The following is a 230686-nucleotide window of genomic DNA, read 5'->3' on the forward strand; positions in this document are numbered from 1 at the left end:
TCCCGCTCCACCAGCAGCGGCAACGGCTCGGACGCCGTCACCAACTCCCGCAGCGGATACCGCCCCAGCACACCGTCCACCTCCGGCGTCAACGCGGCGGCCAGCCGGGAGGCGGCGGGACGGTTCTCGTCCCGCAGCGCGGCGACAGCGGCGAGAAGCACGTGCCGTGCGCGGCTCGGCGCCTGGACGGCGGCGCGCGTGTAGAGCCGCGCGCCCTCCTCCAGGACCAGGTCGGTGTCGATGCCGGCCGGGATCTTGATCCGGGCGTGGTGCCGCCAGGTGGTGACCGGGTCGCCCCACGCCTCCACGGTGTAGGTCCACAGGCCGGGATCACCGGCGGTGACGGTGGCGCCCCAGCGGTCGGTGCCGGGGGCGAGTTCGTGCATCGGCGTCCAGGGGCCGGGGCGGCCGTCCGGGTCCTTCAGTACGAGATTGGCCGATACGGCGTCATGTCCCTCCCGGAAGACGGTCGCCGAGACCTCGAACGTCTCCCCGGTCACCGCCTTCGCGGGCCGGCGGCCGTGCTGGACGATCGGGCGGACGTCGAGGACGGGTATGCGCCCGACGGCGGTCGCCTCGTCCGCGGAGGCCGGCTCCGGGACCGGCCGGCCGGCGTCGACGGGGCGCACGGGCTGCTGTGCCTCGGTGCTTTCGGTGCTGCTTTCGGGGCTCGATGTCAGGGGTGCTGACGAGTGGTGCGTGGCGGGCATCACCGCTCCTGTCCGCGTCAACGTGGGTGGGCGGATGGCTGTGGGGAGGTGGGTCGTGCGGGATGTGCCGGTGGGGGCGTACCGCAGGAGCCTTCCCACCCTGTTCGGGTGGGCAATCCGGCACTTTGTTAACTACTCACGCGTATGTCTACGCACAAGACCGGCCCCGTTCGAGACGAACGGGGCCGATACTGCCGTCACGGCTGGAATGTGGCGCTACGACCGCGGTACCTGGAGAAGTTTGTTCGGTGAACCCAGGCCGCGACCGGAGACCTTGCCGGAAACCGCCCCCGCCACAAGCGCCTTGGAAACCTGCGCCGGGGTGGATTTCGGATGGCCGGCCAGATACAGCGCGGCCGCGCCCGCGGCGTGCGGCGACGCCATCGACGTACCGGAGAAGGTCGCCGTGCCGGTGTTGCTCCTGTGGGACGCGGAGGTGATCGCCACGCCCGGGGCGAACAGGTCCAGTGCGGAGCCGTAGTTCGAGAAGGACGCCCGGGCGTCCGTGCGGCTCGTGGCGCCGACGGTGATCGCCTGCCGTACGCCCGCGGGGGAGTACAGACCGGCGGGGAGGCCGTCGTTGCCCGCCGCGACGGTGTACGTGACACCCGAGGCGATGGACGTGCGTACGGCGGCGTCCAGCTGGGCGTTGTAGAAGCCGCCCAGGCTGAGGTTGGCGACCGCCGGTTTGCGGGCGTGCCGGGTCACCCAGTCGATACCGGCGATGACCTGCGCGGTCGTACCGGAACCGGCGTTGTCCAGCACCCGCACGGCGACGACCTTGGCCTTCTTGGCGACGCCGAAGCTCTGGCCGGCGACCGTCGCGGCGACATGCGTGCCGTGTCCGTTGCCGTCCCCGGCGGACCTGTCGCCGCCGACGAAGTCCCAGCCGTAACCGGCCCGGCCGCCGAAGTCCTTGTGGGAGATGCGGATGCCGGTGTCGATCACATACACCGTCACTCCGCTGCCCGCCGACTCCGGCCAGGTGTAACTCTTGTCCAGCGGCAGGTTCGGCTGGTCGATGCGGTCCAGGCCCCAGGACGGCGGGTTCTTCTGGGTGTGGTCGGCGACCACACGGGTGTCCTGGGTGACGGAGGCGACGCGCGGGTCGGCTGCGAGCCGCTTCGCCTGTCTCTCGCCGGCCCGCACCGCGTAGCCGTTCAGGACCGTGCCGTACGTGTGGCTGATTCTCGCCCCGTACTTCTCGGCGATGCCCTTTCCGGCCGCCGACGGAGCCTTCGTTCCCCCCTTCAGCGTCACCAGGTAGCTGCCGCTGACGGCGCCGGGTTCTCCGGCGCCGAGTATCCGCCCCTCAGGCGCGGCCTGCGCGGGCGGTACGGTGGCCGAAAACACCGCGGCACATGTCACCGCGGTGAGGCCACCCGCCCAGCGCAGACGCCGTGTTCGCGTCCGTGTCATGGTCCGAGTTCCCCTCCTCGACTCGGTGTTGCGGCAACCGCCGGCGACCGCGTGCATCCGCTCGCCGGCCGGTACGCCGGTTGGCAGCCTCTCGTGCGGTGTGAAGCGCCACAAGGAGGCTTGTGGGGGCGGAATCGGCCATATCGGCTATGGGGGACGAGTGAAGGTTGCGGCGGATTTCGGTCGGCTTGGGGCATGACCGGCCGGACAGCGGACGCTCCCCCGGGAGTCGGCCACGGTGACCCCGGGTAACCACTACCGTCGATATCGATGACGGGACGCACACCGCCGTGCGTCCTCCTCCGCACGTGACGAGGTGGCATGTGAAGGCGATCCGTCGATTCACGGTCCGACCCGTTCTCCCCGACCCCCTCCGCCCGCTGAGCGACCTGGCACGCAACCTGCGCTGGTCCTGGCACACGGAGACACGCGATCTGTTCCAGTCCGTCGATCCGGAGCGGTGGGCTGCATCAGGCGGTGATCCCGTACGTCTGCTCGGCAGCGTGCCGCCCGCGCGGCTCACCGAGCTGGCCGAGGACCGCCGTTTCCTGCGCCGCCTCACCACGGTGGCCGACGATCTCCACGACTACGTCACCGGCGACCGCTGGTACCAGGCGCAGTCCGGTGAACTCCCCGCCGCCGTCGCCTACTTCTCACCCGAGTTCGGCATCACCGCCGCTCTGCCCCAGTACTCCGGCGGCCTGGGCATCCTGGCCGGCGACCATCTGAAGGCGGCCAGCGACCTCGGCGTACCGCTGATCGGGGTCGGGCTGCTCTACCGGCACGGCTACTTCCGCCAGACCCTCTCCCGGGACGGCTGGCAGCAGGAGCACTACCCCGTCCTCGACCCCAACGAGCTGCCGGTGGCCCTGCTCAAGGAGCCCGACGGCACCCCCGCCCAGGTCACCCTCGCCCTGCCCGGCGGCAGGTTCCTGCGCGCCCGGATCTGGCTGGCCCAGGTCGGCCGGGTCCCGCTGCTGATGCTCGACTCGGACGTCGAGGAGAACGACCTGGGCGAACGCGGTGTGACCGACCGGCTCTACGGCGGCGGCAGCGAGCACCGGCTGCTCCAGGAGATGCTGCTCGGTATAGGAGGGGTCCGGGCGGTACGGACGTACTGCCGGCTCACCGGCCACCCCGAGCCCGAGGTCTTCCACACCAACGAGGGCCACGCCGGTTTCCTCGGCCTGGAGCGGATCGCCGAACTCTCCGATGACGGGCTGGAGTTCGACTCGGCGCTGGAAGCGGTCCGCGCGGGCACCGTCTTCACCACCCACACCCCCGTCCCGGCCGGCATCGACCGCTTCGACCGCGAACTCGTCGCCCGTCACTTCGGCCCCGACGCCGAACTCCCGCGCATCGACGTCGAACGCATCCTCCGACTCGGCATGGAGACCTACCCCGGCGGCGAACCCAACCTCTTCAACATGGCCGTGATGGGGCTGCGTCTGGCCCAGCGCGCCAACGGGGTCTCCCTGCTGCACGGCAACGTCAGCCGGGAGATGTTCTCCGGACTGTGGCCGGGATTCGACCCCGACGAGGTGCCGATCACCTCCGTCACCAACGGCGTGCACGCCCCGACCTGGATCGCCCCCGAGGTGTTCCGGCTCGGCGCCCGGCAGATCGGCGTCGGGCGCGCCGAGGACGCCTTCAGCGACGGCGGTTCGGACCGCTGGGACGCCGTCGCGGACATCCCCGACCAGGACATCTGGGAGCTGCGCCGCACCCTGCGCGAGCAGCTGGTGACGGAGGTACGGGAACGGCTGCGCGCCTCCTGGCGGCAACGCGGCGCGGGCACGGCCGAGCTGGGCTGGATCGACGGTGTGCTCGACCCGGACGTCCTGACGATCGGCTTCGCCCGCCGCGTCCCGTCGTACAAGCGCCTGACGCTGATGCTGCGCGACCGCGACCGCCTGATGGACCTGCTGCTGCACCCGGAACGCCCGATCCAGATCGTGGTGGCCGGCAAGGCGCACCCCGCGGACGACGGCGGCAAGCGGCTCGTCCAGGAACTCGTCCGCTTCGCCGACGACCCGCGCGTACGCCACCGGATCGTCTTCCTGCCCGACTACGGCATGGCGATGGCGCAGAAGCTCTACCCCGGCTGCGACATCTGGCTGAACAACCCGCTCCGCCCGCTGGAGGCCTGCGGCACATCGGGCATGAAGGCGGCCCTCAACGGCTGCCTGAACCTCTCCGTCCTCGACGGCTGGTGGGACGAGTGGTTCCAGCCCGACTTCGGCTGGGCCATCCCGACCGCGGACGGCGTGGGCACAGACCCGGACCGACGCGACGACATCGAGGCGTCCGCCCTCTACGACCTGCTCGAACAGCGGGTCACCCCGCGTTTCTACGAGCGCGGCCCGGGCGGCCTGCCCGACCGCTGGATCGAGATGGTCCGCCAGACGCTCACCCTGCTCGGCCCCAAGGTGCTGGCCGGCCGCATGGTCCGTGAGTACGTCGAGCGCCTGTACGCGCCCGCAGCCCGCGCCCACCGCACCATGGACCCGGACGCGGCGCGCGAACTCGCCCGGTGGAAGGCCCGGTTGCGCAGGTCCTGGCACGCGGTACGGGTCGACCACGTCGAAACGTCCGCCACCACGGCAACGGCCGAGCTGGGCACGACCCTCACCCTCCGCGTCCGCGTCGCCCTGGGCGACCTCGCCCCCGACGACATCGAGGTCCAGGCCGTCTCCGGCCGGGTGGACCCCGAGGACCGCATCGCCGATGCCACGACGGTGCCGCTGAAACCGGCGGGCGGCCCCGACACGGAGGGGCGCTGGATGTACGAGGGCCCGCTGTCCCTGGACCGGACGGGGCCGTACGGCTACACGGTCCGCATCCTGCCCGCACACCGGTTGCTGGCGACGAGTGCGGAGCTGGGGCTGGTGGCGGTGCCGTCGGAGGATGTGGTGGAGGGGGCGGGGGTGTTGATGCGGTAGGGCGCGCCGAGGCGAGCATGCGACAGCCCCGGCCGGCATGCAGGAAAGGGAGCCGGCCGGGGCTGTGCCGGGCTCAGCGGTTCACGTGCAGCCCGGCTCGGCGCCGGCCCTGTCTCACGGGTGGGTCAGTCGCTCTCCCCGCACAAGCGCCGCAACACCGCCCCGCACCGCCGCGCATACGCATGCTGCAGCCCCCGAGTGGCCGGACCGCCCGCTCGGGCGTACCACTTCGCCCCACGACTGAAGGCGTTCACGGTCAGCCAGACCGTGCCGTCGCCCGTCCGTTCCACCACGAACGCTTCCTCGCCGCACTCCGGATGGCCGGAAAGCGTGCCGTACGCCCAGCCCACCCGCCGGTACTCCTCCACCGTCCACACCACCCGGCACGGTGCCTTGATCACTCCGGCGAGGGTGACCGTGACGTCGACGCCGGGGGCCGCGCGGTCGGACGACGCGTCGATGCCGACGCCCAGCGCGCGGTGCATCTCCCAGGTCATGACCGCCTCGGCGGCTCTGTGGAAGACCTCCTCGCCCTCGCCGATGCGGGTGCGCACGTGCAGGGGGTGGAAGCCGGGCGGGCAGAAGCCGTACTCCCGGGTCGCGCCGACGGTGTCGTACGTGAAGGACATGGGTCACAAGGGTAGGGCGGCACCCGGGGATGCCTTCGTCCCGGGTGTCGCCCCTCAGTCCTGCGTCAACAGGCCTGCGCTCAGCTCACGTTGGCCGTCGGCCGCGCCGCGGCGCCCTGTCTTCGGGGAACCGCTGACAGGCCTACGGGAACGTCAGCTTCCAGCTGTTGATGGTGCCGACGTCCTGGGCCGCCTGGTCCTGGACCCTCAACTGCCAGGTGCCGTTGGCGGCTTCGGAGGACGCGTTGACCGTGTAGGTCTCGGCGACGTTGTCCGCCGAGTCGGAGGAGCTGAAGTTCTTCAGGCGGTACGCGGTGCCGTCCGGGGCGAGCAGGTCGATCACCAGGTCACCGCGCCAGGTGTGCGTGATGTCGACCGCGACCCGGAGGTTGGACGGGGCGTTGCCGGTCCGTCCGGTCACGGGGATCGAGGACGTCACCGCGGCGCCGTTGTCCGGGATCGACACGTCGGCGGTGTTCTCGAAGGACGTACCGCCGTCCCCGCCGCCGTCCGGGCGGGGCCCGACTGAGACGCCCGCCCAGGCGTCCTGCACTGCCTTGTACTCGGTGCTCGTGGTGCCGTACAGCTCACCGGCCGCCGCGAGGGTGCCGGTGCGGGCGCCCGCGTAGTTGGTGGTCGAGGTGAACTTGGTGGTCAGCGCGCGGAACCAGATCTTCTCCGCCTTGTCGCGGCCGATGCCGGTGACCGGAAGGCCGTCCGAGGTGGGCGAGTCGTAGGTGACACCGTTGATGGTCTTGGTGCCGCTGCCCTCGCTCAGCAGGTAGAAGAAGTGGTTCGCGGGGCCGGACGAGTAGTGCACGTCGATCGAGCCGATGCCCGAGTACCAGGCGTCCTTGGACGCGCCGTCCTTGCTCGGCTTGTCCATGTAGCGCAGCGGGGTGCCGTCGCCGTTGATGTCGATCTCCTCGCCGATGAGGTAGTCACCGACGTCGGAGGAGTTGTCGGCGTAGAACTCGACGGTGGCGCCGAAGATGTCGGAGGTCGCCTCGTTCAGGCCGCCGGACTCGCCGGAATAGTTGAGGCCGGCCGTGTTCGACGTGAGCCCGTGGGTCATCTCGTGCGCGGCCACGTCGATCGACGTGAGCGGATTGGCGTTGCCCGAGCCGTCGCCGTACGTCATGCAGAAGCAGCTGTCGGACCAGAACGCGTTGACGTAGTTGTTGCCGTAGTGGACCCGGGAGTAGGCGCCCACACCGTCACCGCGGATACCTGAACGCCCGTGCACGTTCTTGTAGTAGTCCCAGGTCAGCGCGGCACCGTAGTGCGCGTCGGCGGCCGCGGACTCCAGGTTGGACGGGCTGCCGTTGCCCCAGACGTCGTCGGGGCCGGAGAAGAGGGTGCCGGTGCCGGAGGTGCCGCGGTTGAGGTTGTACGTCTTGTGGTTGCCGCGCGCGCCGTCGGTGAGGTTGTACGTCGAACCCGACTGGGTGGTGGTGAGGTCGACCGTGCCGCTGTAGACCGTGTTGCCGGTGCCGGTCTCGATGGCCTCCCACTCGTACAGCTTCTCGCCGGTGGTGGCGTCGGTGACGACGTGCAGTTCCTGCGGGGTGCCGTCGTGCTGGAAGCCGCCGACGACGGTCTCGTACGCCACGGTCGGCTTGCCGTTCGCGGCCCAGATCACCTTGCGGGGCGTCCGGTTGACGTCGGGGCTCTTCGCGTCCTCGGCCTTCGCGGCGGCCAGCGCCTGCTTCTCGGCCTTCGCGGCGGGTACGGAGGCGGTCGTGGTCGCCGGCTTGATGGCGGCGCGGGTCGCCTTGACGACGGCCTCGGTCTCGCCGGACTTCGTGGTCTCCACGACGAGGTCGCCGCCGAGGACGGGCAGGCCGTCGTAGGTCCGCTCGTAGCGGGTGTGGACCGTGCCGTTGCCGTCCTTGACGACGTCACGGACGACCAGCTTCTCCTTGGCGCCGAGGCCCAGGTCCTTGGCGGTGTCCGCCTTGGCGGCGTCGGCCTCGCGTATCAGCTCGGCGCGCTGGGCGGGGGACAGCTTGACGGACTCGGCGCCCGGTATGACCTTGCCCGCGGCCGACGGTGCCTTCTCCGGGGCGGCGGTCGCGGCGCCGGACTGCACGGCCGCGGCGATCAGGGCGGAGACGCCGACGAGGACGACGGCGGTGGTTCTGCGGGGTGTGGTGTGGGAGGTGCGTCTGCGAGAGGAACTGCTTCTCAACACTGACTCCTTCTGCATGGCCGCGGATCACGTGGCCAGGGGAGATCCGGACGGCGGGTGGGCCGCCCGGGCAGAACGCGAAACCAGGTGCGGATGGCCGGGGACAACACAGCGGCGGATCAGTGGGGTTGCTGTGAAGTGGCCGTGGGAAGCGTGGCACCGAGGAGCGCTTACTGTCAGGAGCGCGTCAAAAAGTTGGCCGGAAATCGTCCGTTGTCCGGTAGTTCACGTTCGATATACGAAACGTCAGTGTTACGGGGCCGTCTCTCCGTGCCACGTCCGCCACAGCCTCGCGTACGCGCCGTCCGCCGCCACCAGTTCCTCGTGCGTACCGAGTTCGGACAGGCGTCCGGCCTCCATCACGGCCACCCGGTCCGCGTCGTGCGCGGTGTGCAGACGGTGCGCGATGGCGATCACCGTACGGCCCTCCAGTACGGCGGCCAGGGCACGCTCGGTGTGCCGGGCGGTCGTCGGGTCGAGCAGGGCGGTGGCCTCGTCGAGGACCAGGGTGTGCGGGTCGGCCAGCACGACCCGGGCCAGGGCGAGTTGCTGGGCCTGTGAGCCGTCGGTGCGCCGGTCCGCCGTACCGAGTTCGGTGTCCAGGCCGTCGGGCAGCTCGCGCACCCAGCCGTCGGCGCCGACCGCGGTGAGCGCGGCCCACAACTCCTCGTCCGTCGCGGCCGGTTCGGCGATCAGCAGATTGTCGCGGACCGTGCCCAGGAACACATGGTGCTCCTGCGTGACCAGCACGACCTGGCGGCGCAGCCGCTCCGGCCCCAGACCGGCGACCGGCACCCCGCCCACCGTCACGGTGCCCGCCCCCGGCGCGTCGATGCCCGCCAGCAGCCTGCTCAGCGTGCTCTTGCCCGCGCCGGACGGACCGACGACCGCGAGCCGCTCCCCGGGCCGCACCGTCAGGTCCACCCCGTGCAGCACCTCGCCGCCGCGGTCGTAGGCGTAGTGCACGCCGGTGACGTCGATGCGGTCGTCGGCCGGGTCGGGGGAGTCGGCCGGGACCGTCCGCTCCACCCGGGCCAGGCCCTCGACGCGGGCGAAGGAGGCGCCGCTGGCCTGCAACTGCTCGATCCGGACCAGGAACTGGTCGAGCGGTTCGGTCGACTGCCGCAGGTACAGGGCGGCCGCCACCACCGACCCCAGGCTGATCTCCCCGCGCGCGTGCAGCCAGCCGCCGAGCAGCAGCACGCCGGCCACCGGGAGGACGTACGCGAAGTCCACGACGATGAAGAACGCGCAGCGCAGGAACAGCGTGTGCAGCCGGGTGCGGCGGGCCGTCTCCAGCGCGTCCCGGCTCGCGGCGGTCCGCCGCTCGCCGAGCCGGAAGGCCTCGACCGTGCGGGCGCCCCCAGCGGTCGCCGCGAGGATCTCGGCGACGTCCGACGTGGCCGCGCCCTCGGCGAGATAGGCGTCCCGGGCCCGGCGCAGATACCAGCGCGTCGAGAACCAGATGGGGGTCAGACAGAGCGCCGACAGGGCGCCGAGCAGCGGGTCGAGCACGAAGACCGCGCCGAGCAGGAACGCCGCCTGGACGAAGGCGACCAGCAGCTCGGGCCCGGCATCGCGCAACGTGGCCCCCACGGCGGCGACGTCGGCCGTGCCCCGGGCCGTCAGATCGCCCGTCCCGGCCCGCTCCACGACGGAGGAGGGCAGCGCGAGTGCCCGGGAGACGAAGCCCTCCCGGATGCGGGCCAGCGTCCGCTCGCCGAACCGGTGCCCCACGTACCGGGCCCAGCGGGCCAGCAGCAGCTGCGCCAGTGCGCACAGCACGATGGCGAACGCCAGCCGGTCCACCACCGCGACGCCGGCCCCCGCCCGCACCTCGTCGATGATCCGGCCGAGCAGCCACGGCCCGGCCAGCCCGGCCCCGGCGGCCAGCGCGTTGAGGGCGACCGCGACGGCGAAGGCCCGCCCGTCCGCCCGGACCAGACCCAGCGTGGCCCGCCGTACGTCGGCCCGCTCCGCCACCGGCAGCCGGCCCGGTCCCGCCGTCATCGCACCGTCTCCTCCGCGTCACGGGCCACCAGCGCCCGGTACCCGGGCTCCTCGGCCAGCAGGCTCTGATGGCTGCCGCCGGCCGCGACCTTGCCGTCGACCAGGTAGTACACGACGTCCGCGTGGTCGAGCACCAGCGGGGACGTACTGGTGACGACGGTCGTACGGCCGTCCCGGGCCGCGCGCAGCCGCTCCGCCACCGCGGCCTCCGTGTGCGCGTCCAGCGCGGACGTCGGCTCCACGGCGAGCAGCACCTCGGGATCGGCCAACAGCGCCCGCACCAGCCGTACGCGCTGCCGCTGCCCGCCGGAGAGGTTGCGGCCCTGCGCGTCGATCCGCGAGTCCAGCCCGTCCGGCAGGCCCTGCACGACGTCGTCGGCGACGGCCGCGTGCACGGCCCGCGCGATCGCCGCGTCGTCCCGGTCCCGGCGTCCGCACACCACCTCCCGCAGCGTGCCCGCGAACAGGTCGGCCTCGTGGTCCGCCACCAGGATCCGCGCCCGGACCTGCGGCAACGCGACCTCGTCGAGCCGTCTGTCACCCCAGGTCGCCGCCGAAGGGACGTACCGCCCGAGCCGGTCGACGACGCTCGCCGAGTCGGCGGGCCGCGCACCGGCCAGCGCGGTCAGCCGGCCCGGCAGCACCCGGACTCCCGACTCGGGGTCGTACAGCACGGACGGCTCGGCCGGCGCATCCTCCACACCGATGTCCTCCAGGGGCTCCAGCCGCAGAAACCGTACGACCCGCCGCGCGGCCACCAGCCCCCGGCTGACCTGGTTGCCGAACTCCAGGAAGTACGCCACCGGCACCACCAGCACCGCCACATAGCCGTACACGGACACCAACTCGCCCACGGTGATGTCCCCTTGCGCCACCATCCGCGCCGCGAGCCAGGTCACCACGGCCAGGAACACCGTCGGCAGCCCGAGGCCCAGCGCCTGGATCCAGCTGGTCACCGCCCCGACCCGGTAGCCCTCGGCCCGCAGCCGCTGCGAGTCGCGGCGGAAGGCGTCGCCGACCAGGTCCTTGCCGCCCAGTCCGCCCAGCACGCGCAGCCCGCCCGCCAGGTCGCCGATGCGCGCGGTCAGCACGCCCTGCCGCTCCCGGTAGGCCGTCTCCACGCCCTGCAACCGGCCCATCAGCGGCCCGACCAGCACGGCGATCACCGGCACGCCCAGCAGCACCACGGCCGCCAGCAGCGGCGACACGGCCAGCAGCAGCCCGGCGACCACGGCGTACGAGACGACCGCGCCCACGCCGGGCCCCACGACGGTCAGCGACGTGCTGATGGTCTGCACGTCCCCCACACCGATCGTGACGACCTCCCCGGCCGCGACCTGCCGCCGCAGCGAGGAACCCAGCCGCACCGCCTGCCCGACCACGACCTTGACCGTGCGGAAGTTGGCGTCCATCCGCACCCGGGTCATGATGCGGTGCCGCAGGATGTCCAGCCAGGCCGTGAGCGCCCCGGCCACCAGCAGGGCGGCGGCCCAGCCGGCCAGCGCGGCCCCGTCGCCGGGCTCCAGCCCGTCGTCGATCGCCCGGGACAGCAGATACGGCACCGCCGCCGCGGCCACCAGCGACACGCAGCCCACCACCGCCCCGGCGACCGACCGCCCCGGCTGGCTGCGCACCAGCCACCACAGATACCGGCCGCCGCTGCGGCAGTCGGGTCTGCCGGGATCCTCGTACGCGTCGATCATCCGTCCCCGTCCCCGTTCCCGTCGGCGCTCACGCCAGACTGTCCCGCCACGCCCGGTGCAGACCCGCGAACCGGCCGGTCCCGGCGACGAGTTCGGCCGGGCTGCCGTCCTCGACGATCCGGCCGTGCTCCATGACGAGCACCCGGTCGGCGATCTCCACCGTGGACAGCCGGTGCGCGATGACGACCGCGGTACGCCCCTTCAGCACCGTCGCCATGGCCCGCTGCACCGCCCGTTCTCCCGGGATGTCCAGCGAGCTGGTCGCCTCGTCGAGGATCAGCACCGCCGGATCGGCGAGCAACGCCCGGGCGAAGGCGACGAGCTGACGCTGACCGGCGGAGATACGGCCGCCCCGCTTGCGGACGTCCGTGTCGTAGCCCTCGGGCAGCGCGCTGATGAAATCGTGCGCGCCGATCGCCTTCGCCACCCGCTCGATCTCCTCGTGGCTCGCGTCCGGGCGGCCGATGGCGATGTTCTCCGCGACCGTGCCGGAGAACAGGAACGCCTCCTGCGTCACCATCACCACCCCGCGCCGCAGTTCGGGCACGGCCAGGTCGCGCAGATCGACCCCGTCGAGCAGCACCCGGCCGTCGGACGGGTCGTAGAAGCGGGCGAGCAGTTTGGCCAGCGTCGACTTGCCCGCGCCCGTGGTGCCGACGACCGCGATCGTCTGCCCCGCCGGGATCGTGAGGTCGAAGGGGGGCAGCACCTCGCCACCGGTGCGGTAGGCGAAGCGGACGCCGTCGAAGACGACCTCGCGGCCGGGGTGTTCGGAGGCGAGGGCCGGGAGCTGCACGGGCTTGGCGGGCTCCGGCACCGACGGCGTCTGGGCGAGCAGCCCGGCGATCTTCTCCAGCGAGGCCGCCGCCGACTGGTACGAGTTCAGGAACATGCCGAACCGGTCGATCGGGTCGTACATCCGCCGCAGGTACAGCACCGAGGCCGCCAGCACACCCAGCGCCAGCGTGCCGTCCGCCACCCGGTGGGCGCCCCACAGCACGATCAGCGCGACGGCCGTGTTGCCCACGATCCGCGAGCCGACGACATAGCGGGCCATCTCCAGCAGCGCGTCCCCGTTGGTCCGCTCGTGCCGCCGGTTCAGGACGCGGAACTCGGCGTCGTTGGCGGCCTCCCGGCGGAAGGCGCGCACCGGGCGGATGCCGTTCATCGTCTCCACGAACTTCACGATCACGGCGGCGATCGCGGTCGACCGCTGCCGGTACACCCGCCGCGCCCGCCGCTGGTACAGCCGTACGAGCCCCCACAGCGGCACGAACGACGCCACCGCCACCGCGCCGAGCCCCAGGTCCAGCCAGAGCAGGATCGCCGCGACGTACACGCAGGACAGGATGACCATCACCAGCTCCTGCAGGCCCTCCTCCAGCAGCTCGCGCAGCGACTCGACGTCCGTGGTGGAGCGGGAGATCAGCCGGCCCGAGGTGTACCGCTCGTGGAAGTCGATGCTCAGCGCCTGGGCGTGCCGGAAGATCCGGCCGCGCAGGTCCAGCAGCACATCCTGGCTGACCCGGGCGGAGGCGGCCACGAACGCGTACTGCAGCCCGCCGGAGGCCAGCGCGCACAGCAGATAGCCGGCCGCCACCGCCATCAGCGGCCCGTGGTCGTGGTCGCGGAACGCCGGTACGGCGGTGTCGATGGCGTACGCCACCAGCAGCGGGCCCGCCTGCACGGCCGCCTGCTGGAGCAGCAGCAGAAGCGTGGTCAGCGCGACGCGGGCCTTCATCGGCGCGAGCAGGGAACGCAGCAGGGCGGCCGTGGCGCCGGGCGGGGTGGGCAGTACGTCCTTGTCGAAGGGGTCGTCGGCCTTGTGGGGGCGCGAGTCCTCCGGTTCGTCGGCGACCGGGGTGGAGGTGGCGGACGCGGTCATCGGGCTGCCTCCTGGTGCGTCTGGTCCGCCCCGGACATCAGGTGGGCGTACTCGGCGTTGGTCCGCAGCAGTTCGTGGTGCGTGCCGACGGCGGCGATCCGGCCGCCGGACAGCAGCGCCACCCGGTCGGCGAGCAGCACCGTGGACGGGCGGTGCGCCACGATCAGGGCGGTGGTGGCGGCGAGAACGTCCCGCAGCGCGGCCTCCACGGCGGCCTCCGTGTGCACGTCCAGTGCGGACAGCGGGTCGTCCAGCACCAGGAACTCCGGCCGTCCCACGACCGCCCGGGCGAGTGCCAGCCGCTGCCGCTGGCCGCCGGACAGACTCAGGCCCTGCTCACCGACCTGCGTGTCCGTGCCCTGCGGCAGCGTGTGCGCGAACTCGGCCTGCGCGACGGCAAGGGCGCGGTCCAGCTCGGCGGCTCCGGCACCGTCGGCGGCACCCATGAGCACGTTCTCCCCGACGCTCGCCGAGAACAGCGTGGGTTCCTCGAAGGCGACGGCGACCCTGGAGCGCAGCTCCTGACGGGACATGGCGGTGATGTCCACCCCGTCCAGCGTGATCCGCCCGGAGGTCACCTCGTGCAACCGGGGAACGAGCGCGGTCAGCGTCGTCTTGCCACTCCCGGTGGCCCCGACGAGCGCCATGGACTCGCCGGGGCGGATGTGAAGATCGATGCGCTCGAGCACGGGGGGCGAGTCGACGGGGGCGTCGGGGTAACGAAAGGAGACGGCTTCGAAACGCAACCCCGCCAAGCCGCGGGCAGTCGTGCCGCTGGGGCGATGGGGGTCCCCCCGCTCGAGCGAAGCCGAGAGTGGGGGAGGGTGGGCGCGGGCGGCACCCCGCAACGCCGGGCCGCGCTCCCCACCCCCCGACACCGACGCAGGCTCACCGGAAACCTCCGGCTCCGCGTCCAGCACCTCGAAGTACCGCTCAGTAGCCGTCGCCGCCTCCTGACTCATCGCCAGCAGGAAGCCGATGGAATCCACCGGCCACCGAAGAGCAAGCGCCGTGGACAAAAACGCCACCAGCGTCCCCGCCGACAACCCCCCGTCCGCAACCTGCACCGCCCCCAACACCAGCGCCGCCCCGATCGCCACCTCCGGCAACGTCACGATGACGCCCAGAATCGTCGCCAGCAGCCGCGCCTTGTGCAGTTCCGTCCCCCGCAGCGTCCGCGCCAGCTCCCGGAACGCCCGTGCCTGACTGCGATGCCGGCCGAACCCCTTGATGATCCGGATGCCGAGCACGCCCTCCTCGACGACCGTCGTCAGATCACCCACCTGGTCCTGTGCGCGCCGCGCCACCTCCGCATACCGCTTCTCGAAGATCACACAGGTGACGACCACCGGCACGGCAGGCCCCAGGATCACCAGCCCGAGCATCAGGTCCTGGGCCAGCATGATGATCACGCCGACCAGGATCGTCACACTGTTGACCAGCAGGAACGTCAGCGGAAAGGCGAGGAACATCCGCAGCAGCATCAGATCCGTCGTGCCCCGGGACAGCAACTGCCCCGAGGGCCACCGGTCGTGGAACGCCACCGGCAGCCGCTGCAGATGCCGGTACAGATCCGCCCGCATCGACGCCTCGACCCCCGCCAGCGGCCGTGCCACCAGCCACCGCCGCAGCCCGAACAGCAGTGCCTCGGCCAGCCCGAGCAGCAGCAGATACAGCGCCCCGAGCCACACCCCCGCCGGGTCCCGGTCGGCGACCGGCCCGTCCACGAGCCACTTCAGGACGAGCGGGATCACCAGCCCCGTGCAGGAGGCGAGTATCGCGACGAACGCGGCGGTGAACAGCCGCGCCCGCACCGGCCGGACATAGGGCCACAGGCGCAGCAGCGAGCGGACGGTGGAGCGGTCGTCGGTCGGGGTGGCACGTGTCGTGGACATCAGTGGCGAGCCTACGGACAGCCACTGACAACGCCCACCGAGTTTTGGCTCGCCCCACCCTCGGCAACAGCCTCGACCCACCTTCGCCCAACAGCCTCGACCCACCTTCGCCCAACAGCGCTCAACCACCTCCGCCCAACAGCCTCAACCCACCTTCAGCAACAGCACCGCCCGCCCCGGCACCGTGATCGTCGCCCCCGCCCGGTGCACCACGCCCGGTTCCTCGCCCTGCTCCTCCCGCGAGGTGTCGACGACCACCTCGTAGCGCTCCGCCCAGGGCGGCCCCGGCAGTACGAAGCTCACCGGCCGCTCCCCGGCGTGCAGCACGGCCAGGAAGCTGTCGTCGAGGATCGGCGCCCCCCGCTCGTCGCGCCCCGGGATGTCCCGCCCGGACAGATACATGCCGAGCGTGGCCGCGGGCGCGTACCAGTCCCCTTCCGTCATCTCCGTGCCCCGCGGGGTGAACCAGGCCAGATCCCTGAGCCCGTCCGCGGAGTGCGCGCGTCCGGAGAAGAACGCCCGCCGGCGCAGTACGGGATGCCGGTGCCGCAGCTCGATCAGCCGGGAGGTCAGCTCGAACAGGGCCTTCCAGCCGGGGTCCTCCAGCAGTCCCCAGTCCAGCCAGCTGATCTCGTTGTCCTGGCAGTACGCGTTGTTGTTGCCGCGCTGGGTCCGCCCCAGCTCGTCGCCCGCGACCAGCATCGGCACGCCGGTCGACAGCAGCAGTGTGGTCAGCAGGTTCCTCGACTGGCGCCGCCTGAGCGCCCGTATCCGCTCGTCGTCGGTCTCGCCCTCGACCCCGCAGTTCCACGCCCGGTTGTCGTCCGAGCCGTCCCGGTTGCCCTCGCCGTTCGCCTCGTTGTGCTTGCGCTCGTACGACACCAGGTCCCGGAGGGTGAAACCGTCGTGCGCGGTGATGAAGTTGACCGAGGCGTACGGACGCCGGCCGCCCCATGCGTACAGGTCGCTCGACCCCGACAGCCGGTAGCCCATCTCCCGGACGTCCGGCAGTGCGTGCCGCCAGAAGTCCCGTACGGCGTTGCGGTAGCGGTCGTTCCACTCCGTCCACAGCGGGGGGAAGGCGCCCACCTGGTAGCCGCCGGAGCCGACGTCCCAGGGTTCGGCGATCAGCTTCACCCGGCGCAGCACCGGGTCCTGCGCGATGACCGCCAGGAACGGCGACAGCATGTCGACGTCGTGCATGGAGCGGGCCAGCGCGGCCGCCAGGTCGAACCGGAAGCCGTCCACGCCCATCTCGGTCACCCAGTAGCGCAGCGAGTCCGTGATCAGGCGCAGCACATGCGGCTGGACGACATGCAGGGTGTTGCCGCAGCCGGTGTAGTCGGCGTAGCGGCGGGCGTCGGACTGCAGACGGTAGTAGCCGCGGTTGTCGATGCCCTTCAGGGACAGCGTCGGGCCCAGCTCGCCCGCCTCCGCGGTGTGGTTGTAGACGACGTCGAGGATGACCTCGATGCCGGCCGAGTGCAGGGCGCGCACCATGTGCTTGAACTCGCCGACCTGCTGGCCGCGCGTGCCGGAGGCGGCGTACGCGGCGTGCGGGGCGAAATAGCCGATCGAGTTGTACCCCCAGTAGTTCCTCAGGCCGCGGCGCAGCAGGTGGTCCTCGTGGGCGAACTGGTGGACGGGCAGCAGCTCGACCGCCGTGACGCCCAGCTTCGTGAGGTGCTCGATGGCGGCGGGGTGGGCCAGGCCCGCGTAAGTGCCCCGCAGTTCCTCGGGGATGCCGGGGTGCAGTCGGGTGAATCCGCGCACGTGCAGTTCGTAGATCACCGAGTCCGCCCACGGCGTCTTGGGGCGGCGGTCGTCCATCCATTCGTCGTCGGGTGCGTCGTCGTGGACCACCACGCCCTTGGGGACGTACGGCGCCGAGTCCCGTTCGTCGCGCACGGTGTCCGCGACCTGCTGCTGCGGCCAGTCGCGGACGTGCCCGTACACCTCGGGTGACAACCCGAACGCGGCGTAGTCGCCGTCCACCGCGCGCGCGTACGGGTCGAGCAGCAGCTTCGCCGGGTTCCAGCGGCCGCCGGTCCACGGATCCCAGCGGCCGTGCACCCGATAGCCGTACCGCTGCCCCGGCAGGACTCCCGGCACGAAGCCGTGCCAGATCTCGTGCGTCAGCTCGGTGAGGCGGTGCCGGCGCTCGCTGGTCTCACCACCCTCCTCGTCGAACAGACACAGCTCGACCGCCTCCGCCCCGCCCGCCCACAGCGCGAAGTTGGTGCCCGCCACCCCGTCCGGGCCGACCCGGAAACGGGCCCCCAGAGGCGTCGGCGCACCCGGCCACACGGGCACTTCGGGCGCCCTGCGCTGCACGCCGTTCACGGCGGCGGCCGGGCCCTGCTGTCCGGCGGCGCCTTGCTCCGCCACCGCCTCCTGCTCGGCTGCGCTGGACACCTGTCAGCCTCCCACGGCTCATGGAACGACTGGCGAAAAGGGCAGCGGCGTCCCTCCGCATCCCCCCGTCGCGTCGTCCTCCCCACTGTTCTGCCCAGAGCTTGGCTCGCACTCACGTTTCCCCAGGGCGGGCCCGATCGTTGGGCATGTTTGTGAGGCATGCACATGGGCGCGCGCGGCGCGCGAGGGCCGCACTGGCCGCCGTACTGACATGGGCCGGACTGCTGACGGGAGCCGCCGGCTGCACGTCGGGCGGCCTGAGCGGGCTCGGCACGCTCGGCAAACCCCCGACGCCCGAGCACGTCATCAGCATCTCGCCGGACGACGGCAGCAAGGGCGTCCGCCCCGACGAGACGCTGTCCGTACGGGTGGCCGGCGGGCGCCTGGAATCGGTCGACGTCGTCAAGTCCCAGGACGCCCAGGAGACCCCGGTGCCCGGCCGCATCTCCGCGGACGGCCGGCGCTGGACACCCGACGACAAGAAACTCGCGCTGGCCGCCGAGTACACGGTCCATGCGGTCGCCCGGGACTCCGACGGCCGCCGCTCGGCCCGGCACGCCACCTTCACGACGTACGTCCCCGAGGAACGCTTCATCGCCTACGTCACCCCGGAGAACCGCTCCACGGTCGGCACCGGCATGATCGTCTCCCTGGAGTTCAACCGGGAGATCGACAACCGCGCCGTCGTCGAACGCGCCGTCCACGTCAGCGCGAAACCGGCCGTCGAGATCCGCCCCCACTGGTTCGGCAAGGGCCGCCTCGACTTCCGCCCCGAGAAGTACTGGCGGCCCGGCACCCAGGTCACCGTCACCCTCCGCCTCAGGGACGTCGAGGGCGCGCCCGGCGTCTACGGCGTGCAGCACAAGACGTTCACCTTCACCGTCGGCCGCAGCCAGTACTCACTCGTCGACGCGGCCGCACACACCATGGAGGTCAGCCGGGACGGCGAACTGCTCGGCACGGTGCCGATCACCGCCGGCGGACCGAAGACGACGACGTACAACGGCAAGATGGTGGTCACCGACATGCACGAGGTGACCCGGATGAACGGCGCCACCGTCGGCTTCCGCAAGCCCGACGGCAAGGGCGAGTACGACATCCCGGACGTCCCGCACGCCATGCGGCTCACCGACTCCGGCACCTTCCTGCACGGCAACTACTGGGCGCCCGCCGACGTCTTCGGCCGGACCAACGTCAGCCACGGCTGTGTGGGGCTGCGCGACGTGAAGGGCGGCAGCTCGGACACTCCGGCGGGCTGGTTCTTCGACCGTACTCTCGTCGGGGACGTCGTCGAGATCGTCAACAGCAAGGACGACGTGGTCGCTCCCGACAACGGGCTGGGCGGCTGGAACATGGGATGGAATGCGTGGAAAGCGGGCAGTGCTGTGAAGTGACCCTTCGGTACGGCGGCTTGGCGGTCGCACAGGTTGTCGATGTTGGAACGGAACGGTGACACTCGTGCGGCGCCGACCCCCCTGGTCATGTGGTTAATATGCGCCGTGCGCGCGGGACGCGCGGGGGAGGCGGGTCCGACGAGGCCCGCACGAGGGCCCGGTCCGGGGCCCGTTGAGGGGAGAACAACGTGAACGTGCGACCGATATCGGGGGCTTCGGTTGACGCGCGCGGGGGGCGCGGACGCAGGCGGCTGCCGGCGTTGATCGCCGGCGCGCTGCTGCTGGCCGTGACGGCGTGCGGCGGCTCGGACTCGGGCGGCTCAGGAGCAGCGTCGGGCGGCAGCAAGGGCAAGGGGACCGCCACCGCCGAGAGCAAGCAGTCCGAGGCGGCCGTCACCATAGCCCCCGAGGACGGCGCCAAGTCCGTCGACACCAGCGGCGCCCTCAAGGTCACCGCGGCCAAGGGCAAGCTGACCGAGGTCGTCGTCAAGGACGCCAAGGGCACCGAGATAGCCGGCGAGATATCCAAGGACGGCGCCACCTGGACGCCGTCCACCCACCTGGCCTCCGCCACCAAGTACCAGGTGCACGCGGTCGCCGAGGACTCCGCCGGCCGGAAGAGCGCCGAGGACTCCGACTTCACCACCCTGACGCCGCAGAACACGTTCATCGGCCACTTCACCCCCGAGGACGGCTCCACGGTCGGCGTCGGAATGCCCTTCTCCCTGAACTTCACCCGGGGCATCACCAACCCCGAGGACGTCGAGAAGGCGATAAGGATAAAGACCGAGCCGGCCGTCGAGGTCGAGGGCCACTGGTTCGGCAACGACCGCCTCGACTTCCGGCCCGAGAAGTACTGGAAGGCCGGCACCAAGGTCACCGTCGACCTCAATCTGAACGGCGTCGAGGGCCGCCCCGGCGTCTACGGCGAGCAGGCCAAGACCGTCTCCTTCACCATCGGCCGCAACCAGGTCTCCGTCGTCGACGCCAAGAAGCTCACGATGAAGGTCATGCGGGACGGCAAGGTCGTCAAGACCATCCCGGTCACCACCGGCAAGGCGGGCATGGAGACCTGGAACGGCCAGATGGTCATCAGCGAGAAGCACGTGGTGACCCGGATGAACGGCGAGACGGTCGGCTACGGCGGCGAGTACGACATCAAGGACGTCCCGCACGCCCTGCGCCTGACCACCTCCGGCACCTTCCTGCACGGCAACTACTGGGCCGGCGGCGCCTTCGGCAGCTACAACGCCAGCCACGGCTGCATCGGCCTGCGCGATGTGCGCGGCGGCTGGGACAAGGGCGCGCCGGCGGCCTGGTTCTTCAACAACTCGATGCTCGGCGACGTGGTCGTCGTCAAGAACTCCAACGACCGGACCGTGGACCCGGACAACGGGCTCAACGGCTGGAACATGTCGTGGGAGAAGTGGAAGGCGTAAACGACTCGTCGGATTGCGGCCCCGGTGTGAGGTACGGCACCGGGGCCGACGCCGTTAGTCCCCGTTAACCTGACCTGCATGACCGTGAATCTCGAAGTCGCCGAAGGCGTCGGCACCCTCCGTCTCGACCGTCCGCCCATGAACGCGCTGGACGTCGCGACGCAGGACCGGCTCAAGGAACTCGCCGAAGAGGCCGCGCGCCGCGAGGATGTGCGCGCCGTGGTCGTGTACGGCGGCGAGAAGGTGTTCGCGGCCGGCGCGGACATCAAGGAGATGCAGGCCATGGACCACACCGCGATGGTCCTGCGCGCCCGTGCCCTGCAGGACTCCTTCACCGCCGTCGCCCGTATCCCCAAGCCGGTCGTCGCCGCCGTCACCGGCTACGCGCTCGGCGGCGGCTGCGAACTCGCCCTCTGTGCGGACTACCGCATCGCCGCCGACAACGCCAAGCTGGGCCAGCCGGAGATCCTGCTCGGCCTGATCCCCGGTGCCGGCGGCACCCAGCGGCTGGCCCGGCTGGTCGGCCCGTCGAAGGCCAAGGACCTGATCTTCACCGGCCGGATGGTGAAGGCCGACGAGGCGCTGACACTGGGCCTGGTGGACCGTGTCGTCCCGGCGGCCGAGGTCTACGAGACGGCACACGCGTGGGCGGCGAAGCTGGCGCAGGGTCCGGCGCTCGCGCTGCGCGCGGCGAAGGAGTCGGTCGACACGGGCCTGGAGACCGACATCGAGACGGGACTCGCCGTCGAACGGAACTGGTTCGCCGGGCTGTTCGCGACGGAGGACCGGGAGCGCGGGATGCGCAGCTTCGTGGAGGAGGGGCCGGGCAAGGCGAAGTTCCTCTGAGTTCCTCCCGAACTCGCCGGGGAAACGCCCCTGAAGCACTTGCAATTGACGCGGTGTCTGATCCGGGTCCCTCGATGGGGCGGTTTATGGAAGCCTTAAGGCAACCTTAAGCCTGCCTTGTCGAGGGAGCCGGTCCTTTGCCGTCAATCGACCCTTCTTCGCAGGTCGGATGGGCTGCGAGCGACTCCGAACTGCCAGCGGCATATGCCGAACGGATCGCCCGGAATGAGGTATTCCGGGGGGCGTATTCCTCAGGAACGGCCCCGGAGGCCGTTCCGGGCGGCCATGATGGGGGCATGGCGGGGCTCGAGGGCATCGAACAGCCGCAAGGACGCGGCCGTGCGACTGTGGCGCGCTGGTCGCCCGCGGTCGAGGACGAACGGGCGCTCAAGGCGCTCGAGTTGTTCGGCAACCCGACAAAGGCAGAGGTTCCGCTGCCGTCCCGCCCGGAGTCCGCGGCCACCGCGCGCCGGCTCGCCCAGGTGGTGGTTCTGCGCCACTGGGGCCTGCCCCCGAAGGTGACCGAGGACGCCGTCTTACTGGTCTCGGAACTCGTCGGCAACGCCGTACGGCACACCGGCGCCCGGGTCTTCGGCCTCCGTATGCGCCGTCGGCCCGGCTGGATCCGCATCGAGGTCCGCGACCCGTCCCGTGGGCTGCCCTGTCTGATGCCGGTCCAGGAGATGGACGTCAGCGGCCGGGGACTCGACCTGGTCGACAAGCTGTCCGACCGCTGGGGCGTGGACCTGCTGCCCCGGGGGAAGACGACCTGGTTCGAGATGCGGGTGGTGGACCGCTGAGAGTGCGCGTCAAGGGGTGAGGAACAGCGCCTCCGACCCCACCGGACGGTAACCGGCCGCCTGGAACGCCCGCAGGCTACGGGCGTTGCCCGCCGACACCTGGGCCCACACGGGCTCGCCCCCGGACAGCTGCCGGGCGGCCACCGCCAGCCGGCGCCCCAGCCCCCGATGGCGTACCGCCTCCGCCACCTCCACCGCGACCTCCAGCCGCCCGGCGATCCCCCGCCCCAGGACGAGCACACCGCCGTCCGCCGCCCACACCCGCACGCCGTCACGCCGCCTGCGGGAACTGACGACCCGGGGATGCCCGGGGTCGGCGATCTCCGTCAGGGCGAGGGACGGTCCGCCCGGGAGCGGTGAACCCACGGCCATCACGTCGATGGTGTCCGTCCCACGCCCCGTACGCTCCATGAAGGCCGCATGGAACCGCGCGTTCATGGTCGCGGCGAGCGGGTCGCCGTTGACGGCGGCCAGCGTGGCCCGTACCCAGTCGGGGTCCTCGTCCGTGAAGACGACGGAGTGCGCCGTGAAGGCGAGGACACCGGCGTCCCGGGGAGAGGACTGGGGCACGATCGTCGTGCCGCCGTCCGCGGGCGGGAAGACGCCCCGTGCCGCCGCGTCCAGAATGTCCCGCAGAGTCTCCGCCATGAACGCGCCCCCGCTCCTTGAGTCTCCACCCGCTGGAAGGCCCACACTCGCAGACATGATCGACGACGGCACTTCGCTTTTCACCATCGGCGAGCTGGCCCGCGCCACCGGACTGACGGTCCGCACCATCCGCTACTGGTCCGACGAGGGCGCCCTGCCCCCGGTGACCCGTTCCACGGGCGGCTACCGGCTGTACGACGCCGGGTCCGTCGCCCGCCTGGAACTGATCCGCACCCTGCGTGAGCTGGGCCTCGGCCTGGACGACGTCCGCAAGGTGCTGGCCGGCGAGCGGACCGTGGCGGAGGTCGCCGCCGCGCACGTGGCGGCGCTGGACGCGCAGATCCGCTCGCTCAAGGTGACCCGTGCGGTGCTGTCGACCGTGGCGCGACGCGGCTCGACCGCAGAGGAGATGACCCTGATGAACAAGCTGGCACGGCTGTCGGCCGCCGAGCGGAGGCGGATCGTCGAGGACTTCATGGCGGAGATCTTCGACGGCCTCGACACGGCCGACCCCGACATCCGCACCCGGCTGCGGTTCGCGGCGGCGGAGCTGCCCGACGACCCGACCCCCGAGCAGGTGGACGCATGGGTGGAGCTCGCCGAGCTGATCCAGGACCCGGACTTCCGGGCACTGATGCGCAGGATGGTCGAGTTCAACGCGGCCGACCGCGGACCGGAGATCCCGGCGGGCACGTCCCTGTGGTTCATGAGCCGCCTGGTGCAGCTTGCCGGGGAAGCGCTGCGCAAGGGCATCTCCCCGGACGCCCCGGAGGCCGACGACATCCTGCGCGGCCTGCTCGGCAACGCCGACCGGGCCGCCGTGCTCGAGCGCCTCACGGCGGCGTCGAACGCACGCGTCGCCCGGTACCGCGAGCTCTCGGCCGTCCTGAACGGCCTCGAACGCCAGTCTGCGCACGAGGAGGAGTTCACTTGGGTGGTCGCCGCGTTGCGCGCTCACCCGGCCCGTTAATCTGACCTTCGTCAGCACGACGGACACAGCATGAGACGAGGGCGAATCGGTGGCGGACATCGAGGAAGCGCGCAAGCAGTTCGAGCGGATCGACTCGGACGGTGACGGTGTGATCACCGCCGCCGAGTTCAGGACCGCTCTGACGCAGGAGGGCGACTGGAACGTCACCCAGGGGATCGCCGAGGCCGTCATCGCCAGCCGTGACCTCGACGGCGACAAGCGCATGTCGTTCGACGAGTTCTGGATGTACCTGAACAAGTGACGCGCGCGCAAGGGGCGCCCGGCCGGTCGGCGACGGGCGCCCCTTCGTCATGTCCGGCGTCGGATGCACGTCTGCCGTATCCGCCGGAATAGCCGGGTTCGGCCCGGGGTTTGCCCGTCACAACGAGCATCCACCTCGGAAGGTCCTGTCATGAAGATCGGCATCATCGGCGCCGGCAACATCGGCGGCAACCTGACCCGTCGGCTCACCGCCCTCGGCCATGACGTCTCCGTCGCCAATTCGCGCGGCCCGCACACCCTCAAGGAACTGGCAGGAGAGACCGGCGCCACGCCGGTCAGGGTCGAGGAGGCGGCACGGGGCGCCGAGATCGTGGTGATCACGATCCCGGTGAAGGCGGTCCCGGACCTGCCGTCCGGCCTGCTGGACGAGGCGGCCGAGGGCGTCGCGGTCATCGACACCGGCAACTACTACCCCAAGGAGCGCGACGGGAGGATCGCCGCGATCGAGGACGAGGGCCTCACCGAGAGCCGCTGGACCGAGCGCCAGATCGGCCACCCCGTGATCAAGGCCTTCAACGGCACCTTCGCCCAGGACATCCTGGAGCGCCCGAGCCCTGCCGGCGCCCCCGACCGCATGGCCCTCCCGGTGGCCGGCGACGACGAGGCGGCGAAGCGGAAGGTGCGGGCCCTGATCGACGAGCTCGGCTTCGACACGGTCGACGCGGGCGGAATCGACGAGTCCTGGCGCCAGCAGCCCGACACCCCGGTGTACGGTCTGCGGGCCGGCGTCGCGGAGGTCACCGAGGCGCTGGCGGCGGCCTCGTCGGTTCGGAAGCCGGAGTTCCGCGCGTAGGGCCTTCGCGCTCGGGGTCTTTCAGAGCCTGGTCGAGGGAAGGCCGGCGCGGTCGTCAGGCGCCCTCGGCCCAGGCCCGGAGCGCGGCCTTGCTCGCGAAGTCGGCCACGTTCTTGTCGATCGGATCGTCCGTGTACTGGTGGAAGCGCCACTTCGCCTTGATGCGGGGCTTGCCCGCCGTGACGTAGTCGGCGATCCAGAGGCCGTCACCGGCGTAGGAGGTGTCGTCGACGTTCAGCCAGTAATGCCGATTGCAGTAGAGGACCACCCTGTTGCCCGGCCGCAGCTCCTTGACCTTCCGGATGAAGCGGTCCTTCTCCGCGTTGCTCGCATGCGTGCCGTCGCCGGTGGTCTCCCAGTCGACGGCGAGGATGTCGTTGCCCTTTTCCGGGGCGTGCTTGACGAAGTACTCGGCCTGGGCGGTGAGGTTGCCCGGCCAGAGGAAGTGGTAGAAGCCGACGACGAGCCCGGCGTCACGGCCGCGCTTGGTCTGGGCGGACAGCTTGGGATTGACGTACGAACGGCCCTCCGTCGCCTTGATGAAGACGAAGGAGAGCCCGTCGGTGTCGTAGGCGGAGGACTGGTACGAGCTGACGTCGATGCCGCGCAGCATGGGCGCTCCCTGGAGTGCCTGTGGGGGGACGGGAGTTGATGAGTCGATGATTCCCCTTTGCGGCGCGGGTGACGCGCTCAGCACTCGATGATGTTCACCGCCAGCCCGCCCCGGGCCGTCTCCTTGTACTTGACCGACATGTCCGCGCCGGTCTCCTTCATCGTCTTGATGACCTTGTCCAACGACACCTTGTGCGAGCCGTCCCCGCGCATCGCCATGCGTGCCGCCGTGACGGCCTTGACCGCGGCCATGCCGTTGCGTTCGATGCAGGGGATCTGGACCAGGCCGCCGACGGGGTCGCAGGTGAGGCCGAGGTTGTGTTCCATGCCGATCTCGGCGGCGTTCTCGACCTGTTCGGGGCTGCCGCCGAGCACCTCGGCGAGCGCGCCCGCCGCCATGGAGCAGGCGGAGCCGACCTCGCCCTGGCAGCCGACCTCGGCGCCGGAGATGGAGGCGTTCTCCTTGAAGAGCATGCCGATGGCGCCCGCGGCGAGCAGGAAGCGGACCACACCGTCCTCGTCGGCGCCCGGCACGAAGTTGATGTAGTAGTGCAGGACCGCGGGGATGATGCCCGCCGCGCCGTTGGTGGGGGCGGTGACGACCCGGCCGCCGGCCGCGTTCTCCTCGTTCACGGCCATCGCGTAGAGCGTGATCCACTCCATGGCGTGTGCCAACGGCTCGCCCTCCGCGCGGAGTTGGCGGGCGGAGACGGCGGCACGGCGGCGTACCTTCAGCCCGCCCGGCAGGATGCCCTCGCGGGACATGCCGCGCGACACGCACGCCTGCATCACCCGCCAGATCTCCAGCAGGCCCTCGCGGATCTCCTCCTCGGACCGCCAGGCGCGCTCGTTCTCCAGCATCAGGGAGGAGATGGACAGGCCCGTCTCCTTGGTCAGGCGCAGCAGTTCGTCGCCCGTGCGGAAGGGGTACTTCAGGACGGTGTCGTCGAGTTTGATGCGGTCCGCGCCCACCGCGTCCTCGTCGACGACGAATCCGCCGCCCACCGAGTAGTACGTCTTGGAGAGGAGTTCGGCACCGGCGGCGTCGTAGGCCCACAGGGTCATGCCGTTGGCGTGGTAGGGGAGGGTTTTACGGCGGTGCAGGACCAGGTCGTCGTCGTAGGCGAAGGCGATCTCGTGCTCGCCGAGGAGGCGGATCCGGCCCGCGGACCTGATGTCCTCCACCCGCTGGTCGGCGGTCTCGACGTCGACGGTCCGCGGCGAGGCGCCCTCCAGGCCGAGGAGTACCGCCTTGGGTGTGCCGTGCCCGTGTCCGGTCGCGCCGAGGGAGCCGTACAGCTCGGCGCGTATCGAGACGACCGAGTCCAGCAGGTCCTCGCCCCGCAGCCGGCGGGCGAACATGCGGGCCGCGCGCATGGGGCCCACGGTGTGGGAGCTGGACGGGCCGATGCCGATCGAGAACAGGTCGAAGACCGAGATGGCCACGGTGACTCCTCAGTACAGGGGTGGAACAAGGTGCGGGACACCGCGCTCACCTCCCAGTGTGCGCGGTGCCCCGGGAAGCGGGTTACTTCGTCAGGCCGGGGTACAGCGGGTGCTTCTCCGCGAGGGCGGCGACCCGGGCCTTCAGCGACGCCGCGTCGTAGGACGGCTTCAGCGCCTCGGCGATGACGTCCGCGACCTCGGCGAAGTCCTCGGTCGTGAAGCCGCGGGTGGCCAGCGCGGGCGTACCGATGCGCAGGCCGGACGTCACCATCGGCGGGCGCGGGTCGTTCGGGACGGCGTTGCGGTTGACCGTGATGCCGACCTCGTGGAGCCGGTCCTCGGCCTGCTGCCCGTCGAGCTCGGAGTTGCGCAGGTCGACGAGGACCAGGTGGACGTCCGTACCGCCGGAGAGCACATCCACGCCCACGGCCTTCACGTCGTCCTTCACCAGGCGCTCGGCCAGGATGCGGGCGCCCTCCAGCGTCCGCGTCTGCCGCTCCTTGAACTCCGACGAGGCGGCGACCTTGAACGCCACCGCCTTTGCCGCGATCACATGCTCCAGGGGGCCGCCCTGCTGCCCCGGGAACACCGCCGAGTTGATCTTCTTGGCGAGGTCCTGAACGGACAGGATCACACCGCCGCGCGGGCCGCCCAGCGTCTTGTGGGTCGTGGTCGTGACCACGTGCGCGTGCGGCACCGGGTTCGGGTGCAGTCCGGCCGCGACCAGCCCGGCGAAGTGCGCCATGTCGACCATGAGGTACGCGCCGACCTCGTCCGCGATCCGGCGGAACGCGGCGAAGTCCAGCCGGCGCGGGTAGGCCGACCAGCCGGCGACGATCAGCTTCGGCTTGTGCTCCTTGGCGAGGCGCTCGACCTCGGCCATGTCGACCACACCGGAGTCGTCGACGTGGTAGGGCACCACGTTGTACAGCTTGCCGGAGAAGTTGATCTTCATGCCGTGGGTCAGGTGACCGCCGTGCGCGAGGTTCAGACCCATGATCGTGTCACCGGGCTTGAGCAGCGCGAACATCGCGGCCGCGTTGGCCTGCGCACCCGAGTGCGGCTGCACATTGGCGTGCTCGGCGCCGAACAGCTCCTTGATGCGGTCGATCGCGATCTGCTCGACCACGTCGACGTGCTCGCAGCCGCCGTAGTAGCGGCGGCCCGGGTAGCCCTCGGCGTACTTGTTGGTCAGGACCGAGCCCTGCGCCTCCATGACCGCGACCGGCGCGAAGTTCTCGGAGGCGATCATCTCGAGGGTGGACTGCTGACGGTGCAGCTCGGCGTCGACGGCGGCGGCCACCGCCGGGTCGAGCTCGTGCAGCGAGGTGTTCAGTACGGACATACGGCTACGACTCCTCAGCCGGCGGTGTGGGCGGCGTACTCGTCGGCGGAGAGCAGGTCGGCCGGCTCCTCGGCGACGCGCACCTTGAACAGCCAGCCGCCCTCGAAGGGGGCGGAGTTCACCAGGGACGGGTCGTTCACCACGTCCTCGTTGATCTCGGTGACCTCGCCGGCGACCGGGGAGTACAGGTCGCTGACCGACTTGGTCGACTCCAGCTCGCCGCAGGTCTCGCCCGCGGCCACCGTGGAGCCCACCTCGGGGAGCTGGGCGTAGACGACATCGCCGAGCGCGTTGGCCGCGAACTCCGTGATGCCGACCGTCGCGACGCCGTCCTCGACGGCCGACAGCCACTCGTGCTCCTTGCTGTAGCGCAGCTGCTGGGGGTTGCTCATGGCCTGAATTCTCCTGTACGCGGGGGAGTGCTGATGAATGGGGGACTGCTGGAATTGCGGGTGAGCAGGGGAAATGTGCGCGGGGTCACGCCGGACCCGCGGCCCGGTGGCTACTTCTGGCGCTTGTAGAAGGGCAGCGCCACGACCTCGTACGGCTCGTGGCTGCCCCGGATGTCCACGCCGACCCCGGGCGTGCCCGGCGCCGAGTGCGCGGCGTCGACGTACGCCATCGCGATCGGCCTGCCCAGCGTGGGGGAGGGGGCACCGGAGGTGACCTCACCGATCACGGCTCCGCCGGCGACCACGGCGTACCCGGCGCGCGGCACCCGGCGGCCCTCGGCGACCAGGCCGACCAGGACGCGCGGCGGCTCGGAAGCGGCACGCTCGGCGGCCTCGGCGAGGGCCGCACGCCCCACGAAGTCGCCCTCCTTGTCGAACTTCACGACCCGGCCGAGTCCGGCGTCGAAGGGCGTCAGCGAGGTCGACAGCTCGTTCCCGTACAGCGGCATGCCTGCCTCCAGGCGCAGCGTGTCCCGGCAGGACAGCCCGCACGGGACCAGGCCGACGCCCTGGCCGGCCTCGGTCAGCGCCTGCCACAGCGCGACGGCGTGCTCCGGCTGCACGAACAGCTCGAAGCCGTCCTCGCCGGTGTAGCCGGTGCGGGCGATCAGGGCGGGGACGCCGGCGACGGTGCCGGGCAGACCGGCGTAGTACTTCAGGCCGTCGAGGTCGGCGTCGGTGAGCGACTTCAGGATGCCGGGGGACTCCGGGCCCTGGACGGCGATCAGGGCGTAGGCGTCCCGGTCGTCGCGGACGGCGGCGTCGAACCCGTCGGCCCGCTCGGTCAGCGCGTCGAGCACCACCTGGGCGTTCGAGGCGTTCGCCACGATCATGTACTCGGTCTCGGCGAGCCGGTAGACGATCAGGTCGTCCAGGATGCCGCCGTCCGCCCGGCAGATCATGGTGTAGCGGGCGCGGCCGGCCTTGACGCCGCCGATGTTCCCGACCAGCGCGTAGTCCAGCAGGGCGGCGGCCTGCGGGCCGGTCACGGTGATCTCGCCCATGTGGGAGAGGTCGAAGAGCCCGGCCCGGTTACGCACGGCGAGGTGTTCGTCGCGCTCGGAGCCGTAGCGCAGGGGCATGTCCCAGCCGGCGAAGTCGGTCATCGTCGCGCCGAGCGAGCGATGCAGGGCATCGAGCGCGGTGCGGCGGAGTGCGGTACTGCTCATCGGTCGGTCTCCAAGGGCATGACGGGAAGGTCGTTCCTCCCCATCTGTCATCGGAACCTGAGAGGTTCGCCATGACCATTTGTCGGTCCTGGCTTGCACCTTGGGTGGGGCCACTGCACGCAGGGCCCGCTTTTCAGATGTGCCTCGCCCGCGCGGTAACGGGGCCTGAGAGATTCAAGGGAGGGACTTGCTCCTTCGGCGCCCCGACGGCAGTGCTGCCGGGGACTCTCCCGCGCGGATTCAAGCGGCCGGTATGCAGTTGGCGCGGCCATCATTGCATGCATCGGCCGGGTGCGGCAGGGTCACCTTGCCGGGCCTTTACCGGGCCGGCGAACAGCGGCCGCACAGATTCCGCACAGCGGGGCTGGGCATGCTGTAGCAGCGTTGTTGCAGGAAGGGGACGGAAACAGGAGACGCCGAGCATTACCTTCTCTTTACACTCGACGGGGATGGGAACTCGTGAACCGCCCCAGGGGAGGACGATCACGGTGAACAGGACCACGGCGTACGCCACCACCTCGGGCCTCGCGCTGCCCAAGCAGCCGACCACCCCGGCCAGGGAGGCGTGCGCTCCGCTGCCGTCACCCGTCGTCCGCGACCTGCGCGAGCGGGAGGGCCGCAGCCCGCACGCGCTGCTCTTCGGGCCCCGCGACCTCGTCGTGGTCACGGGCCTGCCCGGCAGCGGCAAGTCGACCCTGATGCGCAGGGCGGTGCGCGGACTGCGCATCGACTCCCAGGACACCCGCGACCGCTGGGACGGCCGTATGCCCGCCTGGCTGCCGTACGCGGTCTACCGGCCCCTCGTCCGCCTCGCCCACTACGCCGGACTGCGCCGCACCCTGCGCACCGGAGAGCCGGTCGTCGTGCACGACTGCGGTACGCAGGCCTGGGTGCGTGCCTGGCTGACCCGCGAGGCCCGCCGCCGCGGCGGCACCCTGCACATGCTGCTGCTCGACGTCACCCCCGAGCAGGCCCTGGCCGGCCAGCGCGAGCGCGGCCGCGGGGTCTCGCGGTACGCGTTCCTGCGCCACCGCCGGGCGGCCGGCCGCCTGGTGCGCCGTACGGAACGCGGTGACCTGCCGCACGGCTGCGGCGGCGCGGTCCTCCTCGACCGGGAGGCGGCGGACACCCTGCGCCGCATCGGCTTCGTGGGTTGAGGGGTTCCGCCCCGTGAGGGGCGTTAGCCTTTCAGCCGCAGTAGAGGTACGGAGCAGGCGGTAGGCAGATGGACGACTTCCCGGCGGACTTCCCCCCGGACCTTTCCGGGGGTTTCCCGGCGCAGGCGCACCCCCATCCGCACGGTGGATGGCCCGGCAACGAGCTGGAGGAGGTGCTGTCGGCCTCCCTCGGTGTGCCCTCGGCCGGCGGCCGGATCGTCGAGGTGCTGGGCCGCAGTTTCGTGTGGGTGCCGCTGCCGAACGGCGGCGGCCCGCACAGCGGCCCGCTCGACCTGCCCACGCTGGACATCGAGGGCCAGGCCTACGTGCCGGTCTTCAGCTCCGAGGAACAGTTCCGGCAGGTCGTCGGCTCCCACATGTCGTACACCGTGGCCCCGGCCGTGGAGTTCGCCCGCGGCCTGCCCCCGCAGGCGGGCATCGTCGTCAACCCGGGCGGCGTGGTCGGCATCCCGCTGCCGCCGCCCGCCGTGGCCGAACTGTGCCGGGCCGGGCGGACCCCGCTCGACGGGCTCACGAGCGGCGGCCGCGTCCGCCTCTTCGAACCCGACTGGCAGGACGACCCGGTCGACTTCCTCGCGGCGGCGTCCGCGGAGTTCGAGGGCATCGGCGTGGTCCTGACGGCCCGTCGCTGCCTGGCGGCGATCGAAACGGCGGACCCGGTGATGTTCGTAGGAATCGAACTCTCCCAGTGGGAGGGCGATCAACGGGCGGCTCCCTTGGACGCGCTGGGCCGGGCGTTGGGCAGGGTCCCCGTGAAGTGGCCGGTCAACCTGGTCCTCATGGACGTGGCGCAGGACCCGGTGGTCACCTGGCTGCGCGAGCGGGTGCGCCCCTTCTACCAGCGGGACTTCTGAACGTCCGTCAGGGGAGTCCCCCCGGGGGCGCGGGGCTGTGTCCGATATGCGGCTCCTCGCCCACCGTGGGCGCGACAAGTCACAACGAAAACCCGCACTCGCCGACGGACAACGAGCCCCGAGCTCTTGGGCGCATAAGCTGGTTTCATACTCTGGGCGAACTCAGTGAAGGGGCGGTACAAGTGAGCGCCAGCGGCATCGCGGCGGGCCAGGTCGAGCACATGCTGCGCCAGGTGACGCCGGGGCGTTACGACGCCTACGAGGCACTGCTGCGCGCCCTCGCGACCCCGTCCTCCGGCCAGATCTGGATGCTGCTCTGGCACGGCCAGGCCGGCTCCCCGGACGCCCAGTACGGGAACATGGAGGTCGAGGGGTACGGCTACGCCCCGTGCGTCACCTCTGCCCAGGAGCTGTCGGCCAGCGGCTGGAACCGCTCCTATGAGGTCGTCGACGGAGTCGACGTCGCCCGCACCCTCTACCCCGACCACTACGGCCTCTGGCTGAACCCGCACGCCCCCGGCGGCGGCGTCGGCATCCCCTGGCTCGACCTGCGCCGGATCGCCACCGGACTGGACCGACAGCCGTCGGGCCCGCTGCGGCTGTCCGAACCCGGCATCCAGATTCCGCAGTTCTATGCCCTTTTGTCGCAGAACGCCCACCGCACCCCGGCCGTCCGCTCGTTGCGCCGCGCCTGGGTGCAGCCCGCGCTCGGGGCGCCGTACCTCGCCATCGGGCTGGATGTGTACGACGCCTCGCCGCCCGCCGTCGACTCGGTGCGCACGATGATGCAGCAGTCCATCGGCGCGGTCCCGGACGGGCTGCCGGTGTCGACCGTCGCGATGTCCGACGAGTGCGACCCGGTCGCGATGTGGCTGCGCGCCAACGCCCGCCCCTTCTACGACCGTGAGGCGCACGCCGCCGCCCCGGCCCAGGCGCCGGCGGCCGGGTACGGCTTTCCGCCGGTCCAGGGACGGTACTGACCGGAACCGGCCCCCTGTCGCTCCTGTGGTCCGTACCAGGGCTTCTTCTTCGCGCGTAGACAAGGGTAGAAAAATACCTCTTGTCCCAATCGCCCCACTTGGCACCCGTCCGACCCCCGTTAACCACTGTCCGGATAACGGAAACCCCAGGACAGCATCACGGTTACGCATCCATTCACCGTCAAGTCTGGCAACAGATCGCCAAAGCGTTGAAGACTCCCGCTCCAGGGGTGTTCTTCCGCGTCTTCGTCCGGAGGGCGCCCCTGTGTACGACGGACTGATCACGCCGCTACAGCGGCAAGTGCGGGCCGGTTACCGCCGGTTGAGAGGGGTCCCTGCCAGATGACGGCACCATTGCACGAGCCGACCGCGGAAGCGGCCCCGAGTGCGGCCGAGGAAGCGGCGCTGGTCAGCGGCGACGCGAAGGCCGTACAGGGCCGGTCCTTGGGGCGGATCGCCTGGGAGCGCCTCAAACGCGACAAACTGGCCCTCACGGGCGGCATCGTGGTGCTTCTCCTGATCCTGGTCGCCGTGCTCGCGCCGGTCATCACCGGACTGGTCGGGCAGGACCCCGAGGCCCACCACGAGGACCTGATCGACCCGCTCTTCGGCACCCCCATCGGCTCCTTCGGCGGCATCAGCGGCGAGCACCTGCTCGGCGTCGAACCGGTCAGCGGCCGCGACATCTTCGCCCGGATCGTCTACGGCGCCCAGATCTCGCTGCTCGTCGGCTTCCTGTCCGCCGTCGTCGCCGTCATCCTCGGCACCGTGCTGGGCATCCTCGCCGGCTTCTTCGGTGGCTGGGTCGACTCCGTCATCAGCCGGGTGATGGACGGACTGCTGGCCTTCCCGCAGCTGCTGTTCATCATCGCGCTGGTCTCCGTCATGCCGAACGAGATGCTGGGACTGACCGGCACGGGTGTGCGCCTGTTCGTGATGATCCTGGTCATCGGCTTCTTCGGCTGGCCCTACATCGGACGCGTGGTGCGCGGCCAGACGCTCTCGCTGCGTGAGCGCGAGTACGTCGAGGCGGCCCGATCGCTGGGCGCCGGGCGGCTGTACATCCTCTTCAAGGAGCTGCTGCCCAACCTGGTCGCACCGATCATCGTCTACACGACGATGATGATCCCCACCAACATCCTCACCGAGGCGGCACTCAGCTTCCTGGGCGTGGGCGTCAAGCCGCCCACGGCCTCCTGGGGGCAGATGCTCTCGAACGCGATCGACTACTACGACTCGGACCCCATGTACATGGTGGTCCCCGGCGTGGCGATCTTCCTCACCGTTCTTGCCTTCAACCTCTTCGGCGACGGCGTGCGTGACGCGCTGGACCCGAAGGGCTCCCGCTGAACTGCCGTACCCCAAGCGACCCGTGGCCCAAAGCACGGGGTCTCTCATCTAATCCGGAGGATCCGAGATCGTGACTACCCAACGCACCTCAGGGCGGCGCAAGCAGGCCATGGCCGCTGCCGCCGTGGTCGCCGCGCTGCTGACCACGGCGGCGTGCGGCGGCGGCAACGGCGACGGCGACGGTGGCTCGAAGGACGGCGCGGCCGGTTTCGACGCCGCCAACAACAAGGTCGCCCAGGCCGACCTGGCCAAGAAGGGCGGCACGCTGAAGTTCGCGGGTGCCCAGGACGCCGACTCGTGGGACACCACGCGCGGCTACTACGGCTTCATGTGGAACTTCTCCCGCTACTACGCCCGCCAGCTCGTCACGAACAAGGCCGAGCCGGGCAAGGCCGGCGCCGAGCTGGCGCCCGACCTCGCCACCGGGCTCGCCGAGGTCTCCGACGACGGCAAGACCTACAAGTACACCCTGCGTGACGACGTGACGTGGGAGGACGGCAAGCCGATCACCTCCAAGGACGTCAAGTACGGCATCGAGCGCGTCTGGGCGCAGGACGTGCTGGCCGGCGGTCCGGTCTACCTGAAGGACGTCCTGGACCCGAAGGGCGAGTACCAGGGCCCGTACAAGGACAAGTCCAAGGACAAGCTCGGTCTGAAGGCCATCGAGACGCCCGACGACAAGACCATCATCTTCAAGCTGCCGAAGGCCAACTCGGACTTCGAGGAGATGCTGGCCCTGGTCTCGGCCTCGCCGGTGCGCCAGGACAAGGACACCAAGTCCAAGTACGGCCTGCACCCGTTCTCCTCCGGCCCGTACAAGTTCGAGTCGTACGAGCCCGGCAAGTCCCTGAAGCTGGTCCGCAACGAGAACTGGAAGCAGTCCTCCGACCCGCTCCGCAAGGCCTACCCGGACGCGATCACGGTCAACTTCTTCTCCAACGCCAATGACATGGACCAGCGCCTGATCAACGGCGACTACCACCTGGACATCAACCAGACCGGCATGTCGCCGCAGGGCCGCACCACCGCCCTGAAGGAGCACAAGGCCAACCTGGACAACCCGGTCTCCGGCTACATCCGTTACGCGGTCTTCCCGCAGAGCGTGAAGCCGTTCGACAACGAGCACTGCCGCAAGGCCGTGATCTACGGCGCCGACCACGTCTCCCTGCAGACCGCGCGCGGCGGCCCCATCGCCGGTGGTGACATCGGCACCAACATGCTGCCGCCGTCCGTGCCGGGCTCCGAGGGCCAGAAGTACGACCCGTTCGAGCTCGCCACCGCCAACAAGAGCGGCAACGTCGCCAAGGCCAAGGAAGAGCTGAAGGCCTGCGGTCAGCCGAACGGCTTCAAGACCACCATCGCGGTCCGCAACAACAAGCCGGTCGAGGTGGCCACCGCCGAGTCCCTCCAGGCCTCGCTGAAGAAGGTCGGCATCCAGGCCGAGATCGAGCAGTACGACGGCTCGCAGACCAGCGGCATCATCGGCAGCCCCTCCAACGTCGAGAAGAAGAAGTTCGGCATCATCATCATGGGCTGGGGCCCCGACTTCCCGACCGTCCAGGGCTTCGGTCTGCCGCTGTGGGACAGCAGCTACATCCTTGAGAGCGGCAACAACAACTACGCCCTGATCAAGGACAAGACGATCGACGGCCTGTTCGACGACTACGTCAACGAGCTGGACGACGCCGAGAAGGCCAAGATCGCCACGGAGATCAACCACAAGGTGATGGAGGGCGGCTACTACCTGCCCTTCGTCTTCGAGAAGTTCATCAACTGGCGCTCGAGCGACCTGGCGAACGTCTACACGTCCGACGGCTACAGCGGCATGTACGACTTCGTCAACCTCGGTCTGAAGAGCTCGAAGTAAACCCGGCACACCCGCCGTACGGCACGAAAGGCAGGTGAAGGCCGGCGTGGCGTGACCGCGGGCCATCGGACGACCTCCGGTGGCCCGCGGTCCGCGGCGGGCCGAGAGCTGTGCTCACTTACCTCATCAGGCGGCTGTTCGCCGCCGCAGTGATGCTGGTGGTCATCATGGTGGTGGTCTTCAGCATCTTCTTCCTCGTCCCCAAGTGGGTGGGCGTCGACATCGCCACGAGCTTCGTGGGCAAGCAGGCCGACCCCGCCGCCGTCGAGGCCGTGCGGACGAAGCTGGGTCTGGGCGACCCGATCTACGTTCAGGTCTGGGAGTTCTTCAAGGGCATCTTCGCGGGCCGCACCTACGCGGCCGGCGGTGACGTCACGCACTGCTCCGCGCCCTGCTTCGGCTACTCCTTCCGCAGCGAGCAGGCCATCTGGCCGGTGCTCACCGACCGCTTCCCGGTGACCCTGGGTCTGGCGCTCGGTGCCGCGCTGCTGTGGCTGGTCTTCGGTGTCGCCGCCGGTGTGCTCTCCGCCCTCAAGCGCGGCACCCTGTGGGACCGCGGCGCGATGGTCGTCGCCCTGGGCGGTGTCTCCCTCCCCATCTACTTCACCGGTCTGCTGAGCCTGGCGATCTTCAGCTACGGACTCGGCTGGATCGACGGGCAGTACGTGCCGCTGGAGGAGAGCTTCTCCGGCTGGCTGGGCGGCATGATCCTGCCGTGGGTCACCCTCGCGTTCCTGTACGCGGCGATGTACGCCCGGATCACCCGCGCCACCATGCTGGAGATCCTCGGCGAGGACTACATCCGCACCGCACGCGCCAAGGGCCTGCGGGAACAGGTGGTCATCGGCAAGCACGCGATGCGCTCGACGATGACGCCGATCCTGACCATGCTCGGCATGGACCTCGGCGCCCTCATCGGCGGCGCGATCCTGACCGAGACCACGTTCAGCCTGCCCGGCCTCGGCCAGGCGGTGCTCAACGCCATCAAGACCCAGGACCTGCCCATCATCCTGGGCGTCACCCTGATCACCTCCCTCGCGGTGCTCCTGGCCAACCTCGTGGTGGACATCCTGTACGCCGTGATCGACCCCCGAGTGAGGCTCGCATGACCGAACTCAGCAAGACCGGAGCGGCCGTGGGCGAGCCCACCACCGCTGCCGCCCCGACCGCCTTCCTCGAAGTGCGCGACCTGAAGGTGCACTTCCCGACCGACGACGGCCTGGTCAAGTCCGTCGACGGGCTCAGCTTCCAGCTGGAGAAGGGCAAGACCCTCGGCATCGTGGGCGAGTCGGGCTCCGGCAAGTCGGTGACCTCGCTCGGCATCATGGGCCTGCACACCGCCGGCCAGTACGGCAAGCGCAAGGCGCAGATCTCCGGCGAGATCTGGCTGAACGGCACCGAGCTGCTGTCCGCCCCCGCCGACCAGGTGCGCCGGATGCGCGGCCGCGAGATGGCGATGATCTTCCAGGATCCGCTGTCCGCGCTGCACCCGTACTACACGATCGGCCAGCAGATCGTGGAGGCGTACCGCATCCACCACGACGTCGACAAGAAGACCGCCAGGCGGCGCGCGGTGGAGATGCTCGACCGGGTCGGCATCCCGCAGCCCGACAAGCGGGTCGACAACTACCCGCACGAGTTCTCCGGCGGTATGCGCCAGCGCGCGATGATCGCGATGTCGCTGGTCAACAACCCCGAACTGCTCATCGCGGACGAGCCGACCACCGCCCTCGACGTGACCGTCCAGGCGCAGATCCTCGACCTGATCCGCGATCTGCAGAAGGAGTTCGGCTCCGCCGTCATCGTCATCACCCACGACCTGGGTGTCGTCGCCGAACTGGCCGACGACCTGCTGGTGATGTACGGCGGCCGCTGCGTGGAGCGCGGCCCCGCCGAGAAGGTGTTCTACGAGCCCCGCCACCCCTACACCTGGGGCCTGCTCGGCTCGATGCCGCGCCTGGACCGTGAGCAGCAGGAGCGCCTCGTCCCGGTCAAGGGCTCCCCGCCCTCTCTGATCAACCTCCCGTCCGGCTGCGCCTTCAACCCGCGCTGTCCGTACGCGGACATCCCGAAGGACGACGTCACCCGCACGGTCCGCCCCGAGCTGACCGAGGTCGGCAGCCGGCACTGGGCCGCCTGCCACATGTCGCAGGAGCAGCGGGAGCGGATCTGGACCGAAGAGATTGCGCCGAAGCTGTGAGCGAGGAAAAAGCAGTGAGTAGCCCTGCGCAGAGCGGCGGTGCCACGCTGACCACGGACGCCGCCCCCGGCGAGACCCTGCTGAAGGTGACCGGGCTGCAGAAGCACTTCCCGATCCGCAAGGGCCTGCTCAAGCGGCAGGTCGGCGCGGTCCGTGCGGTGGACGGCATCGACTTCGAGGTGCGCTCCGGCGAAACCCTCGGCGTCGTGGGCGAGTCCGGCTGCGGCAAGTCGACGATGGGCCGCCTGATCACCCGGCTCCTCGAACCGACGGCCGGTACGGTCGAGTTCGGGGGCAAGGACATCACACACCTCGGCGTCGGCGGGATGCGTCCGCTGCGCCGTGATGTGCAGATGATCTTCCAGGACCCGTACTCGTCGCTGAACCCGCGCCACACCATCGGCACGATCGTCGGCGCCCCCTTCCGGCTGCAGGGCGTCACGCCCGAGGGCGGCATCAAGAAGGAAGTGCAGCGGCTGCTGTCGGTGGTCGGTCTCAACCCCGAGCACTACAACCGCTATCCGCACGAGTTCTCCGGCGGCCAGCGTCAGCGCATCGGCATCGCCCGCGCGCTGGCTCTGAACCCGAAGCTGGTCGTGGCCGACGAGCCGGTCTCCGCGCTGGACGTGTCGATCCAGGCGCAGGTCGTGAACCTGCTGGACGACCTCCAGCAGGAACTGGGCCTGACGTACGTGATCATCGCGCACGACCTGTCGGTCGTCCGGCACGTCTCCGACCGGATCGCGGTGATGTACCTCGGCAAGATCGTCGAGCTCGCCGACCGGGACAAGCTGTACCGGTCGCCGATGCACCCGTACACCAAGGCCCTGCTGTCGGCGGTGCCGATCCCGGACCCCTCCCGCAAGTCGGCCAAGAGCGAGCGCATCCTGCTCAAGGGCGACGTGCCCTCGCCGATCTCCCCGCCGAGCGGCTGCCGCTTCCACACCCGGTGCTGGAAGGCGACGGAGATCTGCAAGACCACCGAGCCGCCGCTGCTCGAGCTGCGCCCCGGCCAGCAGGTGGCCTGCCACCACCCGGAGAACTTCGAGGACCAGGCCCCGCAGGACACGGTGCTGCTCACCGCGGCCAAGGAGGCGGCGGAGCTGGTGGCGGACGAGGTGCTCGCGGAGTCGGCGGAGACGAGCGCGGCCGTGGCGAAGGCGGTGGCTGCGGAGTCGGCGGGGTCGGATTCCGAGGAGTCGCCGGACTCGGCCGCGGCGGACTCGTCGGATTCGGCCGCGGCGGACTCGTCGGGTTCGGACGCCGCGGACTCGGAGTCGGCGGGCTCGCCGGATTCGGACGCCGCGGGCTCGCCGGGTTCGGACTCGGACTCGTCGGGTTCGGACTCGGAGCCCTCGGAGGAGACCGTGACCTCCGACGGCGCCGACGACAACCCGAAGGCGTCCGACAAGTAGCCGTGTGACGGGGCGTGCACCTTGCTTCGGCAGGTGCACGCCCCGTCGCGCGTCAGAATGTTCGGGTGCTCCAGCAACTGTTCAGCCCTTCCGTCCAGCACACGCTCGACCTGATCGGCATCTTCGTCTTCGCCATCTCCGGCGCGCTGCTGGCCGTCCGCAAGAACTTCGACGTCTTCGGCATCGCCGTCCTCGCCGAGGTCACCGCGCTGGGCGGCGGGCTGTTCCGGGACCTGGTCATCGGGGCCGTACCGCCGGCCGCGTTCACGGATCTGGGGTACTTCGTCACCCCGCTGTTCGCCGCGCTCCTCGTCTTCTTTCTGCACCCGCAGGTGGAACGCATCCAGACCGGCGTGAACGTCTTCGACGCGGCCGGCCTCGGCCTGTTCTGCGTCGCGGGCACGACGAAGGCGTACGAGTACGGACTCGGCCTGCACGCCTCCGCGGCCCTCGGCCTCGCCACCGCCGTCGGGGGCGGTGTGCTGCGGGACGTCCTCGCCAACGAGGTGCCGTCCCTGCTGCGCTGGGACCGTGATCTGTACGCCGTCCCCGCGATCGTCGGCGCCACGATGGTGGCGTTCTGTATCCGCTTCGACGCCCTGACCCCGCTGACCAGCGGACTTGCGGCCGTGACGGCTTTCGTCCTGCGGCTGCTGGCCATGCGGTTCCACTGGCGGGCGCCGCGCGCGTGGAACCGGCGGTCGACGGTACGCGAGGAGGACCCCTCAAAAGCTACCGCTTAGTAATTTTCTGTTGTACCGTACCGGCATGGCTCAGGCATCCCAGGCGACCATCGGCAGCAGCGAGTTCGACCGAGACACCGCTGTCACCCGGCGCGCGGAGGGCGTCTACGACATCGACCTCTCGGCCGGCTGGACGATCATCAACGCCGTCAACGGGGGCTATCTGCTGGCCGTCCTGGGCCGCGCCCTCGCCGACGCCCTGCCGCACCCGGACCCGTTCACCATCTCCGCGCACTACCTGACCGCCTCCCGGCCGGGCCCCGCGGTCGTCCGCACGGACGTCGTGCGCACCGGCCGGACCCTGTCGACGGGGCAGGCGTCCCTCTTCCAGTACGACGAGCAGGGTGGCGAGGTCGAACGGATCCGCGTCCTCGCCTCGTACGGCGACCTCGGCGCGCTCCCCGACGACGTCCGTACGGCCGCGAAGCCGCCCGCCATCCCGCCGATGGACCAGTGCTTCGGACCCGAGGACGGACCCGCTCCGGTCCCCGGCAGTTCGGCCATCACCGACCGCCTGATGCTCAAGCTCGACCCCTCGACCCTGGGCTGGGCCCTCGGCTCGCCGTCCGGCAAGGGCGAGATGCGGGCCTGGTTCGGCCTGAAGGACGGCCGGGACGCCGACCCCTTCTCGCTGCTTCTGGCGGTGGATGCGCTGCCGCCCACCGCGTTCGAACTCGGTATCTCCGGCTGGGTGCCGACGGTCGAACTGACCGTGCACATACGGTGCCGCCCGGCGCCGGGCCCCCTCAGGGTGTCCATCACCACCCGCAACCTCGCCGGCGGTTTCCTCGAGGAGGACGCCGAGGTCTGGGACAGCACGGACCGGCTGGTCGCCCAGTCCCGGCAGCTGGCGCGGGTCCGGCTCGGCTGACAGGGTCCCCGGGGGCCTGTCCGGGGCAGGCCGGCAGGGCTGACCCCGATCCCGGACGGGTCCGTCCGGTCGGTCGGTCGGACCGGCCGGCCGTCAGTCCAGCCAGTGTGCGCGGCCGATGCTGATCAGCCGCAGTCGGCGGGCGGCGAGCCGGGTGACGCGCTGCCGTTCCTCCTCGGCACCATCGAGGGCCTCGAGGAAGAGCGAGGCCGCGATGAGCATCTGGTCGACGTACAGGCCCGCGAGCATCAGCAGATCGTCATCGCTCCAGCCCTCGGCCATGGGGTCGGTGACCAGCGCCGCCTTCACCTCCTCGGTGAACCGGGCCAGTTCGTTCCGGATGGCTTCCCGTACCGGCCGGACCCCGCCGTGCTGCTCGCGGGCGATGAAACGGACGTGGGAGGGGTACGCGTCCACATGACGGGCGATCAACTCCACCGCGCGCATGATGCGTTCGTCGCTGTCGCCCGCCGTTGACACGATCGTGCGGATCATCGGGTGCAGACTGCCCAGTGCCTCCTCCACCAGCGCCACGCCGAGGTCCTCGGTGGAGCGGAAGTGCCGGTAGAAGGCGGTCGGGGCGACCCCGACGGCACGGGTGACCTCGCGCAGGCCCAGGCTGCTCAGGCTCTGGCCCTCCAGCAGCTCCAACGCCGCTTCCAGCAGCGCCTGTCGGGTCTTCTGCTTCTGCGCCTGCCGCAGGCCGAGGGTGTGACTCATGCCATGCAGTTAACAACTGTTCTCTGGAATTTAAAAGTCATGGGACAGGCTAGACTGGGAAGTCAGTGAACAACTGTAACTACAACCGTTCACCGAGCCTTCGGGTGAGAAGCCACCCGCAGGCATCCGGAGGGGGATACCGACCCATGCTGTTCCTCGTCGCCGCACTCCTGCTGCTCGGCCTGGTCATGGGCACCGTGGCCCACGCACCGCTCACCTTCACCGTCGTCGCGGCCGTCGTGATCGCCGGCTGGCTCGGCATCTTCGCGCTCCGCGAGCGCCACGGCCGCCGCCGCGCCGCCCGGACGAACTGACCGCCGTCCATCCGACCGATCCGCTCGTCGGGAGCTGACCACCATGCACCTCACCGCACCGGCCACGCGCCGCACCGGAATCCGGGACACCGACGGCATGGCCGTCGCGTCCTTCGTCCTCGGCCTCCTGGGCCTGCTCGTGCTGAACATCTTCCTCGGCCCGATCGCCATCGTCCTGGCTGCCGTGGCCCTCGCGCGGGGCACCGGCCGCCGGGGCCGGGCCTGGCTGGGCCTCGGGCTGGGCGTCGCCGACCTCGTCGTACTCGCCGCGTTCATGCAGGCGGACAACACGATCTCGTGGAGCTTCTGATTCCGGACCCTGTCGTCGGATTCCTGTCCGCCCGGCGGTGGCAGGGCCTGGCCGCGACGGCCGGAACTGGTCGTGGGCAGCGAGGGGCCGGCCGGGACGGGGCCGTAGAATCGGCCTCACCATGGCTTATCTCGATCACGCCGCGACCACCCCGATGCTTCCGGAGGCGGCTCAGGCGCTGACCGCCCACCTCGGCATCACGGGCAACGCCTCCTCCCTCCACGCATCCGGCCGTGCCGCGCGGCGAACCGTCGAGGAAGCCCGCGAGACCCTCGCGGAAGCCCTCGGCGCCCGCCCCAGCGAGGTCGTCTTCACCTCCGGCGGAACGGAGGCCGACAACCTCGCCGTCAAGGGCCTGTACTGGGCCCGCCGCGACGCCGACCCGGCCCGCACCCGGGTCCTGGCCAGCCCCGTGGAACATCACGCCGTCCTCGACGCCGTCCACTGGCTCGGCGAACACGAGGGCGCCACCGTCGAGTACCTCCCGGTCGACTCCTACGGCCGGGTCCACCCGGACACCCTCCGCGAGGCCATCGCCCGCAACCCCGACGATGTCGCCCTGGCCACCGTCATGTGGGCCAACAACGAGATCGGCACCGTCCTGCCGGTGGCCGAACTCGCCGCGACCGCCGCCGAGTTCGGCGTCCCGCTGCACGCCGACGCGGTCCAGGCCGTCGGCCAGCTGCCGGTCGACTTCGCCGCCTCCGGACTCGCCGCGATGACCGTTTCCGGCCACAAGATCGGCGGGCCGTACGGCATCGGCGCGCTCGTCCTCGGCCGGGAGTACACCCCCGTACCCGTCCTGCACGGCGGCGGCCAGGAACGCCACGTCCGCTCCGGCACCCTCGACGTCCCCGCGATCGCCTCCTTCGCGGTCGCCGGCAAGCACGCCGCCGAACACCGCGAACGCTTCGCCCGCGAGATCGGTGCCCTGCGCGACGACCTGATCGACGCGATCCGTACGGCGGTGCCGGACGCGATCCTGGGAGGGGACCCGGTGGACCGCCTCCCGGCCAACGCCCACTTCACCTTCCCCGGCTGTGAGGGCGACTCCCTGCTGCTGCTCCTGGACGCCCAGGGCATCGAGTGCTCCACCGGCTCCGCCTGCACCGCGGGCGTCGCCCAGCCCAGCCACGTCCTGCTCGCCACCGGCACCGACCCGGACCTGGCCCGCGGCACCCTCCGCTTCTCCCTCGGCCACACCTCCACACCGGCCGACGTCGAGGCGGTCGCCAAGGCCATCGGCCCGGCGGTGGAACGCGCCCGCGCGGCGGGGCTGACCTAGGGCCTGGGCCTGGCCTGGGCCGGTGTCGCGGTCGTGTCCGCCTGCCGTACGAGCTTCATGTACCGGTCCCAGTCCCAGTGCTCGCCCGGATCCGTGTGGTCCGTCCCCGGCACCTCGACGTGGCCGATGATGTGCTCGCGGTCGACGGGTATGGCGTAGCGCCGGCATATCTGCGCCGTCAGACGGGCGGACGCGGCGTACATCGCGTCCGTGAGGTCCTGGGGGCGGTCGACGAAGCCCTCGTGCTCGATGCCGACGCTGCGTTCGTTGTAGTCCCGGTTGCCCGCGTGATAGGCGACGTCCAGCTCGCGGATCATCTGCGCGATGTGACCGTCGTTGCGGACGATGTAGTGGGACGCCGCGCCGTGGCCCGGGTCCTGGAAGACCTTCACCGCGCTGTCGAAGCTGCCCTGGGTGACATGGATGATCACCATGTCGATCGTGTAGTCGTCCGGCCGGTCCGCCCGCCGCCAGTTCGCCGACGAGGCCGCCACCCAGCGCGCACCCCGGTAGTCGACGGCGCCCGCCACCCGCGGCTTCTCCACCCCGGGCACCTGCCACCACAGCCGCGACAGCTCGTCGCGCGCCAGCACGGCCCCGGTGCCGACCGCGGCCGCGGCCCCACCGAGGATCAGTGACCGTCGCCCGATTCGCCGGCCGGAGCCGCCCTTCTTCTCTTCCATGTGAGCGAGAACGGATACTCGCGGGCTCCGGTTCCCGCGCCCCCGTACCCTGGAAGCGTTATGACTGACACCCCGCAGCGCCCCCGCCCCCTCCGCGTCCTCGCCGCCATGTCCGGTGGCGTCGACTCCGCCGTCGCCGCCGCCCGCGCGGCCGAGGCGGGCCACGACGTGACCGGCGTCCACCTCGCGCTCTCCGCGAACCCGCAGTCCTTCCGCACCGGCGCGCGGGGCTGTTGCACGATCGAGGACTCCCGCGACGCCCGCCGCGCCGCGGACGTCATCGGCATCCCGTTCTACGTCTGGGACCTCGCCGACCGCTTCCGCGAGGACGTCGTCGAGGACTTCGTCGCCGAGTACGAGGCGGGCCGCACCCCGAACCCCTGCCTGCGCTGCAACGAGAAGATCAAGTTCGCCGCGCTGCTGGACAAGGCGCTCGCCCTCGGCTTCGACGCGGTGTGCACGGGCCACTACGCGAAGGTCGTGCTGAACGAGGACGGCACGCGCGAGCTGCACCGCGCCTCCGACATGGCCAAGGACCAGTCCTACGTCCTCGGCGTCCTGGACGAGAAGCAGCTGGCGCACGCGATGTTCCCGCTCGGCGACACGGTGACGACCAAGGACGAGATCCGCGCGGAGGCCGAGCGCAGGGGGCTGGCGGTGGCCAAGAAGCCCGACTCGCACGACATCTGCTTCATCGCCGACGGCGACACCCAGGGCTTCCTCGCCGGCCGCCTCGGCAAGGCCGAGGGCGACATCGTCGACGAGTCCGGTACCCGCGTGGGCACCCACGAGGGGGCGTACGGCTTCACCATCGGCCAGCGCAAGGGCCTGCGCATCGGCACCCCCGCCCCCGACGGCAAGCCGCGCTACGTCCTCGACATCTCCCCGGTGACCAACACGGTGACGGTCGGCCCCGCCTCCGCCCTGGACGTCAGCGCCCTCACCGCCGTCAAGCCCCGGTGGTGCGGTGTGGCCCCGGCCGGCCCCGGCACCTACACCGCCCAGCTGCGCGCCCACGGCGGGGAGACCGAGGTGACCGCCGAACTGGTCGACGGTGAGCTGCGGGTGCACTTCACGGAGCCGGTGCGGGGCGTGGCCCCGGGCCAGGCGATCGTGCTGTACGACGGCACGCGCGTGGTGGGGTCGGCGACGATCGCGTCTACGGTGCGGGCGACGGCGGGCGTGGCCTGAGCCGCGGCCCGGGCCGCACTCACTCGCTGAAGAACTCCGCCAGCACCGGCGCCAGGACCTGCGGATCCACCATGTGCGTCTGGCCCTCGAGGACGCGGTACGCGCCCTGGGGAGCGGCGTCCGCGACCGCTCGGGCCGCCTGCCTCATCCAGCCGGGGCTCGCCCCGCCCGCGAGGGCCAGGACGGGCACGGTGATCGCGGCCAGCCGGTCCCGGGGGACCCGGCCGTCGCCCATGACGGCGTCGTCGTACGCCAGGCTCGGCGCGATGGTCTCCATACCGGACCACAGGGGGGACTGGCGCGCGCCCTGGATCATCTCCTCGGCCAGGCCGGTCAGTCTCAGGAACAGCTCGACGGCGTCGCCGCGCCGCCCCTGCGCGAGCGCCTCGGTGAGCCGCTCGCTGTACTCGGCGCGCCCCTTCGCCGCGACCTCGTCCATGGCGAAAGGCACCTCGTACACGGCCACCTGACGCACCGGCAGCCCGCTGGCCGCCGCATGAAGCGCCAGCGCGCCGCCCGACGAGATGCCGTACAGCGCCGCGTCGCCGCCCTCGGCCTCGATCAGCGCCGCCAGGTCCTCGACCTCGCGCTCCACCGTGTACGGCGTCGTGTCGCCGCTCGCGCCGCGGCCCCGGCGGTCGTACACCACGACGCCGAAGCGGTCCGACAGGGGCCCGGCGAGCGGCGCCACCGTGGCGCCCGCCGACATCGCCCCGCTGACCAGGACGACTACCGGGCCCTGTCCGATGCGCTGGTACGCGATGGGGGTGCCGTCGCGCGAGATGGTGTTCTTGTCCATGCCTGTGGAGACTGCCACGGGGCATGGAACTCATCGGTTACGACACTTCTTCTACGTCGTAGAAGCAGAGGTGGTCCTTGATCTCGGCCACGCCCGGCTTCGGCTCCGGGTAGGCCCAGACGAGGTCGGCCGCCCCGGGCAGCGACCAGTAGGAAGCGGTGCCCTTGAACGGGCAGGAGGTGTGGGTGTCGGAGGGCGTGAGCAGGTCCAGGCGGACGTCCTCGGGCGGGAAGTAGTAGCGCACGGGAGAGCCCGTCTCCCGCAGGATCAGCGGCCGGTCGCTCTCCGCCAGCACCTGCCCGCCGTGGACGGCCCGTACCCGCTGCGTGCCCTGCTCGATGGTGATCGTGTGTCCTTGGGTCATACCTGGGAAAGCGTTCGCCGGCGCCCGGTTCTTCCCGCGTACGGTGGCCCGTGCCGGGTGCGGGCGCGTCGGCGTACCTCGCGGCGGGCCGGGGCGTGGAGCGACGCGCGAGTGATGCGAGCATGGCGGCATGGCTACACATGTGATCACCGGGGCGGGTTCCGGCATCGGAGCGGCCGTGGCCCGCCGGCTGCACGCGCGCGGGGACGAGATCGTGCTGCACGCGCGTGACGCCGGCCGCGCGAAGGAACTGGCCGCCGAGTTCCCCGGGGCGAGGACCCTCGTAGGTGACCTGTCCGAGCCCGACAGGCTGAGCTGGGCGCTCTCCCACCAGACGCTGCCCGACCGGGTGGACTCCCTGCTCCACATCGCCGGAGTGGTCGACCTGGGCCCGGTCGGTGACCTGACCCCGAAGACCTGGCGCCACCAGCTCAACGTCAACCTCGTCGCCCCCGCCGAACTCACCCGCCTCTTCCTGCCCCAACTGCGCGCCGCCCGCGGCCATGTGCTGTTCGTCAACTCCGGCGCCGGCCTCAACGCCCACGCCGGCTGGTCCGCGTACGCGGCCTCGAAGCACGGCCTCAAGGCGCTGGCCGACTCCCTGCGTCACGAGGAGCACACGAACGGCGTCAGGGTCACCTCCGTCTACCCGGGCCGTACGGCGAGCCCCATGCAGGCCAAGGTCCACCAGCAGGAGGGCAAGGACTACGACCCCTCGAGGTGGATCGACCCCGAGTCGGTGGCGACGACGATCGTGATGGCGCTGGACCTGCCGAGGGATGCGGAGGTCAACGACCTGACGGTGCGGCCGGGGTGGTAGCGGCATGTTGAGGCGCCGGCGGACACAAGTCAGCCCGTCCGGCGCTCGAGGACGAGGCCGTTCAGGCCGAAGGGGGGTCTGGGAGCGCGGCCCCCAGGGATGGGACGGGTAGGGGCGGCGGGGGCGAGAAACCGAGGCCCGCAGCCGCACACCGGCCCCGACGCCATACGTAGGCTTCACCCCGTGAACGAAAACTTCAGCTTCGGCGCGGCCACCGGCGTCGGCTCCATGCCCGGCGGGGACGCGCGCGAGGCCGCCAAGACCGTCACCGGGTCCTTCGAGGACTTCCCGTTCCTGCCCGAGCTGCCCGCCCGGGGGCCCGGCGCCGACATGATCGGGCGGACCGCCGGGATGCTCGTCGAGCTGTACGCGCGCGTGGAGCCCAGCGGCTGGCGGATCGGGGACCGGCCCGGGCGGGACACCAAGCGCGCCTGGTCGTGGCTCGGCGAGGACCTGGACGCGCTGGAGGAGTTCACGCAGGGCTACGAGGGCCCGCTGAAGGTGCAGGCCGTCGGCCCCTGGACCCTGGCGGCCGCACTGGAGCTGAGGAACGGCGAGGCCGCCCTCTCCGACCTCGGCGCCTGCCGCGACCTCGCCGCCTCCCTCACCGAGGGGCTGCGGCTCCACCTCGCGGAGGTACAGCGGCGTGTACCCGGCGCCCGGCTCGTCCTCCAGCTGGACGAGCCGTCCCTGACCGCCGTCCTGCGCGGCCGGGTGAAGACCGCCAGCGGCTACCGCACCCACCGGGCCGTCGACCGGCAGATCGTCGAGGCCACGCTCCGGGACGTCATCGGCGTTCACGACGGCGGTCCGGTCGTGATCCACTCCTGCGCACCGGACGTCCCGTTCGCCCTGCTGCGCCGAGCCGGAGCGAAGGCCGTCTCCTTCGACCTCTCCCTCCTCACCGAACGTGACGACGAGGCGATCGGTGAAGCCGTGGAAGGGGGTACCCGGCTGTTCACAGGCGTCGTGCCCGGCACGGACGGCCGATTGTCAGACCCTGCCGGTAGCGTCATGGGTGTTCGGACGCTCTGGCGCAGGCTGGGGCTGCAACCGGGTCTGCTGGCGACGGCGGTCACGGTCACGCCGACGTGCGGACTCGCGGGCGCTTCCCCCGAGTACGCGCGCCAGGCCCTCGCGCACTGCGTCCGGGCGGCGAGATCCCTCGCGGACAACCCTGAGTAACGGGAGGACAACACGGTGGCCGGCGACAAGCAAGCGGAGTCCACAGCGGTACCCGCCGAGGCACGGGAGCAGCATGCGCAGCTCGCCGAGCAGGTCGAGGAGCACCGCTTCCGGTACTACGTGAAGGACGCCCCCGTCATCAGCGACGCGGAGTTCGACCAGCTCCTGCACACCCTGGAGGAGCTGGAGGAGCAGTATCCGGAGCTGCGCACCCCGAACTCGCCGACCCAGAAGGTGGCCGGGTCGTACGAGACGGAGTTCACGGCGGTCCAGCACCGCCAGCGCATGCTCTCCCTCGACAACACCTTCAACGACGAGGACCTCGCTGCTTGGGCCGAGCGCATCGCCAGAGAACTCGGCAACCAGGAGTACCACTTCCTGTGCGAGCTCAAGGTCGACGGCCTCGCCGTCAACCTCACCTACGAACACGGCCGCCTCACCCGCGCGGCGACCCGTGGCGACGGCCGCACCGGCGAGGACATCACGCCCAATGTCCGGACGATCGCGGAGATCCCGGACCGGCTGAAGGGGGGCCGCGTCCCGGACCTCGTGGAGATCCGCGGCGAGGTCTACTTCCCGATGGAGAAGTTCGAGGAGCTCAACGCCCGCCTGGTGGCGGCCGGCGACAAGCCCTTCGCCAACCCGCGCAACGCGGCGGCCGGCTCCCTGCGCCAGAAGGACCCCCGCGTCACCGCCACCCGCCCGCTGCACATGGTCGTGCACGGCATCGGCGCCCTGGACGGCTTCGACGGCATGACCCGCCTCTCCCAGGCCTACGACCTGCTCAAGGAATGGGGCCTGCCCACCTCGCGGCACAACAAGGTGGTCGACGACCTCGGCGGCGTACGGGAGTTCATCGCGTACTACGGCGAGAACCGCCATTCGGTCGAGCACGAGATCGACGGTGTGGTCGTCAAGCTGGACGAGATCCCCCTCCAGGGCCGCCTCGGCTCCACCTCGCGCGCCCCGCGCTGGGCGATCGCGTACAAGTACGCGCCGGAGGAGGTCAACACCAAGCTCGTCAACATCCGCGTGGGCGTGGGCCGCACCGGCCGGGTCACGCCGTACGCCCAGGTCGAGCCGGTGACGGTGGCCGGCTCGGAGGTCGAGTTCGCCACCCTGCACAACCAGGACGTGGTCAAGGCCAAGGGCGTTCTCATCGGCGACACGGTGGTGCTGCGCAAGGCCGGTGACGTCATTCCGGAGATCCTCGGTCCGGTCGTCGACCTGCGCGACGGCACCGAGCGCGAGTTCGTGATGCCGGCCGAGTGCCCCGAGTGCGGTACGGCGCTCAGGCCGATGAAGGAGGGCGACGTCGACCTGCGCTGCCCGAATTCCCGTGCGTGCCCTGCACAGTTGCGTGAGCGTCTGTTCTATCTGGCGGGCCGCAAGGCGCTGGACATCGAGCACTTCGGCTATGTCGCCGCGGCCGCCCTCACCAAGCCGCTGGAGCCCGAGGAACCGCCACTGAAGGACGAGGGCGACCTTTTCGGCCTCACCGTCGAGGAGCTGTTGCCCATCAAGGCGTACGTCCTCGACCAGGACAGCGGCCTGCCCAAGCGCGACCCGGAGACCGGCAAGGAGAAGACGGCCACGGTCTTCGCCAACAAGGAGGGCGGCCCCCGCAAGAACGCCGTCGCCATGCTGGAGAACATCGAGGCGGCCAAGCAGCGCCCGCTCGCCCGCATCATCACCGGCCTGTCGATCCGTCATGTCGGTCCGGTCGCCGCCGAGGCGCTGGCCCGCGAGTTCCGCTCGATCGACCGTATCGAGCGGGCGAGCGAGGAGGAGCTGGCGAACACCGAGGGGGTCGGCCCGATCATCGCCGCCTCGCTCAAGGAGTGGTTCGCCGAGGAGTGGCACCAGGAGATCATCCGCAAGTGGCGGGCCGCCGGTGTCCGTATGGAGGAGGAGAGCACCGGCGAGGAGGAGGGGCCCCGTCCGCTCGAGGGTCTCACCGTCGTCGTCACCGGCACGCTGGAGCACTTCACACGGGACGGCGCAAAGGAGGCGCTGCAGAGCCGGGGAGCCAAGGTGACCGGTTCGGTTTCGAAGAAGACCTCGTTCGTTGTTGTGGGTGACAACCCCGGATCGAAATACGACAAGGCGATGCAGCTCAAGGTGCCGGTTCTGAACGAGGACGGCTTCAACGTCCTGCTGGAACAAGGGCCTGATGCCGCGTCGGAGGTCGCGCTCCCCGCCACCGAGTAGCGGTTGAAGAACACCCGATCGGCGCATACCAGATGCATACGGGCGGGCGGGGCGCATTCGGGCAACCGTCGACGACCGCTGCCCGTGGAAGCCTTCTGCGGCCTACTGTTGAGGTGTGCACCTGCCGTGCCCGCGGTGCCGTCGAGGGATGTCGGGCATCGGGCCGCGGGGCGTGGGCACCGCCGGCTGTGAGAGGGACGGGAATGGAACCGACCGAGAGCGCCGCCCCGTACTCACGGCTGCGCCGGATGGCCGGCGCATGGCGAGGGGGGCTCCGGACGGCTTTGCGTGCGGACGCGCAGGCGTCGGACCGCGTCGCCGACCGGCCCACCGCGGCGGACGGGTACGACGCCGCCCTCACCGCCGGACTGCCCGGCGCCGACGCCGAGCGGCACCCCCACCTGTCCTGGCCGGCGCTGCCCGCGGCCGTCGTCGCGGCGGCCGGGTTCGCCCTCGGCGCCGGATTCCTGCGGGCGTTCACCGGCCACCACGCGCTCTTCCCGTCCGGCACGGCCGGCTGGTCGCTGGCCGTGCTGACCGGTGTCATCGTCGGCCACCTGGTCGCGCTCGGCCGCGCCCGCTGGTGGGGCGGCACCGGCTCCGGCGCCGCCCTCACCCTCGCCGTGCTGCTGCTGTACGGCTGGGTGCCGGCGGGGATGGTCAGCCTGACCGTCGTCGTGCTGGTCGGCATAGCCCGGCGCCACCGCTGGCGGCAGGGCGTCCTGCACGGCGCGGTGGACATCCTCGGCATCAGCGCCGGCGCCCTCGTGCTGGCCGCCTTCGGACGCGTACCGTCCGTCGAGAACCCGTGGAACCCCGACACCTGGACCCTCTACACCGCCCCCGAGGTGGTCCTGGTCGCGACCGCCTACCTCGCGGTCTCCCGCACGCTGCTGTGGTACCTGCACGCGCCCCGCGCCGGCGGACTGCCCACCATCGCCCGCACCGCCCTGGTCAGACAGGGCCTGGTCGCGGTCGCTCTGCTCGGCATCGCACCGCTGGTCTGTGTGGTCGCCGTCGCCAAGCCGATCCTGCTGCCGCTGTTCGCCATTCCGCTCATCGCGCTCGACTCCACGCTGTGGATGGCCCGCGCCCGGGCGGAGGAGCAACTGCGCGATCCGCTCACCGGGTTGCCCAACCGGCAGTGGCTCCTGGAACGCATCTGGACCGCACTGGACGACGCCGAGCGCATCGACGCCCGCGCCGCCCTGATGCTGATCGACCTCGACCGCTTCCGATCGGTCAATGACACCCTCGGGCATCTGGCCGGTGACCGGCTGCTGCTGCAGACCGCCGACCGGCTGCGGCTGGCCCTGCCACGCGGGGCGGAGGCCGCGCGGCTCGGCGGTGACGAGTTCGCCGTCTTACTGCCGGTCGCCGACTCCACGACGTCCGCCACCCGGATCGCCCGCGGTCTCGTCGCCGCGCTCAGCTCCCCGCTCGACCTCGACGGCCTCACCCTCGTGCTGGAGGCCAGCGCCGGGGTCGCCGTCTTCCCCGACCACGCCCTCGACGCCGAAGGCCTGCTGCGCCGCGCGGACGTGGCGATGTACCAGGCGAAGCGGGACCGTACGGGCGTGGAGGTCTACGAGTCCAAGCGGGACTCGAACACCCCGGACCGCCTCGGCCTCCTCGCCGACCTGCGCCGCGCGCTGGACGCGCACGAGGTCGAGCTGCACTACCAGCCCAAGGTCCGCTTCGACGGACAGGTGGCCGGGCTCGAGGCCCTGGTCCGGTGGGTCCACCCGGAGCGCGGAAGGGTGCCGCCGGACGAGTTCATCGCGATCGCCGAGTCGTCGGGGCTGATGCCGTATCTGACGGAGTACGTGCTGGACACGGCGCTCGGACAGGTGGCCAAGTGGCGGGCGCAGGGGCTGTTCGTGCCGGTCGCGGTCAACGTCTCCCCACGCGACGTCCACACCCCCGGCTTCGCGGGCTCGGTCGCCGCCCGTCTCGCCCGGCACGGCGTCCCGGCGGGAGCGCTCCAACTGGAGATAACCGAGCACGTCCTGCTGGAGGACCCGCAGCGCGCCGCCGACACCCTCGCCGGGCTCACCGGACACGGCGTGAAGATGTCGCTGGACGACTTCGGCACGGGCTACTCCTCCCTCGTCCACCTCAAACGGCTGCCGGTGAGCGAGCTGAAGATCGACCGCTCGTTCGTGGCCCGGCTGGCGGTCGACGCGGAGGACGCGGAGATCGTGCGGTGCACCGTCGATCTCGCGCATTCCCTGGGACTGCTCGTGGTCGCCGAGGGGGTCGAGGACGACGAGACCTGGGAGCGGCTGCGCGACCTGCGCTGCGACGCCGTACAGGGATGGCTCGTCGCCGCGGCGATGCCCGCCGAGGAGACCACGGCATGGCTGCGCGCCCGCGGCTCCCGCGGCTGGCAACGCCCGGCAGCCGCCCTCCCCGCCGCCACGGTGGACGATCCGGGCCGCGTCAGCTAGGGCCGCTCGGTGACCGGGCCCGGGGAAACCGTTTAACGGTCTGCCGCCCCCGCCCCATAGGATTGGGCTCAAACCACACACACTCACCCCAGAGGATCGCTGCATGCCTGGCATCACGCGCGAGGAGGTCGCCCACCTCGCCCGGCTGGCGCGTCTGGAGCTGAAGCCCGAAGAGCTCGACCACTTCGCAGGCCAGCTGGACGACATCATCGGCGCGGTGGCCCGCGTCAGCGAGGTCGCCGACCAAGACGTACCGCCGACCTCGCACCCGCTCCCGCTGACGAACGTCATGCGTCCGGACGAGGTCCGCCCGTCGCTCACCCCCGAGCAGGCGCTCTCCGGCGCCCCCGCCCAGGAGCAGCAGCGTTTCAAGGTGCCGCAGATCCTGGGGGAGGAGTAATCCGCATGACGGACATCATCAAGCTCACCGCCGCCGAGACCGCCGCGAAGATCGCCTCCGGCGAGCTCACGGCCGTCGAGGTCACCGAGGCACACCTGGCCCGCATCGAGGCCGTCGACGAGAAGGTGCACGCCTTCCTGCACATCGACCGCGAAGGCGCCCTCGCCCAGGCGCGGGCCGTCGACGAGAAGCGGGAGCGCGGCGAGCAGCTCGGCCCGCTGGCCGGCGTGCCGCTCGCGCTGAAGGACATCTTCACCACCGAGGGCATCCCCACCACCGTCGGCTCCAAGATCCTGGAGGGGTGGATTCCGCCGTACGACGCCACCCTCACCAAGAAGCTGAAGGCCGCCGACGTCGTCATCCTCGGCAAGACCAACATGGACGAGTTCGCCATGGGGTCCTCGACCGAGAACAGCGCCTTCGGGCCGACCGGCAACCCGTGGGACCTCACCCGTATCCCCGGCGGCTCCGGCGGTGGCTCGTCCGCCGCGCTCGCCTCGTTCCAGGCCCCGCTCGCCATCGGCACCGACACCGGCGGCTCCATCCGCCAGCCGGCCGCCGTCACCGGCACGGTCGGCGTGAAGCCGACGTACGGGGCCGTGTCCCGCTACGGCATGGTGGCGTTCTCGTCCTCCCTCGACCAGGGCGGCCCCTGCGCCCGTACGGTCCTGGACGCGGCGCTGCTGCACGAGGTGATCGCCGGGCACGACCCGTTCGACTCCACCTCCATCGATGCCCCGGTCCCGCCGGTCGTCGAGGCCGCCCGCAACGGCAGCGTGGAGGGCATGCGGGTCGGCGTCGTCAAGCAGTTCCGCGGCGAGGGCTACCAGGCCGGCGTCATCCAGCGCTTCGACGAGTCCGTGGCGCTGCTGAAGGAGCTGGGCGCGGAGATCGTCGAGCTGGACTGCCCGTCCTTCGACCTGGCCCTGTCGGCGTACTACCTGATCGCGCCGTCCGAGTGCTCGAGCAACCTCGCCCGCTTCGACGGCCTGCGCTACGGACTGCGCGTCGGCGACGACGGCAGCCACTCGGCCGAGGAGGTCACCTCCCTGACCCGCGAGGCCGGCTTCGGCGCCGAGGTCAAGCGCCGCGTCATGCTCGGCACGTACGCCCTGTCGAGCGGCTACTACGACGCGTACTACGGCAGCGCCCAGAAGGTCCGTACGCTCATCAAGCAGGACTTCGAGCGAGCGTTCGAGCAGGTCGACGTGATCGTCTCCCCGACGACCCCGACCACCGCCTTCCCGATCGGCGAGCGCGCCGACGACCCGATGGCGATGTACCTCGCCGACCTGTGCACCATCCCGACCAACCTGGCGGGCAACGCGGCCATGTCCCTGCCCTGCGGCCTCGCCCCGGAGGACAACCTCCCGGTCGGCCTGCAGATCATCGCCCCGGCGATGCAGGACGACCGCCTTTACAAGGTGGGCGCCGCCGTCGAGGCCGCCTTCGTGGAAAAGTGGGGGCACCCGCTCCTGGAGGAGGCTCCGTCGCTGTGAGTGCACTGACCAAGGCCAAGGGCTTCAAGAAGTCCAAGTCCGGTACGTACCTGTCCATGGCCGCCACCGCGTTCGGCGCGTTCGGCGTCGCCAAGCGGCTGAAGAAGGCCCGCGCCGAGAAGGACACCCTGGTCCTGATCGACGCCACCGTGTCCGCCGCCGCGATCGTCACCGGCCTCGCCATCCTCTACCGCGAGCTGAAGCGGCTGGGCGACGACGACGTCCTGCTGGGCTGAGAGGGAAGTTTCACCGTGACCACCACGACCGACCTGGTGTCGTACGAGGACGCGCTGGCGTCGTACGACCCCGTCATGGGCCTCGAGGTCCATGTCGAACTCGGCACCAGGACCAAGATGTTCTGCGGCTGTTCGACCGCGCTCGGCGCCGAGCCGAACACCCAGACCTGTCCCATCTGCCTCGGCATGCCCGGCTCGCTCCCGGTCATGAACAGGACCGGCGTCGAGTCCGCCATCAAGATCGGTCTCGCGCTGAACTGCGAGATCGCCGAGTGGTGCCGCTTCGCCCGGAAGAACTACTTCTATCCGGACATGCCGAAGAACTTCCAGACCTCCCAGTACGACGAGCCGATCGCCTTCAACGGCTACCTCGACGTGCAGCTGGAGGACGGCGAGACCTTCCGCGTGGAGATCGAGCGCGCCCACATGGAGGAGGACACCGGCAAGTCCACCCATGTGGGCGGCGCGACGGGCCGTATCCATGGCGCCCAGCACTCGCTGCTGGACTACAACCGCGCCGGCATCCCGCTCATCGAGATCGTCACCAAGCCGATCGTCGGCGCGGGCGAGCGTGCGCCGGAGGTCGCCAAGGCGTACGTCCGTGAGCTGCGCGAGCTGATCCGCGCGCTCGGCGTCTCCGAGGCCCGTATGGAAATGGGCCAGATGCGCTGCGACGTGAACCTGTCGCTGATGCCGAAGGGCGCCGACAAGTTCGGCACCCGCAGCGAGACGAAGAACGTCAACTCGCTGCGCTCCGTGGAGCGTGCGGTGCGCTTCGAGATCCAGCGCCACGCGGCCGTGCTCGGCGACGGCGGCACGGTGATCCAGGAGACCCGCCACTTCCACGAGGACACCGGCTCCACCACCTCGGGCCGTGTGAAGGAAGAGGCGGAGGACTACCGGTACTTCCCCGAGCCCGACCTGGTCCCGGTGGCCCCCTCCCGCGAGTGGGTCGAGGAACTGCGCGCCGCCCTCCCGGAGCTGCCGCTGGTCCGCCGCAACCGGCTCCGCGAGGAGTGGGGCGTCTCCGCCACCGACATGCAGGCGATCCTCAACGCCGGTGCCCTCGACCCGATCGTCGCCACCATCGAGGCCGGCGCCGACGCCGCGGCCGCCCGCAAGTGGTGGATGGGCGAACTGGCCCGCAGCGCCAACGAGTCGGGCAAGGCCCTCGACGAACTGGCCATCACACCGCAGCAGGTGGCCCGCGTCACCGAACTGGTGGCCTCCGGCGACCTGAACGACAAGCTGGCCCGTCAGGTCATCGAAGGCGTCCTCGCGGGCGAAGGCACCCCGGACGAGGTCGTCGACAAGCGCGGTCTGAAGGTCGTCTCCGACGAGGGTGCGCTCGGTGCGGCGGTCGACGAGGCCATCGCCGGCAACCCGGCCGTCGCGGACAAGATCCGTGGCGGCAAGGTGGCCGCGGCCGGCGCCCTGGTCGGCGCGGTCATGAAGGCCACGCGCGGCCAGGCGGACGCGGCCCGCGTCAAGGAACTGATCCTTCAGAAGCTGGGCGTCAGCGAGGGCTGACGACCGGCAGGGCCCGCAGGGGGATGCATCGACCTGGATGCATCCCCCTCGGCATGTGCTCAGAGACGGCGCCCCACGACCCGTACGAAGCCCAGGGCGCGGCCCTGGTCGACGCGCAGCATCTCGGCGCACTGGCCGGCCATCCTGATGTGGAAGTCGTCCGTGCTGTGCTCCGCCACGACCTCGCACCACAGCAGCCAGTCGCGCCAGCCGTCGGTGAGCCAGTCGGCGGCCTCGACCTCCACGGCGCCGCTGCGGGTCCAGTGGCGCCGCCACCAGGCGGCCGAGTGGAAGCACCAGAAGTCCGGCTCCCAGAACCGCTGCAGCTGCTCCGGCGGCGCGGTGCCGTCGATCTCCTCGCGCAGTGCCGGTACGACGACACCGATCCGCCCGCCGGGCTTCAGCAGCCGGGTCAGCGTCGGCAGGTAGAGATCGTTCGTGCCGAAGTACTGGTACGCGTCGACGGAGACGATCGCGTCGAAGCTTCCCTCGCCGAACGGCAGGTCGTGCGCCTCGGCGAACACGGGCAGCACCCGGTCGGCGACGCCCGCCTCGGCGATGCGCGGGGCGTTCTCGTCGGGCTTGACCCACAGGTCGGCGGCGGTGACCTGGACGTCGTACTCCCTGGCGAGGAACACGGACGTCATGGCCCGGCCGCAGCCGAGGTCGAGGACGCGGGCGCCGGGGCCCAGCTCCGCCAGGCCGAGCGCGGGGGCCAGCCACTCCAGCAGCCACAGCGCGTGCGGGCCCATCTGGTTCTCGATGGTCCAGCGGGCGTCGTAGCGGCTGCTGCGCGGGTAGTGGGCGTGGGTCAGCCGCCTAGTGAGGTCGTCGGTCGTGCTCGATGTGATGTCGGACATCGGTGAACGGGCTCCTTGAGTCCTGGGAAGAGGAACGGGATGCGTAGGAGCTCGGTCGGACCGTCAAACAATGCACCTGCTTCGGTCGGCGGCGATGTGCCGGGAACGACGGACGGCCGGGACGCTAGCAGCCGGGATACCGCCCCGCATCCGGTTTTTGCGGCGGTACGCGCTACGCTCGCGCGCCATGAGTGGACGCGCTGATTCCGAAACGCCTTCCGAGGCGGTCGAGGAGGTTTCCGAGACGGCCGAGGCGGAGGACGCCGGCGACCCGGCGCAGGAGGCGCGGCGGGCCCGCTGGGCGGCGGCGGGCACCGGGGCGCTGCTGGCCCTCGTGGGGCTGGCCGCGGCGGTGCTCCGGGTCACGGACGCGGCGCCGGTGCTCGTCCCGGCCGCGTACGCCGTCGGGGCCGGCGTGTGCGCGCTGGCGGCGCTCCTCGGGTCGCGGGGACGCACCCGGAGGGCGTTGTGGCTGTTGGTCGGCGGGGTGATGGTGATGGCGCTGGGGGACCAGTTCGACTGACGGGCGACAGACATCGTCCGATTGTCCTGTGAGGTCTCTCCCACTTCTGTGAATAGCCACACCAAACGACCAAATGATCAGTTCTGCCTGCAAGAGTGGCGGTGCATTGCTCATGCGTTCTTTGCGGGCTGTTCAGTTCATGGACGACTGTTCCCGGTCAAAGATCCACACATCGTCACTCCGGGAGCTCGTTCGTGGCAGCCCTTGCGCGTTGGTGTGTTCGGCACCGCCTGGTCACCGTTCTGCTCTGGCTCGTCGCCTTCGGCGGGGTTACCGCGGCCGCCGCCGCCACCGGCACGGCGTACTCGAACGACTACAACGTTCCCGGTACCGAGTCGGGCCGGGCCGACGAGCTGCTGCAGGAGAACTTCCCCGACCTCGGCGGTGCGAGCGGCACGGTGGTCTGGCACACCCAGTCCGGCACCGTGCGCGCCGCCGATGTCGAACAGACGATGACCCGCACCCTGGACGACATCGCGGAACTGCCCGGCGTGGCCTCCGTGGTGAGCCCCTACGACGGCCAGGGCGCGGGCCGGATCAGCGCGGACGGACGGACTGCCTACGCCGCCGTCGCCTTCGAGGACCAGGCCCAGGACGTCAAGGAGTCCGAGGCGCAGGCCGTCGTGGACACCGCCAAGGCGGCTCGGGCCGACGGACTCCAGGTGGAGCTGGGCGGGACCGCCATCGGCCTCACCGACTCCTCCGGCGGGCACCTCGCCGAGGTCGTCGGCGTGGTCGTCGCCGCGGTCGTGCTGTTCCTCGCCTTCGGTTCCCTCGCCGCCTCCCTGCTGCCCATCGCTACCGCGCTGGTCGGTGTCGGCACCGCGTACGCCGGGATCGGACTGCTCGGACACGCCATGACCGTCGCCGACTTCGCGCCGATGCTCGGCATGCTGATCGGACTCGGCGTCGGCATCGACTACGCGCTGTTCATCGTCACGCGGCACCGGCGCGGACTGAAACGCGGCCTGAGCGTCACCGAGGCGGTCACCAATGCCGTGGCCACCACCGGACGCGCCGTCGTGTTCGCGGGTGCCACCGTTTGCATCGCCCTGCTGGGCATGCTGGTCCTCCGCCTCGGCTTCCTCAACGGCGTCGCCGTCGCGGCCTCGCTGACCGTGGTCCTCACCGTCGCGGCCTCCGTGACCCTGCTCCCGGCCCTGCTGTCCCTCATCGGGATACGCGCGCTCAGCCGCCGCGAGCGACGCCGGCTGGCCGAGCACGGCCCCGAGCCCGAACTGCCCACCGGGTTCGCCGCCCGCTGGTCCGCCTTCGTCGAACGGCACCCCAAGAAGCTCGGCGCCCTCGCGCTCGGCGTCGTCACGCTGCTCGCCCTGCCCACCCTCTCCCTCCACCTGGGCACCTCCGACCAGGGCAACAACTCCGAAACGACGACCACCCGCCAGGCGTACGACCTCCTGGCGGACGGCTTCGGACCCGGCGTCAACGGCCCCCTCACCCTGGTCACCGAGGTGCAGGGCGCCGAGGACCGGCTCGCTCTGGACAACCTCGACAGCACCCTGCGCGGCACCCAGGGCGTCGCCTCCGTGACGCCGGTGACCTACGACACCGGCGGCCACACCGCGTACCTCACCGTCGTACCGGAGTCCGCCCCGCAGTCGCAGAGCACCAGCGACCTCGTGGACCGGCTGCGCACCGAGGTGCTGCCGCGCGCCGAGACGGGCACCTCCCTCGACATGCAGGTCGGCGGCGTCACGGCCGGCTACGACGACTTCGCCGACGTCATCCTCGCGAAAATGCCGCTGTTCGTCGGCGTCGTCATAGGCCTGGGCTGTCTGCTGCTCCTGCTCGCCTTCCGGTCCGTCGTCATCCCGCTGAAGGCCGCCGCGATGAACATCGCCGCCGTCGCCGCCGCGTTCGGTGTGGTCGTCGCGATCTTCCAGTGGGGCTGGGGCGGCGAACTGCTCGGTCTCGGCCGCGCGGGCCCCATAGAACCCTTCCTGCCCGTGATCATGGTGTCGGTGCTCTTCGGGCTCTCCATGGACTACCAGGTCTTCCTGGTCAGCCGGATGTACGAGGAGTGGCTCGCGACCGGCGACAACCGGCGGGCCGTCCGCATCGGCCTCGCCGAGACCGGCCGTGTGATCAACTCCGCCGCGGTCATCATGATCTCGGTCTTCCTCGCCTTCGTCCTCAGCGGCGACCGGGTCATCGCGATGTTCGGCATCGCGCTCGCCGCCGCCGTCGCCGTCGACGCCTTCGTCCTGCGCACGCTCCTCGTCCCCGCCCTGATGCACCTGCTCGGCGGCGCCAACTGGTGGCTGCCGCGCCGGCTCGACCGGTGGCTGCCGCGGATCAGCATCGAGCCGCCGGAAAGCCGCGCGGAGCAGGAGAAGCTCGCGGACGTCGACGCCGAGCGGAATCAGCTCATGGGCGTCGTTCCCGAGCAGAAAAATCTCCGGAACGCCGATGCCGGACATGAGAAGCTCACGGACGTCGTCGACGCAACGGAGAAGGAGCAGCGGTCGGATGTACGCGATATCCCTGGGTGACGACGGAGCCCGACTGCGGCCCCTGGAGCCCTGGCACGCCGAGGAGTTCCTCGCCCACCTCGACCGCGGGCGGGACTTCATCACCCGGCACATCCCGTTCGGCGCGAACGCCACCGACCTCGACTCCGCGCGGGCCGTCCTTCAGACGTACGCCGACAAGCGGGCCGCGGACAGCGGCTCCCTGCACGGGATCTGGCTGGACGGCAAGCTCGTGGGCGGCGTCCTCTTCAGGATCTTCGACGCCGCGACCGGCGTCTGCGAGATCGGCTGCTGGCTGGAGCCCGCCGGGACCGGCAAGGGGCTCGTCACGCGCGCGTCCCGCATTCTCATCGACTGGGCGTTCGACGAGCGCGGTATGCACCGGGTGGAGTGGCACGCGGCGTCCGGCAACACGGCCAGCATCAACGTCGCCCGTAGGCTCGGCATGACCCGGGAGGGCGTGCTCCGTCAGACGTACCCCTGGCGGGGCGTACGCCAGGACTACGAGATCTGGGCCGTGCTCGCCCCCGAATGGCCTGAAGCACGCGCGCGTACCGCTCACAGCGATCATTAAGAGACTTCTCAGACTCCGTCCGTACGGTGCGTCGCATGGGAACCAAGACTGTGGACGAGACCGGCGCCGACACCGGCACCGAGGCGACGACCGACGTGGAGAAGGCCGAGGAGGCGGCGGACGCCACCACGACCGACGAAGCGACCGGCGGCACGACCGGCGCCGAGGACGGTGACGAGCAGCCCGAAGCGTCGCAGGAAGCCGGCCCCTCCGGTGTCGGCCAGGGTGCCGGAGCCGTCGTCTCGGCCGCGCTCGGCATCGTCTCGCTCACCGGCAGCTGGGTCGGCACCGTGGCCTCCGCGCGCGAGTCGCTCATCGGCCAACTGCAGACCTCGCAGTCCTCCAGCGTCGCCACCATGGTCAGGGAGGGCTACGGCGACGCCTGGAACGCCCAGGCCCTGTGGGCCGGCCTGTTCGCGCTGGCCGCGCTGATCGTCGGCGTCGTCGTCCTGGCCCGGCCCGCGTTCGGGGCCCCCGGCAAGCCGCAGGCCCCGTGGATCAAGTCGGTCGCCTGGGCGGGCGTCTCGCTCGGCGTCATCGGACTGCTGCTGGCCGTCCTCAAGTACACCGACGTACTCCTGGGCCTGTCCGCCACCGGCTGAGCCGACGCGGACCACGAGGGGTCCCCGGACGTCCTGAGTCACTGACGGACGTGCGAGGACCCCTTGTGCGTGTCGGCGTGCGGCTCAGGAGGCGAGTACGGCGCGGCCCTCGGCGATGATGGCCGCCAGCTCCTCGACCTCCTGCGGGGCGAGGGACGTCAGCGGCGGCCGGACCGGTCCGGCGTCGAGGCCCTCCAGGGTGACCCCGGCCTTCACCAGCGCCACCGCGTAGCCCGGAACCCGCCGGCGCAGCCGGACCAGGGGGTGGAAGAAGGCGCGCTGAAGCGCGTCGATCCGCTTCTGGTCGCCCTCCTCCACCGCGCGGTGGAAGGCGAGGGACACATCGGGCGCGAAGGCGAAGGCGGCCGACGAGTACAGCTCCACTCCCAGCGCCCGGTACGCCTGCTGGCTCGCCTCGGCCGTGGGCATGCCGTTGAAGAACTGGAACTGCTTGCCGGTCCCGTCGAGTGCGTCCCGTACGGCGGGGACGATCCGCGCGACGAGATCGAGGTCGCCGGTTCCGTCCTTCAGACCCATGACGGTGGGCAGCTGGGCGACCTCCGCCGCCGAGTACTCGTCGAAGCGCGCGTTGGCCCGGTTGTAGACGATCACCGGCAGAGCGGTCTCCCCGGCGACCTCCCGGGTGTAGGCGACGAGTCCGGTGGCCGGTGCCTCGACCAGGTAGGGCGGCATGAGCAGCAGGCCGTCCGCGCCGGCCTCGGCCGTGGCCCGCGCGAACCGCCTGGCCGGACCGAGTGCGCCGCCGGCCCCGGCGTACACCGGGACGCGTCCCCCCACCGCGTCGACGGCGCTCCGCACGACCGCGGTGAACTCCTCGACGTCCAGGGCATGGAACTCGCCGGTGCCGCAGGCGACGAACACTCCGCCCGGGCCGGCGTCGACCCCGGCCGCGATGTGCCGGCGCAGGGCGTCGAGGTCGACGTCACCGGTCGCGGTGAACGGGGTGACGGGGAAGAAGAGAACGCCTTCGAGCATGGGTGGTTTCCTACTCATCGTGAGGGACAGCGCGGGCGGGGGACGGGGGTGCTGCGGCGAGGCTTCCGGCTGCCGCCGGGGCGCGGACCACGTTGCTGAGCGCGTCGCCTCGCTCCAGCCGGTCGATGTTGTCGGCGATCTCTGTCGCGCGGGCGGCGAAGGTGTCGGCCGTGTGGCCCGAATGGTGCGGGGTCATCAGCACGTTCGGCAGGTCGTGGAAGGGCAGCCGGCTGGGCGCCTCGGGAGGGCCCGACCACCACACGTCCAGCGCGGCACCGGCGATGGTGCCCGAGTTCAGCGCTTCGTAGAGCGCCTCCTCCTGCACCACCGGCCCCCGGGCCACGTTGACCAGCAGGGCCTCGGGGCCCATCGCCGCCAGTTCGGCCGGGCCGATCAACCCCTGGGTGGCGGCGTTCAGGGGGACGGTGACCACCACGACGTCGGAGTTGGCGAGGAGTTCGGGCAGCCGGTCGTCGCCGCCGACCCAGTCGGGCCGCAGATCCGCCGGGAACGGCGCGGAGGGGTCACGCCGTACGGCGCGGACCCGCAGGCCGACCGCCTGGCACAGCCGGGCGACCTCGGTGCCGGTCTCGCCGAAACCGATGATGCCCACCCGGCGGCCCCGCAGCGTGGTCCCGAAGGGAAGTCCGGGATCGACCGCCACATTGCGCCAGTGTCCGGCGCGCAGCGCGCGGTCGGCTCCCAGGACGTCGCGGGAGAGCATCAGGACGGACATGAGCACGTGCTCGGCGATGGAACGGCCGTGGTGGTGGGTGGTGGCGACCGTGACCCCCGGGTGGAGCGCGTCCAGCGGGATGCCGTCGTAGCCGGCGCCGACGACATGGACGAGCCGCAGCCGTCCGGCGCGGCGTGCGTCCTCGGCCCGCAGCCTGGAGCCGACGTAGACGTCGACGTCGGCGATGGCCTCGGAGAGCCGCGCCGCGTCCAGGTCGAAGACCTCCAGCCAATCGTGCTGCCCCCGCGTGGAGGCCTTGAGCCGGTCGTGGAAGCGGCTCAGGATGCGGTGGTTGAGCATGATGCGCATGAGCCGCTCACCACCCGGCGGGTCTTGATGGAGCCTGAGGTCCGTGCCATGCATGCCATCCTCATATGTAGTCGGCGTTCTCATTTGTAGACAGCCGCGAGCGACGGTGTCAATGGGCGGCCTCCGGCACCGAGGTGGGTGGGACCCCGATCCGGGCGCCGGTCGCGGCGGCCGTCACGTCGCCGCCGTGGTCGCGCAAGTATGTGACGGAATCGGGCAGTTCGTGCAGTCGCACGGTGTGGTAGAGCCCGGCCGGGGGCCGCTCCAGGCCGGAGATGCAGGGGCGCCGGCAATGATTTCGGTCGTAGTGCCGGGAATGGGTATGTGATCTTCTGTCTTCGTCGCCGGACCCGGGGACGCGCGGCACGGACGGTCGGGACGGGCCGGCGTGCGGGGCGGATCCGATCCTGCGCATCTCTTGACGCTGCCACGGTGCCGGTTTAGCTTCGGCGTTCACAGATGCGGACCGGGTGCGCAAGTGTAGACAGCTCCTCGCAGTCGCCCGTACATGGAACGCGACACATCAGCACTCACCGGAGACGAGCCGACGATGAAGTTCTCCGTTTCCCCCCTCCCGCCCGCCGGACGAAGGCGGCCCCGCGCGACGACTGCGATGCTCCTGGCGGGCACGGTGCTGTTGTCCAGCGGCTGCGCTGTGGCGGGCAGCGCCGCCGGTGACTCCGGCCGCGCCGACGGCCGCACGCTGCGGGTGGTGCTCACTCAGGAACCACCGACGCTGGAACCCTGCGAGGCCTCACTGACCGGCACCGGCGTCGTCGTCCGGTCCAACATCACCGAGCCGCTCGTCGAACGCGACCCGGACTCCGGCGAACTGCACCCCCTGCTCGCCACGGGCTGGAAGCAGACGGACGAGCGCACCTGGACCTTCGACATGCGCACCGGGGTGACCTTCCAGAACGGGGAGCCGTTCACCGCCGAGGACGCCGCCTTCTCCATCGACCGGGCGGTCAACTCCGACCTCGCCTGCAACGTCGAGGGCTATGTCTTCGGTGACGAGGACCTCGAGGTGAAGGCGGAGAGCGACACGCGGCTGACCGTCACCACCGAGCAGCCCGACCCGATCCTGCCGCTGCGCCTGAGTTTCGTGGAGATCGTGCCGCGCACGACCGACGCCGAGGCCAAGGTCCGTATCCCCATAGGCACCGGCCCCTACGCCGTCGGCTCCTGGCAGCCCGGAGCGGCGATCTCCCTCGACCGCTACGACGACTACTGGGGCGAGGCCCCGGCCTTCCCCCGGGCCCGCTACGTCTGGCGGAGCGACGCGAGCGTCCGGGCCGCCATGATCGACAAGGGTGAGGCGGAGATCGCCGTGGCCCTCGACCCCATCGAGGCGGACAAGGACACGACGGCCTCCTACCCCAACAACGAGACGACCGCGCTGCGGCTGGACGGCCGCGAGCCGCCGCTCGACGACCACCGGGTGCGCCGGGCCGTCGACCTGGCCGTGGACCGCGAGGGCATCATCGAGGCCCTGCTCGGCGGACTCGCCGAACCGGCCGGCCAGCTGGTCCCGCCCGGCGTGGTGGGACACGGCGACGAGATCCGGCCGACCCCGCAGAACGTGGCCCGGGCCAAGGCCCTGATCGAGGAGGCCAGGGCCGACGGTGTGCCCGTCGACCGGCAGATCACCCTGGTCGCCCGCAACGGCATGTTCTCCGGGGTGTCGGAGACCGCTGAGGCCCTCCAGTACCAGATGCAGCAGATCGGGCTGAACGTACGAGTCCGTATGGCCGACACCGCCACCCAGCTCCAGTACCAGCTCCGGCCGCTGCCCAAGGGGGTCGGCCCCATCGCCCTGCTGATCATGCACGGCAACCAGGCCGGTGACGCGGCCTTCACCACGAGCCAGTACCTGCTGAGCGACGGCCCGCAGTCCACCTTCGGCACCGAGGAGCTCGACCGGCGCATCGCCGACGCGGGCGCGCTCTCCGGCGAGGAGCGCCAGAAGGCCTTCGCCGATCTGCTCGCCGACCAGAACAAGACGGTCGTTCAGTACACCCATCTGGCCCACATGAGCGGACTGCTCGGTCTGTCACCGTCCATCCGGTACGAGCCGAACTCCGCCACCGGCGACGAGATGCGGCTGGCAGAGGTCAGCCCGGCGAAGGCGGCACAGCACTGACATGGTTACCTTTCTGCGCAAACGCATCCTCTCCAGCGCCATCCCCCTGGTGTGCGTGGTGCTGGGCGTGTTCTTCCTGGCCCGGATGACCGGGGACCCGGTCGACCTCTACCTCCCGCTGAGCGCCACCGCCGAGCAGCGCGCGGAGTTCTCCGCCGCGCAGGGCTTCGACCTCTCCATCCCGGCACAGCTGTGGAACTACCTCGTCGACGCCGTGCACCTGGACTTCGGCACCTCGCTCAGGACCGGTCAGTCCGCGACCGAGATGGTGCTGGACGCCATCCCCGTCACCCTGCAGCTCGCCGGTGTGACCATGCTGCTGGCGATCACCGGAGCGGTACTGATCGGCAGCCTGGCCGCCCACCGGCCCAACTCCCTGGTCGACCGGATCGCCAGCCTGCTGTCGATGACGGCCGCCAGCATCCCCGACTTCTGGTTCGCCGTCATGGGCGTACTGGTCTTCGGCGTGAGCCTCGCCTGGCTGCCCACCTCGGGCACCCTGGGCGGACCCGAGGTCTGGGTCCTGCCCATCGCGACCCTGCTGATCCGCCCGTTCGGTGTGCTCGTCCAGGTGGTGCGCGGCAGCATGGTCTCCGCGCTCTCCGCCCCCTACGTCAAGATCGCCCGGAGCAAGGGCGCCACGCCCCGCCGGGTGATCTTCGGCCACGCCCTGCGCAACGCGGTGACGCCCGTGCTGACCGTGGCCGGTGACCTGACGGTGGGCCTGGTCAACGGCGCCGTGATCGTGGAGACGATCTTCGGCTGGCCCGGCATCGGCAAACTCATGATCGACTCCATCCTGCAGCGCGACTTCGCGGTCCTCCAGGCGGCCGTTCTGCTCACCGCGGTGACCATCTTCGCGCTGAACATTCTGGTCGACGTCTGCCATGCGCTGACCGACCCCCGAGTGCGTCAGGCGGTGCCGGCGTGAGCGAAGGAAGCAGCATGACCACAGCAGAGACCTCCGCCGAGGACGAAGCCGCCCCCGGGCACGACACCGCTCCCGCCCGGAACCGTCCGCCGCGCTGGTGGCGGCTGCTCGGCCGGGACCGCGCCGCGGCCGCCGGAGCCGTCGTCCTCACCCTGGTCGCCCTCGTCGCCCTCTTCGGCCGGCTGTTCATCGGCGACCACGCACAGCGCCAGGACCTGGACGCCTCCCTGCGCCCGCCGTCCCTGAGCGACGGGGTGTACGGGCTGCTCGGCACCGACGTCCTCGGCCGCAGCGTGCTGGCGCGCCTGGTCGACGCGGCGGCGACGACCCTGTCCGTGGCCGTCCCCGCGGTGCTGTGCTCACTCGTGATCGGATCGGCCCTCGGCCTGTGGGCCGGCTACCACGGGGGACGCCGGGAGAGCCTGGTGATGCGCGTCGCCGACGTCATCCTCAGCTTCCCCTCCCTGCTCATCGCGGTGGTCGTGCTCTACGTCTTCTCGCCCTCCGCGCTGAACATCGTGCTGATCCTCACCGTGGCCCGCATCCCGGTGTATCTGCGCACCTCCCGGGCGGAGGCGGCCGAGCTCAGGAGCCGGCTGTTCGTCGACGCGGCCCGCACCTTCGGCACACCCGGCCGGCACATCATCCACCGGCACATCCTGCCGATCGCCCTGCCGACGCTGCTGACCGTCGCCACCCTCGACTTCTGCTTCGTGATGCTCACCGAGTCCTCGCTGAGCTTCCTGGGCATCGGAATCCAGCCCCCGGACGTCAGCTGGGGCCTGATGGTCGCCCAGGGCCGGCAGTACCTCCAGACCGCCTGGTGGATCACGGTGCTGCCCGGACTCGCCATCGTGCTCACCACGGTGTCCGCCACGCTGCTCGCCGCGTGGGCCCGTATCGCCACCGACCCCGCCCAGCGCTGGCGTCTGACGCTGCCCCGCAAGCGCCGCGGTGCCTCCGCCGCCGTTCCTCCGGAGATGATCCCGTGACGACCACTTCCGCCCCCGCCCTCGACGTCGAAGGGCTGTGCGTGGACCTGAGCACGCCCTCCGGGACGGTACGCGCCGTGGACGGCGTCAGCTTCAGCGTCCGCCACGGCCGCACCCTCGCCCTGCTGGGCGAGTCCGGCTGCGGCAAGTCGATGACCGCGCTGTCGGTGGTGGGACTGCTCGACCCCGCGGCCTCCGTGACCGGCGGCGCCGTACGGGTCAGGGGCAAGGACACCCTGCGGCTGAGCCCGGCCGAACGCCGCAAGCTGGCCGGCCCCGTCCTGTCCATCGTCTTCCAGGACGCCCTGACCGCCCTCAACCCGGTGCAGCCGGTGGGCCGGCAGATCGGCGAGCCGTTCCGCATCCACCGCGGACTGAACCGGCGGCAGGCCGGGAGAAGGCGATCGAGCTGATGACCCGCGTGGGCATCCCCGAGCCCAGGCAGCGGGCCAAGTCCTATCCGCACCAGTTCTCCGGAGGCATGCGCCAGCGGCTGCTGATCGCGATGGCCGTCGCCCTCGACGCCGACGTCCTCATCGCCGACGAGCCGACCACCGCGCTCGACGTCACCGTGCAGGCACAGATCATGCGGCTGCTGCGGGACCTCCAGGACGAGCGGGACATGGCCGTCGTACTGATCACCCACGACCTGGCCGTGGTCGCCCAGCGCGCCGACGACGTGGTCGTGATGTACGCCGGCACGGTCGTGGAGCAGGGAACGGTGCACGACGTCTTCACCTCCCCCCGCCACCCCTACACCCGCGGACTGCTCGACTCGGTCCCCGAGGACGCCGAGCGCGGACGCCCGCTCCCCGCCGTCCCCGGCAGCCCGCCCGAGCTGAGCGCGGTGCCGCCCGGCTGCGTGTTCCAGGCCCGCTGCCCGCTGGTGCGGGAGCGATGCGTCCGGGAACGGCCGTCCCTGCGCAGCGCGGGCGACGGACGTTCGGCCGCCTGCCACTTCTCCGAGGAGCTCGACCGTGCCTGAGTCCCGCGCCACCACCGCCACCCCCGGACCCCGGGCCGAGGGAGCCAACGGACCCCCGCCGCTGCTCGAAGTCCGCGGTGTCACCAAGAGCTTCGGCAGCGGCCGGCGCCGGCTGACCGCCCTGGACGGAGTGGACATCCAGCTCGGCCGGGGACAGACACTCGGGCTCGTCGGCGAGTCCGGCTGCGGCAAGTCCACCCTGGCCCGGGTGCTGCTCGGGCTGGAACGACCCGACGCGGGCACCGTGCGGTACGACGGCGTCGACCCCTTCGCCCTGCGCGGCAAGGAGCTGCTGAACTGGCGCCGCCGCGTCCAGATGGTCTTCCAGGACCCCTACGCCTCGCTCAACGCCCGTATGTCGGCCGCCGATCTGATCGGCGAGCCCTGGCGCACCCACCGGGACGTCGTACCGGACGCCAAGGCCCGTGAGAAGCGGATCCGTGAACTGCTGTCCCTGGTCGGGCTGCGGGAGAGCGACGCCCACCGCTACCCCAACGAGTTCTCCGGCGGGCAGCGCCAGCGCATCGGCATCGCCCGCGCCCTGGCCCTGGACCCCGACCTCATCGTGTGCGACGAGCCGGTCTCCGCCCTGGACCTGTCGGTGCAGGCGCAGGTCCTCAACGTGCTCTCGGAACTCCAGTCGCGCCTCGGCGTCGCCTATGTGTTCATCTCCCACGACCTGTCCGTCGTGCGGTACCTCTCCGACCGGGTGACGGTGATGTACCTGGGCAAGGTCATCGAACACGGCGAGACCGAGGACGTGTTCGAACGCCCGCAGCACCCCTACACAGCCGCGCTGATGTCGGCCGCACCGGTCCTGGACACCTCCCACGCCAACCACGACCAGGAGATCCAGCTCAAGGGCGAGATCCCCTCGCCCTTCGACATCCCGTCCGGCTGCCGCTTCCGCACCCGGTGCCCACGCGCCGAGGACCGGTGCGCCACCGAGGCACCGCCGGCCGTCGTCCGCGAGCCGGAGGGCGCGGGCGACGCCCACACCGCGCTGTGCCACTTCCCGCTGGAGGCGCGGTCTGCGTGGGCATGACCGGCGGGGAGTTCGCCCCACTGGTGGCGCAGCAACTTGGGGCCGGGCCGGGGGCTTAGCCGGGGACTTAGGAGGTGCCTGGCGTACCGGTGACCGTACTAAGTGCCTTCCAAGGCCCCGAGCCCGCCGAAGATACGGAACTCTCCCGATGTGGCGGACCCTCCTGGGAAACGAAGGTGGAGGCATCGCAATGAGCGATACCGCACACCGACCTTTCCAGGGAGAAGAGATGTACGAGTACGAGCTCCAGCAGCTTCGCTCCGCCGAGCTGATCCGCCGGGCCGAGCACGAGCGGCTGGTCCGCGAAGCCATACGCAGCGGCCGCGCCGCCCGCCGGGAAGCAGCCGAACGCGCCGCCGCGAACGAGGCGCATATCCGCCGCCCACGACGGCACCGGTCCCCACGCACCGCGTGAGCGCCGCAGGGCCGGCAGACGGGCCGAGGGACGGACGCCACCGCGGGAAAACCGGTGCCGCGTTGTCAGACCCCCGTGCGATGCTCGGACTTGTGGAGACCAGGTCCGTCAGTCCCGTCTTTGTAGGCCGTACCGAGGAGTTGGACACGCTGAACGACGCGCTCGCCCGCGCTGCCGCGGGCGAGCCGCAGGCGTTGCTGGTGGGCGGTGAGGCCGGCGTCGGCAAGACCCGCCTCGTCGAGGAGTTCGCCACCGCCGCCGGCCGCAAGGGCGCCGTCGTCGCGCTGGGCGGCTGTGTCGAGATCGGCGCCGACGGGCTGCCCTTCGCCCCGTTCTCCACCGCACTGCGCGCCCTGCGCCGTGAACTGCCGGACGAGCTGGCCGCCGCTGCCGCCGGGCAGGAGGAGGAACTGGCCCGGCTGCTCCCCGAGTTGGGTGAGACGGGCACCGGCCGGCCCGACGAGGAGGGCATGGCCCGCCTCTTCGAACTCACCGCCCGCCTGCTGGAACGCATCGCTGCCGACCGCACGGTCGTCGTCGCCCTGGAGGACCTGCACTGGGCCGACGCCTCCACCCGTCACCTCCTCGCCTACCTCTTCCGCACCCTGCGCACCGGCCGCCTCGTCGTCCTCGCCACCTACCGCTCCGACGACATCCACCGCCGCCATCCGCTGCGTCCCCTGCTGGCCGAACTCGACCGGCTGCGCACGGTCCAGCGCATCGAACTCGCCCGCTTCAACCGCGCGGAGGTCGCCTGCCAGATCGCCGGCATCCACGCCGCCGAACCGGACCCAGCCCAGGTCGACGAGATCTTCCAACGCTCCGACGGCAACGCCTTCTTCGTCGAGGAACTCGCCGTCGCCGCCCACGAGGGCTGCCACACCGGCCTCACCGACTCCCTGCGCGATCTGCTCCTGGTGCGCGTGGAGACGCTGCCCGAGAGCGCCCAGCGGGTCGCCCGCATCGTCGCCGAGGGCGGCTCCACCGTCGAGTACCGGCTGCTGGCCGCCGTCGCCGGCCTCGCCGAGGACGACCTCATCGAGGCCCTGCGTGCGGCGGTGAACGCCAACATCCTGCTCGCCACACCCACCGGCGACGGCTACCGCTTCCGCCACTCCCTGGTCCGCGAGGCCGTCGCCGACGACCTGCTGCCCGGTGAGCGCTCCCGTCTCAACCGCCGCTACGCCGAAGCCCTGGAGGCCGACCCGGGCCTCGTCCCCGCCGACCAGCGCGTCATGCGCCTGGCCAGCTACTGGTACCACGCGCACGACGCCGCCAAGGCCCTGCCCGCCGTCCTCGACGCCTCCGTCGCCGCCCGCCGCCGGCACGCCTACTCCGAGCAACTCCGGCTCCTGGAGCGCGCGATGGAACTGTGGGACCCCGCCCCCGAGGACGTCCGGGCCGCACTGCGCCCCGCCGGCTACACCGACGTGTACCGCGCTCCGGACGGCGGAGATCAGGCGACCACTGCGCTGCGCTACCTCGACCTGCTGGCGGCGGCCACCGTCGCAGGCCGCTTCTGCGGAGAACGCGAACGAGCCCTGAAGATCACCAAGCGGGCGCTGCGCCTGCTGGAGGACGAGGACGACCCGCTGCTCGCCGCCTGGTTCTGGGTCCAGCGCTCCCGCCTGGTCCAGGCGAAGGCCCGCGACGACGGCTGGAAGGAACTGGCCACCGCCCAGGAACTGGTCCGCGGACTGCCGCCCTCCGAAGTACACGCCGAGGTCCTGACCAACGTCGCCACCTGGTCCATGCTGCACCAGCCCGGCGTCGAGGCCCTCGCCGCCGCCGAGCGCGCCGTGGAGTACGCGCGCATGGTCGAGGCCCGCGAGGTCGAGCTGAACGCCCGCGTCACCCGTGGCGTCCTCCTCGTCGACGCCGGCGACATCGAAGCGGGGCTCGCGGAGATGTACGAGGTCAAGGAGCAGTCCCTCGCCGGGTCCTTCACCCATGTCGCCGGCCGTACGTACGTCAACCTCCCGTCCGAACTCGAAGCCGTCGGCCGCTCCCTGGAAGCCGCCGGGATCCTGGAGGAGGGAACCGGGTTCGCCCGGAAGTACGGCCTGCTGGACACCGAGGCGTGGGTGTGGAGCAACCTCTCCGACTCGCTGTTCTCACTGGGCCGTTGGGACGAGTCCGCCGAGGCCGCGTCGAACGCGGTGCGCCGAGGCCAGAGCGCCAAGCCCCAGGGCACGGCCGCCCTGTGCCTGGCCCATGTCGCCCTGGCCCGCGGCGACGCCGCCGAAGCCGGCCGCCAACTGGCCGCCGCACACGGCTATTTCGGCACCCACGACCCCATGCCCCAGCAGTGGCTCCCCCTGGCCTTCATCGCCATCGGCGTCGCCGCCTCGGAAGGCCGCATCATGGACGCCCGTGACCGACTCGACCGCGCCCTCGACGCCGGCATCCCGCCCGGCACCCAGCGCTACGGCTGGAAGCTGCTGCTCGCCGCCGCCACCGCCGAGGCCGACAGCCGCAACCTGCCCGCCGCCCGGCAGGGCCGCGAAGAAGCCCTGGAACGCATCTTCAGCACCGTCAAGCGTCTCGCCACCGGCGCGCCCATCTGGGCCGCCCACGAAAAGTGGGTGCGTGCCGAGCTCCAGCGCGCCGAGGGCATCGCCGGCCCGGACACCTGGTCCGAGGTGGTCACGGCCTTCGAACGCCTGGAACGCCCCTACGACCTTGCCCGTGTCCGCCACCGCCTCGCCGAGGCGCTCCTCACCGCCGGGGGAGAGGACGACCGCGACCGTGCCACGGAGCTGCTCCGCCTCGCCCACGCCGTCGCCGACCGCCTCGGCGCGCGCCCCCTCGCCGACGCCGTCGGCCTGCTCGCCCAGCGCGCCCGCCTCAGCCTCCGCCAGGCCCCGCAGCAGTCGCCCGCCGCCGATCCGGTCCAGGCCCTCGGCCTCACCAGCCGGGAACGCGACGTCCTCCGCCTGGTCTCCATCGGCCGCACCAACCGCCAGATAGCGGAGGAACTCTTCATCTCCCCGAAGACGGCCAGCGTCCACGTCTCCAACATCCTCGGCAAGCTCGGCGTCTCGGGGCGCGGCGAGGCGGCGGCACTGGCGCATCGGCTGGGCCTCTTCCCGTCCGAAACCCTCAGCGCTCCAACGGCAGGGTGAGGCTTACGCTGGGGATCAACCGGCCGAGGGAGGCCCTGTGTTCAACGTCTTCGAGGAACTGTTCGCGCCCGGCCGCAAACACACCCGCGACGAGCAGAACCGTCTGGAGCTGACCCGGGAGGACGTGGGCGACGGGGATCCAGGACGCGGCCCGATCGACCTGTCGTCCGGGAAAGTCGTCGTACGCCCGCCCGAGCCGTCCGAGCAGGAGCCGGCGGCGGACTGAGGCGCCGTACTCAGCTCACCTCCACCTCCAGGATCCGGTCGTCCCCGCCCTCGGGGGACCCCCGTCCGTCCGTCTCGCTGGTCACCAGCCAGAGCTTGTTGCCGCCCGCCGAGACCACCGTGCGCAGCCGGCCGTACTCGCCCTCCAGGAAGGCCTGCGGGTCGGCCGACGCCTCCGTCCCGTTCAAGGGGATGCGCCACAGACGCTGGCCGCGCAGGCCGGCCATCCACAGGGAACCCTCGGCATACGCGATGCCGCTGGGGGAGGCCTCGTCCGTGGCCCACTGGGCTATCGGGTTGTGGAACCCGGCCTCGTCGGAGGTGCCCTCGACCTCCGGCCAGCCGTAGTTGTCGCCCGGCTTGATCGCGTTCAGCTCGTCCCAGGTGTCCTGGCCGAACTCCGCGGCGAACAGCCGCTGCTTGTCGTCCCAGGCGAGGCCCTGCACATTGCGGTGGCCGTACGAGTACACCGGGGAGTCCGGGAACGGGTTGCCCGGTGCCGGTTCGCCCTCCGGGGTCATGCGCAGGATCTTGCCGCCCAGGGACTCCCGGTCCTGGGACAGGCCCTCCTCGCCGCTCTCGCCCGTGCCCGCGTACAGCATCCTGTCCGGGCCGAAGGCGATCCGGCCACCGTTGTGGATGAAGCCCTTGGGGATGCCCCGGAATATCGTGTCCGGCGCGCCCAGCTGTTCACCGGAGGGCTTCTGCTCGTTGTACAGCATGCGGACGATGCGGTTGTCCGAGGCCGAGGTGAAGTACGCGTAGACCATGCGGTCCGAGGCGTAGTCGGGGGAGACGGCGAGGCCCATCAGGCCGCCCTCGCCGGCCGGTGACACCCCCGGCACCTCGCCCAGCTCGGTCTTCCGGCCCGTCTCGGTGTCGACCCGAGTGATCGTGCCCCCGTCGCGGGAGGAGACGAGGAGGTCGCCGTCGGGGAGGGCAGCAAGCCCCCAGGGGCTGTCCAGGTCCTCGGTCACCGTGCGTACGACCTCGGCCGAACCCTTGGCGGGCGGGGTCTCCTCGGCGGCCTGACCCGGGGGCGGCGACTGCGCGGCCGTACTGCTCGGTGTGGTGTCTCCTCCACCGCCGGGGGAACCCCCTCCCTCGTCGTCGGAGGAGCAGCCGGCCGTCAGCAGGAGTGCGGCCGCGGCCAGTACGGCCGTCACAGCTCGACGTTGCACGATCATGGTCCCTTCGACGCGGCGGGTTCTACTTGTCATACACCGCTCGCGCCCCACAGGTTCCCGATCACCCGATCCCGAACCAGCAAATCAGGAACCCGCAGGTCAGGAACCCGCAGGTCAGGATCATTCCCACGATCCCTGCGCCCGCGGCAGCCCCGACACCTCCGTCAGGTCCCGGGCCGACAGGCACAGCCGGGCCGCGTCCGCGTTCTCCGTCACCCAGCGCTCCTGCTTGGTCCCCGGCACCGCAACCACGTGCCGGCCCTGCGCCACCACCCACGCCAGCGCCACCTGGGCCGGCGTGACGTGCTCGCCGTGCCGGGCCGCCACCCGGCGCAGGCCGGCCACGATCGGCTGGTTCGCCGCCATCATCTCGGCGGTGAAGCGGGGGTGGCGGGCGCGCATGTCGTCGGGCTCGAAGCCCTCGCCGGGCGTCAGCGTGCCGGTCAGGAAGCCGTTGCCGAGCGGCATCGCGGCCAGGAAGCCGATGCCGCGCGCCTCGCACCACGGCAGCAGCGTGTCCAGCGCCTCCGGTGACCACACCGACAGCTCCGCCTCCACCGCGCTCACGGGGAAGACCTGCTGCACCCGCTGCAACTGCCGGATCGTCGCGTCGTGCAGCAGCGTCCCCGACCGCCGCCCGCCGCGCGCCCCCACCGCGCACAACCCCAACGCCCTCACCTTTCCGGCCTGGACGAGTTCCGCCATCGCGCCCCAGGTCTCCTCCACGGGAACCTCGGGGTCGGCGCGGTGCAGCTGGTAGAGGTCGATGACGTCCGTCTGCAGGCGCCTCAGGGACGCGTCGCAGGCCCGCTTCACATACCCCGGGCGGCCGTTGGCCACGATGTGCTGCTCGCCCACCAGCAGGCCGACCTTGGTCGACACGAAGGCATCGGACCGCCGCTCCTTCAACACCCTGCCCAGCAACAGCTCGTTGGTGAACGGGCCGTACATGTCGGCCGTGTCCAGCAGCGTCGAGCCCAGATCGAGCGCCCGGTGCACGGCCCTGAGCGACTCGTCGCCCCGTTGCCGTGACGTGCTGTACGCCCAGCTCATCGGCATGCACCCGAGTCCGACGGCCCCCACCGCGAGTGCCGCCGCGCCGATCGTCCTGCGCTCCACCTGCCCGTAACCCTCCCTCTCCTGCCACCCCAACCTAACCTCTGCACTCCCGTGCCCCTCACATAGCCTCATGAGCATGACTGCTGATGTGTGGCTGCCCATCCCGCCGGAGGAGATCGAAGGGCTTCCGGAAGGGCCGAACTACCGCTTCTGGGACGGTGGAGAGACCTTCCCCGCGGATCCCGGCGACTGTGCCTTCTATGTCGTCCCCTACATGAAGCCCAGCGAGGTCGGCGTGCGGCCGTTGCCGGGGATGACGTCCGTCGAGGTCGTGCAGACGCTCTCCGCCGGTATCGATCATGTCGAGCCGGGGCTGAAGCACCTGCGCCCGGGCGTGCGGTTGTGCAACGCGCGCGGTGTGCACGAGGCGAGCACCGCGGAGCTCACGCTCACGCTGATCCTGGCCTCGTTGCGCGGGATCCCGGACTTCGTGCGGGCGCAGGACCGGGGGGAGTGGCTCGGCGGGTTCCGGCCGGCGCTCGCCGACAGGAACGTACTCATCGTCGGATACGGGTCGATCGGCGCGGCGATCGAGGACCGGCTCGCGCCGTTCGAGCCTGCGCGGGTGGCGCGCGTCGCGCGCTCCGAGCGCACCACGGCGCGCGGTCCCGTGCATCCACTCACCCAACTGCCCGCCCTGCTCCCCGAAGCGGACGTCGTCATCCTGTCCACGCCGCTGACGGAGGCCACCCGAGGACTGGTCGACGCCGAGTTCCTGGCCCGTATGAAGGACGGTGCCCTCCTCGTCAATGTCGCCCGCGGCCCCGTCGTCGACACCAAGGCGCTGCTCGCGGAACTGGACAGCGGCCGCATCACCGCAGCCCTCGACGTCACGGATCCCGAACCGCTGCCGCCCGCTCACCCCCTGTGGCGTGCGCCCGGCGTGCTGATCAGTCCGCACGTCGGCGGGCCCACTTCCGCGTTCCTGCCGCGCGCCAAGCGGCTGCTGGTGGACCAGTTGAGCCGCTACGTGAACCAGGAGCCGCTGCGCAACGTGATCCTTACGACGGGCACGAGCGGAACCTGACCGACCGCCTCGGACCCGCCGCGACAGACGCGACATCCGGTTCGGGTACCCTCCGCAACCTTCCGGAAGCGGTCCGTACCCGCATCCCTGCTGGTGGTCACGGAGCGTAGAGAAGCCCTGTCATTGAGTGACGAGACTGGTGTATCGTCCGGACAGGGGCTGCGCCGCAGACCGTTCGGCGCCGGGGATGGACATTGCAGACTGTGAGGGGGGCGACGGGCGATGCACGGCCTATGGACGAACGATCCGACGCGGCGGGGCCGCCGACGGCGACCCTGGCGCACGGCCGCGGCGGGACGCGGCCCTGGCGCCGGTCACGGCGCACACCACAGCCAATACCACCCCAGGCACAGCAGCCGCAGGAAGCCGGCACTCCCGCCGCACCGGGACCCGCGGGCGCCGGGGGCGGAGCGGACCGGGAGGGCCCGGTGAACGCGCCCTCGCCACCCACGGCCGTCCTCGACCAGGTGCTGCGGCGACAGCCTGCTCAGGGGACGCTGCTGCCCCGGACGCCTGCCTCGGGCGCCGGGCCGAGCATGCTCCCCCAACTCCTGCTGGCCCTGGTGTGCGCGGCCTACGCCGTCGGTTCCGCGGTCGGCTGGGGCTCGCACCAGCTCGCTCTGATCATGGGGGACTTCGGGCTGAGTGCCGCCGCGGGCGCGGCCGCCGTGTCGTGCTTCCTCTACGCCCACAGCCGCCGGGTCCGGTTCCGTTCCGCCTGGCTGCTGTTCGCCCTTTCCTCGACGATGGCGGCCCTCGGCAACCTGGTCTGGGGGTGGTACGAGGTCGTCCTGGGACGGCCCGTGCCCAGTCCCAGCTACGCCGACCTGTTCTTCCTGTGCTTCGCGCCGCCCGCGATCGTGGGCCTGCTGGTCCTCGCCAAACGGCCGGTGACGAAGGCGGGCTGGGTCTGCCTCGCCCTGGACGCCTGGCTGATCGGCGGCTGCCTGGTCACCCTGTCGTGGAGCCTCGCGCTGGCCCAGGCGGCCCAGGGCGGCGGACCCGGCGTGGCGCACACCGCGCTGTCGCTCGCGTACCCGCTGCTCGACATCGCCCTGGTCAGCATGGTGCTCGCGCTGCACTTCCGGCGCTCCGGGGCCAACCGCTCCGCGGTGAACACCGCGATCGGCGCCCTCGCCCTGACCGTGATGTGCGACGCCCTGTTCGCCTCACCGCTGCTCCACGACAGCTACCGCTCGGGTCAACTGCTGGACGCGGGCTGGTTCGCCGGCTCGCTGCTGCTGGCGTACGCACCCTGGGTCGCGCCCCGGCCCGGCCGGCCCGGTGACGAGCCGCACGCGCGCGTGGTGCACGAGCACCTGCCCGGACAGCGCGGTTCCACCCACCCGCACCCGCCCGTGCAGCAGGGCGAGCGTGACCGGTATCCGGCCACCCGGCCCCTCACCTGCTCCCTGGCAGCCCTCACCCCGTACCTCGCCGCCGCCGTGTGCACGCTGGGAATCCTCTACAACGTGCTCAACGGCCGCAGCGTCGACCGCGTGGTACTGATCACCGGCGGCACGGTCGTGCTCGCCCTGGTGGTGCGCCAGGGGATCATGCTGCTCGACAACATCACCCTCACCCAGGAACTGGTGCAGAAGGAGAACCACTTCCGCTCCCTGGTGCAGGGCTCCAGCGACGTCATCATGATCGCCGCGCCCAACGGCGTCCTGCGATACGTCTCCCCGGCCGCCGCCGGGGTCTACGGACGGCTCGCGGAGGAGCTGGTGGGCAGCGAACTGGCCGAACTCATCCACCCGGAGGACCTGGGCTGCGTGGTGCACGAGGTGCGCCGCTTCCTCGCCGCCAGCCCCCTCGATGAACCCACTACGCGCATCGAGTGCCGCTTCCGGTCCGGTGACGGCGGCTGGCTGAACGTCGAGTCGACCGTCAACCGCCACCAGGGCGGCCTGATCTTCAACAGCCGGGACGTGACCGAAAGAGTGCGCCTCCAGGCGCAGTTGCAGCACAACGCCGAGCACGACCCGCTGACCGACCTGCCCAACCGGGCCCTGTTCACCCAGCGAGTCCAGCAGGCCCTGTCCGGCCGTCGCAGCACCGACCGCGGTGCCGCCCTGCGGGGGACGGCCGTGCTCTTCATCGACCTCGACGGATTCAAGGCCGTCAACGACACGATCGGGCACCAGGCCGGGGACGAACTGCTCGTCCAGGCCGCACGCAGACTCCAGGAGGCCGTCCGGCAGGGCGACACCGCCTCCCGGCTGGGCGGCGACGAGTTCGCGGCCCTGATCGTCGGCGACGGCGCCCGGGACCGTACCGCCCGCGAACGGCACATCCTGGAGCTCGCCGACCGCCTCAGGGTGACGCTGTCGCAGCCGTACCTCATCGACGGCACCGATGTCCGGGTCGCCGCCTCCATCGGCGTCGCCTTCGCCGAGCCGGGCCTCGGCGCGGGCGAGCTGCTGCGCAACGCCGACCTCGCGATGTACCGCGCCAAGTCGGCCGGCAAGGGCCGCGTAGAGCTGTACAAGCCGCAGATGCAGCAGGACGTCGTACGCAAGGCGGAACTGGCCACACGGCTGCGGGCCGCGCTGCACGACGGCGAGTTCACGCTGCTGCACCAGCCCGTGGTCTGTCTGGAGGACGGCCGGATCACCTCGGTCGCCGCCCAGGCGCGCTGGCGGTCGTCCCAAGGGGTGCTGTTCACACCCGCGGAGTTCCTGCGCGTGGCCCCGGACGCCCCGGGCGCTCCGGACGCCGAGGACGTCGGGGACAGCGACAGGACGGCCGAGCTGGGCCGCTGGATGCTTCAGGAGGCGGTCGAGCGGGCCGCCGAACGCGGCGCGAGCGGCCACGCCGTGCCCGTGGCCGTCCGGATGGCCACGCGCCGGCTGCTGGACCGGTCGATGCCCCTCGGCTCCGTCGAGGCACTGCTGACCCGGCACGGGCTGCCGTCCGGGGCGCTGATCATCGAGCTGTCGGACATCGACCCCAGGGTGTCCCTGGACGACCTGGAGCGGCGTCTGGGCGCCCTGCGGCGGCTCGGCGTCCGGATCGCGCTGGACGGTTTCGGCAGCGGCTGCCCGGCGATCACGGCGCTCAGACGGCTCCCGATCGACGTCCTGCGGCTCGACCGCGGCCTCGTCGAGGGCGTCGTCGAGTCCGCGCGGCTGCACAAGATCACCAGTGGGCTGCTTCGCATCGCGGGCGATCTCGGGCTGCAGTCCGTGGCCGAGGGCGTGGATCTGCCGGAGCAGGTCGTCGCCCTGCGCGCGATGGGGTGTACGCACGGGCAGGGCATGGCCTTCTCGGGCCCACTGGACGAGTACCGGCTGCGCAGAGCGCTGACGTCCGGCCGCTACCCGGTGCCGCACGACCCGGCCGAGCCCGCCTTCGCCGGCGGCGCGGGCGTGTACACCGGAGGAGTGACCACCGGCGGGGTGACCACCGGCGGGGTGACCGCCGGAGGCGTGACCACCGGCGGAGTGAGCACCGTCTTCTCCGGCGGGACGACCCTTCGCTCACATAATGAGACTCCCGTCCCACCCACTTGACAGTGGGTGTGCGCCGGGGGGAGGGTCAGTGCCATGCGCACCCGAATTCTCGTACTTGGACAGCGCGTCGGCTGAGCTGGGACCACCGGAGGACGATTCCGGAATCCCCAGCGACCACACCGGCGCGCTCCCCTCGCTTGCCTTACGGCACGAGGGGTTTTTTGTTGCACAGGCACCTGCCGAACAGCAGTCGTACACCGCACAAACCTCGCAAAAACCCTCAGCATCGAGAAGAGAATGCCGATGACCGAGCAGGCCACCGGGGCCCCTCACCCGCAGCCGCGGCCCCGATCCGGAGGACAGCAGTCCGCCCCCGAGCACGTCACGGGCGCGCAGTCCCTCATCCGCTCTCTCGAGGAGGTCGGCGCCGACACGGTATTCGGCATTCCCGGCGGCGCGATCCTTCCGGCGTACGACCCGCTGATGGACTCCACCCGGGTCCGCCACGTCCTGGTCCGGCACGAGCAGGGCGCCGGCCACGCCGCCACCGGCTACGCGCAGGCCACCGGCAGGGTCGGCGTCTGCATGGCGACCTCGGGCCCGGGTGCCACCAACCTGGTCACGCCGATCGCCGACGCCCACATGGACTCCGTGCCGCTGGTCGCGATCACCGGCCAGGTCGCCTCCAAGGCGATCGGTACGGACGCCTTCCAGGAGGCGGACATCGTCGGCATCACCATGCCGATCACCAAGCACAACTTCCTGGTCACCAAGGCCGAGGACATCCCGCGGGTGATCGCGCAGGCGTTCCACATCGCCTCCACCGGCCGCCCGGGCCCCGTCCTGGTCGACATCGCCAAGGACGCCCTCCAGGCGCAGACCACCTTCTCCTGGCCGCCCACCATGGACCTGCCCGGCTACCGGCCCGTCACCAAGCCGCACGCCAAGCAGATCCGCGAGGCCGCCAAGCTGATCACCTCCGCCAGGCGGCCCGTCCTCTACGTCGGCGGCGGTGTCCTCAAGGCCGGCGCCACCGCCGAGCTGAAGGTCCTCGCAGAACTCACCGGAGCGCCCGTCACCACCACCCTGATGGCGCTCGGCGCATTCCCCGACAGCCACCCGCTGCACGTGGGAATGCCGGGCATGCACGGTGCGGTCACCGCCGTCACCGCGCTGCAGAAGGCCGACCTGATCGTCGCCCTCGGAGCCCGCTTCGACGACCGCGTCACCGGCAAGCTGGACAGCTTCGCCCCGTACGCCAAGATCGTCCACGCCGACATCGACCCGGCCGAGATCGGCAAGAACCGCGCCGCCGACGTGCCGATCGTCGGTGACGCCCGCGAGGTCATCGCCGACCTGATCCAGGCGGTGCAGAAGGAGCACAGCGAGGGTCACCGGGGCGACTACGAGGCCTGGTGGAAGGACCTGAACCGCTGGCGCGAGACCTACCCGCTCGGCTACGACCAGCCCGAGGACGGCTCCCTGTCCCCGCAGCAGGTCATCGAGCGCATCGGCCGGCTCGCGCCCGAGGGCACGATCTTCGCCGCGGGCGTCGGCCAGCACCAGATGTGGGCCGCGCACTTCATCCAGTACGAGAAGCCCGCGACCTGGCTCAACTCCGGCGGCGCCGGGACGATGGGCTACGCGGTCCCGGCCGCCATGGGCGCCAAGGCCGGCGCGCCGGAGCAGACCGTCTGGGCGATCGACGGCGACGGCTGCTTCCAGATGACCAATCAGGAGCTCACCACCTGCGCCCTGAACAACATCCCGATCAAGGTCGCCATCATCAACAACGGCGCCCTCGGGATGGTCCGCCAGTGGCAGACCCTCTTCTACAACCAGCGCTACTCCAACACCGTCCTGCACTCCGGCCCCGAGGCGGACGGCAAGCAACCCAGCGCCGGCACGCGCGTCCCCGACTTCGTCAAGCTGTCGGAGGCCATGGGCTGCTACGCCATCCGCTGCGAGGACCCGGCCGACCTCGACAAGGTCATCGAGGAGGCGAACTCGATCAACGACCGCCCGGTCGTCATCGACTTCATCGTCCACGAGGACGCGATGGTGTGGCCGATGGTCGCCGCCGGCACCTCCAACGACGAGATCATGGCCGCCCGGGACGTCCGCCCCGACTTCGGCGACAACGAAGACGACTGAGCCGAGAGAGACCAAGACCCATGTCCAAGCACACGCTCTCCGTCCTGGTGGAGAACACGCCGGGCATCCTGGCCCGGATCGCCGCCCTGTTCTCCCGCCGCGGCTTCAACATCGACTCCCTCGCGGTCGGCGTCACCGAGCACCCCGACATCTCCCGCATCACCATCGTGGTGAACGTCGAGGACCTGCCGCTGGAGCAGGTGACGAAGCAGCTCAACAAGCTCGTCAACGTGCTGAAGATCGTCGAGCTGGAGCCGGGTTCGGCCGTTCAGCGGGAACTCGTTCTGGTGAAGGTGCGCGCCGACAACGAGACACGCTCCCAGATCGTCGAGATCGTGCAGTTGTTCCGCGCCAAGACCGTCGACGTCTCTCCGGAGGCCGTCACCATCGAGGCCACCGGTTCCAGCGACAAGCTGGAGGCCATGCTGAAGATGCTGGAGCCGTTCGGTATCAAGGAGCTGGTCCAGTCCGGCACGATCGCGATCGGACGCGGAGCCCGTTCGATCACGGACCGGTCGCTTCGCGCGCTCGACCGGTCGGCGTAAGGATGAGATCGGGCGGCCGGACGACCCGGCCGCCCGTATGCCGAGACCCCCGAACTTCCCTTCCCCCCGCCGTCATACGGTGGGACGCAACATCTGCACCCCAAGGAGAGAACCCAAAGTGGCCGAGCTGTTCTACGACGCCGACGCCGACCTGTCCATCATCCAGGGCCGCAAGGTCGCGGTCATCGGTTACGGCAGCCAGGGCCACGCCCACGCCCTGTCGCTGCGTGACTCGGGTGTCGACGTGCGTGTCGGTCTGCACGAGGGCTCCAAGTCCAAGGCCAAGGCCGAGGAGCAGGGCCTGCGCGTGGTGACGCCCGCGGAGGCCGCCGCCGAGGCCGACGTCATCATGATCCTGGTGCCGGACCCGATCCAGGCCCAGGTCTACGAGGAGTCCATCGCCCCGAACCTGAAGGACGGCGACGCGCTGTTCTTCGGCCACGGCTTCAACATCCGCTTCGGCTTCATCAAGCCCCCGGCCGGCGTGGACGTCTGCATGGTCGCCCCCAAGGGCCCGGGCCACCTGGTGCGCCGTCAGTACGAGGAGGGCCGCGGCGTTCCCTGCATCGCCGCCGTCGAGCAGGACGCGAGCGGCAACGCCTTCGCGCTGGCGCTGTCGTACGCCAAGGGCATCGGTGGCACCCGCGCCGGCGTCATCAAGACGACGTTCACCGAGGAGACCGAGACCGACCTGTTCGGTGAGCAGGCCGTCCTCTGCGGTGGTACGGCCGCCCTGGTGAAGGCCGGTTTCGAGACGCTGACCGAGGCGGGTTACCAGCCGGAGATCGCCTACTTCGAGTGCCTGCACGAGCTGAAGCTGATCGTGGACCTCATGTACGAGGGCGGCCTGGAGAAGATGCGCTGGTCGATCTCCGAGACCGCCGAGTGGGGCGACTACGTCACCGGTCCGCGGATCATCACCGACGCCACCAAGGCCGAGATGAAGAAGGTCCTGGCGGAGATCCAGGACGGCACGTTCGCCCAGGCCTGGATGGACGAGTACCACGGCGGTCTGAAGAAGTACAACGAGTACAAGCAGCAGGACTCCGAGCACCTGCTGGAGACCACCGGCAAGGAGCTGCGCAAGCTCATGAGCTGGGTCAACGAGGAGGCGTAAGCCTCGGATCGAAGGGGCCGGAGCGGATTGCTCCGGCCCCTTCGGCGAACCCCGGGTAACGTCGTGTACGAAGACGTTGTCCATCCCGTCCAGCCACGGACGGGTGATCCGTCCGGAGAGGCGCAGGACGACCTCCGCCACGGCACTACACTGCCGTACTACATACGCGTCAGGCCCACAGCGTCGTGCGTCTTCCACGCGGCTAGCCCCTCCTCCGCCTGCGGCCGTCGGGACGGCCGTCCGCACGCATTGGACTTGTGAGGACTCACGTGAGCTCGAAACCCGTCGTACTCATCGCTGAAGAGCTGTCGCCCGCGACCGTCGACGCGCTCGGCCCCGACTTCGAGATCCGGCACTGCAACGGCGCGGACCGCGCCGAGTTGCTGCCGGCCATCGCCGAGGTCGACGCGATCCTGATCCGCTCCGCCACCAAGGTGGACGCCGAGGCGATCGCCGCCGCGAACAAGCTCAAGGTCGTCGCACGAGCCGGCGTCGGCCTCGACAACGTGGACGTCTCCGCCGCCACCAAGGCCGGCGTGATGGTCGTCAACGCCCCCACCTCGAACATCGTGACCGCCGCCGAGCTGGCCTGCGGTCTCATCCTCGCCACCGCCCGCAACATTCCGCAGGCCAACGCCGCGCTGAAGAACGGCGAGTGGAAGCGCAGCAAGTACACCGGCGTCGAGCTGGCCGAGAAGACCCTCGGTGTCGTCGGTCTCGGCCGCATCGGCGCGCTCGTCGCGCAGCGTATGTCGGCGTTCGGCATGAAGGTCGTCGCCTACGACCCCTACGTGCAGCCCGCGCGGGCCGCGCAGATGGGCGTGAAGGTGCTGTCGCTGGACGAGCTGCTCGAGGTCTCCGACTTCATCACCGTCCACCTGCCGAAGACCCCCGAGACGCTGGGCCTGATCGGCGCGGAGGCGCTGCGCAAGGTCAAGCCGAGCGTGCGGATCGTCAACGCCGCGCGCGGCGGCATCGTCGACGAGGAGGCGCTGTACTCCGCCCTCAAGGAGGGCCGGGTCGCCGGCGCCGGTCTCGACGTGTACGCCAAGGAGCCGTGCACGGACTCGCCGCTGTTCGAGTTCGACCAGGTCGTGGCCACCCCGCACCTGGGTGCGTCCACCGACGAGGCGCAGGAGAAGGCCGGTATCGCGGTCGCCAGGTCGGTGCGCCTCGCGCTCGCCGGTGAGCTGGTCCCGGACGCGGTCAACGTCCAGGGCGGTGTCATCGCCGAGGACGTCAAGCCGGGCCTGCCGCTTGCCGAGCGCCTCGGCCGGATCTTCACCGCGCTCGCCGGTGAGGTCGCCGTCCGCCTGGACGTCGAGGTGTACGGCGAGATCACCCAGCACGATGTGAAGGTGCTGGAGCTGTCCGCGCTCAAGGGCGTTTTCGAGGACGTCGTCGACGAGACCGTCTCGTACGTCAACGCCCCGCTGTTCGCCCAGGAGCGCGGCGTCGAGGTGCGGCTGACCACCAGCTCGGAGTCGCCGGACCACCGCAACGTCGTCACCGTGCGCGGCACGCTCGGCGACGGCGAGGAGGTGTCGGTGTCCGGCACGCTGGCCGGGCCGAAGCACCTGCAGAAGATCGTCGCGGTCGGCGACTACGACGTCGACCTCGCGCTCGCCGACCACATGGCCGTCCTGCGGTACGAGGACCGTCCCGGCGTGGTCGGCACGGTCGGCCGCATCCTCGGCGAGGCGGGCATCAACATCGCCGGTATGCAGGTCGCTCGCGCGACGGCGGGCGGCGAGGCGTTGGCGGTGCTGACCGTGGATGACGCGGTGTCGTCCGGCGTTCTGGCCGAGGTCGCGGCGGAGATCGGCGCCACGTCGGCTCGTGCCGTGAACCTCGTCTGACGTTGCCGACTCTGGGGGCTGCCGCCCCCAGACCCCCGCTTCGGCCCTGAACGGGCCTTGTCCTCAAACGCCGGACGGGCTGAGTTGGTCAGCCTGTCCGGCGTTTTCGTGTGTCCGCACCTGGCGCAGCGTGACCGCCGCCAGCCCCGCCGCCCCCGCCAGCAGCAGCGCCCCCGCGATCGCCGCCCCCTGCATCCCGCTGGTGAACGCCTCTCGCGCGACCGCAGCCAGTCCCGGGACCTGATCGGCGATCGCCAACGCGCCCCCCAGCGTCTCGTGAGCCGCGTCCGGTGCCGACGCGGGGATCTCGTGCTGGTAGATCGCCGTACCGATGGAGCCGAGGACCGCCATGCCGAGCGCTCCGCCGAACTCGGCGCCGGTCTCCATCAGGGAGGACGCGGCGCCCGCGCGCTCCACCGGGGCGGTGCCCATCGCGAGGTCCATGATCTGGGACATCACCGTGACGCTCCCGACGGCGAGGACTCCGCACGCGACCAGCACGAGCACCATCGAGTCCGTACCGGCGAGGGCCAGCAGCCCGAAACCGGACGCGGTGATCACAAAGCCCGCGGTGACGACGTGGGCGCGGTTGACGCCCTTCTGTACCAACTGGGTCGCGATCGGCGCCGCCGCCCCGATCGGCACCGACGGCAGCAGCGCCCACAAGGCCGCCTCCAGCGCGCTCTTGTCGAGCACGGACTGGATGTACTGCGTGGTGAAGTAGGCCGAACCCATCACCCCGAATGCGGACAGGAGGTTGAGGCCGACCGAGGGCGCGAAGCCCCGTCCGCGGAACAGGGCCGGGGAGATCATCGGTGCCGCGGCCGTGCGCTGACGGTGGACGAAGAGGGTCGCGAACAGCAGGCCGACGGTGATCGCGACGACGTAGCGGACGTTCCAGCCGTTCGACGGGATCTCCTTCAGGCCGTAGATCACGGGGAGCACGGCGGCCATCGACAGCGGCACGCTCAGCCAGTCGAAACGGCCGGACGAAGGGTTCTTCGACTCGGGGAGCAGTGCCGGGCCCAGGGCCAGCAGCAGCGCCATCGCGGGCAGGTTGACCAGGAAGACCGAGCCCCACCAGAAGTACTCGACCAGCACCCCGCTCATCACCGAGCCGAGCGCGATCCCGGCCGTCATCACGCCGGACCACATGCCGATCGCCTTCGCGCGCTGCGCGGGGTCGGTGAACATCGTGCGGAGCATGGCCATCGTCGACGGCATCAGGGTCGCGCCGCCGATGCCGAGGACCGCACGGGCCGCGATCAGCATCTCGGCGCTGTTCGCGTACGCGGCCACCAGCGAGGCGGTGCCGAAGGCGGCGGCGCCGATCAGCAGGAGCCTGCGGTGGCCGATGCGGTCGCCGAGCGAGCCCATCGTCATCAGCAGGCCGGCCAGGACGAAGGCGTAGATGTCGAAGATCCACAGCTGTTGGGTGCCGGTGGGCTCCAGGTCCGCGCTGATCGCGGGGATCGCGAAGTAGAGGACGGAGACGTCCATCGAGACCAGCAGGAGCGGAAGCATCAGCACGCCCAGGGCCGTCCATTCGCGGCGGCCGGCGCGCACCGGAGGGTTCGGGTTCGTCGTCATGGCCTTGACTGTACGGCCGTCTTAAACGCCTGTCTATTACGTTTGTTTAAGACGGTCGTACAGGGCAGCGATACGCTGGTCGCATGGGACACCGTGAGGATCTGCTCGAAGGCGCCAAGCGCTGCCTGCTCGCCAAGGGCTTCGTGCGCACGACGGCGCGTGACATCGTCAAGGAGTCGGGGACCAACCTGGCGTCGATCGGCTACCACTACGGCTCGAAGGACGCGCTGCTGGCACAGGCGTACGTCGAGATGGTGGAAGGGATGTCCGACGCCTTTGTGGGCGCCGAGGGAGAGCTCCGAGGCGAGCCCGGCTCGCTCGACCGCTTCGCCGAGGTGTGGTCGAACATCATCGGAACCATGCGGGACCCCGGCTCGCTGTGGCGGCTCAGCATGGAGATCGCGGTCATGGGCGACCAACTGCCCGAAGTGCGAGAGCACCTGGCGCGGGCCCAGCGGGAGGGCGCGCGCGGTATCGTCACGATCTTCCACGGCGGGCGCGAGGAGGACCTCTCGGAGGAGACCGTCGACACCCTCGGCTCCTTCTACCTGACCCTGATGATGGGCCTCATGGCGCAGTGGACCTTCGATCCGAAGAGCGCGCCCGAGGCCGAGCAGCTGACGGAAGGGCTGCGCCGGGTGATCGAGGGCGTCAGGCGCAGCTGATCCGCCCGTCCCGCATCTCCAGCACCCGGTCCGCGAAATGCCGTACGACCGCCCGGTCGTGGCAGATGAACAGGTAGCCGAGACCGAGGTCGTCCTGGAGGTCGGCGAGCAGGTTCAGCACACCGGCGCGGACGGACGGGTCCAGGGCGGAGACCGGCTCGTCGAGGACCAGCAGGCGTGGCTCGGAGGCCAGGGCGCGGGCGATGCCGGCGCGCTGGCACTGGCCGCCGGAGAGCTCGTGCGGGTGCCGGTCGCCGTACGACGGGTCGAGGCCGACGCGGTCGAGGAGTTCGGTGACCCGGGCGGGACCGTCGATGGCGGTCCAGCGGCCCTGGACCTTCAGCGGTTCGGCCACGGCGTCGCGGATGCGGTGGCGCGGGCTCAACGACCCGTACGGGTCCTGGAAGACAGGCTGCATACGCGGGCGCAGCGGGCGCAGCTCGCGTTCGGTCAGCGATGTCAACTCCCGGCCCTCGAAACGGACTTCGCCGGCGTCCGGGCGGCGCAGCTGGAGTACGGCCATGGCCGTGGAGGACTTGCCGCAGCCGGAGGGGCCGTTCAGGGCGAGGGTCTCGCCCGCGTCCAGGATGAAGGAGACACCGTCCACGGCCGTGAAGTCGCCGTAGCGGACCACGAGTTCGCGGACCTCGAGCAGAGGGCTCATGCGGGCTGCTTCTCCTGGAACAGGTCGATCGCGGGGTGCGGGACGTCGTCCGCGCGGTGGCAGGCCACCAGCCGGTCGTCCAGCGGGCGGGGCTCCGGCTCCTCGTGCCGGCAGCGGTCGGCGGCCAGCGGGCAGCGCGGGGCGAACGCGCAGCCCGCCGGGAGCGCGCCCGGCGCGGGCGGGGTGCCGGGGAGCGCGGGCAGGCGGCGCAGGCCGCGCGCGTTCTGCGGGAGCGAGGCCAGCAGGCCCGCCGTGTACGGGGCCCGGGGCCGGGACAGCACATCCTGCACCCGGCCGGCTTCCACCGCGCGTCCGGCGTACATCACCAGCACCCGGTCCGCGTGGTCCCGTACGACGTCCATGTCGTGGGTGACCAGGACGAGCGCGGCGCCGACCGCCTCGCGCCGCTCGCCGAGCACCCGCAGCACCTGCTCCTGGCGCTCCGCGTCCAGCGCGCTGGTCGGTTCGTCGGCGACCACGACATCGGGCTCGTTGATCGTCGCCATCGCGATGACCGCCCGTTGCCGCATGCCGCCGGAGTACTCGTGCGGATACGCCCGTGCCGTGCGGGCGGCGTCCGGGATGCCCACCCGGTCCAGTTCGGCGACCGCCCGGGCCCGGGCCTGTCTGCGGGAGACGCGCTGCACCGACCGTACGGCGGCGGCGAGTTGGTCGCCCACCGGGTGCACGGGGGAGAGCGCGGACAGGGCGTCCTGCGGGACCAGGGCGATACGGCGGCCACGCTGCGCCGAGAGGTCCGGCCGTATCGTCCCGCCGACGCTCGCGCCCCGCGGCACCATTCCCAGCAGCGCACGGGCGGTCAGGGACTTGCCCGCCCCGGACTCGCCGACCACGGCGAGCACTTCGCGGGGGCGGACGTCGAAGGACAGGCCGCGTACGGCCTCGACACCGTCGAAGGCGATCCGCAGATCGCGCACCGAGAGCAGCACGTCAGACGGCAACGGGCACCTCCTTCAGGGCAGGGGCGGCTTTCCGCACGCGGCTGCGCCCGCTCGTGTACGCCGCTCCCGACACCGTCAGCGCCGCCAGCAGTGCCAGCGCGACGGCCGGGGCGAGGGCGGCCCACGGGGCGCGTTCCAGGTAGGCGCGGGACTCGTCGAGCAGCAGGCCCCACTCGGGAGCGGGCGGCTGGGCGCCCAGGCCCAGAAAGCCCAGGGAGGCCAGCGCGAGGGCGATACCGGGCAGCCGCAGCAGCGTATGCCGGGCGACGGGTCCGGCGACGGACGGAAGCACATGCCGGGTGAGGATCCACCACGGCGTTGCGCCGATGGCCCGCTGGGCGGTCAGGAACGCCGACGCCCGCACCTCCTGCACCAGCGCCGCCGCATGCGCGGACAACGCAGGCCAGGACAGCAGGGTGACCGCGAGGGCGGCACCGCCGGTGCCGGGGCCCACGACCGCCGCGACCAGGATGCCGACGATCACCGGAGGCAGGGCGTTGGCGATGTCGGCGGCGCCGGACGCCACGCCCGGCAGGAAACCGAGGGCCAGCGCGATCAGCAGGCCGAGGAGACAGACGGCCGCCGCCGTGCCGACGGTCGAGGCGGCCCCGTGTCCGAGCCGGGCGAGGACGTCCCGGCCGAGACCGTCGGTGCCGAGAGGGTGCGCCCAGGAGGGGGCGGCCAGGCGGGCGGTGGTGTGCACGGCGTACGGGTCGCGCAGCAGGCCCCAGCCGATGGTCACGGCGAGGACGATGAACAGGGCCGACGGGATCACCGGGTGGGTACGGACCGGCCGGTCCGGGGGCAGCGCCAGACCGGCGTCGCGCAGGGCCGGGCCCAGCAGCTGACGCCGGACCAGCGCCGCCAGCACGCCCGTGACCAGGCCGAGGAGCAGCAGGGCGAGGACCGAGCCCTGAAGCAGCGGCAGATCCTGCGACTTGGCCGCGCCGAGTGCGGTACGGCCGATGCCGGGCACCGCGAACACCGCCTCCACCGCGACCGCGCCGCCGGTCAGCCCGACGGCCGCCATCCCGAACTGCGGTACCAGCGGCGGCAGTACGCGCCGCAGCGCCGCCCCCGAGATCCGCGCACGGCCGACCCCCGCACCCCGCCACAGCTCCACCCACCGCTCGTCGAGCACGGCGGGCAGCGCGTCGGCCACCAGCCGGCCGAGCAGGCCGCCCGCCGGGACGCCGAGCGCGATCGCGGGCAGGACCATGTTCTCCGGCCCCTGCCAGCCGGACGTCGGCAGCCACCCCAGCCACACCCCGCACACCAGCAGCGCGACGGTGGCCAGCAGGAACTCGGGTACGGCGGCCAGCATCGCGGCGAACCCGCCGGCCGACCCCCGGCCGCGTACCAGCACCGGCGCCACCAGGGCGGCGGCCAGCAGCACGGCCACCGCGAGCGCCACACCCATCAGGGCCAGCGACACCTGGAGCCCGGCCGTGACCGACGGCAGGACGTCCGTGCCCGACACCCAGGAGGTGCCGAGGTCACCGCGCAGCAGGTCGCCGGCCCACTTCCCCAGCAGGGAGAGGGGACCGGCGTCCAGACCGAGGTCCCGCCGTACGGCGTCCAGGGCCTCCTCGGTCGGCTCCTGCTCGGCGGAGCGGGCACGCAGGACCGTCAGCGCGGGATCCTTGCCGGAGAGCCAGGGCAGCAGGCCGACGGCGGCCACCACGGCGAGGAGACACAGGGCGCGGGCCGACCCCGCGACGGTGGGCTTCACTTGACGTACGTGTCCGCCGTGACCAGCTCCCGCTCACGCGGGTCGTGCGCGGCGCCGACGACCCCGGCGGCGTCGCCCTGGATCACGCGCTCGTGCAGCAGCGGGATCGCCGCATCGGTGCCGAGCACGGCGGCCTCGGCCTCGATGACGGCCTTGCGGCGCGCGTCGCCGACGGCGGTCTCGCCCGCGTTCTTCAGCGCCTTGTCCACGGAGGAGTCGGCGAGTCGGGAGATGTTGAAGGAGCCGTCGGAGGCGAAGTCGCTGTAGAGGTACGCGGCCGGGTCGCCGGAGTCGAGGACCGTCGCCCGGGACAGGATGAACGCGTCGAACTCGCCCGCGAGCGCGTCGGACTCGATGTTGGCGTACTCGCGGACGTCCAGCTTCACCTTGAACCCGGCCTTCTGGAGCTGCTGTTGCAGCGCCGCCGCGACCTCGGGCAGCTCGGCGCGGTCGGTGAAGGTGCCGACGGTGATGGTCTCGCCGTCCGCCTTCCCGGGCTCGGCCCGCCCGATACCGGTCCGCAGGCCGGCCGCCCACGGCAGCGCCGGGCCGAGCAGCCCCTCGGCGACGTCGGCGCGCCCCTCGTACACGCCCTTCACGATCGACTCCGCGTCGATCGCCTCGCGGGCGGCGGCACGCAGCGAGGCGTCCTTGAAGACGCCCTTCCCGGTGTTGAGATACAGGGTGTTGGTGCGCGGCATCGGGACCTCCGCGATCAGGTCCTGGTCGAGCACCGCGGCCTGTGAGACGGGTATCGCCTCGACGATGTCGGCCTCCCCGCTGCGCAGGGCCGCCGCGCGGGCGGTGCCGTCCGGCACGAACGTCACATCGATGCCGGGGGCCTTGGCCTTCTGCCCCCAGTAGTCGTCGTAACGGTCGAGGGCGGCGGAGGAGGTGCCGTTGACTTTCGTCAGCTCGAAGGGGCCGGTGCCGGCGCCGACGGGGTTGACGGTCTTCCCCCGGTACGCCTTCGCCGCGAGGATCGACAGCTGGGGCGAGCTGAGCCGCTGCGGGACGAGCGGGTCCTCGGTGGCCGTGGTGACGGTGACCTTGTTCTCCCCGTCGGCCTTCGCGGTCAGCTCGACGCCGTCGAGGATGCGCGGCTTGGGGGAGGCGGTGGCCGCCTCGGTGAGGGAGTTGACGACGGCCTCGGCGGTGAGCTCCGTGCCGTCGTGGAAGGTGACGCCGTCCTGGATCGTGAACGTCCAGCTGCGGCCGGACTGCGTCCACTCGGTGGCGAGGGAGGGCCGGGCGTCGCCCTCCGCGTCCAGCTTCACCAGGGTCTCGGCGGTGGACCAACGCGACAGCTTGAACGCGTCGTCGGAGAGCGGCGAGAGGCCCGAGCGCGGCGGCTGCATATGAGCGACGCGGATGCGCTTGCCCTCGGCGGTGCCCGAGCCGGAACCGGTGGCCGCGAAGCAGCCGGTGAGCAGGGTGGAGGCCGCGGTGACCGCAGTGAGGGACAGGAAGCGGGCAGGGAGGCGCACGAGAACACTCCGGGTAAGCGCAAGGGCAAAGGTTGAGCGTTCGACGACCGTAGCACGATGACAATCGTTTTCAAATATTGTGGATCACGCTCGTCGAGCATGCTTCGGCCGGCGGAGCCGTGTGCTTCCGTGGGTCAGAGCCGAGCGCCTTTGAGTGCCATGTGCAGCAGCAGCCGGTCCTCGCCGTCGTCCAGGTCCAGGCCGGTCAACTGCTCGACCCGGGACAGGCGGTAGTACAGCGTCTGACGGTGGACGCCCAGCTCGGCGGCCGTGCGGCCGGCCTGGCCCGCGCGGTCGAGAAAGACCTCGGCGGTGCGGGCCAGTTCGCGGTGGGCCGGGGCGAGCAGCGGGGCCACCGCGGGGTCGTGGGCCGCGTCCGGGGGGAGCGTGGTCAGCACGCGGTACGGGCCGATGCCGGACCACTCGGCCACCGGGCCCAGACGGGGCTCGGCCAGCGCGGCGCGGGCCGCGGCCGAGGCCTGCTGCCAGGCGGTGCCCAGCTCGGCGAGGCCGGTGAGCGGCTCACCGACGCCGGCCCGCGCCCCCTCCCGCAGCAGCCGGGACGCCGCCGTCAGGGCCGGCGAGCGGACGTCCGTCGAGCGCAGCCGCACCAGCACCGCCAGGCTCTGCCCCGTCGTACCCCACGGCACCGTGCACAGGGCCGTCGTGTGCGGCACCGCACGGGCCGACGGCGCGTGGTCCGGGTCGGCCGACGGCCAGGGAGCGACGCACACCAGGGCGTGGAGGCCCTCACCGCGCGGACCCAGAGCCGTCCGCAACGCCGCCACCGCCATGTCGCGCTGCCAGCCGCGCTCCGTCGTGAGGGCCGTACGGAACTCCCGGGTCAGATCCGCCCCGGCCTGCGCCTCGTCCGCGAGCAGGGCCCCGATCCGGCCGGTCACCTCCATGGCGGCGGCCAGCTGTGCGTCGGTGGGCCCCGGCTCGCTGTCGAGCAGCCAGACGTAGCCCAGCACCACGCCCCGATGGCGTACCGGCAGACAGATCCGCCCCCGGTACACCCCGGCCTCCGGAGTGGGCGGGATACGGACCGGTCCCGTGGCCCGGGTGATACCGAAGCCCTCGAACCACGTCCGGACGGCCGCCGTGGAGCGCCGGGTCAGGATCGAGCGGGCGCGCACCGGGTCCAGGGCCGACGCGTCGAGGTCGCCCTCGCTGTCGTAGGCGCCGAAGGCGATCAGCTCGAAGTCGCGGTTCTCCAGGGTCGCGGGGGCGCCCAGGAGCTCGGAGATCTCGTCGACCAGCTCCTGGTAGTCACCCTCGTAACCCGACGTCACCCGGGCATTCTGCCGCATTTCCCGGCAGCCTTCATACATCTGTCTGAGATCTGTGGCACGGATGCGTGACAGCTGTCGATGGCCGACGATCGGAGGGATCCTTAGGTTTCACGGTGGTTCTCCGTGCCGTACCCGAATGGTCGGGTATCGGCCTTGTGTTGGTTGTTTCCTGGAGGTGCCCCGTGCTGGGTCCCGTGATTCTCGCCGCGTCGCGCAGCGACCGGATGCGACGCCTGATCTCGGCGGCCCCGGTGACGAAACAGGTCGTCGACCGTTTCATCCCCGGCGAGACGGTGGACGACATCGTCCCGATCGTTCAGGACCTCAGCGCCCAGGGCCTCGAGCTGACCATGGACGTCGTCGGCGAGGACATCACCACCCGCGAACAGGCCGCCGCCGCACGCGACGCCTATCTGGAGCTGGTCGACCGGCTCAAGCCGCTGGAGCTCGGCGAGAAGGTCGAGATGTCGGTGAAGCTGTCGATGTTCGGCCAGGCGCTGGACGGCGGGCACGAGCTCGCGCTCGCCAACGTCCGCCCGGTCGTCGAGGCCGCCGCCGAGATCGGCACCACGGTCACCCTGGACGCGGAGGACCACACCACCCTCGACTCGATGTTCGCCATCCACGAGGAGCTGCGCAGGGACTTCCCGCAGACCGGCTGCGTCATCCAGGCCTACCTCTTCCGCACCGAGGCCGACGCCCGCCGCCTCGCCGCGAACGGCAGCCGCGTCCGCCTCGTCAAGGGCGCCTACAAGGAGCCCGCCGAGGTCGCCTACCAGCAGAAGCACGAGATCGACAAGGCGTACGTCCGTGTTCTGCGGACGCTGATGGAGGGGGAGGGGTACCCGATGATCGGGTCCCACGACCCGCGCCTGATCTCCATCGCCCAGGAGCTCGCCCGGCGCGCCGGGCGCAAGCTCGACGAGTACGAGTTCCAGATGCTGTACGGCATCCGCAGCGAGGAGCACCTGCGGTTGGTCGCCGAGGGACACCGCATGCGGGTCTACACGGCCTACGGCACCGACTGGTACGGCTATTTCATGCGGCGCCTGGCGGAGAAGCCGGCGAACCTGCGCTTCTTCGCCCGCTCGCTGGTCACCAAGGGCTGACACCCGCACACACCGCTCAGTAAGGAGTTACGGAACCCATGGACGCTGTGACCCAGGTCCCCACCCCCGTCAACGAGCCGGTGCACGGCTACGCGCCCGGCTCGCCCGAGCGTGCCCGGCTGGAGGTCAAGCTCAAGGAGCTGGCCGAGAACCCCATCGACCTGCCCTGCACCATCGGCGGTGAGAAGCGGATGGGCGGCGGCGAGGCCTTCCAGGTCGTCCAGCCGCACAACCACAAGGCCGTCCTCGGCACGTACCGCAACGCCACCCAGCAGGACGCGCAGGACGCCATCGACGCGGCCCTCGCCGCCGCGCCGGCCTGGCGTGCGATGTCCTTCGACGACCGCGCCGCGATCATCCTGCGCGCCGCCGAGCTGCTGGCCGGCCCGTGGCGCGAGACGCTGGCCGCCTCCACCATGCTGGGCCAGTCCAAGACCGCCCAGCAGGCCGAGATCGACACTCCCTGCGAGCTGATCGACTTCTGGCGCTTCAACGTCGCCTACGCCCGCCAGATCCTGGCCGAGCAGCCCCCGGCCAACTCGCCGGGCGTGTGGAACCGGCTCGACCACCGCCCGCTGGAGGGCTTCGTCTACGCGATCACGCCGTTCAACTTCTCGGCGATCGCGGGCAACCTGCCGACGGCCCCGGCTCTCATGGGCAACGTCGTCGTCTGGAAGCCGTCCCCGACCCAGACCCATGCCGCCGTGCTGCTGATGCAGCTGCTGGAGGAGGCCGGTCTGCCCAAGGGCGTGATCAACCTCGTCACCGGCGACGGCATCGAGGTCTCCAAGGTCGCGCTCGAGCACCGCGACCTCGCCGGCATCCACTTCACCGGCTCGACCAAGACCTTCCAGTACCTGTGGAAGACGGTCGGCGCCAACATCGAGAAATACCGCTCCTACCCGCGCATCGTCGGCGAGACCGGCGGCAAGGACTTCCTGGTCGCCCACCCGTCGGCCGACCGCGCGGTCCTGAAGACGGCGCTGACCCGGGGTGCCTTCGAGTACCAGGGCCAGAAGTGCTCCGCCACCTCCCGGGCGTACGTCCCGGCGTCGATCTGGAACTCCGGCTTCAAGGAGGAGTTCGCCGCCGAGGTCGACTACCTCACCATGGGTGACGTCACCGACCTCTCCAACTTCATGGGCGCCGTCATCGACGAGCGCGCCTTCGCCAAGAACAAGGCCGCGATCGACCGCGCCAAGTCGGACCAGGCCTGCACGATCGTCGCGGGCGGCTCCTACGACGACTCGGTCGGCTACTTCGTCCGCCCGACGGTCATCGAGTGCACCGACCCGGAGAACGAGGTCTTCACCACCGAGTACTTCGGCCCGATCCTCGCCGTGCACGTCTACGAGGACGACAAGTACGAGGAGATGCTGACCCAGATGGAGTCGGTGTCCGACTACGCGCTGACCGGTTCGGTCATCGCGGGCGACCGCGCGGCGGCGGCGTACACGATGGACAAGCTCCGCTACGCGGCCGGCAACTTCTACATCAACGACAAGTCGACCGGCGCCGTCGTCGGCCAGCAGCCCTTCGGCGGCGGCCGCGCGTCCGGCACCAACGACAAGGCCGGCGCCCCGCAGAACCTGATGCGCTGGACCCTGACCCGCGCCATCAAGGAGACGCTGGTCCCGCCGACCGACTACACCTACCCGCACATGGGCTGACACCCACGCGGCACCGTGAACTCCGCCCCCGCTCCGGAACCCCCCTCCGGAACGGGGGCGGTTTCCATGCAGACTGGCGTCCATGACGCGGACGCGAAGGGAGCGGTGGCGGGCGGCTGGGGGGTGCCGATCCGCTGGGACGGACTCGTCGCCAGCCTCCCGACCGGATACACCGATGCCCTGGTCCGGGCCGTCGAGGGGCGCGAACAGGGCGTGGTTCCCGACACGTTGGTGATCTGCGGCGCGGTCGTCACCCCGCGCTCAAGGGGCGCGGGCTGGCAGGCCGGACCCTGACGGCGTTGCGCGAGGCCGCGCGGGATGCCGGGCTGGCGCGGGTCGTGGCGCCGGTGCGGCCGACGACGAAGGAGCGGTATCCGCTGACGCCGATCGAGCGGTTCATGACGTGGCGTCGCCCGGACGGGACGGCGCTCGATCCCTGGATCCGGACCCACGAGCGACTGGGCGCCGAGATCCTGGCGGCGGCGCCCGCCTCACAGACGATGACCGGCACGGTCGCCGAGTGGGAGCGGTGGACCGGCCTGATCCTCCCCGAGTCGGGTGAGTACGTGATCCCGGGCGGCCTGAGTCCGCTGCGTGTCGACCGGTCCGCCGACCTGGGCGTGTATCAGGAGCCCAACGTCTGGCTGCGGCACGCCTGAAGGCGGTACACCACGCAGCGCCGGAGCGGCCCCTCGGGGACGTCCGGGTCGTCGAAGTCGTCGGCCGGGTCGTGGGTCATGCCGAGGCGGCGCATCACGGCCTGGGAGCGGAGGTTGGTGGCCGTGGTGACGGCGAGGATCTCCGGCAGGGCGAGCTGCTCGAAACCGAAGTCCAGTACCGCGCGGGCCGCCTCCGTGGCGTAGCCGTGGCCCCAGGCCGGGCGGGCCAGCCGCCAGCCGGCCTCCACACCGGTGAAGGGCTGGCCGTCCTCCACGGGGTCCAGGCCGGTGAAACCGATGAACTCCCCGGTGTCCAGGACCTCGACCGCCCAGAAGCCCCAGCCCCGGCGCTCCAGGTCGGCCTGGAAGCGGGCCACGGCCGCGTCGGTCCGCTCCTTGGGGAGGACATCGGGGAAGTACCGGCGGACCTCGGGGTCGGCGTTCATCGCGGCCCAAGGGGCCAGATCGGACTCGCGCCAGCCGCGGAGCAGCAGCCGGTCCGTGCGTAGTTCGGGCATCGCGCCAAGGTAATGGGAGCGGGGCGGGGCGAGGTACCGGATTTCGCGGTGATACTGGCCCGGTGATCGCCCACACCGCCCACACCGCCGACCTGACCCCCGCCGGCCTCCGTGCCGCCCGCGCCCTCCTCGACGCCGCCTTCGACGGTGACTTCACCGACGAGGACTGGGAGCACGGCCTCGGCGGCATGCACGCCCTCGTCCACGACGACGCCGGCCTCGCCGCGCATGGCGCGGTGATCATGCGGCGCGTACGGCACCGGGACCGATGGCTGCGGGTCGGGTACGTGGAGAACGTCGGCGTACGGCCCGATGTCCGCCGTACTGGCCTGGGCAGTCAGGTGATGGCCGCGCTGGAGCGGGTCGTCGACGGTGTCTACGACCTCGGTGCGCTCTCGGCGAGCGACGAGGGCGCCCGGCTCTACGAGGCCCGCGGCTGGCAGCTCTGGGGCGGGCGGATCTGCGCACTCGGCCCGGACGGTGTCGTCCACCTCTCCGAGGAGGAGGGGAGCACGTACGTACGCCCGGCGCTCGCGGGCCCGCTCGACCCCGCGCACGAGCTGCTGTTCGACTGGCGGGACGGTGACGTGCTCTGACCGCGAAGGGCGGGAAAGCCCAGCTCACGGCCGTGTGACGTACTCCACCGTCTCAGATAGTAGGAAGCCCAAGTAATTGTGGAGACAGACGCTCCGTCCTCGCTTAGCTTTGTAGGAGCCGAACGTCTCGCTCGATCCAGCGAATGGCGGTCGTGAGCCGGGCCCCGTGCAGGCAACCCCTGCGGCACCGCTCCCCGCCCCACCCGGCGTCTCGTAGACCCCTGCCGCACTCCAGGATTCTCGAAGGAGTCGATTTCCCATGGCCGAGACGACCGTCCGCCGCCGAGTCCGCCACGCCTCCCGCATGAGCGAGTCCGACCGCAAGAACGCCGCCGCCGCCCTCCAGCGCGCCCTCGACCGCCGCGACAACGGCGGCGAGACCGGCCACTGAAGGACCGGCCCCACAGACCGGGAGCCGCACCCGCCGGGGTGCGGCGCGGACCGCTACCCTCCGCGCCGCACCTCGAAATGGTCGATGCGCTCACCGCTCGACGCGAGCGCCGACACCTTCAGCTTCGGAGCCGTACCCGCCTCCGCCTCCACGGAGAGGAACGAGAAGCCCCGGTACCGCACCCGCGACCACTCCACCGTCTCCGCCTTCGCGCGCCGCGACCTGGTCCACTGGAAGGTGGTCACGGAGTCCTCGTCGGCGACCTGACCCTCGTAACTCTCCTTCACGCCCGCCGGAAAGCCGTACAGGTCCTTGCCGCCGCCGCCCGCCGTGACGTACACGATCCCGTCCCGCCTCGGATCCGTCGACGCGCCGATCGGCACCGGCTTGCCCACCCGGCCGTCCCTGACCGCGTCGGTCCGCTCGTAGACGTGGTTGTGCCCGTTGATCACCAGATCCACCTCGTGCCGGGTGAACAGCGGCACCCACTCCGCGCGCACCCCTCCGTCGGAGGCGTGCGAGGACGTGGAGTACGCACAGTGGTGGAAGAAGACGACCACGAAGTCCACGGCCTTGCGCAGCTCGCCGAGCTTCCTGTCCAGCCACTCGGTCTGCCGGCCGTCCGTGTGGCCCAGGTTGGCGGGGATCTCGTACGACACGTCGTTCGCATCCAGCGCCACGACACCGACGTTGCCGTAGGTGAACGCGTACACGCCCGGCGCCCTGCGCGGGTCGAAGCCGCTGTCCGGCAGGGAGAAGCGGGCGAGTTGGCCGCCGTAGCCGTCGGGGGAGTACCAGGCCTCCATGTCGTGGTTGCCGGTCGTCACCATCCACGGCACCGACTTCGCCACCGGCTCGGTCTGCTTCATGAACAGGTCCCAGTGCGTGGGGTCGTACGCGTCCGAGTCCTTGCCCCGTCCGGTGGGGTTGGCATAGCAGATGTCGCCGGCGTGGAGGTGGAAGGCGGGCTTCTGGCGCAGCAGCAGCTTGTCGTTGAGGGCCGCGGCCTCGCCGACGCCCTGGTCGCCGAAGGCGGTGAAGACGAACGACCGCGCCTTCGCCGGTGCCGTGCGGAACGAGCCGATGGTGGAACGGTGTTCGGGCGAGGCCGGGTCGAAACCGTCGTGACCGACGCCGTAGTAGTACGTCGTGCCGGGCAGGAGGGCGTCCAGGGCGGCGTGCACGTAGTACTGCTCGGCCGCCGCGCGCACGCCCTGCACCTCAGGTGTGTGCAGGGCGCGTACCTCGGCCTCGATCCTGCGGCCCAGGTCGTCGGGGCGGACACCGATCCGGACGTACGGCCTGCGCACCGCGGCGGGCACCTGCCAGGAGATCCGCATCTGGGTCTTCGGGTCGGCGCCGAACGCGAGATGGCGGCCGAAGGGGGCGACGGCGGCACCCGGTGCGCGAGAGGCGGTCGGGCTCGGCGTCGTCCGCGTCGACCCTGACCCCGACCCCGAGCAGCCGGTCAGCAGTCCGCCCGCCACCGCGCCCGCCGTCACCAGGGTGCGGCGCCGGACGACCTTGGTGTGCAGGTACTCGTACTGCTCCGCCATGCTCATCCGGCGGGCGAGCTGCGGCGGAATGCCGACATCAGGGGTCTCCATGCGGGTGAACTTCCCAGCACACCCCAACACCCGTCATACGTACGGGTGAACGGGCGGCGACACGATGATGCCGTCGCCCGTCGGAGTGTCCGTATCGCGGACGCACTGTGTCATCCCATGGGACGAGGAGTACGGTACCCGTATGTCTCGCAGCATCAATCTCGCAGTGATCCCCGGTGACGGCATCGGCCAGGAGGTCGTGGCCGAAGGCCTGAAGGTCCTCTCCGCCGTCCTCCCGCAGGATGTGAAGCTGGAGACCAAGGAGTACGACTTCGGCGCCCAGCGCTACCACGCCACCGGTGAGACCCTCACCGACGCCGACCTCGACGACCTCAGGAAGCACGACGCCATCCTGCTGGGCGCGATCGGCGACCCGAGCGTCCCCTCCGGCGTCCTGGAGCGCGGCTTCCTGCTCAAGCTCCGCTTCGCCTTCGACCACCACGTCAACCTGCGTCCGTCGAAGCTGCTCCCCGGCGTCGCCACCCCGCTCGCCGGCCAGCCGGAGATCGACTTCGTCGTGGTCCGCGAGGGCACCGAGGGCCCGTACACCGGCAACGGCGGCACCATCCGCAAGGGCACCCCGCACGAGGTCGCCACCGAGGTGTCCGTCAACACGGCCTACGGCGTCGAGCGCGTCGTCCGTGACGCCTTCGCCCGCGCCCAGGCCCGCCCCCGCAAGAAGCTCACGCTGGTCCACAAGAACAACGTGCTCACCTTCGCGGGCCACCTGTGGACGAACATCTTCAACCAGGTGGCCGAGGAGTACCCCGAGGTCACCACCGAGTACATCCACGTCGACGCGGCCACCATCTACCTGGTCACCCAGCCCGAGCGCTTCGACGTGATCGTCACCGACAACCTCTTCGGCGACATCATCACCGACCTCGCCGCGGCCGTCTCCGGCGGCATCGGCGTCGCGGCCTCCGGCAACATCAACCCGTCCGGGGAGTTCCCGTCGATGTTCGAGCCCGTGCACGGCTCGGCGCCCGACATCGCCGGCCAGGGCAAGGCCGACCCCACCGCCACGGTCCTGTCCGTCGCCCTGCTGCTGCGCCACCTCGGCCACGAGTCCGAGGCGACCCGGATCGAGGACGCGGTCTCCGCCGACCTCGCGGACCGCGTCGGCAAGCCGGCCCGCAGCACCTCCGAGATCGGCGACGCGCTCGCCGTACGAGTAGCCGGCTGACCCGCCGACTCCCACACTAGCCGCCGGGTCGCACAGGCCCGGCGGCTTCTTGTGTTGGGCACCCGGTCACCGGGTGCGACCATCAACCGTTCCTTGGCAGTACCCGGGAGCGATCCCCTCGTACTGGCACGCCCCGAACGGTCTTGGGCGCACTGGTCGTCCGCTTTCGCATCCCGAGCGGCGACGTGGATCCTGTCCGTGGTCCGATCCGGGTGGGCGGAGTCCCTGGCGACTCGGCTATAGGGACACGGCCAGAGGCAACGGGGAGGCCCTGAATCATCCCTCTGGTGAAGCAGGGGCCCCGCACGCTGGCGCCATGCCCCACAACCTAAATCGCCTGATCACGGTACTGCGGGCCTTGCGGCTGGCTGCAAGCTCGCAGGCCGACCATCACACGAACGAGTTATGCCGTGACTCGCGCCGCAGGCGCCGAGCCATTTCGCCCCCGGGGCCCCGCACGTGATAATCGAACGCGGAGCCGCTATGAGGGAATGCTCGGACGTCCTAGCATTGGCCACTGGCCGTACAGGCGTGAGCGCGGCCCGTCACGACAACCGGTGAAGGACAACCACCATGACGACGCCCACGATCGAGCTCAAGCCCTCCGCCAACCCGCTCTCCGATGCGGAGCGCGAGGCGATCCTCGCCAGCCCCGGCTTCGGCCGCCACTTCACCGACCACATGGTCACCATCAAGTGGACCGAGGGCCGCGGCTGGCACGACGGACAGCTCGTCCCGTACGCGCCGATCTCCCTCGACCCCGCCACGACCGTCCTGCACTACGCGCAGGAGATCTTCGAGGGCCTCAAGGCCTACCGCCGGCCCGACGGCTCGGTCGCCACCTTCCGCCCGGACCAGAACGCCCTGCGCTTCCAGCGCTCCGCCCGCCGGCTCGCGATGCCCGAGCTGCCGGTCGAGACGTTCATCGAGGCCTGTGACGTGCTGATCCGGCAGGACAAGGCGTGGGTCCCGGCGCACGGCGGCGAGGAGTCCCTCTACCTGCGCCCGTTCATGATCGCCACCGAGGTCGGCCTCGGCGTGAAGCCCGCCAACGAGTACCTCTTCCTGGTCATCGCCTCCCCGGCCGGCGCCTACTTCCCCGGCGGCGTCAAGCCGGTCTCCATCTGGGTCTCCGAGGACCGCGTCCGCGCCGTCCCCGGCGGCATGGGCGACGCCAAGACCGGCGGCAACTACGCCGCGTCCCTCCTCGCCCAGGCCGAGGCCGCCGCCAAGGGCTGCGACCAGGTCTGCTACCTCGACGCGGTCGAGCACAAGTGGGTCGAGGAACTCGGCGGCATGAACCTGTACTTCGTGTACGGCGACCGCATCGTCACGCCCTCTCTGACGGGCTCCATCCTGGAGGGCGTCACCCGCGACAGCCTGCTCGCCGTCGCCCGTGACCTCGGCTACGAGGCCGAGGAGGGCCGCGTCTCCGTCGACCAGTGGCAGCGCGACGCCGACAACGGCTCCCTCACCGAGGTCTTCGCCTGCGGCACGGCCGCCGTCATCACCCCCGTCGGCACGGTCAAGCGCGACGGCGCCGAGTGGCAGCACTCCGGGGGCGAGCCCGGCGAGGCCACGCTGCGGCTCCGCCAGGCGCTCCTCGACATCCAGCGGGGCACTGCTGTGGATCAGCACGGGTGGATGCATCTGCTTGGCTGACGGTGTGTTTCGCTCCCCGGCGTTTGGTCCGCACCCGGCGTGGGTGTGGGCCTCGCCGGGGGCTGTCGCCCCCGGGCCCCCGCTTCGGCCCTGAAGGGGCCTCGTCCTCAAACGCCGGACGGGCTGAGTTATGCCGGCCAGCGTCCACAGACACCCGTCAGATTGTTTGAGCGATGTTCAATTGTGTGCGCCTCGATCTGCCCGTCTGTCTTCCCGTTCCAGGCGTCAGTCGTTTAGAGTGCTGCTCTAAATAGGGGGACGGCAAGGAGGTGCCCGCGTCATGAGACTGACCCCCACGGAGCGTGATCGGCTGCTGCTCTTCGGGGCCGCCGAGTTGGCCCGTGCTCGTCGTGCCCGGGGACTGCGGCTCAATGTGCCGGAGGCGACCGCGCTCATTGCGGACGCCGTGTGCGAGGCCGCCCGCGACGGGGCCCGGCTCGCCGAGGCCGTGGAGCGGGGCCGGTGCGTTCTCGGCCCTGACGATGTGCTGCCCGGCGTCGCGGACGTGGTCACCGAGGTGCACGTCGAGGCCGTCTTCGACGACGGTTCGCGGCTTGCGGTCGTCTCCGACCCCATCGGGGGCGGGCTGGGGGAGCAGGGCCCGGGGGCGCTGCTGCCGGGGCCCGGGCATGCCGAGCCCGAGGCGGTCCTCCGGCTGACGGTCACCAACACCGCCACCGTGCCGGTGTCCGTCACCTCGCACTTCCACTTCTTCGAGGTCAACCCGCGGCTCGCCTTCGACCGCGCGCAGGCCTACGGCATGCGGCTCGCCGTCCCCGCCGGGTCCTCCGTGCGCTTCGGGCCGGGGGAGAGCGTCGAGGTCGGGCTCGTGCCGATCGGGGGTGAGCGCATCGCGATCGGCTTCGCCGGTCTGGTCGACGGGGCGCTGGACGCGCCGGGGGCGAAGGAAGAGGCCCTGCGCAGGGCCGCCGCCTGTGGATATCTGGGAGCTGAGCGGTGAATCCGTACGAGTACGCCGGTACGCACGGCCCGCGCGCGGGCGACCGCATCCGTCTGGGCGACTCGGGGCTGGTGATCCGTGTCGAGTCCGACTCCCAGCAGTACGGCGACGAGTTCCTCGCCGGTTTCGGCAAGACCGCCCGGGACGGACTGCACCTCAAGGCCGCCGCCGTCCGCGAGACCTGTGACGTCGTCATCAGCAACGTCGTCGTCATCGACGTGGCGCAGGGCATACGCAAGGTCTCCATCGGCATCCGCGAGGGCCGGATCCATGCCATCGGGCGGGCCGGCAACCCCGACACCCTCGACGGGGTCGACGTCGTGGTCGGCACGGGCACCTCGATCGTGTCCGGGGAGGGGCTCATCGCCACCGCCGGGGCCGTCGACACTCACGTCCACCTGCTGTCGCCGCGCATCATGGAGGCCTCGCTGGCATCCGGCGTGACCACGGTCATCGGGCAGGAGTTCGGGCCGGTGTGGGGGGTCGGGGTCAACTCACCGTGGGCGCTCAGGCATGCGTTCAACGCCTTCGACGCCTGGCCGGTCAACATCGGGTTCCTGGGGCGGGGTTCGTCCTCGGTGGCGGCTCCTTTGATCGAGGCGCTCGCCGAGGGGGGCGCGAGTGGCTTCAAGGTGCACGAGGACATGGGCGCCCATACGCGGGCGTTGGACACCGCGCTCCGGGTCGCCGAGGAGTACGACGTCCAAGTCGCCCTGCACAGTGACGGATTGAACGAGTGCCTGTCCGTGGAGGACACCCTCCGCGTCCTCGATGGCCGCACCATCCACGCCTTCCACATCGAGGGCTGCGGCGGCGGACACGTGCCGAACGTGTTGAAGATGGCGGGAGTTCCGAACGTCATCGGTTCCTCCACCAACCCCACCCTCCCCTTCGGCCGGGACGCGGTCGCCGAGCACTACGGCATGATCGTCTCCGTCCACGACCTGAAAACCGACCTGCCGGGCGACGCGGCCATGGCCCGCGACCGCATCCGCGCCGGGACGATGGGCGCCGAGGACGTGCTGCACGACCTGGGCGCGATCGGCATCACCTCGTCGGACGCGCAGGGCATGGGCCGGGCCGGCGAGACCGTCCGCCGTACGTTCGCGATGGCCGGGAAGATGAAGGCCGAGCTCGGCGCCCCGGACGAGCACGACAACGAACGCGTCCTGCGCTACATGGCGAAGCTGACCATCAACCCGGCCCTCGCACACGGCCTTTCCCACGAGGTCGGGTCGATCGAGGTCGGCAAGCTGGCCGACATCGTGCTGTGGCGGCCGGAGTACTTCGGGGCCAAGCCGCAGCTCGTGCTGAAGGCGGGCTTCCCGGCGTACGGGGTGGTCGGCGACCCGAACGCGGCGACCGACACCTGCGAACCGCTGGTCCTGGGGCCGCAGTTCGGGGCATACGGTGCCACGCCCGCCGACATCTCGGTCGCCTTCGTCGCACAGGCGGCCGTGGACCAGGGCCGGGACTCCATGCCGACGCGCCGCCGCAGGGTCGCCGTCCGCGGCACTCGCGGCATCGGCCCCGCCGACCTGCGCCTCAACTCCCGTACCGGATCCGTCGACGTCGACCAGCGCACCGGCCTGGTCACCCTCGACGGCGAGCCGCTCCGCTCCGAGCCGGCCGAGTCGGTCTCCCTCAACCGCCTGTACTTCCTGTGAGGATCCGCGAGATGACCACCCCCGCCGCCGACGGCTTCCGCATGCCCGCCGAGTGGACCCCGCACGAGCGCACCTGGATGGCGTGGCCGGGCCCCAACCCCACCTTCGACGACCCGGACGACCTCGCCGCGGCCCGGGTCGCCTGGGCGTCGGTCGCCCGCACGGTCCGCCGCTTCGAGCCGGTGACGGTGGTGTGCGGCCCCGGACAGTCGGCGGAAGCGAAAAGCCTGTTGGGCGAGGGAATCGACACCGTCGAACGCCACCTCGACGACGCCTGGATGCGCGACATCGGCCCCACGTTCCTCACCGACGGCAACGGCGGACTCGCCGCGGTCGACTGGACGTTCAACGGCTGGGGAGCCCAGTCCTGGGCTCGCTGGGAGCACGACGCGAAGATCGCCGCGTACGTCTCGGACCTGGCGGGTTCCGCAAGGACGTACACCTCGGAGCTCGTCAACGAGGGCGGCGCCATCCATGTCGACGGCGAGGGCACGGTCCTGCTCACGGAGACCGTGCAGCTCGGCCCCGAGCGCAACCCGGACCGGACGCGCGAGGAGGTCGAGGCGGAGATCCACGCCCATCTCGGCACCCGCAAGGCGATCTGGCTGCCGCGCGGCCTCACCGGCGACTACCCCCCGTACGGCTTCGGCACCCTCGGCCATGTCGACATCGTCGCCGCCTTCGCCCGCCCCGGCGTCGTGGTCGCTCACCACCAGCCCGACCCGGCGCACCCCGACCACGAGGTGACCAAGGAGATCATCGGCCTGCTGAGGGCGCAGACCGACGCCCGCGGCCGCCGCCTGGAGGTCGTCGAGGTGCCCGCCCCGACCGTCCTGGAGGCCGACGGCCACTGGGCCGACTACTCCTACATCAACCACTACCTCTGCAACGGCGGCGTCGTGCTGTGCGCCTTCGACGACCCGCGCGACGAAATCGCCGCCGGCACCTTCCGCCGCCTCTTCCCCGGGCGGACCGTGACGCTGGTGGACGCCCGTACGATCTTCGCGGGTGGTGGAGGCATCCACTGCATCACGCAACAGCAGCCGAAGATCTAGGAGCCGTCGGATGGCCGGTGCGCGGAAGAACGCCCCGCCCCGCGAGGCCGTCCTCGCCGCCGCCATGGAGATGATCGCCGAGCGCGGTCTGGAGAAGCTCACCATGGCGGCGCTCGGCCGCGAGGTCGGTATGAGCAGCGGTCACCTGCTCTACTACTTCCACTCCAAGGACGAGCTGCTGCTGCAGACCCTGGAGTGGAGCGAGGGCCGGCTCGGCGTCGAGCGCGGCCGGCTGCTCAGCCGCACGGCCACGGCCCGCGAACGCCTCGACGCCTACGTCGACCTGTACGTTCCCGACGGCCACCGCGACCCGCACTGGACCCTCTGGCTGGAGGTCTGGAACCGCTCGCAGAACGCCGACGACGGCGCCCGCGACCGGCAGTCCGCGATCGAGGGCGCCTGGCATCGCGACCTGGTGGCGCTGCTCGCCGAGGGGGTGTCGCGCGGCGAGTTCCGCCCGGTCGACCCGGACCGCTTCGCGGCCCGGCTGCGGGCGCTGCTGGACGGCTTCTCCATCCATGTGGCGATCGGGCTGCGGGGGACGGACCGGGGGCAGGTACTCGGCCACGTCCGGGAGTTCCTGGACGAGCATCTCCCCGCGGACGCCTGACCGGTCACGAACCGGTGCCGCCATGCGTGACGTATGCGCTGAGTCACCCGGGGTTCGCATTCTGAGACGGCGATGAGGCCGGGGGCAGGTTGTGCCAGACTGCCTCCGTGCTCTCGTTCGCCACGATTATTGGCAGCAGGCGCGCCGGTCCGCAGTGACCGCCACGTACGACCACGTACGGGCGGACACCGTCGTCCTCGACCCGCGCGCAGACCTCTCGCACCCGCGAGAGGTTTTTCGCATTTCTGGCCCACCTTCAGCCGGAGGCTCAGCGCGCGGGATCATGGGAGGACGGTGGAACCGGTCATTCCGGTACTGACCGAGATCCATACATCAGGAGCCTTCAGACCATGACGGAAACCAGCGAGCTGGACGACTCGTTCCACGTCTTCGACACCACCCTGCGCGACGGCGCCCAGCGAGAGGGCATCAACCTCACCGTCGCGGACAAGCTGGCCATCGCACGGCACCTGGACGACTTCGGTGTGGGCTTCATCGAGGGGGGCTGGCCGGGCGCCAACCCGCGGGACACCGAGTTCTTCGCCCGCGCCCAGCAGGAGATCGACTTCCGGCACGCCCAGCTCGTCGCCTTCGGCGCCACCCGCCGCGCCGGCACCACCGCTGCCGAGGACCCGCAGGTCAAGGCTCTTCTGCACTCGGGCGCCCCGGTGATCACGCTGGTCGCCAAGTCCCACGACCGGCATGTGGAACTGGCCCTGCGCACCACGCTCGACGAGAACCTCGCGATGGTCCGCGACACGGTGTCGTACCTGCGCGAGCAGGGCCGCCGCGTCTTCGTCGACTGCGAGCACTTCTTCGACGGCTACCGCGCGAACCCGGAGTACGCCAAGGCCGTCGTCCGTACGGCGTCGGAGGCCGGCGCCGACGTCGTCGTGCTGTGCGACACCAACGGCGGCATGCTCCCGGCACAGGTCCAGGCGGTCGTCTCCACGGTCCTGGCCGACACCGGCGCCCGGCTCGGCATCCACGCCCAGGACGACACGGGCTGCGCGGTCGCCAACACCCTCGCCGCGGTGGACGCGGGCGCGACCCATGTGCAGTGCACGGCGAACGGCTACGGCGAGCGCGTCGGCAACGCCAACCTCTTCCCGGTCGTGGCGGCCCTGGAGCTGAAGTACGGCAAGAAGGTGCTGCCCGAGGGCCACCTCCGCGAGATGACGCGCATCAGCCACGCCGTCGCGGAGGTCGTGAACCTCACCCCGTCCACGCACCAGCCCTATGTAGGCGTGTCCGCCTTCGCGCACAAGGCGGGCCTGCACGCCTCCGCCATCAAGGTCGACCCGGACCTGTACCAGCACATCGACCCCGAACTGGTCGGCAACACCATGCGCATGCTGGTCTCCGACATGGCGGGCCGCGCCTCCGTCGAGCTCAAGGGCAAGGAGCTCGGCATCGACCTCGGCGGCGATCGCGAGGTGGTCGGCCGGGTCGTCGAGCGCGTGAAGGAGCGCGAGCTCAAGGGCTACACGTACGAGGCCGCCGACGCCTCCTTCGAACTGCTGCTGCGCACCGAGGTCGAGGGCAAGCCCCTGAAGTACTTCGAGGTCGAGTCCTGGCGCGCGATCGTCGAGGACCGCCCCGACGGCAGCCACGCCAACGAGGCCACCGTGAAGCTGTGGGCCAAGAGCGAGCGCATCGTTGCGACCGCGGAGGGCAACGGCCCGGTCAACGCCCTCGACCGCGCCCTGCGCGTCGCACTGGAGAAGATCTACCCGCAGCTCGCCAAACTCGAGCTGGTCGACTACAAGGTCCGCATCCTCGAGGGCAAGCACGGCACTCAGTCCACGACCCGCGTCCTGATCTCCACGTCCGACGGGGCGGGGGAGTGGTCGACCGTGGGCGTCGCGGAAAACGTCATCGCCGCGTCGTGGCAGGCCCTCGAGGACGCGTACACCTACGGCCTGCTGCGGGCCGGCGTGGAGCCCGCCGCGTAAGGCGCTCGGCATCGCGGGGGTGCCGGTCCCGGGGAAATCCTCCCCGGGACCGATGTCCTTTTCTGTCCCAGTTCCGGTAGCTTCGAACATATGAAGGCTGCGCTGGTACAAAGGCTTCTACGCCTGTTGATCGTGCCTGTCGCCGCCGTGCTGGCGGCGCTGCTGGTCGCTGCGCCGGGCGCGTACGCGGCCACCGACCTGTCCAAGGTCGCCGAGGCCCTCCGCGAGAGTCCGGTCTACGTGGACCCGGCCGCGTCCGACGTGCTGTCGGAGTCGGACGCCGACGCGCTCGCCGACAAGATCCGGGACGCGGACAAGCCCGTCTTCGTGGCGGTCCTCCCGTCCGATTACCCCACGCAGAACCTCTTCCAGAACCTGCGCACGGAAACCGGCGTCACGGGCCTGTACGGCATCCGGCTCGGCGACGAGTTCGACGCGCGGGCCGACAGCGCCGTGCTCAGCCGCAATGCCGTGTCCAACCTGGTCACGTCCGTGCAGAGCGCGGGCGACGCCAAGGCCCAGCTGAACGACTTCGTCGACGGCGCGCTGCGCAACGTGGGCGGCGCGGCGCCGAGCAGCTGGAGCGAGGGCACCGGCGACGGCGTGTCGACGACCGCCCTGATCACCTTCGGTGCGGTGCTGGTGGCCGGGGGCGCGGGCGCGTACACGCTGGTCCGCCGCAACCGCCGCCGCCACGAGGAGGACCAGCGGGCGGCGCTGGAGAAGCTGCGCGTCGTGGTCGACGAGGACATCACGGCCTTCGGCGAGGAACTGGACCGGCTGGACTTCCACCCCGCCGAACCCGGCGCCGACGACGCCATGCGCGCGGACTACGAACACGCGCTGGACGCGTACGACAAGGCGAAGTCGCTCATGGCGGCCGCGCAGAAACCCGAGGACGTACGCGCGGTGACCCAGTCGGTGGAGGACGGCCGCTTCTCGCTCTCCGTCCTGGCCGCCCGCCGCGAGGGCCGCCCGCTCCCCGAGCGTCGCCCGCCCTGCTTCTTCGACCCGCGCCACGGACCCTCGGTCGCCGACGCGACCTGGACACCGTCCAGCGGTGCGACCCGTGAGGTCCCGGTCTGTGCGGCCGACCAGGCCCGCCTCGCCGACGGCGCCGACCCCATGGTCCGTGAGGTGGACACCGAATACGGCCGCCGTCCGTACTGGGAGGCGGGCCCGGCCTACGGCCCCTGGGCCGGCGGTTACTTCGGGGGCGGCATCCTCCCCGGCCTGCTCATCGGCACGATGCTCGGCAGCCTGATGGCCACGCCGACGTACGCCGCCGACTACGGCTCCGGTTACGGCGACTTCGGCGCCGGCGGCTATGAGGGTGGTGACGTTTCCGGCGCGGACTTCAACACCGACGACTTCAGCGGCGGCTGGGGCGGCTTCGGCGGTGGGGACTTCGGCGGTGGCGGGGACTTCGGGGGCGGGTTCTGAGCCGCCTGTCGGATGTGGAACGGGCCCGGTGCTGGGCAGCACCGGGCCCCCTACTTGTACGGAAGCTCAGAGCGTCGCCGCCGCCGAGGCGATCGCGGAGGCGAAGGTGGAGACCTCGGTGTAGACACCGGGGGCGTTGGGCCGGGCGCAGCCTATGCCCCAGCTGGTGATGCCGACCTGGATCCAGGCACCCGCGGCGTCCCTGCGGAACATGGGGCCACCGGAGTCGCCCTGGCAGGTGTCGACGCCGCCCGCCGTGTAGCCGGCGCAGATCTCCTCGTTCGCGATGAGGCCGCTGTAGCCGCTGTAGGAGCGGCAGGTGGCGTCGCTGACGAACGGCACGTTCGCCTTGAGGAGATAGCGCTGCTGGCCGCCGCCCTCGGTGGCGGCACCCCATCCGGCGATGGTGAAGGTGCCGGTGTTGTACTGCGTGGTCGTGGCGATCTTCAGGGTCGGCAGGTTGATCGGCTGGGCGAGCTTGATCAGGGCCCAGTCCTTGCCGTTGCCGTTGTAGCCGGGGGCCCGGTAGACCTTGGTGGACCGGACCTGGACGCGGCCGCTCGTGGACTGCAGGTCCACGACGCCCGCGGTGGCGGTGATGCTGGTGTTGTTGCCGGTGGCGCCCACACAGTGCGCGGCGGTCAGCACGATCTGCTGGGTGTACAGCGCGCCGCCACAGCCCATCGACAGCCGGACCATGAACGGGAACTCACCCTGCGCGGCGCGGGTACCGCCGACGACGGGCGCGGGGGCCGCCTGCGCGTTGGACACGGGCTGAAGGCTGACGACCGCGAGCGCGGCCGCACCGGCGACCGCGCATCTCTTGAGGGCCTTGAGGAGGGTTCTCATGGGATGCCTTCCGTGGGGGGTGGGAGGTAGGCGGAAATGACGAGGGCATGCCAAGTGATCGACGCCAAAGAGACCTACTGGCAAGGACACGTCAAATCCTGGTGCTGGATTATGAGAACGCTGTGAGCGCGCACACAAGGGGCGCAATCCAGCCAGGCCTCCCCGGCCGGGCCGGCGACCTCACTCCACGTCGGGCAGCGCCAGCCACTCGTCCCAGCTCAGATCCCGCCCGACGAACCGCGGACGCCGGAACGGCCACTCCTCGGCGATCCACCGCGGCACGAACGCGTCGAGCGCCCGCTCCAGCCGCCCGCCGACCTCACTGTCGACCACCCACCAGGAGATCTCCGCATCGGCCCCGGCCTTCTGCGGCGGATCGATGTAGACGCACCCGCGAAGAGCGGTCCCGTCCTGCGTCTCCACGGTGTAGTTGAAGGACTCGTGCGCGTCGATCTCGGCGGCGTGCCGCTCCAGATCCTCCCGGTTGGCCTCGTACGACATCGTGGCCGAAGGCCAGCCCCACGCCTTCCCGTAGATGGACCACAACCGCTCCCGCGACCCCATCACGGCCGGATAGTCCAACGGCGCGTCCGCCCCGCTGATCGGCCGCAGATGATGCCGGTCCCCGTCGGGGATCTCGACGCGAAGGGGGTGTACGAAGTCGCGCGGCAGCCAGGTCATGCGAGCCGGCCGAGGAAGGTGGTCCAGGTGTCGGGGGAGACGGTGAGGACGGGGCCGTCGGGGGTCTTGGAGTCGCGGATGTGGATGGCGGAGGGGTGGGTGGCTACTTCCAGGCAGTTGCCGCCTTCGTCGCTGCTGTAGCTGGACTTGCGCCAGTCGTAGGCGACTTCGAGGCAGTCGCCGCCTTGGCTGCCGCTGTAGCTGGACTTGAACCACGCCACGGTGTTCATGACTCTCCTAGCAGTCCTTTCAAGAGTCGCTCGCTCTCGTCGGGAGAGAGGGCCTGTGACCGCAGCATTCCATACTGGAGGTGATAGTCGCTGACCTCGTCGGGATCGTCGACGAGGAAACTTGCGCGCTGCACCTCCAGGTAGACCAGGCGCTCGTGTTCAGGGGTTTCCAGCAGCACCATGGGGCCGTCGAGGCAGGCGTGGGGCGTCCGGTCCTCAGGCATGATCTGGAAGCTCATGTGGACCGGCTCCGTGTACTCCAGAATCTGGCGGATCTGCTCCCGCATCACCTCCGGCCCGCCGACCTGGCGCCGCAGGATGCACTCCTCCAGGATGAAGTGGCCCACGGGCGGCCGGTCCCGCTGCCAGATCAACTGCCGTTCCATCCGGGCGTTCACCCACTGCTCGGCGGTCTCGCTCCCGAGGGCCGGATACCGGTATTCGAAGACGGCGCGACAGTAGTCCCTGGTCTGGAGGAGCCCCGGAACCACCAGGCTCTGGTACGAGAGGATGCCGACCGCCTCCTGCTCGTGATCGACGAGCCCCTGCGCAAACTGCACGATCCGCTCCCGCACCGGCATCTTCTCCACCAGCACGGTCAACACCCCACCCGTCCCCAGCAGTTCGTCGAACTGCTCCGCACGATCCGGCTGAAGCGCAAGCCTCCCCTGCTCGATGGACCTCACGGTGTCCACGTGAATGCTCGCCATCTCGGCGAACTGCTCCTGCGTGAGGCGGGCCTTCTTCCGGCAGTGTGCGAGCACCGCACCGACCGCCTGCCACGAACCGACCTTCTTGGGCTTCTTCGCCGAGTGCATGCGTGACCCTTTCCCCCGTGCACAGCCGAAGTCCTCGTAGTGAGCTCGTAGCAATCAGGACTACGACCTCACTCACTGATCCATGCCAGTGACTCCCTGTGACAGTGGCCGCATGAACGCACAACCCCAACACCCCCACACTCGCGAGGCGTTCTACCGCCGGGACCGCAGATCGGTGGGCCACGCCCGCGAGTTCACCCGACAGACGCTCGCAGACTGGGCCATGACCGAGCGAAGCGACGACGCACTGCTCTGCGTAAGCGAGTTGGCGACGAACGCGTTGCTCCACGGCGCACCGCCCGGCCGCGGCTTCGCCGTGCGCCTGACGTTGTACGGCGACGGCGTACTGCGCGCCGAGGTTCACGACAGCGGCGCCGGTGAGGTGCACGCCTCGGACGCCCCGTCGGACTCCGAACACGGCCGCGGCCTCCTGCTCGTCGCCGCGCTCGCCGACAAGTGGGGCGTGGGGGAACGCAACCCCGGCAAGATCGTGTGGTGCGAGTTCGAGGGCCGACGGTGACCAGGTGACCGCTCAGGGTCGGCCCCGGGACCGTGTCTGGTGACGTGACCGTCGGGGCCGCCCGCTTCTTTGTCAGTGTCGTGCTTCCACGGCCCGAGTAAAGGGCGCTTCGCGTCGCCTTCGGCGATGGCCCTGCGGGCCACCCTTGACTCGGTCCGTTCCAGCACGGGTGAGAAGCGAGCGAGCGGCCCGGGAAGGCGGGTGGCCGAGGCAGGCGGTCACCTCCGTCGGCTGCGGAGCGGGCCGGGGTCGGCGGGCGCGGTCGCGCCTCGCATGCACGCCGGGTGGGCTTGGCGGCGATCGGTGGGTGGGTGCGCATCGGCGCGGCGGGCAGGCCGGGTGGGTTTGGCGGCTTGTGGTCGGTGGGTGGCGGGGACGGGCGCGTCAGCGGAGTGGCGGCACGCCGGGCGGGCTCAGCGGCTTGCGGTGAGCGGGTGGCGGGGCGGGCGCGACAGCCGTGTGGCGGCACGCCGGGTCGGCATGGTGACGATCGGTGGGTGGATGGCGGGGGTGGAGGCGGCGGTTGGGTGGGGCAGGCCACGCAAGTCACATCACTGGCACACGAGCCTCACCGACCCCACTCCTGCAGGTGATTGGAGGATTTGTGCCACTAGCAGGCACCCACGACCACCCACGACCTGGGCTTTCTCCCGGTGGGTGGCACAAATCCTCCACTCACTGCTCCTTGCCCGGGTCGTGTCCACAGAAGTGGTGTAGCGGCTGAGAATGCAACATGTCCGCCAGATGTGTTGCACCTGCGGATTCCCCCCCCGCGGGTGGGCGACCGCCGTCCACCACGTCAGCGGACGTGACCCTTGCCCGCGATCGGAGCGATCCGAGGGTGGACCCCCGCCGCCCCCGGCGCCACGACCGTCGAACCGACCCGGCATGCCACCACCGGAGGCAGCCCACGCACTCCCATCTGCTACAGCAGCCTCACCGACCGCACCCCCGCAGGTAATTGGCAGGTTTGACTCACTCGCAGGCAGCCTTCACCTGGGCTTTCTCTCCCGCTGGGTGACCCAAACCTGCCAATTGCTGCTCCAGGGCCCGCCGTTGGCGCGAACCGAGGGACGGCCACCGCCGTCCCGGCGCCGTAGCCGCCGAACCGACCGACGTGCCACCACCCGGCTAACCGGACGACCTGGCGCACCCCGCCACCCACTCACCGCCACCCGCCGAGCCGACCCGGCGTGCCCCCACCCCGCTGACGCGCCCGCCCCAGCCCCCACCCGCCGCCAGTCGCTGAGCCGACCCGGCGTGCATGCGAGGCGCGACCGCGCCCGCCGACCCCGGACGCCGACGCAGCCGACCCCACCCGCAAACAGGCCTCGGCCACCCGCCTTTCCGGGCCGCTCGCTCGCTTCTCACCCGTGCTGGAGCGAGGCGAGTCAAGGGTCGGCCGCAGGCCGATCGGCGCAGCCGACGCGAAGCGCCCTTTACTCGGCTCGCGGAAGCACGACACTGACAAAGAAGCGGGCGGCCCCGACGGTCACGTCGAAGGGTGCGTCGAGGACAGTGCCGGACCTACGCCGGCCCGTCTCGTACGGAGCGCAGTCGCGCCGCCCGGTTGGTGCCGGTCGTGACGTGCCGAGCGCCCGCCCTCCAGCCAGGGAGCGGAGGGCGGGCGCTCGGTGCGTCAGCTCACGCGACGCGTGGGGTTCACGCGTTCCGGATCGCCGAGATGTCGAAGTTCAGCTTGATCTTGTCGGAGACCAGGACGCCGCCCGTCTCCAGCGCCGCGTTCCAGGTCAGGCCCCACTCGGAGCGCTTGATCTCGGCCTTGCCCTCGAAACCGACCCGGTCGTTGCCGAAGGGGTCCTTCGCGGCGCCGTGGAACTCCAGGTCGATGGTGAGCGGCTTGGTGACGCCGAGGATCGACAGGTCGCCGGTGATGCGGTACTCGTCGCCGCCGAGGGCCTCCGCCTTGGTGGAGCGGAAGGTCATCGTCGGGAACTCGTCGGTCTTGAAGAAGTCCGAGCTCTTCAGGTGGCCGTCGCGGTCGGCGTTGCCCGTGCTGACGCTGTCCATCTTGACGTCGATGGAGGCGGTGGACTTCGAGGGGTCGGTGCCGTCCAGGTGCAGCGAGCCGGTGAAGTCAAGGAAGGAGCCCTTGACGTTCGTGACCATGGCGTGGCGGGCGACGAAGCCGATCGTCGTGTGTGCGGAGTCGATCGTGTAGTCGCCGGTCAGCGCGGCCAGGTCGGGGTTCACGGCGGTGTTCTCGATCGAGGTGTTGGCGGTGTCGGAGTTCTTCTTGCCGAAGATACCCATGGTGTGCTCCTCAGGGGACGGGGCTGTTGAGCCTTCATGCTGTTGAAGATTCAACGACATCAACAGAACCGACCGTAGACCTATTCCGTTCAAGTTTCAACGTCATCTCTCGGGTGTCGCGGTTGGATCACCGGCCGGGGTGGTACCCAGTGATCGTGTTCTCGGTCGCGGTCCTGGTCGAGCTGATGCGAAGCAGCACGTCAGGCGGGCACGTCAAATGCTGGGAGCGCTTCGCGGAGAGCGCCGGCCGGCTGCCGGAACGCGTGCCGGACGCTCCCGGTCTTGATCTGACCGTCTACTTTCTCGGCGAGCGGGAACGGGTCGAGGCCCTGTCCCCGCACGTACGGTTCGTCATGCTGCGGCCGGCCCTCGCGACCTCCGCCCTGATGTCGGCCGACGGAGCGGAGGACACCTCCGACCTCGCCCCCCACCATCGCCGGCTGGCCGCGCTGCTGCCCCGGCACGACGTCTGGCATCTGACGCACAGCTTCGCCTACGCCGCCACCGCGGTACGGCTGGCCCACCGCGCCGCCCGCAACGGCGCCCGGACACCCCGGCTCGTGGCCTCCGTGCACACCGACGTCCCCGCGCTGGCCTCCGTCTACAGCCGCTACCTCGCCGACCGGTGGCTGCCCGGCGTCCACCGCCGGACGGGGGAGTTCCTCTCGGCCCGCGCCGAGACCCTGCTGCGCCGACGACGGGACCGGCTGCTCGGCGCCTGCGAACAGGTGCTGGTCCCCACCCCGGCCGGAGGCGCGGAACTCGCCCGGACCCTGGGCGCCGACCGGGTCGCCCTGCTCCGCCGCGGCATCGACCACCGGCGCTTCTGGCCCGACCCCACGGCCAGGGCCCGGCTCGCCCGGGAGTACGGCGTACCGGCCGACCGCCCGCTGGTGCTGTTCGCCGGCCGGCTGGACGCCACCAAGGGCGTACCGCTGCTCGCCGAGAGCGTACGGCGTCTGCGCGACCGAGGAACGGCCGTGCACCTCGTCATGGCCGGTTCGGGCGCGGAGGCGGACCCGGTCCGGCGGGTCCTCGGACCGGACGTGACCCTGCTCGGCACCCTCCCGCAGGAACGGCTGGCCCCGGTCTACGCCGGCTGCGACGTCTTCGCCTTCCCGTCCCGCACGGAGACCTGCGGCAACGTCGTCGCCGAGGCGATGGCGAGCGGCCTGGCGGTCCTGCTGCCGGACGGCGCGCGCACCACACAGTGGCTGGCCGCGCCCGGCCAGGACGGCATCGTCGTACGAGGTGACGACCCCCGGGACTGGTCGGACGCTCTGGGCGCGCTGGTCGACCAGCCACGGCTGCTGGACGCGGTACGCCACCGCGCCGCGGCCACCGCGCGGGACACGCACCCCTCCTGGGACCGTGTCCTGACCGAGGACCTCCTGCCCGTCTGGACGGCCCCCGCCTCCTCCAACCGCAGCGGCACACCGCGTGAGGCGTGAGCCGGCGGCTCACGCCGGACCGGCCGCCCTGCGTCCCCGCAGCGCCGCGATCACCGGTGACGAGTCCAGGCTCACGATCCCGGCCGCCACCAGCGCAAGCCCCGTCACCGTGACCGCGCTGACCGGCCAGCCCGTGCGGACGGCCTCCCCGAAGACCGTCGTGCCCACGGTCACGGCGACCACCGGCTCCGTCGTGTCGATCACCGTCATGCTCGCGGCCAACGGGCCCTGCTGAAAGGCGCTCTGGATGAGCAGCAGGCCCACCACACTGGCCGCCACCAGGGCGTAGGTCTGCCAGGCGGAGAGCGCGGAGCCGAGCCCGTGCCTCAGGCGTTCCACGGTGGCGGCCAGCAGGACGGACTGGGTGCCCATGACCGCCCCGGCCGCCAGGGCCGTCGCCGATGCCCGCCAGGGCCCGGTCAGCGGCCGGGCGGCCGTCAGCGCAGCGGCGACCAGCGCGGCGGTCGCGCCCAGGATCAGCAGCCAGGACAGCGCGTCCGCCGACTCCGGACGGCCGCCGTGCGGGCGGGCGGAGAGCAGGGCGAGGGCGAGGCCGACGGTCACGGCGAGCGTGCCGAACCACTCCCGGCCACCGAGCCGCATGCGGTGCAGCCACGCGGACAGCGGCACGGCGCACACCAACTCGGCGACGATCAGCGGCTGGACGAGGCTGAGCGGCCCGAACGCCAGGGCCAGCGACTGGAATCCGTACGCCACCACGGCCAGTCCGATCCCGCACAGCCACAGCGGCTCCCGCACCAGATGGCCCAACAGGCGCGGGGACAGCGCCTCTTCGTCCGGCCGCCCGCCCGCCGCCCACTGCTGGAGGACGCCCGCGACGGCGAAGCAGACAGCGGCGGCGAGCGAGGCGAGGACGGCGATCGGCATACGCCCGCGCCCGTCCGGTTACTCGGTGGCCCGGTGGCCCGGTGCGCCCTGCGTCGCCCCCCGGGTGTGGACGTACAGCTGACGCCGGTCGGTGACGTCGAGGTGCTGCGGCAGGGGCAGTTCGTAGTGGACGGGCCTGGTGTGATCGGCGATCTGGCGGCGCGGGTTGTAGACCTGGTTGAACTTCCACAGCATGCGGGCGAAGTTCGTCTGCCCGTGCAGCAGGTTGCGGCCGAGCACGCGGGCCGCGCCGAAGGCCGTGCGCAGTCCCAGATGCTTGCGGTTGATCACGGCCTGGGTGCGCACCAGCTCCTCGTAGAACCGCTCCAACGGCAGGGCCGTGGGCACCACGGCGTGCTGGATGTCGAAGAGGCGGTAGTCGCGGGTGGTGAGCCGGCGCGACTCGGTGTGCCAGATCTCCGTCCCCGGATACGGCGTCATCACGGTGAAGTGCACGATCTCCGGCACGGCCAGCGCGAACTCCCGCACCACCCGGAAGCGTTCCTCGTCCCAGGCCGGGTCGACGATCAGGTTGATGGCGACCTTGATGCCGAGCCGGCGGGCCGTCCGAAGAGCACGGAGGTTCTCGTCGGGGCTGACCCGCTTGCGGTACAGCTCCAGCCCCTCCGCGTCGATCGCCTCCATGCCGAGGAACATGTAGCGCAGGCCCAGCCGCGCCCACCGCTCGAACACCTCGGGGTGGCGCAGCAGTACGTCGCTGCGCGTCTCCAGGTAGTAGCGCTTGCGGATGCGGCGGCGCTCCACCTCCGCGGCGATGGCGTCCCCGTGTTCGGGCCGGATGAAGGCGACGTCGTCGACGATGAACACGTTGGGCTCCCGGATGCCCGCCAGGTCGGCCGCCGCCGCCTCGGGAGAGGCCTTGCGGTAACTGCGGCCGTAGAACGTCCACGCCGAGCAGAACGAGCAGTCCCAGGGGCAGCCGCGGGTGAACTCGACGGAGGCGCACGGGTCCAGTTCGCCGATGAAGTAACGGCGCCGGTTGCGCATCAGGTCGCGCGCCGGGACGGGGGAGTCGATGCTGTGCACCATCAGCGGCGCCGGACCACGCCCCTCGGCCGTGACGATCCCGGGCACCCCCGGCACCCCGCCGTCGCGGACCGCCGCCAGCAGCGGCGCGACGGCCGGCTCGCCCTCGCCGCGGACCACCGCGTCCACCGCCCCCTCGGCCTGCTCCAGCACCTCCTCGGCGACGAAGGACACACTGTGCCCGCCGAAGAACACGAAGCAGCCCGGTACCGCCCGCTTCACCTCGGCGGCCAGCTCGATCGCCTCCGGGATGTTCGCCAGATAGTTCAGCGAGACCCCGAGAGCCTGAGGGCGGAAGGACCGGACCTCGTCGCGCAGTTGCCTCCGGCCGGTCACCTGCAGATCCACGACCCGCACCTCGTGCCCGGCGTCCCGAGCGGCGCCCGCCACCCGTTCCAGGCCCAGAGGTTCGAGCCGCAGGAAGATCTCGGAATACATCAGGGCGCTGGGGTGGACGAGCAGCAATCGCATGGTGACCTCGCCACGTGAACCGGCCGGAACCGGAGTTGGGGGAGCTTCCGGGGTCTCCCCTTCGTATCCCGGTAAACCCGCGCCCGTACCGCCCGTACCGCCGCCTGGGTGTACCCCGCGGCCCGCAGGAGTGGTCCTGCCGCGCCGGTACGTGACCGGCGCGGCCCCGGCCCACCGAAGGGACGACCGGGCGGCGGGCGGCGATTCGGGTGAGCTCGCCGCGGACGGACCGCCCCATGACTGGCGCCGGGGACCGCGCAGGCGGTGTCCTGGACTACGTGTCCCGGAAAACCGGACCCACAGCGCAGGGAGACCGACTAGTGACCCACACCGGCTCCGGTTCCATCTACGACCCGAAGGCACGTCCCGCCCCCACTCCGGCCACGGTGCGCGAGCACCGGCCGCCGTACCGCACCGACCGGCCCGTGGCACTCGTCACCGGCGCTTCTTCGGGCATCGGCGCCGCCACCGCCCGGCGCTTCGCCACCGGCGGCTGGCAACTGATCGTCAGCGGACAGGACCGGATCCGGCTGGAGGAGACGGCCGCCGGGACATCGGCCCTCGTCCTGCCCGCCGACCTCGCCGCCCCCGACGGTCCCCGTCTGCTGGCCGAGTCCGCGCTGCGCGCCACCGGCCGGATCGACGTCCTGGTCGCCGGAGCGGGCATCGGCTGGGCCGGCCCCTTCGTGACGATGCCGGCCACCGCCATCGACCGGGTGCTGACCGTCGACCTCCACGCCACGCTGCTGCTGGTCCGGGAGGTCCTGCCCGCCATGGTGAGCGCCGGCCGCGGACGGGTGGTGCTCGTCGGCTCGGTCGCGGGCTGTGTGGGGGTGCGGGAGGAGGCCGTGTACTCGGCCGCCAAGGCCGGCATCGCCGCGTTCGCCGAGGCCCTGCGGCAGGAACTGCGCGGCACCGGCGTGGGCGTGACGCTCGTTGTGCCGGGCCCGGTGGACACCGCATTCTTCGCCCGCCGCGGCACTCCCTACCAGCGCACCCGCCCACGCCCCACGCCGCCCGGCCGGGTCGCCGCCACGGTCTGGGACGCGGTCCGGCGTGGCCGGGACGACGTCTACGTCCCCGGCTGGCTGACCCTGCCGGGCCGGGTGCGCGGCCTCGCGCCCGCGGTGTACCGCCGGCTGCTGAACCGCTTCGGCTGAGGCCCGGTATCCTCGCGTGTCACCCGGGGGATGGCATGCGCCCGACCTGAATGTGACGTGACTCCCAGCCGACGAGTTTGTGCGACCCCTACAAACCCGAAGCCCTCTGAGCAGTCGGAACGCCTGCATGCCCCCCTAGTTCTGTTAAGGGGTACCAGGAAAACACCCCGGAGACTGTACGGAGTCGACGGCCCGCTTTCCCGGTTGTCCTTCGTAAGGTCGCTACATGACCGTTTTGGATGAGGCGACCGGTGAGTCGACGAGCGAGCCGACGGGCGAGCCGACGGACGCGCGCGGGCGAGTGGCCGAGCTGCACCAGATCCGCACGCAGGCGGTGGCCGGCCCGAGCGAGAGGGCGACCGAGGCGCAGCACGCCAAGGGCAAGCTGACCGCCCGGGAGCGGATCGAGCTGCTGCTGGACCCGGGCACCTTCCGTGAGGTCGAGCAGCTGCGCCGGCACCGGGCGACCGGGTTCGGCCTGGAGGCCAAGAAGCCGTACACCGACGGTGTGATCACCGGCTGGGGCACGGTGGAGGGCCGTACGGTCTTCGTCTACGCCCATGACTTCCGCATCTTCGGCGGCGCCCTGGGCGAGGCCCACGCCACGAAGATCCACAAGATCATGGACATGGCCATCGCGGCCGGGGCCCCGCTGGTCTCCCTCAACGACGGTGCCGGCGCCCGCATCCAGGAGGGCGTCAGCGCGCTGGCCGGCTACGGCGGCATCTTCCAGCGCAACACCAAGGCGTCCGGTGTCATCCCGCAGATCAGCGTGATGCTCGGCCCGTGCGCCGGCGGTGCGGCCTACAGTCCCGCGCTGACCGACTTCGTGTTCATGGTCCGTGAGACCTCGCAGATGTTCATCACCGGCCCGGACGTGGTCAAGGCGGTGACCGGCGAGGAGATCACCCAGAACGGCCTGGGCGGCGCCGACGTGCACGCCGAGACGAGCGGTGTCTGCCACTTCGCGTACGACGACGAGGAGACCTGCCTCGCCGAGGTGCGCTACCTCCTGTCGCTGCTCCCGCAGAACAACCGGGAGAACCCGCCGCGGGTGGAGTCCACGGACGCCCCCGACCGCCGCTCCGACCTCCTGCTCGACCTGGTCCCGGCGGACGGCAACCGGCCGTACGACATGGCGAAGGTCATCGAGGAGATCGTCGACGACGGCGAGTACCTGGAGGTCCACGAGCGCTGGGCGCGGAACATCATCTGCGCGCTGGCCCGCCTCGACGGACAGGTCGTCGGCATCATCGCCAATCAGCCGCAGGTGCTGGCAGGCGTGTTGGACATCGAGGCATCCGAAAAAGCTGCGCGCTTTGTGCAGATGTGTGACGCTTTTAACGTTCCGATCGTCACTTTCCTGGACGTCCCCGGGTTCCTTCCGGGTGTCGACCAGGAGCACGGCGGGATCATCCGGCACGGCGCCAAGCTGCTGTACGCGTACTGCAACGCGACGGTGCCACGGATCAGCCTGATCCTGCGTAAGGCCTACGGAGGGGCCTACATCGTGATGGACAGCCAGTCCATCGGTGCGGACCTCACGTACGCCTGGCCGACGAACGAGATCGCAGTGATGGGCGCGGAGGGTGCCGCCAACGTCATCTTCCGCCGCCAGATCGCCGAGGCCGAGGACCCCGAGGCCATGCGGGCCCGCATGGTCAAGGAGTACAAGTCCGAGCTGATGCACCCGTACTACGCCGCCGAGCGCGGTCTGGTGGACGACGTCATCGACCCCGCGGAAACCCGCGAGGTACTGATCAGGTCCCTGGCGATGCTGCACAGCAAGCACGCCGACCTGCCCTCGCGCAAGCACGGCAACCCCCCGCAGTAACCCGGCGGAACCTCTGCGGTACCCCCGCGGAAACCTCATCCACGGAGACTGATCCCCATGAACAACCCTGACATCCGCGTCGAGAAGGGCCACGCCGAGCCCGAGGAAGTCGCCGCCATCACGGCGATCCTCCTGGCCCGGGCGGCGGCACGCACGTCCACGACGACCCCGGCACACCGCGGCCGCGCCAAGGCCGGCTGGCGCCGCCTGGAGCGCGAGCCCGGCTTCCGGGCCCCGCACAGCTGGCGGTAGAACTGCCCCCCTGAGAGGCCGCGGGCCTCTCAGGGGCGCGGGGAACTGCGCGAGCAACCACGCACGATCCGTAGACGGCGAACCACCTTTCGGGGCAACCCGGTGGCCGCGCACACGCAAAAGGGGCTCCCTCTCCGTTCGGAGAGGGAGCCCCTTTTGCGTGCATCGCGCGGCAGCGCTACCGCAGGCGCGCCATCAGGGCGTGCTCGACCAGCGTGATCAGCGCGGACTTGGCGTCCGCGCGGTGTCGGGCGTCGGTGGTGATGATCGGGGTGTCCGGGCCGATCTGGAGTGCCTCGCGGACCTCGTCGGGCTGGTACGGCTGCTGGCCGTCGAAGCCGTTGAGGGCGATGACGAACGGCAGGCCGCTGTTCTCGAAGTAGTCGACGGCCGGGAAGCAGTCGGCGAGCCGGCGCGTGTCGACCAGGACGATCGCGCCGATGGCGCCGCGCACCAGGTCGTCCCACATGAACCAGAAGCGGTCCTGGCCCGGCGTACCGAACAGGTACAGGATCAGGTCCTGGTCCAGGGTGATACGGCCGAAGTCCATGGCGACCGTGGTGGTCGTCTTGTCCCCGGTGTGGGTGAGGTCGTCGATGCCTGCCGAAGCAGACGTCATGACGGCCTCCGTGCGCAGCGGGTTGATCTCCGAGACGGCGCCGACGAACGTGGTCTTGCCCACGCCGAAGCCGCCCGCCACCACGATCTTCGCGGAGGTGGTGGAGCGGGAAGGACCGCCGCTAGAGCTTGCGAAGTCCACTGAGCACCCTTTCGAGCAGTGTCACGTCTGGCTGGCCGCCGGCGTTCTCGTCGCCGCCGGGCTGATGGATGGCGACCAGGCCCGCCTCCGCCAAGTCGGCGACGAGGATCCTGGCCACGCCGAGGGGGATCGTGAGCAGAGCCGAGATCTCGGCCACCGACTTGATCTCCCGGCAGAGGTTGCAGATCCGCTGATGCTCGGGCAGCTGACCCTGCATCTGGTGCGGAGCCGCGGTGGTGTGCACCAGCGCCTCGATGGCGAGCTGGTACCGCGGCCTGGTGCGGCCGCCCGTCATCGCGTACGGGCGCACCAGGGGGTTGTGGCTGTTCGACGCCCCGCCGGGCGCCGGCTCAGGGGTGCGGCGCTGCGGCTGCACGGGCTGGATGCGCGGCGCGGCCGGCTGGTCGTACGGCGAGGGCCCGGGGCCCTGTGGCGCGTACGGCTGCCGGTGGCTCGGCGTGGAGGGGAAGTTGTACCGGTTCTGGGAACCGTCGTTCTGACCCTGGCCAGGGCCGTACGACCAGTTGCCCGAAGACGAACCGCTTGGGGGTGTTGCCACTTTCTCCTCCTCCGACTGTGCCAGGCACCCATCGCTGTGGAGCCGCGTCCCGAAACCTTACGGCCACGGGACGCGAAAACGCACCGTCTGTCTGTTAGTTGAGAAGGCTTCCCTGGAGCTCCGCACGGAGATCCGGGGTCAGGACCGTACCGGCACGGTCCACCAGAAGAGCCATCTCGTACCCAATGAGGCCGATGTCCGCTTCCGGGTGGGCCAGAACTGCGAGCGACGACCCGTCGGAAATGGACATGATGAAGAGGAATCCTCGCTCCATCTCCACAACCGTCTGGTTCACGCTGCCGCCCTCGAAGATGCGCGAGGCGCCGGCGGTCAGTGAGGTCAGACCGGAGGCGACGGCCGCGAGCTGGTCGGCGCGGTCGCGGGGGAAGCCTTCGGACATCGCCAGAAGGAGTCCGTCGGCGGAGACCACCACGGTGTGGGACACCCCGGGGGTGTTGTCCACGAAGTTGGTGATCAACCAGTTCAGGTTCTGTGCCGCCTGGCTCATCGGGCTCACACTAACGCTCCTGGTTGTAGGTGCTGTCAGGACCGAAGCCCTGGCCGTTCGTTTCACTTCCTGCGGTGCGTCCCCGCTGGACACCCCGGCGCAGGTTGCTCAGCCTGCCCCGGACGTCCTCGGGGGCGCGGGAGACCTGGGGGCCGCCCTGCGGGGTCGTCTCCGCCGCGCCCTCGACCAGATTGGCCTTGGGTACCCGCCGCGGCAGGCCGGAGGAGGTGACTCCGCCCGCCTTGGGCTTACGGAGCTGGGAGGCCTGCTGCCACCGCTCGTCGTTCGCCGAGCGCCAGCCGTCGTCGCCGTTGCTCTGAGCCGAGGGGGCCGCCGGCTCCCGGTTCGCGGGCCGGCCCGCGCCCTGCCCGCCGCCGTTGGACCCGCGACGGGGAAGCCCGGCGTCGGTCAGGGGGTGGCCGGCGGACTGGCCCGTGCCCGGACGGTCGAAGCCTACGCGGTCCCGCTCACTTGCGTCAGCGGCCTGCGGAGATTCCGCTTCGGGAGCGTACTGGTCCGGGTAGTCGTTCCGGTAGCCGTCCCGCTGCTGCCAGTCGCCCTGGTAGGACTGCTCGTCGAAGGCCGAGAAGCTCTCCGCGGAACGCGTCGGGGCGGCGGCGGGCTCCTCCTGGGCCGGCTCCGCATACGCGGGCTCCGGGTAGCCGCCGTTGGTCGCGAAACCATCGCCCTGCGGCATGCCGTTCGGCGCGTAGTACGGCTCGTCGTACGACGGCTGCTGCTGCTCCTCGTACGCCGTCTGCTCCTCGTAACCGGTCTGCTGCCCGTAGGCCGCGGACTGGTCCGGGTAGCCGTTCTGGCCGTTGTCGTACGCCTGCCGGCCGTTGTCGTAGGCCTGCTGACCGTCGAAGCCGTCGCCGTACGCGGGCGCCTCGGTGGGCTCCTGGGTGCCCTGCGGGTCGTGCGTCTGGGCCTCCAGGGCCGCGCGGCGCTCCTCGCGCATCAGGGAGCGGCCCACCGGGTCCAGCTCGCGGATGTCGTCGGGGACCTCGACGTAGCGGCTGTCGTCGAAGCCGAGTTCGGCGGCCGTGCGCATCGGCGGGTGGTTGAAGCTCTCACCCTGGAACTGCTGCTCCGGGATGATCTGCGAGACCGTGAACTCCTCGCGGTCCGGCGCCTGTTCGCCGCCACCGCCATGCGTGATGGCGTCGGGGAGCATGACCAGCGACGTGGTGCCGGCCTGCTCGCCGGAGGGGCGCAGCTGGACGCGGATGCCGTGCCGGTCGGACAGCCGGCCGACCACGAAGAGGCCCATGCGCTGGGAGATCGCGGCGTCCACGGTCGGCGGGTTGGCCAGCTTGTGGTTGATGTCCGCGAAGTCCTCGGCGGTCAGGCCGATGCCCTTGTCGTGGATCTCGATCATGACCCGACCGTCGGGCAGCCGGGTTGCGGTCACCCGAACCTTGGTCTGCGGCGAGGAGAACGTCGTCGCGTTCTCCAGCAGCTCGGCCAGCAGGTGCACGAGGTCGGTCACGGCGCGGCCGTGGATCTCGGCCTCCGGGACGCCGGATATCTCGATGCGCTCGTACTGCTCCACCTCGGAGGAGGCGGCGCGCAGCACGTCGACCAGCGGGACCGGCTGGTCCCAGCGGCGGCCGGGCTCCTCGCCGGCGAGGACCAGGAGGTTCTCGCCGTTGCGGCGCATACGGGTGGCCAGGTGGTCCAGCCTGAAGAGGTTCTCCAGCTGGTCCGGGTCGGCCTCGTTGTTCTCCAGGTCGGTGATCAGGGTCAGCTGGCCCTCGATCAGCGACTGGTTGCGGCGCGACAGGTTGGTGAAGATCGCGTTGATGTTGCCCCGCAGCAGGGCCTGTTCGGCGGCGAGCCGGACGGCCTCGCGGTGGACCTGGTCGAAGGCCCGGGCGACCTCGCCGATCTCGTCCGTGGAGGTGATCGGGATGGGCGACACACGGGTGTCGACGCGACCGGGGTCGGTCCGCGACAGCTGGTCGACCAGCATCGGCAGACGCTGCTCGGCGATACCGAAGGCGGCGTTGCGCAGCTGGCGCATCGAGCGGCTCATCTGGCGGGCCACCATGCCGGCCAGGATGAACGCGGCGAGCAGGGCGACCACGACGGCGGCACCCACGATGAAGGCGTCCCGCTTGGCGTCGTCGGCGATGCTCGCGGCCTCGTTCACCGCGGTGTCGGCCAGGTCCGCCTCGATCTGGCGGTAGGCGTCGTACTTGAGCGTGTTGACCGCCCACCAGTTCGTCGCGGTGATGCCCTCCTGGGCGAGCGCGTCGAGCTCGTCGGCGGACTGCATGGCCGCGATCTTCGCGACCATGTCGGCCGGGTCGGACGGCGGCGGGACGTACTCCTGGCCCTTCGCGGCCGCTTCCGCGGCGGCCTCCTTGGCCATCTGCCGGCCGTCCGCCGTGATCTGCTTCCGGGCGTCCTCGAGCTTCTGCGCGTCCGCCTCGGTACCACCGCCGATGTACTCCCCGATGGCGATGCCCTCGAGGTAGGCGTAGGAGGTCAGGGCGACGCGCTGCTTGGCGAGGTCGGTGGGCTGGGGGCCGGGCTTGACCAGCAGGTGCGTACCGATGGAGCGCTCCAGCGACAGCGCCGCCTTGGTCAGCGAGATCGCGTAGACCGTACGGCCGTAGCTGGTGATGTTTCCGGTGCCCAGACCGAGCTCGTTGGCGAACTCCATCAGCGGGTGGGCGATGCCGACGTAGCTCTCCTCGGTCTCCACACCGCGGAGCTTGCTCGTGTACGCGGCCGCGCGCAGGCTCTGAAGCTTGGGCTCCTCCTCGCGGAACAGGCCCAGACGGCGCTGCAGGCCGGCCTTGTCCGGCATGTTCTGCGCCGCCTCGTCGAAGGCGTCGGCGGCCTCGTCCGTCTTCTTGCGGGCCTGGGTGACCGTGGAGTTGTCCTGGCCCTTGCCCGTCAGGAGCGGGGAGGCCGTGACGTCACGCTCGTTGTAGAGCGCGTCGGCGTAGGTCAGGGAGGCCCGGACCAGACGCGCGGTGTTCTCCGCGTCCTCGGCCTCCTGCCAGGTGTCGATCGAGCTGCTCACCTGGAAGCCGCCCATGACCAGGCCGACCAGTACGGGAATCAGCAGGATCGCGTTCAGTCGGGTCGCCACCCGCCAGTTGCGCGGGGAGAAACGGCCGCCGCTCGGAGCGGGCGCGGCCGTCGGCTCCGGACCGGGCACAACGGGCGCAGGCGCCGCTCCGCGTGACGGCGGGGTGAAGTTGCCCCGGGCGGGCGGCTCGGGACCTTTGTTGCTTCGCCTCACTCGACCAACAACCTCTCGGCGGTCGGCACCTACGTCGTGCCGTTGTGTCTCAGAGCCCACTTCGCCAACGACCATCGAGTACGTCTTTGACCTTTGGGCAGTTCAGGCATTCCAGCATGTCGACCTGCGCTCTTCCAAACATGGGATGACGGGGATTCCGGGCGATCCAGGCCCCAGATAAAACGGTCATAAAGAGCGAGCCCCGTCAAAAGACGGGGCTTTTGTGCGCGCAGCGACACCAGTCGAACGCGACGCGTGGCGGTGCCACCCGATTCCTCTGCCGAAACGTTATGAACACCGAAGCCGACCGTGTCAAAGGCCACAGCCGGCTTCAGCATCCGTACTCATATGCCTACGGCAACTGCCGTACGGCGCTGCCTATTTGAGTGCTACTTCAGCCGGGCCATCAAAGCGTGCTCGACCAGCGTGATCAGCGCGGACTTGGCGTCCGCGCGGTGTCGGGCGTCGGTGGTGATGATCGGGGTGTCCGGGCCGATCTGGAGTGCCTCGCGGACCTCGTCGGGCTGGTACGGCTGCTGGCCGTCGAAGCCGTTGAGGGCGACGACGAACGGCAGACCGCTGTTCTCGAAGTAGTCCACGGCCGGGAAGCAGTCCGCCAGCCGGCGCGTGTCCACCAGCACCACCGCGCCGATGGCGCCACGCACCAGGTCGTCCCACATGAACCAGAAGCGGTCCTGCCCCGGCGTACCGAACAGGTACAGGATCAGGTCCTGGTCCAGGGTGATACGGCCGAAGTCCATCGCCACCGTCGTGGTGGTCTTGCCCCCGGTGTGCGTGAGGTCGTCGATGCCTGCCGAAGCAGACGTCATGACCGCCTCGGTGCGCAGCGGGTCGATCTCCGAGACGGCGCCGACGAACGTGGTCTTGCCCACGCCGAAGCCACCCGCCACCACGATCTTCGCCGATGTGGTGGCGCCTCTCGGTTCAGAGCTTGCGAAGTCCACTGAGCACCCTTTCGAGCAGTGTCACGTCTGGAGCACCGCCGTTGTTCTCGTCGCCGCCCGGCTGGTGGACGGCCACGAGCCCGGCCTCGGCGAGGTCCGCCACGAGGATCCGGGCCACCCCGAGCGGCATGGCGAGCAGTGCCGACACCTCGGCGACCGACTTCACCTCGCGGCACAGATGGCAGATGCGCTGGTGCTCCGGGAGCAGCCCCATGAGCGCTGCCGGGTCGGCCGTCGTGCTGATCAGCGCCTCGAGGGCGAGCTGGTAGCGCGGCCGGGTCCGGCCGCCGGTCATCGCGTACGGACGTACCAGCGGCTGGTCGCCCTCGTCCCCGTACGGATCTGTGTACGGATCATGAGAGGCGGTGGGCGGGGTCATGAATCCTCCGGGCGGGACAGCAAGTTGGTCAGTCGTGCCGTCTGACGGGGGCCGGTGGGGGGATTGTGGCGGCCGGACGGTGATTTGGTGAGACGGGTGGATCCGGGATCGCTAGTGGAGCAGACTTCCTTGCAGTTCGGCACGCAGGTCGGGCGTGAGCACGGCGCCCGCGCGGTCGACCAGCAGCGCCATCTCGTAGCCGACGAGGCCGATGTCGCAGTCGGGGTGCGCGAGAACGGCCAGGGACGAGCCGTCCGAGATGGACATGAGGAAAAGGAAACCTCGCTCCATCTCCACGACGGTCTGTGCCACGTTGCCCCCCTCGAAGATCCGGGAGGCCCCGGCGGTCAGCGAGGTGAGCCCCGACGCGACCGCCGCCAACTGGTCGGCCCGGTCGCGCGGAAAGCCCTCCGACAGCGCCAGGAGGAGTCCGTCGGCGGACACGACGACGGTGTGGGACACCCCGGGGGTGTTGTCCACGAAGTTGGTGATCAACCAGTTCAGGTTCTGTGCCGCCTGGCTCATCGGACTCAACTAACGCTCCTGCTGGTGAGTGGGGCTCGGGAAGCTGCCCGTCTGGCCGGACCCGGCCTGACGGCCCTGTGCGATACCCCGACGGAGGTTGGTCAGCCGACCGCGCACGTCCTGGGGCGCACGCGAGACCTGCGGACCGCTCTGGTGTGGTTGCTGCTGAGCAGTGCCCGGGACGAGGTTCGCCCGGGGCACCCGGCGCGGCAGACCGGAGGTGGTGACACCGCCCGCGGCCGGCTGCCGGACGCGCTCAGCCTGCCGGACGAGATCGTCGTTCGGCGAGCTGCGCCAGGCGGCGGCGGGACGCTGAGGGGCCGCGGAGGCCTGCGGCTGGCGCGGGGCCGGTGCGGAGCCGTTGCCCTGCGGCCGGTCGGGCCTGCGCTGCGGCTCGGGCTGCTGACCCTGCTGGGGCTGCTGGCCCTGCTGGCCGTGGAACCAGTTGGTCTCCAGCGTGTCGTACAGCGGCGTACGCCCGTCACCGGGGCCCGAGGCCGGCGGCAGCGCCTCCGGCGCCGGGCGGGCGGGCCTCTGCGGACGCTGCGGGGCCGGGGGCCGCTGGGCACCGAAGTCGCCCTGCGGCTGCTCGTACTGGCCCGGACCCGAGGGGTTCTGGTGGCCGCCGGGCAGCGTGTGCTGCCCGGTCGAGGAGCCGTCGTGGCCCGGCGTGGAGAACTGGCCGGTAGCCCCGTTGTCGTAAGCCTGAGGAGCGGGAGGAACCGGGAACTGTCCCGTGGAGCCGTTGCCGTACGCCTGGGGCGCCGGGAACTGGCCGGTGGAGCCGTTGTCGTACTGCTGCGGAGCGGCGTACTGGCCGGTGGAGCCGTTGTCGTGCGCCTGAGGTGCGGCGAACTGCCCCGTCGTGGACGAGCTGTTCGGCCCGTTCTGCGTGCCGAAGACGTCCGGGCGGACGAACTGGCCGCTGTTCTGCTGGCCGTTCGGGGCGCCGGGACCCTGGCGGTCGTCGATCCGCGGAACCGCCGGCATCTCGGCGGTGGCGCCGGGGCCCTGGCGGTCGTTCACGCGGGGCATCCGGGCCGTCTGCGAGACGTCCGGCTCCTCGTGGCCGCGCGGGGTGTCCAGCGCGGCGCGCGGCACCGGCGGCTGCGCGTTTTCGTCGCTCCAGCTCGGCCGGGACTGCTGGTTGCCGCCCGGCAGCTCGGCCCGTGCGCCACCGCGCGGCGGCAGCTGCGGCTGACGTCCACGCCGGCCGCGCTCGGTACCCGCGCCCGCGTCGCCGCGCTGCGGCGGCACGTTGCCGCGGCCGTCCTGGCCCTGCGGGCCACCGGAGGCCTGGGCGCCCATGCCCGCCGGGGTGGGCCGGCCCTGCTGGGGTGCCGGGGGAGTCTGCGGTCCGCGTGCACCGCCCGGAGCCCCCGGACGGCCGCCCGAGTCCCGGCCCGGCAGCTCGGCCCGCGGCCCCTGGCCGGCACCGAGCCGGCCACCGCCACCGGACGCACCGGCCCCGAGGGCACCGCCCGCGGCGGGCGCACCGGCGCCCAGCGAACCGCCGTTGCCACGGCGGGCCGCGGCCACACCGGCGGCGGCCTGCGCCGCGGCCGGGCCACCGGCGCCACCCTGACCGGGCTTGCCCTGCGGCTTCTTGCCGCCCTGGGCGACATCGACGGGCAGCATGACCAGCGCGGTCGTACCACCGGAGTCGGACGGGCGCAGCTGGATCCGGATGCCGTGCCGCTGCGACAGCCGGCCGACCACGAACAGACCCATGCGCCGGGAGACGGAGACGTCCACGGTGGGCGGCGAGGCGAGCCGCTCGTTGATCTGGGCGAGGTCCTCGGGCGAGAGGCCGATGCCGGTGTCGTGGATCTCGATCAGCACCCGGCCGTCGGGCAGGGCGTGACCGGTGACCTTGACCTTGGTCTGCGGCGAGGAGAACGACGTGGCGTTCTCCAGCAGCTCGGCGAGCAGGTGCACGAGGTCGTTGACCACGCGGCCGGCGACCTGGGTGGTCGGCACCGCGGCCAGCTCGATGCGCTCGTACTGCTCCACCTCGGACGCGGCGGCGCGGAGCACGTCGACCAGCGGGACCGGGCGGGTCCAGCGTCGGCCGGGCTCCTCACCCGCGAGGACGAGGAGGTTCTCGCCGTTACGGCGCATACGGGTGGCGAGGTGGTCCAGCTTGAACAGCGAGGCCAGCTGGTCCGGGTCCGCCTCACGGGATTCCAGTTCGGAGATCAGCGACAGCTGGCGCTGGATCAGACCCTGGGAGCGACGCGAGAGGTTGGTGAACATCGCGTTGACGTTGCCCCGCAGCAGAGCCTGCTCGGCGGCGAGGCGGACCGCCTCGCGGTGCACGTCGTCGAACGCCGCGGCCACTCGGCCGATCTCGTCGCGGGAGTGCACACCGACCGACTCCACGGACGTGTCCACGTCCTGCGGGTCGGACTCGGACAGCTGCTTGACCAGCTCGGGCAGCCGGTCCTGGGCGACCTTCGTCGCGGTGTCCTCCAGGCGGCGCAGCGAGCGGATCATGGACCGGGCCATCACGAAGGCGCCGACCAGCGAGACGCCGAGCACGAGCAGGATCAGCGCACCGGAGATGATCGCCTCGCGCTCCGATTCGCTGCGCAGCTCGCGGGCCTGCTGCTCCATGTCCTCGAGCAGCTTGCGCTCGATGTTCTTCATCTGCTGGATCTTGGTGGAGCTGTCGTCCAGCCAGTCCCGGTAGGAGCGCCTCTCCAACCCGGCCAGGCCGTTCTCCCGCAGCGCGCGGCCGGCGTAGGTGTCGGTGGCCTCGATGACGGAGTTGCCCCGGTCGATGGGCTGGAGGAGCTCCTCGGCCCCTTCACCGAAGATGCTGGTGAAGCTGCGCAGTTCGGATATCTGGCTCTCCAGCGCCGACTCTGCGTACAGCCGGTCGTTCTCGGACAGGTCGGCGGCCGTCTTGGTGTTCGCGGGCAGCGCCGCCGCCAGGACCGCGCGCTGGATCGACGCGTACTCCTTGGCGGAGGAGAACGCCGACAGGGCGCGGGTGCGCTGGATCATGTCGGGGTTGCTGGTCGCCTCCGCCATGTCCTGCGAGAGGTCGAGCAGGTGCGTGATGAGGCGGTGGTAGGCCTCCACCGTCTGCGTGGAGTTGTCCTCGGCCTCGTAGGCGTTGCTGCGGATCTCGTTGAGGCCGTTGAGATCGCGGGCGAGGCCGACCAGGCTGTCGCGGACGCCTTGGAGGTTGCCGTCCTTGCTGGCGGAGTCGACCTCCTCGGAGGCGGCGAGGAAGTTCTCCAGCGCCCGGTCCGTCTTGGTCTGGAGGCCCTTGACCGTGGTCGTGCTGGCCGTCGAGTCGTGCGCCAGCGGGCCGGCGGACTGGTCGCGCTCCTCCTGGAGCGCGGCGGCCAGTTCGGTCGCCTGCTTGGTCATTTCCGTCAGCAGCTTCATGTTGTCGAGCTGCTGGATGTCGTCCATGGACTGGTTGATACGCAGTGCGCCGAGCGAGGTGGCCGCGACCACCGGCAGCGCGAGCAGCGACACCAGACGGGTGGAGATGCGCCAGTTGCGCAGGGCTATGCGCGGCCCGGGGCCGCTCGATCCCTGCGGAGGCTTCACCGTCGGAGCGGTCGCCGGAGTGCCCGAAGGCGCCGATGCGCCGGGGCGCGCACCGCCGTCACCGGACGGGCCCGGGCCCTGGGCGTGCTGGGGCGAGGAACCGCGGTCGGTCCCACCGTGCGGCTCCGGCTCCGCCGAAGCGCTGCCATCCCTCTTGAAACGTCCCTGCACTAGCGTCGCAACCTCTGGACCAGGCGCCCCTCCGCGAACGGAAGGACGGTGTCGGCGTCGATCGGGAGCGCCCTGAATGCGCACCCGGATGGTCGTGAGTGACCGGCGCTGGACTCCCCCTTCTTGCCGCCACTCGGCGCTGTTTCGCGCCCCCTGCGCACCGGCTCGATCCTGCGGCGGTCCGTGGAATTCCAGCACAGTGCCGGATCTCCAACAAGGCCAGTTGGTCAGGCTGTGACATCCGTGACACCGCGTGAGGGATGCGTCACGACACGTAGAGCGACCTCCGCCTTATAGCGGACATTTCTGAGCGAGTCGTCGAGACGGGCGGGGTGTCCCAGTCGCGATGATCAGGAGCGGAATGTCGGCTTCAGGGGGCCAATGTCCGTTTCATTGGTATGAGTTGCCAGCCTGAATTGACCGGTTTGAGCTCGAGTTCGTGAGCAAACTCACACGCGGCCGCAGGGCGCTGCGCGCCATCCGCTGGGAATCGGATGTTTAGCCTGACGCTTTACAAGAGGCGACCTTCTGCCAACCGGCGCTTCCGGCGCCCCGTACACGACAGGGTTCAGTACAACCGTGAAGACGACGATGATGTTCCGCACGATAGCCAACCCGCGGCGCACGACGCTGGCGCACCTCGACGACGCCGACGAACTGCAGACCCCGGATCACCCGGAGCACTCCGTCGACCTCCCGACCCAGACCGCCAACCCCCGCCGCACGGTCCTGATGGACGTCCCGGCCGGGGCTGCCGCGGCGGAGCAGGGCTAGGCAAGCACTCCACAGGCCCCCTCGCGCGTCACTGCGCGAGGGGGCCTGTGAAGTCGAGACGCTGCCGTTCCTTCCCCTCCGGCCTGATCCACCGGACAGGCCCCGCCGAGATAGCCTGGAGCGTCAGACTTCAGCCAGCTCAGTCAAGGGGCCAAGCATCCCGTGCGCATCGCCAGGTTCTCCATCGACGGGAACGTCGCCTTCGGCGCGGTCGAGGGCGACAAGCCGGACGAGCTCGTCCTCGACATCATCAAGGGCATCCCGTTCGCGGACTTCGAGCTCTCCGGTACGAAGGTCCCGCTGAGCAAGGTCCGGCTGCTGCCGCCGGTCCTCCCCAACAAGGTCGTGGCCTTCGGCCGCAACTACGCCGAGCACGCGCGCGAGCTGGGCAACGAGGTCCCGGACGCCCCGTTCGCCTTCTTCAAGCCGTCCACCTCGGTGATCGGCCCCGGCGACGAGATCCAGTACCCCTCCTTCTCCGAGGAACTCCACCACGAGGCCGAGCTGGCCGTCGTGATCGGCCGCCTGTGCCGCGAGGTCCCGCCCGAGCGCGTCAAGGAAGTGATCCTGGGCTACACCTGCGCCAACGACATCACCGCCCGTGACGTGCAGAGGCGCGAGAAGCAGTGGGCCAGGGCCAAGGGCTTCGACACCTCCTGCCCGCTCGGCCCCTGGGTGGAGACGGACGTCGACCCGTCCGACCTCACCATCCAGCTCACCGTCAACGGACAGCAACGCCAGCTCGGCCGCACCAGCGAGATGATCCACCCGATCGAGGATCTGATCGTCAACATCTCCGAGGCCATGACGCTGCTCCCCGGCGACGTGATCCTCACGGGCACCCCCGCGGGGGTCGGCCCCCTCGCTGTCGGCGACGAGGTCTCCGTCAGCATCGAAGGCATCGGCACTCTCACCAACAAGGTTGTCAAGCGTGGCTAGCGCACCCGGCTCCCCCGTTCGCGTACGTTTCTGTCCGTCGCCCACCGGTAACCCCCACGTGGGCCTGGTCCGCACCGCCCTGTTCAACTGGGCGTTCGCGCGGCACCACGGCGGCACCCTGGTCTTCCGTATCGAGGACACCGACGCGGCCCGCGACTCCGAGGAGTCCTACGAGCAGCTGCTCGACGCGATGCGCTGGCTCGGCTTCGACTGGGACGAGGGCCCGGAGATCGGCGGCCCGCACGCCCCGTACCGCCAGTCGCAGCGCATGGACATCTACAAGGACGTGGCCCAGAAGCTCCTGGACGCCGGCCACGCCTACCACTGCTACTGCTCCCAGGAGGAGCTGGACACCCGCCGCGAGGCCGCCCGCGCGGCCGGTAAGCCGTCCGGCTACGACGGCCACTGCCGCGAGCTCACCGCCGAGCAGGTCGCCGAGTACCAGGCGCAGGGCCGCACCCCGATCGTCCGCTTCCGCATGCCGGACGAGACGATCACCTTCACGGACCTGGTCCGCGGCGAGCTGACGTTCACGCCGGAGAACGTCCCGGACTACGGGATCGTCCGAGCGAACGGCGCTCCCCTCTACACGCTCGTGAACCCGGTCGACGACGCCCTGATGGAGATCACGCACATCCTGCGCGGCGAGGACCTGCTCTCCTCCACCCCGCGCCAGATCGCCCTGTACAAGGCGCTGATCGAGCTGGGCATCGCCAAGGGCGTCCCGGAGTTCGGGCACCTGCCGTACGTGATGGGTGAGGGCAACAAGAAGCTCTCCAAGCGCGACCCGCAGTCGTCGCTCAACCTCTACCGGGAGCGCGGCTTCCTCCCCGAGGGCCTCCTCAACTACCTCTCGCTCCTCGGCTGGTCGCTCTCGGCCGACCAGGACATCTTCACCATGGACGAGATGGTCGCGGCCTTCGACATCGCGGACGTGAACCCCAACCCGGCCCGCTTCGACCTCAAGAAGTGCGAGGCGATCAACGGCGACCACATCCGCCTGCTCGATGTGAAGGACTTCACAGAGCGCTGCCGCCCGTGGCTCCAGGCCCCGTTCGCCTCATGGGCCCCGGAGGCCTTCGACGAGATGAAGTGGCAGGCCGTCGCCCCGCACGCACAGACCCGTCTGAAGGTCCTCTCCGAGATCACCGACAACGTCGACTTCCTGTTCCTGCCGGAGCCGGTCTTCGACGAGGCGAGCTGGAACAAGGCGATGAAGGAGGGATCCGACGCCCTGCTGCGCACCGCCCGCGAGAAGCTCGACGCGGCCGACTGGAACTCCGCCGAGTCCCTGAAGGAGGCCGTCCTGGCCGCCGGTGAGGCGCACGGCCTCAAGCTCGGCAAGGCCCAGGCCCCGGTCCGGGTCGCCGTCACCGGCCGCACGGTCGGCCTGCCGCTCTTCGAGTCCCTGGAGGTCCTGGGCAAGGAGAAGACGCTGGCCCGTATCGACGCGGCGCTGGCGAAGCTGACGGCGTAGCGCGCCCGAGGGGCGGCATCCGGAACGGGTGCCGCCCCTTCGCGGTACCCGCCCGGAACCCGCGGTCGCCGGGTTACCGTCGGACCATGAGCATTCAGGCCGTGGTCTGGGACGTCGACGACACGCTTTTCGACTACACGACCGCGGACCGCGCCGGAATGGGCGCGCACCTGGCGGCCGAGGGCCTGCTCGACGGGTACGACAGCGTCGAGCAGGCCCTCGCGTACTGGCGGCAGGTCACGGACCGGCAGTGGGCGCGGTTCGCCGCCGGTGAGGTGTCCTTCGAGGAGCAGCGGCGGGACCGCGTACGGGTGTTTCTCGGCGAGGAGCTCAGCGACGCCGAGGCCGAGGCCTGGTTCGAGCGGTACCTCGGGCACTACGAGGCCGCCTGGGCCCTCTTCCCGGACGTACTGCCCGCCCTGGACGCCCTCGCCGCCAGCCACCGGCACGCGGTGCTCTCCAACTCCAGCCTGCACGTCCAGGACCGCAAGCTGCGCGTTCTGGGCGTGCGCGACCGCTTCGAGGCCGTGCTGTGCGCCGCCGAGCTCGGCGTCTCCAAGCCCGAGGCCGGCGCCTTCCTCGCGGTGTGCGAGGCGCTGGCCCTGCCGCCGCATCTCGTCGCGTACGTCGGAGACCACCCGGAGATCGACGGGCGGGGCGCCGCCGACGCCGGACTGCTGTCGGTCTGGATCGACCGTGGCGGTGCGTACACCAGCGGTGACGCCTCCACCGGACCGCACCGGATCGCCTCGCTCACCGAACTCCCCGCGATCCTCGGCTCGGAAAGCCGTTTTGGAGCCCCGTCCACCTTCAGGTAATGTTCTTCCTGCGCCGCCGGGGAGCGGGCCGAGAGGCCGGAAACCGACAGCGCAAAGCTAGAACAAGATCCCCTCAGGGGCTTGCGTTCCAGTGGCCTATGGTGTAATTGGCAGCACGACTGATTCTGGTTCAGTTAGTCTTGGTTCGAGTCCAGGTAGGCCAGCTCGCAGAGCTCATCTGCAAAGCCCCCGTTGTGTAGCGGCCTAGCACGCTGCCCTCTCAAGGCAGTAGCGCCGGTTCGAATCCGGTCGGGGGTACGGATCCTTCGGGATCAAGGCCCCCGTTGTGTAGCGGCCTAGCACGCCGCCCTCTCAAGGCGGTAGCGCCGGTTCGAATCCGGTCGGGGGTACGCACTGGTCTAAACCACATTGGTCTATGGTGTAATTGGCAGCACGACTGATTCTGGTTCAGTTAGTCTTGGTTCGAGTCCAGGTAGACCAGCTCGGATCTGCGGAAACGCAAGATCCTCGCCCCCGTTGTGTAGCGGCCTAGCACGCCGCCCTCTCAAGGCGGTAGCGCCGGTTCGAATCCGGTCGGGGGTACGCAGATCGATGGGCCTCCACTTCGGTGGGGGCCCATCGGCGTGTCCGGGCCGACTTCCCTGCCTCACACCCTGCCGAACCGGCGGCGTGACTCCTCCGCCTCCGCCAGCCGGCGCAGGGCGAGCAGCACCGGCTCGTACAGCACGGTCAGCGCCACGGCCGCCTCCACCTGTTCGTCCGGTGTGCCGCCGTACCGCTCCACCAGATCCAGGTCGTGGACGGCGAGCTGCCTCAGCGTGCGGGCGTACGGCTCCAAGTCCTCGATGGCGCAGGGATATCCGAGCCGCTCCAGGGCCGCGATCGCGGTGACGAGCATCCCGAGCGCGGGGGGCGTCACATCGGTCGTGGGGCCGTAGCCCCAGCCGAGCAGCTCCAGCAGGCGGTTCGCGCGCTGCCGGGCCGTCTCGGTCGCCGGGTCCTCCGCGTCGGCGGACCTGCCGTGCGGGAGGGCCCACACGGCGGTGCCCAGGCGCGCGTTGTGGTCCAGGGAGTCGTCGTCCAGTGCGGTGAGCACGTCTCGCGCGGAGGCCACGGAGACCCCGCCGACCTGGATCAGTGCCCGCACCAGGCGCAGCCGGCGCAGGTGCTCCTCGCCGTACTCGGCCTGGGTGGCGGTGACCCGGCGGCCCGGCGGGAGCAGGCCCTCGCGCAGGTAGTACTTGATCGTGGCCGTGGAGACCCCGCTGCGCTCGCTCAGCTCCGCCAGTCGCATGTCCGTCCCGTGTTCGAGTTTCCGCTTGCGCTCCCTGTTGGGGAGTGTCACTATCCAAGCATGGATAGCGACGCTATCCAATGACGGGATGGGGGACATCATGAGCAAGCCGATCGAAGGGCGCATGTCCGCCGCGGGTGAGGGCGAGATCGTCGTCTTCCTCATCGGGATGCGCGTCAACAGCTTTGCGGCACTGCGGAGTTGGTGGCCGGTCGCCAAGGCCATGCCGCCCATGCTGGCGGAGCTCTCGCGCGAGAAGGGCAGCGGACTGCTGGGGTACCAGTTCCTGCTGGGCTTCCCGCGGGTGCTGTACGTCGTGCAGTACTGGGACTCGCAGGAGAAGCTCCTTGCGTACGCCTCGGCACCGGACCGGCGGCACCGCCCGGCCTGGGCTGCATTCAACCGGCGGCTGCGGGCGGGGAAGGGGAAGGTCGGCTTCTGGCACGAGACGTACGTCGTGCCCGCCGGGTCCTACGAGTCGGTCTACGTGAACATGCCCGAGTTCGGCCTCGGGCGGGCCACCGGGGTGGTGCCGGTCGCCCGGCGCGGCGACCGTGCGGCCGACCGACTCAAGGTGAAGTGAGCGGGGCGGACATCGGGGGACGAGCCTGCCGCGGCGTTGAGGCGGGCCCTCCTCCCGGTCACCGGCCGCTGGTCAGCTCGAGCGGCGCAGGGCCTCGGAGAGGCGGGCGGCGGCGTCGATGACCGCCTGCGCGTGCATACGGCCCGGGTGGCGCGTGAGGCGCTCGATGGGGCCGGAGACGGAGACGGCGGCCACGACGCGGTTGGAGGGGCCGCGTACCGGTGCGGAGACGGACGCGACGCCCGGCTCGCGCTCGCCGATCGACTGCGCCCAGCCCCGGCGTCGTACGCCCGAGAGCGCGGTGGCCGTGAAGCGGGCGCCCTGCAGGCCCCGGTGCAGACGCTCCGGCTCCTCCCAGGCCATGAGGATCTGCGCCGAGGAACCGGCCTTCATCGTGAGTGTCGAGCCGACCGGGACCGTGTCCCGCAGGCCGGACAGGCGCTCCGCCGCGGCGACGCAGATGCGCATGTCGCCCTGACGTCGGTAGAGCTGTGCGCTCTCGCCCGTGACGTCACGGAGGTGGGTGAGCACCGGGCCCGCCGTGGCGAGGAGGCGGTCCTCGCCGGCGGCCGCGGCCAGTTCTGCCAGCCGCGGGCCGAGAATGAAACGGCCCTGCATGTCGCGCGCCACCATACGGTGGTGTTCCAAAGCCACGGCCAGGCGGTGAGCCGTGGGTCGTGCCAGTCCGGTGGCCGCGACCAGACCCGCGAGGGTGGCCGGACCGGACTCCAGAGCGCTCAGGACGAGGGCCGCCTTGTCCAGAACGCCGACGCCGCTACTGTTGTCCATGCAACGATACTTGCGTCTCACTCTGTGAAACGCAAGTTCAATTTTCGGTGGAACACGCCACCCTGGATGTCACGAAGGCACAGTGGCCCGCGGACCGACGGGCCTGGCGGCGGGCGCCCGGACACCGGGGTGCGGGCGCCGCCTCCTCAAGATCTCTAGTTGGGTCGGCGCACCTTTGCCGACCGGAGGGAAAGCGATGGGTAGGACACTCGCGGAGAAGGTCTGGGACGACCATGTCGTCCGGCGCGCCGAGGGCGAGCCCGACCTCCTCTACATTGATCTGCACCTGCTGCACGAGGTGACCAGCCCGCAGGCCTTCGACGGCCTCCGCAAGAGCGGCCGGAAGGTGCGCCGCCTCGACCTCACCATCGCGACCGAGGACCACAACACCCCCACCCTCGACATCGACAAGCCCATCGCGGACCCGGTCTCCCGCGCCCAGCTGGAGACGCTGCGCAAGAACTGCGCCGAGTTCGGCGTACGGCTGCACCCGCTCGGCGACGTCGAGCAGGGCGTCGTCCACGTCGTCGGCCCGCAGCTGGGACTCACCCAGCCCGGCACCACCGTCGTCTGCGGCGACTCCCACACCTCCACGCACGGCGCCTTCGGCGCGCTGGCGTTCGGCATCGGCACCTCGCAGGTCGAGCATGTGCTGGCCACCCAGACGCTGCCCCTGGCCCGCCCCAAGACCATGGCGATCACGGTCGACGGCGAACTGCCCGAGGGCGTCACCGCCAAGGACCTGATCCTGGCGATCATCGCCAGGATCGGCACCGGCGGCGGCCAGGGCTACATCCTGGAGTACCGCGGCTCCGCCATCGAGAAGCTCTCGATGGAGGCCCGGATGACCATCTGCAACATGTCGATCGAGGCCGGCGCCCGCGCGGGCATGATCGCCCCCGACGAGACCACGTTCGCCTACCTCAAGGGCCGTCCGCACGCCCCCGAGGGTGCCGACTGGGACGCGGCGGTGGAGTACTGGAAGACGCTGCGCACCGACGACGACGCCGAGTTCGACGCCGAGGTCGTCATCAACGCCGGCGAACTGTCGCCGTTCGTCACCTGGGGCACCAACCCCGGCCAGGGCGCGCCCCTTTCGGCCGCCGTCCCCGACCCTGCTTCGTACGAAGACGCTTCGGAGCGCCTGGCCGCCGAAAAGGCCCTGGAATACATGGGGTTGGAGGCCGGGCAGCCGCTGCGCTCCATCAAGGTGGACACCGTCTTCGTAGGCTCCTGCACCAACGGCCGCATCGAGGACCTGCGCGCCGCCGCCGAGCTCCTGAAGGACCGCAAAGTGGCCGACGGCGTACGGATGCTGGTCGTCCCGGGCTCCGCGCGGGTCGGTCTGCAGGCCGTCTCCGAGGGGCTGGACGTCGTCTTCAAGGAGGCCGGCGCCGAATGGCGGCACGCGGGCTGTTCGATGTGCCTCGGCATGAACCCCGACCAGCTGGCCCCCGGTGAGCGCTCCGCGTCCACCTCCAACCGCAACTTCGAGGGCAGGCAGGGCAAGGGCGGCCGTACGCACCTGGTGTCGCCGCAGGTCGCCGCCGCGACCGCCGTGCTCGGCCACCTGGCCTCCCCGGCCGACCTGACCGAAGAGCCCGCCCGTACGCCCGCTGGAGTCTGATCAGTCATGGAAGCATTCACCACCCACACCGGCCGGGCCGTCCCGCTGCGACGCAGCAACGTCGACACCGACCAGATCATCCCCGCCCACTGGCTCAAGAAGGTGACCCGGGACGGGTTCGAGGACGGGCTGTTCGAGGCCTGGCGCAAGGACACGTCCTTCATCCTCAACCAGCCCGAGCGGCAGGGTGCGACCGTGCTGGTGGCCGGCCCCGACTTCGGCACCGGTTCCTCGCGTGAGCACGCCGTCTGGGCGCTGCAGAACTACGGCTTCAAGACCGTGATCTCCTCCCGCTTCGCCGACATCTTCCGCGGCAACTCGCTGAAGAACGGGCTGCTCACGGTGGTTCTGGAGCAGAAGATCGTCGACGCGCTGTGGGAGCTCACGGAACAGGACCCGCAGGCCGAGATCACCGTCGACCTGGAGCGCCGCGAGGTGCGCGCGGAGGGCATCACCGCCTCCTTCGAGCTGGACGAGAACTCCCGCTGGCGGCTGCTGAACGGGCTGGACGACATCTCCATCACGCTGCAGAACGAGGGCGACATCGCCACGTACGAGGCGGGGCGGCCCGCGTACAAGCCGCGCACGCTGAAGGTCTGAACCTTCGGACCCCCCCGGCGGTCGAGTTTCGGCCACCCCAGACCCTGGCTGTGCCCCCGATCGGACCGATCGGGGGCACAGCCGTTTTTGCGCCCGGACGGTGCCGCGCGCGACACCGTCCGTTCCTTCAACTTCCCACGTTAGGACGGTTGTTGTTGGGGTACGCGAGCCTTGACAACGCGGCGTCGACAGGGGCCCGGAGGGCCGTTTGAGGCGGCAGTTGCCACCCCGGGCAGGCGACAACTCGCCCCAGATGGCACAATCTGTGCATGGAACACGACGGCCAACTCGAGCTCTATGCGGCGGTCGCGGACCAACTCAAGGAAGCGCACGCAAGGGTGCGCGCACTGCAAGTCCCGGAGGGCGTACGGATGGCGCTGACCCGGAAGCTGCTGGTCATCACGGCCGCGGCCAAGCACGATCTTGCCGATGCGACAAGGCGCCTGGAGCGGTTCACGGCCGACCTCGACGAGGGTCGATTCCCCGAAGAGGAAGCCTGAACAGTCCGGAACCGTCGAGTCGGCTGCGGCACAAGGGTGATTAGCCCGTTTCGTGTTTGATTTGCGGTATATATCTGCCTAACGTGCGAAAAGCTTGAACACTTTCGTTCTGGCGATGTCTCCGAAGGGGAAGACGTGAACAAGGCGCAGCTCGTAGAAGCGATTGCCGACAAGATGGGCGGCCGCCAGCAGGCTGCCGACGCTGTCGATCATGTACTGGACGCCATCGTCCGAGCGGTCGTTGCAGGTGAGCGGGTCTCGGTCACCGGCTTCGGTTCGTTCGAGAAGGTCGACCGGCCGGCCCGGTACGCCCGCAACCCTCAGACGGGCGAGCGGGTTCGGGTCAAGAAGACCTCGGTGCCGCGGTTCCGTGCGGGCCAGGGTTTCAAGGACCTGGTGAGCGGCTCGAAGAAGCTCCCGCGCGGGGGCGAGGTCGCCGTCAAGAAGGCGCCCAAGGGCAGCCTGACCGGCGGTGCCGCGGCCACGGTCAAGAAGGCCGCCGCCAAGAAGACCACCAAGGCCGCGGCGAAGAAGGCCGCGGCGAAGAAGGCCCCCGCCAAGAAGGCCACGGCGGCTGCGAAGAAGGCCGCGGCGAAGAAGGCCCCCGCCAAGAAGACCACGGCGGCCGCCAAGACCACCGCAGCGAAGAAGACCACCGCCAAGAAGGCCCCGGCGAAGAAGGCGACGGCCAAGAAGGCCCCCGCCAAGAAGTCGACGGCGCGCAAGAGCGCCGCCAAGAAGACCACCGCCCGCAAGAGGTAGCGGCGCGGAATTGCTCACGCGCCGGGCCGGACTCCCCTCGGGAGCCCGGCCCGCGGTGTGTTTCGGGACGGTTGAGCAGGGGCGGTTGAGCAGGGGGGTTTCAGAGCGTCTGGAGTGTCACCAGGGTGATCCGGGGGCTGTCCTCGGACCCCTCCACCTCGATACGCACCCGCTGCCCGGGCCGCAGCAGTCTGAGCCCGCCCGCATCGAAGGCGGCGGCGTCGAAAGGCACCGGAGTGCCGTCGTCGAGCAGCACCTGCCCGCTGCGCGTCTCGGCGTCGTAGGTGTATGCGGTGGCCTGCATGACGGCAGCCTACTGCCCCGGGATCAGCAACCGCGCTGTGGCCGCTGCCGTACGGGGTCCCACTCCGAGGGCGAGCGCCGCACGCAGATCGTCGCCGGTGTCCACGTCCTGGCGTACCGAATCCACGCCCCCGAGGCCGAGTTCCACCGCGCCGGATGCGCGATGGCGGGCCCGGGAATCCGTGCCGAATGCCGGGAGCAATTCCCGGCCCGGAGCGGCCGCCAGCAGTGTCGTACCGATTGCGGCCGCATCGGGGAGAAAGGCGCGCGGGAATTCCCCGGCCGCCTCCAGCACCCGGGCCAATTCCGGTGGGCGCAGGGCGGGAAGATCGGCGTTCAGGGCGGCGACGGGGATTTCGGGACGTTCGGCCCGGACGGTTGCCGCTCCGTGCGCCAGAGCGGCGTTCAGGCCGCCGCTCGGCTCGTCCGTGACGATCCGGGCGCCCAGCGCGGCCAGCTCCCGGCCCGCCAGGGCGTCGTCCGTGACAACTGCCACATCCCGCACCGCCGGGCAGATCAGCGCGGCGGCCACCGTGTCCTGCGCGAAAGCGAGGGCGAGGCCCGGGCGCAGCCCGTCGCCGGCGGCGTCGGAGAGCCTGCTCTTGGCCCGCGCCAGAGACTTCACGGGTATCACCAAGGTCCAGTGCACGAGCGTTCGTCCCTCTCTTGTCGCGGCCATTGTCACCCGGGCCATGGGGGCGGGCGGAGACTCGGGCGTACGGTGTTCTCGACAGACAGGCGGCCTGGGGCGACACTTGTGCGGCCCCCATGCCCTGGAAGGAAGGTGTCCGTGTGCCCCGCCGCAGAATCGGCTTCTGGTACCGCTTCGCCGCGGTGATCTGCAAACCGCCGCTGGTCGTTCTGCTCAAGCGGGACTGGCGTGGAATGGAGCACATTCCGGCCGCGGGCGGTTTTATCACCGTGGTCAACCATAATTCCCATGCCGACCCATTCGCGTACGCGCACTTTCAGTACAACACCGGACGGGTTCCGCGATTCCTGGCGAAGAGCGGGCTTTTCAGGAAGGGATTCGTGGGCGCCGCGATGCGCGGCACCGGACAGATCCCCGTCTACCGCGAGAGCACAGACGCACTGAGCGCCTTCCGGGCCGCGATCGACGCCGTGGAGCGCGGCGAGTGCGTCGCGTTCTACCCCGAGGGCACCATCACCCGCGACCCGAACGGCTGGCCCATGACCGGCAAGACCGGTGCCGCCCGCGTCGCGCTGAAGACCAAGTGCCCCGTCATCCCGGTCGCCCAGTGGGGCGCCAACGAACTGCTGCCGCCGTACGCCAAGAAGCCGCACCTCTTCCCGCGCAAGACCAGCCATGTGCTCGCCGGCCCGCCGGTGGACCTCTCGCCCTTCTACGGCAAGGACATGACCGCGGACGTCCTCAAGGAGGCCACCGAGGTCATCATGGCCGCGATCACCCGGCAGCTGGAGGAGATCCGTGGCGAGCGGGCACCCGAGACGCCGTACGACCCGAAGCGCGAACGCGTCGAGCAGCGGCGCCGGACCGAGGCGCAGACGCAGGCGCGGGCGCAGGCAGAGGTGCCCGCGCAGGCAGAGGCAAGGGCGCAGGGCAGGGCGGCCGGTCCGGCCGGTCGGGAAGTGGCCGGGCAGTTCGGCCGGGAAGAGGGGCAGGGGCAGTGAGCAAGCCGGTCAAGGCTGCGGTCTTCAGCGCGGGTTCGTGGGGCACGGCGTTCGGCATCGTGCTCGCCGACGCGGGGTGCGAGGTCACCCTGTGGGCGCGCCGCGCGGAGGTCGCGGAAGCGATCAACTCCAGCCGGACCAACCCCGACTACTTCCCGGGCTTCGAACTCCCCGAGAACCTGCGCGCCACCACGGACCCCGCCGAGGCCGCCGCCGGCGCCGACTTCACGGTGCTGTCCGTCCCCTCGCAGACCCTGCGCGACAACCTCGCCGCCTGGGTGCCGCTGCTGGCCCCCGGCACCGTTCTGGTCTCGCTGATGAAGGGCGTCGAACTCGGCTCCGCCATGCGGATGAGCGAGGTCATCGAGGATGTCGCCAAGGTCGGCCCGGAGCAGGTCGCCGTGGTCACCGGACCCAACCTCGCCCGCGAGATCGCCGCGCGCATGCCGGCGGCGGCCGTGGTCGCCTGCACCGACGAGGCGGTCGCCCGGCGGCTCCAGGCCGCCTGCCACACGCCGTACTTCCGCCCGTACACCAACACCGACGTCGTCGGCTGTGAACTCGGCGGTGCGGTCAAGAACGTCATCGGGCTCGCCGTCGGCATCGCGGACGGCATGGGGCTCGGCGACAACGCCAAGGGGTCGCTCATCACGCGCGGGCTCGCCGAGACCACCCGGCTCGGGCTCGCCATGGGCGCCGACCCGCTGACCTTCTCCGGGCTCGCGGGCCTGGGCGACCTGGTGGCGACCTGCTCGTCGCCGCTGTCCCGCAACCACACCTTCGGCACCAACCTCGGCAAGGGCATGACCCTCGAGGAGACCATCGCGGTCACCAAGCAGACCGCCGAGGGTGTCAAGTCCTGTGAGTCGGTGCTGGATCTGGCCCGCCGGCACGGTGTCGACATGCCGATCACCGAGACGGTCGTCGGGATCGTGCACGAGGGCAAGCCTCCCGTGGTCGCCCTCAAGGAGCTGATGTCGCGCAGCGCGAAGCCGGAACGGCGCTGAGCGCTCCGCGGGTGGTGCCGCGAAGGGAAGTGCCGCGAGGTGCCGTCGGTCGTCCGCGGCGCCGTCGTGGCTCGTCGCGCCCACGGTGGGGGTCCCCCCGCTCATGGGGGTCCCCCACGCGAGCGAAGCCGATCGTGGGGAAGAAGCCGAGAGCGGGGGAGGAGCCGCATGTCGACACAGTCCCCCGCCCCTTCAGGGCGCTGCCGAACCGCCGCCGACTCCGCCCCGCCCGGGGAGGCGCTAGGTCGGGGCCCTACCAACGGGTACCCTCATCGCGATATGAGCACCGAGAACCTCCCCCAGAGCCCTGAGCAGCCGTCTCGCAAGCCGCGCGTGGCCGTCGTGTTCGGCGGGCGCAGCTCCGAACACGGGATCTCCATGGTCACCGCCGGCGCCGTACTGCGGGCCATCGACCGGACGAAGTACGACGTCCTGCCGATCGGCATCACCCGGGAAGGCCGCTGGGTGCTCACCGCCGACGAACCGGAGCGCATGGCGATCGCCGACCGCCGCACGCCCGACGTCGAGGAGCTCGCCGAGTCGACCGAGGGCGGTGTGCTGCTCCCCGTCGACCCCGCGAGCCGCGAAGTCGTCTACAGCGAGCCCGGATCGGTCCCCAAGGCGCTCGGCGAGGTCGACGTGGTCTTCCCGGTGCTGCACGGTCCGTACGGCGAGGACGGCACGCTCCAGGGCCTCCTGGAGCTCTCCGGCGTGCCGTACGTGGGTTCCGGGGTGCTCGCCTCGGCCGTGGGCCAGGACAAGGAGTACATGAAGCGGGTGTTCGTCTCGTTCGGGCTGAAGGTGGGCCCGTACGTGGTGATCAGGCCGCGCGAGTGGCAGCTCGACGAGACCGGCGCGCGGCGCCGGATCGCCGAGTTCGCGGGGGAGCACGGCTGGCCGCTGTTCGTGAAGCCCGCGCGCGCGGGGTCGTCGATCGGCATCACCAAGGTCGAGTCCTTCGAAGGCCTCGACGAGGCGATCGCCGAGGCCCAGCGCCACGACCCGAAGATCATCGTCGAGGCCGCGCTGCGTGGCCGTGAGATCGAGTGCGGAGTGCTGGAGTTCGAGGACGGCCCGCGCGCCTCCGTCCCCGCCGAGATCCCGCCGCCGGACGCCCACGCGTACTACGACTTCGAGGCGAAGTACATCGACTCCACGCCGGGGATCGTGCCGGCCCCGCTCACCGACGAGCAGACCGCCGAGGTGCGCAGGCTCGCCGTCGAGGCGTTCGAGGCGGCGTCCTGCGAAGGGCTCGTCCGGGCGGACTTCTTCCTCACCGAGGACGGTGAGTTCGTGATCAACGAGATCAACACGATGCCCGGCTTCACGCCCATCTCGATGTACCCGCAGATGTGGCAGGCGAGCGGGGTGGCGTACGCGGAGCTGGTGGACCGCCTGATCCAGGCGGCACTTCGCCGCTCAACCGGACTGCGCTGACCGCCGCCGGACAGGTCCTAGTCGGCGATCCCCCTCGGGATCGCCTTCTTGACGGCCGAAGCCAGGTCGATGAGCACGGCGGACGAGTCGCGCCCCGCCGGCACGGCGACCTCGACGTACGCAAGACGATTGGCGGTTGTGAAGCGGTACGCCCCGTCGCCCGCGTCCTCCATCAGCCAGTCGACGCCGTTCACGCCCCCGGCCACCGCGTCGGGATCCCGCCCCTCCGCCACCTTCGGGTCGATCATCTTCGGCGGCCGTGCGACACCGCAGCGCAGTATGATCGCGGGGTTTCCCCAGCCCGCCGTGAGGACGGACCGGGGCTCGGGGTCCCGGCGCTCCAGACCGGCGACCTCACGCGGCAGCGCACCGTCCAGGTTCTGACACAGCTTGGTGACCTCTGTGTCCGGGCTGGGAACCGCGGTGCCCGCGCTGTCGTCTGCTGAGGAGCAGCCCGCGACGGTGATCAACAGGACGGACGCGGGCAGACCGATGAGCCGGTGACGGGAAAACTTCACCGGCCAAGGGTAGACGGGGGCTACAGATGGACGACCGGGCAGGTCAGGGTGCGGGTGATCCCGTCCACTTGCTGGACCTTGGCGACCACCATGCGGCCGAGGTCGTCGACGGTGTCGGCCTGGGCGCGCACGATGACGTCGTACGGTCCCGTCACGTCCTCGGCCTGGATCACCCCAGGGATCTTGCTGATCGTCTCGGCGACGGTCGACGCCTTGCCGACCTCCGTCTGGATCAGGATGTACGCCTGTACCACGGAACCTCCAGGGCGGCCACGAGGATCATGTGGGGAAAAGGAACGCCACGGTATCGCGTTGCCGCTCGCCGCGGGGAGACCTGCGGTGACCACGGCACACGCGCCGCGGTGCAGGCACGACGGATGTTGACGGTCGGGCGGGGCGGATCGGCGGTCACTTCGACCGTATCGAGGACACTGATGGCCCGCGACCGGGAACGCACAGGGACAGAAGGGGCGTAAGGGCAATGAAGGGCACTGTTGGTGAGCTCGGTGAGTTCGGGCTCATCAGGGAGCTCACCTCCCGTCTCACCACCACCCCGGCGGTGCGGGTCGGGCCGGGTGACGACGCCGCGGTGGTCGCCGCGCCCGACCGTCGGGTGGTGGCCAGTACCGACCTCCTCCTGGAGGGGCGGCACTTCCGCCGGGACTGGTCCACGGCGTACGACGTGGGCCGCAAGGCGGCCGCGCAGAACCTCGCGGACATCGCGGCGATGGGCGCCGTCCCGACCGCGCTGCTGCTCGGTCTGGTCGTCCCGGCCGAACTCCCGGTGACCTGGCCGACGGAGCTGATGGACGGCCTGCGCGACGAGTGCCAGGTCGCGGGCGCCGCCGTGGTGGGCGGTGATGTCGTACGGGGTGACACGATCATGGTGTCGATCACCGCGCTCGGCGATCTGCGCAACCAGGAGCCCGTGACCCGGGCCGGCGCCCAGCCCGGTGACCTCGTCGCGGTGACCGGCTGGCTCGGCTGGTCCGCCGCCGGCTACGCGGTGCTGTCGCGCGGGTTCCGCTCGCCGCGCGCCTTCGTCGAGGCGCACCGGCGCCCCGAGCCGCCGTATCACGCCGGTCCGGCGGCGGCCGCGTTGGGCGCGACGGCGATGTGCGACGTCAGCGACGGGCTGATCGCCGACCTCGGGCACATCGCGGAGGCCAGCAAGGTCCGCATCGACATCCGCTCCGGTGCGATCGACGTCCCCTCGCAGATGAACGACATCGGGCAGGCGGTCGGGGTGGACCCCCTGCAGTGGGTGCTCACCGGGGGAGAGGACCACGCGATCGTGGCGACCTTCCCGCCGGACGTGAAGCTGCCCGCCCGCTGGAAGGTCATCGGTGAGGTGCTCAACCCCTCGGCACTGCCGCAGGTGACGGTCGACGGGGCGGCGTGGGCCAAGGGCGGCTGGGACCACTTCGGGGACATCGAGTCATGAGCGCGCCGCCCAGAGTGCTGACCGTGGCCGGCTCGGACTCCGGCGGGGGCGCGGGCATCCAGGCCGACCTGAAGACGATGCTCGCGCTCGGCGTGCACGGCATGAGCGTGCTCACCGCGGTCACCGCACAGAACTCCCTCGGGGTGCAGGGCGCCTGGGAACTGCCGGTGGCAGCGGTGCGGGCCCAGTACCGCAGCGTCGTCGACGACATCGGCGTCCAAGCCGTGAAGACCGGGATGCTGGCCTCGGCCGAACTGGTCGAGGTGGTGGCCGAGTTGATCGGCGAGACGGACGCGCCCACGGTCGTCGACCCGGTGGGCGTCTCCAAGCACGGGGACCCGCTGCTGGCGGCCTCCGCGCTGGATTCCGTACGGACGAAGCTGCTGCCGGCGGCGACCGTGGTGACGCCGAACCTCGACGAGGTCGCCCAACTGACGGGTGTACGGGTCGAGTCGGAGGCCGACCTGCGCCGGGCCGCGGCGGCCGTGCTGGCGTACGGACCGACCTGGGTCGTGATCAAGGGCGGGCATCTGCCCGGCGACGCCGTGGATCTGCTCACCGACGGCTCCGAGGAGCACTGGCTGCGCGCGCCCCGGCACGACAACCGGCACACGCACGGGACGGGCTGCACCCTCGCGTCGGCGATCGCGTCGCAGCTGGCGAAGGGGCAGTCCGTGCCCGAGGCGGTGGCGGCGGCCAAGGAGTACGTCACCGGGGCGATCGCGGCCGGGTACGCGCTCGGTGGGGGGATCGGGCCGGTGGACCATGGGTGGCGCTTCCGGGCGGGCGGCGGCGCGTAAGCGCTTGCCCTCGGCTCGATGCCCATGGCCGCGGAATCCGCTTCGGGCACAGCAGAGAGCCGGTCCACACGAGGTGGACCGGCTCTCTGCAGCGAACCAGCAGTGGCCGCGCGCTTAGCAGCTGTGCGTCAGCGCGAGACCTTGCCGGCCTTGATGCACGAGGTGCAGGCGTTCACGCGCTTCGGCGTCCCGCCGACCACGGTACGCACACGCTGGATGTTCGGGTTCCAGCGGCGGGACGTACGGCGGTGCGAGTGCGAGATGTTGTTGCCGAAGCCCGGCCCCTTGCCGCAGACGTCGCAGTTGGCAGCCACGGGTCACTCCAAAGACTTCAGATGCACTTACGGTTGATCCCGGCATGCCGGGATCAAGATCTCAGGCTCTTGCGAGCGATCTGATATCTGAGTGGCGTTGCCAGGGGAATAGCCCGATCAGGATCGGGCAACCGGAGCAGCATACAACGGCTGCGCCCGTACAACGAAACTACCACGACGGCTCAGGCGTCCGCCCCCGCCCTCTTCCGCCGGGCACCGGCCCCAGGGCTACGCTGCGTCCGACGTCCAGCTCAAGGAGGCGCAGGTGGCGCAGGTGCCGCAGACATTCTTCGATGCTCTGGCGGTGCGTACCTGGTGCGGTCTCGCGCTGGAGGCGCTGGGACGCGCGCGTGAGGAGATCGACGCGATCAACGTGTATCCCGTGGCGGACGGGGACACCGGCACCAATCTGTACCTGACCGTCGAGTCGGCGGTCGCCGCGGTGGAGGCGGTCTTCGCCGCGCACGAGGTCGGTTCCGGGGATACCGGGGGGCCGTCGCTGGCCGAGGTCACCCGCGCGATGGCCCACGGGGCGCTCATCGGGGCGCGAGGCAACTCCGGGACGATCCTCGCGCAGCTGCTGCGCGGTATGGCGCAGCAGCTCGTCGACGGTGAGGACGCTCACATCGACGCCCAAGGGCTGCGGCTGGCGCTGCGGCGCGCGGCCGACTCCGCCCGCCAGGCCGTGGCCCACCCCGTGGAGGGCACGGTCCTGTCGGTCGCCTCGGCCGCCGCCGACGCGGCCGGTGGAGCCGAGGGCGACTGCGGGACGGTCGCGCGGGCCGCCTACGAGGGGGCGCGGGCCGCTCTCGCCGCGACCCCGGGACAGCTGGCCGTCCTCGAGCGGGCCGGGGTGGTCGACGCCGGAGGACGCGGGCTGGTGGCGGTGCTGGCGGCGCTGGTGGAGACGTTCACGGGGGAGGTGCCGGGCACGGTGGCGGTGTCGGCTTCCGTGCGGCACGCGCGCGTGGGGTCCGACACCGGGCAGGCCCCTCGGGGCGGACCGGGTGCCGACGATGCGGCGGAGTGCGCGGACGGGGTGACGGAGGGCGGTCCCGCGTACGAGGTGATCTACCTCCTGGAGGCCGACGACGCATCCGTGGCGCGGCTGCGGCAGCGGCTCGACGTGCTCGGGGACTCGCTCGTGGTCGTCGGCGGGGACGGGCTGTGGAACGTCCATGTGCACGTGGACGACGCCGGCGCCGCCGTGGAGGCGGGTGTCGAGGCCGGGCGGCCGTACCGGATCCGGATCACGCACTTCGCGGCCGACGACGTGCACACCTCTCGCGGGGAGCGGCCGGCCCGGGAGCGGGCCGAGCGAGCCGTGGTGGCCGTCGTACCCGGCGAGGGCCTGGCCGGGCTGTACGCCGAGGCGGGCGCGACGACCGTGCTCGCGCGCCCCGGGGAGCCGCCCGTGAGCGGGGAGCTCGTCGAGGCCGTACGGCGGGCGCACGCGCGCGAGGTCGTCCTGCTGCCCAACGACGCCGAGCTGCGCCACACCGCGGCCGCGGCGGCCGAGCAGGCCCGTGCGGAGGGCATCCGGGTGGCCCTCATCCCCACGCGCTCCGCGGTCCAGGGCATCGCGGCGCTCGCGGTGCACGAGCCGGAGCGCCGCTTCGACGAGGACGTCGTGTCGATGACGTCGGCGGCGGGCTCGACCCGCTACGGCGAGGTCGTCGTCGCGGAACGCCAGTCCTGGACCATGGCCGGCATCTGCCAGGCCGGTGACGTCCTCGGCCTCATCGACGGGGACGTCGCGGTGATCGGGTCGGACGTCACCGCCACCGCCGAGTCCGTCCTCGACCGGATGCTCGCGGCCGGCGGGGAACTGGTGACCCTCGTCCTCGGTGACGAGGTTCCCGAGTCCGTGGCCGAGCGTCTGGAGGCCCGGGTGAGGGAGGCGTATCTCGCCGTCGACACGGTGGTGTACCGGGGTGGACGGCAGGGGGCGCTGCTGCTCATAGGGGTGGAGTAGGGCCCCTCGGTGGAGTCGGGCCCATCGGTGGAGGGCCCGTTGCTCCCCGCCTCCGTGGGGTTTCGTTCAACGATCCTCCTGTTCCTCCGCCACCCGCAGCAGCTGTTCGGCCTCTGCCCGTCGCGCCCGAGCGACGTCGGTCTCGTCGACGGCATCCGCGTACGCGGCCAGTACGGCACGCGCGCGTGCAGCCGCCTCCGCGCTGCGGCCCAGGTCGGCCGCCAGCCAGCCCGCGGCGAGTTCGGCACCGGTACGGCTGTGCACGGCGGCGTCCCCGAGCGAGGCGAACACCGCGACGGCCTGGGCCACTTGGGCCAGGGCCTCCGCGAACGCGGCCTGGATCGAGCCGTCCCCGGCGTCCTCGGCGGACGAGCGGGCCAGCAGGTCGCCGAACTGGCGGTGCGTGTCGCCCAGTTCGGCGGTCAGCCGCTGCTGCGCGTCCTCGTCGGCCGTGGCATCCAGCGCCCGCTCGCACTCGCCGAGGGCGAGCGTCATCAGCTCCCGTGCGGTGTCCGTGCCGTCCTCCGTGCGCAGGGCGAGCCACGCGCGGGCGCGCAGCGAGCGGACCAGGCCGTGGACGTTGCCGAGGGAACGCCACAGGTCGCCCGCGCGCGCGTACGCCCGGTCCGCCTCGGTGGGCAGCCCCGCCTGTCCGAGGGACTCGGCGGCGAGGTGGGCGAGGGTCGCGTGGTCCTGCTGCTCGGGCCAGTGCCGGGCGATCTCGGCGGCCTGCAGTCGGCGCTCGGCGGAGGCGCGGTGCTCCCCGAGCTCGCTGAGGCAGTCGCCGAGCCACCACTGGGTCTGGACGATCGCGCCGTCGCCGTGCGTCTCGGCGGTCAGGTCGAGCAACGCCGACTCCAGCACCTCGGCGGCCTCGGCGCACCGCCCCTGCCGCAGCAGGAACCCGCCGAGCAGGTGCCGGGCCCAGGCGCCGAACGTCGGGCCCTCGCCGGCCTCGTCGGCCCAGTGTGCTGCCTCCAGAGCGTGCTCGGCGGCCTCCGCGGACTCGTCGCTGCCGCCGAGGACCTCGGCGAGCTGCAGGTGCAGCTGGGTCCGGCCGGTCGCCTCCAGGTGCGGTCCGCCGTGCTCCAGGGCCGCCTTCAGCGCCCGCTCGGCCTCCGCCATGTCGCCGAGGTGGTGGGCGAGCCCGGCCAGCCGGGCCTCGTACTCCACCGCGAACCACGGCAGCCCCGCGTCGACGTACGCCGCCGAGGCCTGCGCGAACAGTTCGGCGGCGGCCTCCAGATCCCCGTGGTGCACCGCGAGTTCGGCAAGCATGGCCCGCGCCTCGGCGGCCCGTGCGGCGAGCCGGACGTCGTCCCCGGCCTGCCCCTCCACGAGCGCGAGCACCTCCCGCGCCGCCGCCTCGGCCGCGGCGAGGACGGCCTCCTGCGAGGAGCCGGGGGACGGTACGGCGTCGGCCTCTGCGGCAACGCCGGCCTCCGGCGCCCCGGCGGCCTCGTCCGCCTCCTGCACCCTCCGCATCAGGATCCGCGCCCGCCCCATCAGCACGGACGCGGTCTGCCGGACGCCCGTGGCACCCTCGGCATACAGGGCGAGGACCCGGTTGTAGGGCTCGGCGACGGCCTCGACCGCCTCGGCGACCCGCCCCCCGAGGGCACGTACGTACGCCGCACGCGCGCGTGCCGCCAGCGCCTCACCGGGGTCGCCCGCCTCGGCGTACAGCTCGGCGGCGCGTTCGAAGAGCTCGGCGCCCTCGGGTCCGAGGTCCATCGCCCGGTGATCGGCGATCTCCGCGCGGTCACGGGCGTCCAGGCCGACGCCCTCCGCGGCCCGGGCGACGGCCGCCCAGGCCTCGACGGCGTTCGGCTGCAGGGCATCCGACAGGCGGCGCGCCTCGGCCAGCAGCGCGGCCAGGTCCGGCTCGTCCGCGCCCGCGGTGGGCGAGGACGCGACCGGGGCGGGGGCCACGGACGCCGGGACCGACCGTACGCCCGCAGACAGCCGTTCCGCGCGCACGCCCAGGGCGAGCCGCTCCACCAGCGGCCGCTGCCCCATCCGCGCGCGTGCCCGCTCACTGACGTGCGACGTGCCGTTGCGCTGGTCGAAACGCGCCGCCAGGGCGAGGGCCTCCGCGCGCGCGTGGGCGGCCAGTCCGCGTGCGTTCCAGGTCCGGCCGGCCGGTCCCGGTACCTGCTGATCGCCCAGGCCCAGCTCGGTGAGGCGGTCCATGAGCAGGCTCACCACGCTCATGAACTCCATTCGGCTGCGCGGATGCCCGGTGTCGGTGAAGTACGCCGGCCGCTCGGCCAGCAGCTCCAGACCGCGTGCCTCGTTGCCGGTCAGCGCGCAGAACTCGACATGGTCGGCGTACGCGCCCCGCATGCTCTCCATGGCCCGTACGAGCCGGAAGCCGCGCAGATGGTGGGCGCGTGCCTCGTCCAGGCGGCCCAGCCGCAGCAGGGGCACAAGGGAGGACGCCAGCGTGGTGTGCGGCTCGTGGGCGCAGGTGAACTCGCCGTCCAGCACCGGACCCCACAGCTTCAGCGCCTCGGCGTCCGCGCCCCGTTCCGCCTGCCACCAGCCCTGACCCTGCAGCTCGCATGCGTGGCAGTCGGCCATCCTGTCCCGGTCCGCGGCCAGCCACGCGGCGTACGCCCGCTCCGCCCGCTGCACGTCTCCGACATGCGCGGCCACGCTGAACTCGGCGCTGCGCACGGCCCGTTCGGAGTGACCGGCGAGGCGGTAGCGGCGCTCCATCTCGCCGAGCCACTTCTCGATGGAGGCCAGCGGGATGTGCGGCTGGTCGAGCATGCCGGACGACATCCACTTGAAGACCCAGTGCAGGGAGTGGGTCTCGTACTCGTCGAAGTCCTCGGGCCGCTCGTCCCACATGCGCAGCAGACGCGCGAAGGGGACGAACATCTTGTCTTTCTCGGAGCTGTAGTTGTAGACCTTCAGCTGGTGTCCGAGCACCTCGATCACGGCGAGCGGGATGCCCAGCTTCTCGGCCTCGGCGAGCAGCTGTTCCGCGCGCGCGTTGCGGGCGGGGCCCTCCGGCTGCTCGGAGTTCTCCGCCATCGCCCGGCGCAGCGCGTCGAAGTCGGTGATCTCACTCATCGGTGACCGTCCCCAGGGGAGTCGGAGTCGCTGTGGGTGGCCCATTCGAGGAGGCCGATGAACGCGCGGTTCAGCAGCGCGGAGTCGGCCGGCCGCAGCGGGCGCTGCGCCATGAGCAGGGCCTGGCCGTACAGGGACTCCGTGGCGGTGCCCACGAGCTCCGGTTCGTTCAGTGAACTGATCCGGCGGATCAGCGGGTTGAGGTGGTTGAGCACCAGACGCGCGCGTGGGGTGCTGCCGCGCAACGAGCCCAGGATGCCCGCCCACAGGTCGTCGGCCTGCTCCTCCGCCTCCGCGCGGGCCTGCTCGTGCCGGGCCGCCCGGTCGTCCAGATGCAGTGCCGGCACGGACAGGGGGTGGAAGGCCCGCAGGACCACGTCACAGCCCAGTGGGTCCAGGGTGGCCCGCGCGGCCGCCAGAAAGCCCGAAAGGGCCAGCTCCTCGGCCGGGTCGACGGCATCCAGGTGGGCGGTCACCGTGTCGGCGTCGAGCTCGGCCACCACGGTGCCGGGGCGGACCGAGGGCAGCGCCTCGACCAGTTCGCTGTCGTACGTGTAACCGCCGTTGACGACGCCGATGCCCTGCGCGGACGCGATCGGGGCGACCTGCCGGTACTCCTCGACGGTGCGCGTGAAGTGCACCACCGGGTGCCGCAGGGCGAACTCCTCCAGTGACAGCTGCCCGTCGGTCGTCTCGAAGGGCAGCCACGGCAGCATCGTGCGCAGCATCTCCCTGTCGTGCCGCGCAAGGGACTTCACGCCCAGATGGTGCACGGACAGGAACGCCGCCAGCCGCTCCGGATCACCGGCGGCAAGACCCGTCAGCCAGGACCGGATCCGCTCGCCCAGCGCTTCCCGTACGGCGGCCAGCGTCTCGTCCTCGTAGAGCGACTCGCGTGACGCCGTGGGCCGCAGGCTGTCGGTGTCGAGCACACAGCGAACGAAGAACGCCCAGTCGGGCAGCAGCTGTTCGGCGCGCTCGGTCAGCAGCATGCCCTTGAGATGGACCCGGTGCCGGGCGCGCTGCGCCGGGCTGACCGCGGAGGGCAGGACGTACGCCACACCGCGGATGCCCGCGAGCGGCACGTTGAGGTCGATCGAGTCCAGCGGCGTGAACCCGAACAGCCCGTGACAGTGCCGCGCCAGGGCCACCCTCCGGGTGGCGGGGGAGGGGTACGGCCGGTTCCAGGGCGCCGGAAGGTCGGCGACCGCCTCGTCGCCCACCCGCACGTCGTACGGCAGCAGCGACCCGAAGTCCCGCGCCAGCGCCAGCACCCGCTCCTCGGCCAGCCACTCCCCGGCCCCGGCCCGTGCCACCAGGTGCACAGTGGTCCCCGGTTCGGGACGGGCCTCGTCCGGCAGCGTCCGCACCGTGTACGAGCCGTCGTCGGTCGCCGTCCACTCCACGGGCCGGGCGTCGGGCGTGCGGGCGCTGCGGCTGACGACCCGGATCCGCTCGGCGACGACGAAACAGGCCAGCAATCCGATGCCGAACTGCCCGAGAAAGTCGGAGCGCACCTCCTGGATCCCCTCGGCACGCTTGGAACTGCGGCCGATGGTCGCCAGCAGGCTGTGCACATCGGCCTCGGTGAGCCCGACACCGGAGTCCTCCACCCGCAGGGCGCCGCCCCCGGCGTACAGCCGCACCCGCGCCGGGGCGTCGGGCTGTCCGGCCCGCCGGGCGGTGATGGCGTCGACGGCGTTCTGCAGCAGCTCGCGCAGATAGACCTTCGGGCTGGAGTAGAGGTGATGGGAGAGCAGATCCACCAGACCGCGCAGGTCGACCTGGAACGTATGAGGTGAAGGGGCTGACTGGGATGCCTGTGATGCCTGTGATGACTGTGAGGTCTGGGAGTCCATCGTCACAGCGCCGGTGGGGGGACGACGTCGGCGCGGGGTCGGGCGGTCCGGGTGAGGCCGTGACCGCGAAAGGATGGCCGGGGCGCGCCATCCTAAAGCCCCAGCAAGCCGTCTGACCAGGGGTTTCCCGAGACGTATACGGCTGCGCGCCCGGGACCGCTACGGCATTGTCAGTGGTGTGGTGTGCAATGGATCTCGTGCCCGCACTGGAAGAACCACTGAAGAAGGTGCTCGGCCCCGCCACCGCGAAGGTGATGGCCGAGCACCTCGGCCTGCACACCGTCGGTGACCTCCTGCACCACTACCCGCGCAGATACGAGGAGCGGGGCCAGCTGACCCACCTCGCCGATCTCCCCATGGACGAGCACGTCACCGTGGTCGCCCAGGTCGCCGACGCCCGTCTGCACACCTTCGCCTCCGCCAAGGCGCCCCGCGGCAAGGGCCAGCGCCTCGAGGTGACCATCACCGACGGCAGCGGCCGGCTCCAACTGGTCTTCTTCGGCAACGGCGTGCACAAACCCCACAAGGAACTCCTGCCGGGCACCCGCGCGATGTTCGCGGGCAAGGTCTCCGTCTTCAACCGCCGTCTGCAACTCGCTCATCCCGCCTACGAGTTGCTGAAGGGGGACGCCGAGGACGCCGTCGACACCTGGGCGGGCGCCCTGATTCCGATCTACCCGGCCACCGCCAAGCTGGAGTCCTGGAAGATCGGCAAGGCGATCCAGACGGTCCTGCCCAGCGCCCAGGAGGCCGTCGATCCCCTGCCGGACTCCCTGCGCGAGGGCCGCCGCCTGGTCTCCCTCCCCGAGGCCCTCCTCAGGATCCACCGCCCGCACACCAAGGCGGACATCGCCGACGCCCGCGACCGCCTCAAGTGGGACGAGGCCTTCGTCCTCCAGGTAGCCCTGGCCCGCCGCCGTCACGCCGACGCCCAACTCCCGGCGGTCGCCCGCAAACCCAAGCCCGACGGCCTCCTCACGGCCTTCGACGACCGCCTACCCTTCACCCTCACCGAGGGCCAGCAGAAGGTCTCCAGGGAGATCTTCGACGACCTGGCCACGGAGCATCCGATGCATCGGCTGCTGCAAGGGGAGGTCGGAAGCGGAAAGACCCTGGTCGCTCTGCGCGCCATGCTCGCCGTCGTCGACGCCGGTGGGCAGGCCGCGATGCTCGCGCCCACCGAAGTGCTCGCCCAGCAGCATCATCGGTCGGTCGTGGAGATGATGGGCGAACTGGCCGAGGGCGGGATGCTGGGCGGGGCCGAGCAGGCCACGAAGGTGATCCTGCTGACCGGGTCCATGGGCACGGCCGCCCGCCGCCAGGCACTGCTCGACCTGGTCACCGGGGAGGCCGGGATCGTGATCGGCACGCATGCGTTGATCGAGGACAAGGTGCAGTTCCACGACCTCGGGCTGGTCGTCGTGGACGAACAGCACCGGTTCGGGGTCGAGCAGCGCGACGCCCTGCGCGGCAAGGGCAAGCAGCCGCCCCATCTGCTCGTCATGACCGCCACGCCCATTCCGCGGACCGTTGCCATGACCGTCTTCGGCGACCTGGAGACCTCCGTCCTCGACCAGCTCCCGGCCGGCCGGTCCCCGATCGCCAGCCATGTCGTACCGGCCGCCGACAAGCCCCACTTCCTCGCCCGCGCCTGGGAGCGGGTGCGCGAAGAAGCCGGCAAGGGCCATCAGGCGTACGTCGTCTGCCCCCGCATCGGTGACGAGGACGAGGACCCGAAGAAGCGCAAGTCCCCGGAGGACGAGGCCGAGAAGCGCCCCCCGCTCGCCGTCCTCGACGTCGCCGGCCAGCTCGCCGGGGGCCCGCTCCAGGGTCTGAAGGTCGAGGCCCTGCACGGCCGTATGCCGCCCGACGACAAGGACGCCGTCATGCGCCGCTTCGCCGCCGGTGAGACCGACGTCCTGGTCGCCACGACGGTCATCGAGGTCGGCGTGAACGTGCCGAACGCGACCGTGATGGTGATCATGGACGCCGACCGCTTCGGCGTCTCCCAGCTCCACCAGCTGCGCGGCCGCGTCGGCCGGGGCTCGGCGCCCGGCCTGTGCCTGCTGGTCACCGAGATGCCCGAGGCGAGCGCGGCCCGCCAGCGGCTCAACGCTGTGGCGGCCACCCTCGACGGCTTCGAACTCTCCCGTATCGACCTCGAGCAGCGCCGCGAGGGCGACGTCCTCGGCCAGGCCCAGTCCGGTGCCCGCACCAGCCTGCGCGTGCTCGCCGTCATCGAGGACGAGGAGATCATCGCCGAGGCGAGGGAGGAGGCAGCAGCGGTGGTCGCGGCCGACCCGGAGCTGACCCGCCTTCCGGGTCTGAGGACGGCCCTGGACGCCCTTCTGGACGAGGAGAGGGAGCAGTACTTGGAAAAGGGGTGAGCGGGAGCGTCCCTTCAGGGGGCGGGGCGGAGCCGCAGTCGGCCAGGGCGAATGCGCACCCCCACCGTGGCCTGCCAAACTGAACGCAAAGGACCCACGAACAAGGACCCGAGATGACCCGCGTGATCGCCGGCGCAGCCGGCGGACGCCGCCTAGCCGTCCCGCAGGGAACCCGCACCCGCCCCACCTCCGACCGCGCTCGCGAGGGCCTCTTCTCCACCTGGCAGTCCCTGCTCGGCGGCCCTCTGGACGGCGAGCGGGTCCTTGACCTGTACGCCGGTTCCGGCGCCGTCGGCCTGGAAGCCCTCTCCCGGGGCGCCGGCCACACCCTCCTCGTCGAAGCCGACGCCCGAGCGGTCCGCACGGTCCGGGAGAACGTCAGAAACCTCGGCCTGCCCGGCGCCGAGGTCAGGGCAGGCAAAGCGGAACAGATCATCCGCACACCGTCCCCGGCGGAGCCGTACGACATCGTCTTCCTCGACCCGCCGTACAGTGTCTCGGATCACGATCTTCGCGAGATTCTGCTCACACTCCGCACGGAGGGGTGGCTCGCGGACGAAGCCCTCGTCACCGTGGAGCGCAGCACCAGAAGCGGTGAGTTCGGGTGGCCGGAGGGCTTCGAAGCACTCCGTACCCGCCGGTACGGTGAGGGAACGTTTTGGTACGGTCGCGCCGCCTCTACGTGCGAAGACGCACCATGACCGGACCGGAGAGCGAGGGATCTCAAGTGCGCCGTGCCGTCTGTCCCGGGTCGTTCGACCCGATCACCAACGGACACCTCGACATCATTGCCCGCGCCTCCCGCCTGTACGACGAGGTCTATGTCGCGGTGATGATCAACAAGTCCAAGAAGGGCCTCTTCGAGATCGACGAGCGGATCGATCTGATCCGCGAGGTCACCGCCGAGTACGGCAACGTGCGGGTCGAGGCCTTCCACGGCCTCCTCGTCGACTTCTGCAAGCAGCGCGACATCCCTGCCATCGTCAAGGGCCTGCGCGCGGTCAGCGACTTCGACTACGAACTGCAGATGGCCCAGATGAACAACGGCCTGACGGGCGTCGAGACCCTCTTCGTGCCCACCAACCCCACCTACAGCTTCCTGTCGTCGTCCCTGGTCAAGGAGGTCGCGGCCTGGGGCGGCGACGTCTCCCACCTGGTCCCCCCGCCGGTCCTGGCCGCCCTGACCGAGCGTCTCAAGCAGGACTGAGGGCGCCCGACGCACGCCCGGGACGCGCGCCGCGAGCCCTGATGGCCCGTCATCCGGTGTCCGGCGGGCACCCCATGGCCGTACAGTCGTCCCGTCCGTCTCCAACACAGCTGTAGAGAGTGGCGAGCAACCGGTGGACGTGCAGAAGAAGCTCGACGAGATCGTCGCGGCGGTCTCCAGTGCCCGGGCCATGCCCATGTCGGCCTCGTGCGTGGTCAACCGCGCCGACCTGCTCGCCATGCTGGAAGAGGTGCGCGCGGTGCTGCCCGACTCCCTCGCCCAGGCCCAGGAGCTGATCGGCGGCCGGGAACAGATGGTCGAGCAGGCCCGTCAGGAGGCCGAGCGGATCATCCAGGGCGCGCACGCCGAGCGCGGCTCGCTGATCTCCGACACCGAGGTCGCCCGCCGCTCCCAGGCCGAGGCCGACCGGATCCTCGCCGAGGCCCGCAAGGAGGCCGAGGAGATCCGCGCCGAGGCCGACGACTACGTCGACTCCAAGCTCGCCAACTTCGAGGTCGTCCTCACCAAGACCCTCGGCTCCGTCGGCCGCGGCCGCGAGAAGCTCCTCGGCACCGGCCCCGGCCTCGACGACCAGGGCTACGAGGACGAGGACGCCCCCGAGCGCAGCCATGACCCGGAGACCCTGCGCCGCACCGCCGACGAGTACGTGGACGTCAAGCTCGGGGCCTTCGAGGCGGTCCTCGCCAAGACCCTGGAGGCCGTCGGCCGCGGCCGGCAGAAACTGCACGGCCGGATCGCCACCGACGACCTCGGCGCCCTGGACACCACGACCGTCCAGCACAGCAGCGACGCCGACTACCTCGCCGACCTGGCGGCCATCGCCGACACCCCGGCCGAACAGCCGCCGGCAGCGGTACCGGCCCAGCCGTCGTACGCCCAGCAGGACGCCTACGCGTACCAGCAGTCGCCGCAGCAGCAGCCGCAGCAGAACGATCCGTACGGCTACCAGCAGCAGTACGCCCAGCAGGACCCGTACGGCTATCAGCAGGCCGATCCGTACGCCGCCTACCCGCAGCAGCCCGCGTACGACCCGAACCAGGGCCACCCCGGTTACCAGCAGCCCCAGCCCCAGTCCCAGGCGCTCGACGAGACCAGCCTCTTCGACACCAGCATGATCAGCGCGGAGCAGCTGCGGGCGTACGAACAGGGCCGCGGCAACGGCTGACGCAGCCGATTGGGCCGTCAGCGAAAGGTCCAGTATCCTGGCTCTTCGGTCGCGCGTACGTCCGCGATCAACGCTGCCCGGGAACACCGAAGGGCGGCGTACCTGAAGCTCACAGGATCGAAAGCAGGAATGGCTCTGAACGCCCGCCTCGACCACCGCAACCCCCTCGTGTTCGACACACACGAGCTGGGTCGGCGGCCTGGTGCGCTGCAGCGCCTGACCCGCACGATCGACGCTCCGAAGGACCTCGGTCTCAAGGACGTCATCGGAGTGCCGGAAGGCGCACCGGTGGAGCTCGAACTCCGGCTCGAGTCGGTCATGGAGGGTGTGCTCGTCACAGGCACCGCCCGTGCGCAGGCCGAGGGGGAGTGCGTAAGGTGTCTGGAGCCGGTCGAGCTCGAGCTCGAAGCGGACTTCCAGGAGATGTTCTCGTACCCTGACGCCGATGACCGGGGCCGCGTCAAAGCGGAGCCGGCCGACGACGCCGAGGAAGACGAGGACAGGCTCTTTCTCGAGGACGGCCTGTTCGACCTCGAACCCGTGCTGCGTGATGCGGTGGTGCTCGCACTGCCGATGCAGCCGGTGTGCCGGGAAGACTGCCCCGGCCTGTGCTCCGAGTGCGGAGCGCGGCTGGCGGACGACCCGGACCACCACCACGACGCCGTCGACATCCGTTGGGCGGCATTGCAGGGACTCGCCGGTTCACTCGAAGACGGCGATAAGGACGAGATGAGCGGCGCCGAACCGGGCGTCGACGAGAAGCAGGAGAAGTAGCCGTGGCTGTTCCGAAGCGGAAGATGTCGCGCAGCAACACGCGCCACCGCCGGTCGCAGTGGAAGGCTGCGGTCCCCACCCTGGTTGCGTGCGAGCGCTGCCACGAGCCCAAGCAGCAGCACATCGCGTGCCCGTCGTGCGGCACTTACAACAAGCGCCAGGTTCTCGAGGTCTGAGCGGCTGGTGAGAGGCACTGTGTCCACGCCAAAGAAGCAGGCTTCCCGTGTGAGCGGGAGTGCACCGGCGGACAACCAGGCCTCGTCCCACACGCTTCTGGAAGGGCGGCTCGGCTACAAGGTCGAGTCCGCCCTTCTGGTGCGAGCGCTGACCCACCGTTCCTACGCGTACGAGAACGGCGGTCTGCCGACGAACGAGCGGCTGGAGTTCCTCGGCGACTCCGTCCTCGGTCTCGTCGTCACCGACACGCTGTACCGCACCCACCCCGACCTGCCCGAAGGCCAGCTGGCCAAGCTGCGGGCCGCGGTGGTGAACTCGCGTGCGCTGGCGGATGTGGGGCGGACGCTCGAACTCGGCTCCTTCATCCGGCTCGGCCGCGGTGAAGAAGGCACGGGAGGCCGGGACAAGGCATCCATCCTCGCCGACACCCTCGAAGCGGTGATCGGCGCGGTCTATCTCGACCAGGGCCTGGACTCGGCGGCGGAGCTGGTGCACCGCCTGTTCGACCCGCTGATCGAGAAGTCCTCCAACCTCGGAGCCGGCCTGGACTGGAAGACCAGTCTCCAGGAGCTCACCGCGACCGAAGGCCTCGGTGTCCCCGAGTACCTGGTCACGGAGACCGGCCCCGACCACGAGAAGACCTTCACTGCTGCCGCCCGCGTCGGAGGCGTCTCGTACGGCACCGGCACCGGCCGCAGCAAGAAGGAGGCGGAGCAGCAGGCCGCGGAGTCCGCCTGGCGGGCCATCCGCGCCGCGGCTGACGAGCGCGCCAAGGCGGCGAAAGCCGCGCAGGCCGCGTCCGTCGAGGCCGCTCAGACGGCGGCAGCGACCGGAACCGCTCCGGCGGCCACGGCAGTCGAAGCCGACGACTGATCGCCGTCATCCAGTACAGCGCAACCCGAGCGCCCGCCCCGCACCCGGGGGCGGGCGCTCGGCTCATACACCGGTTGTCACGGGGGATGCCATGCCCGAGTTGCCCGAGGTCGAGGTCGTACGGCGCGGTCTTGAGCGGTGGGTCGCCCACCGGACCGTCGCCGACGCCGAGGTGCTGCACCCCCGTGCCGTGCGCCGCCACCTCGCCGGCGCCGACGACTTCGTCCACCGTCTCAAGGGACACCGGGTCGGCACACCGAGCCGGCGCGGCAAGTACCTGTGGCTTCCTCTGGAGGACACCGACCAGTCGATCCTGGCCCACCTCGGCATGAGCGGCCAGCTGCTGGTCCAGCCGCACATCGCACCCGACGAGAAGCATCTGCGCATCCGCATCCGCTTCGCCGACGCCCGCGATACCGAGCTGCGGTTCGTCGACCAACGCACTTTCGGCGGACTGTCGTTGCACGACACCACCCCCGACGGCCTGCCCGACGTCATCGCGCACATCGCCCGTGATCCGCTCGACCCGCTGTTCGACGACGAGGCCTTCCACCAGACCCTGCGCCGCAAGCGCACCACCATCAAACGGGCCCTGCTGGACCAGTCGTTGATCAGCGGCGTCGGCAACATCTACGCGGACGAGGCCCTCTGGCGTACCCGCCTGCACTACGACCGCCCGACGGCGACCTTCACCCGCCCGCGCACGCACCAACTCCTCGGCCACATCAGGGACGTGATGAACGCGGCCCTCGCGGCGGGCGGCACCAGTTTCGACAGCCTGTACGTCAACATCAACGGCGAGTCGGGCTACTTCGACCGGTCGCTGGACGCGTACGGGCGGGAGGGGCTGCCGTGCAAGCGCTGTGGCACGCCGATGCGCCGGCGCCCGTGGATGAACCGGTCCAGCTACTACTGCCCCAAGTGCCAGCGCCCGCCGCGGGTGGCGCCGTAACTGCTACCGGGGCGCGCGTTCCTCGTCGTAGCGCCCGCGCGCCGCGAGGACGTCGTCCATGCGGCCCTCCACGTAGTGGATGAGGGCCAGCAGACGCTCGGCGACCTCGTGGCCCAGCGGGGTGAGTTCGTAGTCCACGCGGGGCGGGTTGGTCGGCTGGGCCTCGCGGTGCACCAGGCCGTCGCGCTCCAGCGCATGCAGGGTCTGGGACAGCATCTTCTCGCTCACGCCGTCGACCCGGCGGCGCAGCTCGTTGAAGCGGAAGGACCCCTCGTGCAGGGCGCCGAGCGTGAGCGCGCCCCAGCGTCCCGTGACATGCTCCAGCGTGCCGCGCGACGGGCAGGCCTTGGAGAACACGTCGTACGGAAGGTTCTGCTCCGCCGTGCGCTCCTGCGAGGTCGTCATTCCTCAAGCGTACTCGAACGCAGCGCTGACCCATAGATTGCGCTAACCATTGGTTAGTGCACCCGGGTCGCTCCTAGTACCCGAAGTTCTGGGTCCACCACGGGCCGCCGGAGCCGTAGTGCACTCCCACACCCAGCGTCTTGAAGTCGCAGTTCAGGATGTTGGCGCGGTGGCCGGGGCTGTTCATCCAGGCGTCCATCACGGCCTGGGCGTCGGCCTGGCCCCGGGCTATGTTCTCGCCGCCGAGGCTGGTTATCCCGGCCGCCTCCGCCCGGTCCCACGGAGTGGCGCCGCTCGGGTCGGTGTGGTCGAAGAAGCCCTGTGCGGCCATGGCCTCGCTGAAGTCGCCGGCGAGCTCGGCCAGCGCGCTGTTCGCGGCCAGCGGGCTGCAGCCGGCCTTCGCGCGCTCCTCGTTGACGAGCTTGAGCACCTCGGCCTCGGCGGCGGACTCCGCGGAGACCGGCGAGGACGGGGCGTCGGTCTTCTCGGGCGCCTTCGTGGCCGCTTCGTTCCGGGAGGGCGTCGTCTTCGGCTTCTTCGACGGCGTGGTCTGCGTCGGTTCCTCGGCGGGAGCCTTGCCGGCCGGCGGGGCCGACGGCTTCGACGTCGGGGTCGAGGGAGACGGGGAGGGGGAGCTGGAACGCTCGGTGTCCTGGCTCGCCGGCGCAGTGGTGTCGCGGCTCTCCTCGGCGCTGCCGGACGTGCCGCCCTGCTGCGTCTCGGTGTTGGTCGGGATGTCGGTGGTCTGCACCTTGTCCCCGCTGCCTCCGCCGAGCGTGTAGCTGTCACCGCCGGGCAGTACACCAGTGGCGACCGCGACCGTGCCGATCGCGACCGCCGCGGAGACGCCCAGCAGGCCGGTGCGGACCGGCGTCACGCCCTTCTTCTTACGGCGTCGGTGCGAGCCCCCGTCCCGGGGCCCGTCGCCGGGCAGGTACCCGTCGCTCGAGAAGACCGCCGTGTCGGCGGCGCGCTCGTGGTCGTCCGGGGCGAAGAGATAGGCCTCGCTCTTCGTCACCGCCTCGGCGTACGCCTCCGGGTTCAGGTACGGCGCGATACCGGGCGCGGCCTGGCCGCCCCCGTACGAGTGCTGCGGGTTGTGGCCCCCCACGGCTGAGCCGTGCGTCTCGTTGACCCCCGTGGCGCGGCCCGTGGCGGCGCGGCCGGCGGCGGAGCGTCGGTGGCGTCCCATGTCCTGGCCTTCCTCGTCCTCGCGGTCGACTCGTCCGTCCGTTCGTCCGCACGGTGCGTCTGCGCGATTCGTCCGTGTGCGGTTCGTCCGTGCGGTTAAGCAAACCCACTCGATCGAGTGAGTTTCATATGAGATTCATTGGGGCTGGACGGTACCGCATGGCGCTGGGGGAGGAAGTGTCCCCAGAGACATTGGCCGGTTAGGTTGCACCCATGAGCGAGGATGTGCGGCTGGTCGCCTGGGTGCGAGGACGCGTCCAAGGTGTGGGTTTTCGCTGGTTCACGCGCGCCAAGGCGCTCGAGATCGGCGGCCTGAGTGGTTTTGCTCTCAATTTGGACGACGGTCGGGTCCAGGTGGTCGCGGAGGGTAGCCCCGAGGGCTGTCAGGGTCTGCTCGACTGGCTCCAGGGCGACGACACGCCCGGGCGTGTGGAGGGAGTGACCGAGATCTGGGACACACCCCGCGGCGGCTACGACGGCTTCGCCGTGCGCTGACCCGGCAGGGCCGAAAGGGTGGTGCGGCACCGGCGGGGTATGTCACCGGCAGCTGCCCCGAGTGGAAACGACCAGGTGGTTGCCAAGAAGCGCTTGCCGTGGCAGGCTCCACACGCAAGGATGATCGCCACGCCTTGAGGGCCCCGCAGGAGTCGTCGCGCCGCCGTTTCCCGGCCGCGCACCCCGGGTTGCTCGCCGATACGGGGCGTGATCGTGTTGACCGTCAAACTTTTTGGTGAGACGCTGAAAGCCCCGCGCACCTTAGCTGTTTGGCATGGATGAACGGCAGCACAACTCCACAGTGCCAAGCGGCCGCGGGTGCGAAATCCCTCACGACCCACACCGCATCGGTCGGTCACTCAGTGTGGAGGACCATCCATCATGGCAAAGGCGCTTCTCGGTTACGTCGGCGGCTCCGACCCTCGACTCCTCGCCGAGATGCGACGGCTCCAGCAGCGCGTACAGGACCTGGAATCCGAGCTTATGCGGATCCAGGCGGAGAACGACGCGCTGACGGCTGCCGCTTCTCACCACGACAGGATCATGGAGAGCGTCGACGCACACCAGGCGGAGCCTGCGCTCACCTGATCGCTGCATCGCACAACGACAGCAGTGGTTGGGTTGCCCGTATCAACCGCTAAGTTGTCAGAAGTGGCAAGGGACGCTCCGGCGTCCCTTCTTTCTTTGCCCCGCGCATCCTTTCACCCTCTTTAACGTCTGGTGTGCCCTGCACGTTCAAGGGTGAAACCGCAGGGTGACGAGTGTTCGTGGAGTGAGACAACCCCGGGAGGTAGAGTCCAGCGGCGTGCACCTCAAGGCCCTGACCCTCCGTGGGTTCAAATCGTTCGCCTCGGCCACGACGCTCCGGTTCGAGCCGGGCATCACGTGTGTCGTCGGACCGAACGGTTCGGGCAAGTCCAACGTCGTGGACGCGCTCAGCTGGGTCATGGGGGAGCAGGGCGCCAAGTCGCTGCGCGGCGGCAAGATGGAGGACGTCATCTTCGCCGGCACCACCGGGCGCCCGCCGCTCGGCCGCGCCGAGGTGTCGCTGACCATCGACAACTCCGACGGGGCCCTGCCCATCGAGTACGCCGAGGTCACCATCACGCGGATCATGTTCCGCAACGGCGGCAGCGAGTACCAGATCAACGGCGACACCTGCCGGCTGCTCGACATCCAGGAGCTGCTCTCCGACTCCGGCATCGGCCGCGAGATGCACGTCATCGTCGGCCAGGGCCAGCTCGACTCCGTGCTGCACGCCGACCCCATGGGCCGTCGTGCCTTCATCGAAGAGGCCGCGGGCGTCCTGAAGCACCGCAAGCGCAAGGAGAAGGCGCTGCGGAAGCTGGACGCGATGCAGGCCAACCTCGCGCGTGTGCAGGACCTGACGGACGAGCTGCGCCGCCAGCTCAAGCCGCTCGGCCGGCAGGCCGCGGTCGCCCGCAGGGCCGCCGTGATCCAGGCCGACCTCAGGGACGCTCGCCTTCGCCTCCTCGCCGACGATCTCGTACGGCTGCGAGAGGCGCTCAAGGCCGAGGTCGCCGACGAGGCCGCGCTCAAACAGCGCAAGGAGGCCGCCGAGCAGGAACTGAGGAAGGCGCTCCAGCGCGAGGCGCTCCTGGAGGACGAGGTACGGCAGCTCGCGCCCCGCCTCCAGCGTGCCCAGCAGACCTGGTACGAGCTCTCCCAGCTCGCCGAACGGGTGCGCGGCACCATCTCGCTGGCCGACGCGCGCGTGAAGAGCGCGACCTCCGCCCCGCCCGAGGAGCGGCGCGGCCGCGACCCCGAGGACATGGAGCGCGAGGCCCACCGCATCCGTGAGCAGGAGGCCGAGCTCGAGGCGGCCCTGGAGGCGGCGCAGCGGGCACTGGACGACACGGTCGCCCATCGAGCCGAACTGGAGCGCGAACTCGCCCTCGAGGAACGCCGGCTGAAGGACGCGGCCCGGGCCATCGCCGACCGCCGTGAGGGACTGGCCCGGCTGAACGGCCAGGTCGGCGCGGCCCGTTCCCGCGCGGCCTCCGCCCAGGCCGAGATCGACCGCCTCGCCGCCGCCCGCGACGAGGCGCAGGAGCGGGCGTTCGCCGCGCAGGAGGAGTACGAGGCGCTCAAGGCCGAGGTCGACGGCCTCGACGCCGGTGACGCGGAACTGGCCGAGCGGCACGAGGCGGCGAAGCAGCAGCTCGCGCAGGCGGAGGCCGCACTCGCCGCCGCCCGTGAGGCGACCACGGCGGCGGAACGCAGCCGGGCCGCGACGCAGGCCCGCCATGAGGCCCTCGCCATGGGACTGCGCCGCAAGGACGGCACCGGCGCCCTGCTCGGCGCGAAGGATCGTCTCACCGGCCTGCTGGGCCCGGCCGCAGAGCTGCTGACGGTGACGCCGGGCCACGAGGTCGCCCTGGCCGCCGCCTTCGGCGCAGCAGCCGACGCCATCGCCGTGACGACCCCGGCATCGGCAGCGGACGCCATCCGCCTCCTGCGCAAACAGGACGCGGGCCGCGCGGCCCTGTTGCTGGCGGGAGCACCGGAGGACACGGACGGGGGAGGCCGGGGTGGCGACCGGAGCGCCGACGTGGGGGCATCGGGCGGGGTGATGCCCGCGGAGCGTGGTGCGGGTGTTTCGGGCGGTGCGACGTCCGGGGAGCGTGGCGCGGATGCTTCAGGCGGGGCGAGGACCGCAGACGCCGGTCCCGGGGCCGGTGACGCTTTGCCGCCGGGGGCCGGTGCTCCTCCCGCCGTATCCGGGAAAGCGCGCCCCGAGGGTCCGTCGTATGCCGCTGATCTCGTGCGGGGACCCGCCGAGCTCATGCCCGCGGTGCGGCGGCTGCTGCGGGGGATCGTCGTCGTCGGGACGCTGGAGGACGCCGAGGAGCTCGTGTACGCACGGCCCGATCTCACCGCCGTCACCGCCGAAGGGGATCTGCTCGGGGCGCACTTCGCTCACGGCGGGTCCGCCGGGGCGCCCAGTCTGCTCGAGGTGCAGGCGTCGGTGGACGAGGCGGCCGCCGAGCTGGACGAGCTGGCCGTGCGGTGCGAGGAGCTGGCCGAGGTGCAGGCCGCGGCCGGCGAGCGGCGCAAGGAGGCCGCCGCGCTCGTCGAGGACCTGGGTGAACGGCGTCGGGCCGCCGACCGTGAGAAGTCGGCGGTGGCCCAGCAGCTCGGCCGGCTCGCCGGGCAGGCCCGGGCGGCCGCGGGGGAGGCCGAGCGCAGCGTCGCCGCCGCGGCACGCTCCCAGGAGGCGCTCGACAAGGCGCTTCAGGAGGTCGAGGAGCTCGCCGAACGGCTTGCCGTCGCCGAGGAGATGCCGGTCGAGGAGGAGCCCGACACCTTCGTACGGGACCGGCTCGCCGCCGACGGTGCCAACGCACGGCAGACCGAGATGGAGGCCCGGCTTCAGGTCCGTACGCACGAGGAACGGGTCAAGGGGCTCGCCGGGCGGGCCGACTCACTGGACCGGGCCGCCCGCGCGGAACGCGAGGCACGCGCGCGTGCCGAGCAGCGGCGGGCGCGCCTGAGGCACGAGGCGTCCGTCGCGCAAGCCGTCGCCTCCGGCGCGCGCCAGCTCCTCGCGCACGTCGAGGTCTCCCTCGCCCGCGCGGACGAGGAGCGCACCGTTGCCGAGGCGGCCAAGGCACAGCGCGAGCAGGAGCTGGCCGCCGCCCGCACCGAGGGCCGCGACCTCAAGGCCGAGCTCGACAAGCTCACGGACTCCGTGCACCGCGGTGAGGTGCTCGGCGCCGAGAAGCGGCTGCGGATCGAGCAGTTGGAGACCAAGGCGCTGGAGGAGCTGGGCGTGGAGCCGGCGGGGCTGGTCTCCGAGTACGGCCCGCATCAGCTCGTACCGCCCTCGCCGCCCGCCGAGGGCGAGGAGCTGCCGGAGGATCCCGAGCACCCGCGCAACCAGCCGAAGCCGTTCGTCCGGGCGGAGCAGGAGAAGCGGCTGAAGTCGGCCGAGCGGGCGTACCAGCAGCTCGGCAAGGTGAACCCGCTGGCCCTGGAGGAGTTCGCGGCGCTGGAGGAACGGCACAAGTTCCTCAGCGAGCAGCTGGAAGACCTGAAGAAGACGCGTGCCGACCTCCTTCAGGTGGTGAAGGAGGTGGACGAGCGCGTCGAGCAGGTGTTCACCGAGGCCTACCGGGACACGGCCCGGGAGTTCGAGGGCGTCTTCAGCCGGCTGTTCCCGGGCGGCGAGGGCCGGCTCGTGCTGACGGACCCGGACAACATGCTCACCACGGGCGTGGACGTCGAGGCGCGGCCGCCGGGCAAGAAGGTCAAGCGGCTCAGCCTGCTCTCCGGCGGCGAGCGGTCGCTGACGGCCGTGGCGCTGCTGGTGTCGATCTTCAAGGCCCGGCCCAGTCCGTTCTATGTGATGGACGAGGTCGAGGCGGCGCTCGACGACACGAACCTGCAGCGGCTGATCCGGATCATGCAGGAGCTGCAGGAGGCCTCGCAGCTCATCGTCATCACGCACCAGAAGCGGACGATGGAGGTCGCCGATGCGTTGTACGGCGTCTCCATGCAGGGCGACGGTGTGTCGAAGGTCATCAGCCAGCGACTCCGGTGACTGCGTGCGGTCTGCACCTGTTGCGGCCTGCGCCTCCAAATGAGTTCAACATGTGAACGCAAGCACGACACGCCTGCGCGAAAAAGTCACAGTAAAGAACCTATTGACTTCGAAACCTGAAGGCATAGTCTCTGCAACGTTGCTTTTACCTTCAGGTTGAAGGGCTCACCACCACCCCGGCAGTGACGCCGGTGGCCCGAGGAGTTACCACGTGACCAGCACAGCGCAGGCACCTCAGCAAGGAGCCAAGGCGGCACCCCCCGAACATCTGGGGCACGTCGTCTTCATCACCGCCGCAGCCGCCATGGGTGGCTTCCTCTTCGGCTATGACAGCTCCGTCATCAACGGTGCCAACGGCGGCATCCAGGCTCGCTTCGAGCTCAGCTCCGGTGCCACCGGTACCGTCGCCGCCTGCGCCCTGCTGGGCAGTGCCGTCGGTGCCGCCCTCGCCGGCCGGGTCGCGGACCGCATCGGCCGTATCCGCGTGATGCAGATCGCGGCGGTGCTGTTCGCCGTGAGCGCCGTCGGCTCCGGCCTTCCGTTCGCCGCGTGGGACCTCGCCGCCTGGCGTGTCCTCGGCGGTATAGCCATCGGTATGGCCTCGGTCATCGGCCCCGCCTACATCGCCGAGGTCGCCCCGCCGGCGTACCGGGGCAGGCTCGCCTCCTTCCAGCAGGCAGCGATCGTCATCGGCATCGCCGTCTCGCAGCTCGTCAACTGGGCCATCCTCAACATGGCCGACGGCGAGGAGCGCGGGGAGATCGCGGGCATCGAGGCCTGGCAGTGGATGCTGGGCGTGATGGTCGTGCCGGCCGTGATCTACGGCCTGCTGTCCTTCGCCATCCCCGAGTCGCCGCGCTTCCTGATCAGCGTGGGCCGGGTCGACGACGCCAAGAAGGTGCTCGCCGACGTCGAGGGCGACATCAACCTGGACGCCCGCGTCGCCGAGATCGACGAGGCCATGCGCAGCGACCACAAGTCGACGTTCCGGGACCTGCTGGGCGGCCGGTTCGGCCTGCTGCCGATCGTCTGGATCGGTATCGGCCTCTCCGTCTTCCAGCAGCTGGTCGGCATCAACGTCATCTTCTACTACTCGAACCTGCTGTGGCAGTCCGTCGGTGTCGACCCGTCGAGCTCGTTCTTCTACTCGTTCGAGACCTCGATCATCAACATCATCGGCACCGTGATCGCGATGATCTTCGTCGACCGCATCGGCCGCAAGCCGCTCGCGCTGATCGGCTCGATCGGTATGGGCATCTCGCTCGCGCTGGCCGCCTGGTCCTTCTCGTACCAGAACGGCAACGACCCGCTGCCGACCGCCCAGGGTGTGGTCGCGCTGATCGCCGCCAACGCGTTCGTGCTGTTCTTCGCCCTGTCCTGGGGTGTGGTCGTCTGGGTCATGCTCGGTGAGGTCTTCCCGAACAAGATCCGTGCCGCCGCGCTCGGTGTGGCCGCCTCGGCCCAGTGGCTCGCCAACTGGGCGATCACGATCACCTTCCCGGACCTGGCGGAGTGGAACCTGTCGCTCACCTACGTGATGTACGCGGTGTTCGCCTTCCTCTCCATCCCGTTCATCCTCAAGTTCGTGCCCGAGACCAAGGGCAAGACGCTGGAGGAGATGGGCTGACCCGCCCCCTGATCTCGGGGAGAAGGGCCAAGTCCCCGCTGCCCCTCTCCTCGTACTCGTAAGAGACGTACTGCCCCGGCTCGCAGATCATGTGAGCCGGGGCAGTACGTCGTCGCAGAACAGGTGCAGGCTGCGCCAGCCCTCCTCCAGCGGCATCCCGCCCACGAGCGGATGCAGGACGAGGTTGTCGAGCCCCTGTGCCACGCACTCGTCCGGTGTGAGGACCCGGTAGACGCCCTCGGCGCGCAGCTCGTCCACCGTCGTCGCCGTCGAACGCACCGCCGAGCGGATGCCGGCCGACTGCCAGGAGGCGTACGTCCGCGCCTCGTGCAGGAAATGCCCTCCGTACGTCGCCCAGGTGCGGTCGGGGTCCTCGGCGAGGTGCAGGAGAGGGGTCTCGGCGGCGGGCATCATGGTCCAGCCCTCGGTGCCGTACTCGACCAGCCGCTCCTTGTAGTAGGCCTCCAGCTCGGGCAGATGGGCGCTGGGGAAGAAGGGCAGGCCGAGGCGGGCGGCCCGGCGGGCGGCGGCCTTCGAGGAGCCGCCGACCAGCAGCAGCGGGTGCGGATCGGAGTACGGGCGCGGGGTGACCCGTACCGTACGGCCCCGGTACTCGAACTCCTCGCCGGTCCAGGCCTTCAGCACCGTCTCCAGCAGCTCGTCCTGCAGCCGCCCGCGCCGCTTCCACTCCACGTCGAACTGGGCGTACTCCTCCGGCCGGTACCCGATCCCCGCGACGGTCACGAGCCGTCCGCCGCCGAGCAGATCCAGTACGGCGATGTCCTCGGCCAGTCGCAGCGGGTCGTGCAGCGGGCCGATGACCGCCGACACGGTGACCGCGAGGTGCCGGGTGGCGCCGAGGACCGCTCCGGCGAAGGCGAACGGCGAGGGCAGCCAGTTGTTCGCGACGCCGTGGTGCTCCTCCGTCTGCACGGTGGTGATTCCCCGGTCGTCGGCGTACGCGGCCATCTCCAGGGCGGCCCGGTAGCGGGCGTGGAGGGAGGCGGGGGTGGCGCCGGGCTCGACGAGGTTGAAACGGACGACCGTGACGGGCATGGGAAGGTCTCCCTTCACCGGGCGGGTGTGGAGGGGGACATTAGCTGACGGAGTGTCAGACAGCCAGGGTCATGCTGATGTGCGCCTGACATGACGACGCCTCTTGGAGGAATGCACAAGATGGGCTCGGCGGACCCTCATGGCTAATACTGGACGCGTTATGGAAATCGTCATCCTTGCTGTAGTCATCGCCGTGGTCGTGCTCGGCGCGCTCGGCGGGCTCATCGTCGGCAGCCGGCGCCGCAAGTCGCTGCCCCCGCCGCCCACCACGCCCGACATCACCGCCCCTCCGGCCGAGCCGCACGTCGGCGACGAGGCCGAGACGCCGCGCGACGAACCGCGCCGCACGATCGAGGAGGTGGACCTCCCGGACGGTTCGGCCCCGGTCACCGTCGAGGAACCGCCCCTTCCCGAACTCGAAGTCCCCCTCGTCCCCCCGATCGAGGTCCCCGAGCCCACCGCCGGCCGGCTCATCCGGCTGCGCGCCCGGCTCTCCCGGTCCCAGAACGCCCTCGGCAAGGGACTGCTCTCGCTGCTGTCGCGCGAGCACCTCGACGAGGAGACCTGGGAGGAGATCGAGGACACCCTGCTCACCGCCGACGTCGGCGTGCAGCCCACCCAGGAGCTGGTCGAACGGCTGCGCGAGCGCGTGAAGGTGCTCGGCACCCGCACCCCCGAGGAGCTGCGCGGCCTGCTGCGCGAGGAGCTGCTCACCCTGATCGGCCCCGACCTCGACCGCACCGTGAAGACCGAGCCGGAGACCAGCAAGCCCGGCATCGTGATGGTCGTCGGCGTCAACGGCACCGGCAAGACCACCACCACCGGCAAGCTCGCCCGCGTCCTGGTCGCCGACGGCCGCAGCGTCGTCCTGGGCGCCGCCGACACCTTCCGGGCCGCGGCCGCCGACCAGCTCCAGACCTGGGGCGAGCGGGTCGGCGCCCACACCGTGCGCGGGCCGGAGGCCGGCGACCCCGCCTCGGTCGCCTTCGACGCGGTCAAGGAGGGCAAGGAGATGGGCATGGACGTCGTGCTCATCGACACCGCCGGCCGCCTGCACACCAAGACCGGCCTCATGGACGAGCTCGGCAAGGTCAAGCGCGTCGTCGAGAAGCACGCCCCGCTGGACGAGGTGCTGCTCGTGCTGGACGCGACCACCGGCCAGAACGGTCTCGTGCAGGCCCGCGTCTTCGCCGAGGTCGTCGACATCACCGGCATCGTCCTCACCAAGCTGGACGGCACCGCCAAGGGCGGCATCGTCGTCGCCGTGCAGCGCGAGCTCGGCGTCCCGGTCAAGCTGGTCGGGCTGGGCGAGGGCGCGGACGATCTGGCGCCGTTCGAGCCGGAGGCGTTCGTTGACGCCCTTATCGGAGAGTGACCACCTACCAAAACCGGTATGTGTCGAAGAAGCGCCCGCCTCCAGGTGAAGCTGGGGACGGGCGCTTTGTCGTGTACGGCTACGCGCGTGACCGGTGCGCCACGTAAGCCAGCGTCCCCAGCAGCAGCCTCGCCGCCGGTGGCTTCGTGGCCGAGTCCAGGTCGGGCGGGCGCAGCCAGCGGACCGGGCCGAGGCCGGCGCGGTCGGAGGGCGGGGCCGTGATGTACGTACCGGGGCCCAGGCCGCGCAGGTCGAGGCTCGGGTCGTCCCAGCCCATGCGGTAGAGCAGCGCGGGAAGCTCGGACGCGGAGCCGGGGGCTACCAGGAAATGGGCGCGGCCGTCCGGGGTGGCGGTGACGGGGCCGAGGGGGAGGCCCATGCGCTCCAGCCGGGCCAGCGAGCGCCGCCCGACCGGCTCGGCGACCTCGATCACGTCGAACGCGCGCCCGACCGGCAGCATCACCGCGGCGCCCGGCACCTCGGCCCAGGCCTCGGTCACCGCGTCCAGCGTCGCTCCGGCCGGCACCTCGGACGCGAAGTCCAGCGGATGCGCACCCGGCGCCCGGCACTCGGGGCGGCCGCAGGAGCATACGCCCGCGGCGGCCCGGGCGCCCGGGGCGACGTCCCAGCCCCACAGCCCGGTGTACTCGGCCACGGCGGTGCACTCCGAGGAGCGGCCGCGGCGGCGCGAGCCGGACCGGATGTCGCGGATCCCTCGACTGCTGCCGATCGTGAAGCCCATGCCCCCTCCAACGGGTCCGGCGCACCGGTGGTTACGAGACGGAATCGGAATGTGACTCTGCGTCTCCGCCTTCCCGGTGCCGCGCGAATCCAGTCGGCGCCCGGAAGGATCCGGGGTGGTGCGTCCGACGGCGCGCGCCCCCGTGTGCAACGCTGCGCTCAGTCCTGTTCCGTCCTATGTCAAGTGAATCGTCTGGAGGCGACCGGGAGTTCATTCGAAGGGGTGGCGAATGGTGGCGATTCCGGGATCGCCGTGGCTGAAGCGGTGATCGTAGGATTACTTTGAGTGCACGCCACCCGGGGCACATGCGCCGGTGGGTATGCCCGGGGCAAGCAGGTTGCTCGTTCGAAGAGTGAGAACCGCCGGACGACGGCCGTATCGACGGGCATTCTGATAGGGCTTGGCGCACTTGGTGACAAGCGGTCTGAGGGATGGGGGCGTTCCAGTGGGCGGCAACGGCGGAAGCGGGATGAACGCTGAGAAGCGCCCGAATGAGCTGTTGGGCTCGTGGTTCGTGCGCAGCGGCTGGTCCAAGGGCGAGCTCGCGCGGCAGGTGAACCGCAGGGCACGCCAGTTGGGGGCCAACCACATCTCCACGGACACCTCGCGGGTGCGCCGCTGGCTGGACGGGGAGAATCCCCGCGAGCCGATCCCCAGGATCCTCTCGGAGCTGTTCTCCGAGCGGTTCGGCTGCGTCGTCTCCATCGAGGACCTCGGTCTGCGCACCGCCCGCCAGGCGCCCTCCGCGACGGGTGTCGACCTGCCCTGGACGGGCCCACAGACGGTGGCCCTGCTCGGCGAGTTCTCGCGCAGCGACCTGATGCTGGCGCGGCGCGGCTTCCTCGGGACCTCGCTGGCCCTGTCGGCGGGCCCGGCCCTGATCGAGCCGATGCAGCGCTGGCTGGTCCCCACCCCGTCCGCCCCGCAGCCGGAGCCCGCGTCGGTGCCCGCCACTCCCGCGCGCGGGCGGCTGTCCAGGCCCGAGCTGGACCTGCTGGAGACCACCACGGTGATGTTCCGCCAGTGGGACGCCCAGTGCGGCGGCGGTCTGCGTCGCAAGGCGGTCGTCGGCCAGCTGCACGAGGTGACGGATCTGCTCCAGGAGCCCCAGCCGGAGGCCACCACCCGCAGGCTGTTCAAGGTCGCCGCCGAGCTGGCCGAGCTGGCCGGCTGGATGTCGTACGACGTGGGGCTCCAGCCCACCGCGCAGAAGTACTTCGTGCTCGCCCTGCACGCCGCCAAGGAGGCCGGTGACAAGCCGCTGGGCTCGTACATCCTCTCCAGCATGAGCCGCCAGATGATCCACCTCGGGCGGCCCGACGACGCCCTGGAGCTGATTCACCTCGCGCAGTACGGCAGCCGGGACTGCGCGAGCCCGCGCACCCAGGCGATGCTGTATGCGATGGAGGCCCGCGCCTACGCCAACATGGGGCAGCCCGGCAAGTGCAAGCGGGCCGTGCGGATGGCCGAGGACACCTTCACCGATGCCGACGACTGGGACGAGCCGGACCCCGACTGGATCCGCTTCTTCTCCGAGGCCGAGCTGTACGCGGAGAACTCCCACTCCTTCCGCGACCTCGCCTATGTCGCCGGCCGCAGCCCCAGCTACGCCTCCCTCGCCGAGCCGCTGATGCAGCGGGCCGTGGAGCTGTTCGCGCAGGACGGCGAGCACCAGCGGTCGTATGCGCTCAACCTCATCGGCATGGCCACCGTGCACCTGCTCCAGCGCGAGCCCGAGCGGAGCGCCGAGTTCGCCGACCGGGCCATGACGGTCGCCAAGAAGGTCCGCTCCGAGCGGGTCAACACTCGTATCCGAAAGACCGTCGACACCGCCGCCCGCGACTTCGGTGATCTCGCCGAGGTCGTGGACCTCACCGACAAGCTCGCCGTCGAGCTTCCGGAGACCGCCGAGGCGGTCTGAGCACCCCGCCCAGCCCCTGAACTCCGGCCGCGGCCGGCCCTCCCGAACTGCCCGACTCGGCTCCCCCATGCCAGGTCATCGGAAGGCCGCCGCGGCCGGTTTGCTGTTCCCGCGCAGGCTGCCACCGAAGGTTGCGCCACGATAACGATCGCGCGGCCCGGGAGCGGGCAGTTCATCGACGCGTAACACACAGGGCGCCTTCGTCACCGTCGCGAAACAACGAGGGGCTTCCACCGAAACGGCGCTGCGCCAATCTCGTGGCCCATAACCGGCCCACCCCTCATGACCGCTCAAGGCTTCGCCCGCACGGGGCCGTATTCAACGACGAGGAGACGCCGATGGCACCAGCCATCACGCTTGCCGCAGAGACGGAGCTCTCTGCCGCCAACACAGGCTTCATGCTCATCTGTTCCGCCCTGGTGATGCTCATGACTCCGGGCCTGGCCTTCTTCTACGGAGGCATGGTCCGCGTCAAGAGCACTCTGAACATGCTGATGATGAGCTTCATCAGCCTCGGGATCGTCACCATCCTGTGGGTGCTGTACGGCTTCTCCCTCGCCTTCGGCACGGACTCCGGCAGCATCATCGGCTGGAGCTCGGACTACGTCGGCTTCACCGGGATCGGCACCGCAGACCTCTGGAGCGGCTACACCATCCCGGTCTACGTCTTCGCCGTCTTCCAGCTGATGTTCGCGATCATCACGCCCGCCCTGATCAGCGGCGCCCTCGCGGACCGTGTGAAGTTCACGGCGTGGGCGCTGTTCGTCGCCCTGTGGGCCACGGTCGTCTACTTCCCGGTCGCGCACTGGGTCTGGGGCACCGGCGGCTGGGCCTTCGAGCTGGGTGTGATCGACTTCGCCGGCGGTACGGCGGTCCACATCAACGCCGGTGCCGCGGCGCTCGGCGTGATCCTCGTCATCGGCAAGCGGGTCGGCTTCAAGAAGGACCCGATGCGCCCGCACAGCCTGCCGCTGGTCATGCTCGGTGCCGGTCTGCTGTGGTTCGGCTGGTTCGGCTTCAACGCCGGCTCCTGGCTCGGCAACGACGACGGCGTCGGCGCGCTGATGTTCGTCAACACCCAGATCGCCACCGCCGCAGCCATGCTGGCCTGGCTCATCTACGAGAAGCTCCGCCACGGCGCGTTCACCACGCTGGGCGCCGCCTCCGGTGCCGTCGCCGGTCTGGTCGCCATCACCCCGGCCGGTGGCGCGGTCGACCCGCTCGGCGCGATCGCGGTCGGCGCCATCGCCGGTCTGCTGTGCGCCATGGCCGTCGGCCTGAAGTACAAGTTCGGCTACGACGACTCGCTCGACGTGGTCGGCGTCCACCTGGTCGGCGGTGTCCTCGGCTCCCTGCTCATCGGCTTCTTCGCCAGCGGCAAGGGCCAGTCCGAGGTCGAGGGCCTCTTCTACGGCGGCGGCCTGGAGCAGTTCTGGAAGCAGTGCGCCGGTGTCTTCGCGGTCCTCGCCTACTCCCTGGTCGCCTCTGCGATCCTTGCCTTCCTGATCGACAAGACGATCGGCATGCGGGTCTCCGAGGACGATGAGGTGGCCGGCATCGACCAGGCCGAGCACGCCGAGACCGCATACGACTTCAGCGGTGCCGGTGGTGGCGCCTCCCGCACCGCCTCCGCCCCCGCGCCGGTCGCCGAAGCTGCGAGCAAGAAGGTAGACGCATGAAGCTCATCACCGCCGTCGTCAAGCCCCACCGGCTCGACGAGATCAAGGAGGCCCTCCAGGCCTTCGGAGTACACGGTCTGACGGTCACCGAGGCGAGCGGCTACGGTCGTCAGAGGGGTCACACCGAGGTCTACCGGGGCGCCGAGTACACCGTCGACCTGGTCCCCAAGATCCGCATCGAGGTGCTGGCCGAGGACGACGACGCCGAGCAGCTGATCGACGTCATCGTGAAGGCGGCCCGCACCGGCAAGATCGGTGACGGCAAGGTCTGGTCTCTCCCGGTCGAGACGGCCGTACGGGTCCGGACCGGCGAGCGCGGACCGGACGCGCTCTGACACAGAGGAACAGGAGTCGCTGGGTGACGAGCACGGGCGTACGGACGGAAGCAGAGGACTCGGGACCCAGCGGCTACGCGGCGGCCCGGCTGCGCCTCCTCACGGAGGGGGCGCAGTCCGGGCCGCCGCGCCGTGCCGCCCTGGCCGAGCTGACGGACGACTGGCTGGCCGGGCTCTTCGACGCCGGAGCCGAAGGACTGCGCGGGGTGTCCCTCGTCGCGGTCGGCGGCTACGGCCGTGGTGAGCTGTCCCCGCGCAGCGACCTCGACCTGCTCCTGCTGCACGACGGCGGCGACCCCGCCGCGATCGCGGCCCTCGCCGACCGCATCTGGTACCCGGTCTGGGATCTCGGCCTCGCCCTCGACCACTCCGTCCGTACGCCGGCCGAGGCCCGCAAGACGGCCGGCGAGGACCTCAAGGTCCAGCTCGGCCTGCTGGACGCCCGGCACATCGCCGGTGACCTCGGCGTCACGGCCGGCCTCAGGACCACCGTCCTCGCCGACTGGCGCAACCAGGCCCCCAAACGCCTGCCCGAGCTGCAGGAACTGTGTGCCGAACGCGCCGAGCGCCAGGGCGAGCTGCAGTACCTCCTGGAGCCGGATCTGAAAGAGGCTCGCGGTGGGTTGCGCGACGCCACCGCCCTGCGTGCCGTCGCCGCCTCCTGGCTGGCCGACGCCCCGCGCGAGGGCCTCGACGACGCCCGGCGCCGGCTGCTCGACGTGCGCGACGCCCTGCACCTGGCCACCGGGCGCGCCACCGACCGGCTCGCGCTCCAGGAGCAGGACCAGGTCGCCGCCGAGCTCGGCCTCCTCGACGCCGACACGCTGCTGCGGCAGGTGTACGAGGCGGCGCGGGTCATTTCGTACGCCAGTGATGTCACCTGGCGTGAAGTGGGGCGCGTGCTGCGGTCGCGCGCCGTGCGGCCACGCCTGCGCTCCATGCTGGGCGGTGGGAAACAGGTCGCCGAGCGCTCTCCGCTGGCCGAAGGGGTGGTGGAGCAGGACGGCGAGGTGGTGCTCGCCCGGGCCGCGCGCCCCGACCGCGACCCCGTGCTGCCGTTGCGCGCCGCGGCCGCCGCCGCTCAGGCCGGTCTGCCGCTCTCTCTGCACGCCGTACGGCGCATGGCGGCCGGAGTGCGCCCGCTGCCCACGCCCTGGCCCGCCGAGGCGCGCGAACAGCTGGTGACCCTGCTGGGCTCCGGCCGTCCCACGATCGAGGTCTGGGAGGCGCTGGAGGCCGAGGGCCTGATCACCCGGCTGCTGCCGGACTGGGAGCGGGTCCGCTGCCGGCCGCAGCGCAACGCCGTGCACATCTGGACCGTCGACCGGCATCTCATCGAGACCGCCGTCCGCGCCTCCGAGTTCACCCGCCGGGTCAGCCGCCCCGACCTGCTCCTGGTCGCCGCGCTGCTGCACGACATCGGCAAGGGCTGGCCCGGCGACCACTCGGTGGCCGGCGAGATCATCGCGCGCGATGTGGCCGCCCGTATCGGCTTCGACCGCGCGGACGTGGCCGTCCTCTCCACCCTCGTACGCCATCACCTGCTGCTCATCGAGACCGCGACCCGGCGCGACCTGGAGGATCCGGCCACCGTCCGCTCGGTGGCCGAGGCGGTCGGCACGCAGAGCACGCTGGAGCTGCTGCACGCACTGACCGAGGCCGACGCGCTGGCCACCGGACCGGCCGCCTGGTCGTCCTGGCGCGGCTCGCTCGTCGCCGACCTGGTCAAGCGGGTCGCGGGCGTTCTCGCCGGGGACCCCCTCGACGAACCCGAGGCCGCCGCGCCCACTGCCGAGCAGGAGCGGCTGGCCCTGGAGGCGATCGCGACCGGCAGCCCCGTGCTGGCGCTGCGCGCGCAGACCGAGCCGCCGGCGGAGGAGCAGCCGTCCGGCGATCCGGAGCCGCTCGGCGTGGAGCTGCTCATCGCCGTACCGGACCAGCCGGGCGTGCTGCCCGCGGTGGCCGGCGTCCTCGCCATGCACCGTCTGACGGTCCGCACGGCGGAGCTGCGGGCGCTGGAGCTGCCGGAGGGTGTCGAGGGCTCGGTGCTGCTGCTGGACTGGCGGGTAGCCGCCGAGTACGGCTCCCTGCCCCAGGCCGCCCGGCTGCGCGCCGACCTCGTGCGCGCCCTCGACGGCTCCCTGGACATCGCCGCCCGCCTTACCGAGCGCGACGCCGCCTATCCGCGCCGCCGGGGCGTGGTCGCGCCGCCGCCGCGGGTGACGGTCGCCTCGGCCGCCTCCCGCCTCGCCACGGTGATCGAGGTGCGCGCCCAGGACGCGCCGGGACTGCTGTTCCGGATCGGGCGGGCGCTGGAGGACGCCGGCGTACGGGTGCGCAGCGCGCATGTGAGCACGCTGGGCGCCAACGCCGTGGACGCGTTCTATGTCACAGATCCGGAGGGTGCGCCCCTGCCGGGCACGGAGGCGACGGTGGTGGCGCAGAAGCTGGAGGAGGCTCTGCGGGGGTGACCCCGCAGCGTCCGGGCGTTCAGCAGGGCGTAGCGGGTGGGGACGACTTTCTTGCGCGGCCGGATACCCTGGAAGACGCTCGCACTGCCCCCGACTCCGAGGACCGACGCCGCCGTGTTCGATACTCTTTCCGATCGCCTCTCAGCGACCTTCAAGAATCTGCGCGGCAAGGGGCGTTTGAGCGAGGCGGACATCGACGCCACCGCGCGCGAGATCCGCATCGCGCTCCTCGAGGCGGACGTGGCGCTGCCGGTGGTCCGGAGCTTCATCAAGAACGTCAAGGAGCGTGCCCTCGGCGCCGAGGTCTCCAGGGCGCTGAATCCGGCGCAGCAGGTCCTGAAGATCGTGAACGACGAGCTCGTCACGATCCTCGGCGGCGAGACCCGGCGGCTGCGGTTCGCCAAGCAGCCGCCGACCGTGATCATGCTGGCGGGTCTGCAGGGTGCCGGTAAGACCACCCTCGCGGGCAAGCTCGGCAAGTGGCTCCAGGAGCAGGGCCACTCGCCGCTGCTGGTCGCCGCCGACCTCCAGCGCCCGAACGCCGTCAACCAGCTGAGCGTCGTCGCCGAGCGGGCCGGGGTCGCGGTCTTCGCGCCCGAGCCGGGCAACGGCGTCGGTGACCCGGTCAAGGTCGCCAAGGACTCCATCGACTTCGCGAAGTCCAAGGTCCACGACATCGTGATCGTGGACACCGCCGGCCGCCTCGGCATCGACGCCGACATGATGCAGCAGGCCGCGGACATCCGGGACGCGGTCTCGCCGGACGAGATCCTCTTCGTCGTCGACGCGATGATCGGTCAGGACGCGGTCAACACCGCCGAGGCCTTCCGGGACGGCGTCGGCTTCGACGGCGTGGTGCTCTCCAAGCTCGACGGTGACGCCCGCGGTGGTGCGGCCCTGTCGATCCGCCAGATCACCGGCAAGCCGATCATGTTCGCGTCGAACGGTGAGAAGCTCGACGACTTCGACGCCTTCCACCCGGACCGGATGGCCTCCCGCATCCTCGACATGGGTGACCTGCTCACCCTGATCGAGCAGGCGGAGAAGACGTTCAGCCAGGAAGAGGCCGAGAAGATGGCCTCCAAGCTGGCGTCCAAGAAGGGCCAGGACTTCACCCTGGACGACTTCCTGGCCCAGATGGAGCAGGTCAGGAAGATGGGCAGCATCTCCAAGCTGCTCGGCATGCTGCCCGGTATGGGGCAGATCAAGGACCAGATCAACAACCTCGACGAGCGGGACGTCGACCGCACGGCAGCCATCATCAAGTCGATGACCCCGGGCGAGCGCCAGGACCCGACGATCATCAACGGCTCCCGCCGCGCCCGTATCGCCAAGGGCTCCGGTGTCGACGTCAGCGCGGTGAAGAACCTCGTCGAGCGGTTCTTCGAGGCCCGCAAGATGATGTCCCGCATGGCTCAGGGCGGCGGTATGCCCGGCATGCCGGGGATGCCGGGCATGGGCGGCGGGCCCGGCCGGTCGAAGAAGCAGCCGAAGAAGGCCAAGGGCAAGCAGCGCTCCGGCAACCCGATGAAGCGCAAGGAGCAGGAGCAGGAGGCCGCCGCCCGCCGCGCGGCCGCCGCTCAGAGCGGCAACGCCTTCGGAGTGCCGCAGCAGGGCGGACAGGACTTCGAGCTGCCGGACGAGTTCAAGAAGTTCATGGGCTAGGGCCTGTCCGGCGGATCAGGTCGCAGGAAAGCGACGGTGACTGATCGGCGCTGGTGAGCGGGGTCTGGTGCGTCCAGCTGCAAGGCGGAGGAGGGAGTCGACGCGATGGGGGTCCCCCCGCTCGAGCGAAGCCGAGAGTGGGGGAGTCGGCGACCGACGACAACGCCGCAGATGGGCGTGCCAGACCCCGCGTCTGCGGCATGATCCGCCGGACAGGCCCTAGTCGGCAGTACCTGGTCCACGACACCGGGGGCACCCTCGATCGCGAGGGTGCCCCCGGTGTCGTATGCCCACATGCCGGGGAAGCCCATGTGGCGTAACGTCCCGATATGACCAACCCTGCGCCACCGCGCAAGTCGCCCGAGCAGCCCTGGCGTACCGAGGGCACGCCCGAGGAACCGCCGAAGCCGCCGTCCGGGGGGCGGCGGATACCCGGGGGCTGGTGGAGCCTCGCCCTCACGGCGCTGGTCCTGTTTGTGCTCGTCAACCTCGCGCTGTCGTTCTTCGGCGACGGGGACGAGCCGACGATCTCGTACACGGAGTTCAGCAGGCAGGTCGACGACGGCAACGTCAGCAAGATCTACTCCAAGGGCGACGCGATCCAGGGCCAGCTGAAGAGGGCCCAGGACAATCCCGAGGGCGACGGGACGTACACGAAGTTCCGGACCCAGCGGCCCGAGTTCGCGGACGACCGGCTCTGGACGGATCTGACCAGGAACAACGTCACCGTCACGGCGGAGCCGGTCGTCCAGCAGCGCAGTCTTCTGGCCAACCTGCTGATCTCGCTGGCGCCGATCCTCCTGCTCGTCGTGCTGTGGATCTTCATCACACGGCGGATGCGGACGGGCATGGGCGGCGCGGGCGGCATGTTCGGGCGCAGAGAGCCGCCCAAGCCCGTCGCGCTGGAGTCGGGGGAGAAGCGCACGACGTTCGCGGACGTGGCGGGCATCGACGAGGTCGCGGGCGAGCTCAACGACGTCGTCGACTTCCTGAAGAACCCCGACGCCTACCGCAGAATGGGCGCCAAGATGCCGCGCGGCGTGCTGCTGGCAGGGCCGCCCGGCACCGGGAAGACGCTGCTCGCGCGGGCGGTGGCCGGGGAGGCGGGCGTGCCGTTCTTCTCCGCGTCGGCCTCCGAGTTCATCGAGATGATCGTGGGCGTGGGCGCCTCCCGGGTACGGGAACTGTTCGCGGAGGCGCGCAAGGTGGCTCCGTCGATCATCTTCATCGACGAGATCGACACCATCGGCCGGGCCCGCGGCGGCGGTGCCGCCATGGGCGGCCATGACGAGCGCGAGCAGACCCTGAACCAGATCCTGACCGAGATGGACGGCTTCTCCGGCTCCGAGGGCGTGATCGTGGTCGCCGCGACCAACCGCGCGGACGTCCTGGACCCGGCCCTGACCCGCCCCGGCCGCTTCGACCGGGTGGTCCAGGTCGCGCCCCCGGACCGGGGCGGCCGCGAGGCCATCCTCAAGATCCACACTCGCGAGATCCCGCTCGCCCCGGACGTCGACATCCCCCGGCTCGCCCGTACGACCCCGGGAATGACCGGCGCCGAACTGGCCAACCTTGCCAACGAGGCCGCCCTGATCGCGGTCAAGCGAGGGCAGGAGCAGGTGACGCAGACCGACCTCTCGGAAGCGCTGGAGAAGGTCCAGCTCGGCGCCGAACGCGCGCTGGTGATGCCCCAGGAAGAGCGCCGGCGCACCGCCTACCACGAGAGCGGTCACGCCCTGCTGGGCATGCTGCAGCCCGGCGCCGACCCGGTCCGCAAGATCACCATCGTGCCGCGCGGAAGGGCACTCGGCGTGACGCTGTCGACGCCGGAGTCGGACAAGTACGCGTACACCGAGGACTACCTGCGCGGCCGCATCATCGGCGCACTCGGCGGCATGGCCGCGGAACATGTCGTCTACGGGGTCATCACCACCGGCTCGGAGAGCGACCTCGAACAGGTCACCAACATCGCCCGCGGAATGGTCGGCCGCTGGGGCATGAGCAGACAGGTCGGCCGGCTGTCCGCGCTCCCCAACGACGCCCAGCAGACGTACGGCCTGGCCGCGGCACCGCAGACACTGGACGTGATCGACGGCGAGATGCGGCGGATCGTCGACGAGTGCTACGAGGAGGCGTGCCGCAAACTACGCGACCACCGGCAGCAACTCGACGCCCTGGCGGGGGCGTTGCTGGAACGCGAGACGCTGGAAGAGGCGGACGCGTACCGGATCGCCGGGGTCTCGCGGCTGACGAAGGGTGACCAGGAGGGGTAGGGGGCGTGCCCCGCCCTTCCTCGCGCCGGCATCTCCCGAGCCCTGTCAGGGGGTTCGGGCGATCAGGTAGCGGAACACGTTCGGCATCCACACCGTGCCGTCCGGCCGCCGGTGCGGATGCAGGGCCTCGGTCAGCTCCTTGTCGACCTGCTCCTGATCCGTCGCCGCGATCGCCGCGTCGAACAGCCCCGTCGACAGCAGGCCGCGCACCGCGCAGTCCAGGTCGGCATATCCGAAGGGGCACGCCACCCGCCCCGAACCGTCCGGCCGGAGCCCCGCCCGCTGGGCGACCTCCTCCAGGTCGTCGCGCAGGGCCGGACGCCAACTGCCCGCGCTGCGCAGCGGATCCGCCAGTTTGCCCGCCACCCGCAGCACGGACGAGGTGGCGCAACGCTCCGGCGGCCCCCAGCCGGCCAGCACCACGGGCGCCCCCCGCTCGGCGAGCGGCACCGCCGCGGCGAGCAGCTCACCGAGCCCCTCCGAGTCGCCCGCCAGACATCCGATGGGCTCGAAGGCGGTCACCAGGGTGTACGCGCGCGCCCCGTCCTCGGGCGCCCCGGGAGCATCGTCGAGGAGCCGGACGTTCGCACGCGCGCGCGTGCCGGGCCCTTCCGGCAGCAGACGCTCGCGCGCGAGGGCCCTTCTCTCGGGGGAGGAGGACTCGACACCGGAGATCGCGGCGCCCCGGGAGGCCGCCATCAGCAGCGCCAGCCCGGAACCGCAGCCGAGCCCCAGCAGCCGGGTGCCGGGGCCCACGTCCAGTCGCTCGTAGACCGCCTCGTAGAGCGGTACGAGCATCCGCTCCTGGATTTCCGACCAGTCACGCGCGCGTGCAGCCAGGTCCACGCGGGGCGCAGGTCCCGCATGAGGTAGTCGCTGCCGCACGAGCGTAGGTGTCATCGAAAGCGCCCCAATCCGCCGAGAGTTGCTGCTGTACCCGTTTCCGTAGCCCCCGTGACGTACGCCCGCCCTCCCCCGTATGCCAGGAAACTCCGGGCGCGCGACCGCGTCCAGGGGTTGCGGAGCCCGGCTTGTGGGGTGTCCGCGCAAGTGGCGAGAATTCACATTCCGGCAACGTGGGCCCGTACCATCTCGCCATGGCAAAGGCACCCGTTCTCACCCCGCGGTCGGACGACTTCCCGCGCTGGTACCAGGATCTGATCAACAAGGCCGAGCTGGCCGACAACGGTCCGGTGCGCGGCACCATGGTGATCCGACCGTACGGGTACGGGCTGTGGGAGCGGATGCAGGCGGAGATGGACGCCCGCATCAAGGAGACCGGCACCCAGAACGCCTACTTCCCGCTGCTGATCCCCCAGTCCTATCTGGCCAGGGAGGCCGACCACGTCGAGGGTTTCGCCCCCGAGCTGGCGGTGGTCACGCACGGCGGCGGCAAGGAGCTGGAGGAGCCCGCGGTCGTCCGGCCGACCTCCGAGATGATCATCAACGAGTACTTCGCGAAGTGGGTGCAGAGCTACCGCGATCTGCCCCTGCTGATCAACCAGTGGGCCAACGTGGTCCGTTGGGAACTCAGGCCCCGGCTCTTTCTGCGCACGACCGAGTTCCTGTGGCAGGAGGGCCACACCGCGCACGCCACGTACGAGGAGGCGCGGGACTTCGCTTCGCACATCCACCGCAAGGTCTACGAGGACTTCATGGTGAACGTCCTCGCGATGGACGTCGTCCCCGGCCGCAAGACCGTCAAGGAGCGGTTCGCGGGCGCCATCAACACCCTCACCCTCGAGGCGATGATGGGCGACGGCAAGGCGTTGCAGATGGGCACCAGCCACGAACTGGGGCAGAACTTCGCCAAGGCGTTCAACACCCAGTACCTGTCGAAGGAAGGCAAGCAGGAGCTGGTCTGGCAGACCTCCTGGGGCTCGACGACCCGCATGATCGGCGCCCTGGTGATGATGCACGGCGACGACAACGGACTCCGTGTCCCGCCTCGCCTTGCGCCCGTCCAGGTCGTCGTCCTCGCGATCAAGGGTGACGATGCGGTTCTGGCCAAGGTCCGTGAGATCGGCGACCGGCTGACGGCGGCCGGGATCCGCGTCCAGGTCGACGACCGCACCGACACGCCCTTCGGTCGCCGCGCCGTCGACTGGGAGCTGAAGGGCGTGCCCGTCCGCGTCGAGGTGGGCCCGCGTGACCTGGCGAACGGCACCGCGATGCTGGCGCGCCGCATCGCGGGCGGCAAGGAGCCGGTGTCCCTGGACGGGCTGGCGGAGCTGCTGCCGTCGATTCTCGAAGAGGACCAGGCGCTGCTGCTGAAGCAGTCCCGCGAGCGCCGTGAGTCCCGCACGTCCGAGGTCTCCACGATCGAGGACGCCGTCGAGGCCGCCGGCGCCGGCGGCTGGGCGCGCATCCCGTGGGCGACCCTCGGCGAAGAAGGCGAGGCCAAGCTGGCCGAGCACGCGGTGACCGTACGGTGTCTGGTCGCCGAGGACGGGTCGGTGCCGGACGCCGACGACGCACCCGGTAACGTCGCGATCGTCGCGCGCGCATACTGAAGCGGTGAGAGGCGACCGAAACGCCACTTGCGCATCTGCGGACCACACGTTTCCCCGGCGCGCGGAGATGTCTACGCGTCGGGTCGTACGTCAGCGTACGTACCGGCTTGGTACGAGCTGTGCGGCTTCTCCGCAGATCAGCGCACCCGCCCTCGTCAGGACGCATCAGGGGCAACTGACGGGTACGTGCAAAATATTTGGGATGCCCCGGAATCGGAACACAGCGGGACCCAGGCTCGTTGTCATTACGTGAGCACGACACCACCTGTTCTCGCCGCAGAGCTGGCGCAGGCGTGGGCCGACATTCAGCGGTACCACCCCGAGCTGCCAGACCTTGCCGCGCCCGAATCCCTGATCGGGGAGTCGTCGTCCGCCTGCGGACACGAACTCTCCTTCGAGCGGCTGCTCCATGAGGCAGTCCACGGCATCGCCGCCGCCCGCGGAATCCGCGACACCTCCCGCGCCGGCCGGTACCACAACCGCAGATTCCTCGCGATCGCCGAGGAGCTGGGCCTGGACCACCCCGAGGAACCGCACCCCAGCAGCGGTTTCTCGCTGGTCACGCTCAACCCTGAGGCGAAGCGGCGCTACCGCACCACGATCGAGCGCCTGCAGCGCGCCCTGACCGCCCACACCGCCGCCACCTCCGCCGACACCTCCCGCACCTTCCGCGGCCCGGCGGCCCGCCACGGCTCCTCCGGCGGCGGGGTCCGGGTCAAGGCGGTGTGCGACTGCGGCCGCAACGTACGGGTCGTTCCCTCGGTCCTGGCCCAGGCCCCGATCGTGTGCGGCGGCTGCGGAAAACCGTTCCGCATCCCGGAGGTCGTGGGCGCGGGCGCGGCAAGCTGACGGTCCGGCTGCTCGTGGCAGCCGGGCCCGTCCATCCGCGGGCATGCGTGCCGCCGGTGCCGGGTTGCGCACCCGACGTACGGTCACATGGACGCCGGGTGCTCCTGAGCCATGCCCAGCTGTCCTCCGGTCGGAAGCGCCCGCAGGGTGTGGCAGAATGGCTGGCTGTACTCGACAGCCGCACAGGACCCCTCTCTCCTCCGGCTGACGCGTCCATCGGGCACTCGGGTACCGCAACCCCACGCGGCCATCTCGCCGTGCCCAACCACGTCAAATCCAGGAGAACCCACTCCCGTGGCAGTCAAGATCAAGCTGAAGCGTCTGGGCAAGATCCGTTCGCCTCACTACCGCATCGTCGTCGCCGACTCCCGTACCCGCCGTGACGGCCGGGCCATCGAGGAGATCGGCAAGTACCACCCGACGTACAACCCGTCGGTGATCGAGGTCGACGCCGAGCGCGTGGCGTACTGGCTCGGTGTCGGCGCCCAGCCGACCGAGCCCGTGCTCGCCATCCTGAAGAAGACCGGCGACTGGCAGAAGTTCAAGGGCGAGCCCGCCCCGGCGCCGCTGCTCGTGGCCGAGCCGAAGAAGGCGCGCCCGTCGTTCGAGGCCCTCGGCGGCGACGACGAGGGCAAGGGTGAGGCGATCACCCAGAAGAAGAAGGCGGAGAAGAAGGACGAGGCTGCCGCCGAGTCCGAGTCGGCCGAGGCCTGAGCATGCTCGAGGAGGCTCTCGAGCACCTCGTGAAGGGCATCGTCGACAACCCTGACGATGTGCAGGTCGCCTCGCGCAACCTGCGTCGCGGGCGTGTGCTGGAGGTCCGGGTCCACCCCGACGACCTCGGCAAGGTGATCGGCCGCAACGGCCGCACCGCACGCGCTCTGCGCACCGTCGTGGGCGCCATCGGCGGCCGCGGAGTCCGTGTCGACCTTGTCGACGTGGACCACGTCCGCTGACGCAATGCAGCACCGGCTCGGGCCGGGGAGGGCCACTCGGCCGTCCCCGGCCCGTGGTCGTACGTACGACAGGAGATCTTCGAAAAGTGCAGCTCGTAGTCGCCCGCATCGGCCGCGCCCACGGCATCAAGGGCGAAGTCACCGTCGAGGTACGTACCGACGAGCCGGAACTCCGGCTCGCCCCCGGTGCCGTCCTGGCCACCGACCCGGCCTCCGCCGGACCGCTGACCATCGAGACGGGCCGGGTGCACAGCGGACGCCTGCTGCTGCGCTTCGCGGGCGTGAGCGACCGCACCGGCGCCGAGGCGCTGCGCAACACCCTCCTGATCGCCGAGATCGACCCGGACGAACTGCCCGAGGGCGAGGACGAGTACTACGACCACCAGCTGATCGACCTCGACGTCGTCACCGAGGACGGTGTGGAGGTCGGCCGGATCACCGAGATCTCGCATCTGCCCTCGCAGGACCTGTTCATCGTGGAGCGTCCTGACGGGACCGAGGTCATGATCCCGTTCGTCGAGGAGATCGTCACCGAGATCGACCTCGAGGAGCAGCGGGCCGTCATCGACCCGCCGCCCGGCCTGATCGACGACCGGGCCGTGATCGACTCCTCCGAGGAGGAGTCCTGATGCGGCTCGACGTCGTCACGATCTTCCCCGAGTACCTCGACCCGCTGAACGTCTCCCTGGTCGGCAAGGCACGCGCGCGTGGACAGCTGAACGTGCACGTGCATGATCTGCGGACCTGGACCCACGACCGGCACCACACGGTCGACGACACGCCCTACGGCGGCGGTCCCGGCATGGTCATGAAGACCGAGCCCTGGGGCGACGCCCTGGACTCCGTCCTCGCCGACGGCTACGAAACGGGCTCCCACGCGCCCACCCTCGTCGTCCCCACGCCCAGCGGCCGCCCCTTCACCCAGGAGCTCGCCGTCGCACTCTCCGAGCGCCCCTGGCTGATCTTCACTCCCGCGCGCTACGAGGGCATCGACCGGCGCGTCATCGACGAGTACGCGACCCGGATGCCCGTCCACGAGGTGTCCATCGGCGACTACGTCCTCGCCGGCGGCGAGGCGGCCGTACTGGTCGTCACGGAAGCCGTGGCGAGGCTGCTGCCCGGCGTCCTCGGGAACGCCGAGTCCCATCGCGACGACTCCTTCGCGCCCGGCGCCATGGCCAACCTCCTGGAAGGCCCCGTCTACACCAAGCCGCCCCAGTGGCGTGGCCGGGAGATCCCGGACGTGCTGCTCAGCGGCCATCACGGCAGGATCGCCCGCTGGCGCCGTGACGAGGCGCTGAAGCGGACGACGGTCAACCGGCCCGACCTGATCGAGCGCTGCGACCCCAAGGCCTTCGACAAGAAGGACCGCGAGATGCTCTCCATCCTGGGCTGGGAACCGGACCCCGAGGGTGAGCCGTACGGCCGATTTTGGCGCCGGGCAGACGGCGTGGAAGAATAGACCGCTGTTGTGCGCCGTCCGGCGTGCGCCCCTGCCACAGGGGGACACGACGCGCGCTCCGACCAGCATGACGCTCACCCGGAAAACCTAGTTTCCGTTGATGACCTGTGGCATCAGCGAAGAAAGCAGACGAAATGTCTCACCTGCTCGACTCCGTCGACGCCGCGTCGCTGCGCAGCGACGTCCCGGCCTTCCGCCCGGGCGACACGGTCAACGTCCACGTCCGCGTCATCGAGGGCAACCGCTCCCGTGTGCAGCAGTTCAAGGGCGTGGTGATCCGTCGCCAGGGTTCCGGCGTGCGCGAGACCTTCACGGTCCGCAAGGTCTCCTTCTCCGTCGGCGTCGAGCGCACCTTCCCGGTGCACACCCCGATCGTGGAGAAGATCGAGCTCGTCACCAAGGGTGACGTCCGCCGCGCCAAGCTGTACTACCTGCGCGACCTGCGCGGCAAGGCGGCGAAGATCAAGGAGAAGCGCGAGAACTGAGCGCTTCCCGGCGTTCGAAGCGGGGCCGGATAGCATCTGGCCCCGATGAACACCGAAGCCCAGCCGACGGAGCGCGACCGCTCCTCCCGCCCTTCCGGATCCGAGGAGATCTCGGACAAAGAGGGGCCGGAGGAACGGTCGCGTTTCGCGTTGGTGTCGCGGATCGCCGACTGGCTCCCCGGCGGGCGGATCACCCTGACCTTGCTGATCTGCCTGCTGTTTCTGCTGCTGCTCAGCACCTTTGTGATGCAGCCGTTCCAGATCCCCAGCGGATCCATGGAACGCGGATTGAGGATCGGCGACCGCGTTCTCGTAAATAAGTTGGCGTACCGTTTCGGTGCCGAACCGCGGCGCGGTGACGTGGTCGTGTTCGACGGCACCGGACACTTCGGGAACGCCGACTACATCAAACGCGTCGTGGGTGTAGGGGGAGACCGCGTGGTCTGCTGTGACAAGGAGGGGAGGCTCCAGGTGAACGGCCGGTCCGTCGACGAGTCGACGTTCCTGTACCCCGGCGACAGCGCGTCCACGGTGGCCTTCGACGTCGTCGTGCCCGACGGCACCCTGTTCGTCCTCGGCGACCACCGCAGCGCCTCCAGCGACTCCCGCGACCATCTGGGCTCACCGGGCGGCGGCATGGTGCCCGTCGGTGACGTGATCGGCCGGGCCGACTGGATCGTCTGGCCCGTCGGCCACCTCACCCGCCTGCACCGATCGGGCGCCTACGCGCGCGTGCCCGCGGCGGACGGTGCCCATGGGTAACCGCGGCAAACCGCGCGGCGTCCCCAGCAGCGCCGCCGACAACCTGCTGCCCACCGGCACCCGGCGGGCCGCCGGCTCCTCCGGCGGCCGCACCCGCGCCGAGCGGCGCAAGCTCCAGCGCAAGGTCAAGCGTCGCCGGCGCCGCTCCGCGATAAAAGAGGTCCCGCTCCTGGTCGGGGTGGCCGTCCTCATAGCCCTCGTGCTGAAGACCTTCCTCGTGCAGGCCTTCGTGATCCCGTCCGGCTCCATGGAGCAGACGATCCAGATCGGTGACCGCGTCCTGGTCGACAAGCTCACCCCCTGGTTCGGCTCCCAACCGCAGCGCGGTGACGTCGTCGTCTTCAAGGACCCCGGTGGCTGGCTCCAGGACGAGCAGCCCACCCAGAAGAAGGAAGACCCGGTCGTCGTCAAGCAGGTGAAGGAAGGCCTCACCTTCATCGGCCTGCTGCCCTCCGACAACGAGAAGGACCTCATCAAGCGGGTTGTCGGAGTCGGCGGCGACCGCGTCAAGTGCTGTGACGCGCAAGGGCGGGTCACGGTCAACGGCGTCCCCCTGGTCGAGGACTATCTCTTTCCCGGCAACGAACCGTCCGCGACCCCGTTCGACATCACCGTGCCGGAAGGCCGGCTGTGGGTGATGGGCGACCACCGGTCCAACTCCGCGGATTCCCGTTCCCACCAGGACACCGACTACGGCGGTACCGTCTCCGAGGACGAGGTGGTGGGACGTGCCGTCGTCATCGCCTGGCCGCTCGGCCACTGGACCACCCTGGAGGAACCGAAAACCTACGCTTCCGTGTCCGACTCGGCCTCCGGGTCGACCGCTGCTCCCCAACCGTCGCATAGGGTTGCCTCCGACGATCCGAACGGAACGATCCAGCTCCCGAGCCCTGCGGAACTCCCGCTCGTTATGGGAGTGGTGGGCCTGCGCCGTGCATGGGGCAGGCGGCGGCACAGAGTAAGGAGTTGGCGTGGGGGATGTGGCGGTTGGCGCACGGTCCGGGCACGACGGCGAGGAGCACCGCGGACAGCCCGTGGAGGCAGCCCCCACGGCCCCGGGCAACGTCCCTCCTGCAGGGAGTGACACAACAGCGGCTGAGGACGGCAGGGTGACGGACGAGCAGGACCAGGCCGGGGACGGGGTGCCGGTCGGCCCGGCCCTCGAGCAGCCGAAGAAGCAGCGCTCCTTCTGGAAGGAACTGCCGATCCTGATCGGTATCGCGCTGGTGCTGGCGCTGCTGATCAAGACGTTCCTGGTGCAGGCGTTCTCGATCCCCTCCGACTCGATGCAGAACACCCTCCAGCAGGGGGACCGCGTTCTCGTCGACAAGCTCACCCCGTGGTTCGGCTCCGAGCCGGAGCGCGGCGAGGTCGTCGTCTTCCACGACCCGGACAACTGGCTGGCCGGCGAGCCGACGGCGAATCCGAACGCCCTGCAGACGGTGCTCAGCTGGATCGGCCTGATGCCGTCCGCGGAGGAGAAGGACCTCATCAAGCGGGTCGTCGGTGTCGGCGGCGACACGGTGGAGTGCCAGGGCACCGGCCCGCTCAAGGTCAACGGCAAGGCGCTGAACGAGGCGTCGTACGTGTACCCCGGCAACACGCCGTGCAGCAATGACGACCAGGGCGGGCAGTTCAAGGTGAAGGTGCCCGAGGGCTTCATCTGGGTCATGGGCGACCACCGGCAGAACTCCCGGGACTCGCGCTACAACCAGGGCGACGCCAACAAGGGCATGGTCCCGGTCGACAAGGTCGTCGGACGTGCCATCGTCAAGGCGTGGCCGATCAACCGCTGGGGCACGCTCCCGGTCCCGGACACCTTCGACCAGCCCAGTCTGGGCGACCAGTCCTCCGCGTCCGCGGCCCTGACCGCCGCCCCGAACGCCCTGGCGCTCGCCGGGGTCGTGCCGGTGGCCCTGTGGCGCCGCCGCCGGCTCACCGTCGCACAGACGCGCTGACCGGCCCTGGTGAGCCTCCGGGACCCTGACCTCGGTCGGAGAACCGAAGGGCTGACCCGGTCCGGTACCGCCGGGTAGGGTGCGGGTCCATGGGTGGCGAGAGCGCGACACGTACGGCCCCGCAGCGCGGCGGGGCGAGCAGTGGCCCGGCGGGCGGCCGGATCGGACAGCGGTTGTCCGGGCTGGCGGTCGCGCTGGGCCTTGTGCTGTTCCTCGGCGGATTCGGCTGGGGAGCGGTGGTCTACCGCCCGTACACCGTGCCCACCAGCTCCATGGCACCGACGATCGGCGTGGGCGACCGCGTGCTGGCCGAGCGGGTCGACAGCGCGGACGTGCGCCGCGGTGACGTCGTTGTCTTCAAGGACGTCACCTGGGGCAACGCGCCGATGGTCAAGCGCGTGGTCGCGGTCGGCGGGGACACCGTCTCCTGCTGCCGGGACGGGAAGCTGACCGTCGACGGCAAGGAGATCGAGGAACCGTATCTGCCCGAGGGGCAGGCCGCCGAAGTCGCGAACTTCCCGACCGTGACCGTGCCCGAGGGGCGGCTGTTCCTGCTCGGTGACGAGCGGCACGGCTCCCTGGACTCCACCGCCCACCTCGCGGACGCCGCCGGCGGCACCGTGTCGCGCGACGCCGTGTCCGCGCGGGTGGACGCCGTCGTCTGGCCCATGGACGGCATGCTCGAACGCCCCACCGGTTTCGAGGCGCTCGGCGACCTGTCCACGCCCGGCCCGCTCCGTACGATGGGCGCCATGATCGTCGTCGGAGCCGTGCTGGTGCTCGGGGGCGCCGCGTACGGTCCGCTCGCCAAGCGCGTGGCGGGCCGCAGCCGCCCGCGGACGGAGCCTGTCGGTGCCCGCTGAGGCGACGGACGCCGGAGCAGGTTCCACCGAAGGCCTGGGCAGCGAGGTTCGCAAGGTGGCCCGGGTCGTGCTGCTCGACCCCCAGGACCGCATCCTGCTGCTGCACGGCCACGAGCCGGACGATCCCGCCGACGACTGGTGGTTCACGCCTGGCGGTGGCCTGGAGGGCGACGAGACCCGCGAGGAGGCCGCTGTGCGGGAACTCGCGGAGGAGACCGGAATCACGGCGGTCGAGCTGGGCCCGGTGCTGTGGCGGCGGATGTGCTCGTTCCCGTTCGCGGGCCGACGCTGGGACCAGGACGAGTGGTACTACCTGGCCCGGACGGACCAGACGGCGACCGAGGCCCTGGGCCTCACCGAGCTGGAACGACGCAGTGTCGTGGGTGCGCGGTGGTGGACGTGGCAGGAACTGACCCGTGCGCATGAGACGGTGTATCCGACCAGACTCGCCGAGCTGCTGCGCAGACTGCTCGACGAAGGTCCCCCTGCCAGGCCCGAGATCCTCGACACGGAAATCGTCTAGGGGCTCACGGGACTGGCGCACAATGGTGGGATCGTACGGCTGAAGGGGAACATGCCATGAGCGCCGAGGACCTCGAAAAGTACGAGACCGAGATGGAGCTCAAGCTCTACCGGGAGTACCGCGATGTCGTCGGTCTGTTCAAATACGTGATCGAGACCGAGCGGCGTTTCTACCTGACCAACGACTACGAGATGCAGGTGCATTCGGTCCAGGGTGAAGTGTTCTTCGAGGTGTCGATGGCGGACGCCTGGGTGTGGGACATGTATCGGCCGGCCCGGTTCGTGAAGCAGGTCCGGGTCCTCACATTCAAGGATGTGAACATCGAGGAGCTGAACAAGAGCGATCTGGAGCTCCCGAGCGGGTGATCGGTGGTCGCTGTCACTCGTGTGGGTGACGACGTTGTCCACAACTGCTGAGTAACCCACCAAGATCCACTTCTTGGCGGAGGATGCGTGACGGTTGGCGCCGGAGGTGGTGCCGACATGAACACGCATCTGGCACGCAGCGCACTGGGCAGGTACGGAGAGGAGCTGGCCGCTCGGCGGCTGGCCACGGCCGGTATGACGGTCCTGGAGCGCAACTGGCGCTGCGGCAGGACCGGAGAGATCGACATCGTGGCGCGGGACGGTGATGTCCTGGTCGTCTGCGAGGTGAAGACCCGCAGGGCGGGTCCCTTCCAGCATCCGATGGCGGCGATCACGCCGGCCAAGGCGGCGCGCCTGCGGGGCCTGGCGGAACGCTGGCTGCAGGAACACGGGGGAGCGCCGCCCGGCGGCGTCCGCATCGACCTCGTCGGCGTTGTCCTGCCCGACCGGGGCGCGGCCGTGGTCGAGCACGCGCGGGGGGTGGCCTGAGATGGGCTTCGCACGTACGTGCTCCGTCGCCCTCGTCGGGGTCGAGGGCGTGGTCGTCGAGGTCCAGGCCGACCTCGAACCGGGTGTCGCCGCGTTCACGCTGGTGGGACTGCCGGACAAGAGCCTGACGGAGAGCCGGGACCGGGTGCGGGCGGCGGTCGTCAACTCCGGGGGCGAGTGGCCGCAGAAGAAGCTCACGGTCGGGCTCAGTCCGGCGTCGGTCCCGAAGGCGGGCAGTGGTTTCGACCTGGCCGTCGCCTGCGCGGTGCTGGGTGCCTGCGAGCGGATCGATCCGCGGGTGCTCGCCGACATCGTGATGATCGGCGAGCTGGGCCTGGACGGACGGGTGCGGCCGGTGCGGGGCACCCTGCCGGCCGTGCTCGCCGCGGCGGACGCGGGCTATGAGCAGGTGGTCGTGCCGGAGTGCGCGGCAGCCGAGGCCTCCCTGGTGCGCGGAGTGTCCGTGCTGGGCGTGCGCAGTCTGCGCCAGCTGATCGCCGTACTGGCGGACGAGCCCGTCCCCGACGAGGAACCGGCTGAACCGGGACGTCCCGACCCACTGCTCGCCGGCCTGCGGGTTCCCGGCACCGGCGCGGCAACGGGCATGCACAGCTCCGGCGCCGCGCAGCACGACCAGGACCACGACCTCGCCGACGTCGTCGGACAGACCTCGGCCCGGACCGCCGTGGAGGTCGCCGCGGCCGGCGGACATCATCTCCTCCTGTCGGGACCGCCCGGTGCCGGGAAGACGATGCTCGCGGAGCGGCTGCCCGCCGTCCTGCCCAGGCTCGGCCGCGAGGAGGCGCTGGAGGTGACGGCGGTGCACTCCGTGGCGGGCCTGCTGCCCCCGGGCAAACCCATGATCGACACCGCTCCCTACTGCGCCCCGCACCACTCGGCCACCATGCAGGCGCTGGTCGGAGGCGGCCCGGGGATGGCCCGCCCCGGCGCCGTGTCGCTGTCCCATCGGGGGGTGCTCTTTCTCGACGAGGCGCCGGAGTTCAGCAGCCATGCACTCGACGCCCTGCGACAACCCCTGGAGTCGGGGCATGTCGTGATCGCCCGCAGTGCGGGGGTGGTGCGGTTCCCGGCGAGGTTCCTGATGGTGCTCGCCGCGAACCCGTGCCCCTGCGGCCGCTTCTCGCAGACCGACAGTCTGTGCGAGTGCCCGCCCTCGGCGATCCGCCGCTACCAGGCCCGGCTCTCGGGACCACTCCTCGACCGGGTCGACCTCAGAGTGGAGGTGGACCGCGTCACCCGCGCCCAGCTCGCCGACCGCGGTGTGCGGGGCGAGTCCACGGCGACGGTCGCCGACCGTGTCCGGGCGGCGCGGGAGCGGGCCGCAGCACGCTTCGCCGGTACGCCCTGGCGGACGAACAGTGAGGTGCCCGGCCGGGAGCTGCGCAGCCGCTGGCACGCCGCGACCGGCGCGATGGACGAGGCGGAACGCAATCTGGAGCGGGGCGCGCTGACGGCACGCGGTATCGACCGGGTGCTGCGGGTCGCCTGGAGCGTCGCCGACCTCGTGGGCCACGACCGGCCCGACGCGACGGACGTCGCCCTGGCGCTGCAACTGCGTACGGGAGTGCCGCGCGGTGTGCCGATGGCCATCGGGGCGCTGACATGAGCGGCGGCGGTCCGGACGACGAGCTGCTCTCCCGTGTCTTCCTCACCCGCGTCGTCGAGCCCGGTGACGAGGTTGCCGGGCGGTGGGTGCGGGAGTTCGGGGTGGGGCAGGTGGTACGGCGCTTGCGGGAGGGCGGAAGGCCCTTGCCGGGGGTGAGTGAGAAGCGGTGGGCCGGGCTGCTGGCGCGGGCCAGGCAGGCCCGGCCGGAGCGCGATCTCGGCGTCGCGCGGGACGCCGGCGTGCGGTTCGTGTGCCCGGGGGACGCGGAGTGGCCGGGGCAGCTGGACGACCTGGGGGAGGCGAGGCCGCTCGGCCTGTGGGTCAGGGGCCGGCCCAGTCTGCGGATGTGGGCGCTGAGATCCGTCGCCGTCGTGGGTGCCCGGGCCTGCACCGAGTACGGCGCGCACATGGCCGTCACCCTCGCGGCCGGCCTCGCGGAGCGCGGCTGGGTGGTGGTGTCCGGCGGGGCCTACGGCGTGGACGGCGCCGCTCACCGCGCTGCCCTCGGCGCCGGTGGTGCCACCGTCGCCGTCCTCGCCTGCGGGGTCGACCGGCCCTATCCGCGCGGCCACACCCAGTTGATCACCAGGATCGCGGAACAGGGGCTGGTGATCGGTGAGTTGCCGCCCGGTGATCATCCGACGCCGGGCCGGTTCATCGTCAGGAACAGAGTGATCGCCGCACTCACCCGGGGAACCGTCGTCGTCGAGGCCGCCTACCGCAGTGGCTCACTCGTCACGGCGCGGGCGGCGCAACGGCTGGGGCGGCACACGATGGGGGTGCCCGGGCCGACCACCAGTGGATTGTCGGCAGGCGTGCACGAACTGCTGCGCGGGGACGCGACGCTGGTCACCGACGCGGCGGAGGTGGTGGAACTCGTCGGAGACATGGGGGAGCTGGCCCCGGACCGCCGAGGACCGGTGCTGCCGCGGGATCTGCTGGCGCCCGGCGCCCGGCGCGTCCTGGCCGCTCTGCCCGCCCGCGGAGCCGCCACGGCCGAGGAGATCGCACGCGGCACGCCGACGACGGAGGATGACGCGATCGCGAGACTGTACGAACTCAGAGCACTTGGTTACGTCGAACGACACGGCGACGGCTGGAAGTTGACACGCCAGGCCATGATCTCCGTTCAAGGCGGTCGGAGCCCGTGCTGACCGTGCGTGTTCGGCCGTCCGAGGGAAAACTCGACGCCCTTGGGAAATCCCGCAGTTGACGGGTCCTGGCGGTCACGGAGAGCGACCGTCATGACCCTGCGGGGCACCCGGCGGAACGTATCTGCGCATGGGTCCGGCCCCGTCCTTCGCACACCGCGACTCATCAGTCACGCTACGCTCACAAGGATCCCGACACAGTCCGGCAACTCGACATCAGACCGACAGCTCCCCCAGGCACCACCCTTAACGGCAGAACGGCACAAGGCGACGAATGCCCCAGCACACCTCCGGGTCCGACCGGGCGGCGATCCCCCCAGCCGCCCGTGACGGTGGCAGCGTGCGGCCGCCCGCTCCCTCGACGCTCGACGAGTTGTGGCGGTCGTACAAGGCGACGGGGGACGAGCGGTTGCGGGAGCAGCTGATCCTGCACTACTCGCCGCTCGTGAAGTACGTGGCGGGGCGGGTGAGCGTGGGGCTGCCGCCCAACGTCGAGCAGGCGGACTTCGTGTCGTCCGGGGTGTTCGGGCTGATCGACGCGATCGAGAAGTTCGACATCGACCGGGAGATCAAGTTCGAGACGTACGCGATCACGCGGATCCGCGGCGCGATGATCGACGAGCTGCGGGCGCTGGACTGGATCCCGCGGTCCGTGCGGCAGAAGGCGCGCAATGTGGAGCGGGCCTACGCGACGCTGGAGGCACGGCTGCGGCGGACGCCGACGGAGAGCGAGGTGGCCGCCGAGCTGGGCATGGCGGTCGACGAACTGCACGCGGTGTTCAGTCAGTTGTCACTGGCCAACGTGGTGGCGTTGGAGGAGCTGCTGCACGTCGGGGGCGACGGCGGGGACGGGCTGAGCGTCATGGACACGCTGGAGGACACCGCCGCGGACAATCCGGTGGAGGTGGCCGAGGACCGGGAGCTGCGGCGGTTCCTGGCGCGGGCGATCAACACGCTGCCCGAGCGGGAGAAGACCGTGGTCACGCTGTACTACTACGAGGGGCTCACGCTCGCCGAGATCGGCAATGTGCTCGGGGTGACCGAGAGCCGGGTCAGTCAGATCCACACCAAGTCCGTGCTCCAGCTGCGCGCGAAACTGGCAGGCTTCGGGCGTTGACCTGGTCGAACGCCGACGGGGCGACGCGATTCACTCCCGCCCCGGGTGCCGCGTCCGTAAAGTGGTGGACGTGCCAAGGATTCGAGCGGCCTCCGTGGCCGAGCACCGGTCGATGCAGCGAGCCGCCCTGCTGGACGCGGCTCGTTCCCTGCTGTCCGAGGGCGGGACGGAGGCGCTGACCTTCCCGGCCCTGGCCGAGCGGACGGGCCTTGCGCGGTCGTCCGTGTACGAGTACTTCCGGTCACGGGCCGCCGTGGTCGAGGAGCTGTGTGAGGTCGACTTCCCGGTCTGGGCGGCGGAAGTGTCGGCGGCGATGGAGCGGGTGCACGGGCCGGAGGTCAAGGTCGAGGCGTATGTGCGCAAGCAGCTGGAGCTCGTCGGGGACCGGCGGCATCGGGCTGTGGTGGCGATTTCGGCCAGTGAGCTGGATGCCGGGGCGCGGGAGAAGATCCGGGCGGCGCACGGGGGGCTGGTCTCGATGATCGTCGAGGCGCTGGGGGAGATGGGGCATGCGGAGCCGCGGTTGGCGGCGATGCTGCTGCAGGGGGTTGTGGACGCGGCTGTGCGGCGGATCGAGCTGGGGGCGGCGGAGGAGCCGGGGGTTATCGCGGAGGCTGCGGTGGGGATGGTGCTGAGGGGCGTTCGCGGCTGACCGCGGGTCGGTGCGGGTCGGTGCGGGTCGGTGCGGGTCGGTGCACTCGCCGGCGTTGGCCGGGTGCCGCTGCGCCCACCCGTGCCGCCCCAGCGGCACGACTGCCCGCAGCTACGTCTACGCCGGTGGTAGCGGTACCCCGAGTACCGGGAGGAGGCGGGACGGTCCACGGTGCAGGAGCCAGGGTGGTAGCAACGACAGCGGGTCAAGGTACGTGGCCTCCCTCAGCAAGCCCCAGTGCATGCACGTGACCGTGCAGTGGGAGCCCGTCGGTTCGACCGTGCCGAGCACCTCGCCCGCCTGTACCTCGGCCCCCTTGCGGACCGACGCGCGTACGGGTTCATAGGTCGTCCGCAAGGGCGGGGCGCCGGTACCGGTCAGTTCCACCGACACAACCCCCTTTCCGGCCACCCGCCCCGCGAACGACACCCGGCCCGCCGCCACTGCCCGTACCGGTGTTCCGGGCGGGGCCGCCAGGTCCACGCCCCGGTGGCCCCGGCCGTACGGCGTGGCAGGGGGGTCCCAGCCGCGCAGCACGGATGGGCGTAACCCCACCGGCCACGTACGGCCGATCACCGGTACCGGCGCGTCCGCCCTCGGCGGCGCGGTCGGTGACGGGCCGTCCGCCCGGGCCGCAGTGGCCAGGACGGTCAGCGTCAGCCCCAGCAGCATCGCCCACGTCGCTCGTACACCTCGTGCACATCGCATCGCTCGCATGCGAGAACCGTGCCGGACCCCCGCCGATCACGGCCGAAACCTGTGGATTACTCCCGGGTTGTGGACAGCGGCGTCACCCGGGACCTCCCGGGTCCCGTACACTTCTGATGGCGACCCGGGCCACCGGGTCGACTTCGCACGCCCCGATACCAGGGCCGGCAACGGTCCGGATCAGCGCCCCTCGGTCCCTTTGTGGCAAGGCGCATGTGGGCGTCAGGCGCGGGAGCCGTCCGGCATCCGCGGCACAACCGAGAAACACAAGGAGAACGGCCATGGCCGTCGTCACGATGCGGGAGCTGCTGGAGAGCGGCGTCCACTTCGGTCACCAGACCCGTCGCTGGAACCCGAAGATGAAGCGCTTCATCTTCACCGAGCGCAACGGCATCTACATCATCGACCTGCTCCAGTCGCTGTCGTACATCGACCGCGCCTACGAGTTCGTCAAGGAGACCGTCGCCCACGGCGGCACGGTCATGTTCGTCGGCACGAAGAAGCAGGCGCAGGAGGCCATCGCCGAGCAGGCCACCCGCGTCGGCATGCCCTACGTCAACCAGCGCTGGCTGGGCGGCATGCTCACCAACTTCTCCACCGTCTACAAGCGTCTGCAGCGCCTCAAGGAGCTCGAGCAGATCGACTTCGAGGACGTCGCCGCTTCGGGTCTGACCAAGAAGGAGCTCCTGGTCCTCTCGCGTGAGAAGGCCAAGCTGGAGAAGACCCTCGGTGGTATCCGCGAGATGCAGAAGGTGCCCAGCGCCGTCTGGATCGTGGACACCAAGAAGGAGCACATCGCGGTCGGCGAGGCCCGGAAGCTCAACATCCCGGTCGTCGCCATCCTCGACACCAACTGCGACCCCGACGAGGTCGACTACAAGATCCCGGGCAACGACGACGCGATCCGCTCCGTCACCCTGCTCACCCGTGTGATCGCCGACGCCGTCGCCGAGGGCCTCATCGCCCGTTCCGGCGTGGCGACGGAGGGCAAGGGCGAGAAGGCCGCGGGCGAGCCGCTCGCCGAGTGGGAGCGCGACCTGCTCGAGGGTGAGAAGAAGGCCGAGGAGGCTCCGGCCGCGGAGGCTGCTGCCGAGGCTCCCGCCACGGAGGCGCCGGCTGCCGAGGCGCCGGCCGCTGAGGCTCCGGCCGCCGAGGGCGAGCAGGCCTGACCGTCCCGTCAGCGTTGACGGCGGGAGCGGTGCATGAAGACCGCTCCCGCCGTTCACCCGTAGGTCAGCGGAGTGTCGTAGATCTGCAGATGCATGCGGATCGCAGAACCCCGCAGATCTTCGATCTTCCAGACTTCGAGAAAGATTCACAGACTCATGGCGAACTACACCGCCGCCGACGTCAAGAAGCTCCGTGAGCTCACCGGCGCCGGCATGATGGACTGCAAGAAGGCGCTGGACGAGGCCGAGGGCAACGTCGAGAAGGCCGTCGAGGCGCTGCGCATCAAGGGCCAGAAGGGCGTCGCCAAGCGCGAGGGCCGCTCCGCCGAGAACGGCGCCGTGGTCTCCATCATCGCCGACGACAACTCCTCCGGCGTTCTCGTCGAGCTGAAGTGCGAGACGGACTTCGTCGCCAAGGGCGAGAAGTTCCAGGCCGTGGCCCAGGCCATCGCCGAGCACGTCGCCAAGACCTCCCCGGCCGACCTGGAGGCCCTGCTCGCCTCCGAGATCGAGCCCGGCAAGACCGTCCAGGCGTTCGTGGACGAGGCCAACGCCAACCTCGGTGAGAAGATCGTCCTGGACCGCTTCGCGCAGTTCTCCGACGGCTTCGTGACCGTGTACATGCACCGCACGATGCCCGACCTGCCGCCGCAGATCGGTGTCCTCGTCGAGTTCGACAAGCCGAACGCCGAGGTCGCCAAGGGCATCGCCCAGCACATCGCCGCCTTCGCGCCGAAGTACCTCTCCAAGGAGGACGTCCCGGCCGAGGTCGTCGAGACCGAGCGCCGTATCGCCGAGGAGACCACCCGCGCCGAGGGCAAGCCCGAGGCCGCGATCGGCAAGATCGTCGAGGGGCGCCTGAACGGCTTCTTCAAGGACGCCACGCTGCTCGGTCAGCCGTACGCGCTCGACAACAAGAAGTCGGTCCAGAAGGTCCTGGACGAGGCCGGTGTCACCCTGAAGCGCTTCACGCGCATCAAGGTCGGCATCTGAGTCCGTACAGCGACGGGTACCCGATCCCGATAGGGTCGGGTGCAGTCGTCCGTGTCGCTCGCGCAGGCCGCCCCGCCCGCGCGTGTGGCGGACGACAGCAGATCTGACGAGGAGGCCATTGCCGCGTATGGGATGCAAACCCACCACCGGCAATGGCCTTCTTCGTATGTGCACCACGAGGAGATCCCCATGACCACCAGCGTCGAGAAGAGCGACGACGGCAAAGTACGCGGCCGGTTTCTGCTGAAGCTGTCCGGAGAGGCCTTCTCAGGCGGCGGGGGCCTGGGCGTCGACCCGGACGTGGTGCACGCCATCGCCCGCGAGATCGCAGCCGTCGTGCGCGACGGCGCGCAGATCGCGGTCGTCATCGGCGGCGGCAACTTCTTCCGCGGCGCCGAACTCCAGCAGCGCGGCATGGACCGGGCCCGCTCCGACTACATGGGCATGCTCGGCACCGTGATGAACTGCCTCGCCCTCCAGGACTTCCTGGAGAAGGAGGGCATCCAGTGCCGGGTGCAGACCGCCATCACCATGGGGCAGGTCGCCGAGCCGTACATCCCGCTGCGTGCCGTACGGCATCTGGAGAAGGGCCGTGTGGTCATCTTCGGCGCCGGTATGGGCATGCCGTACTTCTCCACCGACACCACCGCCGCCCAGCGTGCCCTGGAGATCGACGCCGAGGCCCTGCTGATGGGCAAGAACGGTGTGGACGGCGTCTACGACTCCGACCCGAAGGCCAACCCGGACGCCGTCAAGTTCGACTCCCTCGGCTACGGCGAGGTCATCACGCGGGACCTGAAGGTCGCCGACGCCACTGCCATCACGCTGTGCCGCGACAACAAGCTTCCGATCGTGGTCTTCGAGCTTCTGAAGGAGGGCAATATCGCCCGCGCCGTCAAGGGTGAGAAGATCGGCACGCTGGTGGGTGACCAAGCCGGCCGGGACTGACCGGTGCCTCCGTCGCGGGAGGACACCTGTCCGAGGGACGGAGGGAACGGACCCTGGCCAGGGGATGGACAATGACCTGCCGGTCGGGAACCGTGCAGGAAGAAGACGCGACGCAGCCGGCCGCCGGCCCCGACGAGGAACCGCAGCCGGGCCTACTCAAGACACGCAGGAGCAAGTGGTGATCGAAGAGACCCTCCTCGAGGCCGAGGAGAAGATGGAGAAGGCCGTCGTGGTCGCCAAGGAGGACTTCGCCGCGATCCGCACCGGCCGTGCGCACCCGGCGATGTTCAACAAGATCGTGGCCGACTACTACGGCGCGCCGACGCCGATCAACCAGCTGGCTTCGTTCTCCGTGCCGGAGCCGCGCATGGCGGTCGTGACCCCGTTCGACAAGAGCGCGCTGCGCAATATCGAGCAGGCGATCCGCGACTCCGACCTCGGCGTCAACCCGAGCAACGACGGCAACATCATCCGGGTGGTGTTCCCCGAGCTCACCGAGGAGCGCCGCCGCGAGTACATCAAGGTCGCCAAGGGCAAGGGCGAGGACGCCAAGGTGTCCATCCGCTCCGTCCGCCGCAAGGCCAAGGACGCCATCGACAAGCTGATCAAGGACGGCGAGATCGGCGAGGACGAGGGCCGCCGTGCGGAGAAGGAGCTCGACGACACCACGCACAAGTACGTCGCTCAGGTGGACGAGCTCCTCAAGCACAAGGAAGCTGAGCTGCTCGAGGTCTGATGAACGACTCTTCCTGGGGAGCGCCGTCGCACGCCGGGTACTGGGCGCCGTCCGACGGGGGACCGGTCCCGGGGGCCGCCCCGGCGGGTCCCACGTACGATGCGCACAACGCGCAGCAGACTCGCCCCATGCCCATCGTGCCCGACGTGTCCGCCCACGGCGGAGACCAGGACGACGACCGGGGGGCCGCTCGGCTGGGTGGCCCCTTGTTCCGAGACGAGAGCCCGACGGCGCAGCCCCATCCGGCGATGCCGCAGAATCCGGAGCCCATGCACGACGCCCCACAGCCGGCGCCCGCACCGCAGAAGAAGAGCGCGGGCCGCGACCTGGGCGCCGCGATAGGGGTCGGAGTCGGACTCGGCGCGGTGATCGTCGCGTCTCTGTTCATCGTCAAGGCGGTGTTCGTCGGGGTCGTCGCGGTCGCCGTCGTGGTGGGCCTGTGGGAGCTGACCAAACGGCTCGACGAGCGCAAGGGCATCAAGGCGCCGATCGTGCCGCTCGCGGTGGGTGGCGCGGCGATGGTCGTCGCCGGGTATGTGCGTGGGGCCGAGGGCGCCTGGGTGGCGATGGCGCTCACCGCGCTCGCGGTGCTGGTCTGGCGGATGACGGAACCGCCGGAGGGTTATCTCAAGGACGTCACGGCGGGGGTCTTCGCGGCCTTCTACGTGCCGTTCCTCGCGACGTTCGTCGCGATGATGCTGACGGCCGAGGACGGTCCGCGCCGGGTCTTCATGTTCCTGCTGCTGACGGTCGTCAGCGACACGGGTGCGTACGCCGTCGGCTGGCGCTTCGGCCGGCACAAGCTCGCCCCGCGCATCAGCCCCGGCAAGACCCGTGAGGGGCTGCTCGGCGCGGTCAGCTTCGCCATGGTGGCGGGTGCGTTGTGCATGCAGTTCCTGATCGACGACGGCATGTGGTGGCAGGGTCTGCTGCTCGGCCTCGCGGTCGCGGCGAGTGCCACGCTGGGCGACCTCGGCGAGTCGATGATCAAGCGGGACCTCGGCATCAAGGACATGGGCACGCTGCTGCCGGGCCACGGCGGCATCATGGACCGACTGGACTCGCTGTTGCCGACGGCTCCGGTGGTGTGGCTGTTGCTGGTGCTGTTCGTGGGGTCCGGCTGACCGCCGTCCCCTCATGCGGAGGCCCGCTGCCCTCGTGGGTGGCGGGCCGTTTCCGTACCTCGGGTGGTCGCCGGCGCGGGGAGGGTTGCGTGGTGTCGATACCGTTTGCCGGCATGAGCGGCAGAGCCGAGCCCCGGACGCGGCCGTGCCGTTGGTGCGGTACGCCGGTCCCGCAGCCGCGCCGGTGGTGGCGCAGACGGCGATACTGCAGTAAGGCACACCGTCGCAGGTACCGCGCTGTTGCGGCGATCGCGCGGTTCCTCGACAGCCTGTAGGCCGCTCTACGCCGGGGAAATCGCTTCCCCAGTCGATCTGCGACACTGGTACAGCCATGCCTAAGCCCGGAGAACTCACTTTCGTCGCCCCGCGCGGAGCCAAGAAGCCGCCGCGGCACCTTGCCGATCTCACGCCTGCCGAGCGCAGGGAAGCCGTGACCGAGATCGGCGAGAAGCCGTTTCGTGCCAAGCAGCTCTCGCAGCACTACTTCGCGCGGTACGCGCACGACCCGGAGCAGTGGACCGACATCCCGGCCGGGTCCCGCGGGAAGCTGCGGGAAGCGTTGCTGCCCGAGCTGATGACGGTCGTACGGCATCTGTCGACCGATGCCGACACCACCCGCAAGACGCTGTGGCGGCTGTTCGACGGGACGCTCGTCGAGTCGGTGCTGATGCGGTACCCGGACCGGGTGACCATGTGCATCAGCTCGCAGGCCGGCTGCGGGATGAACTGCCCGTTCTGTGCGACCGGGCAGGCGGGGCTGGACCGGAATCTGTCCACCGCCGAGATCGTGCACCAGATCGTGGACGGGATGCGGGCGCTGCGGGACGGCGAGATTCCCGGCGGTCCCGCGCGGCTGTCGAACATCGTCTTCATGGGCATGGGCGAGCCCCTCGCCAACTACAAGCGCGTCGTCGGCGCGATCCGCGCCCTCACCGACCCCGAGCCGGACGGGCTCGGGCTGTCGCAGCGCGGGATCACCGTGTCGACCGTCGGACTGGTGCCGGCGATCCACCGCTTCGCCGACGAGGGCTTCAAGTGCCGACTGGCCATCTCGCTGCACGCCCCCGACGACGAGCTGCGTGACACCCTCGTCCCCGTCAACACGCGGTGGAAGGTGCGGGAAGTCCTCGACGCCGGGTGGGAGTACGCGGCCAAGTCGGGGCGACGGCTGTCCATCGAGTACGCGCTCATCCGGGACATCAACGACCAGGCCTGGCGCGGTGACCGGCTCGGCCGGCTGCTCAAGGGCAGGCCCGTGCACGTGAATCTGATCCCGCTGAACCCGACGCCGGGCTCGAAGTGGACGGCCTCACGGCCGGAGGACGAGAAGGCGTTCGTCGAGGCCATCGCCGCGCACGGCGTGCCGGTGACCGTCCGGGACACCCGAGGTCAGGAGATCGACGGGGCGTGTGGTCAGCTGGCGGCCACCGAGCGGTAGTCTGACGCCGTACACATCTTCATATTCCGACAGGGGAGCGCCACAGCGCTGAGAGTGCGGGACAGTCCGCAGACCCTCTGAACCTCGCCCAGGTCATTCTGGGTAGGGAGATCGGTCGTCACTCAAGCTGTTGCGCCCTGCCCGGGAGCCGTCCGAAGGTCCCCGGGCAGGGCCGCGTCTCTTCCTGGTCAGCCAGGAGGAAATCGGTGAGCAACACCAGGAAGTTCACAGCCGTGGTCGTCGGGCTGGGCCTCGTCACGCTGTCCGCGTGCGGGTCCTCCGAGTCCGGCAGCGGGGGCTCCGGGGACTCCAAGACGGTCACCCTCGTCAGCCACGACTCGTGGGCCGTGTCCAAGGGCGTGCTGGCGGACTTCGAGAAGCAGTCCGGCTACACGGTGAAGGTCCTCAAGGACGGCGACGCCGGACAGGCCGTCAACAAGGCGATCCTGACCAAGGACAACCCGCAGGGCGACGTCTTCTTCGGCGTCGACAACACACTGCTGTCCCGCGCCCTCGACAACGGCCTCTTCCAGCCGTACGAGGCCAAGGACGCCGACCTCGTCCTGCCCGAGTACCGGGTCGACCAGGACAAGCACCGGGTCACGCCCGTCGACACCGGAGACATCTGCGTCAACTACGACAAGGCCTACTTCACCGAACACAAGCTGGACCCGCCGCAGTCCTTCGACGACCTGACCAAGCCCGCGTACAAGAACCTCCTGGTCACCGAGAACGCCGCCACCTCCTCGCCCGGCCTCGGCTTCCTGCTCGGTACCGCCGCGAAGTACGGCGACGGAGGGTGGCCGGACTACTGGAAGAAGCTCAAGGCCAACGGTGTGAAGGTCGTCGACGGCTGGGAGCAGGCGTACTACGAGGAGTTCTCGGGTTCCTCGAGCGGCCGGAAGGCCGGCGGCGACCGGCCGCTCGTCGTGTCGTACGCCTCCTCCCCGCCCGCCGAGGTCGTCTTCGCCGACCCGAAGCCGAAGACCGCGCCGACCGGGGTCGCGACCGGTACCTGCTTCCGGCAGATCGAGTACGCGGGGCTGCTGAGCAACGCGCGGAACACCGAGGGCGGCAAGGCGCTGCTCGACTTCCTGCTCACCAAGGAGTTCCAGGACGACATGCCGCTCAACATGTTCGTCTACCCCGTGCGGGAGGCCGCCCAGGTGCCGGAGGAGTTCGTGAAGTACGGGCCGCAGGCCGAGGATCCGCAGACCATGGACCCGGCCGAGATCGCCGCCAACCGCGACCAGTGGGTCAAGTCGTGGACCTCGCTCGTACTGAAGTAGCCCCGAGGAAGCGCGTCACGAAGGGCGGCGCGGCACGCCTCGGGCTCATCGCACTGCCCGTCGCGTTCTTCGCCGTCTTCTTCGCCTACCCCGTGGCAGCGATCGTCGCCCGCGGGCTGAAGGCCGACGGGGGCTGGCAGCTCGGCAGGATCGCGGACGTCCTCACACAGTCGGACATCCGCCATGTGCTGTGGTTCACCACCTGGCAGGCGCTCGCCTCGACCGCGCTGACGCTGCTGGTCGCGCTGCCCGGTGCGTATGTCTTCGCCCGCTTCGACTTCCCCGGCAAGCACCTCCTGCGGGCCGTGGTGACCGTGCCGTTCGTGCTGCCCACGGTGGTCGTCGGGTCGGCGTTCCTCGCGCTGGTCGGGCGTGGCGGACTGCTCGACGAGCTGTGGGGCGTACGGCTGGACACCACCGTGTGGGCGATCCTGCTGGCGCATGTCTTCTTCAACTACGCCGTCGTCGTACGGACGGTCGGCGGGCTCTGGGCGCAACTGGACCCCCGGCAGGAGGAGGCCGCCCGGATGCTCGGTGCCTCGCGGCTCTCCGCCTGGCGCACCGTGACCCTGCCCGCGCTCGCGCCCGCCGTGGCCGCCGCCGCGCTGATGGTCTTCCTGTTCACCTTCACCTCCTTCGGTGTGGTGCAGATCCTGGGCGGGCCGACCTTCTCGACCCTGGAAGTGGAGATCTACCGGCAGACCTCGGAGATCTTCGATCTGTCGACGGCCGCCGTCCTCACGATCATCCAGTTCCTGGCGGTGGGCGCCATCCTCGCCGTGCACGCCTGGACCGTACGGCGACGGGAGACCGCCCTGCGCCTCGTGGACGCGTCCGTGACCGCGCGCAGGCCGCAGGGGGCGGGCCAGTGGGCGCTCCTTGCCGGTGTCCTCGCCTCCGTCGCCGGGCTGCTTCTGCTGCCGCTGGCCGTGCTGGTGCAGCGCTCGCTGGACGCGCCCGACTTCGCCTACTACCGGGCGCTGACCAGCGAGGACGGCGGGACCTTCCTCGTCCCGCCGATCGATGCGATCGGCAATTCGCTCACCTACGCCGTCGTCGCCACCGCCATCGCCGTGCTGATCGGCGGCCTGGCGGCCGGGGCGCTGACCCGGAGGGATGCCGGGCGGTTCGTGCGCGGGTTCGACGCGCTGCTGATGCTGCCGCTGGGCGTGTCCGCCGTGACCGTGGGCTTCGGGTTCCTCATCGCCCTCGACGAACCGCCGCTGGATCTGCGCAGTTCATGGATCCTGGTGCCGCTCGCGCAGGCGCTGGTCGGGGTCCCCTTCGTCGTACGGACCATGCTGCCCGTGCTGCGGGCCGTGGACGCGCGGCTGCGGGAGGCGGCGGCGGTGCTCGGGGCGTCGCCGTGGCGGGCATGGCGCGAGGTCGATCTGCCGATGGTGCGGCGGGCGCTGCTGGTCGCGGCCGGGTTCGCCTTCGCGGTGTCGCTCGGGGAGTTCGGCGCCACGGTCTTCATCGCGCGGCCGGACAACCCCACGCTGCCGGTCGCGGTGGCACGGCTGCTGGGGCGGCCCGGCGAGCTCAACTACGGGCAGGCGATGGCCCTTTCGACGATTCTCATGGTGGTGTGCGCGGTGGCGCTGCTGGTACTGGAGCGGTTGCGGACCGACCGGACGGGGGAGTTCTGATGCTGCTGAGCCTCGAGGGCGCGACCGTACGGTTCCGCGGGCGGGCCGCGCTCGACCGCGTCGACCTGGGCGTCACCGAGCACGAGGTCGTGTGCGTGCTCGGGCCGAGTGGCAGTGGCAAGTCGACGCTGCTGCGAGCGGTCGCCGGGCTGCAGCCGCTGGACGCCGGACGGGTGGTGCTCGACGGACGGAACCAGGCGGGCGTGCCCGCTCACAAGCGGGGCGTGGGGCTGATGTTCCAGGACCATCAGCTGTTCCCGCAACGGGACGTGGGCGGCAACGTGGCGTTCGGGCTGCGGATGCACGGGGCGTCGAAGCGGCAACAGGACGAGCACGTACGGGAGTTGCTGGAACTCGTCGGGCTGCCGGGTGCCGCGCGTCGGGCCGTCGCCGCGCTGTCCGGGGGTGAGCAGCAGCGGGTTGCGTTGGCCCGGGCGCTGGCGCCGCGGCCACGGCTGCTCATGCTGGACGAGCCGCTCGGCCAGCTGGACCGGTCGCTGCGGGAACGGTTGGTGGTCGAACTGCGGGAACTGTTCGGCCGGTTGGGGACGACCGTGCTCGCGGTGACGCACGACCAGGGCGAGGCCTTCGCGCTCGCCGACCGGGTGGTGGTGATGCGGGACGGGCGGATCGCGCAGTCCGGTACGCCGCTCGAGGTGTGGCAGCGGCCGGCGGACGAGTTCGTGGCCCGCTTCCTGGGCTTCGACAACGTGGTCGCGGCGACGGTGAGCGGACAGGTCGCGGACACACCGTGGGGCAAGCTGCCGGTGCCCGAGGGGGCGGCGCAGGGGGCGGGCACGGTCCTCGTACGGCCCGCCGGTGTGCGCCTCGTGCCGGCCGACGCCGGGCTGCGCTGCACGGTGGCCGCGCGCACGTTCAAGGGCACCCATGTCGCCGTACATCTGCAGCCCGAGGGCGCTCCGCGGCTTGAGGCGGCGTGTGCGCTGCGGGAGGCGCCGGAGGTGGGGGACGCGGTCGGGGTCGAGTTCGACGTGGCCGAAATCGTCGTGCTCCCGTGATCGACCGCACCGTAGGGTGCCGCCCATGACGCACCTCGCACACGACCGGTACTGCGACGAAATCGCCCACCAGATGCGGTTGCTGAGGTCCGTGGTGACCCTCGGAGCCGATCTGTCCGCCACCGTGCCGACCTGCCCCGACTGGTCCCTGGAGCAGCTCGTACGGCATGTGGGCCGCTCCCTGCGCTGGGTGGAGCTGCTGGTGCGCACCCGGTCCGCGGAGGATGTCCCGGAGGATCAGGTACCGGGTGGCGAAGGGCCGAAGACCGAGGGGGACGTGGCCGCGCTGGACGCCTGGCTGGCCGAGAGCGGCGACATGCTCGTCGGCACCCTGCGGGAGGCCGGGCCGGACGCCGAGGTGTGGGGCTGGGCCGGGATCCTCGACGCCGGCTTCTGGGCCCGTCGGATGACCCACGAGGTCACCGTCCACCGTGCCGACGCCACACTCGCCGCGAAACTGCCGTACGACGTCGCGCCCGACGTGGCCGTGGACGCGATCGACGAGTGGCTGCAGATCGTCGAGTTCGTCCAGCGGACGGCTCCGCACGACTCGGCACGGGAGTTGCGTGGCCCGGGCCGGAGCATCCATCTGCACGCCACGGACACCGAGCCTCGGCTGAACGCCGAGTGGTTGATCGAGCTCACCGAGGACGGGCTCGCCTGGCGGCGCGGACACGAGAAGGCGACGGTCGCGCTGCGCGGCCCGCTCACCTCCGTACTGCTCGCCTTCTACCGTCGGCTGCCGCTGGACAGCCCCGAGGTGGAGGTGCTGGGGGAGCGGGAGTTGCTGGAGTTCTGGCTGGAGCGGGCGACGTTCGGCTGAGACACGTGCGGCCCGCCCCGGGAACGGGACGGGCCACAGCCGGTCGGGCCGGACGGAGGATCAGCGGTCGCTGCTCGCCCCGCGGCGGCGCATGCCGAAGAACACCGCACCGCCGCCGACGGCGACCAGGGCGGCCGCGATGCCGGCGATCAGACCGGTGTTGGAGCCGGCGCCGGTCTCGGCGAGGTTGGAGTCACCGGCACCGGCCGCGGGCGACGGAGCGTTGCTCGCGGTGTCCGCGGGCGCGCTGCTGCCGTCTTCCGAGGCCGACGGGGTCGGGGTGTCGGACTCGGCCGGCGCCGACTCCGACGGCGTCTCGGACGCGGTCGGGGTGGGGCTCGGGCTCTCCTCGGTCGTGCAGGCGGTGGCCGGGGTGACCAGGTTCGGCTTGATGTCCTCGTCGACCTGGTTGCCGGCCTTGACGTGGATGCGGTACGTCGCGCCCGGCTTCCAGTCCTCGGCGAAGGTGATCGTGACACCTTCGCGGGAGCCCTTGACCACCTGCTTGCCGACGAGCCGCTCGTCGGCCCCGTTGTTCTCGAGGTAGACGGAGACGGTCGCCGGGGTGCCGGCCGGGTCCTTGTCGGTGACCGTGATGACGCCCTTGGTGCCGTCGCACTCGGCCGCGGCCGAGAACTCACTGATGTGGCAGGCGAGCGCGTTGCCCGCGGCGCCGAGCGCGAGCGCGGCAGAGGCGGAGACGACTCCGAGGATGCGCACGGAACGGCGCGCGTTACGGCGAGTTATGGACACGTTTGTCCTTCATGGGATGCGCGTAATGCGGGGGGTTTGAGGGGGAGATGAGGCGACAGCGTTTGTCGATGCTCACCACCCCCAGGAGACTCACAGGTTTATAAGCGCTCCATAAGGAGTGTCAATCCGTCTGCACCTCATGACGGTTGGCTTTGCCCGCTTATTAACCGCCGAGACGTTTCAACGCCGCCGGAGCCTCCTCGATCCCGTCGACCAGGGCGATCCGGTCCTCCATCGAACGCTCCCGCGCGAGCGCCCGGAGCAGCGGCCAGGTCGGCAGTTTCTCCGTCCAGTGAGCGCGGTTCACCAGGACCATGGGGGTGGGTTCGCCGCGGGACTCGTAGTAGTTGGGGGTGGCGTTGTCGAATATCTCCTGCACGGTGCCGGCGGCGCCCGGCAGGAAGACCACGCCCGCAGTGCAGCGGGCCAGCAGGCCGTCCTCGCGGGTCGCGTTGGCGAAGTACTTGGCGATGTGCGCGGCGAACGGGTTCGGCGGCTCGTGGCCGTAGAACCAGGTGGGGATGCCGACGGAGGGGCCGCCGTCCGGCCAGCGGCCGCGCACCTCGAAGGCGGCGCATGCCCAGTCGGTGATCGACGGGGTGAACTTCGGTGCTTTGGCGAGGAGTCGGAGGGCGTCCGTGAGCATCTCGTCGCCGTACGGAGCGGCGTACGCGCCGAGGTTCGCCGCCTCCATCGCGCCGGGGCCGCCGCCGGTCGCGACGGTGAAGCCCGCGCGGGCCAGCTCCCGTCCGAGGCGGGCCGCGCCCGCGTAGTCCTCCGTGCCGCGAGCCATCGCGTGACCGCCCATGACGCCCACCACGCGGGCGCCGACGAGGAGTTCGTCCAGCGCGTCGGAGACGGCGTCGTCGTGGACCGCGCGCAGCATGGACGCGAAGACGTCGCCGTCCGCCTTCGTCTCCTGGAGCCAGGCGTACGACAGGGCGTCCGGCGTGGCCTCGTAGCCCTGGTCGAGCGAGTCGAACAGTTCGTCGGGGGTGTAGACGAAGCCGCGGTACGGGTCGAAGGGGAGGTCCGGGGCGGGCGGGAAGACCAGGGCGCCGGCGGCGCGCACCCGGGTAGCCGCCGACTCGTCCATCGGACAGCCGAGGAAGACGGCGCCCTTGGTGTCGACGGACAGCAGTGCGTCCATACGGTCCGTCAGGTCGACGGCCTGGACGCGGAAGTGGGCGAGGGTCCCCTGCTCGGCGACGACCTCGTCGAACTCGGCGAGGGACTCTATCTCGCGGTCGTGGGAAGCGGTGTGGGGCGCGTGGGCGGGTGGTGTCGGCACCCGCCCATGCTAGGCATGCCTGCGGCTCAGCCCTCGACGGCCGCCGGGTCCATCCACATGACCTCCCAGGTGTGGCCGTCCAGGTCGTCGAAGGCGCGGCCGTACATGAAGCCGTGGTCCTGGACCTGTTCCGACGCCGTGCCGCCCGCCGCCACCGCCTTCTCGACCAGCTCGTCGACCTTCTCGCGGCTCTCGGCGCTCAGACAGATCAGCACCTCGCTGGTCCTCGTGGCGTCCGCGATCTCCTTCTTCGTGAACGTCGCGTAGAACGGCTTGGTGAGCAGCATCGCGACGATCGTGTCGCTGATCACGACGGATGCCGCGTTCTCGTCGCTGAACTGCGGGTTGAGCGTGTAGCCGAGCTCCGTGAAGAACTTCTTCGAGGCGTCGAGGTCGTTCACGGGCAGGTTCACGAAGATCATCTGCTGGTACATGTGTGGTCTCTCCCATCGGGCTTGTGCCGTTCGGTGGGGTAGACCCGAGGGCCGTCGGAAACTCATCGGCGGTCGGAGAATTTTTTCCGTACGAGCTTCAGCGGGCCAGTGGCCGGGCCGCGAGCTCGGCGACGAACACGGCCAGCGGGCCGAACACCGTGAGGAGGGCGCCGGCGCGGAGGGCGGCGGCGCCGCGCAGCATCGTGGCCGGGGCGCCGAGGCGCAGCAGGGCGGCGGTGGTGTCGGCGCGGGCGTGCTTGGCCTCGACGGCGGCGGTGAGCAGGGTGGCGAGTGTGCAGCCCGCGACGAGGAGGACGCCGAGGGTCGTCAGCGGGCCGAAGGCCGGGCCGTCCGGGTCCTGCAGGGTGGCCACGGCGTACGCGGCGGACCCGGCCGCGCAGACGACGCCGACGGGGCGGCCGATGCGGGTGGCTTCCTCCATGAGGACGCGGCCGGCGAGGAGGCGCACGGCGCCGGGGCGGGCTGCCTGGAGGAGGTGGCCGCAGAGGTGGGTGAGGCCTGGGCCGGCCAGGGTCAGGCCCAGGGCGGCCAGGGCCCAGCCGAGGAGCAGGCCCAGGGGGCCGCTGGGTGGGCTGCCGGGCATGGAGAGGCCGGTGGTGCTGGTGTGGGCGGCGTAGGCCTCTGCGGCCAGGCCGGCGGCGAGGGTGGCGATTCCCCAGGGGAGGGTGGCGGTGGGGTGGGGTGGGGTGCGGGTGGGGGTGGGTGCGGGCGGGGCGCCGGGGGTGTCAGGCGCCCAGTGTGCGGCTGAGGGGTCGGTCGCGCTGCCCGGCGCTTGCGGGATGCCTCCCCCGGAGGGGGGACCCCCGGCGCCCACCCGTGCTGCCCGCGCGGCACGACTGCCCGCGGTGGGGCGGGATGGGCGGGGTGAGCGGGGTGAGCGGGACGGGCGCCGCGGCTCTCGGGGGCGTAGGACCAGGGCGACCGACAGGGACGCGGCTGCGGGGACGAGGGCGAGGAGGGTCAGGGCTGCGGGGAGGGGGAGCGGGGTGCCCGCGGCGAGGAACTCGGTCGCCGCTCCGTCGAAGGGCATGCCCGTGAGGTCGCCGCGCAGGTGGAGGAAGAACAGCAGGGCCAGCATCGAGCCGAGGGCCGTGGACAGGGCCGTCGTCGTGGCCGAGAAGGCCATCTGGCGGGCCGGGCCGAGGCCGATCGCCGAGAGGCCGTCGCGCGGCCGGGTGCAGGGATCGGTGCGGGCGACGGCCACGGCGAAGTGGACCGTGGCGGCCGCCGGCACCGCACACCAGGCCAGACGGAGGACGGATGCGGCCGGCGTGTCCGGGTGGCTCATCGCGTGGCCGAGGGTGCACAGCAGGAGGAAACCGGTCCCGGCCGACGCCGCAGCCACCAGGAGACGGCGCAGCTGGACGGCCGGGTGGGCGCGGCGGGTCAGACGGAGAGCGAGCACGCGGCCCGGCCTTCCGTCTCGGGGACGGGCGGCAGGTGCACGGTGTTCACGCGCCGCCCGTCGAGCAGGGAGACCGTGCGGTCGGCGAGCGCGGCGGTTTCCGGGTCGTGGGTGGCCAGGACCACGGTGATGCCGTGCGAGCGGGCCGCCGTGGTGAGCGTACGCAGCACGTGCCCGCGGTCGGCGCGGTGCAGCGGGGCGGTGGGCTCGTCGGCGAACAGGACCGTCGGGGAGGGGGCCAGCGCACGGGCGATGCAGACCCGCTGCCGCTCGGCCTGGCGCAGTTGGTGCAGGCGCCTGCGGGCGCTGTCGCCGACATCGAGACGCTCCAGCCACTCCAGGGCGATCTTCTTGGCACGTCGGCGGCTGGTGCCGCGCAGCATCAGGGGGAGCGCGGCGTTCTCCCAGACGTTCAGCTCGGGGACGAGGACGGGGGCCGGGTCGATCCAGCCGAAGCGGTCGCGACGCATCCGTTCCCGGGCGAGGGGGCCCATCCTGTGCACAGGGATGCTGTTGAACCACACCTCGCCGCTCCCGGCCCGCAGCAGTCCGGACAGGCAGCCCAGAAGCGTGCTCTTGCCGCTGCCGCGCGGGCCGCTGACGGCGAGGATCTCGCCCTCCTGGACGCCGAGCGAGACGCCTTGCAGCGCAGGGGAGCCGTCGTGGTGCTGGAAGTGCAGGGCGCGTGCCCAGAGCACGTCGTTGTCCGGCGGGGCCACCATGGGCGTACTCCTCAGTTGATCCGCTTTCCTGTGCCAAGTCCCCCAAGCGGGGGAACGAAGGCAGGGCCGATCGGTCACTGGCACGCTAGGTACTCAAAGGAGCCGGGCCGGACAGCACACAGCCCCGGGCCGCCGTTTCTCACTCGAACGGACGGCACCGGGACTGTAGTTGATCACAGCGTCAGTTGATCAGAGCTTTGTCCACGCCTCCGTCAGCGTCGCGCGCAGGATCTGCTCGATCTCGTCGAACGTCTCCTGGTCGGAGATCAGCGGCGGGGCGAGCTGGACGACCGGGTCACCGCGGTCGTCGGCACGGCAGTACAGGCCGTTGTCGAAGAGGGCCTTGGAGAGGAAGCCGTACAGGACGCGCTCGGTCTCCTCCTCGTTGAAGGACTCCTTGGTCGCCTTGTCCTTGACCAGTTCGATGCCGTAGAAGAAGCCGTTGCCGCGGACGTCGCCGACGATCGGCAGGTCGTGCAGCTTCTCCAGGGTGGCGCGGAACGCGCCCTCGTTGTCGAGCACGTGCTGGGTGAGGTTCTCGCGCTCGAACAGGTCGAGGTTGGCGAGGCCCACGGCCGCGGAGACCGGGTGGCCGCCGAAGGTGTAGCCGTGCAGGAAGGTGTTGTCGCCCTTGTAGAACGGCTCGGCCAGGCGGTCGGAGATGATGCAGGCGCCGATCGGGGAGTAGCCCGAGGTCATGCCCTTGGCGCAGGTGATCATGTCCGGGACGTAGTCGAACTTGTCGCAGGCGAACATCGTGCCCAGACGGCCGAAGGCGCAGATGACCTCGTCCGACACCAGCAGCACGTCGTACTTGTCGCAGATCTCGCGGACCCGCTGGAAGTAGCCGGGCGGCGGCGGGAAGCAGCCGCCGGCGTTCTGCACCGGCTCCAGGAAGACGGCCGCGACCGTGTCCGGGCCCTCGAAGAGGATCTGCTGCTCGATCTGGTCGGCGGCCCAGCGGCCGAAGGCCTCGGGGTCGTCGCCGAAGATCGGGGCGCGGTAGATGTTGGTGTTCGGGACCTTGTGCGCGCCCGGCACGAGCGGCTCGAAGGGGGCCTTCAGGGCCGGCAGACCGGTGATGGACAGGGCGCCCTGCGGGGTGCCGTGGTAGGCGACCGCGCGGGATATCACCTTGTGCTTGGTGGGCTTGCCGGTGAGCTTGAAGTACTGCTTGGCGAGCTTCCAGGCGGTCTCGACCGCCTCGCCGCCGCCGGTGGTGAAGAAGACCTTGTTGAGGTCGCCCGGCGCGTGGTGGGCCAGGCGCTCGGCCAGCTCCACGGCCTTGGGGTGGGCGTAGGACCACACCGGGAAGAACGCCAGCTCCTGCGCCTGCTTGAAGGCGGTCTCGGCGAGCTCGACCCGGCCGTGACCGGCCTGGACCACGAACAGACCCGCGAGACCGTCGAGGTAGCGCTTGCCCTTGTCGTCGTAGATGTAGGTGCCCTCGCCCCGGACGATGGTGGGAACGGGGGAGTTCTCGTACGAGGACATGCGGGTGAAGTGCATCCACAGGTGGTCGTACGCGGAGCGGCTGAGGTCCTTGGTACTCACGGTTATCGGGTTCCCCACATATAGGTCTGCTTCTTGAGCTTGAGGTAGACGAAGCTCTCGGTGGAGCGCACTCCGGGGATGGCCCGGATGCGTTTGTTGATGACGTCCAGCAGGTGGTCGTCGTCCTCGCAGACGATCTCCACCATCAGGTCGAAGGAGCCTGCGGTCATCACCACGTACTCGCATTCGGACATGGAGGTCAGTGCGTCGGCGACGGACTCCACATCACCTTCCACGTGAATGCCGACCATCGCCTGCCGGCGGAAGCCCACGGTGAGCGGGTCCGTGACGGCGACGATCTGCATCACGCCCTGGTCGAGCAGCTTCTGCACGCGCTGGCGCACGGCCGCTTCGGAGAGGCCCACGGCCTTGCCGATGGCGGCGTACGGCCGGCGGCCGTCCTCCTGGAGCTGTTCGATGATGGCGAGGGAGACGGCATCCAGCTGCGGATTGCCGTTCCGGGGGTCGCGAGAGGACTCGCGGATGTCCCGGGAGGTCCTCTGGTCTGCGCTTCGACTGGCCACGAGCTCACTCTGCACGAGGTCTCGTCGGTTTCGCAAGGCTGGATCGATGAAATTCGTTGTTTACGAGTTCGAGACTTGCGGATTTCGCAGATCTGGCGCGTCGGGGGGTGTTGAAACCGTGGGCTTACGGATTAGGGTGGGTGTCTCAGTGATTGGACACCCGAACTTGGAGGGCCGGCAGTGAGCACCGAGCTGCGTCGTCTGCGCAACTACATCGACGGAGAGTTCCGGGACGCCGCCGACGGACGGACCACCGAGGTGGTGAACCCCGCGACCGGCGAGGCGTACGCCACCGCGCCGCTGTCCGGACAGGCCGACGTCGACGCCGCGATGGCGGCGGCCGCCGCCGCGTTCCCGGGGTGGCGGGACACCACCCCCGCCGAGCGGCAGAAGGCTCTCCTGAAGATCGCGGACGCGTTCGAGGAGCGCGCCGAGGAACTGATCGCGGCCGAGGTGGAGAACACGGGCAAGCCCGTCGGGCTGACCCGCTCCGAGGAGATCCCGCCGATGGTCGACCAGATCCGCTTCTTCGCGGGCGCGGCCCGGATGCTGGAGGGCCGCTCGGCCGGTGAGTACATGGACGGGATGACCTCGATCATCCGCCGTGAGCCGGTCGGCGTCTGCGCGCAGGTCGCGCCGTGGAACTACCCGATGATGATGGCCGTGTGGAAGTTCGCCCCGGCGATCGCCGCGGGCAACACGGTGGTGCTGAAACCCTCGGACACCACCCCCGCGTCGACGGTCCTGATCGCGGAGATCCTCGGCTCGATCCTGCCCAAGGGCGTCTTCAACGTCATCTGCGGCGACCGCGACACCGGCCGCATGATGGTCGAGCACCCGACCCCGGCGATGGCCTCCATCACCGGTTCCGTGCGCGCGGGCATGTCCGTCGCCGAGTCGGCCGCCAAGGACGTCAAGCGGGTCCACCTGGAGCTGGGCGGCAAGGCGCCGGTCGTCGTCTTCGAGGACACCGACATCGCCAAGGCCGTCGAGGACATCTCCGTGGCGGGCTTCTTCAACGCCGGGCAGGACTGTACGGCCGCCACCCGTGTCCTCGTCCACGAGGCGATCCACGACGAGTTCGTGCAGGCCCTCGCCAAGGCCGCCGCCGACACCAAGACCGGACAGCCGGACGACGAGGACGTGCTGTACGGCCCGCTGAACAACCCCAACCAGCTCAAGCAGGTCGCCGGCTTCATCGAGCGGCTGCCCGCCCACGCCAAGGTCGAGGCCGGTGGTCACCAGGTCGGCGACAAGGGCTACTTCTACGCCCCGACCGTCGTCTCGGGCCTCAAGCAGGACGACGAGATCATCCAGAACGAGGTCTTCGGCCCGGTCATCACCGTCCAGTCCTTCACCGACGAGGACCAGGCCACCGAGTGGGCGAACGGCGTCGAGTACGCCCTCGCCTCCTCCGTCTGGACCAAGGACCACGGCCGCGCGATGCGCATGTCCAAGAAGCTCGACTTCGGCTGCGTGTGGATCAACACGCACATCCCGCTGGTCGCCGAGATGCCGCACGGCGGCTTCAAGAAGTCCGGCTACGGCAAGGACCTCTCGGCGTACGGCTTCGACGACTACACGCGGATCAAGCACGTGATGACGTCGCTGGACGTGTAAGTCGCCGGTTGAACGTGGCCCCGGACGGAGGACGGACCGTCCGGGGCCGCGGTGTGTCCGGGGTGTTCCCCCACAGTGTTTTGAACATGTTCAATTCCAGGACTACGCTCCCCTCATGAGCGACAGAGCCGCCCTGCTGAAGGGCATCCGTGCCTGGCTGGTCTTCTTCATCGTCTGCCTGGTGCTCAGCGGCGCCACGGCCTTCCCTCTCGTCCACGAACTTCGCTGGGCCGAGGACCTGTTGCGCGCCCTGTCCGTGCCGGAGCATCTGCCCGGACTCATGGACTGGATCGAGCGTGTCCGACGCGGGCTCGACGCCGCCGACGCCGACTACCCGTTCCTGCTCTACGGCACGGACTGGCTGGCCTTCGCCCACCTCGTCATCGCGGTCGCCTTCTACGGCCCCTACCGCGACCCCGTCCGCAACATCTGGGTCGTCGAGTTCGGGATGATCGCCTGTGCGGGGATCATCCCGCTCGCCCTCATCTGCGGGCCGATCCGCGACATCCCCTTCTGGTGGTCGGTGATCGACATGTCGTTCGGCGTCTTCGGGGTGATCCCGCTGTACGTCGTACGGAAGAAGATCAAGCGGCTGGAGGCGCTGACCGCGCCTTGGGCACCTCCGGCCGCCGCCGTCGTCAGCGGTTGAACGCCGGGAAACCGAAGCGCTGGACGATGGCCAGGCCGTCGCCCTTCGCGTCGGTCGAGTTGACGGAGTAGACCAGCGTCCGGGACAGGTCACGGGTGGCCGCCACGACCGTGTGATAGCCGGGGCGGGATCCCGTCTTGCCCCAGATCTCCTGCCCGTTCAGCTCGAAGCGCTCCAGGCCCATGCCCATCGTCGCCCCCGGCAGGTCCGGGACCGTGAGCATCTGCGTCAGCTGCGGCTCGGGCACGACACGGCCGTGGAACAGGCCCACCAGCAGCCTTTCCAGGTCCGCCGTGGTCGAGATCATGTCGCCGACCGCCCAACGGTCGGACATGTTCCAGTCCGTCACGTCCACCAACTCTCCGTCGATCCAGTCGTACCCGCGGTTGTGCGGGCCGTGGACGCGGGGGTCCGGGCCGTCGGGGAAGGACGTGTGCCGCATGCCGAGCGGGCGGAAGATCCGTACGGCCGCCTGGTGGGCGTACGAGTCGCCGGTCACCTGCTCGATCAGCATGCCGAGCACGGTGTAGTGGATGTTGCCGTACCGCTGGTGCTCGCCGGGCGCGTGGTCGGGGTCGGGGCCCTTGGCGACCGACGCGGCCACCACCTCCTCGGGAGTCAGCGTCTCGAAGCGGTGCTCGTAGCCGTCGTCGACGTTCTCGCCGAGGGACGCCCCCGGCTGCAGCCCGCTCGTGAAGTTCAGCAACTGCCGTACGGTGACGGGCTCGAAGTCCTCCGTCAGCAGCCCCGGCAGATACTGCTGCACCGTGCCGTCGAGGGAGATCCGCCCCTCGGCGGCGAGTTGCAGCACGATCGCCGCTGTCACGATCTTCGTCGTCGAACCGGCCCGGAAGCGCGCTTTCTCGAGCGCCGGCGCCCCGGTTCTCATGTCACGCACCCCGGCCGCTCCGTGCCAGCTCCCCTTGCCGCCCACGCGGATCAGCGCGGCCGTCGCGTCCTTGTCGGGCAGTCCGGCGAGCGCGGCGCACAGCGCCTTGACGTCGGGACCGGCCGGATCGGCGGCCTCGATCGCCTGCGCGCTGCACGACGACGCGGGCCGCGCGGAGGCCGTACCGGCCAGCGGCAGTGCGGTCAGGGTCAGGGCGAGCGCGGAGGTGAGGAGGGCCGGGAGGGGGCGTACGGGCATCTGCTGCTCCTGAAGTCGGTGGGACGTCCGGTGGAATGTCCGTGATCATCGTCGGGCCGTACGGCCCCGGCCGGATCGTCGGTGAGGAGGGCCTGCGACCCTGGGGAAGCCCGGAGCAACTGCCCTGCAAAAACCGGGTGTTGTAAGGGGTCGCCCCTACGGGTCCCGGTCGGCGACGCTCCCCGCCGTCCGTCACCGAAAGCCGCCCGTCGCCGAAAAAGTGTTATCCGCCCCCGCTTCACCGCGTCTCCACTCGCGTCCCTCATCCCCCACACCTGGGAGCCGCCCCCATGTCCCGCCCGTACCCGAAGTGGAATGTGACCTCCGGCATAGCCAAAAGTGCTGGTCAGGCTGAGAAGGTGCGTACAGGCGGCAAGTGAGCCGGAAGAGGACGTACGTGGACGAGGGAGCCGGCAGGCAGTGGCGCTCCACCATCGCGGCGGCGCAGGCCGGTGACCGGCATGCGCTGGACGAGCTGGTCGAGGGCTGGCTGCCGCTGGTCTACAACGTGGTCGGGCGGGCCCTGAACGGCCATGCCGACGTCGACGACGTCGTCCAGGAGACCATGCTGCGCGCCGTCGACAACCTCGGTTCGCTGCGGGACCCGGACAGCTTCCGCTCCTGGCTCGTCGCCATCGCCATGCGGCAGATACGGGACCGGGCCCGCCGTAAGCAGCCCGCTCTCCTCGACGAGTCGGCCGCGCACGAAGCCACCGACTTCGCCGAACTCACCGTGCTGCGGCTGCAGTTGGAGGGGCAGCGGCGTGAGGTCGCCGAGGCGGTGCGCTGGCTGGACGACGAGGACCGGCAACTGCTGTCGCTCTGGTGGCTGGAGGTCGCGGGCGAGCTGACCCGGCGCGAACTGGCCGCGGCGGCCGGGATCAGCCGGCAGCACGCCGCGGTGCGTGTCCAGCGGGTGAAGGAGCGGCTGGAGACCGCGCGCGGCATCGTACGGGCGCTCGACGGCGCCTGCCCCGGCCTGCGCGAGCTGACCACCCGCTGGAACGGCCGTCCCGACTCGGTCTGGCGCAAACGGCTGGCCCGGCACATCAGGGGCTGCGGCTACTGCGGCGACACCCGCGAGTCCGTCGTACCGGCGGAGCGGCTCCTCGTCGGCATCGCGCTCGTCCCGATCCCGGTCGGCTTCACGCTGTCGCTGGCCCTCGGCGGCAAGACGGCGGTCGCGGCCACGGCCACGGCGACCTCCGTCGGCTGGTCCGCGAAGGTGATGGCCGCGATCACCCAGCCCGCCGTTGCGGTGACGGCCGGCGCGACGATCGTCGCGGGCGGCGCGTACGTCGTCACCCAGACCCCGGACGCCCCGCCGCGTGCGGTCGCCCCGACGGCGTCGAGCACGGCCCGACCGTCGTCGTCCCCGGTCCCTTCCGTGACCCCGTCGGCCACGCCTTCACCGTCGCCGTCGGTGACGCAGCGGAAGGCCGAGCTGTACGGCACGGTCGTCGACGCCGTCGACCGGGCCCCGGACCCGAACGCCCGCCCCGCGGCCCTGCCGCACCGCCCCGAGTCCGGCATCACCAGCACCTGGGGTGCGAGGGCCGTCATGCAGCACCGCGGCGAGAGCGTGACGCTCAGCGGGCAGGGCTATGTCCTGGTGCGCTGGCAGATCGCGCCGCACGACCGGCCAGGCGGGCTGACCATGCCGACCTGGACCGGCCTGAAGGGCAAGATCTTCCATGTTGCCTCCGGTGGCGGCCGCCGCATGGACGACGTCACCGGGGAGGCCGCCGACGGCGGCCCCGTCACCGGCATGGGCGGCCCGGACACCGGCTACACCGTCCTGCCCGACGGCACCCAGCAGATGTGGCAGAACGAGTACTTCTACGTCGACGGCACCGTCACCCTCAACCAGAACGAGCGCGGCGCCTCCTACGGCCTGACCGTCTTCCCGTCGAGCTGGAACGCCGTGCACGAGGACATCAACTCCGGGCCTCCCGAGGGCGCGAAGCGCTACGGCCTCGTCCGCGACACGGGCAAGGACGACACCCCCGTACCGCAGTACGTCACCCGCACGACCCCGGCCGACCCGGCGACGGTCCCGCAACGGTCCCGCGTGTAGCGCGGGTCAACGGAACGGGCGCAGTGCGCACAGGGCGTCGATGCGGTTCGTGGTGATCGAGTCGACGCCCATGCCGAGGAGCCGGCGCATGGCGCGTCGGGTGTCGGGGGTCCAGACGGACAGCAGGTAGCCGTCGCGGTGGACGCGTGCGGCGAGGTCACGACCGACCAGTGAGAACCGGTAGTTGAGCCAGCGCGGGCGTACCGCGTCCAGCAGCGCGGGGCGCGGCGGGGCCAGCGTCGTCCAGGTCAGGGCGATCTCGGCGGCCGGGTCGGCGGCGCGCACGGCCAGCATGGCGGAGGGGCCCGCGCAGTAGTACACGCGGTCCTGGGCCCCGCAGTCGCGCACGACGTCCACGACCCGGCGCGCCGCCCGCACATCGGGCGTGCCCGGCAGGTCGAGCATCACCCGGCTTCCGTCGGTCGCCGTGAGCGCCTGGGCGAGCGTCGGCACCGCGCCGTCGGTGAGCCCGTGCACCTCGTCCGCCGACAGCGACAGCAGCGGCCGGTCGTGCTCCCACAGCCGCTTCAGCGTCTCGTCGTGCAGCAGCACGGGGACGCCGTCCCGGGTGAGCCGTACGTCGATCTCGACGGCGTCCGCGCCCAGTTCGAGCGCGGTGCGCAGTGAGTCGACCGTGTTCTCGGGGTGGTGGTAGGGGGCGCCGCGGTGGGCCACGGCGGTCACGTTCGGCATGAGGTCGATTCCGGTGGTGGTCAGGACGCGAGCCAGGCCGAGGTGTAGGTGTCGATCTCGGCCGCCAGGCTCGCCTTGCCGGCCTCGTCCAGGAAGGACGCCTCGACCGCGTTCTTCGCGAGGTCGGCGAGACCCCGCTCGTCGAGGTCGAGGAGCCGGGCGGCCACGGCGTACTCGCTGTTGAGGTCGGTGCCGAACATCGGCGGATCGTCCGAGTTGATCGTGACGAGGACGCCGGCGCGGGTGAACTCCTTGATCGGGTGCTCGTCGAGGGTGCGGACCGCGCGCGTGGCGATGTTGGAGGTCGGGCACACCTCCAGCGGGATCCGGTGCTCGGCGAGGTGCGCCAGCAGCTTCGGGTCCTGTGCGGAGCTGGTGCCGTGCCCGATGCGCTCGGCGCGCAGGTGGGTGAGGGCGTCCCAGACCGTCTGCGGGCCGGTCGTCTCGCCGGCGTGCGGCACCGAGCGCAGCCCGGCGGCGACGGCCCGGTCGAAGTACGGCTTGAACTGCGGCCGGGGTACGCCGATCTCGGGTCCGCCGAGTCCGAACGACACCAGTCCCTCGGGGCGCACCTTGTCGTCGGTGGCGAGCCGTGTGGTCTCCTCGGCGGCCTCGAGACCTGCCTCGCCGGGGATGTCGAAGCACCAGCGCAGTACGGTCCCGAAGTCGGCCTCGGCCGCCTTGCGGGCGTCCTCGATCGCTTCCATGAAGGCCTGCTCCTCGATGCCGCGCCGGGTGGA

General features: G+C 70.9%; 202 protein-coding genes, 5 tRNA genes, 3 pseudogenes and 2 riboswitches (1 of these 212 cut by a window edge). Of the genes and pseudogenes, 138 read left to right on the top strand and 72 right to left on the bottom strand.

The annotated features are described in order from the left end of the window. Positions 1–710: maltotransferase domain-containing protein (locus ACFV7R_RS18245; RefSeq protein ID WP_385264434.1), on the bottom strand; the 710-nt coding region annotated here is incomplete at its 3' end. A 216-nt stretch (positions 711–926) separates the two neighbouring features. Further along, entirely contained in the window at positions 927–2129 is a 1203-nt protein-coding gene (locus ACFV7R_RS18250) for a S8 family peptidase (RefSeq protein ID WP_385264436.1), read from the bottom strand. A 323-nt stretch (positions 2130–2452) separates the two neighbouring features. On the opposite strand from ACFV7R_RS18250, the gene ACFV7R_RS18255 reads away from it, so the two are divergent. After that, a complete protein-coding gene (locus ACFV7R_RS18255) occupies positions 2453–5071 on the top strand; it encodes a glycosyltransferase family 1 protein (RefSeq protein WP_385264778.1) in 2619 nt (872 codons plus the stop codon). Between the two features lie 125 nt (positions 5072–5196). Here the strand turns inward: ACFV7R_RS18255 and ACFV7R_RS18260 are convergent, their stop codons facing one another. The 7 genes from ACFV7R_RS18260 to glgX form a co-directional block, all read right to left on the bottom strand. Beyond that, on the bottom strand, positions 5197–5700 hold the full coding sequence (locus ACFV7R_RS18260; RefSeq protein ID WP_385264438.1) for a DUF1990 family protein: 504 nt from the start codon (positions 5698–5700) through the stop codon (positions 5197–5199). A 142-nt stretch (positions 5701–5842) separates the two neighbouring features. Then, positions 5843–7891, bottom strand: a complete 2049-nt coding sequence (locus ACFV7R_RS18265; RefSeq protein WP_385264440.1) for a M4 family metallopeptidase — start codon at positions 7889–7891, stop codon at positions 5843–5845. 252 nt (positions 7892–8143) lie between these two features. Next, entirely contained in the window at positions 8144–9901 is a 1758-nt protein-coding gene (locus tag ACFV7R_RS18270; RefSeq protein ID WP_385264442.1) for an ABC transporter ATP-binding protein, read from the bottom strand. After that, entirely contained in the window at positions 9898–11604 is a 1707-nt protein-coding gene (locus tag ACFV7R_RS18275; RefSeq protein WP_385264444.1) for an ABC transporter transmembrane domain-containing protein, read from the bottom strand. The genes ACFV7R_RS18270 and ACFV7R_RS18275 overlap by 4 nt, the downstream gene beginning before the upstream one ends. 28 nt (positions 11605–11632) lie before the next feature. Then, a complete protein-coding gene (locus ACFV7R_RS18280; protein ID WP_385264445.1) occupies positions 11633–13489 on the bottom strand; it encodes an ABC transporter ATP-binding protein in 1857 nt (618 codons plus the stop codon). Next, positions 13486–15384 carry an ABC transporter ATP-binding protein gene (locus ACFV7R_RS18285; protein ID WP_385264446.1) on the bottom strand — a complete coding sequence of 633 codons (1899 nt, stop codon included), beginning with the start codon at positions 15382–15384 and terminating at the stop codon, positions 13486–13488. The genes ACFV7R_RS18280 and ACFV7R_RS18285 overlap by 4 nt, the downstream gene beginning before the upstream one ends. A 144-nt stretch (positions 15385–15528) precedes the next feature. Then, entirely contained in the window at positions 15529–17799 is a 2271-nt protein-coding gene (glgX, locus tag ACFV7R_RS18290; protein ID WP_385264447.1) for a glycogen debranching protein GlgX, read from the bottom strand. A gap of 152 nt (positions 17800–17951) precedes the next feature. On the opposite strand from glgX, the gene ACFV7R_RS18295 reads away from it, so the two are divergent. From ACFV7R_RS18295 to ACFV7R_RS18310, 4 genes are all read left to right on the top strand, one after another. Next, positions 17952–19193, top strand: a complete 1242-nt coding sequence (locus ACFV7R_RS18295) for an Ig-like domain-containing protein (protein WP_385264781.1) — start codon at positions 17952–17954, stop codon at positions 19191–19193. 188 nt (positions 19194–19381) lie between these two features. Further along, positions 19382–20632: an Ig-like domain-containing protein gene (locus ACFV7R_RS18300; RefSeq protein ID WP_385264449.1), complete on the top strand. Its 1251-nt coding sequence runs from the start codon at positions 19382–19384 to the stop codon at positions 20630–20632. Between the two features lie 78 nt (positions 20633–20710). Beyond that, complete coding sequence (locus ACFV7R_RS18305; protein ID WP_129800477.1) at positions 20711–21478, top strand: enoyl-CoA hydratase/isomerase family protein; 768 nt, start codon at positions 20711–20713, stop codon at positions 21476–21478. Positions 21479–21774: 296 nt separating this feature from the next. After that, positions 21775–22278 carry an ATP-binding protein gene (locus ACFV7R_RS18310; RefSeq protein WP_165396360.1) on the top strand — a complete coding sequence of 168 codons (504 nt, stop codon included), beginning with the start codon at positions 21775–21777 and terminating at the stop codon, positions 22276–22278. 9 nt (positions 22279–22287) lie between these two features. Here the strand turns inward: ACFV7R_RS18310 and ACFV7R_RS18315 are convergent, their stop codons facing one another. Next, positions 22288–22926, bottom strand: a complete 639-nt coding sequence (locus ACFV7R_RS18315) for a GNAT family N-acetyltransferase (RefSeq protein WP_385264451.1) — start codon at positions 22924–22926, stop codon at positions 22288–22290. Between the two features lie 55 nt (positions 22927–22981). Here ACFV7R_RS18315 and ACFV7R_RS18320 point away from each other — a divergent pair, with 55 nt between their 5' ends. The 3 genes from ACFV7R_RS18320 to ACFV7R_RS18330 all read left to right on the top strand — a co-directional run bounded on the left by ACFV7R_RS18320 (position 22982) and on the right by ACFV7R_RS18330 (position 24971). Then, positions 22982–23896, top strand: a complete 915-nt coding sequence (locus ACFV7R_RS18320) for a MerR family transcriptional regulator (protein ID WP_385264452.1) — start codon at positions 22982–22984, stop codon at positions 23894–23896. 49 nt (positions 23897–23945) lie between these two features. Beyond that, the gene (locus ACFV7R_RS18325) at positions 23946–24158 is read left to right on the top strand and encodes an EF-hand domain-containing protein (RefSeq protein WP_385264454.1); all 213 of its coding nucleotides are present in this window, start codon (positions 23946–23948) and stop codon (positions 24156–24158) included. A gap of 63 nt (positions 24159–24221) precedes the next feature. Continuing rightward, entirely contained in the window at positions 24222–24971 is a 750-nt protein-coding gene (locus ACFV7R_RS18330) for an NADPH-dependent F420 reductase (RefSeq protein ID WP_385264456.1), read from the top strand. Between the two features lie 55 nt (positions 24972–25026). Here ACFV7R_RS18330 and ACFV7R_RS18335 read toward each other — a convergent pair whose 3' ends face one another. The 5 genes from ACFV7R_RS18335 to gcvT all read right to left on the bottom strand — a co-directional run bounded on the left by ACFV7R_RS18335 (position 25027) and on the right by gcvT (position 29995). Continuing rightward, the gene (locus ACFV7R_RS18335; RefSeq protein ID WP_385264458.1) at positions 25027–25584 is read right to left on the bottom strand and encodes a glycoside hydrolase family 25 protein; all 558 of its coding nucleotides are present in this window, start codon (positions 25582–25584) and stop codon (positions 25027–25029) included. A gap of 77 nt (positions 25585–25661) precedes the next feature. After that, entirely contained in the window at positions 25662–27029 is a 1368-nt protein-coding gene (locus ACFV7R_RS18340) for an L-serine ammonia-lyase (RefSeq protein ID WP_385264459.1), read from the bottom strand. A gap of 82 nt (positions 27030–27111) precedes the next feature. After that, complete coding sequence (gene glyA / locus ACFV7R_RS18345) at positions 27112–28374, bottom strand: serine hydroxymethyltransferase (RefSeq protein WP_385264461.1); 1263 nt, start codon at positions 28372–28374, stop codon at positions 27112–27114. Positions 28375–28388: 14 nt separating this feature from the next. Then, entirely contained in the window at positions 28389–28766 is a 378-nt protein-coding gene (gcvH, locus tag ACFV7R_RS18350; protein ID WP_385264463.1) for a glycine cleavage system protein GcvH, read from the bottom strand. A 110-nt stretch (positions 28767–28876) separates the two neighbouring features. Further along, positions 28877–29995: a glycine cleavage system aminomethyltransferase GcvT gene (gene gcvT, locus ACFV7R_RS18355; RefSeq protein ID WP_385264465.1), complete on the bottom strand. Its 1119-nt coding sequence runs from the start codon at positions 29993–29995 to the stop codon at positions 28877–28879. A gap of 143 nt (positions 29996–30138) precedes the next feature. Then, positions 30139–30238, bottom strand: a riboswitch (glycine riboswitch). Positions 30239–30483: 245 nt separating this feature from the next. On the opposite strand from gcvT, the gene ACFV7R_RS18360 reads away from it, so the two are divergent. From ACFV7R_RS18360 to ACFV7R_RS18405, 10 genes are all read left to right on the top strand, one after another. After that, complete coding sequence (locus tag ACFV7R_RS18360) at positions 30484–31152, top strand: AAA family ATPase (protein WP_129800465.1); 669 nt, start codon at positions 30484–30486, stop codon at positions 31150–31152. Positions 31153–31220: 68 nt separating this feature from the next. After that, entirely contained in the window at positions 31221–32027 is an 807-nt protein-coding gene (locus tag ACFV7R_RS18365; protein WP_385264467.1) for an enhanced serine sensitivity protein SseB, read from the top strand. Positions 32028–32209: 182 nt separating this feature from the next. Beyond that, on the top strand, positions 32210–33007 hold the full coding sequence (locus tag ACFV7R_RS18370; RefSeq protein WP_385264468.1) for an enhanced serine sensitivity protein SseB C-terminal domain-containing protein: 798 nt from the start codon (positions 32210–32212) through the stop codon (positions 33005–33007). Between the two features lie 342 nt (positions 33008–33349). After that, entirely contained in the window at positions 33350–34357 is a 1008-nt protein-coding gene (locus ACFV7R_RS18375) for an ABC transporter permease (protein WP_129800462.1), read from the top strand. 70 nt (positions 34358–34427) lie between these two features. Beyond that, positions 34428–36224, top strand: a complete 1797-nt coding sequence (locus tag ACFV7R_RS18380; protein ID WP_385264469.1) for an ABC transporter substrate-binding protein — start codon at positions 34428–34430, stop codon at positions 36222–36224. 110 nt (positions 36225–36334) lie between these two features. Further along, on the top strand, positions 36335–37333 hold the full coding sequence (locus tag ACFV7R_RS18385; RefSeq protein ID WP_385264471.1) for an ABC transporter permease: 999 nt from the start codon (positions 36335–36337) through the stop codon (positions 37331–37333). Next, the gene (locus tag ACFV7R_RS18390) at positions 37330–38424 is read left to right on the top strand and encodes an ABC transporter ATP-binding protein (RefSeq protein ID WP_385264473.1); all 1095 of its coding nucleotides are present in this window, start codon (positions 37330–37332) and stop codon (positions 38422–38424) included. Before ACFV7R_RS18385 ends, ACFV7R_RS18390 begins: the two co-directional genes overlap by 4 nt. 14 nt (positions 38425–38438) lie before the next feature. Further along, positions 38439–39839, top strand: a complete 1401-nt coding sequence (locus ACFV7R_RS18395) for an ABC transporter ATP-binding protein (protein WP_385264474.1) — start codon at positions 38439–38441, stop codon at positions 39837–39839. Positions 39840–39904: 65 nt separating this feature from the next. After that, positions 39905–40582, top strand: coding sequence for a trimeric intracellular cation channel family protein (locus ACFV7R_RS18400; protein ID WP_385264475.1), 678 nt, complete (start codon positions 39905–39907; stop codon positions 40580–40582). Between the two features lie 25 nt (positions 40583–40607). Then, a complete protein-coding gene (locus tag ACFV7R_RS18405) occupies positions 40608–41453 on the top strand; it encodes a thioesterase family protein (protein WP_385264476.1) in 846 nt (281 codons plus the stop codon). Between the two features lie 93 nt (positions 41454–41546). Here the strand turns inward: ACFV7R_RS18405 and ACFV7R_RS18410 are convergent, their stop codons facing one another. After that, positions 41547–42173: a TetR family transcriptional regulator gene (locus ACFV7R_RS18410; RefSeq protein ID WP_385264478.1), complete on the bottom strand. Its 627-nt coding sequence runs from the start codon at positions 42171–42173 to the stop codon at positions 41547–41549. A gap of 146 nt (positions 42174–42319) precedes the next feature. Between ACFV7R_RS18410 and ACFV7R_RS18415 the strand changes: the two genes are divergently transcribed. The 3 genes from ACFV7R_RS18415 (at position 42320) to ACFV7R_RS18425 (ending at position 44082) form a co-directional block, all read left to right on the top strand. Next, on the top strand, positions 42320–42487 hold the full coding sequence (locus ACFV7R_RS18415) for a hypothetical protein (protein ID WP_385264479.1): 168 nt from the start codon (positions 42320–42322) through the stop codon (positions 42485–42487). A gap of 43 nt (positions 42488–42530) precedes the next feature. Continuing rightward, positions 42531–42797 carry a DUF4190 domain-containing protein gene (locus tag ACFV7R_RS18420; protein WP_129800454.1) on the top strand — a complete coding sequence of 89 codons (267 nt, stop codon included), beginning with the start codon at positions 42531–42533 and terminating at the stop codon, positions 42795–42797. A gap of 121 nt (positions 42798–42918) precedes the next feature. Continuing rightward, entirely contained in the window at positions 42919–44082 is a 1164-nt protein-coding gene (locus ACFV7R_RS18425) for a cysteine desulfurase family protein (RefSeq protein WP_385264481.1), read from the top strand. On the opposite strand, the gene ACFV7R_RS18430 is transcribed toward ACFV7R_RS18425, so the two are convergent. Then, positions 44079–44765 (bottom strand): N-acetylmuramoyl-L-alanine amidase, encoded by a 687-nt coding sequence (locus ACFV7R_RS18430; protein ID WP_385264483.1) that lies wholly within the window; start codon positions 44763–44765, stop codon positions 44079–44081. The genes ACFV7R_RS18425 and ACFV7R_RS18430 overlap by 4 nt on opposite strands. Positions 44766–44825: 60 nt before the next feature. Here ACFV7R_RS18430 and mnmA point away from each other — a divergent pair, with 60 nt between their 5' ends. Next, positions 44826–45956, top strand: a complete 1131-nt coding sequence (gene mnmA / locus ACFV7R_RS18435; protein WP_385264485.1) for a tRNA 2-thiouridine(34) synthase MnmA — start codon at positions 44826–44828, stop codon at positions 45954–45956. Between the two features lie 19 nt (positions 45957–45975). Here mnmA and ACFV7R_RS18440 read toward each other — a convergent pair whose 3' ends face one another. Next, positions 45976–46755: an alpha/beta fold hydrolase gene (locus tag ACFV7R_RS18440; protein ID WP_385264784.1), complete on the bottom strand. Its 780-nt coding sequence runs from the start codon at positions 46753–46755 to the stop codon at positions 45976–45978. 37 nt (positions 46756–46792) lie between these two features. After that, a complete protein-coding gene (locus ACFV7R_RS18445; RefSeq protein WP_129800450.1) occupies positions 46793–47119 on the bottom strand; it encodes a DUF427 domain-containing protein in 327 nt (108 codons plus the stop codon). 130 nt (positions 47120–47249) lie between these two features. Between ACFV7R_RS18445 and ACFV7R_RS18450 the strand changes: the two genes are divergently transcribed. From ACFV7R_RS18450 to gatB, 8 genes are all read left to right on the top strand, one after another. Next, complete coding sequence (locus tag ACFV7R_RS18450) at positions 47250–47939, top strand: SDR family oxidoreductase (protein ID WP_385264486.1); 690 nt, start codon at positions 47250–47252, stop codon at positions 47937–47939. A 228-nt stretch (positions 47940–48167) separates the two neighbouring features. Then, positions 48168–49124: a methionine synthase gene (locus tag ACFV7R_RS18455; protein WP_385264786.1), complete on the top strand. Its 957-nt coding sequence runs from the start codon at positions 48168–48170 to the stop codon at positions 49122–49124. Positions 49125–49139: 15 nt separating this feature from the next. Next, complete coding sequence (gene ligA, locus ACFV7R_RS18460; RefSeq protein WP_385264488.1) at positions 49140–51335, top strand: NAD-dependent DNA ligase LigA; 2196 nt, start codon at positions 49140–49142, stop codon at positions 51333–51335. Positions 51336–51538: 203 nt separating this feature from the next. Beyond that, positions 51539–53785: a putative bifunctional diguanylate cyclase/phosphodiesterase gene (locus tag ACFV7R_RS18465; RefSeq protein ID WP_385264490.1), complete on the top strand. Its 2247-nt coding sequence runs from the start codon at positions 51539–51541 to the stop codon at positions 53783–53785. Positions 53786–53888: 103 nt separating this feature from the next. Then, positions 53889–54185 (top strand): Asp-tRNA(Asn)/Glu-tRNA(Gln) amidotransferase subunit GatC, encoded by a 297-nt coding sequence (gene gatC / locus ACFV7R_RS18470; RefSeq protein WP_004925108.1) that lies wholly within the window; start codon positions 53889–53891, stop codon positions 54183–54185. A gap of 5 nt (positions 54186–54190) precedes the next feature. Continuing rightward, entirely contained in the window at positions 54191–55684 is a 1494-nt protein-coding gene (gene gatA, locus ACFV7R_RS18475) for an Asp-tRNA(Asn)/Glu-tRNA(Gln) amidotransferase subunit GatA (protein ID WP_385264492.1), read from the top strand. Then, positions 55681–55920 carry a hypothetical protein gene (locus tag ACFV7R_RS18480; protein ID WP_129800444.1) on the top strand — a complete coding sequence of 80 codons (240 nt, stop codon included), beginning with the start codon at positions 55681–55683 and terminating at the stop codon, positions 55918–55920. The genes gatA and ACFV7R_RS18480 overlap by 4 nt, the downstream gene beginning before the upstream one ends. A 15-nt stretch (positions 55921–55935) precedes the next feature. Further along, positions 55936–57450, top strand: coding sequence for an Asp-tRNA(Asn)/Glu-tRNA(Gln) amidotransferase subunit GatB (gene gatB / locus ACFV7R_RS18485; RefSeq protein WP_385264494.1), 1515 nt, complete (start codon positions 55936–55938; stop codon positions 57448–57450). A gap of 59 nt (positions 57451–57509) precedes the next feature. Here the strand turns inward: gatB and ACFV7R_RS18490 are convergent, their stop codons facing one another. After that, positions 57510–58310, bottom strand: coding sequence for an SAM-dependent methyltransferase (locus ACFV7R_RS18490; RefSeq protein ID WP_385264496.1), 801 nt, complete (start codon positions 58308–58310; stop codon positions 57510–57512). A 187-nt stretch (positions 58311–58497) separates the two neighbouring features. On the opposite strand from ACFV7R_RS18490, the gene ACFV7R_RS18495 reads away from it, so the two are divergent. The 4 genes from ACFV7R_RS18495 to ACFV7R_RS18510 all read left to right on the top strand — a co-directional run bounded on the left by ACFV7R_RS18495 (position 58498) and on the right by ACFV7R_RS18510 (position 62501). Further along, a complete protein-coding gene (locus ACFV7R_RS18495; protein WP_385264497.1) occupies positions 58498–58833 on the top strand; it encodes a hypothetical protein in 336 nt (111 codons plus the stop codon). 194 nt (positions 58834–59027) lie between these two features. Next, a complete protein-coding gene (locus ACFV7R_RS18500) occupies positions 59028–61346 on the top strand; it encodes an MMPL family transporter (RefSeq protein WP_385264498.1) in 2319 nt (772 codons plus the stop codon). Continuing rightward, the gene (locus tag ACFV7R_RS18505; protein WP_385264500.1) at positions 61324–61899 is read left to right on the top strand and encodes a GNAT family N-acetyltransferase; all 576 of its coding nucleotides are present in this window, start codon (positions 61324–61326) and stop codon (positions 61897–61899) included. The genes ACFV7R_RS18500 and ACFV7R_RS18505 overlap by 23 nt, the downstream gene beginning before the upstream one ends. 35 nt (positions 61900–61934) lie before the next feature. Continuing rightward, complete coding sequence (locus tag ACFV7R_RS18510) at positions 61935–62501, top strand: hypothetical protein (protein WP_385264502.1); 567 nt, start codon at positions 61935–61937, stop codon at positions 62499–62501. A gap of 84 nt (positions 62502–62585) precedes the next feature. Here ACFV7R_RS18510 and ACFV7R_RS18515 read toward each other — a convergent pair whose 3' ends face one another. Both ACFV7R_RS18515 and ACFV7R_RS18520 read right to left on the bottom strand, forming a co-directional pair. Next, the gene (locus ACFV7R_RS18515; RefSeq protein ID WP_385264504.1) at positions 62586–63497 is read right to left on the bottom strand and encodes a 5-dehydro-4-deoxyglucarate dehydratase; all 912 of its coding nucleotides are present in this window, start codon (positions 63495–63497) and stop codon (positions 62586–62588) included. 10 nt (positions 63498–63507) lie between these two features. Next, the gene (locus tag ACFV7R_RS18520) at positions 63508–64542 is read right to left on the bottom strand and encodes a 2-hydroxyacid dehydrogenase (RefSeq protein WP_385264505.1); all 1035 of its coding nucleotides are present in this window, start codon (positions 64540–64542) and stop codon (positions 63508–63510) included. A 550-nt stretch (positions 64543–65092) separates the two neighbouring features. On the opposite strand from ACFV7R_RS18520, the gene ACFV7R_RS18525 reads away from it, so the two are divergent. The 8 genes and pseudogenes from ACFV7R_RS18525 (at position 65093) to ACFV7R_RS18560 (ending at position 74404) form a co-directional block, all read left to right on the top strand. Further along, positions 65093–66685, top strand: coding sequence for an ABC transporter substrate-binding protein (locus ACFV7R_RS18525; protein WP_385264506.1), 1593 nt, complete (start codon positions 65093–65095; stop codon positions 66683–66685). 1 nt (position 66686) lies between these two features. Beyond that, positions 66687–67616, top strand: coding sequence for an ABC transporter permease (locus tag ACFV7R_RS18530; protein WP_385264507.1), 930 nt, complete (start codon positions 66687–66689; stop codon positions 67614–67616). Between the two features lie 14 nt (positions 67617–67630). Further along, on the top strand, positions 67631–68608 hold the full coding sequence (locus tag ACFV7R_RS18535) for an ABC transporter permease (RefSeq protein WP_385264509.1): 978 nt from the start codon (positions 67631–67633) through the stop codon (positions 68606–68608). Further along, positions 68605–69593 (top strand): annotated as a pseudogene (locus tag ACFV7R_RS18540) (ABC transporter ATP-binding protein). Before ACFV7R_RS18535 ends, ACFV7R_RS18540 begins: the two are co-directional and overlap by 4 nt. Continuing rightward, a complete protein-coding gene (locus tag ACFV7R_RS18545) occupies positions 69586–70638 on the top strand; it encodes an ABC transporter ATP-binding protein (protein ID WP_385264510.1) in 1053 nt (350 codons plus the stop codon). Before ACFV7R_RS18540 ends, ACFV7R_RS18545 begins: the two are co-directional and overlap by 8 nt. Positions 70639–70867: 229 nt before the next feature. After that, on the top strand, positions 70868–71053 hold the full coding sequence (locus ACFV7R_RS18550; protein ID WP_129800431.1) for a hypothetical protein: 186 nt from the start codon (positions 70868–70870) through the stop codon (positions 71051–71053). Positions 71054–71133: 80 nt separating this feature from the next. Then, positions 71134–74178, top strand: a complete 3045-nt coding sequence (locus tag ACFV7R_RS18555; protein WP_385264511.1) for an AAA family ATPase — start codon at positions 71134–71136, stop codon at positions 74176–74178. 37 nt (positions 74179–74215) lie between these two features. Continuing rightward, positions 74216–74404: a DUF6191 domain-containing protein gene (locus tag ACFV7R_RS18560; protein WP_385264512.1), complete on the top strand. Its 189-nt coding sequence runs from the start codon at positions 74216–74218 to the stop codon at positions 74402–74404. Between the two features lie 10 nt (positions 74405–74414). Here the strand turns inward: ACFV7R_RS18560 and ACFV7R_RS18565 are convergent, their stop codons facing one another. Both ACFV7R_RS18565 and ACFV7R_RS18570 read right to left on the bottom strand, forming a co-directional pair. Then, a complete protein-coding gene (locus ACFV7R_RS18565) occupies positions 74415–75623 on the bottom strand; it encodes a PQQ-dependent sugar dehydrogenase (RefSeq protein WP_385264514.1) in 1209 nt (402 codons plus the stop codon). 87 nt (positions 75624–75710) lie between these two features. Next, on the bottom strand, positions 75711–76709 hold the full coding sequence (locus ACFV7R_RS18570; RefSeq protein WP_385264515.1) for an aldo/keto reductase: 999 nt from the start codon (positions 76707–76709) through the stop codon (positions 75711–75713). 76 nt (positions 76710–76785) lie between these two features. Between ACFV7R_RS18570 and ACFV7R_RS18575 the strand changes: the two genes are divergently transcribed. The 6 genes from ACFV7R_RS18575 (at position 76786) to serA (ending at position 86866) form a co-directional block, all read left to right on the top strand. Further along, complete coding sequence (locus ACFV7R_RS18575; RefSeq protein WP_385264517.1) at positions 76786–77736, top strand: 2-hydroxyacid dehydrogenase; 951 nt, start codon at positions 76786–76788, stop codon at positions 77734–77736. Between the two features lie 428 nt (positions 77737–78164). Further along, positions 78165–81251, top strand: coding sequence for a putative bifunctional diguanylate cyclase/phosphodiesterase (locus ACFV7R_RS18580; protein ID WP_385264518.1), 3087 nt, complete (start codon positions 78165–78167; stop codon positions 81249–81251). 237 nt (positions 81252–81488) lie between these two features. After that, positions 81489–83345, top strand: coding sequence for an acetolactate synthase large subunit (locus ACFV7R_RS18585; protein ID WP_385264520.1), 1857 nt, complete (start codon positions 81489–81491; stop codon positions 83343–83345). 20 nt (positions 83346–83365) lie between these two features. Beyond that, a complete protein-coding gene (ilvN, locus tag ACFV7R_RS18590; RefSeq protein ID WP_003997672.1) occupies positions 83366–83890 on the top strand; it encodes an acetolactate synthase small subunit in 525 nt (174 codons plus the stop codon). 118 nt (positions 83891–84008) lie between these two features. Next, a complete protein-coding gene (gene ilvC / locus ACFV7R_RS18595) occupies positions 84009–85007 on the top strand; it encodes a ketol-acid reductoisomerase (protein WP_385264522.1) in 999 nt (332 codons plus the stop codon). Between the two features lie 269 nt (positions 85008–85276). Further along, entirely contained in the window at positions 85277–86866 is a 1590-nt protein-coding gene (gene serA, locus ACFV7R_RS18600) for a phosphoglycerate dehydrogenase (protein ID WP_385264524.1), read from the top strand. Positions 86867–86929: 63 nt separating this feature from the next. On the opposite strand, the gene ACFV7R_RS18605 is transcribed toward serA, so the two are convergent. Further along, complete coding sequence (locus tag ACFV7R_RS18605; protein ID WP_385264526.1) at positions 86930–88456, bottom strand: MFS transporter; 1527 nt, start codon at positions 88454–88456, stop codon at positions 86930–86932. Positions 88457–88539: 83 nt separating this feature from the next. On the opposite strand from ACFV7R_RS18605, the gene ACFV7R_RS18610 reads away from it, so the two are divergent. Continuing rightward, complete coding sequence (locus ACFV7R_RS18610) at positions 88540–89121, top strand: TetR/AcrR family transcriptional regulator (RefSeq protein WP_385264528.1); 582 nt, start codon at positions 88540–88542, stop codon at positions 89119–89121. On the opposite strand, the gene ACFV7R_RS18615 is transcribed toward ACFV7R_RS18610, so the two are convergent. The 5 genes from ACFV7R_RS18615 to ACFV7R_RS18635 all read right to left on the bottom strand — a co-directional run bounded on the left by ACFV7R_RS18615 (position 89108) and on the right by ACFV7R_RS18635 (position 95279). Continuing rightward, a complete protein-coding gene (locus ACFV7R_RS18615; RefSeq protein ID WP_385264530.1) occupies positions 89108–89785 on the bottom strand; it encodes an ATP-binding cassette domain-containing protein in 678 nt (225 codons plus the stop codon). The genes ACFV7R_RS18610 and ACFV7R_RS18615 overlap by 14 nt on opposite strands. Next, positions 89782–90747 carry an ABC transporter ATP-binding protein gene (locus tag ACFV7R_RS18620; RefSeq protein ID WP_385264531.1) on the bottom strand — a complete coding sequence of 322 codons (966 nt, stop codon included), beginning with the start codon at positions 90745–90747 and terminating at the stop codon, positions 89782–89784. Before ACFV7R_RS18620 ends, ACFV7R_RS18615 begins: the two co-directional genes overlap by 4 nt. Next, complete coding sequence (locus tag ACFV7R_RS18625; protein WP_385264532.1) at positions 90737–92479, bottom strand: ABC transporter permease subunit; 1743 nt, start codon at positions 92477–92479, stop codon at positions 90737–90739. Before ACFV7R_RS18625 ends, ACFV7R_RS18620 begins: the two co-directional genes overlap by 11 nt. Continuing rightward, a complete protein-coding gene (locus ACFV7R_RS18630; RefSeq protein ID WP_385264534.1) occupies positions 92476–93966 on the bottom strand; it encodes an ABC transporter substrate-binding protein in 1491 nt (496 codons plus the stop codon). The genes ACFV7R_RS18625 and ACFV7R_RS18630 overlap by 4 nt, the downstream gene beginning before the upstream one ends. A 134-nt stretch (positions 93967–94100) precedes the next feature. Next, a complete protein-coding gene (locus ACFV7R_RS18635; protein WP_385264536.1) occupies positions 94101–95279 on the bottom strand; it encodes a PucR family transcriptional regulator in 1179 nt (392 codons plus the stop codon). 164 nt (positions 95280–95443) lie between these two features. On the opposite strand from ACFV7R_RS18635, the gene ACFV7R_RS18640 reads away from it, so the two are divergent. The 4 genes from ACFV7R_RS18640 to ACFV7R_RS18655 all read left to right on the top strand — a co-directional run bounded on the left by ACFV7R_RS18640 (position 95444) and on the right by ACFV7R_RS18655 (position 98699). Continuing rightward, positions 95444–96370, top strand: coding sequence for a proline dehydrogenase family protein (locus tag ACFV7R_RS18640; protein WP_385264537.1), 927 nt, complete (start codon positions 95444–95446; stop codon positions 96368–96370). Between the two features lie 38 nt (positions 96371–96408). After that, a complete protein-coding gene (pruA, locus tag ACFV7R_RS18645) occupies positions 96409–98040 on the top strand; it encodes an L-glutamate gamma-semialdehyde dehydrogenase (protein WP_385264539.1) in 1632 nt (543 codons plus the stop codon). 66 nt (positions 98041–98106) lie between these two features. Continuing rightward, a complete protein-coding gene (locus ACFV7R_RS18650; protein ID WP_385264541.1) occupies positions 98107–98334 on the top strand; it encodes a hypothetical protein in 228 nt (75 codons plus the stop codon). Positions 98335–98339: 5 nt separating this feature from the next. Next, on the top strand, positions 98340–98699 hold the full coding sequence (locus ACFV7R_RS18655; RefSeq protein WP_385264543.1) for a hypothetical protein: 360 nt from the start codon (positions 98340–98342) through the stop codon (positions 98697–98699). Here ACFV7R_RS18655 and ACFV7R_RS18660 read toward each other — a convergent pair. After that, the gene (locus tag ACFV7R_RS18660; protein WP_385264545.1) at positions 98666–99217 is read right to left on the bottom strand and encodes a GNAT family N-acetyltransferase; all 552 of its coding nucleotides are present in this window, start codon (positions 99215–99217) and stop codon (positions 98666–98668) included. The two genes, ACFV7R_RS18655 and ACFV7R_RS18660, sit on opposite strands and share 34 nt — an antisense overlap. A 62-nt stretch (positions 99218–99279) precedes the next feature. Here ACFV7R_RS18660 and ACFV7R_RS18665 point away from each other — a divergent pair, with 62 nt between their 5' ends. Both ACFV7R_RS18665 and ACFV7R_RS18670 read left to right on the top strand, forming a co-directional pair. Further along, entirely contained in the window at positions 99280–99813 is a 534-nt protein-coding gene (locus ACFV7R_RS18665; RefSeq protein ID WP_385264546.1) for a GNAT family N-acetyltransferase, read from the top strand. A gap of 259 nt (positions 99814–100072) precedes the next feature. Beyond that, positions 100073–100204 (top strand): hypothetical protein, encoded by a 132-nt coding sequence (locus tag ACFV7R_RS18670; protein ID WP_129800410.1) that lies wholly within the window; start codon positions 100073–100075, stop codon positions 100202–100204. Between the two features lie 53 nt (positions 100205–100257). Here the strand turns inward: ACFV7R_RS18670 and ACFV7R_RS18675 are convergent, their stop codons facing one another. Continuing rightward, complete coding sequence (locus ACFV7R_RS18675) at positions 100258–101811, bottom strand: purple acid phosphatase family protein (protein WP_385264548.1); 1554 nt, start codon at positions 101809–101811, stop codon at positions 100258–100260. 142 nt (positions 101812–101953) lie between these two features. Between ACFV7R_RS18675 and ACFV7R_RS18680 the strand changes: the two genes are divergently transcribed. The 8 genes from ACFV7R_RS18680 (at position 101954) to ACFV7R_RS18715 (ending at position 112350) form a co-directional block, all read left to right on the top strand. Beyond that, positions 101954–102997 (top strand): 3-isopropylmalate dehydrogenase, encoded by a 1044-nt coding sequence (locus ACFV7R_RS18680; protein ID WP_385264549.1) that lies wholly within the window; start codon positions 101954–101956, stop codon positions 102995–102997. A gap of 573 nt (positions 102998–103570) precedes the next feature. After that, positions 103571–104659, top strand: a complete 1089-nt coding sequence (locus ACFV7R_RS18685) for a branched-chain amino acid aminotransferase (RefSeq protein WP_385264551.1) — start codon at positions 103571–103573, stop codon at positions 104657–104659. Positions 104660–104939: 280 nt separating this feature from the next. Then, entirely contained in the window at positions 104940–105620 is a 681-nt protein-coding gene (gene ureA / locus ACFV7R_RS18690; RefSeq protein WP_385264553.1) for an urease subunit gamma, read from the top strand. Next, complete coding sequence (locus ACFV7R_RS18695) at positions 105617–107287, top strand: urease subunit alpha (RefSeq protein WP_385264554.1); 1671 nt, start codon at positions 105617–105619, stop codon at positions 107285–107287. Before ureA ends, ACFV7R_RS18695 begins: the two co-directional genes overlap by 4 nt. 11 nt (positions 107288–107298) lie before the next feature. Then, positions 107299–108342, top strand: a complete 1044-nt coding sequence (locus ACFV7R_RS18700) for an agmatine/peptidylarginine deiminase (RefSeq protein ID WP_385264556.1) — start codon at positions 107299–107301, stop codon at positions 108340–108342. Positions 108343–108352: 10 nt separating this feature from the next. Next, the gene (locus ACFV7R_RS18705; protein ID WP_385264557.1) at positions 108353–108952 is read left to right on the top strand and encodes a TetR/AcrR family transcriptional regulator; all 600 of its coding nucleotides are present in this window, start codon (positions 108353–108355) and stop codon (positions 108950–108952) included. A 350-nt stretch (positions 108953–109302) separates the two neighbouring features. Next, positions 109303–110907 carry a citramalate synthase gene (gene cimA, locus ACFV7R_RS18710; RefSeq protein WP_385264558.1) on the top strand — a complete coding sequence of 535 codons (1605 nt, stop codon included), beginning with the start codon at positions 109303–109305 and terminating at the stop codon, positions 110905–110907. A 90-nt stretch (positions 110908–110997) separates the two neighbouring features. Continuing rightward, positions 110998–112350 carry a hypothetical protein gene (locus tag ACFV7R_RS18715; protein ID WP_385264559.1) on the top strand — a complete coding sequence of 451 codons (1353 nt, stop codon included), beginning with the start codon at positions 110998–111000 and terminating at the stop codon, positions 112348–112350. A gap of 66 nt (positions 112351–112416) precedes the next feature. Here ACFV7R_RS18715 and ACFV7R_RS18720 read toward each other — a convergent pair whose 3' ends face one another. From ACFV7R_RS18720 to ACFV7R_RS18735, 4 genes are all read right to left on the bottom strand, one after another. Then, on the bottom strand, positions 112417–113199 hold the full coding sequence (locus ACFV7R_RS18720; RefSeq protein ID WP_385264560.1) for a serine protease: 783 nt from the start codon (positions 113197–113199) through the stop codon (positions 112417–112419). Between the two features lie 180 nt (positions 113200–113379). After that, positions 113380–113880 (bottom strand): N-acetyltransferase, encoded by a 501-nt coding sequence (locus tag ACFV7R_RS18725; protein ID WP_385264562.1) that lies wholly within the window; start codon positions 113878–113880, stop codon positions 113380–113382. Next, positions 113877–114110, bottom strand: coding sequence for a DUF397 domain-containing protein (locus ACFV7R_RS18730; RefSeq protein ID WP_385264563.1), 234 nt, complete (start codon positions 114108–114110; stop codon positions 113877–113879). The genes ACFV7R_RS18725 and ACFV7R_RS18730 overlap by 4 nt, the downstream gene beginning before the upstream one ends. Continuing rightward, entirely contained in the window at positions 114107–114928 is an 822-nt protein-coding gene (locus ACFV7R_RS18735; protein WP_385264564.1) for a helix-turn-helix domain-containing protein, read from the bottom strand. Before ACFV7R_RS18735 ends, ACFV7R_RS18730 begins: the two co-directional genes overlap by 4 nt. Positions 114929–115040: 112 nt before the next feature. On the opposite strand from ACFV7R_RS18735, the gene ACFV7R_RS18740 reads away from it, so the two are divergent. Then, positions 115041–115448 carry an ATP-binding protein gene (locus ACFV7R_RS18740; RefSeq protein ID WP_385264565.1) on the top strand — a complete coding sequence of 136 codons (408 nt, stop codon included), beginning with the start codon at positions 115041–115043 and terminating at the stop codon, positions 115446–115448. Between the two features lie 1662 nt (positions 115449–117110). On the opposite strand, the gene ACFV7R_RS18745 is transcribed toward ACFV7R_RS18740, so the two are convergent. Beyond that, positions 117111–117722 carry a YceI family protein gene (locus tag ACFV7R_RS18745; RefSeq protein ID WP_385264566.1) on the bottom strand — a complete coding sequence of 204 codons (612 nt, stop codon included), beginning with the start codon at positions 117720–117722 and terminating at the stop codon, positions 117111–117113. A 149-nt stretch (positions 117723–117871) separates the two neighbouring features. On the opposite strand from ACFV7R_RS18745, the gene ACFV7R_RS18750 reads away from it, so the two are divergent. Then, a complete protein-coding gene (locus tag ACFV7R_RS18750) occupies positions 117872–119173 on the top strand; it encodes a glycosyltransferase (RefSeq protein ID WP_385264567.1) in 1302 nt (433 codons plus the stop codon). 9 nt (positions 119174–119182) lie between these two features. Here ACFV7R_RS18750 and ACFV7R_RS18755 read toward each other — a convergent pair whose 3' ends face one another. Further along, entirely contained in the window at positions 119183–120061 is an 879-nt protein-coding gene (locus tag ACFV7R_RS18755; RefSeq protein ID WP_385264568.1) for a DMT family transporter, read from the bottom strand. Between the two features lie 18 nt (positions 120062–120079). Then, complete coding sequence (hpnR, locus tag ACFV7R_RS18760; RefSeq protein ID WP_129801569.1) at positions 120080–121579, bottom strand: hopanoid C-3 methylase HpnR; 1500 nt, start codon at positions 121577–121579, stop codon at positions 120080–120082. Positions 121580–121899: 320 nt separating this feature from the next. Between hpnR and ACFV7R_RS18765 the strand changes: the two genes are divergently transcribed. From ACFV7R_RS18765 to ACFV7R_RS18775, 3 genes are all read left to right on the top strand, one after another. Next, positions 121900–122739, top strand: a complete 840-nt coding sequence (locus ACFV7R_RS18765; protein WP_385264570.1) for an SDR family NAD(P)-dependent oxidoreductase — start codon at positions 121900–121902, stop codon at positions 122737–122739. A gap of 226 nt (positions 122740–122965) precedes the next feature. Then, the gene (locus tag ACFV7R_RS18770; protein WP_385264572.1) at positions 122966–124573 is read left to right on the top strand and encodes an acyl-CoA carboxylase subunit beta; all 1608 of its coding nucleotides are present in this window, start codon (positions 122966–122968) and stop codon (positions 124571–124573) included. Positions 124574–124630: 57 nt separating this feature from the next. Next, on the top strand, positions 124631–124825 hold the full coding sequence (locus ACFV7R_RS18775; RefSeq protein ID WP_129801566.1) for an acyl-CoA carboxylase subunit epsilon: 195 nt from the start codon (positions 124631–124633) through the stop codon (positions 124823–124825). Positions 124826–125003: 178 nt separating this feature from the next. Here ACFV7R_RS18775 and ACFV7R_RS18780 read toward each other — a convergent pair whose 3' ends face one another. The 8 genes from ACFV7R_RS18780 to ACFV7R_RS18815 form a co-directional block, all read right to left on the bottom strand. Beyond that, a complete protein-coding gene (locus ACFV7R_RS18780) occupies positions 125004–125585 on the bottom strand; it encodes an ATP/GTP-binding protein (RefSeq protein WP_030216560.1) in 582 nt (193 codons plus the stop codon). After that, positions 125566–126144, bottom strand: a complete 579-nt coding sequence (locus ACFV7R_RS18785; protein ID WP_129801565.1) for a DUF742 domain-containing protein — start codon at positions 126142–126144, stop codon at positions 125566–125568. The genes ACFV7R_RS18780 and ACFV7R_RS18785 overlap by 20 nt, the downstream gene beginning before the upstream one ends. A gap of 94 nt (positions 126145–126238) precedes the next feature. Further along, entirely contained in the window at positions 126239–126652 is a 414-nt protein-coding gene (locus tag ACFV7R_RS18790) for a roadblock/LC7 domain-containing protein (RefSeq protein WP_004983065.1), read from the bottom strand. A 10-nt stretch (positions 126653–126662) separates the two neighbouring features. Further along, positions 126663–129911 carry a nitrate- and nitrite sensing domain-containing protein gene (locus ACFV7R_RS18795; RefSeq protein WP_385264574.1) on the bottom strand — a complete coding sequence of 1083 codons (3249 nt, stop codon included), beginning with the start codon at positions 129909–129911 and terminating at the stop codon, positions 126663–126665. A 389-nt stretch (positions 129912–130300) separates the two neighbouring features. Then, the gene (locus tag ACFV7R_RS18800; RefSeq protein ID WP_385264575.1) at positions 130301–130876 is read right to left on the bottom strand and encodes an ATP/GTP-binding protein; all 576 of its coding nucleotides are present in this window, start codon (positions 130874–130876) and stop codon (positions 130301–130303) included. After that, positions 130857–131255, bottom strand: a complete 399-nt coding sequence (locus ACFV7R_RS18805) for a DUF742 domain-containing protein (protein WP_073941118.1) — start codon at positions 131253–131255, stop codon at positions 130857–130859. The genes ACFV7R_RS18800 and ACFV7R_RS18805 overlap by 20 nt, the downstream gene beginning before the upstream one ends. A gap of 111 nt (positions 131256–131366) precedes the next feature. After that, entirely contained in the window at positions 131367–131780 is a 414-nt protein-coding gene (locus ACFV7R_RS18810; RefSeq protein ID WP_167996637.1) for a roadblock/LC7 domain-containing protein, read from the bottom strand. Between the two features lie 9 nt (positions 131781–131789). Beyond that, positions 131790–135518 (bottom strand): nitrate- and nitrite sensing domain-containing protein, encoded by a 3729-nt coding sequence (locus ACFV7R_RS18815; RefSeq protein WP_385264577.1) that lies wholly within the window; start codon positions 135516–135518, stop codon positions 131790–131792. A gap of 579 nt (positions 135519–136097) precedes the next feature. Here ACFV7R_RS18815 and ACFV7R_RS18820 point away from each other — a divergent pair. From ACFV7R_RS18820 to ACFV7R_RS18860, 9 genes are all read left to right on the top strand, one after another. After that, positions 136098–136292, top strand: coding sequence for a hypothetical protein (locus ACFV7R_RS18820; RefSeq protein ID WP_129801561.1), 195 nt, complete (start codon positions 136098–136100; stop codon positions 136290–136292). Positions 136293–136454: 162 nt separating this feature from the next. Further along, the gene (locus ACFV7R_RS18825; protein ID WP_385264579.1) at positions 136455–137231 is read left to right on the top strand and encodes a fumarylacetoacetate hydrolase family protein; all 777 of its coding nucleotides are present in this window, start codon (positions 136455–136457) and stop codon (positions 137229–137231) included. After that, positions 137224–138708, top strand: coding sequence for a glutamate--tRNA ligase (gene gltX / locus ACFV7R_RS18830; protein WP_385264580.1), 1485 nt, complete (start codon positions 137224–137226; stop codon positions 138706–138708). The genes ACFV7R_RS18825 and gltX overlap by 8 nt, the downstream gene beginning before the upstream one ends. Before the next feature lie 86 nt (positions 138709–138794). Next, the gene (locus ACFV7R_RS18835) at positions 138795–139526 is read left to right on the top strand and encodes an HAD family hydrolase (RefSeq protein WP_385264581.1); all 732 of its coding nucleotides are present in this window, start codon (positions 138795–138797) and stop codon (positions 139524–139526) included. A 92-nt stretch (positions 139527–139618) separates the two neighbouring features. After that, a tRNA-Gln gene (locus tag ACFV7R_RS18840) sits at positions 139619–139690 on the top strand. A gap of 21 nt (positions 139691–139711) precedes the next feature. Further along, positions 139712–139784 (top strand) — tRNA-Glu (locus ACFV7R_RS18845). Between the two features lie 19 nt (positions 139785–139803). After that, positions 139804–139876 (top strand) — tRNA-Glu (locus ACFV7R_RS18850). A 20-nt stretch (positions 139877–139896) separates the two neighbouring features. Continuing rightward, positions 139897–139968: transfer RNA gene (locus ACFV7R_RS18855), tRNA-Gln, on the top strand. Positions 139969–139996: 28 nt separating this feature from the next. Continuing rightward, positions 139997–140069 (top strand) — tRNA-Glu (locus tag ACFV7R_RS18860). Between the two features lie 64 nt (positions 140070–140133). On the opposite strand, the gene ACFV7R_RS18865 is transcribed toward ACFV7R_RS18860, so the two are convergent. Further along, positions 140134–140781, bottom strand: coding sequence for a MerR family transcriptional regulator (locus tag ACFV7R_RS18865; RefSeq protein WP_385264789.1), 648 nt, complete (start codon positions 140779–140781; stop codon positions 140134–140136). 100 nt (positions 140782–140881) lie between these two features. Here ACFV7R_RS18865 and ACFV7R_RS18870 point away from each other — a divergent pair, with 100 nt between their 5' ends. Further along, positions 140882–141364, top strand: a complete 483-nt coding sequence (locus tag ACFV7R_RS18870; protein WP_385264583.1) for a DUF4188 domain-containing protein — start codon at positions 140882–140884, stop codon at positions 141362–141364. A gap of 72 nt (positions 141365–141436) precedes the next feature. Here ACFV7R_RS18870 and ndgR read toward each other — a convergent pair whose 3' ends face one another. Further along, positions 141437–142153, bottom strand: a complete 717-nt coding sequence (gene ndgR / locus ACFV7R_RS18875; RefSeq protein WP_129801557.1) for an IclR family transcriptional regulator NdgR — start codon at positions 142151–142153, stop codon at positions 141437–141439. A gap of 196 nt (positions 142154–142349) precedes the next feature. Here ndgR and leuC point away from each other — a divergent pair, with 196 nt between their 5' ends. From leuC to ACFV7R_RS18895, 4 genes are all read left to right on the top strand, one after another. Next, positions 142350–143780, top strand: a complete 1431-nt coding sequence (leuC, locus tag ACFV7R_RS18880) for a 3-isopropylmalate dehydratase large subunit (RefSeq protein WP_385264584.1) — start codon at positions 142350–142352, stop codon at positions 143778–143780. A 6-nt stretch (positions 143781–143786) separates the two neighbouring features. Continuing rightward, positions 143787–144380, top strand: a complete 594-nt coding sequence (gene leuD / locus ACFV7R_RS18885) for a 3-isopropylmalate dehydratase small subunit (protein ID WP_385264586.1) — start codon at positions 143787–143789, stop codon at positions 144378–144380. Between the two features lie 269 nt (positions 144381–144649). Continuing rightward, entirely contained in the window at positions 144650–144880 is a 231-nt protein-coding gene (locus ACFV7R_RS18890) for a hypothetical protein (RefSeq protein ID WP_129801554.1), read from the top strand. A 135-nt stretch (positions 144881–145015) separates the two neighbouring features. Then, positions 145016–145642 carry an HU family DNA-binding protein gene (locus ACFV7R_RS18895; protein ID WP_385264587.1) on the top strand — a complete coding sequence of 209 codons (627 nt, stop codon included), beginning with the start codon at positions 145016–145018 and terminating at the stop codon, positions 145640–145642. 100 nt (positions 145643–145742) lie between these two features. On the opposite strand, the gene ACFV7R_RS18900 is transcribed toward ACFV7R_RS18895, so the two are convergent. Together ACFV7R_RS18900 and cofC are read right to left on the bottom strand one after the other, a co-directional pair. Continuing rightward, on the bottom strand, positions 145743–145946 hold the full coding sequence (locus tag ACFV7R_RS18900; protein ID WP_385264589.1) for a hypothetical protein: 204 nt from the start codon (positions 145944–145946) through the stop codon (positions 145743–145745). 9 nt (positions 145947–145955) lie between these two features. Beyond that, positions 145956–146594, bottom strand: a complete 639-nt coding sequence (cofC, locus tag ACFV7R_RS18905) for a 2-phospho-L-lactate guanylyltransferase (protein WP_385264591.1) — start codon at positions 146592–146594, stop codon at positions 145956–145958. Positions 146595–146737: 143 nt separating this feature from the next. Here cofC and ACFV7R_RS18910 point away from each other — a divergent pair, with 143 nt between their 5' ends. From ACFV7R_RS18910 to ACFV7R_RS18920, 3 genes are all read left to right on the top strand, one after another. Beyond that, positions 146738–147598 (top strand): lysophospholipid acyltransferase family protein, encoded by an 861-nt coding sequence (locus tag ACFV7R_RS18910; RefSeq protein WP_385264593.1) that lies wholly within the window; start codon positions 146738–146740, stop codon positions 147596–147598. Then, on the top strand, positions 147595–148605 hold the full coding sequence (locus ACFV7R_RS18915) for an NAD(P)H-dependent glycerol-3-phosphate dehydrogenase (RefSeq protein ID WP_129801549.1): 1011 nt from the start codon (positions 147595–147597) through the stop codon (positions 148603–148605). Before ACFV7R_RS18910 ends, ACFV7R_RS18915 begins: the two co-directional genes overlap by 4 nt. Positions 148606–148884: 279 nt before the next feature. Beyond that, a complete protein-coding gene (locus tag ACFV7R_RS18920) occupies positions 148885–150042 on the top strand; it encodes a D-alanine--D-alanine ligase family protein (RefSeq protein ID WP_385264594.1) in 1158 nt (385 codons plus the stop codon). 17 nt (positions 150043–150059) lie between these two features. Here the strand turns inward: ACFV7R_RS18920 and ACFV7R_RS18925 are convergent, their stop codons facing one another. Both ACFV7R_RS18925 and ACFV7R_RS18930 read right to left on the bottom strand, forming a co-directional pair. Further along, positions 150060–150560: a DUF3515 domain-containing protein gene (locus ACFV7R_RS18925; protein ID WP_385264595.1), complete on the bottom strand. Its 501-nt coding sequence runs from the start codon at positions 150558–150560 to the stop codon at positions 150060–150062. Positions 150561–150580: 20 nt separating this feature from the next. Continuing rightward, on the bottom strand, positions 150581–150814 hold the full coding sequence (locus tag ACFV7R_RS18930) for an Lrp/AsnC family transcriptional regulator (RefSeq protein WP_003997603.1): 234 nt from the start codon (positions 150812–150814) through the stop codon (positions 150581–150583). Positions 150815–151041: 227 nt separating this feature from the next. On the opposite strand from ACFV7R_RS18930, the gene ACFV7R_RS18935 reads away from it, so the two are divergent. Beyond that, the gene (locus tag ACFV7R_RS18935) at positions 151042–152004 is read left to right on the top strand and encodes a thiamine-phosphate kinase (protein WP_129801546.1); all 963 of its coding nucleotides are present in this window, start codon (positions 151042–151044) and stop codon (positions 152002–152004) included. Further along, complete coding sequence (gene thiD / locus ACFV7R_RS18940; protein WP_385264598.1) at positions 152001–152804, top strand: bifunctional hydroxymethylpyrimidine kinase/phosphomethylpyrimidine kinase; 804 nt, start codon at positions 152001–152003, stop codon at positions 152802–152804. The genes ACFV7R_RS18935 and thiD overlap by 4 nt, the downstream gene beginning before the upstream one ends. A 128-nt stretch (positions 152805–152932) precedes the next feature. Here thiD and rpmB read toward each other — a convergent pair whose 3' ends face one another. Then, entirely contained in the window at positions 152933–153118 is a 186-nt protein-coding gene (gene rpmB, locus ACFV7R_RS18945; RefSeq protein ID WP_003993230.1) for a 50S ribosomal protein L28, read from the bottom strand. A gap of 265 nt (positions 153119–153383) precedes the next feature. Between rpmB and ACFV7R_RS18950 the strand changes: the two genes are divergently transcribed. Then, positions 153384–155093 (top strand): DAK2 domain-containing protein, encoded by a 1710-nt coding sequence (locus tag ACFV7R_RS18950; protein ID WP_385264600.1) that lies wholly within the window; start codon positions 153384–153386, stop codon positions 155091–155093. A gap of 66 nt (positions 155094–155159) precedes the next feature. On the opposite strand, the gene ACFV7R_RS18955 is transcribed toward ACFV7R_RS18950, so the two are convergent. Both ACFV7R_RS18955 and ACFV7R_RS18960 read right to left on the bottom strand, forming a co-directional pair. Continuing rightward, positions 155160–158174 (bottom strand): tetratricopeptide repeat protein, encoded by a 3015-nt coding sequence (locus ACFV7R_RS18955; RefSeq protein WP_385264602.1) that lies wholly within the window; start codon positions 158172–158174, stop codon positions 155160–155162. Then, positions 158171–160033 (bottom strand): HSP90 family protein, encoded by a 1863-nt coding sequence (locus ACFV7R_RS18960; RefSeq protein WP_385264604.1) that lies wholly within the window; start codon positions 160031–160033, stop codon positions 158171–158173. The genes ACFV7R_RS18955 and ACFV7R_RS18960 overlap by 4 nt, the downstream gene beginning before the upstream one ends. A 188-nt stretch (positions 160034–160221) precedes the next feature. Here ACFV7R_RS18960 and recG point away from each other — a divergent pair, with 188 nt between their 5' ends. The 8 genes and pseudogenes from recG (at position 160222) to mutM (ending at position 167589) form a co-directional block, all read left to right on the top strand. Further along, positions 160222–162420: an ATP-dependent DNA helicase RecG gene (recG, locus tag ACFV7R_RS18965; RefSeq protein ID WP_385264606.1), complete on the top strand. Its 2199-nt coding sequence runs from the start codon at positions 160222–160224 to the stop codon at positions 162418–162420. Positions 162421–162530: 110 nt separating this feature from the next. Next, positions 162531–163121 (top strand): annotated as a pseudogene (gene rsmD, locus ACFV7R_RS18970) (16S rRNA (guanine(966)-N(2))-methyltransferase RsmD); the annotation flags it as partial. A 26-nt stretch (positions 163122–163147) separates the two neighbouring features. Beyond that, on the top strand, positions 163148–163627 hold the full coding sequence (coaD, locus tag ACFV7R_RS18975; RefSeq protein ID WP_224736879.1) for a pantetheine-phosphate adenylyltransferase: 480 nt from the start codon (positions 163148–163150) through the stop codon (positions 163625–163627). A gap of 133 nt (positions 163628–163760) precedes the next feature. Continuing rightward, positions 163761–164813 carry an ATP synthase F0 subunit B gene (locus ACFV7R_RS18980; RefSeq protein WP_385264608.1) on the top strand — a complete coding sequence of 351 codons (1053 nt, stop codon included), beginning with the start codon at positions 163761–163763 and terminating at the stop codon, positions 164811–164813. A gap of 129 nt (positions 164814–164942) precedes the next feature. Then, positions 164943–165587 carry a DUF177 domain-containing protein gene (locus ACFV7R_RS18985; RefSeq protein ID WP_129801575.1) on the top strand — a complete coding sequence of 215 codons (645 nt, stop codon included), beginning with the start codon at positions 164943–164945 and terminating at the stop codon, positions 165585–165587. A gap of 2 nt (positions 165588–165589) precedes the next feature. Then, entirely contained in the window at positions 165590–165763 is a 174-nt protein-coding gene (gene rpmF, locus ACFV7R_RS18990) for a 50S ribosomal protein L32 (protein ID WP_003951102.1), read from the top strand. Positions 165764–165770: 7 nt separating this feature from the next. Beyond that, the gene (rnc, locus tag ACFV7R_RS18995; protein ID WP_385264610.1) at positions 165771–166637 is read left to right on the top strand and encodes a ribonuclease III; all 867 of its coding nucleotides are present in this window, start codon (positions 165771–165773) and stop codon (positions 166635–166637) included. 91 nt (positions 166638–166728) lie between these two features. After that, on the top strand, positions 166729–167589 hold the full coding sequence (mutM, locus tag ACFV7R_RS19000; protein WP_385264612.1) for a bifunctional DNA-formamidopyrimidine glycosylase/DNA-(apurinic or apyrimidinic site) lyase: 861 nt from the start codon (positions 166729–166731) through the stop codon (positions 167587–167589). Positions 167590–167592: 3 nt separating this feature from the next. On the opposite strand, the gene ACFV7R_RS19005 is transcribed toward mutM, so the two are convergent. Together ACFV7R_RS19005 and ACFV7R_RS19010 are read right to left on the bottom strand one after the other, a co-directional pair. Further along, positions 167593–167994, bottom strand: coding sequence for a winged helix-turn-helix transcriptional regulator (locus ACFV7R_RS19005; RefSeq protein WP_385264614.1), 402 nt, complete (start codon positions 167992–167994; stop codon positions 167593–167595). Positions 167995–168067: 73 nt separating this feature from the next. Then, positions 168068–169186, bottom strand: coding sequence for a CAP domain-containing protein (locus tag ACFV7R_RS19010; protein WP_385264615.1), 1119 nt, complete (start codon positions 169184–169186; stop codon positions 168068–168070). A 212-nt stretch (positions 169187–169398) separates the two neighbouring features. Here ACFV7R_RS19010 and ACFV7R_RS19015 point away from each other — a divergent pair, with 212 nt between their 5' ends. The 4 genes from ACFV7R_RS19015 (at position 169399) to ACFV7R_RS19030 (ending at position 175871) form a co-directional block, all read left to right on the top strand. Continuing rightward, a complete protein-coding gene (locus ACFV7R_RS19015) occupies positions 169399–169680 on the top strand; it encodes an acylphosphatase (RefSeq protein ID WP_385264617.1) in 282 nt (93 codons plus the stop codon). Positions 169681–170061: 381 nt separating this feature from the next. Then, complete coding sequence (locus tag ACFV7R_RS19020) at positions 170062–170268, top strand: hypothetical protein (RefSeq protein WP_385264618.1); 207 nt, start codon at positions 170062–170064, stop codon at positions 170266–170268. Between the two features lie 217 nt (positions 170269–170485). Then, positions 170486–174244: an AAA family ATPase gene (locus ACFV7R_RS19025; RefSeq protein ID WP_385264619.1), complete on the top strand. Its 3759-nt coding sequence runs from the start codon at positions 170486–170488 to the stop codon at positions 174242–174244. A 211-nt stretch (positions 174245–174455) separates the two neighbouring features. Further along, positions 174456–175871 (top strand): sugar porter family MFS transporter, encoded by a 1416-nt coding sequence (locus tag ACFV7R_RS19030; RefSeq protein WP_385264621.1) that lies wholly within the window; start codon positions 174456–174458, stop codon positions 175869–175871. 87 nt (positions 175872–175958) lie between these two features. On the opposite strand, the gene ACFV7R_RS19035 is transcribed toward ACFV7R_RS19030, so the two are convergent. Then, positions 175959–176927, bottom strand: coding sequence for an LLM class flavin-dependent oxidoreductase (locus ACFV7R_RS19035; RefSeq protein WP_129801583.1), 969 nt, complete (start codon positions 176925–176927; stop codon positions 175959–175961). 160 nt (positions 176928–177087) lie between these two features. On the opposite strand from ACFV7R_RS19035, the gene ftsY reads away from it, so the two are divergent. Further along, positions 177088–178302: a signal recognition particle-docking protein FtsY gene (ftsY, locus tag ACFV7R_RS19040; RefSeq protein WP_385264623.1), complete on the top strand. Its 1215-nt coding sequence runs from the start codon at positions 177088–177090 to the stop codon at positions 178300–178302. 79 nt (positions 178303–178381) lie between these two features. Here ftsY and ACFV7R_RS19045 read toward each other — a convergent pair whose 3' ends face one another. Beyond that, positions 178382–179044: a bifunctional DNA primase/polymerase gene (locus ACFV7R_RS19045; protein WP_129801584.1), complete on the bottom strand. Its 663-nt coding sequence runs from the start codon at positions 179042–179044 to the stop codon at positions 178382–178384. Positions 179045–179489: 445 nt separating this feature from the next. Between ACFV7R_RS19045 and ACFV7R_RS19050 the strand changes: the two genes are divergently transcribed. The 6 genes from ACFV7R_RS19050 (at position 179490) to ftsH (ending at position 189388) form a co-directional block, all read left to right on the top strand. Then, positions 179490–180965 carry a hypothetical protein gene (locus ACFV7R_RS19050; protein ID WP_385264625.1) on the top strand — a complete coding sequence of 492 codons (1476 nt, stop codon included), beginning with the start codon at positions 179490–179492 and terminating at the stop codon, positions 180963–180965. A gap of 338 nt (positions 180966–181303) precedes the next feature. Next, on the top strand, positions 181304–182644 hold the full coding sequence (locus tag ACFV7R_RS19055; protein WP_129801586.1) for an ammonium transporter: 1341 nt from the start codon (positions 181304–181306) through the stop codon (positions 182642–182644). Beyond that, positions 182641–182979, top strand: a complete 339-nt coding sequence (locus ACFV7R_RS19060) for a P-II family nitrogen regulator (RefSeq protein ID WP_003997576.1) — start codon at positions 182641–182643, stop codon at positions 182977–182979. The genes ACFV7R_RS19055 and ACFV7R_RS19060 overlap by 4 nt, the downstream gene beginning before the upstream one ends. Positions 182980–183002: 23 nt before the next feature. Beyond that, positions 183003–185450 carry a [protein-PII] uridylyltransferase gene (locus ACFV7R_RS19065; protein WP_385264626.1) on the top strand — a complete coding sequence of 816 codons (2448 nt, stop codon included), beginning with the start codon at positions 183003–183005 and terminating at the stop codon, positions 185448–185450. Positions 185451–185564: 114 nt separating this feature from the next. Then, positions 185565–187115 carry a signal recognition particle protein gene (gene ffh / locus ACFV7R_RS19070; protein ID WP_385264628.1) on the top strand — a complete coding sequence of 517 codons (1551 nt, stop codon included), beginning with the start codon at positions 185565–185567 and terminating at the stop codon, positions 187113–187115. Positions 187116–187444: 329 nt separating this feature from the next. After that, positions 187445–189388 (top strand): ATP-dependent zinc metalloprotease FtsH, encoded by a 1944-nt coding sequence (ftsH, locus tag ACFV7R_RS19075; protein ID WP_385264630.1) that lies wholly within the window; start codon positions 187445–187447, stop codon positions 189386–189388. Between the two features lie 45 nt (positions 189389–189433). On the opposite strand, the gene ACFV7R_RS19080 is transcribed toward ftsH, so the two are convergent. Next, positions 189434–190288 (bottom strand): SAM-dependent methyltransferase, encoded by an 855-nt coding sequence (locus ACFV7R_RS19080; protein ID WP_385264632.1) that lies wholly within the window; start codon positions 190286–190288, stop codon positions 189434–189436. Between the two features lie 197 nt (positions 190289–190485). On the opposite strand from ACFV7R_RS19080, the gene proS reads away from it, so the two are divergent. From proS to ACFV7R_RS19170, 18 genes are all read left to right on the top strand, one after another. Further along, positions 190486–191901 carry a proline--tRNA ligase gene (proS, locus tag ACFV7R_RS19085; protein WP_385264634.1) on the top strand — a complete coding sequence of 472 codons (1416 nt, stop codon included), beginning with the start codon at positions 190486–190488 and terminating at the stop codon, positions 191899–191901. A 249-nt stretch (positions 191902–192150) separates the two neighbouring features. After that, entirely contained in the window at positions 192151–192750 is a 600-nt protein-coding gene (locus tag ACFV7R_RS19090; RefSeq protein ID WP_129801592.1) for a hypothetical protein, read from the top strand. Positions 192751–193044: 294 nt separating this feature from the next. Further along, complete coding sequence (gene rpsP / locus ACFV7R_RS19095) at positions 193045–193464, top strand: 30S ribosomal protein S16 (protein ID WP_133046791.1); 420 nt, start codon at positions 193045–193047, stop codon at positions 193462–193464. 2 nt (positions 193465–193466) lie between these two features. Then, entirely contained in the window at positions 193467–193706 is a 240-nt protein-coding gene (locus ACFV7R_RS19100) for an RNA-binding protein (RefSeq protein ID WP_003973401.1), read from the top strand. 86 nt (positions 193707–193792) lie between these two features. Continuing rightward, on the top strand, positions 193793–194335 hold the full coding sequence (rimM, locus tag ACFV7R_RS19105; RefSeq protein ID WP_385264636.1) for a ribosome maturation factor RimM: 543 nt from the start codon (positions 193793–193795) through the stop codon (positions 194333–194335). After that, positions 194335–195168 (top strand): tRNA (guanosine(37)-N1)-methyltransferase TrmD, encoded by an 834-nt coding sequence (gene trmD, locus ACFV7R_RS19110; RefSeq protein ID WP_385264638.1) that lies wholly within the window; start codon positions 194335–194337, stop codon positions 195166–195168. Before rimM ends, trmD begins: the two co-directional genes overlap by 1 nt. A 134-nt stretch (positions 195169–195302) precedes the next feature. Beyond that, the gene (gene rplS / locus ACFV7R_RS19115) at positions 195303–195653 is read left to right on the top strand and encodes a 50S ribosomal protein L19 (protein WP_129801596.1); all 351 of its coding nucleotides are present in this window, start codon (positions 195303–195305) and stop codon (positions 195651–195653) included. 45 nt (positions 195654–195698) lie between these two features. Then, positions 195699–196415: a signal peptidase I gene (lepB, locus tag ACFV7R_RS19120; RefSeq protein ID WP_385264641.1), complete on the top strand. Its 717-nt coding sequence runs from the start codon at positions 195699–195701 to the stop codon at positions 196413–196415. Next, entirely contained in the window at positions 196408–197499 is a 1092-nt protein-coding gene (lepB, locus tag ACFV7R_RS19125; RefSeq protein WP_129801598.1) for a signal peptidase I, read from the top strand. Before lepB (ACFV7R_RS19120) ends, lepB (ACFV7R_RS19125) begins: the two co-directional genes overlap by 8 nt. Then, entirely contained in the window at positions 197387–198373 is a 987-nt protein-coding gene (gene lepB, locus ACFV7R_RS19130; RefSeq protein ID WP_385264643.1) for a signal peptidase I, read from the top strand. The genes lepB (ACFV7R_RS19125) and lepB (ACFV7R_RS19130) overlap by 113 nt, the downstream gene beginning before the upstream one ends. A gap of 89 nt (positions 198374–198462) precedes the next feature. Further along, a complete protein-coding gene (gene lepB / locus ACFV7R_RS19135; RefSeq protein ID WP_385264646.1) occupies positions 198463–199236 on the top strand; it encodes a signal peptidase I in 774 nt (257 codons plus the stop codon). Further along, positions 199226–199759, top strand: a complete 534-nt coding sequence (locus tag ACFV7R_RS19140) for an NUDIX hydrolase (RefSeq protein ID WP_385264649.1) — start codon at positions 199226–199228, stop codon at positions 199757–199759. Before lepB (ACFV7R_RS19135) ends, ACFV7R_RS19140 begins: the two co-directional genes overlap by 11 nt. Before the next feature lie 56 nt (positions 199760–199815). Then, the gene (locus ACFV7R_RS19145; protein ID WP_003993268.1) at positions 199816–200124 is read left to right on the top strand and encodes a DUF2469 domain-containing protein; all 309 of its coding nucleotides are present in this window, start codon (positions 199816–199818) and stop codon (positions 200122–200124) included. Between the two features lie 87 nt (positions 200125–200211). Then, a complete protein-coding gene (locus tag ACFV7R_RS19150; protein WP_385264652.1) occupies positions 200212–200613 on the top strand; it encodes a YraN family protein in 402 nt (133 codons plus the stop codon). 1 nt (position 200614) lies between these two features. Then, entirely contained in the window at positions 200615–202240 is a 1626-nt protein-coding gene (locus ACFV7R_RS19155; protein ID WP_385264654.1) for a YifB family Mg chelatase-like AAA ATPase, read from the top strand. Continuing rightward, the gene (gene dprA / locus ACFV7R_RS19160; RefSeq protein WP_385264657.1) at positions 202237–203394 is read left to right on the top strand and encodes a DNA-processing protein DprA; all 1158 of its coding nucleotides are present in this window, start codon (positions 202237–202239) and stop codon (positions 203392–203394) included. The genes ACFV7R_RS19155 and dprA overlap by 4 nt, the downstream gene beginning before the upstream one ends. Positions 203395–203665: 271 nt before the next feature. Next, positions 203666–204508 carry an RNA polymerase sigma factor WhiG gene (gene whiG / locus ACFV7R_RS19165; protein ID WP_129801604.1) on the top strand — a complete coding sequence of 281 codons (843 nt, stop codon included), beginning with the start codon at positions 203666–203668 and terminating at the stop codon, positions 204506–204508. Positions 204509–204602: 94 nt separating this feature from the next. Next, positions 204603–205160 carry a TetR/AcrR family transcriptional regulator gene (locus tag ACFV7R_RS19170; protein WP_385264792.1) on the top strand — a complete coding sequence of 186 codons (558 nt, stop codon included), beginning with the start codon at positions 204603–204605 and terminating at the stop codon, positions 205158–205160. A gap of 117 nt (positions 205161–205277) precedes the next feature. Here the strand turns inward: ACFV7R_RS19170 and ACFV7R_RS19175 are convergent, their stop codons facing one another. After that, the gene (locus tag ACFV7R_RS19175; RefSeq protein WP_385264659.1) at positions 205278–205877 is read right to left on the bottom strand and encodes a murein hydrolase activator EnvC family protein; all 600 of its coding nucleotides are present in this window, start codon (positions 205875–205877) and stop codon (positions 205278–205280) included. A 272-nt stretch (positions 205878–206149) separates the two neighbouring features. Here ACFV7R_RS19175 and rpsB point away from each other — a divergent pair, with 272 nt between their 5' ends. The 10 genes from rpsB to ACFV7R_RS19225 all read left to right on the top strand — a co-directional run bounded on the left by rpsB (position 206150) and on the right by ACFV7R_RS19225 (position 217056). Then, positions 206150–207037: a 30S ribosomal protein S2 gene (rpsB, locus tag ACFV7R_RS19180; RefSeq protein ID WP_385264661.1), complete on the top strand. Its 888-nt coding sequence runs from the start codon at positions 206150–206152 to the stop codon at positions 207035–207037. 156 nt (positions 207038–207193) lie between these two features. Next, a complete protein-coding gene (tsf, locus tag ACFV7R_RS19185) occupies positions 207194–208030 on the top strand; it encodes a translation elongation factor Ts (RefSeq protein ID WP_129801607.1) in 837 nt (278 codons plus the stop codon). A gap of 189 nt (positions 208031–208219) precedes the next feature. Then, positions 208220–208978, top strand: a complete 759-nt coding sequence (gene pyrH / locus ACFV7R_RS19190) for a UMP kinase (protein ID WP_129801608.1) — start codon at positions 208220–208222, stop codon at positions 208976–208978. A gap of 178 nt (positions 208979–209156) precedes the next feature. Further along, entirely contained in the window at positions 209157–209714 is a 558-nt protein-coding gene (gene frr / locus ACFV7R_RS19195) for a ribosome recycling factor (RefSeq protein ID WP_055623354.1), read from the top strand. After that, complete coding sequence (locus tag ACFV7R_RS19200) at positions 209714–210838, top strand: phosphatidate cytidylyltransferase (RefSeq protein WP_385264665.1); 1125 nt, start codon at positions 209714–209716, stop codon at positions 210836–210838. The genes frr and ACFV7R_RS19200 overlap by 1 nt, the downstream gene beginning before the upstream one ends. A gap of 331 nt (positions 210839–211169) precedes the next feature. Then, entirely contained in the window at positions 211170–212276 is a 1107-nt protein-coding gene (gene rlmN, locus ACFV7R_RS19205) for a 23S rRNA (adenine(2503)-C(2))-methyltransferase RlmN (protein ID WP_385264667.1), read from the top strand. Positions 212277–212297: 21 nt separating this feature from the next. Next, a riboswitch (TPP riboswitch) is annotated at positions 212298–212403 on the top strand. 79 nt (positions 212404–212482) lie between these two features. After that, a complete protein-coding gene (locus tag ACFV7R_RS19210; protein WP_385264670.1) occupies positions 212483–213565 on the top strand; it encodes a thiamine ABC transporter substrate binding subunit in 1083 nt (360 codons plus the stop codon). Continuing rightward, positions 213541–215214 carry an ABC transporter permease gene (locus tag ACFV7R_RS19215; protein WP_385264673.1) on the top strand — a complete coding sequence of 558 codons (1674 nt, stop codon included), beginning with the start codon at positions 213541–213543 and terminating at the stop codon, positions 215212–215214. Before ACFV7R_RS19210 ends, ACFV7R_RS19215 begins: the two co-directional genes overlap by 25 nt. Next, a complete protein-coding gene (locus ACFV7R_RS19220) occupies positions 215214–216233 on the top strand; it encodes an ABC transporter ATP-binding protein (protein ID WP_385264676.1) in 1020 nt (339 codons plus the stop codon). Before ACFV7R_RS19215 ends, ACFV7R_RS19220 begins: the two co-directional genes overlap by 1 nt. Positions 216234–216258: 25 nt before the next feature. Further along, positions 216259–217056: a maleylpyruvate isomerase family mycothiol-dependent enzyme gene (locus ACFV7R_RS19225; protein ID WP_385264679.1), complete on the top strand. Its 798-nt coding sequence runs from the start codon at positions 216259–216261 to the stop codon at positions 217054–217056. Between the two features lie 60 nt (positions 217057–217116). On the opposite strand, the gene ACFV7R_RS19230 is transcribed toward ACFV7R_RS19225, so the two are convergent. The 7 genes from ACFV7R_RS19230 to ACFV7R_RS19260 form a co-directional block, all read right to left on the bottom strand. Then, positions 217117–217809 carry an LAETG motif-containing sortase-dependent surface protein gene (locus ACFV7R_RS19230; RefSeq protein ID WP_385264681.1) on the bottom strand — a complete coding sequence of 231 codons (693 nt, stop codon included), beginning with the start codon at positions 217807–217809 and terminating at the stop codon, positions 217117–217119. A 163-nt stretch (positions 217810–217972) separates the two neighbouring features. Then, positions 217973–219100 (bottom strand): LOG family protein, encoded by a 1128-nt coding sequence (locus ACFV7R_RS19235; RefSeq protein WP_385264684.1) that lies wholly within the window; start codon positions 219098–219100, stop codon positions 217973–217975. Between the two features lie 26 nt (positions 219101–219126). After that, positions 219127–219534 (bottom strand): VOC family protein, encoded by a 408-nt coding sequence (locus ACFV7R_RS19240; protein WP_224735957.1) that lies wholly within the window; start codon positions 219532–219534, stop codon positions 219127–219129. A 97-nt stretch (positions 219535–219631) separates the two neighbouring features. After that, positions 219632–220960 carry a hypothetical protein gene (locus ACFV7R_RS19245; RefSeq protein ID WP_385264686.1) on the bottom strand — a complete coding sequence of 443 codons (1329 nt, stop codon included), beginning with the start codon at positions 220958–220960 and terminating at the stop codon, positions 219632–219634. Continuing rightward, positions 220942–221682, bottom strand: coding sequence for an ABC transporter ATP-binding protein (locus ACFV7R_RS19250; RefSeq protein WP_385264688.1), 741 nt, complete (start codon positions 221680–221682; stop codon positions 220942–220944). Before ACFV7R_RS19250 ends, ACFV7R_RS19245 begins: the two co-directional genes overlap by 19 nt. Positions 221683–221871: 189 nt before the next feature. Next, positions 221872–223254 (bottom strand): aspartate aminotransferase family protein, encoded by a 1383-nt coding sequence (locus ACFV7R_RS19255; RefSeq protein WP_224740473.1) that lies wholly within the window; start codon positions 223252–223254, stop codon positions 221872–221874. Beyond that, the gene (locus ACFV7R_RS19260) at positions 223239–223775 is read right to left on the bottom strand and encodes an Lrp/AsnC family transcriptional regulator (protein WP_129801619.1); all 537 of its coding nucleotides are present in this window, start codon (positions 223773–223775) and stop codon (positions 223239–223241) included. Before ACFV7R_RS19260 ends, ACFV7R_RS19255 begins: the two co-directional genes overlap by 16 nt. Positions 223776–223940: 165 nt before the next feature. On the opposite strand from ACFV7R_RS19260, the gene ACFV7R_RS19265 reads away from it, so the two are divergent. Both ACFV7R_RS19265 and ACFV7R_RS19270 read left to right on the top strand, forming a co-directional pair. After that, positions 223941–225380, top strand: a complete 1440-nt coding sequence (locus tag ACFV7R_RS19265; RefSeq protein WP_385264691.1) for a gamma-aminobutyraldehyde dehydrogenase — start codon at positions 223941–223943, stop codon at positions 225378–225380. 115 nt (positions 225381–225495) lie between these two features. Then, the gene (locus ACFV7R_RS19270; RefSeq protein ID WP_385264695.1) at positions 225496–226029 is read left to right on the top strand and encodes a hypothetical protein; all 534 of its coding nucleotides are present in this window, start codon (positions 225496–225498) and stop codon (positions 226027–226029) included. Here ACFV7R_RS19270 and ACFV7R_RS19275 read toward each other — a convergent pair. Continuing rightward, entirely contained in the window at positions 226019–227176 is a 1158-nt protein-coding gene (locus tag ACFV7R_RS19275) for a serine hydrolase domain-containing protein (RefSeq protein WP_385264697.1), read from the bottom strand. The two genes, ACFV7R_RS19270 and ACFV7R_RS19275, sit on opposite strands and share 11 nt — an antisense overlap. 376 nt (positions 227177–227552) lie before the next feature. Between ACFV7R_RS19275 and ACFV7R_RS19280 the strand changes: the two genes are divergently transcribed. Then, positions 227553–229253 (top strand): sigma-70 family RNA polymerase sigma factor, encoded by a 1701-nt coding sequence (locus tag ACFV7R_RS19280; RefSeq protein WP_385264699.1) that lies wholly within the window; start codon positions 227553–227555, stop codon positions 229251–229253. Positions 229254–229259: 6 nt separating this feature from the next. Here the strand turns inward: ACFV7R_RS19280 and ACFV7R_RS19285 are convergent, their stop codons facing one another. Together ACFV7R_RS19285 and ACFV7R_RS19290 are read right to left on the bottom strand one after the other, a co-directional pair. Then, positions 229260–229946: a glycerophosphodiester phosphodiesterase gene (locus ACFV7R_RS19285; RefSeq protein WP_385264702.1), complete on the bottom strand. Its 687-nt coding sequence runs from the start codon at positions 229944–229946 to the stop codon at positions 229260–229262. A gap of 20 nt (positions 229947–229966) precedes the next feature. Further along, positions 229967–230686: pseudogene (locus ACFV7R_RS19290) on the bottom strand (adenosine deaminase); it runs 446 nt beyond the window's last position.

The sequence above is a fragment of the Streptomyces sp. NPDC059866 genome (assembly GCF_042731325.1).
GTDB classification, from domain to species: domain Bacteria; phylum Actinomycetota; class Actinomycetes; order Streptomycetales; family Streptomycetaceae; genus Streptomyces; species Streptomyces flavusporus.

Coding starts and splice junctions, on each gene's coding strand:
- mutM (WP_385264612.1), top strand. CDS start 166,729: ATGCCCGAGTTGCCCGAGGTCGAGGTCGTACGGCGCGGTCTTGAGCGG.
- ACFV7R_RS18440 (WP_385264784.1), bottom strand. CDS start 46,755: ATGGACAAGAACACCATCTCGCGCGACGGCACCCCCATCGCGTACCAG.
- ACFV7R_RS19275 (WP_385264697.1), bottom strand. CDS start 227,176: ATGCCCGTACGCCCCCTCCCGGCCCTCCTCACCTCCGCGCTCGCCCTG.
- ACFV7R_RS18920 (WP_385264594.1), top strand. CDS start 148,885: ATGAGCACCGAGAACCTCCCCCAGAGCCCTGAGCAGCCGTCTCGCAAG.
- rlmN (WP_385264667.1), top strand. CDS start 211,170: ATGCCTAAGCCCGGAGAACTCACTTTCGTCGCCCCGCGCGGAGCCAAG.
- ACFV7R_RS18605 (WP_385264526.1), bottom strand. CDS start 88,456: ATGACGACGAACCCGAACCCTCCGGTGCGCGCCGGCCGCCGCGAATGG.
- ACFV7R_RS18330 (WP_385264456.1), top strand. CDS start 24,222: ATGCACGTCTGCCGTATCCGCCGGAATAGCCGGGTTCGGCCCGGGGTT.
- ACFV7R_RS18745 (WP_385264566.1), bottom strand. CDS start 117,722: ATGGGTATCTTCGGCAAGAAGAACTCCGACACCGCCAACACCTCGATC.
- ACFV7R_RS19045 (WP_129801584.1), bottom strand. CDS start 179,044: ATGGGCTTCACGATCGGCAGCAGTCGAGGGATCCGCGACATCCGGTCC.
- ACFV7R_RS18870 (WP_385264583.1), top strand. CDS start 140,882: ATGAGCAAGCCGATCGAAGGGCGCATGTCCGCCGCGGGTGAGGGCGAG.
- ACFV7R_RS18650 (WP_385264541.1), top strand. CDS start 98,107: ATGCAGACTGGCGTCCATGACGCGGACGCGAAGGGAGCGGTGGCGGGC.
- ACFV7R_RS18510 (WP_385264502.1), top strand. CDS start 61,935: ATGGGAACCAAGACTGTGGACGAGACCGGCGCCGACACCGGCACCGAG.
- ACFV7R_RS19270 (WP_385264695.1), top strand. CDS start 225,496: ATGAGCGACAGAGCCGCCCTGCTGAAGGGCATCCGTGCCTGGCTGGTC.
- ACFV7R_RS19250 (WP_385264688.1), bottom strand. CDS start 221,682: ATGGTGGCCCCGCCGGACAACGACGTGCTCTGGGCACGCGCCCTGCAC.
- ilvN (WP_003997672.1), top strand. CDS start 83,366: ATGTCCAAGCACACGCTCTCCGTCCTGGTGGAGAACACGCCGGGCATC.
- ACFV7R_RS18675 (WP_385264548.1), bottom strand. CDS start 101,811: ATGGAGACCCCTGATGTCGGCATTCCGCCGCAGCTCGCCCGCCGGATG.
- trmD (WP_385264638.1), top strand. CDS start 194,335: ATGCGGCTCGACGTCGTCACGATCTTCCCCGAGTACCTCGACCCGCTG.
- gcvH (WP_385264463.1), bottom strand. CDS start 28,766: ATGAGCAACCCCCAGCAGCTGCGCTACAGCAAGGAGCACGAGTGGCTG.
- ACFV7R_RS18430 (WP_385264483.1), bottom strand. CDS start 44,765: ATGGAAGAGAAGAAGGGCGGCTCCGGCCGGCGAATCGGGCGACGGTCA.
- ACFV7R_RS18935 (WP_129801546.1), top strand. CDS start 151,042: ATGAAGGGCACTGTTGGTGAGCTCGGTGAGTTCGGGCTCATCAGGGAG.
- ACFV7R_RS19285 (WP_385264702.1), bottom strand. CDS start 229,946: ATGCCGAACGTGACCGCCGTGGCCCACCGCGGCGCCCCCTACCACCAC.
- rplS (WP_129801596.1), top strand. CDS start 195,303: ATGTCTCACCTGCTCGACTCCGTCGACGCCGCGTCGCTGCGCAGCGAC.
- ACFV7R_RS18455 (WP_385264786.1), top strand. CDS start 48,168: ATGCCCGGCGGGGACGCGCGCGAGGCCGCCAAGACCGTCACCGGGTCC.
- ACFV7R_RS18740 (WP_385264565.1), top strand. CDS start 115,041: ATGAACGCACAACCCCAACACCCCCACACTCGCGAGGCGTTCTACCGC.
- ACFV7R_RS19225 (WP_385264679.1), top strand. CDS start 216,259: ATGACGCACCTCGCACACGACCGGTACTGCGACGAAATCGCCCACCAG.
- lepB (WP_385264641.1), top strand. CDS start 195,699: ATGAACACCGAAGCCCAGCCGACGGAGCGCGACCGCTCCTCCCGCCCT.
- ACFV7R_RS18585 (WP_385264520.1), top strand. CDS start 81,489: ATGCCGATGACCGAGCAGGCCACCGGGGCCCCTCACCCGCAGCCGCGG.
- ftsH (WP_385264630.1), top strand. CDS start 187,445: ATGACCAACCCTGCGCCACCGCGCAAGTCGCCCGAGCAGCCCTGGCGT.
- ACFV7R_RS18310 (WP_165396360.1), top strand. CDS start 21,775: ATGGCGGGGCTCGAGGGCATCGAACAGCCGCAAGGACGCGGCCGTGCG.
- ACFV7R_RS18555 (WP_385264511.1), top strand. CDS start 71,134: ATGCTCGGACTTGTGGAGACCAGGTCCGTCAGTCCCGTCTTTGTAGGC.
- ACFV7R_RS18270 (WP_385264442.1), bottom strand. CDS start 9,901: ATGACGGCGGGACCGGGCCGGCTGCCGGTGGCGGAGCGGGCCGACGTA.
- ACFV7R_RS18755 (WP_385264568.1), bottom strand. CDS start 120,061: ATGCCGATCGCCGTCCTCGCCTCGCTCGCCGCCGCTGTCTGCTTCGCC.
- ACFV7R_RS18725 (WP_385264562.1), bottom strand. CDS start 113,880: ATGACCTGGCTGCCGCGCGACTTCGTACACCCCCTTCGCGTCGAGATC.
- ACFV7R_RS19080 (WP_385264632.1), bottom strand. CDS start 190,288: ATGACACCTACGCTCGTGCGGCAGCGACTACCTCATGCGGGACCTGCG.
- ACFV7R_RS18790 (WP_004983065.1), bottom strand. CDS start 126,652: ATGAGCCAGGCGGCACAGAACCTGAACTGGTTGATCACCAACTTCGTG.
- ACFV7R_RS19060 (WP_003997576.1), top strand. CDS start 182,641: ATGAAGCTCATCACCGCCGTCGTCAAGCCCCACCGGCTCGACGAGATC.
- thiD (WP_385264598.1), top strand. CDS start 152,001: ATGAGCGCGCCGCCCAGAGTGCTGACCGTGGCCGGCTCGGACTCCGGC.
- ACFV7R_RS18275 (WP_385264444.1), bottom strand. CDS start 11,604: ATGATCGACGCGTACGAGGATCCCGGCAGACCCGACTGCCGCAGCGGC.
- ACFV7R_RS18495 (WP_385264497.1), top strand. CDS start 58,498: ATGAGTGGACGCGCTGATTCCGAAACGCCTTCCGAGGCGGTCGAGGAG.
- ACFV7R_RS18450 (WP_385264486.1), top strand. CDS start 47,250: ATGGCTACACATGTGATCACCGGGGCGGGTTCCGGCATCGGAGCGGCC.
- ACFV7R_RS18985 (WP_129801575.1), top strand. CDS start 164,943: ATGGCTCTGAACGCCCGCCTCGACCACCGCAACCCCCTCGTGTTCGAC.
- ACFV7R_RS18705 (WP_385264557.1), top strand. CDS start 108,353: ATGGCCGGTGCGCGGAAGAACGCCCCGCCCCGCGAGGCCGTCCTCGCC.
- ACFV7R_RS19035 (WP_129801583.1), bottom strand. CDS start 176,927: ATGCCCGTCACGGTCGTCCGTTTCAACCTCGTCGAGCCCGGCGCCACC.
- ACFV7R_RS18615 (WP_385264530.1), bottom strand. CDS start 89,785: ATGAGCCCTCTGCTCGAGGTCCGCGAACTCGTGGTCCGCTACGGCGAC.
- ACFV7R_RS19145 (WP_003993268.1), top strand. CDS start 199,816: ATGAGCGCCGAGGACCTCGAAAAGTACGAGACCGAGATGGAGCTCAAG.
- ACFV7R_RS18365 (WP_385264467.1), top strand. CDS start 31,221: ATGGACGACTTCCCGGCGGACTTCCCCCCGGACCTTTCCGGGGGTTTC.
- ACFV7R_RS19220 (WP_385264676.1), top strand. CDS start 215,214: ATGCTGCTGAGCCTCGAGGGCGCGACCGTACGGTTCCGCGGGCGGGCC.
- ACFV7R_RS18505 (WP_385264500.1), top strand. CDS start 61,324: ATGTACGCGATATCCCTGGGTGACGACGGAGCCCGACTGCGGCCCCTG.
- ACFV7R_RS18730 (WP_385264563.1), bottom strand. CDS start 114,110: ATGAACACCGTGGCGTGGTTCAAGTCCAGCTACAGCGGCAGCCAAGGC.
- gatA (WP_385264492.1), top strand. CDS start 54,191: ATGACGGACATCATCAAGCTCACCGCCGCCGAGACCGCCGCGAAGATC.
- ACFV7R_RS19055 (WP_129801586.1), top strand. CDS start 181,304: ATGGCACCAGCCATCACGCTTGCCGCAGAGACGGAGCTCTCTGCCGCC.
- lepB (WP_129801598.1), top strand. CDS start 196,408: ATGGGTAACCGCGGCAAACCGCGCGGCGTCCCCAGCAGCGCCGCCGAC.
- ACFV7R_RS18680 (WP_385264549.1), top strand. CDS start 101,954: ATGTCTCGCAGCATCAATCTCGCAGTGATCCCCGGTGACGGCATCGGC.
- mnmA (WP_385264485.1), top strand. CDS start 44,826: ATGACTGACACCCCGCAGCGCCCCCGCCCCCTCCGCGTCCTCGCCGCC.
- ACFV7R_RS18515 (WP_385264504.1), bottom strand. CDS start 63,497: ATGCTCGAAGGCGTTCTCTTCTTCCCCGTCACCCCGTTCACCGCGACC.
- whiG (WP_129801604.1), top strand. CDS start 203,666: ATGCCCCAGCACACCTCCGGGTCCGACCGGGCGGCGATCCCCCCAGCC.
- ACFV7R_RS19005 (WP_385264614.1), bottom strand. CDS start 167,994: ATGACGACCTCGCAGGAGCGCACGGCGGAGCAGAACCTTCCGTACGAC.
- ACFV7R_RS19020 (WP_385264618.1), top strand. CDS start 170,062: ATGGCAAAGGCGCTTCTCGGTTACGTCGGCGGCTCCGACCCTCGACTC.
- ACFV7R_RS18520 (WP_385264505.1), bottom strand. CDS start 64,542: ATGCGCATCATGCTCAACCACCGCATCCTGAGCCGCTTCCACGACCGG.
- ACFV7R_RS18415 (WP_385264479.1), top strand. CDS start 42,320: ATGCTGTTCCTCGTCGCCGCACTCCTGCTGCTCGGCCTGGTCATGGGC.
- pyrH (WP_129801608.1), top strand. CDS start 208,220: ATGACCACCAGCGTCGAGAAGAGCGACGACGGCAAAGTACGCGGCCGG.
- ACFV7R_RS19010 (WP_385264615.1), bottom strand. CDS start 169,186: ATGGGACGCCACCGACGCTCCGCCGCCGGCCGCGCCGCCACGGGCCGC.
- ACFV7R_RS18535 (WP_385264509.1), top strand. CDS start 67,631: ATGACCACAGCAGAGACCTCCGCCGAGGACGAAGCCGCCCCCGGGCAC.
- ACFV7R_RS18425 (WP_385264481.1), top strand. CDS start 42,919: ATGGCTTATCTCGATCACGCCGCGACCACCCCGATGCTTCCGGAGGCG.
- ACFV7R_RS18305 (WP_129800477.1), top strand. CDS start 20,711: ATGACCGTGAATCTCGAAGTCGCCGAAGGCGTCGGCACCCTCCGTCTC.
- ACFV7R_RS18445 (WP_129800450.1), bottom strand. CDS start 47,119: ATGACCCAAGGACACACGATCACCATCGAGCAGGGCACGCAGCGGGTA.
- ACFV7R_RS18670 (WP_129800410.1), top strand. CDS start 100,073: ATGGCCGAGACGACCGTCCGCCGCCGAGTCCGCCACGCCTCCCGCATG.
- ACFV7R_RS18865 (WP_385264789.1), bottom strand. CDS start 140,781: ATGCGACTGGCGGAGCTGAGCGAGCGCAGCGGGGTCTCCACGGCCACG.
- ACFV7R_RS19015 (WP_385264617.1), top strand. CDS start 169,399: ATGAGCGAGGATGTGCGGCTGGTCGCCTGGGTGCGAGGACGCGTCCAA.
- ureA (WP_385264553.1), top strand. CDS start 104,940: ATGAGACTGACCCCCACGGAGCGTGATCGGCTGCTGCTCTTCGGGGCC.
- ACFV7R_RS18280 (WP_385264445.1), bottom strand. CDS start 13,489: ATGACCGCGTCCGCCACCTCCACCCCGGTCGCCGACGAACCGGAGGAC.
- ACFV7R_RS18635 (WP_385264536.1), bottom strand. CDS start 95,279: ATGCGGCAGAATGCCCGGGTGACGTCGGGTTACGAGGGTGACTACCAG.
- dprA (WP_385264657.1), top strand. CDS start 202,237: ATGAGCGGCGGCGGTCCGGACGACGAGCTGCTCTCCCGTGTCTTCCTC.
- ACFV7R_RS18715 (WP_385264559.1), top strand. CDS start 110,998: ATGAAGGCTGCGCTGGTACAAAGGCTTCTACGCCTGTTGATCGTGCCT.
- ACFV7R_RS18420 (WP_129800454.1), top strand. CDS start 42,531: ATGCACCTCACCGCACCGGCCACGCGCCGCACCGGAATCCGGGACACC.
- ACFV7R_RS18685 (WP_385264551.1), top strand. CDS start 103,571: ATGACGACGCCCACGATCGAGCTCAAGCCCTCCGCCAACCCGCTCTCC.
- leuC (WP_385264584.1), top strand. CDS start 142,350: ATGGGTAGGACACTCGCGGAGAAGGTCTGGGACGACCATGTCGTCCGG.
- ACFV7R_RS18250 (WP_385264436.1), bottom strand. CDS start 2,129: ATGACACGGACGCGAACACGGCGTCTGCGCTGGGCGGGTGGCCTCACC.
- ACFV7R_RS18530 (WP_385264507.1), top strand. CDS start 66,687: ATGGTTACCTTTCTGCGCAAACGCATCCTCTCCAGCGCCATCCCCCTG.
- ACFV7R_RS19155 (WP_385264654.1), top strand. CDS start 200,615: ATGGGCTTCGCACGTACGTGCTCCGTCGCCCTCGTCGGGGTCGAGGGC.
- ACFV7R_RS18410 (WP_385264478.1), bottom strand. CDS start 42,173: ATGAGTCACACCCTCGGCCTGCGGCAGGCGCAGAAGCAGAAGACCCGA.
- glyA (WP_385264461.1), bottom strand. CDS start 28,374: ATGTCCGTACTGAACACCTCGCTGCACGAGCTCGACCCGGCGGTGGCC.
- lepB (WP_385264646.1), top strand. CDS start 198,463: ATGGGTGGCGAGAGCGCGACACGTACGGCCCCGCAGCGCGGCGGGGCG.
- ACFV7R_RS18890 (WP_129801554.1), top strand. CDS start 144,650: ATGGAACACGACGGCCAACTCGAGCTCTATGCGGCGGTCGCGGACCAA.
- ACFV7R_RS18735 (WP_385264564.1), bottom strand. CDS start 114,928: ATGCACTCGGCGAAGAAGCCCAAGAAGGTCGGTTCGTGGCAGGCGGTC.
- ACFV7R_RS18525 (WP_385264506.1), top strand. CDS start 65,093: ATGAAGTTCTCCGTTTCCCCCCTCCCGCCCGCCGGACGAAGGCGGCCC.
- ACFV7R_RS18335 (WP_385264458.1), bottom strand. CDS start 25,584: ATGCTGCGCGGCATCGACGTCAGCTCGTACCAGTCCTCCGCCTACGAC.
- ACFV7R_RS18565 (WP_385264514.1), bottom strand. CDS start 75,623: ATGACAAGTAGAACCCGCCGCGTCGAAGGGACCATGATCGTGCAACGT.
- ACFV7R_RS18465 (WP_385264490.1), top strand. CDS start 51,539: ATGGAACCGACCGAGAGCGCCGCCCCGTACTCACGGCTGCGCCGGATG.
- cimA (WP_385264558.1), top strand. CDS start 109,303: ATGACGGAAACCAGCGAGCTGGACGACTCGTTCCACGTCTTCGACACC.
- ACFV7R_RS18405 (WP_385264476.1), top strand. CDS start 40,608: ATGGCTCAGGCATCCCAGGCGACCATCGGCAGCAGCGAGTTCGACCGA.
- proS (WP_385264634.1), top strand. CDS start 190,486: ATGGCAAAGGCACCCGTTCTCACCCCGCGGTCGGACGACTTCCCGCGC.
- ACFV7R_RS18490 (WP_385264496.1), bottom strand. CDS start 58,310: ATGTCCGACATCACATCGAGCACGACCGACGACCTCACTAGGCGGCTG.
- ACFV7R_RS18805 (WP_073941118.1), bottom strand. CDS start 131,255: ATGACCCCGCCCACCGCCTCTCATGATCCGTACACAGATCCGTACGGG.
- ACFV7R_RS18550 (WP_129800431.1), top strand. CDS start 70,868: ATGTACGAGTACGAGCTCCAGCAGCTTCGCTCCGCCGAGCTGATCCGC.
- ACFV7R_RS18260 (WP_385264438.1), bottom strand. CDS start 5,700: ATGTCCTTCACGTACGACACCGTCGGCGCGACCCGGGAGTACGGCTTC.
- pruA (WP_385264539.1), top strand. CDS start 96,409: ATGGACGCTGTGACCCAGGTCCCCACCCCCGTCAACGAGCCGGTGCAC.
- ACFV7R_RS18390 (WP_385264473.1), top strand. CDS start 37,330: ATGACCGAACTCAGCAAGACCGGAGCGGCCGTGGGCGAGCCCACCACC.
- ACFV7R_RS18810 (WP_167996637.1), bottom strand. CDS start 131,780: ATGAGCCAGGCGGCACAGAACCTGAACTGGTTGATCACCAACTTCGTG.
- rpsB (WP_385264661.1), top strand. CDS start 206,150: ATGGCCGTCGTCACGATGCGGGAGCTGCTGGAGAGCGGCGTCCACTTC.
- gcvT (WP_385264465.1), bottom strand. CDS start 29,995: ATGAGCAGTACCGCACTCCGCCGCACCGCGCTCGATGCCCTGCATCGC.
- ACFV7R_RS18770 (WP_385264572.1), top strand. CDS start 122,966: ATGACCGTTTTGGATGAGGCGACCGGTGAGTCGACGAGCGAGCCGACG.
- gatC (WP_004925108.1), top strand. CDS start 53,889: ATGCCTGGCATCACGCGCGAGGAGGTCGCCCACCTCGCCCGGCTGGCG.
- ACFV7R_RS19240 (WP_224735957.1), bottom strand. CDS start 219,534: ATGTACCAGCAGATGATCTTCGTGAACCTGCCCGTGAACGACCTCGAC.
- ACFV7R_RS18320 (WP_385264452.1), top strand. CDS start 22,982: ATGATCGACGACGGCACTTCGCTTTTCACCATCGGCGAGCTGGCCCGC.
- ACFV7R_RS18720 (WP_385264560.1), bottom strand. CDS start 113,199: ATGAGAACCCTCCTCAAGGCCCTCAAGAGATGCGCGGTCGCCGGTGCG.
- ACFV7R_RS18575 (WP_385264517.1), top strand. CDS start 76,786: ATGACTGCTGATGTGTGGCTGCCCATCCCGCCGGAGGAGATCGAAGGG.
- ACFV7R_RS18315 (WP_385264451.1), bottom strand. CDS start 22,926: ATGGCGGAGACTCTGCGGGACATTCTGGACGCGGCGGCACGGGGCGTC.
- leuD (WP_385264586.1), top strand. CDS start 143,787: ATGGAAGCATTCACCACCCACACCGGCCGGGCCGTCCCGCTGCGACGC.
- ACFV7R_RS18700 (WP_385264556.1), top strand. CDS start 107,299: ATGACCACCCCCGCCGCCGACGGCTTCCGCATGCCCGCCGAGTGGACC.
- tsf (WP_129801607.1), top strand. CDS start 207,194: ATGGCGAACTACACCGCCGCCGACGTCAAGAAGCTCCGTGAGCTCACC.
- ACFV7R_RS18375 (WP_129800462.1), top strand. CDS start 33,350: ATGACGGCACCATTGCACGAGCCGACCGCGGAAGCGGCCCCGAGTGCG.
- ftsY (WP_385264623.1), top strand. CDS start 177,088: ATGGAAATCGTCATCCTTGCTGTAGTCATCGCCGTGGTCGTGCTCGGC.
- ACFV7R_RS19175 (WP_385264659.1), bottom strand. CDS start 205,877: ATGCGAGCGATGCGATGTGCACGAGGTGTACGAGCGACGTGGGCGATG.
- ACFV7R_RS18835 (WP_385264581.1), top strand. CDS start 138,795: ATGAGCATTCAGGCCGTGGTCTGGGACGTCGACGACACGCTTTTCGAC.
- ACFV7R_RS18960 (WP_385264604.1), bottom strand. CDS start 160,033: ATGGACTCCCAGACCTCACAGTCATCACAGGCATCACAGGCATCCCAG.
- recG (WP_385264606.1), top strand. CDS start 160,222: ATGGATCTCGTGCCCGCACTGGAAGAACCACTGAAGAAGGTGCTCGGC.
- hpnR (WP_129801569.1), bottom strand. CDS start 121,579: ATGCGATTGCTGCTCGTCCACCCCAGCGCCCTGATGTATTCCGAGATC.
- ACFV7R_RS18285 (WP_385264446.1), bottom strand. CDS start 15,384: ATGTCCACGACACGTGCCACCCCGACCGACGACCGCTCCACCGTCCGC.
- ACFV7R_RS18660 (WP_385264545.1), bottom strand. CDS start 99,217: ATGCCCGAACTACGCACGGACCGGCTGCTGCTCCGCGGCTGGCGCGAG.
- ACFV7R_RS18610 (WP_385264528.1), top strand. CDS start 88,540: ATGGGACACCGTGAGGATCTGCTCGAAGGCGCCAAGCGCTGCCTGCTC.
- ACFV7R_RS18955 (WP_385264602.1), bottom strand. CDS start 158,174: ATGAGTGAGATCACCGACTTCGACGCGCTGCGCCGGGCGATGGCGGAG.
- ACFV7R_RS18900 (WP_385264589.1), bottom strand. CDS start 145,946: ATGCAGGCCACCGCATACACCTACGACGCCGAGACGCGCAGCGGGCAG.
- ACFV7R_RS19200 (WP_385264665.1), top strand. CDS start 209,714: ATGAACGACTCTTCCTGGGGAGCGCCGTCGCACGCCGGGTACTGGGCG.
- ACFV7R_RS19100 (WP_003973401.1), top strand. CDS start 193,467: ATGCTCGAGGAGGCTCTCGAGCACCTCGTGAAGGGCATCGTCGACAAC.
- ndgR (WP_129801557.1), bottom strand. CDS start 142,153: ATGGACAACAGTAGCGGCGTCGGCGTTCTGGACAAGGCGGCCCTCGTC.
- ACFV7R_RS18775 (WP_129801566.1), top strand. CDS start 124,631: ATGAACAACCCTGACATCCGCGTCGAGAAGGGCCACGCCGAGCCCGAG.